Below are 180,658 nucleotides of genomic sequence, written 5' to 3'. Positions count from 1 at the left end.
CCACGAGCGGCCCGCAACGCCCCCTTACCACGTCAGCCGCGTACCGTCCCGAAGCGGATGCCGTACGCGGCCTCAGGGTGCATCGTCGCCAGCATCCGCTCCCCCTCGGCCGCGACCTCGTCCCGCGCCGCCCTGGTGAGGTCGTCGAAGGCCTCGACGACGAGGGTGTCGTCGTCGAGCTTCCACAGTCCGGCCACGAAGCCGTCGACGAGCAGGACGCGGTGGGCCATGTTCTTCGTCCAGGTACGGCCCTTGTGTTCGGGCGGGACGACGCGGGTGCGGTCGGCGTGGGAGAGGAGCAGGTTGTCGAACTCGGGCAGGTAACGCGGCGGGGCGGGGGTGTCCGGGTCGGGACGGGGCGCGCCGGGGAGGTCGAAGAGTTCGGCGCCGTCCGGCCCTCGGAAGGTGACGAGCCGGGGGCGCAGCCGTTCGAAGACGTCCCGGAGCCGGGTCAGGCCCGCCCAGGTCTGCATGTCCATCACGGAGGCGGGACCGAAGGCGGCCAGGTAGCGCAGCACGGTGTCGTCCATCGCGGGCGCCGGCCGCGCGGGGCGTCCGAGCCAGTGCTCGGCGGTGGTGAGCGTGACCTGACCGCTCCTCCCCCACAGCCCGCGCGGGGTCACCTGCACGAGCGGGAGCCGGCAGCGGGCGGCGACGGTCAGGGCCCGCGGGTCGGTGTCGGGCCATGCGGCGAGGAGTGCCTCGCGCAGTTCTCCCATGGTGCGCGGCGTGTCCTCGACCAGTTCGCGGGCGAGGACCGCGAGCCGGTCCAGGTCGACGCCCGCGAGACCCTTGCGGAAGTTCCCCAGCTCGCGGTCCCGGGCGGCCTGCACCAGTGGCCGCAGGGTGAGGCAGTCCTCGGCGGTGTGGGTGTGGATGGTCGAGCGCATGGTGACGAGGCGGGCGACCCGGCGGTCGGCCATCGGCGCGGAGAGGTCGTCGGGCGTGAAGCCCTCGAGGCGGGCGGCGAGCGCGTAGTACGGCGGCTTCACGTTCTGCGCCTGGAGCCCGACGAGACGCGCGACGGCGGCCTCGGCGGGCATCGTCGCGCGGCGCAGCAGCAACTGCCGGGCCAGGGTGGCGCGGCCCAGGGCGCGGGTGCCGAGGACGGGGGCCGTCGTTCGTGCCTTGGTCGTCATGCTGTGCACGGTAGCGGCGGTCGCGGACAGCTTCTGGCCGCGAGAACGGTGCGTGGTGTCGCCGTTTCAGCCACCGGCACGGTGTGAACCGCCCTCGGTCCCCTCGCAGGTGCGCCGGAAGCTGAGCTGGGGGAGAAGGTCGTGCCAGGTGGCCGGGGTGAGGTCGCCGCCGGTGCGGGCGCAGATGTGACGGGCCGCCCGGTCCGTGTCGAGCGTCCAGAGTCGGGCCGTGAGGTCGTGGCTCGCGGAGGCGAGGCTGTCGCCGTCGGGGCTGAACGCGACCGAGGTGACCGTCTCCAGGTGGCCGCCGAGTTCGTGTCCGAAGGGTTCGGCGCGGGCGGGGTCCGCGACGTCCCACAGCCGTACCGCGTGGTCCTCGCCGCCGCTGGCGAGGGTGCGGCCGTCCGGGGCGAAGGCCACGGAGGTGACGCCGCCGCGGTGCCCGGTCAGTTCCTCGCCCAGCGGGCGGGCCCGGCCGGGGTCCGTGACGTCCCACAGCCGTACCGTGCGGTCCCGGCCGCCGGTGGCGAGGGTGTGGCCGTCGTCCGGGGAGAAGGCCACCGAGTTGACCCAGTCGCCGTGGGCGGTGAGGGGTTCGCCCACGGGACGGGCCCGGTCGCGGTCGCTCACGTCCCACAGGCGGGCCGTCTTGTCCTGACTGCCGGTGGCGAGGGTGCGGCCGTCCGGCGCGAAGGCCACGGAGGTGATCCAGTCCGTGTGGGCGACCAGGGGCTCGCCGACCGGTCGTAGGTCGCCCCGGCCGCGTACGTCCCACAGCCGGACCGTGCCGTCCGCGCCGCCGGTGACGAGGGTGCGGCCGTCGGGGGCGAAGGCGACGGTGAGGACACCGCCCGGGTGCGCGTCCGGGAGGGTGCCGGCGGGCGCCGGGCGGGTCGGTTCGGAGACGTCCCACAGCCGTACGGTGCCGTCCTCGGCACCGGCGGCGACCGTGCGGCCGTCCGGGGCGAAGGCCGCGGCCAGTACGGGGGCCTCGTGGCCGGTGAGGTGACGCGGCAGCGGACGGGGGTGCTCCGGCCGGCGGACGTCCCAGAGCCGGACCAGGGCGTCGTCCGTGCTGGCGGCGGCGAGCAGGCGGCCGTTCGGACCGTACGCCACGGAGGTGAGCGGGTTGGTGAAGTCGGTGAGGACGTTCTCCGGCAGATGCCAGACGCGGACGCTGCGGTCGGCGCCGGTGGTGGCGAGGGTGCGGCCGTCGGGGGCGAACGCCAGGTCCCACAGGCCCTCCGTGTGCCCGGTCAGCGGTTCGCCCACCTGCTGCGGATACTCGGGATTGGCCACGTTCCACAGGACCACGGTGTCGTCCTGCCCGGCGGTGGCCAGCGTGTGTCCGTCCGGGCTGAAGGCCACGCCCCACACGGCGGCGGAGTGCGCGGTGAGCGGATCGCCCAGCGGGCGGGGGCCGTCCGTGCCGGACGCCTCCCACAGGCGCACCGTCTCGTCGTAGCCGGCGGTGGCCAGGGTCCGGCCGTCCGGGGAGAACGCCACCGACCAGACGGCCTCCTCGTGTGCGCGCCGCGGCTCGCCGAGCGGGGTCATCCCGTCGGCGCCGTCCAGTCGCCACATGCGTACGGTCCCGGTGTGGCCGGCCGTGGCGAGGGTGCGGCCGTCCGGGGCGAAGGCGATGTCGCGGACGCTGCGGGCGTCGGCGCGGGCCGGCTCACCGAGCGGTTCGGGCCGGGCCGGGTCGCGCACGTCCCACAGGCGGGCGGTGCCGTCGTCGCCGGCGGTGGCGAGGGTGCCGCCGTCCGGGGCGAAGGCGACGGTGACGACGGACTGCCCGTCGTGGCTGACCAGGGGCCGGCCCACGGGTCGCGGCCGCGCGCGGTCGCGTCGTACGTCCCACAGCCGGATGGCCCCGCCGTGCCCGGCCGCCGCCAGCAGGGTGCCGTCGGGCGAGTACGCCACGGCGCCCACCGGACCGCCGGTGATGCGCAGCGGCTCACCGAGCGGCTCGCCCGCATCCGCTCCCGCCGTGTCCGCACCCGCCGCGCCCGGTCCCGCCGTGTTCCACAGTCGTACGGTGCCGTCGTGGCCGCCGCTGGCGAGGGTGCGGCCGTCGGGGGCGAACGCCACGGCGCTGCCGATGTCCTCGTGCCCGGGCAGCCGGGTGGACAGCACCCGGCCCGCGTCCGTGGTGAGCCGGGTGCGCAGGTCGGGGGTGGCGCGCATGCCGAGCGCGGCGACGTCGAGCCGGGCGGTCAGCGCGGTGTTGGTGCCGCGCAGCCGGTCGGCCTCCGCGGTGATCCGGCCGAAGACGGCGTCGTCCCGCTCGGCCTGCGCCGTGGCCCGTGCCCGCAGGGCGACGACGGCGGTGCCCGAGGCGACCAGTACCAGCAGGGCGAGGGCTGCCGACAGGCTCCGCCGGAGCCATACCCCGCGACGCCGCCTGCCCATCGAGGCGGCCAGGAACTCGCTCTCCACCGCAGTGAGTTCCGTACTCCGGTGGTCCTGCGGGAAGGCGTCGTGGGCGGCGGACAGGCGCGAGCCCGCGTAGAGCGCGGCGTTCTCCCGGCCGAGGGCCAGCCAGGTGCGGGCGGCTTCGGAGAGCGCCCGGTGGACGCGCAGCCGGTCGCGCTCGGCGTCGATCCAGCCGCGCAGCCGGGGCCAGGCCGTGATGAGGGCCTCGTGGGCCAGTTCGACGGTGCCGTCGTCGAAGGTGAGCAGCCGCGCCCTCACCAACCGGTCCAGCACGGCACGGGTGCCGTCCGGGTCGCCGAGGTCGAGTTCCGCGTGCTCGGCGGGCCGCCGGGTGTCGGGGGTGCCGTCGCCCGGCGCGACGAGCCGCAGCAGGACGCGGCGGGCCAGGTCGGCCTGGGACGCGGTGAGTTCGCCGTACACCTCCTCGGCGGTGCGGACGACGGCGCCGCGCAGCCCGCCGGCCGCCTCGTACGCGGACTCGGTCAGGGTCCGGCCGGTGCGGTGCCGCCAGGTCTCCAGCAACGCGTGCGACATCAGCGGCAGCCCACCCGGCGCGTCCTCGACCTCGTCGATCAGCCGTGCGGTCAGGGCGCGTTCGACGACGAGTCCGGCCGCGGCGGCCGGCCGGACGACGGCCTCCCTCAGCTCCTCCCGGCCCATCGGACCGGCGAGCAGGGTGGCGTCCTGCAACGCGGCCGTCAGACCGGGGTGTTCGGCGCACCGTCCCAGGAAGTCGGCGCGTACGGCGATCACCACCCGCAGCGAGCCGCCGGGGGCGGTGGCGTCGAGCAGCCGGTCGACGAAGGCGTTCCGTTCGGCCGGGTCCGCGCAGAGGGTGTACAGCTCCTCGAACTGGTCGACGATCAGCCAGGTGTCCGCGTTCGTGTCCGGCACGGGGACCAGCCGGTCCGCGTGCGTGCGCCACGGGTTCGCGCCGGGGGTGAGGACGCGTACGGCCGCCGGTGGGGCGGGGGCGTCCGGGCCGGTCCCTGGTGCGCGCAGGTGCGGGATCAGGCCGGCTCGCAGCAGGGAGGACTTGCCACTGCCGGAGGGGCCGAAGACGGCGGTGAAGCGGTGCCGGCGGGTCAGCCCGGTCAGCCGGTCCACGAGCCGGTCGCGTCCGAAGAACAGGTCGGTGTCGTCCGGTTCGTACCGCGCCAGGCCCCGGTACGGCGGTCGCGCGTCCTCGTCCGCGGCCGCGAGGGCGGCGGCCTCCGTGCTCGTCTCGCGCCAGCGCCGCTCCCACTCCTGCGGGTCACCGCCGCAGACCTCGACGTAGGCGAGGGTGACCGCGAGGGTGGGGAGCTGCCGGCCGGCCGCCGCCTGGGACAGGGCGGTCACCGAGAACGGGACCTTCTCCGCCATCGTCCGGTACGTCGGACGCCCCACCGACTCCCGCAGGGCGCGGAGTTCCGCGGCGAACCGCTGCACCGGTCCGGCCCCCGGGTCGACCTGCCGCTCCCGGCGTCCCACTCCGCGTCCGCTCACGTGTCGCCGCCCACCCCGTTGTCGCTCTCGGTCTCCGTCCGGGCGCCCACGGTAGGGACCCGCCGGACGGGGCGGCAAGCGGACAGGTGTTCACCGGGGGGTGGCGCACGGGGAGTTCACGGCGCCTTCACCGGGGTTCCGCATCGTGGCGCGCCCCTTTCACGCCCTTTCGTGCTCCTTTCATGCTTCTTCCGTGCTCCTTCCATGCCGTTCGGCATTGTTCAGTGCCGCGTCCGGGCTGCTGAACAACGGTGCACCGGGGTGGAATCGGTGGCCGGGGGAGTGCGGGGCGGCGCGACCGCCGTGTCCGTGACGGCCGCGCCACCCCGCACCCGTTTCGCCCCGCTTCGGGGAAAGGCACATGAAGGAAGTGATCCGATGACTCCCGGCATCGTCCGCCGACCGGCGAGCGTCACCCTGGCCGTGGTCCTGCTGGTGCTGGGGACGCTGAGCGCGGTGGTCGCTGGGACGGCCGATCAGCACGAGAAGGGGCAGACGCTGATGCCCGCCCTTTGGCTGGCCTGTGTCTGGTTCGCGGTGCGGGCGGGCCGCGGGCGGCGGACCGCGCGCACCACGGCCGCCTGTCTGACCGTGCTGACCCTGCTGCTGGCGGCCCCGTTCGCCCTCGTCGACCCGCTGTACGGCGGCCTCATCCTCCTGGTGGCCGCCGTTCTCGCGGTCCCGGGACTGTTCCTGCTGTACGCGCCCGCCGGCGAGGCGTACGTCCGCTCACGGCAGGGCGGCGAGAGGAGCGAGACATGACCCACCCGCCGTACGACGGACCGGAGTACTCCGAGTCCGAGTCTCCCGGCCCGGACTGGCCGCCCGCGCCGCCCCGGGAACCCCGGGAACCCCGGGAGCCCGATCCGCTCGCCGTCGCCGTCGGCAACGCCTCGCTGCTCGGCGCGGGCTACCTGATCATGGGGCGCCTGGGGCTGTTCTGGGGCGCCGCGGTGGTCACCGTCCCGCTGGTGTGGCTGGTGGCCGCGAAGGCCGAGACGTGGTGCGAGCTGGTCCTGCTGCTGTGGTGGACGGTGGTCGTCGCCCACGGCTGGCGGCTGGCACGGCGGCACCCGGCGGCGGGCCCCCGGCGCGGACAGCGGGTGCTCGCGCTCGCCCTCGCCCTCCCGGTGCTGGTGACCGCCGGGTGGCTGCGGTTCGACGCCCACGGGATCGAGGACGCCGTCGAGGAGGCCCGCGAGGACGGGGACTGCGTGGCCGTGGTGGCCGCCCAGGAGCGGGTGGGGTTCGGCCACCGGCTGGCCGCCGCTCCGGTGGCCGCCCGGGGTGACACCGTGGTCGAGGCCTGCGAGCGTCTGGACGCGGCCGCGGGTTATCTGAGCGGCGGGCTGACCGGTGACCTCGACATGTTGAAGACCGGCTTCGGCCGGCTCGGCACGGTCCTCGGCGAACCCGGCAACGAGCGGACGGTCGAGGCGACCCTGAAGCACTTCCTCGGACAGCTGCCCACCGAGGACGGCTGCCGGACCGTACGGATCGCGGACTGGCTGCGGGACCGCGAGAGCGGCCCCGAGGACCTGAGCGACCCCTCGTCCGCCACCGCGGCACGCATAGCGCCCGAGGCGCTCATGGAGTGCGGTGACACCCTCATGACCGACGAGGAGTGGGCGAACGCGCGCGACCGCTACCGGCGACTGCTCGACGAACACCCCGCAGACGAGCGCGCGGAGGCCGCCCGCGAGGGCGTCAGGAAGGCCGGTCTGGCCATCGAACTGGACAACGTCCAAGACCTGGTGACGGCGGCGGACGACATGAACACCGGGTACTGCCGGAAACCGGCGAAGTACTCGCAGGCCCCCGCCTACCGCAAGGGCACCAATCGGGCCCTGTTCGTGGGCGACAGCGAGTACACGGACAAGCTGCCGGACGGCTGGCACGCCACCGACGCGGCCAAGGCGGCGCTGGTGGTGTGCGTGGACTCGGCGGGCATGGGGAACACCGTCGAGACCTGCCAGTACCGGGACCACGACGAACGCATCCGCAGCATCACCTTCCACCAGGTCGAGGTCCGGGTGAAGGCCTACGCGCTGCGGACCGGGAAGCTCGTGACCGACCGCAAGCTGCAGATCAGCGGCTCCAGCTGCCCGTACTTCATCTCCTACTACGGCAGTCCGCCGTCGCGGCGGTCCGTCACGCCGACGGACGCGGACGTGCGCGACGCCTTCGGCCCGGTGGTGAAGCGCTGACCGCGGCGCCCGCCGGTGACCGGTGATTGCCGGGCCGCCGTCGGGGCACCCGGGGACACTGTGCGCGGACGAGACAAGACCCTGGTGACCGGCTGGTTCAGCTTCCTGCACGGGGAGGCGACCGCCGGGGACGTGCTGGCGCTGCGGCGGGTGGAGGAGGTGCTGCGGGGCGCGGGGCTCCCCTACGACGTCGTATGGAGCCCTGGGTTCCGGGCGGACGCGCTCCACTTCGCGGACCTGGACCCGGCGGCGTACTCCCGGCTGGTCTTCGTGTGCGGGCCGGCGCACGGGCCGCAGGTCGAGGAGTTGCACCAGCGGTTCGCGCACTGTGTGCGGGTCGCCGTCGGAGTCTCCGTCGTCGACCCCGGCTCCCCCGCCGTCACCGGCTTCCACCGGGTGCTGGCCCGGGACGCCGCCGGCGCCGTGCCGACCCCGGACCTCGCCGCCCGCGCGCCCGCGCTGCCCGCCCGGCCGGTCGTCGGGGTGATCCTCACCCACGGGCAGCACGAGTACGGGGGGCAGCGGCGGCACGAGGAGGTCGCCGCGGGGCTGACGGGCTGGCTGGCCGGCAAGGACTGTGCCCGGCTGGAGCTGGAGACGCGGCTCGACGCGCACGACTGGCGGCTGTGCGGCACGCCGGCCCAGCTGGAGGCCGTACTGGCCCGGCTGGACCTGGTCGTCACCGACCGGCTGCACGGCCTGGTCCTGGCGCTGCGGGCCGGGACGCCGGCGCTGGCGGTGGACCCGGTCACGGGCGGTGCGAAGGTGACGGCGCAGGCGCGAGCCTGCGGCTGGCCGGCGCTGGTGGCCGCCGAGCGGCTGACGGAGGGCGTACTGGAGCACTGGTGGGACTGGTGCCTGACCGATGGGCGGGAGGAGGCCGGGCGGATCGGCACCGGGTTCCGGTCGGCGGAGCCGGTCGCGGACGCCGCGGACACTCTCGTGGCGGCGCTGGGAACACGCCCGGCCGGTTAGTCCCCGGGCCGCGCGGGCACTCGGTCGCCCGTCGGTCCGCCCCCGGGAGGAGACATCGTGAGCATCGGCCGACTCCCCGATCACGAGCAACGCATACTCGACGAGGTGGAACGGGCGCTGCGCCGCGACCGCCGGCTGGACCGGCGCCTGCGCACGCTGCGACTCGGCCGCCGCCCCGACCTCACCCGCGTGGCGGCCTACGCCCGCACACCCTGACCGTCCTCCTGCTGCTCACCTTGTCGGTCACCCTCATGGTGACCGGCATCGTCACATCCCGCCCCGGTGTGATCTGGGCCTTCGCGGCGGTGTGGCCGCCGACGCTGTTCGCGGCGTTCCGGCTGCTGTGCAGGTGGACGGAGGGCTAGGTGTGTTGACCGTCCGGGTCGGGCCGACCCCGCGTCCCCTCGGCGTGGGGTCGGCCCGTGTCGTGGGCGGCGGCACGGTGGGCGGCCATGTCAGCCGGTGCGGGCGTCAGCCCGTGTAGCTGCGGGCCGTCGAGTCGCGCTGGGCGGGTTCCAGTGAGCGCAGGCGGGCCTCGACCTCCGGCGGCAGCACCCGGCGTTCGCGCAGCACCCACGGCAGGGCGGCCGTCGCCTCGGCGAACGCGCGCAGGGACGCGGTGTCGCGCGGGACGGTGCGGGCCAGGTGGAGGGTACGGCGCAGGGCCGGGCCGGCCGGGCGGCGCAGCCACGTGAACCACAGGGTGTTGCGGATGCCGTGCGCCCGGCGCAGCGTCGAGTCCCGGACGGCGGAGGGGTGGTGATGGATGGTCAGGTCGTCGGCGTACGTCAGCCACCAGCCGTTCGCCGCCAGGTCGGCGGCGAGCAGCTCCTCCTCGCCGCCCAGCCACAGCCGGGGGTGGAAGCCGCCCGCGGCCCGGAAGGCGTCGGTGCGCAGCACGGTCGCGGCGGCCAGGAAGGAGCCGAGGGCCGGCCCCGGGAGCCAGTCGGGGCGGGGCACGGGCGAGTCGCGCAGTTCCTTGACGATCGGGTCCTCGGTGCCGTCGGGTTCGACGAGGATGCGTGCGGTGACCGAGCCGACCGCCGGGTACCGGTCGAGCAGGTCGGCGGCGCCGGACAGGGAGCCCGGCGCCCACCAGGAGTCGTCGTCGCAGAAGGCGACGTAGGGCGTGTCGACCTGGCGGACCGCGAGGTTGCGGCCGACGGCACCGAGGTTGCGGCCGGGGCGCAGGAGCCGTACGTCCGGGTGGTGGCGGGCGACGGCGGAGGCGGTGCCGTCGGTGGAGTCGTTGTCGGTGACGATCACCGGGGGCTTCTCGGGGAGTTCGGCGAGGCGGTCCAGGGTGCGCAGGAGTTCGGGGCACCGGTTGTGGGTGATGACGACGACGGTGGTGCGGAGGTCGGTCATGACGTCGCTCCGTTCGCCGTGTCCAGGAGGCGGGCGGCGCGCTCGACGTGCGGGGGCAGTGGCCTGCGGGCGCGCAGGGCGGCGGGCAGGCGGGTGAGTGTCTCGCGCAGGGCGCGCCGGGCGTGCGGGTCGCGGCGGGCGTCGGCGGCGAGGGCGCGGGTGCGGGCCAGCGCGTGCGGGAGCGGGCGGCGCAGCCAGGCGGTGAGGAGTTCGTTGCGGCGTACGACGGCCGGGCGGTCGGTGCGGGGACCGGGGTCCGGATGGTGGTGGGCGATCACGTCGGGGCAGTGCGTGACGCCCCAGCCGCGGGCGGCCAGGTCGTAGGCGAGGAGGGTCTCCTCGGCGCCGAAGAAGAGCAGGGGGTGGTAGCCGCCGGCGTCGAGGTAGGACGTGCGGCGGGCGACGGCGGCACAGCCGAGGAAGCCGAGCACCTGGGTGCCGGGCAGGTCGGTGGCCGCGCCGAGCGGGGAGTCGGCGAGCAGGTCGTTGAGGGGGTCCGCGGTGTCGTCGGGGCCGACGAGGGTGCGGGCGGAGAGCAGGCCGAGCCGGGGGTGCTCGTCGAAGTGCCGGGCGGCGGCGCTGAGGGAGCCGGGCGCCCACCAGGAGTCGTCGTCGCTGAACGCCACGTACGGGGTGTCGAGGGCGCGGACGCCGTGGGTGCGGGCGAGGGCGCCGCGGTTGAACGGCAGGGCGATCAGGCGGACCCGGGGGAAGTCGCGGGCGAGCATGGCGCGGGTGTCGTCGGTGGAGGCGTTGTCGACGACGAGGACCTCGGGCCGTTCGGGCAGGGCCAGCAGGTGCCGCACGGTGACGGCGAGGCTCGCGGAGCGGTCGCGGGTGGCGATGACGACGCCGACGGGGGCGGGCCGGGTGGGGTCGGCGTGGGAGCGTTCGCGGGTGGTCGACGGGCCGCGGTTCGTGGCGTGGTTCATGGTGCCTCTTCCAGGGCGTCCGGGGCGTCGCTGACGCCGAGTGCGTCGAGGGCGGCCAGGACGTCGTCGGTGGTGATCCGCAGCAGCGCGGGGTCGGGTTCGTGACCGTGCGGGTCGCCGTGGTGGCCGTGGTCGCCGTCCGGGCCCGGGTGCCACAGGGCGCGGTGGCGGGGGTGGCCGGGCGGGCCCCAGCGGCTGGGCGGGACCGGGCCGAAGAGGGTGACGGTGGGCGTGGCGTGGGCGACGGCGAGGTGGGCGATGCCGGTGTCGCCGCTGACGACGGCGCGGGCGCCGGCCACCAGGGCGGAGAGCCGGTCCAGGGGCAGGCCGCCGCCGAAGACGTCCGTGTCGGGCAGGTGCGCGAGCTTGGCCAGCCTGGCCACCGGGTCCGCCTCGTCCGCTCCCCCGGTGACGACGACCCGGCGTCCGCGGGCGCGCAGCGCTCCCGCGACGGCCGCGTACCGTTCCAGGGGCCAGCGGCGCGAGGGGGCGCCGGCGCCGGGGTGCAGGACGACGGCGCCGGGGGCGGGGGACGGCGCGTCCGGGCGCGGCAGCCGCAGGTCGGTGGGATCGGCGTCGATGCCGTAGGCCCGCAGCATCCGGCACCAGCGGTCGCGCTCGTGCTCCTCGGCGTACCAGGGCGGCCCGTCGATCTCCGGCGTCTCCGGGTGGGCGAACGCCAGCAGCCTCCGCGGGCCGAGGCGCGTCAGCAGGCGGTGGCTGGGCGGTCCGTTGCCGTGCAGGTCGACGGCGACGTCGGGGGGCGGCCCGGTCCAGTCGAGGGTGCGCGGGACGGCGCGGCCGGGCTCGGCGGCGGGCAGCAGCCGGTCCACGGCGCCGGTCGCCGCGACGAGGGGTGCCAGCTCGGCGGGGGTGGCCAGCACCAGTTCGTGTGCGGGGTAGGCGCGACGCAGCGCACGCAGCGCGGGCACGCCGGCCAGCAGGTCCCCGAGTCCGAGGGCGCGCAGGACGAGCAGCCGCGGCCGCGCCCCGCCACCGGCGTCGGGCCCGCTGTCCGGGCCCGGTCCCGAGGCGGCGTACGCCGGACGGGCGTCGGGCGGGTGCGCCATCGCGGCGGACGGAGGATGCACGGGATCGCCCGTCACCGGGCCCCCGGCGGAGGCCGACGAGACCGCCGCGCCCCGCGCCCCCGCACCGTCCGTGGCCGCCGGAGGCGGCCCCACACCGACACCGACACGGGCCGTCGACCGCGCGCCCCGGTCGCCCCGCGTCGGCCCGGCGGACGGCGGATGCACGGGATCGCCCGTCACCGGGCCCCCGGCGGAGGCCGGGGACGCCGTGCCGCTCGCCGGCGGACGGACGGCGGCCTCGGTGGCGTTCGCCGGCGGACGGACGGCCGGGGACGGGGTCCGGCCGCGTCCCGTGTCCGGTGTGGTGGGGCGGGTCATCGCACCCCCTCCGCCGCGCGGGCCATCAGGGCCGTGGAGGAGCGGCCGTCCAGGTAGGGCAGGAGGACCGCCTGGCCACCCCACTCCTGGAGCAGGCCGGCCTCGGGGAGGTCCGCGCCCGCGTAGTCGCCGCCCTTGACCCACACGTCGGGTCGCAGGTCGCCGAGGAGGCGTTCGGGGGTGTCCTCGTCGAAGACGGCGACCGCGTCGACGCAGGCCAGGGCGCGCAGGACGCGCACGCGGTCGGCGAGGGGGTTGACGGGGCGGCCGTCGCCCTTGCGGCGCCGCACGGAGGCGTCGGAGTTGACGCAGACGACCAGGCAGTCGCCGAGTCGCCGGGCGGCCTGGAGGAGGCCGACGTGGCCCGCGTGCAGCAGGTCGAAGCAGCCGCCCGCGGCGACCACCGTGCCGTGCTGGGCGCGGACGCGGGCGGCCAGTGCCCGCGGGTCGTCGGTGTCGGGCGCGGCGGCCGGTACCGGGCCGCTGTCGGCGGGGGGCAGGGCGCCCGCGCCGCCCGCGGCGACGAACGCCGTCGCGGCACCCACCGCGCCCTCGACGGCCTCCCCCACCAGCGCGCCGTCGGCCAGCAGCCCGGCGGCGGTGGCCGCGAACCGGTCCCCCGCGCCGCAGGAGTCGCCGTGGTGGGCGGCGGGCGCGGGGAAGAGCAGAGGGTGCTCGCCGTAGGAGAGCAGGGCGCCGCGCGAGCCGAGGGTGACCGTCACCGCCGCCACCCGCCAGTCCCGTACCAGGGCGGTGGCGTTGAGCGCGGCGGCGCGCAGGCCTCCGCCCTGGTGGCCGCCGGGCGGGGCGAAGCCGTGCGCCTCCTTCTCGGCGGGTGTCACCAACCGGGTGCCGGGGACCGGCGGGCCCCCGCGCGGGTGCGGGTCCCAGACCAGCGGCGGGCGGGCGGCCAGTGCGTCCCGCAGGGCGTCCGCCGTGCCGCGGCCGTAGTCGGAGACCAGGACGGCCCGGGCGGAGCGCAGCGCCGCGCGGGCCTCGTCCGTGGCCTCGCGGGCCCGGCCGCCGCCCCGGTCGAGGCGTACGACGGGGCGGTCCTGCGCCAGGACCCGGGTCTTCTCGGGCAGGGTGCCGGTGAGGGGGAGCGGGATCAGGGTCAGCCAGGGGTCGAGGAGTTCGCGCAGGACCGTGCTCGCCGGGTCGTCGCCCGCGCCCGTGATCAGGGTGACCTCCCGGCCGTCGCGGGCGGCCAGGTAGGCGGCGAGCGCGGCGCCTCCGGGACGTACGCGCTCGGCGCACTCCGACACGACCGGTACCGGCGCGTCGGGCGCCAGCCGGTCGGCGGAGCCGGTGAGGTCGCGGTCCAGCAGGGCGTCGCCGACCACGACCAGAGGAGCCCTGTCAGCCATGCGTCCGGTCACCTCCGCGTTCCCTCGCCCTGCGGGCCCCCGGCCTCCCGTGGGCCCCGCACACCCCGTACGCCCCGCTCCAGCGCGGCGTCGAAGGCCGCGCACACCATGTGCACGGCGACCAGGTGGATCTCCTGGACGGTGGCCGTCGAGGGGGCGTCCACGCACAGAGACTCGTCGCTGCCCGCCATGAGCGGGTTGGGGGCGCAGCCGGTGAGCGCCCACACCCGTACCCCGGCCGCGCGGGCGGCGTCGGCCGCGGAGAGCAGGTTGGCGCTGGCGCCGCTGGTGGACAGCAGCATCAGTACGTCGCCCTCGCGGCCGTGGGCGCGGACCTGGCGGGCGAACACCTCGTCGACGCCGTAGTCGTTGGCGATGGCGGTGGTGGAGGACGTGTCGGCGTGCAGGGCGATCGCGGAGAACGGCGGGCGGTCGTCGCGGTAGCGGCCGACGAGTTCGGCGGTCAGGTGCTGGGCCTGGGCGGCGCTGCCGCCGTTGCCCGCGGCCAGCAGCCGGCCGCCTCCGGAGAGGACGGCGGCGAGCCGCGAGCCCCAGCGTTCGGTGACGTGCGCGGAGGCGCGGAAGGTCCCCAGCGCTTCCTGGAGTTCGTCGCAGTGCCCGACGACGGGCGGGTGGACGGTCATCACGCCACCTCCTTCGACAGTGCGTGGTCGGCGACGGTCAGGCGGTAGACCTGTTCCGCGCCGTCGGCGACGCGCGCCCAGGTGTAGTGCCGCAGGACGCGTTCACGGCCGTTCCTGCCGTACTGGCGGCGCAGCCGTTCGTCGGCGAGGAGTTCGCGGGCGGCGTCCGCGATGGCCTCGGGGTCCTGCGGGGTGACCAGGCGGCCCGTGGTCCCGTCGGCCACGGAGTCGCGGTGGCCGCCGACGTCGGTGGCGAGGACGGGCACGCCGCAGGCCATCGCCTCCAGCGGCACGATGCCGAAGGGCTCGTAGAGCGGGGTGCACAGCACCAGGTCGGCGCTGCGGAGCAGGGCGGGCATGTCCTCGGGGTCGACCGCGCCGAGCAGCCGGACCCGGTCGGCGACGCCGGTGCGGCGGGCGAGCGCGGTCAGGCGCTGTGCCTCGGGGTCGGCGTCGAGGCCGCCGGCGGGCGGGCCGCCCGCGACGAGGAGTTCGGTGTCGGGGACGTGGGCCAGGGCGCGGATGGCCTGGTCGTAGCCCTTGCGGGGCACGAGCCGGCCGCAGGCCAGCAGCCGGTGCCGCTCCTTGCGGGCGGGGGTGCGGCCGGTGTCGGCGGTGGGGTGGAAGTGCTCGGCGTCCACACCGCAGGGGACGACGGACACCTGCCGGGGCGGTACGCCCATGTCGCCGAGTTCGACGACCTCGTCGGTGCAGGTGGCCAGGACCCGTTCGCAGGCGCGGCCGAGCTGCCGTTCGATGCCGATGCGTTCGTACGGGCTGGTGTCCCGCATGCCCTGGTGGCGCCGCTTGACGGTGCCGAGGGCGTGGAAGGTCTGCACGAGGGGGACGCCGTGCGGCCGGGCGCCGATCTGGGAGGCCATGCCGGACATCCAGAAGTGGGCGTGCACCACGTCGGGCGTCTCCCGGGCCCAGGCGCGTGCCAGGTGGGCGCCGAAGGCGGGCATGTGCGGGAACAGTTCGTCCTTGGGCACGACCGCGGGCGGTCCGGCCGGCACGTGCTCGACGACCGCGCCGCCGGGCAGCGGCACCCGGTCGGGCAGAGTGGTGGCGTCCCGGCGGGTGTAGACCGTGACGTCGTGGCCGCGCTTGGCCAACTCCTCGGTGAGACGGGCCACGTAGACGTTCTGTCCACCGGCGTCGACGCCGCCGAGCGCGGCGAGCGGACTCGCGTGCTCGGACACCATGGCGATCCTCATCGGGTCACCTCCTTCAGCAGCCGCTCCCAGTCGTCCAGGAAGCGGGACAGCCCGTAGCGGGACAGGGCCGCCGCACGGGCCCCGTCGCCGACCGTCCGCGCGTGCGACGGGTCGGCGAGGAAGTCGCGTACGGCGTCGGTCAGTACGTCGATGCGGTTGGAGACCACTCCGGCGCCCGGGGGCACGGCCTCGGTCACCTCGGTGGTGGCGAGGGCGACCACGGGCATGCCCAGGTGCATGGCCTCCAGGAGGGACAGGCCGAGGGAGGTCCAGCGGACGGGGTGGACGTAGACGCGGCGGCGGGCCAGTTCGGCGTGCAAGTCGCCCTGGGGGACGTCCTGGGTGCGGCAGCGGCCGGGGTCGACGCCGATGTGCTCGGCGAGACCTTCGGTGCGCATGCCGAAGACGTCGAGCGGGGCGGCGCGGGAGAACTCGGGGAGCAGGTCCGTGCCGGTCGTGCGGCCACGCCGGACGGGCTCGTTGACGACGACGGCGGCGCGGTCCAGCTCGCCGGTCCAGCGGTGGCCGGGGTCGACGATGCCGTGCTCGATGACCGTCGTGTCGGCCGGTCCCGCGTCCCACATCAGCCGGTTGAAGTGGGTGACGTGGACGAGGGTGGTGACGTCGGGGAGGTCCGCGGCGGGGTGGCGGGTGTCGGGCACGTCACCGTCGGGGGCGTTGTGCTCCAGGTACACCAGCGGCGGGCGGCGGCCCAGCCACTGGTCGACCAGGGCGAGTTCGTGCGGGCGCTGGATGATCACGAGGTCGATGTGCTCGTCCCGCAGCCGCTGAGGCGGTACTTCCACGACGGAGTCGGGCCAGTCCCAGGTGCGGGCGCGGCCGAGGCCGTCGGGTCCGCGGTCCGGGGTGACGGGGACGAGGTAGGTGTGCGGGCCCTGCACGAAGGCCGTGGTCCACGACCCGTGCACGTGCCAGATGAGGATCCTCATGCCTCCCCCAGGAGTTTCTCGACGGCGGCGGCCACGTCGGTCGCCGTGACGGTGTTCAGGCAGGGGTGGCCGGGGACGGGGCAGTCCCGGGCCCGGCTGTCGGCGCAGGGCGCGTCCTGGTCGCCGAGCAGGACGTACGGGACGCCGTACGGCCGCCAGCGCTCGGCCGGTACGACGGGTGCGAACAGGGACACGACCGGGGTGCCGACGGCGGCGGCGAGGTGGGCGGGCGCGGTGTTGCCGGTGACGACGACGGTGGCGCCCGCGAGGACACCGGACAGTTCCGGGGCCTCGGTGCGGCCGCCGAGGTCGGTGCCGTGTTCGCCCGCGACGTACGCGGTGAGGCCGCGTTCGTCGGGGCCGCCGGTGACCAGCACGCGGTGCCCGGCCGCGGCGAGTTCGCGCACGGCCTCGGCGGCGCGTTCGGGGCTCCAGGCGCGGGCGGGGACGCTGGCGCCGGGGTGGAGCACGACGTAGGGGCCGGGGCCGGTCAGCGCGTCGGCGGGGGGCGGTGTGCGCACCAGCAGCCGTCCGTCGTCGGGCCGGGGGAATCCGGCCGCCTCGGCAAGGTCGAGCGCGGCCTCGGCCTCGTGGGCGTGCGGGGCGCGCTGGTGGCGCAGGTCGAGGAGGGAGCCGGGGTAGTCCACGCTGTCCGCGGCGATGTGCCGGACGCCGGCGAGACGCAGGACCAGGGCGGTGGGCAGCGGGGACTGGTGGAAGGAGGTCAGGATCAGCGCGGTGTCGGCGTCGATCCGGTCCGCGAGCGCGTCGATGTCCGCCCGGCTGACGTCGGGCGGCTGGAACCCGCCCCACGGCGCGTCCCACACCAGCACCTCGTCCACGCCGGGCAGCAGGCGGGCGGCGGGTGCGCCGCGCGATCCGCACAGCAGTGTGACGTGGTCGGCCCGGGCGGCGACGGCCCGCACGGCGGGCCCGGCGAGCAGTACGTCGCCGAAGCTGTCGAGCCGGGTGACGAGCGCCTTCATCGCGGCCTCCCGCGGGTGTGCGCGGCGGCACGTGACCGGGGCGTCCCGGGTGCCGCCTCGGGGGCGGGAGCAGGGACGGGGGTGGTGGGGGCAGAGGCCGTCCCCGTCCCGAACGCCGCCTCGATGGGACGTTCGTCCGCCAGGACCCGGCCCCTGGGCGGGCCGTCGAGTACCGCCCGTACGGCGGTCAGGAGGTCCGGGGCGACGTGGGCCGCGGCGGCCGTCTCCTCCGGGCGGGTCTGCGCGTTGGGGACGAGGATGCCGTGGGCACCCGCGCGTTCGGCGGCCTGGATGTCGGCGCCGATGTCGCCGATGACGACGCAGTCGGCGGGGGCGGTGCAGACGCGTCCGGCCGCCCACAGGACCAGGCCGGGCTGCGGCTTGCGGCAGTGGCAGCCGTCGTCGGGGCCGTGCGGGCAGATCGCCCATACGTCGAAGGGGCCGACGAGGTCGTCGATCCGCCGGTTGACGTGGCGGACGTCGGTGTCGCTGATGAGGCCGCGGGCGACACCCGACTGGTTGGTGACGACGCCGACGCTGATGCCGTGTTCGCGCAGCAGCGCCACCCCCTCGCGGGCGCCCTCGACGGGCCGGACCCGCTCGGGGTCGCCGTTGTAGGGGACGTCGTGGACGAGGGTGCCGTCGCGGTCGAACAGCACGGTCTTGACGGGGCTCATGCGGCCACCTCCCGCCAGGCGGGGGCGCGCCGGTGCCGCCACAGTCCGCTCAGCCGGTGCCACGTCGCGGTGGGCGGGATGAGCGCGCTGGTGACCAGCATGGTCGTGACCTCGTGACGAGTGCGCGGTCCGGCGGCGATGCGGGTCCAGGCGAACTCCGCGGTGCCGGCGGCCCAGCCGAGCCCGGCGACCGCGGCGGCGCGGGGACGGCCGGCGGCGACGAGGGCGAGGGCGGCCACGCCGGCGGCGGTGATCGCCGCGTGGCGCCGGATCCGGCCCTTGGGGGCCACCGCCTTGGCCCACCAGTCGGGGCCGTGCAGCCGCAGCATCAGGGCGTCGTCGGCGTTGCCGCGCTGCTGTTTCAGGGACGCCCAGCGGGAGGCGTCGCGTACGGGATGCCGGGTGGTGCGGCGGCCCCGCCGGATGCGCCACCCCGCGTCGAGGACGCGCAGCGCGAGGTCGGCGTCCTCGCGGAAGGCGCGGGTGAAGCGTTCGTCGAAGCCGTCGACCTCCTTGAGCACGTCGGTGCGGTAGGCCATGTCGGCGGTGATCCACTGAGCCCGCGCGAGGCCGGCGGTGCCGCGCTCCCAGTCGGTGGGACGGCGCTCGCCCGGCAACGGAACGGCGATCACACCCTGCACGGCACCCGTGTCGGGTGCCGCCTCGGCGAGGTCCTGGACCAGCTGGTCGCACCAGTGCGGGCCGACCTGGACGTCGTCGTCGAGGAAGGCGGTCCAGGGCGAGGTGACCGCGCGGAAGCCGGTGTTGCGGGCGGCGGCGGGCCCCCTGCCGCCGCTGCGCAGCACCACCGTGCGCTCGCGCAGGTCGCCGAGGACGCCGAGCGGATGCTCCAGCGCGTCGGGGTCGGCGTCGGGGTCGGGCCGGTCGTCGACGAGGACGATCTCGTCGGGGTCGGGTCCGATCGCGGCGACCAGCGCGGCCAGGCAGTCGGCCAGCGTGTCGCGGACGAGGGTGGGGACGACGACGGCGTAGCCGGTCCTGGCGCCGCCGGCCTGGGGGACGCCGGTCATGCGAACGCCTTCCCCCGGCGCACCGCGAACGGTCCGATGGCCAGCAGGTCCACGGGTGCGGAGCCGAAGCACTCCAGCGCGTCGCGCGGGTCGTCGACCATGGGCCGTCCCGCGGTGTTGAGGCTGGTGTTGACCACGACGGGCAGTCCGGTGCGGCGTTCGAAGGCGTTCAGCATCCGGGCGACGAGCGGCTCGCGGCGCTCCTCGACGGTCTGGATGCGGGCGGTGCCGTCGACGTGCACGACGGCCGGGATCCGGTCCCGCCAGGCGGGGGCGACGTCGTGTACGAAGAGCATGTAGGGGCTGGGGAGGGGCCCGGTGAAGATGTCGGCGGCGCGGTCGGCGAGCACCATGGGCGCGACGGGGCGGAACTCCTCGCGGCCCTTGACGTGGTTGAGCCGCTCCAGGTTCTCGGAGCGGCCCGGGTGGGCCATCAGGGAGCGGTGCCCGAGGGCGCGCGGCCCGAACTCGCCGCGCCCCTGGAACCAGGCGACGACGCCGTCCCGGGCCAGTTCCTCGGCGACCGTCTCGGCGATGTCGTCCGGCTCCTCGTAGGGGATCGCCGCCGTCTCCAGCCAGGCGCGGATCTCGTCGTCGCTCCAGCCGCGGCCGAGGTCGGCGCCGGGCATGGGCTCGGGGGCGGCACCCTCCTGGGCGGCGGCCACGTGCAGGGCGCCGCCGAGGGCGGTGCCGGCGTCTCCGGCGGCGGGCTGCACCCACACGTGCCGGTACGGGCCACGGGCGGCGATCTTCGAGTTGGCGACGCAGTTGAGGGCGACGCCGCCCGCCATGGTCAGCGCTTCTCCCCCGGCTTCGCGGTGCAGCCAGTGCACGAGTTCCAGGAGGAGTTCCTCCAGTACGGCCTGGGTGCTCGCGGCGAGGTCGGCGTGGTCCTTCGTCCAGTCCTCGCCCTTGGCGCGGGCCGGGGCGAGGGCCGCCCAGTCGACGCCGTGGGCGCGGAAGCCGCCGTCGCCGGTGGCGTGGATGTGCTCGCGCAGGCGGTCGAGGTGGCGGGGGGTGCCGTAGGAGGCGAGGGCCATCACCTTGTACTCGTCGCTGCTGCGCAGGAAGCCGAGGTGCTCGGTCAGTTCCTCGTAGACGAGGCCGAGGGAGTGCGGGAGGGCCTGCGTGGCGAGGGTGTCGAGCTTGCCGTCGCGGTAGCGGCCGGCCAGGTGGGAGGCGGACTCGCCGCGTCCGTCGAGGACGAGGACGTCGTTGTCGGGGTGCGGTGAGGCCGGTCCGGCGGAGGCGGCGTGCGCCACGTGGTGCGGGACGAAGACGACCTGGTCCGGGTCGAGCCCGGGCAGCGCGTCGGCGAGGAACTCGGGGGCGCGCCGGGCGTACTCCAGCCGCAGCGGGTCCCACGGGTCGTCCAGGCCCATGTCGCGGGCGGGCCGGGCGAGCCCCGGGTCGAAGGAGTACGCGACGGCGTCCAGTTCCTCGGGCCGGATCCCGGCGTGCTCCAGGCACCACCGCGCCGACAGCTCCGGCACCTCCCACGCGGAGAAGGGCACCGGACGCTTGCCGTGCTTGCGGCGGCTGAAGCGCTCTTCCTCGGCGGCCGCGACGGTCCGGCCGTCGACGACGAGCGCGGCGGCCGGGTCGTGGAACAGGGCGTTGATACCGAGGATGCGCATGGGGGGTGCTCCGTCCCGGGCGACTACTGGAATCTCTCGTTTCTCAGGGCTCGCGGGTGCCGCGGTGCGGCTGACTCAAACACTTGGAGACAACTCAATTCCAGACGTGCCATGACATGTCACCGTATGTGAGTGTCCTCGCCGGGTATGAGTGTCCGCGCTGCTGGTCAGGCCGCGACGGCGTGCGCGAACCAGCCGATGGTCCGCTCCAGCCCCTCGCTCCAGCCGACCCGCGGCTGCCAGTCGAGCCTCTCCCGGGCCAGGGTGGTGTCGGGCTTGCGCCGGCCGGGGTCGTCGACGGGGCGTTCGACGAAGCGGATGCGGGAGCCGGAGCCGGTGAGTTCGACGACGCGGCGGGCCAGTTCCAGCATGGTGATCTCGTCGGTGCCACCGATGTTCATCGGCCCGCTCTCGCCGGACGCGGCGAGGGCCAGGACGCCGTCGACGGTGTCGTCGACGTAGCACAGGGAGCGCGTCTGGCCGCCGTCGCCGGCGACGGTGAGGGGCATGCCGTCCAGTGCCTGCGCGATGAAGGTGGGCACGGCGCGGCCGTCGCCGGTGCGCATGCGGGGCCCGTACGTGTTGAAGATGCGGACGATGGCGGCGTCGGTGCCGTGCACCTGGCGGTGGGCGGTGACCAGGGCCTCGGCGAAGCGCTTGGACTCGTCGTAGACGCTGCGCGGGCCGATGGGGTTGACGTTGCCCCAGTAGCTCTCCCGCTGCGGGTGTTCCAGCGGGTCGCCGTAGACCTCGGAGGTGGAGGCGAGCAGGAAGCGCGCGCCGTCGGCACGGGCCCGCTCCAGGGCGTTGCGGGTGCCGGTGCTGCCGACGTCGAGGGTCTCCAGGGGCAGCCGGAGGTAGTCGGCGGGCGAGGCCGGACAGGCGAAGTGCAGGACCAGGTCGAACCGGCCGGGCAGACCGCGCACGGCCGCCGGGTCGGTGGCGTCGGCCCGGACGAACCGGAAGCCGCGGTGCCGCTCCAGTTCGGCCACGTTGCCGTGGGAGCCGGTGGCCAGGTTGTCCAGACACACGACGTCCGTGCCGGCGGCGAGCAGGCGGCCGCACAGGTGGGAGCCGACGAACCCGGCCCCGCCGGTCACCAGCGCCCGGCGCCAGCCGCGTCCGCTCACGGGGATCTCGCTCACGGGGTCCTCCTCACTCTCAGCGTCACTTGCGTGTCGGCTGAGTAACCCGGCGAACGCCCCCACTACCTCGAACACTTACTCGACAGGGCACTATAAACTGTGTCTATACTCGCTATGTATAGTCCTCGCATGCCTTCGCTGAGCGGGAAGATGACGAAAACGGGGACCAGGTTGCGCGCGATCGCGGCACTCGCGGTCGCGGCCTCACTGACACTGGCCCTGAGCGGCTGTACGAAGCTGGAGACGACCTCCCCCAGCTCCGTCCGGGGCGCGGCGGGCGCCCAGGCACCGGCCGGGTTCGGCACCGTCGACTGCGGCCGCGTCAAGTGCATCGCGCTGACCTTCGACGCCGGACCCAGCGAGCACTCCGCCCGGCTGCTCGACATACTCAAAGAGAAGAAGGTCCCGGCGACCTTCTTCCTGCTCGGCAAACGACACATCGACACCTATCCCGAGCTGGTCAGACGCATGGCCGACGAGGGCCACGAGGTGGCCAGCCACACCTGGACGCACAAGATCCTCACGGACGCCGAGCCGGACGAGATACGCGAGGAACTGGAGCGCCCGAACAAGGAGATAGAGCGCCTGACCGGGCAGCGCCCCACCCTGATGCGCCCGCCGCAGGGCCGCACCGACGACACGGTGCACGAGATCTCCCGCGAGCTGGGGCTGGCGGAGGTGCTGTGGAGCGTGACCGCCAAGGACTACCAGACGAACGACTCCGACCTGATCACCGAGCGCGTCCTGAAGCAGTCGTCCCGGGACGGCATCATCCTGCTCCACGACATCTACGACGGCACCGTGCCCGCCGTGCCCGGGATCATCGACGCGCTCAAGAAGCGCGGCTACGTCCTCGTGACGGTCCCCCAGCTGCTGGCCCCCGGCAAGGCCGAGCCCGGCAAGGTCTACCGCTAGGCCTTACACCCAGTCACCCGACCGGTTCCCTACGATCGTTCCGTGGCCACCTTCTCGCTCGAACGCACCGCCCCGCTCCCCCTGGACGAGGCTTGGCGCCGGCTCACCACGTGGCAGCGGCACGGCGACACCGTGCCGCTGACCCGGGTCGCCGTCACCACCCCCGGGCCCACGCGCCGGGGCACGGTGATCGTGGCCCGCACGGGCGCCGGCCCGCTCGCCTTCGACGACACGATGGAGGTGACCGTCTGGCAGCCACCGCACGACGACACCCCCGGCCTGTGCCGACTGGAGAAACGCGGCAGGCTGGTCCGGGGCTGGGCCGAGCTGGAGGTCCACCCCGGCCCCGGCGGCCGCACCCGCGTCGTGTGGCGCGAGGAACTGAGGGTCCGCCTCCTCCCGCCCCTCTTCGACGGCGCGCTGGGCCGTGCGGGGCGGTACGTCTTCGGCCGCGCGGTCAACCAGCTCCTGCGGCGTCCGTGAACCTCCGGTCGCGCACGGTGGACGGTAGTCGGACGGGATCGCGTCGTACGCCTCGCGGCGGACGTTTCCCGCGTACCGTGCCGACATGTCTGTCAGAGCGCGCACCTTCATCCAACTGTCCGTGACCGGCGCCCTGTTGAGCCTGGCGCTGGCGACGACCTCGTCCGCCTCCGCCTCCGCCTCCGCCTCCGCCTCCGACACACGAGGGCACGCGGTCCCCCTGCGCATCGCCACGTACAACATCCACGCCGGCACCGGGTCGAACGGCGTCTTCGACCTCGACCGGCAGGCCGCCGCGCTGCGCGCCCTCGACGCGGACGTGATCGGCCTCCAGGAGGTCGACGTGCACTGGAGTGCACGCAGTCAGGGCCTCGACGTCGCCGGGGAGTTGGCGCGGCGGCTCGGCATGCGGGTGTCGTTCGCCCCCATCTACAGCCTCGACCCCGTGGAGGCCGGGAGCCCGCGGCGCGAGTACGGCGTGGCGGTGCTGTCCCGCTTCCCCATCCGCTCCGAGACGAATCACGAGATCACGCGCCTGTCCACGCAGGACGAGAACCCGGTGCCGGCACCCGCGCCCGGCTTCGGCGAGGTGACGCTCAAGGTGCGCGGGGTGCCGGTGCAGGTGTTCGTGACGCACCTCGACTACCGGTCCGACCCGGCGGTGCGGGTGGCGCAGGTCGCCGACACCCGGCGGATCATGGCGCGGGAGCGGGCGGAGCTGCCGGGTGCGCGGCAGGTGTTGCTGGGCGACTTCAACGCCGAGCCCGCCGCACCCGAACTGCGACCGCTGTGGGCGGAGCTGCGCGACGCCGGAACAGGCACCGGCGGCACGTATCCGGCCCCGGCACCCGTGAAGCGGATCGACTACGTGACCGTGGGCGAGGGCGTGCGGGTGCGCGGCGCCTCGGTCCCGGCGGAGGCCGTGGCCTCGGACCACCGGCCGGTGGTCGCGGAGGTGTCGCTGACCAGGTAGGGGTGCGGTCCGTCACTGGTCAGCGCGCATCCGCTTGTCGGGCCGCCGTGTACGCGGGGGCAGGCCCAGCATGGAGGGTGCAGGTCAAGCAGGGGTCGGCACTGCTCAGGCCACCGACCCGATGCGCCCCGCCGGTGTCGACGGGCCGTCGTGGTGGATCGGGGTGTGGGCGCCGGTCAGGGAGGCGCCCGTGCCGCCGCGGCGGGTCGCGATGATCTCGGCGGCGATGGACAGGGCCGTCTCCTCGGGGGTGCGGGCGCCGAGGTCGAGGCCGATGGGGGACCTGAGGCGGGCCAGCTCCAGGTCGCTCACGCCGACCTCGCGCAGCCGGGCGTTGCGGTCGAGGTGGGTGCGGCGGGAGCCCATCGCGCCGACGTAGGCCACCGGCAGGCGCAGGGCGAGCTTGAGGAGCGGTACGTCGAATTTGGCGTCGTGGGTGAGGACGCACAGCACCGTGCGCGCGTCGACCTCGGTGCGTGCGAGGTACTCGTGGGGCCACTCGACGACGATGTCGTCCGCGTCGGGGAAGCGGACCTTCGTCGCGAAGACGGGGCGCGCGTCACAGACCGTCACGTGGTAGCCGAGGAACTTGCCGGCGCGGACCAGTGCCGAGGCGAAGTCGATCGCGCCGAAGACGATCATGCGGGGTGCCGGGACGGAGGACTCGACCAGAAGTGTGAGCGGTGCTCCGCAACGCGAACCCTGCTCTCCGATCTCCAGGGTGCCGGTGCGGCCGGCGTCCAGGAAGGCGCCCGCCTCGGCGGCCACCGTGCGGTCCAGTTCGGGGTGCGCGCCGAAGCCGCCCTCGGACGTGCCGTCCGGGTGGACGACGAGCGCGCGGCCCGTCAGTTCCGCCGGGCCGTTCACGATGCGGGCCACCGCCGCCGCCTCACCCCGGGCGGCGGCGGCGAGCGCGGCGGCCAGTGCCGGACGGGCGGGATCATCCGCCCGTACCGGCGTGACGAGGATGTCGATGACCCCGCCGCAGGTCAGGCCCACGGCGAAGGCGTCCTCGTCGCTGTAGCCGAAGCGCTCGAGGACGGTTTCGCCGTCGTCCAGCGCCTGCCGGCACAGCTCGTACACGGCCCCCTCCACACAGCCGCCGGAGACCGAGCCGATCGCCGTGCCCTCGGCGTCCACCGCGAGGGCGGCGCCGGGGCGGCGGGGTGCGCTGCCGCTGACGGCCACGACGGTGGCCACGGCGAAGTCGCGTCCCTGCTCGACCCACCGGTTCAGCTCTTCGGCGATGTCCAGCATCTGTCGGTCTCCTCACGACGCGGTGATATGGAAGGGGTTCCCGGGGCCGCGGCTAGTGCACGCCCAGCCAGTTCTCGATCGGGTTGAGGGCGAAGTAGACGATGAAGATCACCGTCAGGACCCACATGAACGCGCCGATCTCCCTGGCCCTGCCCTGGGCGGCCTTGATGGCGACATAGGAGATGACGCCGGCGGCGACACCCGCCGTGATGGAGTACGTGAACGGCATCAGCACGACGGTCAGGAAGACCGGGATCGCGGTGGCCCGGTCGGCCCAGTCGACGTGCCGGGCGTTCATCATCATCATCGCGCCGATGACGACCAGCGCGGCGGAGGCGACTTCCTGCGGCACGATCGCGGTGATCGGCGTGAAGAAGAGGCAGGCCGCGAAGAACAGGCCGGTGACCACCGAGGCGAGTCCGGTACGGGCGCCTTCCCCGACGCCGGTCGCGGACTCGACGAAGACGGTCTGGCCGGAGCCGCCCGCCACACCGCCGATCGCGCCGCCGGCGCCGTCGACGAACAGCGCCTTCGACAGGCCCGGCATCCGGCCCTTGTCGTCGGCGAGCTTCGCCTCGGTGCCGACGCCGATGATGGTGGCCATCGCGTCGAAGAACCCGGCCAGCACCAGCGTGAAGACGATCATGCCGACCGTCATCGCGCCGACCTCGCCCCAGCCGCCGAACTCCAGGTCGCCGAAGAGCGAGAAGTCCGGCATGGAGACGGCGCTGCCGTGCAGTTCGGGGGCGCCGTTGGCCCACTGCTTGGGGTCGATGACGCCGGTGGCGTTCAGCACGGCGGCGACGATCGTGCCGGTGACGATGCCGATCAGGATCGCGCCGGGCATGTCGCGCGCCTGGAGCATGAAGATCAGGAGCAGGGTGCCCGCGAAGAGCAGGACGGGCCAGCCCGCGAGTTCGCCGGCGGGTCCGAGGGTGAGCGGGGTCGCCTTGCCCGCGTGGACGAAACCGCCCTTGACCAGGCCGATGATGGCGATGAACAGGCCGATGCCCATGGTGATGCCGTGCTTGAGGGCGAGCGGGATCGCGTTCATGATCATCTCGCGGAGCCCGGTGACCACGAGCAGCATGATCACCACGCCGTACATCACACACATGCCCATGGCCTGCGGCCAGGTCATCTGCGGGACGACCTGTCCGGCGATCACTCCGGACACCGAGAGTCCGGCGGCCAGGGCGAGCGGCACCTTGCCGACGAAGCCCATCAGGAGCGTGGTGACCGCCGCGGCGAGCGCCGTCGCGGTGATCAGGGCCTTCTGGCCCAGGGTGTCCCCCGCGGCGTCCTTGCCGGACAGGATCACGGGGTTGAGCAGGACGATGTACGCCATCGCCATGAAGGTGGTGGTGCCGCCGCGCACCTCACGCGCGACGGTGGACCCTCGGTGGGTGATGTGGAAGTACCGGTCGAGCCAAGACCGGCCGGCGGGGACGCGGGAACCCGCGCCCGCGTCCTCGGCGGTGGTCTTGGGCTCCACTGACTGCTGGGTCATGGGGCCGTCTCCCAAGGTTCATAGGTGCACCCGAGTCGACCGCCGGGGCGGTCGCGGGATTTGGGATGAGTACGACCCGGGGGACGGCCCGAGACGAACGCGAGTGGTGGTACCTCAATCCCCGCGAGCGGAGCGGGGCTTGGGTCGTGCTCCGGGCGGCGCGGAGTGTGTGACGTTCCGTGCGCCGCCCGGAGGGCTTGTCACGCCGTACCGGTCAAGTGCTCCGGTCGTACCGGCGTGCGGTCGAGCGCCAGCCCGGTCGCGTTCCTGATGGCCGCGAGGACCGCCGGGGTCGACGACAGGGTGGGGGCCTCGCCGATGCCGCGCAGCCCGTACGGGGCGTGGTCGTCGGCGAGTTCGAGCACGTCGACCGGGATGGTCGGCGTGTCGAGGATGGTGGGGAGCAGGTAGTCCGTGAAGGACGGGTTCTTGACCTTCGCGGTCCTGGGGTCGACGACGATCTCCTCCATCACCGCGATGCCCATGCCCTGGATGGTGCCGCCCTGGATCTGGCCGATGACGGAGAGCGGGTTGAGCGCCTTGCCGACGTCCTGGGCGCAGGCCAGCTCGATGACCTTGACCAGGCCCAGCTCGGTGTCGACCTCGACGACGGCGCGGTGCGCGGCGAAGGAGTACTGGACGTGGCCGTTGCCCTGGCCGGTGCGCAGGTCGAAGGCCTCGGTCGGCCGGTGCCGCCACTCCTCCTCGATCTCGACGGCCTCGCCCTCCAGGACGTCCACGAGGTCGGACAGGACCTCGCCGCCGTCGGTGACGACCTTGCCGCCCTCCAGGAGGAGTTCGGCGGTGGCCCAGGCCGGGTGGTAGGAGCCGAACTTGCGGCGGCCGATGTCCAGGACCTTCTCGCGGACCAGCTCGCAGGCGTTCTTCACGGCGCCGCCGGTGACGTACGTCTGCCGGGAGGCCGAGGTGGAGCCGGCCGAGCCGACCTGGGTGTCCGCCGGGTGGATGGTGACCTGGGTGACGCCCAGCTCGGTGCGGGCGATCTGCGCGTGGACGGTGACGCCGCCCTGGCCGACCTCCGCCATGGCGGTGTGCACGGTGGCCACCGGCTCGCCGCCGACGACCTCCATGCGGACCCTGGCCGTGGAGTAGTCGTCGAAGCCCTCGGAGAAGCCGACATTCTTGATGCCGACCGCGTAGCCGACGCCGCGGACGACGCCCTCGCCGTGCGTGGTGTTGGACAGGCCGCCGGGCAGCTGCCGTACGTCGGCGCCCTCGCTGGACTCCCACTGGCGCTCGGGAGGCATCGGCATCGCCTTGACGCGGCGCAGGAGTTCGGCGACCGGCGCCGGGGAGTCGACCGGCTGGCCGGTGGGCATGACGGTGCCCTGCTCCATGGCGTTGATCCGGCGGAACTCCACCGGGTCCATGCCGAGTTCCTTGGCCACCTTGTCCATCTGCGCCTCGTAGGCGAAGCACGCCTGGACCGCGCCGAAGCCGCGCATCGCGCCGCAGGGCGGGTTGTTGGAGTAGAGGGCGATGGCCTCGATGTCCACGTCGTCGACCACGTACGGGCCGACGGCCAGGGAGGCCGCGTTGCCGACGACCGCCGGGGAGGCGGAGGCGTAGGCGCCGCCGTCCAGGACGATGCGGCACTTCAGGTGCGTGAGCCTGCCGTCGCTGGTGGCGCCGTGCTCGTAGAAGAGCCGGGCCGGGTGGCGGTGGACGTGGCCGAAGAAGGACTCGAAGCGGTTGTAGACGATCTTGACCGGCTTGCCGGTGCGCATCGCCAGCAGGCAGGCGTGGATCTGCATCGACAGGTCCTCGCGCCCGCCGAACGCGCCACCGACGCCGGACAGCGTCATGCGCACCTTGTCCTCGGGCAGGCCGAGGACCGGGGCGATCTGCTTGAGGTCGGAGTGCAGCCACTGGGTGGCGATGTAGAGGTCGACGCCGCCGTCCTCGGACGGCACCGCGAGGCCGGACTCGGGGCCGAGGAAGGCCTGGTCCTGCATGCCGAAGTAGTACTCGCCCTTGACGATCACGTCGGCGCGGGCGGCGGCCCCGTCGGCGTCGCCGCGGATGATCGGCTGGCGGTGCACGATGTTGGGGTGCGGGACGTGGCCGATGTGGTGGTCGTCGCGGCCCTCGTGGACGAGGATCGCGTCGGGGGCGGTCGCGGAGGCCTCGTCGGTGATGACGGGCAGCTCCCGGTACTCCACCTTGATCTTGGCGGCGGCGCGGCGCGCGGTCTCCGGGTGGTCGGCGGCGACGATCGCGACCGGTTCGCCGTGGTGGCGTACCTTGCCGTGCGCGAGGACCGGGGTGTCCTGGATCTCCAGGCCGTAGTTGCGGACCTCGGTGGGCAGGTCGTCGTACGTCATGACGGCGTAGACGCCGGCCATGGCGAGGGCCTCGCCGGTGTCGATGGAGACGATCTCGGCGTGCGCGACGGTGGAGCGCAGGATCTGGCCCCAGAGCATGTCCTCGTGCCACATGTCGGACGAGTACGCGAACTCGCCGGTGACCTTGAGGGTGCCGTCCGGCCGGAGCGTGGACTCGCCGATGCCGCCCTTGGTCTGGGAACCCTGGGTGATTTTGGTGGGTGCGCCGGTGGCAGCCATGCTCAGACCCCCTCGGACTGACGGGCCGCGGCCAGGCGGACCGCGTCCATGATCTTCTCGTAGCCCGTGCAGCGGCACAGGTTGCCCGACAGCGCCTCGCGGATGTCCGCGTCGGTCGGGTTCGGGTTGCGTTCCAGCATCTCGTCGGCGGCGACCAGCAGGCCGGGCGTGCAGAAGCCGCACTGGACGGCGCCGGCGTCGATGAACGCCTGCTGGATCGGGGCCAGTTCGGTGCCCTCGCCGGTCTGGGAGTCGGTGCCCCGGGCCTGCCACCGCTTGGCCTCGTCGAGCGTGGTGCCCTTGCCCGCGCCGCCGCTCCCGCCGCTGCCGCAGGCGCCGGTGGCGCAGCTCTCGGCGCGCTCCTTGGCGAAGTCGGCCAGGCCCTCGACGGTGACCACCTCGCGGCCCTGCGCCTGACCGGCCGCGACCAGACAGGAGCACACCGGAACGCCGTCCAGGCGGACCGTGCAGGAGCCGCACTCGCCCTGCTCGCAGGCGTTCTTGGAGCCGGGCAGGCCCATCCGCTCGCGCAGCACGTACAGCAGGGACTCGCCCTCCCACACGTCGTCGGCTTCCTGCGGACGTCCGTTGACAGTGAAGTTGACGCGCATTACGCCGCTCCCTCCGTGGTGTGGCGGGCGCCGCGGTACGACTCCCAGGTCCAGGTGAGTGTCCGGCGGGCCATGACGCCGACCGCGTGGCGGCGGTAGCTCGCGGTGCCCCGGACGTCGTCGATCGGGTTGCAGGCGGCCGAGCACAGGTCGGCGAACTGCTTGGCGACCGACGGGGTGACGATCTTTCCGTTGTCCCAGAAGCCGCCCTCTTCGAGCGCCGCGTTCAGGAACTCCTCGGCCGCCTTGGCGCGGACCGGGGTGGGCGCGGCCGAACCGATGCCGGTGCGGACCGTGCGGGTCTCGGGGTGCAGGGCGAGGCCGAAGGCGCACACGGCGATGACCATGGCGTTGCGGGTGCCGACCTTGGAGAACTGCTGCGGGCCGTCGGCCTTCTTGACGTGCACGGCGCGGATCAGCTCGTCGGGCTCCAGCGCGTTGCGCTTGACGCCCGTGTAGAAGTCGTCGATCGGGATCAGGCGCCTGCCGCGCACCGACTCGGCCTCGACCTCCGCGCCGGCGGCCAGCAGCGCCGGGTGGGCGTCGCCGGCCGGGGAGGCGGTGCCGAGGTTGCCGCCCACGCCGCCGCGGTTACGGATCTGCGGGGAGGCGACCGTGTGCGAGGCGAGGGCGAGACCGGGGAGTTCGGTGCGCAGGCTCTCCATGATCCGCGTGTACGGCACGGAGGCGCCCAGCCGTACGGAGTCCTCGCCGACCTCCCACTCGGTCAGGTCGCCGATGCGGTTCAGGTCCATGAGGTACTCGGGCCGACGGTGGTCGAAGTTGATCTCGACCATCACGTCGGTGCCACCCGCGATCGGCACAGCGGTGGGGTGCTCGGCCTTCGCGGCGAGCGCCTCCTCCCAGCTGGCGGGGCGAAGGAAGTCCATGACCGGCTCTCTTCTTCGTCTACTTGTGGGGCGTACAGATTGAGCCAATCCGTGTGCGGCGGGCCCGGCTCGTTCAAGTGCTGTTCACGTGGAGTGGGCTCAGTACACCGCCCGGTGCTCCACCAGGGTCAGTCGCAGAAACCATGAAGGAGTTGGCTGGCCAGCGCGGGCATCTTGTAGATTCGTATGAAAGGAGGTCCTCAGTGACCTCCTCGCTTTCCTCCGGAAACGGGCGACACAGCCGCGTGACCTGGAACACTTCGAGACAAAGAACGGCGGCGACGAGAATGCGGCTGCGCGCACTGCTGGACACCGACGCGCTGGGCCTCAAGCTGCTCGGCGGCGAGGACGAGCTGGATCGCTCCGTGCGGGGCGTGATGACCACCGACCTGCGGGACCCCAGCCGCTACCTCTCGGGCGGGGAGCTGGTGCTCACCGGCCTGGCCTGGCGCCGGGACGCCGCCGACTCCGAGCCGTTCGTCCGGATCCTGGTGCAGGCCGGGGTGGCGGCGCTGGCCGCCGGTGAGGCGGAGCTCGGGCGGGTGCCCGAGGACATGGTGGCGGCGTGCGCGCGGCACCGGCTGCCGCTGTTCGCGGTGAACGAGTCGGTGGCCTTCGCGACCATCACCGAGCACGTCGTCCGCCAGGTGTCCGGCGAGCGGGCCGGGGACCTCGCGGCCGTGGTGGACCGGCACCGCCGGATGATGACCTCCGGTCCGGCGGGCGGCGGCCCCGACGTGGTCCTGGACCTGCTCGGTTCCGACCTGGACCTGCGGGCCTGGGTGCTGTCCCCGACCGGGCGGCCGGTCGCCGGCCCGAAGGACTCGGGTCCCGCGCTGAGTGCCGAGGTGTGCGCGAAGCTGGCGGCGGAGCATCTCGCGGCCACCCGCGCGGGACGCCGCGCGCCGCACCGGGCGACCCTGGGTGCGACGACGTACAGCCTCTTCCCGGTGCGCGGCTCGGAGCACCGTTCGGCGGTGCCCGGCGCGGGGCGTCTCCCGCAGGCCGCCCGGGACGTGCGCGAGACGGTGCTGTCCGACTGGCTGCTGGTCGTGGAGGCGGACGCCGGGGAGTGGGCCGAGGAGCGGCTCGACCTGCTGTACGGCGTCACGCAGCTGATCGCGGTCGAGCGGGACCGGCGGGACGCGGCGCGCACGGTGCGGCGGCGGCTCGCGCAGGAGGTCCTGGAACTGGTGCAGACGGGTGCCGCGCCCGCCGAGATCGCGGCCCGGCTGCGGGTGGCGGCGCCGGTACTGCTGCCGGGCCTCGGCGCGGCCCCGCACTGGCAGGTCGTCGTCGCCCGCGTCGAGTGGGCGGACGGCTCGGACGGCGGACCGGGCCGCGGACCGGACGGCTCGGACGGCTCCGCGCAGACCGGTCCGGTCGCCCAGACCCTGCTGGAGGAGATACTCGTCGACCCGCTGGCCGCGGGCCCCGAGCAGTCCGACCGCATCGCCGTGGCGCACACCGGAGACGAGGCCGTCGCCCTCGTACCGCTGCCGGCGGTCTCCAGCGAGCACGACGGCTCCGAGACCGGCATCCTCGCGGACGCGCTGCTGGAGTCCGTACGGGAGCCGCTGTCGGCGGGGCTGGACGGCGACGGGCGGGTCACGCTCGGGGTCAGCGCGGCCGTGCACTCGGCGGAGGGGCTGCGCGGCGCGCTGGAGGAGGCACGGCACGCGCGGCGGGTCGCCGCGGCGCGCCCCGGCCGGGTGTGCGCGGCGGGCCACCACGAACTGGCCTCCCACGTCCTGCTGCTCCCCTTCGTCCCCGACGACGTCCGCCGGGCCTTCACCGCCCGGCTGCTGGACCCGCTGCGGGACTACGACCGCCGCCACCGCGCCGAACTGATCCCGACGCTGGAGTCGTTCCTCGACTGCGACGGCTCCTGGACGCGCTGCGCGAACCGGCTCCACCTGCACGTCAACACACTGCGCTACCGCGTCGGACGGATCGAGCAGTTGACGGGGCGTGACCTGTCGCGGCTCGAGGACAAGCTGGATTTCTTCCTGGCACTGCGGATGAGCTGAGTCGCGGGGCGTGCGCCGGCCCGGGGCGGTTCCAAACCTCGGGCCGGGAAGTCCCACGACTTTGTGAAAAATTTCACCCATACCCTTGGCCGGGCCGCCGGATCCGTGCTGAGATGCGCCCACCACTCGAGAGCTCGATGGCGTGCTAAGGGGAGGGCAACGTGGCGCATTCCGCCATGGCTGGTTCTGGTTGGGGAACGACCGAGGGTGACGATCCGCTCCAGACCGCGGTATGGCGGTTGCGCTCGCGCGCCTGCTGGGCCGACGCGGCGGCCCTGCTGGAGCCGGTCACCGCGGCCACCGCGTTGCAGCGCACCGCGCTGCTGGTGGAGCGGTGTCTGTACACCGAGCAGGGATGGGCCCAGGCCGAGGACGCGCTGCGCACCGCGGAGGCGCTGGCCGACAGCGACGACGAGCGCGGGGCCGCCGCCTGCGAACGCGGGCAGCTCGCGTACGCCGCCACCGTGCACGGGGTGCGCGACCGCGCCGACGAGGCACGGGCCGCGCTGGGCCGGGCGGCGGCGCTGATCCCGCCGGGGGCCGGGGGACGGGCGTTGCTGGACTTCCGGCGCGGGCTGCTCGCGGAGAACCTGACCCGGTCGCCGCAGGCCGCCCGGGCGGCGTACCGGCGGGCCCACGCGGGAGCCACCGCGCACGCCGACCCGCTACTCCAGTCCTTCACCTGGCGGCATCTTGCGGGACTCGCCCTGCGGGAGGGGGAGTTGGCCGATGCGCGGCACGGTTTCGCCGAGTCGCTGCGGATCCGCGAGGAGCTGGGATACCTCGTCGGTACGGCACCGGCGCTGGTGTCGCTCGCGGACGCGGAGGCCGAACCCGAGGCGTCGCGGTTGCGGGAGGAGGCACGGCGGCTGTTCCGGCTGCTCGGCGGAGTGCCGACGTGGCTGGCGCGGCAGCTGGCACCGCCGGCGCCGGGCGCGGCGACGGCCTGACGGCCTGCTGCCGCCTGCCTCGCCGGTTGCTGCCTGCTGCCTGCTGCCTGCTGCCTGCTGCCTGCTGCCTGCTGCCTGCTGCCTGCTGCCTGCTGCCAGGATGGTGCCGTCATCGGCCGCGAACCGGCGCTGGTCAACGCCGTCCCCGCCATCGCCGCCGTCACTGGTCACCGCCGTCGTCGGCCGCCGCCGCCGTCATGGGTACCTGCTCCAGCGCGGGGCCGTGGCGGCCCAGGCGGCGTCCCACCCGGCGAGGTTGCGCCGTCGCAGCACGAGGCCGGTGACCGCGTGCGCGGCGAGGCCGGTGAGGACGACGCCCAGGAAGGCGAGGATCGCCCAGCCCATCGTGCGGCTGCGGATCTGCTCCGCGGTCAGGGGTGGTTCGGTGATCTTCCCGGCCCCGTCGACCCACACGAGAACGGTGCTCTCCGCGGGCAGCCCCGGCTCGACATCGGTCTCCCCGGTCCGCGTCCGGCCGTCCGGGCCGGTGAACCGCACCTTGACCGCGTACCGGGTCTCCTTCGCCTCGTCCGACCCGGGCTCCGGGTGGCGCGGGGCGTCGTACATGAGGACCGCGGGGCGGTGGTCCCGGGTCTCGGACTCGTGCTCGGCGGTGCCCCGGTAGTGGCGGTGGGCGGCGTCGCCGACCGCGAACATCGCCGCCGGGGCCCCCACCAGCACGGCGAGCAGCAGCCCGAGGGCGACCCACGCCTGCAGCCGGTCGGTACGGCGCCGCAGCGGGTTGCGCCGCCACTGCCACAGCAGGAGGTGCGGATGTCGTCCGGGGTCGGGAGCGGCGGGCGGTGGCTGCGCCGGAGGTATCTCACCAGCCACGGAGTGCCTCCTTCCAAGGGTGGGGCAGCCGGTTCGGCACCGTCGATGCCGGCCCGGCCGGCGACCGGCGGGTCGGGGTGGGGCTCGGGTCACGGTGGGCGGGCGGTACGGCCGGCGCACCGCGCGCGTGGACAGGACCGTGGTGCCGCGTCCGGTGCTCCGGGGCCGCGATACGCGGGCGAGACCGCACGAGCGGCCGGGACCGTGTGTGCGGCCGGGGCTGTGTGTGCGGCCGGGGACCGTGTGTGAAGGGGGCGGGCGCGAGCACGCCGGGTGAGTGCGCTCCGGGTGAGTGCGTGCCGGGTGGGTCCTCACGGACGGGCCGGGACCCGGCCTCCCCACCCCCCACGTCCGGCACCGCGTACGGCGGCAGCCGGTCAGTGCGGGTGTTCGTCCGGTGGGTCCGTGCCCGTGGTCGACGGGTGGGAGTGCGCGGCTTCCAGCAGCTTGGCGGCGCCGCGCAGGGCGGCCGTGTGCGGGGCCGGCACGGCACGCAGGGGAACGTGCAGCCTGTTGGTGAGCCGGCAGGTGATCTCGGGCCGCAGGGCGCCCCCGCCCGCGAGCAGCGGGCCCCGGCCCAGGGCGTCGACGGTGAAGGACGTGTCGTCCTGCCGCAGCATCGAGGTCGTCATGTCGGCCACCGCCTCGCCGATCCGCGCGGCCGGGGTGGACTCGTCGATGTCCCCCGTGCCCAGCGCGGTGCGGCGCGCGTCGAAGACGGCGCCGTCCACCAGGAGCACCACCTCGGTGAGATGCGCGCCGATGTCCATCACGAGCAACGGCCGGGACAGGTCCGCGCCCGCCGCGAGGGCCACGGCCCGCGCGCTGGGGACGGTCAGCACACTGCGCGGGCGCAGCACCTCCACGGCCGTACGGGCCTCGGCCCGGTAGGCGAACCCGTCCAGCACCGGCGCCGTCACCACGACCAGGGGACGGGCGAAGCGGGGCAGGCGGTGGCCGAGCAGCCGGTCGAGCATCCGGGCCGTGCCCTGGGTGTCGACGATCGAGCCGCGCTGGATGGGGTACACCGCGCCGACGCCGGGGAAGGTCACCGTCGGCACGTCGAGGATCATTCCGCGCCCGGCGACCCAGGCGCGGGTCCGGGCGCTGCCCATGTCGAGGGCGACGCCGGTGCACTGCCGGCACAGGGGCCACGGGCGGTGCCGGCCGAGGACGGCACGGGGCCGGCGGACCACGGTCATCGTCCGGCCTCCCGCACCTGCTGGCAGCGAGCGCAGTAGCGGGCCTGCGGCACGATCATCAGGCGCTCGCGGTCGATGGGACGCCGACACAGATGACAGACACCGTAACGGCCCTCGGCCATGCGCTCCAGCGCCGCTTCCACGTCGGCGAGGACCATGCGCGCGGAGGCCGCGAGCTTGACCCGCACCTCCGTCCGCGCGGCGGACCGCCGCTCGATCGGCTCGTCGGCGCGGGACGGGTCGGTCGCGATCTGCCGCAGCTGCTCCTCGCGGAACAGCCGCTGCTCGTGGAGGTTGTCCCGGAGCACGGCGAGATCCTCGGGCGACAGGGACGACAGAGGCGACAGGAGCGTGTCGCGGTCGCCGATGATCTGGTTGTTCACCACTTCACCCACTTCACCCCTTGGGCAGGGCGGGAGACGAAGACTGGACGGACGGTGGTCAGGCGGCGGCGCGGCGCTGGCAGGCGACGCAGTAGCGCGTGTAGGGGAGGATCTCCAGGCGCTCCCCCGGGACGGGCTTGCCACAGCCCAGGCAGGTGCCGTAGGTGCCGTCGTCGATACGGGCAAAGGCCTCCTCGATCTCCTTGAGCACCCGGTCGATGGCCGCCTTCTGCGCGGACATCAGCTGGTCGTCCGCCTGGCCGCTCTCCCCGAGTGCCTGAAGCTGGGTCATACGGGTGTTGCGGGCGTGCTCGAGGCGCTGGCGTGCCTCGTGAGCGGTCAGGCGTTCCGGGCGGGGTTCGATGCGGGAGGTGTCGAGAGACACGGCGATTCCTCTTCTCAACCGGGCCTGCTTCTCAGAAGGGCCTGCGGGTATGACTGGCGCCGGGCCGAACGGACCCGGTCAGCCTCAACCATGGCCGCGCCGCCGGAGGAAGCCCATCGGGCGCAGGCCCCATTTGCCCGGGGACGGAGCATCCACTCGGCGACGTCGCGGAGTGGCGGCCATATGGGTGTGCCGTGATCCACAAATGGGGGTCAGGACCCATCGACCGCCAAGGCCCGGACGGGGCAGGCTGGTCGTTTGCTCTGTCGCGAACCAGGCCGCGGCTCCCACCGAGGGTGCGCGATGACCGACAGTAGAGCCGTACCAGTCGACGCGTCGCAGAAGGAGGCGTACCCCCCGGTGTCCCTGTTCTGGCGGATCTTCGGGCTCAACGCGGTGGTGCTGGGCTTCGCCACGGCACTGCTGCTGTGGGCTCCGGTGACCGTCTCCGTACCGGTCCTGCTGACCGAGGCCGTCATCCTGGTGGGCGGGCTGGGCGTGATGCTGGTCGCCAACGGCGCCCTGCTGCGCTGGGGCCTGTCGCCGCTGGACCGGCTCACGAAGCTGATGACCACCGTCGACCTGCTGCGCCCCGGCCAGCGGCTGCCGGTGTCCGGCGGCGGCGAGGTCCCCGAGCTGATCCGCACCTTCAACGCCATGCTCGACCGGCTGGAGCACGAACGGGCCACGAGCACCGCCCGCGTCCTGCTCGCCCAGGAGGCGGAGCGGCGCCGCATCGCCCAGGAGCTGCACGACGAGGTCGGGCAGAGCATGACCGCGATCCTGCTGGTGCTGGGGCGTGCCGCGGACGACGCCGACCAGCCGCTGCGCGAGGAGTTGCAGCAGGCGCAGGAGATCACCCGGGAGAGCCTGGACGAGGTCCGCCGCCTGGTGCGCCGGCTTCGGCCCGGTGTCCTGGACGATCTCGGTCTGATCAGCGCGCTGTCCTCGCTCACCCACGACTTCGCCACCCACACGGGGCTGCGGGTGGTGCGCCGTTTCGACGCCGATCTGCCCGCTCTGGACCCCGAGACCGAGCTGGTCCTCTACCGTGTCGCGCAGGAGAGCCTGACCAACGCGGCCCGCCACGCGGACGCCGAGCGAGTGGAGGTGGGTCTCGCCCCCGCCGACGGCGCGGTGACGCTCACCATCGCCGACGACGGCCGCGGCATCGAGGCGGCGTGCGAGGGTGCCGGCATCCGCGGCATGCGCGAACGGGCCCTGCTCATCGGGGCCGCTCTCGACATCACCTCGGCACCCGGCGCCGGCACCCGCATCCGGCTCACCGCACCCGTCCCCAGGAAGCAGCCCTGACCATGTCCGACCCGTCCCTGCCCGAGCCGACCGCGTCCGGCACGTCCGCATCCGGCACGTCCGCCTCCGGCGCGTCCGCGGCCCCCGCGTCCGGTCCGGCCAGGATCCGCATCCTGCTCGCCGACGATCACGCGCTGGTACGCCGCGGCGTACGGCTCATCCTCGACCGGGAGCCGGACCTCGAGGTGGTCGCCGAGGCCGGTGACGGCGCGGAGGCCATCGAGATGGCGCGGACCCACGCCGTCGACCTGGCGGTCCTGGACATCGCGATGCCCCGCCTGACCGGCCTCCAGGCCGCCCGCGAGCTGGCCGCGCTGAAACCGGGGCTGCGCATCCTGATGCTGACGATGCACGACAACGAGCAGTACCTGTTCCAGGCGTTGAAGTCGGGGGCCTGCGGCTACGTGCTGAAGTCCGTAGCCGACCGCGACCTGGTCGCGGCCTGCCGGGCCGCGATGCGCGACGAGCCCTTCCTCTACCCGGGCGCGGTGACGGCGCTGATCCGCAACTACCTCGACCGGGTACGGCACGGGGAGGAGAACGCCGACCACATCCTCACGCCCCGCGAGGAGGAGGTACTCAAGCTCGTCGCCGAGGGCCACTCCTCGAAGGAGATCGCCGAGATCCTCTTCATCAGCATCAAGACCGTCCAGCGGCACCGGGCGAACCTCCTCCAGAAACTCGGCCTGCGCGACCGCCTGGAACTGACCCGCTACGCCATCCGGGCCGGACTCATCGAACCCTGACGAGTCCGGGTGAACCCGGATGAGCCCGGATGACCCCGGGCGCGTCCCGACACCCCCGAACCGCCCGAGGCTCTGGCCGCCCACTCCCCGGCCGGAGCCCCGGGCTTCCGCACCGCCCCGCACCGCCCGCCAACACAGTCCGACCGACCGATCGCCCACCACGAAAGGGGACGGTGCATGCGCCCCGCACGCCGCGCCGCCCCCACGCCCGTCCGCGCCACGGGGCACCGGCTGGCGGCGACGCTCACCGCACTGCTGGCCGTCCTGCTGGCGCTGGTCCCGGCCGGACCCGCGGCGGCGGGCGCACCCGTCGCCGTCGTGGGGCAGGTCCCGGTGCCCGCGGCGACGACCGTCCCGCACCCGGACACCGGGTACCACGCCGACGACGGCTGTGCCACCGCCTGCGCCGCCCAGGCCAGGTCCCGGCACGACCATCTCGGTGAGCGTCCGGCGGCCCCGGACCGCCTCGCCACCACCACGCGCTCCACGGGCCCCGCCCCGGCCGCCCGCGGGCGGACCGCGGCGCCGTCCGGCTCCGTTCCCGTGTCCCCCGGCCGCACGAGTCACGACCGCGTGCGGGCTCCTCCCGTCTCCTCCGGCACCTGAGACACCCGTCAACGTCCTTTCACCTTCCTTGCCGCGGCCGCGCTGGGCCGCTGCCGTGGCGTGCCCGCCGGAGGCCCGTGTTGAAACGTTCCCGTCCCCGCTCCCGTGCCCACTCCCTGAAGGGCCGTGCGCTCGTCGCCCTCCTCGTGATGGCCGGGGCCGTGGCCATCGCCCTGACCATGCCGATCCGCCTCGGGCTCGACCTGCGGGGCGGCACACAGATCGTGCTGGAGACCAAGTCCACCGAGACCACCAAGGCCGACCGGGAGGCCACCGACCGCACCGTGGAGGTACTGCGCGGACGTATCGACGCGCTCGGCGTCGCCGAGCCGACCATCGTCCGCTCCGGTGACAACCGCGTCGTCGTCGAACTGCCCGGCGTACAGGACCCGAAGAAGGCGGCCGACGTACTGGGCCGCACCGCGCAGCTCACCGTCCACTCGGTGCTCGGCCCGGCCGAGGCGGAGGGCGAGACCGAGGGCGAGGCCGCGACGAAGGACGACACGAAGACTGACGGCGCCGGGACTGACGGCGCCAAGGCCCCGTCCGGGACGGACGGCGAGCGCGTGCTGCCGGACGAGTCGGGGATGTCGCTCCGGCTCAAGGAGGCCTCGCTGACCGGGCAGGACGTCAAGGGTGCCGACGCCCTCTTCGACCAGCAGGGCGGAGCCGGGTGGCTCGTCACCGTCGACTTCAAGGACGCGGGCAGTGACCGCTGGGCCAAGGTGACCGGCGAAGCCGCCTGCCACCCGGCCGGCGATCCGCAGCGCCGGGTCGCCATCGTGCTCGACAACAAGATCATCTCCTCGCCGCAGGTCGACCCGTCCGTATCCTGCGGGGCGGGCATCGCCGGCGGGTCCACCCAGATCACCGGCTCCTTCGACGACGCCGAGGCCCGCGACCTGGCCCTGCTGATCAAGGGCGGCGCCCTGCCCGTACCGGTCGAGACCATCGAGCAGCGCACCATCGGCGCCACCCTGGGCGACGAGGCCATCTCGGCCGGTGCCCTGGCCGCCGTCATCGGTACCGCGCTGACCGGGCTGTTCATCATCTTCGTCTACCGGCTCATGGGTGCCCTCGCGACCGTGGCCCTGCTCTGCTACGGCCTGATCTCCTACGCCGCCCTGGCCGCGATCGGCGCCACCCTGACCCTGCCCGGCCTGGCCGGCTTCGTCCTGGCCATCGGCATGGCGGTGGACGCCAACGTCCTTGTGTTCGAACGCGCCCGCGAGGAGCAGGCCTCCCGTACCCGCCCGAGCACGCGCTCGTCGCTGACCGCCGGTTTCCGCAGTGCCTTCAGCGCGATCGCCGACTCCAACATCACCACGCTGATCGCCGCCGCGCTGCTGTTCTTCCTGGCCTCCGGTCCGGTCAAGGGCTTCGGCGTCACCCTGGGCATCGGTGTCCTGGCCTCCATGGTCAGCGCCCTGGTGATCACCCGGGTGCTGGCCGAGTTCGCCGCGAGCCGCCCGGCGGTCTTCCGCCGCCCGCACATCACCGGCATCTCCACCACCGGCCCGGTCCGCGACGCCCTGCTGCGCCGCGACCCGTTCCTGATGCGCCGGCCGCGCCGCTGGCTGGCCGCCTCCGCGATCGTCCTCGTGGTGGCCGGCTCCGGCATCCTGGTCCGCGGCCTCAACTTCGGCATCGAGTTCACCGGCGGACGGCTCCTCGAGTACTCGACGGCGACCCAGGTCGACGCCGACCGGGCACGGGACGCCCTCGCCGACGCGGGCTTCCCCCGCGCCGTCGTCCAGTCCTCCGGTGACAGCGACCTCTCGGTGCGCACGGAGGAGCTGACCAACACCGAGGCCGACACCGTCACCAAGACCATCGGCGAGCTGGGCGGCGAGACGGAGAAGGTCCGCGACGAGCTGATCGGCCCCAGTCTGGGCGAGGAGCTGCGGACGGACGCCCTGATCGCGCTGGGCTTGGCCCTGGCCGCCCAGTTGATGTACCTCGCCGTCCGTTTCCGGTTGCTGTTCGGCACCGCCGCGGTCGGCGCGCTCGCCCACGACGTGGTCATCCTGGTCGGTGTGTTCGCCTGGCTGGGCAAGCCGATCGACGGGGTGTTCCTGGCCGCGCTGCTGACCGTGATCGGCTACTCGGTCAACGACTCGGTGGTCCTCTTCGACCGCATCCGGGAACTGCTCGGCGGCAAGGACCGGAAGCAGTCGTTCGCCCGGCTCACGAACCAGGCGATCCTGCAGACCCTGCCGCGCACGGTCAACACCGGTATGGGCGCGGTGCTCATCCTCGCCTCACTGGCCGTCCTCGCCGACGACTCGCTCACCGACTTCGCCCTCGCCCTGCTGATCGGTGTGGGGGTCGGCACGTACTCCTCGGTGTTCACCGCCTCTCCGCTGGCCATCGAGATGTACGACCGCGGCAGCGGGACCCGCCCCGCGCGTCGCAAGGGCCGGAACGCGGAGAAGAAGGAGAAGACGGAGAAAACGGAGAAGGAGGTGCCGGCGAGCCGCACGGAACGGCAGGAGGCGCTGTAGCGAGTCACCCCCGCGAGGCCCCACCCGGGGCGGAGGCCCCACCCGGGGCGCCCGTGCTCAGGGCGCCCCGGTGAAGTGCTCCCCCACCAGGCTCCGCACCACGTCCGGATCGCCGGCGATCAGCGCGTCCAGCAGTGCCGTGTGTTCGTGCGCGTCGGCGATCAGGTCGGCCCGCCCCCGCACCGAGGGGGCGCCGGCCGGCGGCCACTGGGCGCGGCGGTGCAGGTCACCGGCGATCCGGACGAGCTGGTCGTTGCCGGCCAGGCCGAGCACCGCGCGGTGGAAGGCGCGGTCGGCCTCGGCGTACGTCGCCGGGCAGCCGGACGACGCGGCCCGGACGGTGGCCTCCGCGAGGGGGCGCAGCTCCGCCCAGCGCTCGGCGGGCACCGTACGGGCCAGCCGCAACATCACCGGGACCTCGATCAGGGCCCGGACCTCGGCGAGCTCGGCCAGTTCCCGGTCACCGCGCTCGACGACGCGGAAACCGCGGTTGAGGACGACCTCGACGGCCCCCTCCAGGGCGAGCTGCTGCATGGCCTCCCGTACGGGCGTGGCCGAGACACCGAACCGCTCGCCGAGTGCGGGCGCCGAGTAGACCTCGCCGGGCCGCAGCTCGCCGGCCACCAGTGCGGTGCGCAGGGCGTCGAGGACCTGCCCGCGCACGGAGGAGCGCCGGACCAGGGCGCGCGGGCGGGGCGCGGGAGGCTCGCTGTGCGTGTGCTCGCCCCGCGCGGCCCCGGCCGGTCCACCAGCGCTGTGTGCCCGGTCCCGGTCCCGGTCTCGATCCCGGCCCTGGTCTCGATCCCGGTCCCGGTCACGGTCTCGGCCCCGGTCCGCGGCACGGGGCTGGGCCGGGACCCGCACGGAGGCGGCCGGATCGGCCGCGTCGCCGGTACGGAACCGTCCGGTCCCCGTCCCAGTGGGACCCTGCGCGCTCGGCTTCACGGGTCCTCCTGTGGGACGTGTCGGTACTTGGGGTCATTACGGCGGCTTGTCACCTGTCCGTCAAGCACCATAAGGGCACAGGCCGTCAGTTCAAATCCCAAGGATCTTCGGTAAGGTAAGGCTTACCTGAAACTGCCCGTTGTCCTGACGTGGATCGGTGGTCCCGCATGCCTGTCACCCGCTCGGCCTTCACGGACGCCTACGCGCGTCTGTCCGAGGTCCTCCCGGGACTGGGTGTCACCGAGCTGGACGCGGCCGGCGAGGTCCCGCGCGGCGGCGGATGGGTCGGCGCCGCCTCGCTCGCGGCGGGCGATGCCGAGCTCGAGACGTTCCTGGCGTGGGACGACGCCCAGGTCCTGCGGGACTACGGGCAGCGGGCCCGGCCGGACGTGGTCGCGAGCTTCGGACTGCACCGGTACGCGTGGCCGGCCTGCCTGCTGATCACCGTGCCCTGGTTCCTGCACCGCAGGGTGCCCCGCTACCCCGCCACCCACGTCGCCTACGACCGTTCCGCCACCGGCCTCCCCCTCGGCCGCATGGCCGTGCGACCGGCCGGCTTCGCCTGCCTGCCCGGAGATCCGGCCGCCGCGCTGCCCGGCGCCCGCGTGGTCGCCGACGAGGAGGCACTGCGCACCGAGGTGCGGGCCGCCGTCGCCGAACACCTGGAGCCCGTACTGGCGGGATTCGGACCGCGCATGCGGCGACGCGGACGCGCCCTGTGGGGCATGGCGACCGACGAGGTCGTCGAGGGCCTGTGGTACGTCGCCCATCTGCTCGGCGAGCAGGAGCGGGCCCGGCACGAGCTGGAGTTGCTGCTGCCGGGCGCGACCAAGCCGTACGTCGGCGATGCCGCGTTCCGGGAGCTGAAGGGGCCGGACGGCGAACCGCTGCACACCCGGGACCGGGCGAGCTGCTGCATGTTCTACACGCTGCGCCCCGAGGACACCTGCGCCACCTGCCCGCGCACCTGCGACGCGGACCGCGTCGACAAGATGCTCGCCACGGCGAGCTGACCCCTCCCGGACGCGCTCGCACGCACACTCGCACGGACTGTCCTGTTCGAACTCAACTTCCACCCCTCACACGGTAGTTCGAGTAGAACACCGCCCTGGAGATCCCCTCGCACCCTCTTGGCTGCCTCTTGCCCCGAAACCCCTTGGGGGACACCGGGTTTGGGCCACCATGGCGCTCGTTACGCCCCATCCCAATGCGAGGGACCCCTAGATGAGATTGACCGACATATCGCTGAACTGGCTGCTTCCGGGCGCCGTGCTGCTCCTGGGCATGCTGGCGGCGGTGGCGGTGCTCGCGCGCGGCAAGCGCTCCTCGGGGAAGGACGCGGGCGCGGACGACTCGTGGGAGCGCATGGAGGAGCGCCGCAGGCGCAAGGAGGCCCTCTACGGCAGCGTCTCCTATGTTCTGCTCTTCTGCTGCGCCGCGGTCGCCGCGGCGCTCTCCTTCCACGGTCTGGTCGGCTTCGGCGAGCAGAACCTCGGCCTGAGCGACGGCTGGCAGTACCTGGTCCCGTTCGGACTCGACGGGGCGGCCATGTTCTGCTCCGTCCTCGCGGTGCGCGAGGCCAGCCACGGTGACGCGGCGCTCGGCTCCCGCATACTCGTGTGGACCTTCGCGTTCGCGGCCGCCTGGTTCAACTGGGTGCACGCGCCCCGCGGCATGGGTCACGCGGGTGCCCCGCACTTCTTCGCGGGCATGTCCCTGTCGGCGGCGGTGCTGTTCGACCGGGCTCTGAAGCAGACCCGCCGGGCCGCCCTGCGCGAGCAGGGCCTGGTGCCGCGTCCGCTGCCGCAGATCCGTATGGTCCGCTGGCTGCGGGCGCCACGGGAGACGTACCGCGCCTGGTCGCTGATGCTCCTGGAGGGCGTGCGCAGCCTCGACGAGGCGGTCGACGAGGTGCGCGACGAGAGGCGGCAGAAGGAAGAGAAGAAGCTGCGGCGGCGCGAGCACGAACGCCTGGAGCGGGCGCAGCTGAAGGCGATCAGCCGGGGTCACGGCCCTCGGGGTTTTCCCGGACGCGGCGGCGGCCGGCCGGTCGAGATCGAGGTGCAGCAGATGGAACGGGGCACCGAACGCGCCGCCGCGGAGCCTGCCATATCCTCCCCGGAGCCCCTGCCCTCGGGACGGCGTCCCTCCCTGCAGCCCGTACGCCGCGAAGCTGACCAGGTCACCGTCGACCTGACCGCGGAGGACGACACCCAGGCCCTGCCACGCCTGGACTCCCTGGAGCGCAAACTCAAGGACCTGGAGCAGCAGTTCGGCTAGGACGGCCCACGGTGGCGGTCATCGGGCATCGGGCATCGGGCATCGGGAACCGTCACCCGGGCCGGTGGTCGCCGCAGGAAGCAGCCACCACCCGGGCAACGGGGCGTGACCGCGTGTCACGCCCCCTTGCCCTTCACGCAGCCCCGGCGGCGTCCAGTCGGAACCAGACCGACTTGCCCACGCCGTGCGGCCGTACGCCCCACGCGTCGGCGAGGGACTGCACCAGGACCAGTCCCCTGCCGTTCGTGCTCTCCTCCGGCTCGGGGGCCCTCGGCCCGGGCAGCCCGCCGACGAAGTCCCGTACCTCGACGCGCAGTCCGTCCGGACCGACCGTCGCGGTCAGGACCGCGTCGTCGTCCGTGTGGACCAGCGCGTTGGTGACCAGTTCGCTGGTGAGCAACTCCGCGATCTCCGACCGTCCGGGCCTGCCCCAGTGCCGCAGCAGGTCACGCAGCGCCCGGCGCGCCTCGGGCACGGCCCGCAGGTCCGCCTGGGCGAGTCTGCACCTGAGCTGTGGCACCGCCCGCCTCTTCCTGTCCCCCGTCCTGGTGCCGATGGCCGTTCCCTTCTACTCGAATCCCCTCGAACACGTTCACGGGGGAATCCTTGCCCGGCCGGACCCCGGGCAGTCATGTCGATGCTCGACGACCGGTTGTTCGGCCACCGGAACGGCCGAAGTGGCCGGTTCCCGCCGTGCGAACCCCAGGAATCGCCGGACAGGCCCCGGCCCTAGGGCCGCGGCACGTTGCGGAGATTCGAGCGGGCCATCTGGAGCATGCGTCCGACGCCGCCGTCCAGGACGATCTTCGAGGCGGAGAGGGCGAAGCCGGTGACCATGTCGGCGCTGATCTTCGGCGGGATGGACAGGGCGTTGGGGTCGGTGACGACGTCGACGAGGGCCGGCCCCTTGTGCTTGAACGCGGCCTTCAGCGCCCCGGCGAGCTCCTTGGGCTTCTCCACCCGCGTGCCGAACGCGCCACAGGCCTCGGCCACGGCGGCGAAGTCCGGGTTGACGTTGGCCACGCCGTGCGAGGGCAGGCCCGCGACCAGCATCTCCAGCTCGACCATGCCGAGCGAGGAGTTGTTGAAGAGGACGACCTTCACCGGCAGGTCGTGCTGGACGAGGGTGAGGAAGTCGCCCATCAGCATGGTGAAACCGCCGTCGCCCGACATGGAGACGACCTGCCTGCGCCGGTCGGTGAACTGGGCGCCGATCGCCATCGGCAGCGCGTTCGCCATCGAGCCGTGCGAGAACGAGCCGATGATGCGCCGCCGCCCGTTGGGCGAGACGTAGCGGGCGGCCCAGACGTTGCACATGCCGGTGTCCACGGTGAAGACCGCGTCGTCGTCGGCGACCTCGTCCAGCACGGCCGCCACGTACTCGGGGTGGATCGGGACGTGCTTGTCGACCTTGCGGGTGTACGCCTTGACCACGCCCTCCAGCGCGTCGGCGTGCTTCTTCAGCATCCGGTCGAGGAAGCGGCGGCTCTTCTTCTCCCTCACCCGCGGGATCAGGCAGCGCAGCGTCTCCTTCGCGTCGCCCCACACCGCGAGGTCCAGTTTGGAACGCCGGCCCAGGTGCTCGGGCCGGACGTCGATCTGGGCGATCTTCACGTCGTCGGGCAGGAAGGCGTTGTACGGGAAGTCCGTGCCGAGCAGGATCAGCAGGTCGCACTCGTTGGTGGCCTCGTAGGCCGCGCCGTAGCCGAGCAGTCCACTCATCCCCACGTCGTACGGATTGTCGTACTGGATCCATTCCTTGCCGCGCAGGGCGTGCCCCACCGGGGACTTGATCTTCCCGGCGAACTCCATGACCTCGGCGTGCGCGCCCGCCGTGCCGGCGCCGCAGAACAGGGTGACCGTGTCGGCGTCGTCGATCAGCCGCACCAGCCGGTCGATCTCCTCGTCGCCCGGGCGGACGGTGGGCCGGGAGGTGACCAGGGCGGTCTCGGCGGCCTTCTCCGGCGCGGGTTCGTCGGCGATGTCGCCGGGCAGGGAGACGACGCTGACACCGCCCTGGCCGACGGCGTGCTGGATGGCCGTCTGGAGCAGCCTGGGCATCTGCTTGGGGCTGGAGATCAGCTCGCTGTAGTGGCTGCACTCGCGGAACAGCCGGTCGGGGTGGGTCTCCTGGAAGAACCCGAGGCCGATCTCGCTGGACGGGATCTGCGAGGCGAGGGCGAGGACGGGGGCCATGGAGCGGTGGGCGTCGTAGAGGCCGTTGATGAGGTGGAGGTTGCCGGGGCCGCAGGAGCCGGCGCACGCGGTCAGCTTCCCGGTGATCTGGGCCTCCGCCCCGGCGGCGAAGGCGGCGGTCTCCTCGTGCCTCACGTGCACCCAGTCGATGCCGGAGTGGCGGCGCACGGCGTCCACGACCGGGTTGAGGCTGTCGCCGACGACTCCGTAGAGGCGTTTGACGCCGGCGCGGGTGAGGATGTCGACGAACTGTTCCGCGACGTTCTGTTTGGCCATGGATCCAGCTATGGCACAGCGGGCGCCGTCACGCCTCCCAGACGGCGGCGGCCGTACGGTCGTCGGCGTAGCCCTTGACCCGGACGCGGCTGTCGGCGAGGAATTCGGCGAGGCCGGGCGGGGTGCGGCCGGCCCATCGCCGCGCGAGGAGTTCGCCCAGGTCGGGCTCGCTCAGCAGCGGTTCGGCGAGACCCGCGGTGCACATCAGGAGCACATCACCCGGGTGGGCTACGGAGGCGCGGAAGCGGAACGGCTCGCGAGGTGGCTCGGCGAGCCGTTCGTCGTACGGGCCGGGGGATGTGGTGATGCCGAGGTCCATGGTGAGCCGGTCGTCCCCGGGCACCTCGCTCGACGGGGCGCCCGCCGTCTCGCTCGGCCGTCCGATCGGTGGTGAGCCGAAGCCGACGACGGGCTCGCCCGTGACGGCGCCGGCGCTCGGTTCCATGTCCTGCCAGGTGCCGTTCCGCAGCCGGAGCAGTCCGCCCGGGCCGACGCCGAAGAACACCCGTGTACGGCACTCGGGATCGGCGGGCAGCAGCAGGCAGCGCAGGGTGGCCGCGTACTCGTCCGGGGCGAGGCCCTGCTCGGCGGCGCCGGCGCGCAACCTGCCGAGGCTGCGGTCGGTGAGTCGGTGCAGGCCGGACTTGAGGTCGCCGCGCCGGGCGGCTCGCAGATCCTCGGCCAGCCGGGCGTGGCTGCGGCCCACGGCCCGGCCGATCCACTGGCACACCTCGGCGGCGGCGCGGTGCGCCCCGGCGGTCGCGCGGGCACCGGTGGCCATCGCCACCAGGACGAGTGCCTGCTCCGCCGCGCCGAACCGGGCGACGAGCAGCGCGTCGCGGCGCGGGTCGCCCCGGTACCGCGCGGAGTCTCCCCGCACGGACACGGCCCGCAGGGTGCAGGTTCCGTACCGGGCGCCGTCCAGCACGGTGTCCGCCACCAGCCCGTCGAGCCCGTCCGGGTCGGCGGGCGGCAGCGCGGTGGGCTCGGCGTCGTAGGTGGGCGGTCCGGAACCGACGTAGTCGCGCGCGAAGGGTGAGGCCTCGCCGGTCTCGCCGGTGCCGTCCTGGGCCTGTGGGGGCAGGGGCCGCGGCGGCTGCGAGGGAAGGAACGGTGGCGGAAGCGGGGGCAGGTGGGGGGTGATCCTGGGCGGGGGCGGTGGTGCGCCGGGAGCCGACCGGGGGGCCGGGAGGGGCGTGGCGGGGGGCTCTGTGAGATCGGCGGGTCCGGTCCCGGAGGTGGTGCGGTCGTGCGGGCCCTGCCGGAACCCGGGCGGTGGCGAGGGCGGAAGCGGCGGCAGCGCTGACGGCAGGGGCGGGGGCGCGGGGTCTACTGGGTCTACGGGATGTACGGGGCCGGGTTGCTGCTCGTGCGGCGGTTCCCAAGGAACCCCCGCCCGGGGCTGGCCGGGAAACAGCGGGGACCGCGGAGAATGCGGAGAATCGCTGCCTGGGAGGCCTTCTTCGGCGTCCGGTGGGCGTGTCGGCCGTGCGGTACGGGGAGCGGGGACGGCGGGGGGATCCGCCGCCCACCAAGGGGGGTGGTCATCGGCCGGAGGTGGTTGCGGCGGTCGCGGCTCCTCGTCCGGGTCCTGGCCCGGCCGGCCGGCCACCGTCCCCGCTGCCGAGGCGAAGCGGTCGTCCAGGGAATCCGGCGCGGCCGTGGGACCGGTGTCGTCGGTGGAGTCGTCGTACAACTGCCCCCACCAGTCGTCGTCATGACCGGTGGGCCTTCCCCCCTGCTGACTCATGCTCCTGATTGTCCACCGAGGGCGCCGTATGAAAACGGGGCATCCGGAAAATCCGGCGCACCGGCGCGCGCCGGACGGCGTGTCGGGTGACGCGTCGAACAGTGCTGCGACGTGGGGTGGCCGAGCGGTCCCACCCCCCACGGGAGAACCGCCCGGCGACGCCACATTGGCAGAGTGACCAGCGGTACGGCGATGATGTCCGAAGGCGGGTTTCCGCCGTGGCCGTTTCCCGCCACGGACGGTCGCGCGCGGGTGATGAGGAGCTTGGTCTCGGGGAGGGACGACACCTGATGCTGGGAGTGCTGGGAGTGCTGGGGCTGGAGGACACGCACGAGTCGGCGTACCGGGCGTTGGTGTCCGTGGGCGCGGCGGACGTGCCCGATCTCGCCCGGCGGCTGGCGCTCGGCGAGCCGGCCACCGAGCGGGCGCTGCGCCGACTGGAGCAGAACGGGCTCGCGGCCCAGTCCTCGGCCCGGCCCGGCCGCTGGGTCGCCGCGCCGCCGGGGGTGGCGCTGGGCGCGCTGCTGACCCAGCAGCGGCACGAGCTGGAGAAGGCTGAGCTGGCGGCGGCGCTGCTGGCCGAGGAGTACCGGGCGGCGGCGGCCGAGCCCGCCGTGCACGACCTGGTGGAGGTGGTGACCGGCGCCGCGGCCGTCGCCCAGCGTTTCCTCCAGCTCCAGTTGGGGGCGAGCGAGGAGGTGTGCGCGCTGGTCACCGACAATCCGGTCGCCGTCACCGGCATGGAGAACGACGCGGAGGAACAGGCCATCGGACGCGGGGTCCGCTACCGGGTGGTGGTCGAGCGGTCGGTACTGGACCAGCCGAACGGCATCACGGAGCTGACCGCCGCGCTGGGCCGCGACGAGCAGGTGCGGGTGGTGGACCAGGTGCCCACCAAGCTGGTGGTCGCCGACCGGGCCCTCGCCCTGGTGCCGCTCACCGCGCGCTCCTCCGAGCCGGCCGCGCTGGTCGTACACGCCAGCGGCCTGCTGGAGCTGCTGTCGGGGCTGTTCGAGTCGGTGTGGCGGGGTGCGCTGCCGCTACGGCTCGGCGCGTCCGGCGTGAGCGAACACGACCCGGACGGACCCGACGGCACCGACCTGGAGATCCTCTCCCTGCTGCTGGCCGGCCTCACCGACGCGAGCGTCGCCAAGCAGCTCGACCTGGGTCTGCGGACCGTGCAGCGCCGGGTGAAGCGCCTGATGGAACTGACCGGGGTCACGACCCGGCTCCAGCTGGGCTGGCACGCGTACGAGCGGGACTGGGTGGCCCGCACACCCTGACCCGGCCCCCAGCCACCGCGTCCCTCCTTCGCCCGGCCATCTGCGGACCGCGCCCGACTCCGGCACCCTGGACAGATGGGAGCGTGGGACCTCCTGCTGGCCGGCCTGGTCGTTCTGCTCGGGCTGTGCGGCGTCCTGCTGCCCGGCATGCCCGGATCGTGGCTGGTGTGGGCCGGGGTGCTGTGGTGGGCCCTGAAGGATCCGCGGCCACTCGCGTGGGCCGTGCTCGTCGGCGCCACGATCGTCCTGCTGCTGTCCCGGGCGGTGCGCTGGTCGCTGCCACCCCGTCGCCTGCGCGGGGACGACGCCGCCAGCCGCGTCACGGCGTACGCGGGCGCGGGCGCCTTCCTCGGCTTCGTCCTGCTCCCCGTACTCGGGGCGATCCCCGGCTTCCTCGGCGGCATCTACCTCGCCGAGCGGCTGCGGCTCGGCCGGCACGGCGAGGCGATGGCGGCGCTGCGCACGGTGATGCGCGCGGGCGGCTCCAGTGTGCTGACGGAGTTGTTCGCCTGCCTGCTGATCACCGGGGCGTGGCTGGGGGCGGTGCTGGCCGGCTAGGCACAGCGCCCTCCAGGGCAAGGAGCCGTGTCTTGCGTTCCAGGCCGCCGGCGTATCCGGTCAGGGAGCCGTCCGCGCCGATCACCCGGTGGCAGGGGCGCAGGATCAGCAGCGGGTTGGCCCCGATCGCGCCGCCGACGGCGCGTACCGCGGGGCGGGAGGCCCCGATGCGCGCGGCGATCTCGCCGTACGTGGTGGTCGCCCCGTAGGGCACGGCGTCCAGGGCGTCCCACACGCGTTCCCGGAAGGCGGTGCCCTCGGCGCGCAGCGGCAGCCGGAACTCCGTCAGCTCACCGGCGAAGTAGGCGGCGAGCTGCTCCTCGGCCGCCCGGAAGGGGCCGGCGTCGTGCCGCCAGCCGTCCTGGACGCTCCGGCCGCCCTTCTGCCCGGGCACGGAGAGCGAGGTGAGCGCGCCGTCCGGTCCCGCGGTGAGGAGCAGCCGGCCGACGGGGCTGTCGGTCTCGGTCCAGTACGTCGTGGTCGTGATAGTGGTCGTCATCGGTGCTGCTCCCGTTCTCCCGCTGCGCGCAGGTGGTTCAGGGCGTACGAGCGCCAGGGGCGCCAGGTGTCGGGCACGGCCGGTCCGGGCGGGGCGACGTCCGGGTCGCCGAGGGCGCGGGTGCGGACGACGGCGGCCGTACGGGCGTCCAGGCCGGGCACGGCGAGCAGTGCGCGCTCGGCGTCCTCCCGGTCGGCGCCCGGGTCCAGTCGTACCGCGCCGTCGGCGAGGGCGGCGGTGAGTGCGCCCAGGGTGCCGTCCGGTTCGGCCCCGGCGAGGACGGCCGGTTCGGGGAAGAGGTGGGTGAGGGCGCCGCACGGCGTGTCCAGCCTCTTGCCGTACCGCCGCACCAGCCGCTCGGCCTCCGTCCGCCCGGCCAGGGCCCGGACGGCGAGTTCGTCGGGGTCGGCGGTGCCCGGCGAGCGCAGCCCGGGGCGGGCGGCGACCAGCGGGGCGAGCCGGGGGTCGGCGCCGAGCCGCTCGTCGACGGCGTACGGGTCGGCGTCGAGGTCGAACAGTCGCCGCAGCCGCTGGACGGAGGTGGTCAGGTCGCGGAGGTCGCTGAGGTGGAGGCGGGCGTCGAGCCAGCCGCCGCCGCTGGTGCGCGGGGCGCCCGGCCGCTCGTCGACGGCGACGATTCCGGTGCCGTACGGCAGGCGCAGGGTGCGCCGGTAGACGCGGCGGCCCGGCGGTCCGCTCACCTCCTCGACGCCCGTCACGGCCTCCCGCTGGAGCAGGTCGAAGACGGGCCCGGGCTGGTAGGGGCCTCGGTGGGCGAGCCGCAGCGGGATTCCGGCGGACGGGGTGGCGGCCCGCCGGGCTGCCACCCGGTCGCGGGCGGGAGCGGCGGCGCGCAGCGCGCTCGGGGTGGCCGCGTAGACGGCCCGGATCGTGTCGTTGAACTGCCGCACGCTGGCGAACCCCGCCGCGAACGCGATCTCGGTGACCGGGAGGCCGGTGGTCTGCAGCAGGACGCGCGCGGTGTGCGCCCGCTGTGCGCGGGCCAGGGCCACGGGTCCGGCGCCGAGCTCGGCGGTGAGTTGCCGCTGCACCTGGCGGGCGCTGTAGCCGAGCCGGCCGGCGAGTCCGGCGACGCCCTCGCGGTCGACGACGCCGTCGCCGATCAGCCGCATCGCCCTGCCGACGACGTCGGCACGGACGTTCCAGTCCGCCGAGCCGGGCACGGCGTCCGGACGGCACCGTCGGCAGGCCCGGAAGCCCGAGCCCTGCGCGGCGGCGGCCGTCGCGAAGAACCGCACGTTGCGCCGCTTCGGCGTGACCGCCGGGCAGCTGGGCCGGCAGTAGATGCCGGTCGTCTCGACGGCGAAGAAGAACGCGCCGTCGAACCGGGCGTCCCGGCTGCGCACGGCCTCGTACCTGCTGTCCTCGTGCCGCTTGTGCGGCTGCTCAGCCGCCTCGTGCCGCGCTCTCTCCCTCACGTGCTCCATCACGCTGTCCAGTCTCCGCCAGGCCGGGACACCGGGCTGGCGGAAATCGGACATCGCGTCGGTGGCCGTGACGGAGGTCGCGTCGGTGGCCGGCCGGGAGGGAGGAGAGGAGAGGGGAGGGAGAGGGCTGCCGCTACCGCACGCGGCCCCGCTTGGCCTCCATCGCCGCCTTGCCGATGGCGCCCCTGCGCTTCCACTCCTTCCGCAGCTCGGCCCGCATCCGGGCGTCGGTCTTGGCGATGATGCGCTGGTTCTCCCGCATGAGCTTGCGGTAGCTCTCCAGCCGCCGTACGGACAGCTCACCGGTGTCGATGGCGACGACGACGGCGCAGCCGGGCTCGCTCTCGTGGGCGCAGTCGTGGAACCGGCAGCCCCGGGCCAGCTCCTCGATCTCGGCGAACACCTGCCCGACCCCGGTGCTCGCGTCCCAGAGCCCGACGCCCCGCAGTCCGGGGGTGTCGATCAGTACTCCCCCGCCGGGCATCGCGAGGAGGTTGCGGGTGGTGGTGGTGTGCCGGCCCTTGCCGTCGACGTCGCGGACGGCCTGTACGTCCATGGTGTCCTCGCCGAGCAGTGCGTTGGCGAGGGTGGACTTGCCCGCGCCGGACTGCCCGAGCAGCACCGCCGTACCGCCGGCGACGACGGCGGCGAGGACGTCGAGCCCCTCCCCCTGCTCGGCGCTGACGGACAGCACCGGCACGCCGGGCGCGGCCGTCTCCACGTCCTGGACGAGGTGCGCCAGGGTCACCGGGTCGGGGACGAGGTCGGCCTTGGTGAGCACGACCAGGGGCTGCGCCCCGGACTCCCACGCGAGTGCGAGGAACCTTTCGACGCGGGCCAGTTCGAGTTCGGCCGCGAGCGACACGGCGACGATCGCGTGGTCGACGTTGGCCGCGAGGATCTGTCCCTCGGACCGCTTGGAGGAGGTGGAGCGCACGAACGCCGTACGGCGGGGCAGGTACGTGCGCACGTAGCGCGGGTTGCCGTCCGGTTCGACGGCGACCCAGTCGCCGGTGCAGACGACGCGCAGCGGGTCGTGCGGGGTGACGAAGGCGGTGTCGGCCCGCAGGACTCCGCCGGCGGTGACGACGTCGCACTGCCCGCGGTCGACGCGGACGACCCGGCCGGGCAGCAGCCCTTCGGCGGCGTGGGGAGCGAACGCGTCGGCCCACTCCTCGTCCCAGCCGTAGGGGGCGAGGACCTGCTGGGCGTCGGAAGGGGAGGACGTGTTGAGTGAAGCGTTGAACAAGGGGAGACCCTTCGAAGGGTGGCCCCGGCGGCGCGCTCTGCGCGGAAGTCGAGTGGGTGTCAGCCGGAGACCACAGGGGCGGGAACGATGAACTCCTGAATGCGGGCCGTGCCCGTCACCGTGACAGTCATCAACGTCCTCACCTCCTGCTTCTTCTCGACGAACTGACACCGTCCCCCAGAGAACCGCTGAACAGAACCGTAGCCCCACCCAGGGCGAGGCACCACCGATTAACGCCGGGACAGGTACGCGACCACAGTGAGTCAGGACCTCACCTGTTCCCTCCGTTCACGCCTTGCGCTTGTGCGGCAGGCCCCGCCCGGCTCGCATCAGGGCCTGGAGCGCTTGGTCGAGGCCGGCGTGCTCGGTGTCGGTGAGTTCGGAGGCCAGGGCCGAAAGGTCGGCCGCGAGGTCGGTGAGAGCGGCGTCTGCGACACGGCGGCCCTCTGCGGTGAGGGTGATCCGGAAGCTGCGGCGGTCACCGGCATCGAGGGTGCGTTCCACCAACCCGGCTTTCTCCAGGCGGTCCAGCCTCTTCGTCATCCCCGCTCGCGACATCATCAGCTCGGCGGAGAGAGCGGAAGGGCTCAGGGTGTACGGGGCGCCGATGCGCCGTAGCGTCGCAAGGACGTCGAAGTCGCCCTTGCCGATGCCGTGCCGCCCTACGGCGCGTTCCCCCACTGGGCCGATGACGTTCTCGGCGACGAACGCCAGCCGACCGATGGTCGCCAGCGCGGACACCTCCAGATCCGGCCGCTCCCGTCGCCAGTCCTCGACGATTCCGTCCATCGCGTTCGCATCACCTTCGCTCATGCCACGGAGTCTATTCACCGGACGATAGTTCGCTAGAGTACTGTCATCTAGTGAACTATCTTCGAGCGAAGGATTCGAGGAGACCCCTGTGCGAACTCTCATCCGTGATGTGCGCGTCTTCGACGGTGTGCGGGCCGTCGCGAGCGCCGATGTCCTCATCGACGGCGACAGCATCGCCGAACCGGACGGCCGCAGCGCGGACGTCGAACTCGACGGCGCGGGCAAGACCCTGCTCCCGGGGCTGATCGACGCGCACACGCACACCTTCGACGGCAGCCTCGCGCGGGCGCTGACCTACGGCGTGACCACTGAACTGGACATGTTCTGCCTGCCGTCGAACCTGCGGCGCCAGCGCAAACTGGCCGCCGAGCGCGATGACGTCGCGGACCTCCGCAGTGCCGGGGTCCTCGCCACTGCACCGGGTGGCCATCCGACGGGAGTCATGGCGGCGACAGCCACCATGCTGGACAACCCGCAGGACGCGGCCGGAGCGTTCGAGACGATCACCGAGCCCGCCCAGGCCGAGTCTTTCGTCGCGGCTCGGGTGGCCGAGGGCAGCGACTACCTGAAGGTCGTGATCGACGACGGGGCGCTGGCCGGGACACCGGTGCCCGCCCTCGGGCGGAACATCGCGACCGCCCTGGTCGACGCGGCCCGCACCGCTGGGCTGAAGACCATCGCGCACGCGTGCACCGCCAGGGAGACCGCGCTCGCGTTGGACGCGGGCGTCGACGGTCTGGCCCATGTCTGGGCCGACACCCCATCGGGTGACCCGGCCGCGGACGCCCTGGCAGCCAGGCTCGCCGACCAGGGTGTTTTCGTGGTGAGCACGCTCGCCTATTTCGAGTCCATCGGCGGCGAGAGCCCGGACCGCCTCGCGGGTGCCGCCCACGTGGCCGGCGTGCTGCGCCGGGCAGGCGTACCGCTGCTGGCCGGCACCGACGCCAACCCCTTCGCGCCCCGCAACGGCGACGGCCTGCACCGCGAGCTGGAACTGCTGGTCCACGCCGGTCTCTCCCCGCTCGAGGCACTGGCCGCCGGCACCAGCGTCACCGCCCGGCACTTCGGACTGCCCGACCGCGGCCGCGTCTCCCCCGGCCTCCGCGCCGACCTGCTCCTCGTCGACGGCGACCCGACCCGGGACATCACCGCCGTCCGCGCGGTCGCCGACGTCTGGCGCCGAGGCATCCGGCAGCGCGGTATCCGGCGATCCAGCTAGCGGCACCGGTCCTTGGCCCGCCGCAGCGCCCCGACACACCCTCCATGTCTCCCTGGAGCACCTTCATGTCCGTACAGCCCATACTCAAATCCCCGCCCCGCGCCGGGCGTCGCTCGTTCCAGCGGCTGATGCGCATCACGCTCACCTTGCAGTCGCTCACGATTCTGGTACAGGCGGTCACGGCCGGACTCCTGCTCGCCTCCGTCCCCGACGGCCGGGCGGTACACAGCATGCTGGCGGGAGCCGTACTGCTCTGCGTGCTGCTCAACCTCGGCGTCGCGATCCTGGCCTGGCGGCCGGGCGGCGGCTCGCCCCGTCTGATCCTCAAGAGCATTCCCATGCTGCTGTTCACGCTGGTCCAGATGGCGCTCGGCTACGCCCGCGTACGGGAACTCCATGTCCCGATCGGGGTGTTGATGTTCGGCGCGAGCACCATGCTGCTGATCCAGGCCTGGAACGGCGACCGGCCGGCCCGAGACGGTGAGGCGTCATGACCTTCACGAGACGGCGGACACTACGGCTCCTCGGGGGATCGGCCGTGGTGCTGCCCGCCCTCGGCCTGGGGCTGCCTGCTCTGAAAGCGGCCGTCGTCGGCAAGGAGATCGACACGGTGGGCAAGGTCACCTTCGCCAACCGGGTCCAGGCACCCCCGCTCGCCCCGTCCCGGATCGACGGCGAGGGGAGACGGGTCTTCGAACTGGGAATCCGCGAGGGAAGAAAGGAGTTCATCGCGGGCAGGCGGTCGCCGACCTGGGGAGTCAACGGCGACTACCTCGGCCCGACACTGCGCGCCAAGCGCGGTGAGACCGTGCTGTTCAATGTGGCCAACGACGTGAACGAGGCGACCTCGCTGCACTGGCACGGCATGCACCTGCCGCCCACGATGGACGGCGGACCGCACCAGATGATCGAGCAGGGAGCTACCTGGTCGCCGACCTGGACGATCGACCAGCCCGCCGCCTCGCTCTGGTACCACCCGCACCCGCACGGAAAGACCGCCCAACACCTCTACCGCGGTGTGGCCGGCATGTTCCTCATCGACGATGACGACGCGGCCGGATCGCTTCCCCACCAATACGGCGTCGACGACATTCCGGTCATCGTTCAGGACCGGCGGTTCGTCGACGGCCGACTGGACCTGAACGAGCAAATGGCGGGCACCACCGGCTTCCTCGGTGACGAACTGCTGGTCAACGGTGTACACGGGCCCTACCTGGAGGTCTTCACCGAGAGGATACGCCTGCGTCTGCTGAACGGCTCCAACGCACGCGTCTACAACTTCCACTTCGCCGACGACCGCAGGTTCCAACAGATCGCCTCCGACGGCGGACTGCTGCCGGCCCCCCATACCACCGACCGGGTACAACTCTCGCCGGGCGAGCGCGCCGAGATCGTGGTCGAGGTCAGAGCCGGTGAACGCCTGGTGCTGCGCAGCGACTCCCCGGCCACCGGCAGCGGCTTCGTCCAGCGGGACGGCGGATCCGACCGCTTCGACGTACTCCAACTGCGGGCGGCGTCCACGCTGGCCACCTCACCCCGCGTCCCGGCGCGGCTCGCGCACGTCCCCCGGATCGCGGCGGCCTCGGCCACCAGGACCCGGTCGTTCGAACTGGCCGAGCACCGGATCAACGGCAGGCAGATGCGGATGGACCGCATCGATGCCGTCGTGCGCAAGGACACCGCTGAGATCTGGGAGGTACACAGCGGCGACGGCACCCTGCACAGCTTTCATGTACACGACGTCCAGTTCCAGGTCCTGTCGGTCAATGGACAGCAGCCGCACCCGGGACTGTCCGGGTGGAAGGACACGGTCCTCCTGCCTCCCGGTACGGCGATGCGCCTCATCATGCGCTTCACCGACCACTCGGACCCGAAAACCCCGTACATGTTCCACTGCCACATGCTGTACCACGAGGACCAGGGAATGATGGGCCAGTTCGTGGTCCTGGGGCCTGGGCAGAGGATGGGCCGGCCCCCACAACTCCCCACTCCCGAAGAACACGCACACCACAACTGAGATACGCCCGGCTCCCCGCCCACCGACAGCCCGTCAGGGACCGCCCCTGGGTGCCTCGGTCTCACAGCTGCTCCATCAGGAGCAGGATGGAGCGGAAGCGGCACTGGTCGGCCCAGCCGTCCAGTGATCGTCGGCGGGGCAAGCAGGCCAGGCGGATGTCGGTGACGCCTCAACAGGAAGGCGTGAACGAGGCTGGTGACTCATGTGGTGCTTACGGAGCGGCCCCGGCTGCCGGGCAGGCGTCGACGGGGCCCAGGGAGACGATGTCCGCCAGACGCACCGTCACCTCGCCCGTGTCCGTCTTGAGTACCAGTCCGCCGTCGGTGACCCGCAGGGACTGCCCGCAGTGGGCGGCCGAGGAGGTCCGTACCAGCAGCCTCGGTCCCTCCTGGACCGGGCCGTACCACGTGAGCGCGACCGCTCCCACCAGCGCCGCGCCGCAGACAAGGGTCAGCAGCACGCCCAGTCGCAGCGCCCGCACGGCGCGCAGCGTCTCCACGTGCTCTCCCGCCCGGAGCCGGGCGGCGGCCGCTGTGGTGTCCGACGCGAGGGAGACCATGACGGGCGCGCCGTGGGCCGCGCGCAGCAGCAGGAGGGCGCCGGCCGTGCCGCACACCAGGGAGAGCAGGAGCGTTCCGCCGACCAACGCTCCGTAGGGCGCGGCGAGTTTGCTGACGTCGGTACGCCCCTTGATCAGGCCGAAGCCGAGCAGTCCGACGAAGAGGCCGGCCAGTCCGTGCCGCCAGGCGTACGCGGCCTCCCGGACGCGGGGCAGTTCGGCGGCCAGCAGGTCCAGGGTCCGGCGGGCCGCCTCTCGGTCCGCGGGCGTCGCCGGGGGCCCGGGCACGACGCGCCGGCCGGTCGTCACCTCTGCTCCAGCCGTACGTTCCAGTAGGCGCCGCAGCCGGTCTCGTCCGCCGGGCGGCCGGGATGCGCGGTCTCGCAGGTGCAGATGACCGGGATGCCGTCCGCGCGGTGCGACGGCCCTCGGTACGCGCGACGGACGTGGAGGTAGGTGCACGCGCACCCGCACCGCGGGCACCGCCCGCTGAGCACCACCGTCTCCTGGTTGACCGGCACGACGTCCAGGGCCTCCGCGTACGTCGCCGCGTAGTCGGACCGCGTCGTCTCCCGGTACGCGACGGGCTCCCGGGCGGCGCCCACCGGTGACCCGGTCGCGGCCGAACCCGGCCGGGCGGGACCGGACGGGTCGGTGCCCGTGTGCGCGTCCGTGTCCGTCATGTGTGCCTCCTCGCACCACCACCTGCTTGTCGGACGCCGTTGGCCCGATGTCCTGGCCAGGACACCACGGGACGTGCCGCGTTGGCGGGCCTCGACCGGTAAACGCCCGGTTGGGACGGAGAGTGGTCGGCTACCGGGCGGGAAGCGGTCGATCTCCGGTCGCCCGGCGGGCGCCTCTCGCCAACCGGCCGTGCCTGAAGGCGTCAACGGGCATGATGAGTACGGGAGGGAGAGCTGGATGGACGACGCCTCGCACGATGCCTCGCTCGACGCCTTGCACCACACCTCGCATCACACCTCGCACCACGCCTCGCATGACGCTCACGCTCCGCGCCACTCGGCCGACTCACCGGCCGACTCACCGGCCGGCGTCTCCGCACGGGCCGACTCCGTCCTGGCCGGGACGGCGGACTGTGTCGTCCCCTTCCGTGCCGACGAGCACAGCGGTCCGAGCGGCCCGGAGCTGGACGCCCGCGTCGACGAGGTCGCCCTGCTCGTCGACGAGTCGGGCGAGACGCCCGGTCGGGAGACGCTCCGGGCCCGGCTCAGGGCACGGCTCGGGACACTGGTCGCCACGCGGTTCGTCCTCGGACAGCGGCCCGAGGACCGCCTCCGGGCACGCGAACTGCTCCAGGAGGCGCGCGAGTCGGAGCTGCTCGACGCGGCGGGCCGTGACACCGCGCGCCGCGATCTCGTACGCCTGCTGGGGTCCCGGCTGGTGCGGCTGGACGCGACGGTGCGTCAGGCGGGGGTCGACACCACGGACGGCCTCCGCCTCGACGACGTGCGCATGGCCATGGAGATCGGCAGACCCGAGACACAAGGCGGCTCCGGTATCCCGGAGGACTTCCATCTGCTGGTCCAACTGCTTCTGGCGAACGACTCGGTGAACCTGAGTTCCGAGCAGCGGGAACATCTCCTCCTCCTGAACACCGCCACGGAGGCGATGCGGCGCAACGACATGCACGGTGTGATCGCCTCGGCCGAGCGGCTGATGCGGTCCGGCCGGTACGAGGGCTCCTTCCTGCCTCGGATGCTGAACTCCGTGCTGCCCACCCTGCTGTCGGTGCTGCCCGACGACTCCCCGGCGGACGTGGAGGAACAGGCCACGGACCCGGAGGGCGGCTTGGACGCCTTGTGGGAGCTCCTGGCCCTGACCGAGGTACAGGACCCCGGAACACTGGACCCCGCGGAGGTGCCCAAGCTCATCGACGTCCTGGCGGGCCGCGAGGACGCCGGGCCGGGCCGCCCCACGCTGTCCGCCCGGATGATCGCGGCCATGTCCCACATCGCCCAGGCCACCCGCACCGGCGACATGACCGGCATGAACGCCGGGCTGAAACTCGTGCACGAGGCCTTCGTGGCCGAGGAGTTCGACGCGGGCCAGCTCGCCGACTGGCTGCCGGGTGTCATGGCCGGCATGCTCGCCGGCGCCTCCATGACCGGAGGCAGCCTCCAGGACGAGGACCTGGCCGACGCCATTCTGCGCGACCTCGAGCGGGCCGACGCTCCCCAGAGCGGCAGACTGGCGATCAGCCTGCGCGCGTGCGGCCGGATCGCACGGCTGCAGATCGCCCTGACCCAGGCGTTGGACAGCGGTGACGGCGACGCCGTCGAGTCCGTGCTGCTCGACCTCCAGGAGATGGAGGACTCGCTCGCCGGCGCGGAGGAGTGGGTGACGGTGGGGTACTCGTTCCTGCTCGGCTCGGCGTACCTGGCGATGGCGCTGCGCAGCAGGACGACGGAGGACGTCCGCACGGCCGTGCACCACTTCGAGCAGGTCATGACGGAGTCGGTGGAGATCCCCGCCCTGCGGAAACTGCTGGACGCCTCCTGGGCACCTCTGCTGGCGCTCACCGCGCAGCTGGACAAGGACCCCGGCCGCCTCGCCGTGGGGATCGAGCGCACCCGGTCCACTCTTGAAGGCCCGGGAGTGACCTTCGACTTCGAGTCCCGCGTACGGAGGGTGCTCGCCCTCGCCCTGGGAACGCTGTACGAGCTCACCGGTGACCCGGCCGCCCTGGACGAGGCCGTGGCGGAGCTGCGGCTGGCCCGGTCGGCGCTGCGGCCGGACGCCCCGGGCAACGCCTCCGTGCACGGGTCGCTGGCGGAGACCCTGGCCGCCCGGGCGGGCGCCCGGCCCGGTACGCCCGAGGCCACCGAGGACCTGCGTGCCGCCGTGGGCGCCGCGCGGGACGCGCTGCGGGCCACGGCGGACGACGTGCTGTTGCAGGCGGGGGTGCGCCACGGCCTGCGGATGGCCCGGCAGGACGCCGACCGGGGACGTACGGCGGCCCTGTGGGCGCTGCGGATCGGGGACCCGGAGGAGGCGGTCGGCTGTCTGGAGGCCGGCCGCTCGCTGGTGCTCCGGGCCGCCGCGGTGTCCTTGGGCGTCGCCGACCGGCTGGCCGCGCTGGGCGCGCCGGAACTCGCGGAACGCTGGCGGACCACCGCGCCGGTGGGCGAGGTCCCGGCCGCCGGCGGGGTGGCCCGCTCCGCGCTCGACGAGCTGCTGTCCGGATCATCCGGCGGGCCCGCGCTCCCGGGCGACCTGCGGCGCGAGTCGCTGGCCCTGCTGCGCGGCCGGGAGCGGCCGGCCGACGAACCGTCGGCCGAGACGGTGGCCGCCCTGCGCGCCGGTCTGGCGCGGTCCGGGGTCGACGCCCTGGTCCATCTGCTGCCGGGTTCGGGGGCCGAGGACGGCGCGCTGCTTCTCGTCACCCCGGACGGGCCGGTCGGCGTGGTCCGGTCGCCCGAACTGTCCGTGGCCGGCCGGGCCCCGGTGACGGACTTCCTGGCGGCCGGGGCGGCCCGGCAGCGGCTGGAGTCGGCCGACGGCGAGGTGTCGCCCCAGGAACTCGACCGGGCGGACCGGGCGTGGTCGGCGGCGCTCACCGCGCTGTGCGACTGGGCCGGTGGTGTGGTGGGTCCGGTCCTGGACCGCCTCGGCCTGTGGGGGCGGGCCCTGCGCGAATCCGGGCTCGTCCGACACCCGGTGGACTCCGAGGACACACACTCCTCCACCGCCTCGGAAAGCGCGTCCGAGGCCGCCGTACGGCTGGTGCTGGTGCCCTGCGGCGAGCTGGGCGTGGTGCCGTGGCAGGCGGCCGTGCTGCGACCGCCGGCCGGCGCCGGCGGCCCAGATCCGGTGCGGCTGTGCGAGGTCGCGGTGGTCTCGCACGCGGCCTCGGGGCGTGAGTTCCTCCGTGCGTCGGCACGGCGGCGGATGCGCCCGGCCGAGCGGCCCGCCCTGGTCTTCCACGGGCACGACCTGATGTGGGCGGAGGAGGAAGTCGAGGTCCTCCAGGAGCGGTACTACCCGGACGCCGGGCACTTCACCGAGTCGTACGGCACCACCCCCACTCCGGAGACGGTGCTGGGGCTGCTGGGCGCGCGGGACGGCGCCCCCGCCTCGCTGGTGCACCTCGCCTGCCACGGGCTGGCCGGGCCGGACCCGACCGCCTCCGCGCTGCGGCTGGCCCCGCCCGCGGCGGCCGCGGCGGACGGGGCCGTCAGCGCCGACCTCACGCTCAGCACCCTGCTGGACACCCCGTCCGGCGACGCCTCACCGCGGACACGGGGTCCGCTGGTGGTGTGCAGCGCGTGCGAGACGGACCTCACCACCCGCGACCACGACGAGGCCCTGACGGTGACCTCGGTCCTGGTCCACCGGCTCGCGGCCGACGCCATCGGCTCCCGGTGGCGGGTCCCCGACGGCAGCTCCGAGATCCTCATGCTGGTCCTGCACGACCGGCTCGCGGCAGGACTCGCGCCGCCGGACGCCCTGCGGGCCGCGCAGCGCTGGATGATCACCCCGCCGGATCTGCGCCCCGCGGTGACCGGACTGGCGGACGTCTCCGGCTACCGGCTCCGCCAGGACTTCCGCGACCGGCCCGAGACCTGGGCCGCCTTCGTCCACCAGGGCAATCCCGCCCCGGCCGCACCGCCCGAGACCGCCCAGGGGGGATCCAGGTAAACCCGACCGACCTGCTCCTGTCACTGAAGGAGAACGCCCGCCTGTTGTCCGGCGAACTCGACGAGGAGGCCCGTCAGAAGGTCGTCTCGGCGCTGCGCCTGCTGTACGACGAGGCCGTCGCCGGCCGGGTGCCGGGCGCGGCCCGCGCGCTGCGCCGGCTGATGCGCGCACTGGCCGTGCTCCCGCCCGGCCATCCCGTCGCGGAGCATCTCGACGGTCGGCGGTACGCGGCCGAGGCCCCCGGCGTCCCGTCCGTCCCGTCCGCCGCGCTCGTGGCGGACCTCATCGGTCTCCTTGGCGAAGCTCCGGCCGGGCCGGACGAGTTGCGGCGCGCCGCCCGTACACGTCTGCTCGCCGCCCCGGCCCTGTCGCCGCGGGAGCACGCGGGCCTGCTGGCCCGGGTGCCGGACGGCGGGCCGGAGCCGCCCGGGGTGATCCGGCTCAACGATCCGGGCAGCGGGCCGCGTTATCCACGTTTCCAGTTCCGGCCGGGCACGGCGGAACCGCTGCCGGTCGTGCGGCGGATCAACGAGCTGCTGCGGGCCGACCGGGACCCCTGGGGCGCCGCCGACTGGTGGCTGGGCGGCAACGCGTGGCTGCGCGGGGTTCCGGCGGAGCTGCTCGGCACCCTCCCCGACGAGGACTTGGTGGCGGCCGCCGCCGAACTGGTGGAGGCACACTGATGGGCGGCCAGATTCCTCCCGAGGGCATGCCGATGGAGCCGGTGTTCACCGAGCTCACGGCGGGATCCCTGCTCTGGCGCTGTCACGAGACCCAGTACGGCGTGGGGCAGTACAACCCGCGCACGGCGCACGAGTACTTCAAGGGAAGCCGGTTCGACCCCACGGACAAGGATCCTTACCCGTACCTGTACGCCGCGCTCGACCCGGTGACGGCGCTCGCGGAGGTGCTGCTCAGGTCCGTGGAGTTCGACGACCGGGCGGCCGTCCGGCAGGTGCCGTGGGCGCAGGCCTCCCGGTACCTGCTCTCGGCGGTCCGTACGGTCTCGGACGTGACGCTGGTCGACCTCACCACCGCGGAGGGCCTGGCGGCGGTGTGGCAGGACGACTGGCTGGTGACCAGCATGGAGTACGCGCAGACCCGGTACTGGGTCCGGCTGATACGGGAGCACAGCCCGGAGGCGCAGGGGCTGTACTGGACGTCCAAGCGCTGCATGCCGCGGCGGGCCCTGCATCTGTTCGGCGACCGGTGTCCCGAGCCGCTTTTCGCGTCCCGGCCGGAGGAGTGCTACCGGTTGGACTCCCCCGCCGGCCTGACGGAGGTCAACCGACTGCTGGGCCCGCTGCGGGCGGTGATCTCGGAGCCGGAGTTCTGACCGGCCGGAGTTCCGACCGGCCGTCGACTCAGCCTCGATCCCGCTCCCGATCCCGCTCCCCGCTCCCGGCTCCCGGCTCCCGGCTCCCGGCTCCCGGCTCCCGGCTCCCGGCTCCCGGCCCCGACGATGCTCTGGGGCCGGAGGCCGGAAGCGCCCTCGGTCAGCGCCGGGCGGTGGTCGGCAGCAGCGGCCAGGTGTCGGCCAGTTTCATGGCCGCCTCCGTCACCGCGGCGTCGCCGGATTCGTTGACCAGGCCGTTGAGATAGGCCGCCGCCGCCGCGTCGTAGAGCGCGTGCACGGCGCGGATCCGCTGCTCCGTCGCCTGCCGGCGGTCCTCCCCGCGGGCCTCGGCCGTGCTCTGCGCGGCCCGTGCCCGCTCCGTCGCCGCGACGCTCTCCTCGCGGCGCCGCAGGAGCGCGGCCCGGCGTTCCAGCGCCGTCCGGTAGGCGTCGAGGAAGGGGTGTTCGCGGAAGAGCCCCAGGAGGAAGCCGATCCCGCCGGACAGCAGCAGGAGGGCGCAGAACATCGCGGTGACCGTCTGGGGCGCCAGGTCCAGGCGGTCCAGCAGGGTGGCGGTCGTACCGGTGTCCGCGCCGGCGAAGCCCTCGGCCTCCGGCGGCAGGTCGGTCTCGCCCTCGCTCTGCGTCACGAACTTGGCGCGCAGGACGCCGAACAGGACGGTCAGCGCCACCCACACCCCCAGCAGGGTGAGGGACGGCAGCCACGAGGTGCGGACGGCCCCGGTCGTGGCACGCCAGCGCAGCATGCGTCCGGCGAGGTGGGGCAGCAGGACCATGACGAACGCGGCGGCCGCGGCCAGCGTGATGGTCTGGGTGTCGGCGTTGACGCTGCCCACCCCGTGGAACGGCTGGAACGCCGCCCAGTAGATGGGTGCCTCCACCAGCACGATCGCCAGGAGCGTCGCCCAGGTCATCCAGCCGGGCAGGCCGGGCCGTTTGGCCAGTCCCTCCCACGCGTCGGCGGTGATGTCCCCGACCGCGGTCCGCGCCCCGAGGTGCGGCACTCGCACCGGTGCCGGGCCGCCGTCACCGTCACCGTCACCGTCGGCGGGCCGGGGCGCCTCGCCCGTGCTGGGCACCGGCTGGAGGATGTCCGGTTCCTCGTCGGTACGGGTCTGCCGCGCCTGCGCGGGGACGGCCGCCGGCGACTCCGGCGACCGGCCCTCACCATCACCGTCGGCGCCGTCGCCCGCGCGGCGGGGCGTCGGTACGGCGGGGAAGGTCTGCTCCATCCACCGGGCTTCCAGCCTGGCGCGGATGGCGTCCCGGAAGCGGTTCCAGCGATTGGTGCGCCGGGCGAGGATGTCCAGTTGGTCCTTGGCGGTGTCGATCTGCGCCGCGGCCTCGCGCAGGCGTTGGTCGATCAGCAGGGTGTCGGCGGTGCACTTGGTCACCTCGGACACGGCTCGGGCGTCGAGGAGCTTCTCCCGCTCCTCGGTGAGCCCCGCCTGTTCACTGATCCGCCCGATCACCCGGTCCCGCACGGAGGCGAGTTCGGCGAAGTAGGCGGGCCGGCCCTCGCCCCGCAGGACCCAGGGGTCCAGCACCTTCCGCTTGGCCGCCTTGCGGCCCATGGCGCCCGCGGCCCGCAGCAGTTGCCGCTCGGCCCGGTCGTCGAGGACGGCGGAACCGTCGTACCGCGCTACGGGCACGCCGCCGCGGGCGCGGACACCGCGCTGCCCGTCCGCCCTGCGGGGTGCCGGCAGGCTCAGCCGGCCGCGCCGCTGGCGGCGCGGCTCACCGGTATTCGTTGTGGACATCGGCCTTCGCCCTTTCTTCCAGGACCTCCATCCAGAACGCCTCGAACCCCTCGAACTCGCTGGCCCGGTCGCCGTACTTCATGCCGAAGCCGACGGGATAGACGTCCATCCCGTTGATGGCGGGCAGACCGCGCCCCTTGACCAGGGAGGAGATGGCCTTGTCGCGCCCGGCCTCGGTCGTGAGGTCGGCGTCGCCGATCGAGAACTCGGGGTCGGACTGCTCGAAGTCGCTCACCACGAGCAGCTTGGCCTTCGGGCCGTCCGAGGGCATCACCGAGGCGATGCGGTCCAGCGCGCCCCACACGTCGGAGCCGGGGCGCTCCTTCATGGCGCACTCCAGTTCCTTGAGCGCCTGGCCGGCGGCGCCGGCGCGGGCCTCGCGCCGCTGGCTCTCCTGATCCGTCGTCTCGTCGTGCGGCGGGTCGAGGTCGACCCGGTCCACCTTGCAGGAGGAGATCTGGGAGGTGTACGTGATGGGGGCGAAGTCGACGGTGCCGCACTTCTGTTCCTTGAGGAACGGCAGCAGTTCGTCCTTCAGCTTCGCCTCCGCGTCGAAGCCGTTCTTCGTCGCGGCCGCCGAGCCCGAACCGTCGACGACCACTCCGCAGGGTGTGGTGAGCGCCTCGGACTGCGAGGTGCAGGAGGCCAGGGCGGCGACCAGGGCGGCCGCCGGTATCAGGGCGAGCGGCCGGCCCCTGCGGGGTGGCCGGGGCCGCACAAGTGCTGAGGAGTGCACGGTGACCTTCCTTGTGAAGGGGGAACTCATCCCCTGCTGCCTGTTCCGCGCGGCGCGCCGGCCCCGGTGGCCTGGCTGTCGAGGATGGCCAGGGCCTGCGCGACCACCGCCGGGTCGCCGCCCGCCCGGGCCGTTCCGGCTCCGTACCAGCGGTCGGACAGCAGGCCGTCGTCGATCCGGTGCCAGGTGGCGTCCAGTTCGATCCGGCCCGGCAGCCAGCCGGTCGGGCGCAGCTCCGGGATCTCACGGGTACGGCGGGCGCGTGTCCAGGCCGCGTCCCAGTAGCAGGTCAGCAGGTGGTTCGCCTCGTCGACGAGGCCTTGGGCGCGGGACCGGCAGACGGCCGCAGAGTTGCGCCAGGTGCCGACCGATCTGCCGTAGCGGGCGAGGGCGGCGGGTGCTGGTTCGCCGCGCTTCGTGTACTGGGTGACGACCCGGACGGACTCCGCCTGGATCTGTTCGCTCAGTCCGCGGTTGCCGAGCAGCATGCGCGAGCGCAGCCGGGTGGTGCTGCGGACCACCTGAGCGCGCACGCCCAGGACGTAGGGCGGCAGGCCGTCCGTGGAGGGGTGCCGCCCCTCTCCGATCTCCGTCAGCACGTCCAGGAGTCCCGGTGCGTCGCGTCGGCCGTGGCCGCGGGCGACGGCCGTCGAGACGATTCCGATTCTCAGTCTTCGGGCGGTTCCGCCCGTGCGGCCGGAATTGATCATTTGAGCTACCCCCATTCCCGTGCGATCTCCGTGGAGATCGTGGCGCGGTGACGGAGAGAGTAGCGGAAACGATCGCCTCCGGAGACGTGAAATCAGAGGGGGAATGGACCATTCCGGCGGCCCTCCGGAAAACAACCGGATTCCGTCCGGTATCCGGCCGGACGGAGGCGGGAACGCGATTGCGGGCCGGATCCGGAGCCCTCCATACTCGCGGTCAGCACCCCGAGGAGGAGCGGTCATGGACGTCCGGATCGGCGGGACCCACTTCCCCCTGGAGACACTGGGGCCGGGCAGGCGTCTCGGCGTCTGGTTCCAGGGCTGCTCGCTGGCGTGCGCGGGCTGCATGTCCCGGCACACATGGGATGCCCGTGGGGGGACGCGCGTATCCGTTTCCGCGCTGCTGGAGTTGTGGGGGGAGGCGTTGGAAAGGGGTGCGGAGGGGCTCACGGTCAGTGGCGGTGAGCCCCTCCAGCAGCCGGACGCGCTGGCCGGGTTGCTGGCCGGCGCGGCCGGTCTGCGGGACGAGGCGGCGGGCGGCGCGGCCGCCGGGGGGACCGACGGGGCCGATCTGCTGGTGTACACGGGGTACGAGCCCGACGAGCTGACAGAGCGTCAGGACGCGGCGCTACGACACTCGGACGCGGTGATCACCGGACGGTTCCGGGTGGCCGAGCCGACGGGCCTGGTGTGGCGGGGCTCCGCCAACCAGCGCATCCGGCCGCGCACGCCCCGGGGCGTCGCCCGCTACGCGCCGCACCAGGACCGGGAGAGCACCGGCGCCCGCCTCCAGGCGGTGGTCGGCACCGGGGCCGCCGTGGGCCTACGGCTCTACGGGGTGCCGTTGCGCGGCGAACTGGCCCAGCTGGAGCGGCGGTCGAAGGAGGCGGGAGTGTCGCTCAGCGATCCGAGCTGGCGGCCCTGAGGACGTCGGCGTGGTCCGGCCTGCGCGTCACGAGACGCACCGACCAGGTGGTGTCCTCGCGCAGTTCGCGCCGGACGGCCCACAGCAGCCAGCGGGCGGCGACCAGGGCGGGCAGGCCGCCGCGCCCCGCGCCGATCAGGGGGAAGCAGATGGTGGACAGGGGCAGGGAGAGGGCCGCGCGCTCCTCCCGGGCGAGCGCGAACGAGGCCTGCACGGCCTCGGCCAGTGCGGCGGGTGCGACGTGGTAGCGGTCACCGTCTTCCACGGGGGTGGAGACGGCGGCGTGGTGGATACGTCGTACGCCGTGCGCGGCGAGAGCGCCCGGGGAGGTGGCGACCACGGTGCCGGGCCGCACCGGCAGGCCGGCCCGGCCGTGGCTGCGGAGCCAGGTGCCCAACTCGCGCGGCAGGACGTCGTCGACGATCTCCCCGGCGGTGTTGCGGGTGGCGGCGGCCCTGCGCAGCGCGCCGGAGACGGTCGGCCGGAAGATCTTGGACATCTCGAGGTAGACGTTCTCCGAGGAGACCAGGATGTCCGCGTCCCGTACCAGTTCTATCGGGCAGACCCGGATGTCGATCCGGGCGGTCACGTGCGCGGGCACCGGGGCGGCGGGCGGTGGATCGGCGAGCAGGAGGAAAGCGTGTGTCGCGGGTGCGGTCCGCGACGCGGTGCCACCCGCCGTGACGTGCCGGCCCTCGCCGTTCGGGACGCTCGGGCCGTTCGGGAGGCCCTGACCGTTCGGGAGGCCCTGACCGTCCGGGAGGCCCTGACCGTCCGGGAGGCCCTGACCGTCCGGACCACCGCCGTTCGCGCCGCTCCGGCCGTTCGGGCCCGGCCTCGCCGTGGCTTCCCGGGTCAACGCCAGTGCGGCGGTGGCCAGTTCGGCGAACACCTCCAACTCGTAACTGCGCCGGAACCGTTCGGTGCTCACTCCGTAGACGGCCGCCGCGGCCTTCCGCCGGTCGGCCGCGGGGACTCCGCGCCGGTCGGCGAACAGCCCGAAGGTGTGCGCGGCGGCGCGGGCCAGCGGATCGCAGTCCGGCCCGTCGTGCAGTGGGCTGCCGCCCGTGAGACGGCGCACGGCCGCCCCCAGCAGCCGTTCGATGCCCTCCAGTTCGTCCTCCTCCCCGCCGCACAGCCCGGCCGCGAGAGCGGTGTCCCGCAGCGCTTCCCGGGCGCAGTGCCGGAGCCTGGGCAGTCCGGGCCGCCTGAGGGCCCTGAGTTCCTCGACGAGGCTGTGGTGCGGGGGAAGGGAGCGCATGCGGTGCATGGTAATCCTGGGGACGCGAGAAGAGACCGGACCGGAGTGCGCCCCCTGTATGCGCCGGTGCGCGCCCCGGTAATTCCTTGGAACCCGTCCGTCCCGGGAATTACCTTCGGTATTGTCGTGCCACCCTCTCCCCCGTCATTGCGGTCGTCCCCGAAGTCGACTTTTCCGGAAGGACGATGGTGACTGATTTCGTCTCTCCCGAGGACGGCGGATTCACTGATTCCGGCCGGACCGAGACCCGCGACGTACGCGACGACATACCGCCGGCGCTGGCCCGCAGATTCGTTCTGGTCAAGGTCATCAAAGCCGCTGAACGCCCCAGCCAGGCCGTCGTGCTGCGCGTCCGGGAGAGCGACGCGGGGGCGAGTGACGCGCCACTGGTGCTGAAGTGGTACCACCGCATGCACGCCCCGGACCCCGAGGTGGGACGGCTGCTCCGTGAGGACCCCGGCCCGCACCTGGAACGGCTCGTCGAGGCGGACCTCGCCGACGGCCACCCCTACCACCTGTTCCGGTCGCACGGGGAGACGGACCTGCGGGCCTACCTCGACGGGGATCCCGGCCCGATGCCGCCCGAGAGGGTCGAGGAGGTGGCCCGGCAACTGCACTCGGCGGTGTCCGCGCTGCACGAGCGGGAGATCGTCCACCGCGACGTCACCCCGGACAACATCATGGTGGAGAGCCGCCGCGGGAACGCGCTGGACCTGGTGCTCGTCGACTTCGGGGTCGCCGCGTACCGGCCCGACGAGGACCCGGGGCCGCGGCGTGCCTGGCGAGGCAAACCGAAGTACCTCGCGCCCGAGGCCGGTTCCCTCCACCAGACCGTCTCCGAGGCGGGCGACTGGTGGGCGGTCGGCATGGTCATCGCCGAACTCGCCCTGGGCAAGCACCCCGTGGACTACTTCAGCGACGAAGCGGTACTCCGGGAGACAGCCACGCACGACCCCGACGTCAGCGACATCCGCGACGAGCGGACCCGCCGGCTGTGTGAAGGGCTGCTGACCCGCGCCCCGGAGGACCGCTGGGGCGCGGAGGAGGTCGCGGCGTGGCTGGACGGCCAGTCACCGCCTGTCACCGACCGCAGCCGCGGGCAGGCGCCGGGCACCCCGCCACCCTCCGACCTGCGCCCCTTCCACTTCCTCGGCGAGCGGCACACCGAACCGGAGCACCTGGCCCGGGCCCTGGACTGCCACCCGCCCGCCACGGCCGCGCTACTGTCCGACGCCGACGACCGCGCCGCCCTGGAGGAGTGGCTCGGCCAGTTCGAGACCGCCGGCGGGCGCAGCCCCGAGGAACTGCGACGGCTCACCGCGCTCCGCGGCGAACTGCGCGGGCCCCCCGGCCCGGAGACCGGCGTCCGGCTGATCACCTGGCTCGGCCCGTACCGCGAGGTGTCCCTGTGGGGCCTGCCGCTGACCGCCGAGGGCATCCGCGCGCTGAGCCGGGCGGCCCGCCGGGACGACTCCGAGGCCCTCGCCCTCATCCGGCACCTGACGACGGCACCTGAGATCCTGGATGTCCTGTCCCGCCGCCCGCGCGGGGAAGGCCTGGACGAGGTACGCGTGCGCTGGGACACGCTGCGGGACCGCTGGCCGCACCTGGTGCGGGAGGTGCGCCGCGCGCCGGACATCGCCGGGCTGGACCGCGTCCGCCGGGCGCTGAGGCGGACCCCCGCCGTGGACGCCCGGCTCCTCGAACTGGCCCGTGAACCCGACCACGCGGCGGCCCGCCTCGCCGCGGAGGCCGCCACGGTGCGCGGCCGGCTCAACGCGCCCGTGCCCTGGTTCGACCGGCTCGTGGAGTCCGGCGAGGACGGCGAGCCGCTGCGGCTGCTGATGGCGCTGCTGCTCGCCGGGCACGCCGTCCGCGAGGCGAACGAGCGGCACTCGCGCCAGGTCGACGAGGAGATCCAGCGGCTGATGGACGAGGACGCGGACGGTGTCGTGGCCGTCATGCGGCGCATGGACCGGCTGCCCACGCTGGCCTGGGCGCTGTTCGGCGCCACCGTGCTGACCGCGCCGTGGTGCTTCGTGATCGGGCTGGCCGACGTACTCGGCCGCGCCTCCCAGGAGGAGGTCGTCACCGCCTGGGTGCGGACGGTCCCGGCGGCGGCCGTGCTCTTCGCGACGGAACTCCTGACCGCCGCCTACATCGGACCGCCCGCCTACCACCCGCACCGGTCGCTGGCCGGTCTGCTGATCCGCACCTCCGACCGGCCCGCGGCCTTCGTGCGCTCGGGTCGCCTCTGGACGGTGCTGCTCGGCGCGGCCGTCCTGGTCGGGGCGGTGCTGCTGGGCTTCTACGCGCTCGCCGTCGCCCCGTGGGTGTGGCCCCTGGCCAGTGTCGTGCTCCTCGCCGGGTGGAGCGTGCGCCGCTGCCACGCGTGGCGCCGGGAACGGCGCGCCCGGCTGTCCCGCCGGGTGGACGTACGGCGCGGCCGGATCGCCGCACGCCGTGCCTGACGGGCCCGTCCGGCGCCGGACATCCGATACGAGTGACCAAGCCACGAGCGGCCAAGGCGCGAGTGACCAAGGCGCGAGTGACCAAGGCGCGAGTGATCGCGGTACGAGTGATCAAGGAACGGGAGGCAGGGGATGAGCGTAGGAGCCGCGTTTCCCACCCTCGACCTGGTGGCACCGGGGGTGGCCTTTCCGACTCAGGCCCCGCCGGTCGACCTGTACGCGGTGCCGGACGCCGGTGCGGCACAGGTGGGCGACGCCGCCGCCCAGGCGTCCACCCAGGTGAGCGACGCCGCCACTCAGGTGTCGGACGCGGTGAGCCACGGGCTTCAGGAGGCGGGCCAGGCCGCGCTGGAGGCCCTCGGCACGCTCAGCGGCGTCCTGCTCGCGGGCCGCGCCGCGATGCTCACCACCCGGGTCCTCGCCTCGGCCGCCGTCCGGGCGGCCGAGGAACAGCGCTGCCTGGAGCGGCAGGAGGCCCTGTCCGCGACCGCCGCCGAACAGTGGGAGGCCGCCGCGTACGCCGTGGCGCGGGCCAACGCCCGCAGGACCGCGCTGCTGGCCCGGCACGCCCGCGCCAAAGACCCGGGCGGAGGCGGCCAGGGGCCCCCGCGCCCCGACCTCCCTCCGCCCCTGGACCCGGTGAGCCGCCCGCTCGGCGCGCTCCGCGCGGACCTGGTCCGCTTCGAGGAGGCCGTGCGCCGGGCCGAGGCGGCGCAGACGGACTGGGAGGTCGGCCGGCTCACGGACGTGATGGACGAGGCGGGCGACGCGGAGGAGGCGGACGAGGCCGACGACACCTGGCGGCGCCTGATCCGGGAGCGCCGGGAGGCCATGGTGAGCCGCCACCTGACCAGCCGCGATCCGGGTGCGGAGCAGGCGGGCCGGGCCCCCGTGGAACCGCCCCGCGCGACGGCGGACGCCGAACGGGACACCGACGCCGTCCGCCGGCTGGGCGCGGACATCCTGGCCGCGCTGGACCCGCAGGCGGCGCCGGAGACCGTGGAGCTGGCCGCCGCGTCGGTGGGGCGGGCCGCCCGGCACGCCGCGGAGAACCCGACGCGGGCCCGCCGCCACCTGGGCGAGGCCCGCAAGTTCGTGCAGGACGCCAACCGCAGGGCGCGGGCCCGCCGGGCCGAGGAGGAGTGGGCCGCCGCCCAGCTGGACTTCCTCACCCGCCGCGCCCCCGAGGGCACGGAGCCGCTGCCCGAGGCACCCGACGCGGAGCGGTCCCTGCGCCGGCTGCTGGAGGACGGGATGCCACTCACCCCCGAGGAGCGACGGCTGGTGGAACTCCGGGTCACGGAGCGGCTGACCCATCTGGAAGCCCTGTACGTACGCGCCCAGTTGACCGAGGTCATGACCGAACTGGCGGCCCGCTACGGCGGACCGGCCGACGCGACGTGTCCCGAGGGGCAGGAGCTGCGCCTGGACTGGACACCGGAGGGCTGGGGTCCCGACCACTGGCTGCGGGCGACCCTGGTCCGCGGCACGCTGCGCATCGCCACCATGTACCGCGGCGGCCCGGGCGAGCGTCGGCCCGAGGACCGCGCGGTGGACGACGAACGCTGCGCGGAGGCCCGCCGCCGGATCGACGAGTTCGCCGTCGTGGCCCGCGAGCTGGGCCTGGACATGGACGTGCGGATCGAGCAGACCGAGGGCGCGCGGCCGGGCCTGCCCGGCGAGGACGGCACCGTCGTACTGGACGGCGCGCTCGGGACGGGCACCCGGCGCCGCGCACCGGACCACGAGGCCACGGCCGCCCGCAAACACCGCACCGTGGGTGACCGGACCCGCTGAGGCGGCCGGGCCACCCGCAACGGGAAGGACACATGGACCTGCAGAAGGAAGCCCGGTTCCCGCTCTTCGCTGAGGAGCTGGCGGGCACTCTGAGCGTGCACGCGCAGTACGTCCTGTACGGCAACTTCCGCGACCTGCACCTGGTGCGGATCCGCGACCGCGACCACCCGCTGCCCCTGCTGGGGGTGCTGTGGAACCGGCTGCGCCCGTTGGGCTACCAGGCGCTGCTGCTGTGCGACCAGGTCTCGGGCGTCCAGGTGATGCAGGCGGACGAGAGCGTCCGGGAGGCGGTGCTGACGCTCCTGGAGCCGCTGGACTTCCCCGGCACCAGCCCGGCACAGACCCAGCGCACGGTGGCGCAGCTGAGGGCGATCAGCGAGGGCTGGGGGCCGGAACGGGCCAAGGTTCGCGGCGACCGCGTACTGCCGCCCCTGCGCGTGGCCCTGGTGATCGACCACGCCTCACGACTGGTGAGCGATGTGAACCGGCTGACCCCCGAGGAGCGCGACTTCTTCCTCGCCTGCCTCCAGCTCGCGGGCGAGGCCAAGCCCGTGGAAGGCCCGCCCGGAGCCACCGGTGACGCGGCCGGAGCGCTGTTCAACCCGCTGATCTGGCTGGCCGACGGCGAACGGGACCTGCCGAACTGGCTGCTCGCGGGCAGCGAGCGGATCCGTACCGTGGCGGTGCCCGAGCCGGACGCGGACGAGCGGCGCCGCATGGCACGGCAGCTCCGACGGGAGTACCTGCGCACCGCCCCGTCCTGGCAGCCGGCCGGGGAGCGGCCCCCCGGGGACCGGACGACCGGGGAGGCGGCGGAGGAAGCCGTAGGGGCGTTCGCGCGGGCCGCCTCCGGCATGAACCTCACCGCCATGCAGGAGAGCCTGCGCCTCGCCCTCGCCCGCGACCTCCCCTTCGACCGGATGCCGGACGCGGTCCGGATCTACCGGCTCGGCGTGGAGCGCAACCCCTGGAGCCGCGACGAGATCCGCCTGCGCATCCTCAAGGGCGAGGACCCCTCGGACGAACGGGCCATCCCGCGACGGGTCCTGGGCCAGGAGGCCGCCGTGGCGATGACACTCGACATCCTGAAGCGGGCCGCTCTGGGACTCTCCGGCGCACAGGCCACCAGCCCCGGGCACCGGCCGCGCGGCGTGCTCTTCTTCGCCGGACCCACCGGCACCGGCAAGACGGAGCTGGCGAAGGCGGTCGCCTCGGTGCTGTTCGACAGCGACCAGGCGTACCTCCGTTTCGACATGAGCGAGTTCTCCGCGGCGCACTCCGCCGACCGCCTGGTCGGGGCGCCGCCCGGCTACGTCGGATTCGAGGCGGGCGGTGAACTCACCACCGCCGTACGGGAGAACCCGTTCCGGGTGATCCTCTTCGACGAGATCGAGAAGGCCGACAAGGGCGTCCTCGACAAGTTCCTCCAGGTCCTGGAGGACGGCCGGCTCACCGACGGGCAGGGCGTCACCACGTATTTCAGCGAGTGCGTGCTGATCTTCACCTCCAACCTGGGCGTGCAGCGCACCGACCCGCAGACCCAGGAGTGGCAGCCGCTGGTGGAGCCGGGCACGCCGTACCCGGAGCTGGAGACCATGGTCCGCAAGAACATCAAGGAACACTTCGAACGGGTCATCGGACGACCGGAGTTGATGAACCGGCTGGGTGGCAACGTCGTGGTGTTCGACTTCATCTCCGCTCAGGTGGCCGAGCAGATCTTCGATCTCCAGGTCGGCAACGTCCGGCGGCAGCTGGCCGCCGGGCACGGCATCGTGCTGGAACTGACCGAAGAGGCGCGCGAGGTGCTGCTGGACCACTGCACCCAGGACCCGTGGAAGGGCGGGCGGGGCATCGGGATGGTCCTGGAGACCCATCTGATCAACCCGCTGGCCCGCGCCCTGTTCGCCAAGCCCCATCTGCGCCCGGGTGCGATGGCGCTCGTCTCGGACGTCAGACAGGACGAGACCGGCAGGGTGGAGATCGAGGTCGACTTCAAGAACGGCACGGAGAACGGCGCGGAGGGCGGGGCGCGATGACGGTGCCGGACCAGGGGATCGACGACGACGCGAGAGGGCCCGAGGACGACGGCCTGGAACTGGTCCCGTCGACCGGTCAGCCGCCGCGGAGGAAAGACAACGCGGCGCCCTCCACCACCGCGCCACCCCTCGCCCCGTGCCCGCACTGCGGCGCCCGGCTCCCGGCGGGCACCGCCTCCTGCCCGGCGTGCCTGTCGCCACTGGCCGGCGGCCCGGCGTCGACGCGCCCCGCTCGGGCGCCGTCCCGGAGCACGGCACTGCGTCTGGTGTTCCGCGGCGCCGGGAGCCGTCTCGAGGTGCCGCCCGGCGGGGAACTGCCCCTCGGGCGGGACCCCGACTGGGCCCCGGAGGCGGCCGGGCTCCTCGCCGAGGAATCGACGGTGTCGGCCCAGCACGCCCGCGTCACCCACGGCGAGGACGGCACGGCCTCGCTCACGGAGGTGCCGCAGGGCGCCACCAACGGGGTGCGGATCAACGACCGGGTCCTGGTACCCGGCCGCACGGAGCCCCTGGTGGACGGCGACCGGGTGTGGCTCGGTCCGCTGGTCAGCTTCACGGTGCGCGTCCCGGGACGACCGTTGTGCTGACCCCCGTCGGCTCGCCCGTCGGGGGTGACCTTCGGCCCCCGTCGGCTCACACCTCGACGGTCGCGTCCTCCGGCAGGCTGTCCATGAAGGAGCTGACCGAGAAGACCGCGCGGCCGGCGCCGGGCAGACCGTAGCCGGGGGGCGAGGCCAGGCCGAACTCGTCCATCGTGGCGCGGTAGGCCTCCAGCAGCCGGATGTGGTACTCCAGCGGCGCGCCCTGCGGGTTGGCCTTGCCGAGCGGGGTGGTGGGCTCGGGGCACCAGGTGGTGAAGCGGGGCGTGATGCCGTGCGACATGAAGAAGCGCAGGCCCTCGGTGGTGGAGGCGATGGCCTCGTCGACCGTCTTGAAGCCGAAGGGCTCGGCCATCTCGACGCCCGCGACGAAGTTCGGGATGACGTTGCGCGCGCCGAAGACCTCGGTGGAGTCCAGGATGCGCTTGTGCCACTCGTCGCGGCCGACGTAGCGCTCCTTGCCGGGGCAGTACATCTTGAAGAGGTACTCGTCCCACACCTCGTAGTTGGGGTGGTAGATCTGGACACCGTAGTCCTTGAAGCGCTGGACGTCGTCCTTCGGCAGGGCCTGGGCGACGACCTTGCCGATCCAGCGGCCGGGGAAGTGCTCCTCGATGGCCTTGGCGTAACGCCCGTAGAAGTCCGCCTCGTCCAGGCCCTGGACCTTCGACGTGATCGCGCCGCCGGTGAGGGTGTACGCGGTGGACGTCTTGGCCGTGTCGTACGTGTTGATGATGTCCAGCGCTTCGAGGACCTCGTCGACGTCCTTCACGCCCGTGTACGGGCGGCCAGCCGCCTTGTGCTGGCGCCAGTTGTGGTTGATGTCGCAGTACTGGCACTCCTCCTTGGCGCCGAAGTACTGGCAGACCCGGAAGGCGGTCAGATAGATCAGGTAGCCCCACTGGATGGTCGGGGCCACCTCCATGACCGACTTCCCGTTGGCGAGCTTGTGCCGGTAGTACTCCGGCATGGGCGGCACGCCGACGTCCGAGATGCGCTTGCCGTCGAGGTAGAGGCCGAGCTGGCCGTGCTCGTCGGCGGCGACCCGGTAGGGGGACGCCGGGTTCACGCGGACCGAGACGACGGTGCGGCGCAGGTCGTAGGGGCCGCCGGTGAGGATGATCTCCTCGGGCGGGCGGCGCAGCGCGGCCTCGCCCAGCTCCGGCAGGGTGCCGTGGTCGAAGGAGAAGATGAAGTACGACTTCGGCTTGACCTCGCCGTCCTCGTTGTCACTCAGCGCGGAGGGGTCGAAGGCCACCCCGCCGCGGAGCAGGTCCTCCTTGAAGACGGCTTCCCGCGGCACATGCGGAAAGCGCTCCATCAGATCCTCGACCAGCGCGGTGCGGTTGCCCATCCGTGTCTCCTCCCGGCTCAGGCGTTCGACTTCTCACGGTATGCCCCCGCCGGTGCGGCTTCCCGCCCGGGGCCCCTTCCAGGCGCGCCGGGTAGGTTCTCGCGGTATGAGCGACATCACCGTGACCAATTGGGCCGGCAACATCACCTACACGGCCAAGGAGCTGCTCCGGCCGCACTCACTGGACGCGCTGCGGGCCCTGGTGGCGGACAGCGCGAGGGTGCGGGTGCTGGGCAGCGGGCACTCCTTCAACGAGATCGCCGAGCCCGGTGCCGAGGGCGCCCTGCTGTCGCTGGCCGCGCTGCCGGCCGAGGTGGACGTCGACACGGCGGCCCGTACGGTGCGGGTGGGCGGCGGCGTCCGGTACGCGGAGCTGGCCCGGCTGGTGCACGGTCGGGGGCTGGCGCTGCCGAACATGGCGTCGCTGCCGCACATCTCGGTCGCCGGGTCGGTGGCGACCGGCACGCACGGTTCCGGGGTCGGCAACGGCTCGCTGGCGTCGGTGGTGCGCGAGGTCGAGCTGGTCACGGCGGACGGCTCGACGGTGACCGTCGCGCGCGGCGACGAGCGGTTCGGCGGCGCGGTGACCTCCCTCGGCGCGCTGGGCGTGGTGACCTCGCTCACTCTCGACCTGGAGCCGGCCTACGAGGTCGAGCAGCACGTCTTCACCGAGCTGCCGCTCGCCGGACTGGACACGGCGTCCTTCGACACGGTGATGGCGGCGGCGTACAGCGTGAGCCTCTTCACGGACTGGCGGGCTCCCGGCTTCCGGCAGGTGTGGCTGAAGCGGCGCACCGACCAGCCGCTGCCCGACTTCCCGTACGCCGCGCCGGCCACCGAGAAGATGCACCCGGTGCCGGGCATGCCCGCGGTGAACTGCACCGAGCAGTTCGGGGTGCCGGGTCCCTGGCACGAGCGGCTGCCGCACTTCCGTGCCGAGTTCACGCCCAGCAGCGGTGCCGAGCTCCAGTCGGAGTACCTGATGCCGCGCGAGCACGCCCTGGACGCGCTGCGCGCGATGGACGCGATACGGGAGACCGTCGCACCGGTGCTCCAGACGTGCGAGGTGCGCACGGTCGCCGCCGACGAGCAGTGGCTGAGCCCGGCCTACGGGCGGGACACGGTGGCGGCGCACTTCACGTGGGTCGAGGACACGGCGGCGGTGCTGCCGGTGGTGCGGCGGCTGGAGGAGGCGCTGGCGCCCTTCGCGGCCCGCCCGCACTGGGGCAAGGTGTTCACGACCCCGGCGGACGGGCTGCGCGCGCTCTACCCGCGGCTGGACGACTTCCGGGCGCTGACCGGGACGCTGGACCCGGCGGGGAAGTTCACCAACGCGTTCGTGCGCGGGGTGCTGGGCGGCTGACCTGCTCCGGTCACCTCGGCTCCCCGCGCGGCACTTTCGCCCTGCTCCGCCGCCACCGGTGGCAAGGTGTGAGGGCCGCATCCGTCGACGGAAGGAAACACACGGCATGGCCGTCATCCACCACACCACGCTCAAGCCGACCAAGCTCGAGCTGCTCGCCTCCTGGCTGCCTTCCCGGCCGTGGTACCGGGGCACGGGCGAGCCGGAACTGGTCAACGCGGGCGGCTTCCGGCTGGACGACCCGCAAGGTGAGGTCGGTATCGAGTTCATGGTGGTCACCGACACCTCCGGCACCCACCCGTCCGCCTACCTGGTGCCGCTCGCCTATCGCGGCGCCCCGCTCGACGGGGCGGAAGACGCCCTCGTCGGCACCATGGAGCACGGGGTACTGGGGCGGCGCTGGGTGTACGACGGCTGTCACGACCCGGTGCTGGTGGACCAGCTGGTGGCCCTGGTCGAGGGCCGGGCCGAGGCCCAGGACCAGAACACCAGCGACGTCCCCGACCGGGAGGTCACCCGCTCCCGCGTCGGTGACGGTCCCGCCCTCGCGGCCGCCACCACGAGCGCCACGGACCACCGGACGGGCACCGAGCTGCGCGCACAGGACGGCACGGCCCTCCTTTTGCACCGGGCCCTGAGCCCCGCTGTGGGCGAAACACCCGTGCGGCCACCGGAGGCCACCGGCCACGTCGCTGGTTCCTGGCGTCTGCCGGACGGCACCCGCGCACGCGGGCTGTTCGCCGTACTGCGCCCCGGCCCCGGTTCCGACTAGGTCCCGGCCGGCCCGGCCGCCGTCGCGTGCGGACCGGTCAGTGGTCCGCGCAGCACGGCGTCGGGTCGGGGTCCTCGAACGGCACCAGATCGCCGCCCGCGGCGGGCATGGCGGCCAGCACCAGCCGGCCGTCCTGCCACTGCGGGCGGACGTGTTCCCGGGTCACCATCCGTATGTCCGGCGGCGGTTCCTCCGGCGTGCCCAGTACGGTCACCCGCTCGATCGCGGAGCGCGCCAGCAGGTCGGCCAGCGTGAGCGTGCCGGTGAGGGCGTCCGCGCCCGGGTAGAGGACGGCTCGGCCGACCTCGTCCGGAGTGCCGTCGCGGACCTCGTACCCCTGGGCGGTGAGCCGGTCCCGGGCGGTGCGCAGGACCGGCTCCGCCCCGGCGGCGTGGGCCGCGAGGGACAGGGCGACGCGCGGGCGGCCGTCCCGCACCAGGTGTGTGCAGCCGAAGACGTCCTCGGGGAGGTCGAGTTCGGCCGCGAGCGCCTGGAGCAGGTGGTCGGCCTCGCGCAGTGTCGTCGCGTCGGTGTCGATGCCGATGGCGTACGGCGCGGAGGGCGGCGTCACGACGGCAGGATCCATACCGGGTTGGAGTAGAACCACAGGTCGCGCCACGGGTCGGCGTCGCCGACGACGTCGATGGCGGGGCCGGCCGGGTCGACCTTGGCGCCCAGCGCGCCGACGGCGGAGCGGTTGCCGTCGGTGCCGCGGGTGCGGAGGTAGACGGGGCGGTCGACGCGGCCGAGGTCGTAGGTGAGCCGGACGGTGCCGGTGTCCTTGTTCACCTCGTACGACTTGACCACCCGGGCCGTCGGCGCGGTGAAGGTGTCCTTGTCGGCGACCTCGCCGGTCACCTCGCCCTGGATGACGTCGACGCGGGCCAGCTTCGGGGTGAATCCGGCCCAGTTGGGGCCGCCGGCCAGCGCCACGTCCATCGACAGGGTGACCCGCGTGCCCTTGCGGACGTGCAGGGCGCCGCCGAGCGTCGCCCAGCGGCCGCCGCCGGACACGCGCACGTCGAGGCCGCTGATGAGCTGGCCGTGGTCGACCCAGATGCGGCCGGCGCGGATGCCGTCCATGACGGCGGCGTAGTTGAAGCCGTCGGAGCCGACGTGGGTGCGGCTGTACTGGCCGGGCCAGAAGTCGCCCTGGGTGACGTCGATCTTCCCGGCGTAGACGGGGTCGTCGTAGCGGCCGTTGGCCGCGAAGTCGCCGCCGCCCCGGGCGCCGGTGTCGGCGTACACCTGGTGGGAGTCGGAGTTGGCGGTGATCCACCAGGGGCGGCCCTCGGCGATGAGGCTGTCCCACAGGCCGCCGACGGTGGCGGTCATCCAGTCGAAGCCGCCCCAGGTGCGGTAGCTCTCCAGCGGGTAGCCGGGGAAGGAGTTGGCGCCGGGGCTGCCGTCGTAGATGCCTCGTGCGCGGCCCATGCCGAGCGGCTTGGGCAGGCCAGCTGCCTGGTGGCCGGGCGCGCCCTCGAAGCCGACGGCGATCTGGTGGCCCCGGGAGGTGGCGTCGCGCCAGGCGCGGATCTCGTGCGGGGAGTCGATGCCCTTGCGCGCCGGGTGGTTGGCGAGCATCAGGGCGTCCTTGACCTTGCGCCGCCTGACCTGGTCGGCGAGGAAGGAGAGGCCGGCCACGGCGAGGGCCTCGTTGGCGGGTGTGGAGTCGCCCGCACCCTTCACGCTGCCGTCGTAGTCCGTCTCGAACTGCTTGAGGACGGAGACCTCGTTGCGGCCGGGGTGGACGAAGACGGTGCCGTGCTCGGCGGCCGGGATGTTCCACTCCAGGCCCTGGAAGACGAGGGTGTCCTCGTGGGCGTCCCGGGCCTCGCGGATGTCCGGGTTGACCTTCTCCACGCCGATCTTGGCGTGGGTGACGCTGCCGTGGTCGGTGATGACCATCCAGTCCATGCCGTGCCGGGCGCCCTGGCGGACCTGGTCGACGACGCGGTACTTGCCGTCGCTGCTGTACTGGGTGTGGATGTGGTGGTCGCCGGCGAGCCAGAGGAAGCCCTTCTTGCGGCGGCCGTTGCCCGCGGCCTGGGCGGGGGCGGCGGTCGCGGTCTGGGCGAGGACGGTGCCGGCGGCGAGTCCGGCGCCGAGCAGGCCCGCGCGGCGCAGCAGGCCGCGGCGCGACTGCTGTTCGGGGCTCAGGGCCTCGTCGGGGACGCTGGTGTCGAAGGCGGCGGGCAGGGGCTGCGCGGCCTCGTGGTCGTGCGTGTGTGCGTGTCCGTGGTGGTGATGGCCGTGCGTGTGCCCGTGCCCGTGACCGTGCCCCATGAAGTCCTCCTGGATACCGCCGCCGTGCGCGGCTCCGAGGAGAATCGAGGAAGAAGATGAACGTTGAACGACCCGTAGGTGATCTCAGCCCGCCGCCCCGCCTGCCCTGGCGTGAAACCTGGGCGGAGGCCCCGCCAGGCCCCGTGTCCCCGGCAGGTCCCGGACGATGTCCCCTGGTCAGCTCAGTGCCCGCACCTCCTCGTACGTGGGCGTCGCGCCGCCCGGGACCCGCCCAGCGCCGATGTCGGCCGCCGCCTCCAGGGCGGCGCCCAGCGCCCTCCGGTACAGCAGCGAGCCGAGACTGACGCGGCGTACGCCGAGGTCGGCGAGGTGCGGGAGATCGGGACCGGTGGGCGAGTAGAGGACGTTGAGCGGGACGTCGAAGTGAGCGGCGAGGGCCGCGATCCGGCCGGGGTCGGTGAGGCCGGGTACGAAGACGCCGTCGGCGCCCGCCTCGCGGTAGGCGTCCAGGCGCCGCATCGTCTCCGTGAAGCGGCCCGCCCCCGCGCCGCCACCGTCGCCGTCGCCGTCGCCGTCGCCGTCGCCGTCGCCGAGCCAGTACGTGTCCGTACGGGCGTTGACGAACAGGCCGGGGGCCGCCGTCCTGACCGCGGCGATCTTCGCGGCGTGCCGGTCGGCGGGTCCCAGGGCGTCCTCCAGGTTGATGCCGACGGCCCCGACCGCCGCCAGCTGCCGCGCCAGCTCCCCCACCTCGTCCGGGTCGTCGCTGAAGCCGTCCTCCGCGTCGACGGAGAGCAGGAACGGCGCCGATCCCAGGGTGAGGGCCAGCCGCAGCGTCTCGTCACGGGTCGCCGACGCACCGTCGGGCAGCCCGCCCGCCGCCGCGACGCCCAGGCTGGTCGTACCGATCGCCCAAAAGCCCTGCGCGGCGAGGGCGAGCGCGGACGCGTGGTCCCAGGCGCACGGCAGCAGCAGGGGCTCCCCGGCGCGGTGGAGGCCGGCGAAGGCGGCGGTCACGACAGGTCTCCCACCGCGTCGGCGTAGTACACGGATTCCGTGAGGTGTACGGCGAGTTCGCGGAAGCTCCAGCCCTCGCCGGGCGAGTGGTCGAGCTGCTCGTCGGTGAGGGTGTCGAGGCGGTTGGCCCAGACGCGGGCGAGCCGGACGAGGCGGCTGCGGGCCTCGTCGAGGTCCTCCTGTGTGAAGGGGGCCCGGTCCGCCTCCGTGGTGACCATGGAGGCGTGCCAGTGGTCGGGCTGCGTCGCCTCACCGGCCAACCGCGCCTCCAGCTCCGCGAGATGGTCGACCATGTGGTCGGCGACCCGCCGGATCGCCTTGTGCGGGGTGTAGACGCGGCCGTCGACGTGCGCGGGCCGCCCGTCCCACCGGGTCCAGGTGGCGGCCAGGGCGAGGACGTGGCCGACCATGCCGGTGACGGCGTCGGCGGGGGCGGTGGCCGTGGCGGAGGTGGCGGTGGCCGTGGCGGAGGTGGCGGTGGCCGTGGCAGGGGCGGCGGTGTTCGTTGCGCTCATGTCCCGCACGCTATGGGCCCGTTGCTTCGGTGCCGGCCGAAGTGTTCCCGCCTTCCGGGCGGGTACCTGGACGGTCACTCGGCGTCACGACGAGGCCGGGCCGGATGCCCGAGGGGTGGACATGAGAAGACGAGAGCGGCGCGACGAATTCACCGAGCCGCGATGGCAGGACAGGCTGTCGGTCATCGGGGTGGTGGCGCTGGCTGTGGGCCTGGTGGTGCGACTGCTCTTCAACGGGGCCGACGCGTGGCCGTCGGCGCTCGTCGGTGCCGCGCTGATGAGCGTCTGGATCGTGTTCCTGGTGCGCCGTCGCCGTCGGCACGACGCGCGGGACACCGGTGCGGAGCCGGACGACGTGCCCGCCATGGAGCGGCGGATCCTCAAGGGCGGACCGCCCCCCGAGGATCCTCGACGCCGACAGGCCCTCGCGGCGCTGGTCGACTCCCGGCAGCGGCGGCTGCGGCGCAACCGCTGGTGGGCGTTCCCGCTCCTGGCCCTCGTCTTCCTCGGTACGTCGGTCGCCTGGTTCGTCTCCGGCTCCGTCGTCGCGGGAAGCCTGACCCTCGCTCTGGCAGTCGCCTTCCTGGGCTGGCTGACCTGGTTCAACCTTCGTTTCGACCGGCGCCTGACGCAGATGCGGAGCCGGCTTCAGGGATGAGCCGAAAAGGGTGAGGGTGTGCCGTGGAGAGGTCGACGGGTCCGGCACCGCCGCTGTCGCGACGCGCGCGTCAGGTCACCAGCCCGTGCCGGTAGGCGTAGACGACCGCCTGGACGCGGTCGCGCAGGTCGAGCTTGGTGAGGATGCGGGACACGAAGGTCTTGACGGTCTCGGGGCTGATCACGAGAGCCGCGGCGATCTCGCTGTTGGAGAGGCCGTCCGCGATGAGGCGGAGGACCTCCGTCTCCCGTGGGGTCAGCGGGATGTCGTTCGAGTTGCCACGGGTGGGCCGGATGCGGGCGGCGTACTGGCCGACGAGCCGGCGCGTCACGTCGGGGTCCAGCAGCGCCGCGCCCATGGCCACGGTCCGGATGCCGTGCAGCAGCCGGTCGGGCGGCGCGTCCTTGAGCAGGAACCCGCTCGCTCCGGCGCGCAGCGCCTCGTACACGTACTCGTCCAGGTTGAACGTCGTCACCACGAGCACCTTGACGGGATGCGCCACCCCTGCGCCGGCCAGCAGGCGGGTGGCCTCGATGCCGTCGAGCACGGGCATGCGTACGTCCATCACCACGACGTCCGGACGCAGTTCGCCGGCCAGGTCGACCGCGGCCTGCCCGTCCCCGCACTCGCCCGCCACCTCCAGGTCGGGCTGCGCGTCGATGATGGTCGCCAGCCCGGTACGGATCAGTACCTGGTCGTCGCAGACCAGGACCCGGACCGGCGCGCTCATGACGGGCTCCCCGCGGGTATCCGCGCCCGGACGACGAAGCCACCGCTCGCCCTGTGGTCCGCGCTGAAGTCGCCGCCCAGGACGTCGACCCGTTCACGCAGCCCGGCCAGGCCCCGCCCGCTGCCGCCGGGAGACCCGGCCCGCGTTCCCGAGCCGTCCGTGCCGACCTCCACGGTGATCTCCCTTTCGCCATGGTGCACCAGGACCGAAGTGTGGCTTCCACGGTCGTACTTCAGTGCGTTCGTCAGGGCTTCCTGCACGACCCTGTACGCCACGAGGTCGGCGCTGCCGGTCGACGTCGCCGGGGTGCCCTCCTCGGTGAACTCCACCGGCTGCCCGGCCCGCCGCGTCTGCTCGACCAGGGTGAGGAGCCTGCCGACGGGCGGTGTCCTGGCCTCGCTGCCGGGGCCGGATCCCTGGCCGGTCCCGTGATCCGGGTTGAGCAGGTCGAGCAGGTGCCGCAGGTCGGTGATGGCCCGCCGGCCGGTGTCGCTGACGGCGGTCAGGGTCTGGTCGAGGCGCTCCGGCGCGGCGGTCAGATACCGTGCCGCCTCCGCCTGTACGACCATCGCCGTCACGTGGTGGGTCACGACGTCGTGCAACTCGCGTGCGATGCGGGTGCGTTCGGCGGCACGGGCGTCGTCGGCGACGCGGTCACGGCGCTCGGCCTCCGCGGCCCGGGCGGTGCGCATCCACACGCCGACACCCCACGCGAGGCCGATCGCCAGGTAGAACGTCACGAACTCGGCCGCCGGTTCGCCCGGACCGCGCCGGTGGAGCACGACGGCCAGCGGCACGTACGCGGCGGAGAGGACGACCAGGGTGACGCGCCGGTACCGGTCCAGATGCGACCCGGCGCTCAGCAGCGCGATGGGCAGCGCGGTGCCGGCGAGCAGGTGGTAACCGTTGACCTGATCGATGGCGAAGCCGATCGCGATCAACGCGAGGCAGAGGATGGGCCACCGTCGGCGCAGGGCGAGCGGAAGGCACTGGAGGACGGCCGCCACGCCACCCAGCGTGTCGAGGGGCTGGGTCGGCAGGCCGCCGACCTCCGTCCCGTTGCCGCGCAGCCCCGGCAGGAGCGACGCGACGAGGAGCAGCACCCCGAACGGGAGATCCCGGACCGTGACGTCGAGCCGGTGCCACAGCTCCGGAACCCGCCGACGATCGATCACCGGGGAAGTGTAGCGGTGGAGTCGACACGGGCGGCGCGCCGGGAGCGGGGCTTGATGTTGCCGCGCCGGTGGGCCAGCCACAGGAACACGATCGTCAGCAGCGCGCCGAAGCCGACCGCGTAGACGCTGCCCTCCGGCCCGAAGTCGCCGCCGGTGAGCAGCTTCGGCCCCGACATCGAGGCGTCCAGGAGTCCCTCGCTGGTTCCGTTGCCGGAGACCACGGTGCTGAAGATGCCGCCCGCGGCGAAGTTCCAGCCGAAGTGGACGCCGATCACGAGCCAGAGGTTGCGGGTGGCGGCGTACGCGGCGGCGAGCATGAAGCCGGCCTCGATGGCGATGGCGATGGCGCCCCACAGGGTGGCGTCCTCGTTGAGCAGGTGCATGAGGCCGAACACGAGGCCGGTGAGACCCAGCGAGAGGTACGTGCCGATGTGCTCCTCGATGATCCGGAACAGGACCCCGCGGAACACGACCTCCTCCGTCGCGGCGGCTGCGGCCATGAACCCGACCAGCCCGACCGCGCCCTGCACCGAGCCCAGGCCGTCGACCTCGTAGTGCCCGGCGGCGAGGAGGTTCGCGATGACGGCTCCGAACAGCCCGAGGCCGATCAGTGTCCCCCAGCCGAGCTTGGCCGCGGCACCTTCCCGGGCCACGTCCAGGGCCTGCCGGCGCTCGGTCCGCCGCACCACCCAGGCGTACACGAACACCACCAGCGCGGCTGCCGTGAGCCCGAGGACCAGGGTGAGCCAGTCGTTGTCCTTCACGGCGTTGGTGGCGATGCCACCGATGGCGTAGGCCGCGAACACGGCCAGGAACTGCCAGACAAACCTCACGCGAACTCCTTGGTCGGGCCCCGGACTCGAGCGCCGCGGGCTGCAATCGACGCTACGGATCCGGCGGCCGGAGATCGTCACCTCACGGTGGACACCTCGCCGTAGCTCTCACGGGGGACAAGACCTCCAGGCCCCCGGCCAACTGGCTAGCCTCGTGCCATGACCAGCGACTTCGCCGACGCCCTCACCTCCGGCCGCGCCCTCGTCCTCGACGGCGGGCTGTCCAACCAGCTGGAGTCGGCCGGGTACGACCTGAGCGACGCACTGTGGTCGGCCCGTCTGCTCGCCGAGGACCCGGGCGCGATCACCGAAGCGCATCTCGCCTACTTCGAGGCGGGCGCGGACGTGGCGATCACCTCCAGCTACCAGGCCACCTTCGAGGGCTTCGCCCGGCGCGGCATCGACCGGCGGCGCGCGGCCGAACTGCTCACGCTCAGCGTCGAACTGGCCCGGGACGCCGCCCACCGGGCGCGTACATCCCGCCCCCTGTGGGTGGCGGCGTCGGCCGGCCCGTACGGGGCGATGCTCGCGGACGGCTCCGAGTACCGGGGCCGGTACGGGCTCGGCGCCGGGGAACTGGAGCGCTTCCACCGGCCCCGGCTGGAGGTCCTGGCCACCGCCCGGCCCGACGTCCTCGCGCTGGAGACGGTCCCCGACACGGAGGAGGCCGCGGCGCTGCTGCGGGCGGTGCGCGGACTGGGCGTGCCGGCCTGGCTGTCGTACACGGTCACGGGCGACCGCACCCGCGCCGGCCAGCCGCTGGAGGAGGCCTTCGCCCTGGCGGCCGACGCGGAGGAGGTGATCGCGGTGGGCGTGAACTGCTGCGCCCCCGAGGACGTGGCGGGCGCGGTCGAGACGGCCGCCCGGGTCACGGGCAAACCGGTCGTCGCCTATCCCAACAGCGGCGAGGCGTGGGACGCCCGGGCGCGGGCGTGGCGGGGGCGTTCCTCGTTCGCCGCCGAGCGGGTACGGGGCTGGCGGGCTGCCGGGGCCCGGCTGGTCGGCGGGTGCTGCCGGGTGGGGCCGGGAGCCATCAGGTCGGTGGCGGCGGCACTGCCACCGGCGTGACCGGTGACCGCGGGGTTACGAGGTCGCGGGTCACGGGGTTACGGGGTCGTGAGGTCACGGGGTCGCCGCGTCGCGCCGTAGGCGGTCGGCGGGGCATGTGCCAAGATTGCGGTGAACTGGCGTTCGGGGGGACGAGTTCGACGAGGGGACGGCATGCGACGCGGGGGGCGGGCGAGGCAGCGGGCGGTGCCGCCCGGGGTGGTGGTCGCCGTCGCTGTGGTCGGGACACTGGCCGTCGCCGCCCTCGCGCTGCGGCCCCCGGCAGGACTGCTGCACGACGGCGAGGGGCCGCTGAGCCACTGGGCCGTCGTGACCCTCTCGTCCGTCGCCTGGACGGTCGGAGTCATGCGGCTCGTCGCGCGCCTCCGTCCCCGGTTCAACTCCTACCGCGCCGTGCTGTCGCCGGGCGAGGAGCGGCTGCGGGAGATCGCCGCGCCGCTGCTGCTGGCCGGGGCGGGCGTCGTCGGCGTTCTGGCCCTGGTCCTGCACCGGTTCTCCGGCAGCGCCCAGTCCGATCCACCGCCAGTCGTCCCGACGCGGCTCCCCACCCAGCCGGCTACCGGCGGGCCGGTGCCCACGGAGGGTTCGGGGGATTCGGCGCGTCTTCCGTCCCTGCCGCTGTACCTCGTACTCGGTCTGCTGGCCGCGGTCGTCGGCGTGATCGTCGCGGTGGCCGTCGTGCGACGGCTGCGACGGCTCGGGCTCAGGGTGCCGCGACACCCCGGTCACGGGAGCGCGGTGGCCGAGGACGACGACGCGCGCGTGCTGCTGTCCGCGGTGCGGTCGGGGCGCCGCGCCCTGGACGACACCGGAGACGTCCGTGCCGCCGTCATCGCCTGTTACGCCGGGATGGAGGACGCCCTCGTCGCGTCCGGCGTGCCGCGGCACGCCTCCGACAGTCCCACCGACCTGCTCACCCGAGCCGTCGGCGCGGGTCTCGCCCCCGGCCCGGCCGCCCCGCGGCTTACGGCGCTGTTCCGCGAGGCCCGCTACTCCTCGCACCCCATGGACGCCTCGCACCGCGAGGCCGCGGCCGGCGCTCTGGAGGAGATCGCCTCGCTGCTGCGGGGCCGGGAGGGCGCGCCGGTGAACGGGGAGGGTACGCGGTGAACGGGGAGGGCGCGCGGTGATCCGACCGGTGGAGGAGACTCCGGGAGGGGACATGCTCACCCTGGGCCGGCTCGGGCTGCTCTGCGGCGCGGTCGCCGGCTCCGGTGTCCTGCTCATCCTGCTCCTCGACGGGTTCGAGGCGGCCGGCGCCCTCCTGGTGCTGCTGGTCGTCGTGGCGCTGGTCGTCGCCCGGTACGCCGCCGGCGCGGCCGCCTTCGACTCCGGACGCCGGGAAGAGGTGCGGCTGCTGCGGACGCGGGCTCCGGGCATGGGCGAGTGGCGGCGGAACGTGGGGACCGCCACGGGGCCGGACGGCGCCCTCTACTACCGTGCGGTGCTCCGGCCCGAGCTGCGCCACCTCTACGCCGCCGCGCTCGCCGAACACCACCACGTCTCACTCGACCAGCAGCCCGAGCGGGCGGCCGCGTTGATCGGCCCAGAGCTGTGGCCGTGGCTCGGGACCGAGCCACCCCGGGCCGGGCCCGGCGGCGAGGTTCCCGTCGACGTGCTGCACCGCCTCGTCGACCGGCTCGAAACGCTCAGCGCACCCCGCGCCCCGCACCCGCACCCGCACCCGCACCCGCACCGGTAAGGAACAGCCACGTGACGACTGACCCCACGCCCGGGCTTCGCACCGCCGAGCAGGTCGGCGAGGAGGCCGGCGCCGTACTGCGCGAGATAGGCCGTGCCGTCGTCGGCAAGCCGGACGCCCTGGAGCTGGTGATGCTGGGTGTGCTGGCCGGCGGCCACGTCCTCGTCGAGGACCTGCCGGGGCTCGGCAAGACCCTCCTCGCGCGGTCCTTCGCCACCACGCTCGGTCTGGACTTCCGCCGGATCCAGTTCACGCCCGACCTGCTGCCCTCCGACGTCACCGGAACGCCTCTGTACGACCAGCGCACCGGTGAGATGGTGTTCCACCCCGGCCCGGTCTTCACCCACCTCCTGCTCGCCGACGAGATCAACCGGACGCCGCCCAAGACACAGGCCGCGCTGCTGGAGGCGATGGCGGAGTCGCAGGTGACCGTGGACGGCGAGACCCGGCCGCTCGCCGACCCGTTCCTGGTGATCGCGACCGCCAACCCGGTGGAGTACGAGGGCACCTACTCCTTGCCCGAGGCACAGCTCGACCGGTTCCAGCTGCGCGTGCGGATGGGTTATCTGACCGCCCGTGAGGAACTGGCGATGCTACGGGCCCGGATCGACCGGGCCGCGCCCGAGGCCGTGCTCGACCGGCTCGCAGGGCCTGCCGACGTCGTGGCGTGGCGGGCCGTGGTCGAGCGTGTGGAGATCGACGACGACCTGCTGGAGTACGCCGTCGCGCTGGTCGGCGCGACCCGCGGCCATCCCCAGATCAGCATCGGCGCCTCGCCGCGCGGCGGACTCGCCCTGGTCCAGCTCGCGCGGGCCCGCGCCGTGCTGGACGGCCGTGACTACGTCGTCCCGGAGGACGTCAAGTCCCTCGCGGTGCCCGCGCTGGCCCACCGGGTGTCGCTGCGGCCGGAGTTGTGGGTGCGCGAGGTGTCCACGGACGACGTGCTGCGCGAGATCGTCGGCAGTGTCGGCACGCCGGCGACCCGGCGTACGGCCGCCGCCGTCACCAACGCCTCGTCATGACCGCACCGCCGCCGGACGCGGGTGTGGTCCGCGCCCTGGAAGGGCGCACCGCCCCGGCGCAGGCACCGCCCCCGCCGCCCGGCGGGCCGCGTCCGGGCGAGCGGACGCTGCGCCTGCTGACCGTCGCAGTCATCGCACTGTCCGCCGCGCTGCTCACCGGGCGGGCATGGCTCCTGGCACTCGCGGCGGCACCGCTGGTACTGCTCGCACTGGCGCTGCCCCGGGCCCACCCACGGCGCGTCGAGACGTCGGCGAGCGTCGAACCGGGCCGCTGCTTCGAGGGCGACACCGTCACCCTCCGCATCTCGGTGGCCCACGACGGCGACGCCGTCCGCCTCGACCCCGGTGTCACGCTCGGCCCCGGCCTGCGGCTCGACGAGGTCGTCGTCGGCCCGTCCACGGTGACGCTGCGCCACACCGCGCTGCACTGGGGACGCTGGTCGCTCGGACCTGTGGACCTCGACGTGTACGACGCCGGAGGCACCGTGCGTCGCACCGTGCGCGTGGAGGCGGCCGAGGTGGCCGTGTTCCCGCACGCCGCGCAGTCACGGTTCACGCCGATCCCGGCACGGCTGCCGCAGCGGCTCGGCGAGCACGCCTCACCGCAGGCCGGAGAGGGGGTCGAGGTCATCGGAGTGGGCCCCTGGGTGCCTGGGGAACGGCAGCGGCGCATCCACTGGCCGTCGACGACCCGGCGCGGAGCCGTTCAGCTGCACCGGTTCGCGGCCGAGCGGGCCGCCGACACGGTGATGCTGATCGACGCGTTCGGGGACGTCGTCGACCCGGTGACCGGGGTGTCGTCCCTGGACGAGACGGTGCGCGCCGCCACCGGGCTCACCCGGGCCTATCTGCGCACCCACGACCGGGTGGGGGTCGTCTCGACCGGGGGCACCACGCGCTGGCTGGCGCCGGGCACCGGTGACGCGGCGTTCTACCGCATCGTGGAGAGCGTCCTCGACGTCCGCAAGGACCGGCGGTTCGACGCCCCCGGCCTCGAGCGGCTGCCGCCGCCCGCGCTCCCGGAGGGCGCACTCGTGTACGTGTTCACCCCGCTCAGCGACGCACGGGTGCTGAAGGTGCTGCGGGACCTCCAGGCCCGGGGGCGCCGCCCCGTCGTCGTGGAGATCCCGAGTGGCGACCCGCGAGTCGAACCGGGTGACGTGGCGGGCGAGTTGGGGCTCCGGCTGTGGCGCGCGGAGCGGGACGCGATGCGCTTCGCCCTGCGCGACAGCGGGGTGCCGGTGCTGCGGCACGGAGCGGGTGAGTCGTTGGATCTGGCCTTGGCGCCCCTGCTGTCGGGGCGTGTCGGCGGAAGGGGGCGCGCTGGATGACGGTACTGAATGCCCGGGTCGGCCTCCGGGAGTACCTGTTCTACTGGGCCGGCACCCTGCCGGTGCGGGTGCTGGGAGCGGCGGCCGTCGTGACGGCGTGGCGTCCGTGGACGACGGTGAGCGGCACACGGGGTGCGCTCGCCCTCGGCTGCGCGGTGGTCTTCGCCGTATGGGCGGCTCCGGCGCTGGACCGGCGGCCGTCACTGGAGTCCACGCGATGGTCCCACCGCCTGCTGCGACACCGGACGACGGTGCTGGCGGGTGGCGTGGTGATGATCGCGTCGACCGGCGATCCGGCCCGGTGGGAAGGGGCCTGCGTGGTCGGGCTGCTGGTCGCCTACCTGGTGACGAGCGAGACGTGGCCGTGGCGGTGGGGCCGCGGGGCCGCGCGCGCGTGGGCGGAGGCGGTCGCGGCCTGTGCGGGGGCCGGCCTGGTGGCGGTCGCCGCGGTGGTCCCGGTGACCGGGCCCGGGTCCATGACGGGCCGGGTTATCGCCGCCGGGGTGGTCGTGGGCCTGGTGGCGGTCGGTGGCGGGGTGACGGTCGCGCGACTGCGGCGGGACGACGGATAGCCGAAGGCGCCGCGCGGCGCCCGTCATCACTCGGGCCTCGGGAGCACGATACCGGCGGGGAAGCGCGCCACCCCCACGGCCGCCTCCCCCGCACCCCGAGCGACACCCAGCTCACACCACACGATCTTGCCGGGGGCCCGTTCCTCCACGCCCCACTTGTCCGCCAGCTCCGACACGAGCAACAGCCCGCGCCCGCCCTCCCTCGGCTCCCGTACGTCCGCCTGCGGCACCGCCGGGACGCCGTCCCCACTGTCGTGCACCTCCACGCGTACGCCGTCGCCGTCGCCGTACGGAAGCAGCCGCAGCAGAAAGCCCCGGCCGGACGGTACGCCATGTACCAGGGCGTTGGTCGCCAGTTCGCTGACGCACAGCTCCACGTCGTCCGCGCGCTCACGCATGCCCCACTCGGCGAGCGCCTCCCGCGCGAACGCCCGTGCGGCGGGCACGGACCATCCACATCCGCGACTCCAAGACCACCAACCCCACCGCCCCCCACATCACCGTCGAACCAGCCGCCTGGACCGCGTTCCTCGCGTGGTGACGTCGGCCTTCCACAGGTCGAACTCGGCATCGCGCGGGCCGTACTCCGTACGCGCCGCGCCGTCGCCGAAGACGCGCACGGGGTGCGTGGCGTCCCACGCCGTCCAGCCCGGGTCGCCGGACTCCGCGAACCGTACCCACGCCCCGTGCATCGCGTCGGCCAGCTCCTGCGGGGCACCCTCGCCCGCGAGTCTGCGGGAGTCGGGCGTGTCCCCAGAGTCGAAGACGAAGCCCAGCTCCAGGGCGTGGCAGGCGCCCAGGTCGGGCAGCCGGGACGGCCAGGCGAACTCGTAGACGTGGGACGAGCCCGGCCGCGCGTCGGCCAGGCGGTGCATCGGGATGCGGAGCATGTGGTCGGTGACCAGTTGGCCGACGGTCTCGGCGGCACCGACGTCGGGCCGCAGGGCGCGGTAGCCGCGTACGACCTCGTTGCCGCAGTGGACGCGGGCGCGCGCACCGGCCAGGGCGACGGCGCCGAGCCGGTCGACGCGTTCGAGGAGTCCGCCGGGTACCAGCCAGAGCCGGTACTCGTCCCGGGTCCAGCCCATCATCAGGTCGACGCCGGGCGCGGCCCCGCCCTCTACGAGCGCCTCCAGCGGGTCGCGCGGGAGTACGTCGCCATCGACGACGATGCCGAAGGCGGGGCCGCCGAGTACGGGGCTGCTGAGCCTGCCCACGTCGGCCTGGGCGCGAAGCAGCTGGTCCCGGTCGGCGGCGGCGAAGGCCTCGGCGGTGGCGGGGATCCTCAGGCGGGAGGCGATGCGGCGGACCATCCGCCGTACCTTGTCGCGGTCGGAGGCCTCCGGCGCGCCGCTCTGCAGCACGGCCCGCCGGAACAGGCCCTGGGCCCGGGGAGCGGCGAGGAGGGCGCCGGTGCTGATGGCTCCGGCGGACTGACCGGCGACGGTGACCCGGTCGGGGTCACCACCGAAGGCGGAGATCGACTCGTGCACCCAGGTCAGGGCGGCGAGCTGGTCACGCAGGCCGGCGTTGGCGGGGGTGTCCGGGAACAGTCCGTAGCCTTCGATGCCCAGCCGGTAGTTGATCGACACGCAGACCACGCCGTCCCGGGCGAAGGTGCGGCCGTCGTAGACGGGTACGGCGGAGGAGCCCCTGGTCAGCGCGCCGCCGTGCAGCCAGACCAGGACGGGCAGCCGGGCGCCGGGGCCCGGCTCGGGGGTCCACACGTTGAGGTTGAGGCAGTCGTCGCCGGGGATCGCCGGGTCGGAGAGGTACTGGGCGAAGGCGTCGGAGTACGGCGGTTTCGGCGCCGTGGGGCCGAAACAGCCCGCGTCGCGCACGCCGCCCCAGGGCTCGGGCGGCACGGGCGGGCGGAACCGCAGAGGGCCGAAGGGAGGAGCCGCGTACGGGACACCCCGAAACACGGCGACTCCGTGCTCGTACCTGCCGCGTACCGCCCCGTGCGGCGTCCTGACCACGGGGTTCGTGTCCGCCATCACCCGCTCACCAGCCCTTCGCCGCACTGATGCCCTGCCGCACTGCTCATCTCACAGCGTCCCGGCGAACGGAACTATTCCGGACCTCCCGCTCGGCGCCGCTGGGGGACAATGGAAGCCACGCACGCCCGCTACGCGCTGACGAGGAGGCCGTCGTGACCGTCGACCCTCATCGCCCGAGCCACCACTCCCCGAGCCAGTCCCCACCCGTGACGATCGCCGAGGCCGACGGGCAGCACGCCGTGCTGGCCTTCTCCGGCGACCTGGACGCCCCCGCGCTTCGCGTACTGGAGGAACTCCTCCTCGACGAGCGTCTGCGGCAGCCCGGCGCCTGGACCCTTGAGATGAGCGACCTGCACCACATCGACCTGGCCTGCGCCTACGCGCTGCTACGGGCGGTCACGCGGGCCCCGGATCCGGCCGCCATCACCGTCCGCGGGTCCCACCCGGCCGTTCACCGGACCCTGCGGCACGCCGGCCTCGAAACGGTCGCCACCTTCGAGGACTGACCGGCCGGGCCGCCGCCCCGCCTCTCCCCGCCTACTTGCCTGACAGGAAAGTCAAAGGTAACTTTCCCATCAGGAAAGTCGAGCGTGCGTGAAAAAGGGAACGGGGAGGCGGTGGCCGTGAGCTCACCGGTGGACGCCGAACAGGCGTGGCGGGATCTTCAGCGGATCCGGGTTCCGCAGGAGCGGGTGTTCGACGAGTTCGAACGGTCCGGGGTCAACGGCCCCGGCGCGACCTACACCACGGCCGCGATCATGTGGGTCTTCCTGGCCGCACTGGGCCTGGACCTGCCCCGGTGGGGCGTCTGGCTGGCCCTCGCCGCCTACGTCACGCTGCTGAGCGCACTGGCCGTGAGATACAACCGCAGGAGCCGGATGCGACTGCACCACTCCCACGCCGACTGGCGCATGCTCGCCTCGTTCGTCGCGGGGATGGTGGTGACCGGCACGACGATCGTGCTCTCCGGCCACCTGCTCGAGTCGCTGGATCCCATGTCGGCCAGTCTCATCCAGGCCACGGTCTCGGCGGCCGTGTACATCGCGTGCGTCGGGACGACGACCCGCTGGTCGACCGGCGCGTTGCGCGGCCGCGGTGCGCGGACGGCCCGCGAGGAGGCGAACCGGTGATCCCCACCGGCTTCGACGAGCTGATCCATCCCGCCACCCGGCTGTCGGTGGTCTCGCTGCTCGCCGCCACCGAATGGGCGGACTTCGCGTTCATCCGCGACAGCCTCTCACTCAGCGACTCCGCACTCTCCAAACAGCTGCACACCTTGGAAGAGGCCGAGTACCTGGAGATCCGCAAGGAGGGCGGCGGCCGCAAGAGGCGCACGAGGGTACGGCTGACGGACCGCGGCCGCACCGCCTTCGAAGGGCACGTGGCGGCGCTCCGGGCGATCGTCGAGGGCGCCGGTCCGGCGGCGACGGCGACCGAGTTGGCACCACGGCAGCAGCAACCCTCGAAGGCAGGACGATGACGCGGCACGAGCACCCGACCGCCCGACCGGTGATCCGGATACGCGACCTGACGATGGCGTACGGCGACGTCGACGTCCTCCACGGCATCGACCTGGACATCCACCGGGGCGAGGTCCTCGCCCTGCTCGGACCCAACGGCGCCGGCAAGACCACCACCGTCGAGATCCTGGAGGGCTTCCGGCAGCGCTCCTCCGGAGAGGTCACCGTCCTCGGCGCGGACCCGGAGCGGGGCGACGACGCCTGGCGCGGCCGCATCGGCCTGGTCCTGCAGTCCTGGCGCGACCACCCGCGCTGGCGGGTCGCCGAGCTTCTGACTCATTTCACGACGTACTACCCGGACCCGCGCGACCCGGACGAGCTGCTGGCCCTCGTCGGCCTCACCGAGCAGGCCGGCCGGCAGGTGAACCGGCTCTCCGGCGGTCAGCGCCGGCGGCTGGACGTGGCGCTCGGCATCGTCGGCCGCCCCGAACTCCTCTTCCTGGACGAGCCGACCACCGGCTTCGACCCCGAGGCGCGGCGCGAGTTCCACCTCCTGGTCGAACGGCTGGCCCGCGACGAAGGCGTCACCGTCCTGCTCACCACACACGACCTGGTGGAGGCCGAGCGGCTCGCCGACCGGATCGCCATGCTGGTCGGCGGCCGCATCCGGGCCTGCGGCACCCCGTCGGAACTGGCCCGGGGAGCCGCCGCCCAGGCCGAGGTCCGCTGGACGGCCGACGACGGCACATCCCGCCGCGAACGCACGGCGGACCCCTCACAGCTGGTCTGGGAACTCCACCGGGACGCGGACGGCCCGATCGCCGACCTGGAGGTCCGCCGCCCGACGCTGGAGGACACCTACCTGCACATGGTGCACCGGGAGTCCGACGACACGGACGAGGCCGTGGACAGGAAGGCGCAGGCCGCATGAGGGAAACACTCGAAACACCCCGAGCACCCCAAACGCCCCGAGCACCCCGACCACACGGAACACACATGATGAAGAGGCACTGGCGGGCCGGCTTCCTGCGCGGCGGCATCGAGCTGCGGCAGCTCCTCCGCACCCCGAAAGAGTTGTTCGGCCATCTGAGCAACGTGGTCGTCGCCCTGGTGATCGCCGGCTACATGAGCGACGACGTGCCAGGCACCGACACCCCGATGGCCCATCTCGTGCTCGCGGGCTTCGCCGCCTACCTGCTGTTCCAGATCGGGCTGATCAACCTCCCGCAGATGCTGGTGACCGAGCGGGAGGAGGGCGCCCTGCTGCGGCTGCGCGCGACACCCGGTGGGATACCGGCGTACCTCATAGCCAAGTGCCTGCTGGTGGTCGGCACGGCGGTCGGCACCCTGGTCCTGCTTCTCGCGACCTCGGCACTGCTGGTGAACGGCCCGCTGCCGTCCGGGCCGGGCGACTGGCTGACGCTGCTGTGGGTCACCATGCTCGGGCTGCTCGCCGTCGTGCCGCTGGGCGCGGCCATCGGCGCCGTGCTGCCCAACCCGCGCGAGGCACTGGCGTTGATCATGCTTCCCGCGATGGGGCTGCTGTTCACCTCCGGAGCGGTGATCCCGATCACCTCCATGCCCGTGCCGGTCCAGCAGGTGGCCTCCGTCTTCCCGCTCAAGTGGATGGCACAGGGCCTGCGTTCGGCGCTGCTGCCGGACTCCGCGCAGGCCGCCGAGGTGGCCGGAGCCTGGGAACTGCCCATGGTCGCGCTGGTACTGACCGCCTGGACCGTCCTCGGATTCCTCCTCGCGATCCCCCTCCTGCGCCGCGCCGCCCGTCGCGAGTCCGGCTCCCGCATGACCGCCCGCCACCGCAAGGCGGCCCAGAGCGGGGCGATGCCCGCGTAGGAGATCGCGCCCGCGCCCGTCGCCCGTAGCGGCGTCACTCCCTACCGAACCACGCCTCCGCGAGCGCGGACAGCGTGCCTTCGGCAGGCGCGCCCAGTTCCCTCATGTACCAGGGAAGGTTGCTGTACACGTGCAGCAACGTGTACGCGAGCAGTTCGGACGGTTCGAAGGTCCGGCCGTAGGCCTTGGCGAGCCGGGCCAGCAGGTGTGGATCGCCGCGGGTGACGAACAGGCCGACGCCCACGAAGTCGTACGCGCGGTCACCGATCATGGCCGGCTCGAAGTCGAAGAGCCCGGTCAGGCGCCATCCGTCGGGGTCGACCAGGAAGTGCTGCTGCATGACCTCGGTGTGCAGCAGGGAGGGGGACGGAGTGCGCTGCAGGGCGGCCGCCGCGATGAAGTCCGGTATTTGCTCCAGCCAGGCGGCCGACAGTCCGTGTCCGCGCTGCTGTTCCACGGCACCGTCTGCCTGACGGTCCAGGAAGGCACCCCAGTCTCCCGGTCCGAGGACGTCCCCGAGGGGGGCGGAGTCGAGCGAGTGCAGGACCGCGAGGGCCTCACCGACCTCGGTGACGAGCCGCTCCCGGTCGGCCCGCGCCACGCTCCCCCAGGAACGGGCCAGGTTCTCACCGCGCAACCGGGACATCAGGACGTACTGCCAGCCGTTCTCGTACGGACCGAAGTCACGCACCCTCGGTGTCGGTACCGGCAGCCGCCCGTCGATGTGGGAGAGGACGCGGCCTTCGGCGACGCCGTCCTGGGCGGCTGCTTTGGGGAACAGCTTGAGCACGTGCTCCTCCCCCACCGCGTAGACCGGCTGCGAGCCGTCGGGGAAACGAGTCAGCGGTGCGCCGGCGAGGCCGAGTCGCGCACAGAGATCCTCCGCTCCCGGGCGCATCACCGTCTCGTCGGGGACGATCGCGTCCCACTCCTCGTCCGTTTCCACTATGGGCAGCATGATCGGGACCGTAGATCACCGGATGGCCGTGAGCAACGGGATTTCACGGCTCACGCCGCTGTACCCCGGCCGGCCGCGCCGCCCAGGTGATGCCGCCCCGCAGATGAGCGCGGAAGTCGGGGTCGGTGTAGGCGTCGGCGGCGTGGCCGAGGGCCGTGTAGAAGACGCGGCCGGCGCCCTGTTCGCGGCACCAGACCAGCGGATGGTCGTCGCCCATCCTGCCGCCCTCGTACGACGACTCGTCGGCGCGGGCGAGGACACGGACCGCGCCCCGTGGGTTGGTGCGGAAGTCGTACCACTCGTCGGTGAACTCCCAGACGGCGGGCAGGTCCCGGGTCGCCGGGTGGTCGTGGTCCTCGACGACCACCCGGCCCGGCTGGTGAGCGGGGTGGCGCTCGAAGCGGGCGCCGAGCAGTTCGCCGTAGTACGGCCAGTCGTCCTCGGTGCAGGCCGCCGCGTGCACGCCGACGAAACCCCCGCCCGCCTCGACGTACGCGGCGAGCCGGGCGCGGCCGGCCGGGGTGAGCACCTCGCCGCTGGTGGAGAGGAAGACGACGGCGGCGTACGGGTCGAGGGGCCGTTCGAAGGCCGGCGGTTCCTCGGTGGCCTCCACCGTGAAGTCGCCGAGCGTGTGCAGCGCCGCGATCCCCGCCGGGATCGAGTCGTGCCGGTAGCCGGTGGTGCGGGTGTAGAGGAGAAGCCGGGGAACCATGAGCATCGCCCTTCGCCGTGGACGGTCAGCCGCCTATGCCCACGCTGTTGTCGGGGGCGCCGTCACCGAACGGGGGCAGGTCGCCGCGTTCCACGGGTGTGGTGACGGGCTTCGGTGAGGGCAGGGTGGCCGCGGCCTCGGCGGCGTCGGGCCGGTGGACGGACACGGCGGCGTCGCGCAGGACCTCGCGCGACACGTCGTCCGCCTCGGCGGACACCTTCACCACATGCCCGTTCTTCGGCAGGGCGTACTCGTGCCGACCGCCGCCCGTGCGGTAGAAGGTCTCGGCGTCGGGCTCGCACGTGGTCGATTCGCCGCTGATGTCGCCGACCGGTTGGCTGCGGCAGGTCTCCTCGGTCATCGAGCCCCGCTCGATCATGATGTGGACCACGGCTCCCGAGCCGTCCGTGTAGGCGGCGGAGAAACCGTCGTCGCCGAGCACGCCGACGGACTGCTGGGCCAGGGTGAAACCGGGGATCCTGGTGACGTAGACCAACTCGGGCAAGGCCCCCATCGCCTTCGCCCGCTTCTCGAGTTCGTCGGGGGCGAGGGGAGCCGCGTCGGCCCTGGCGGATGCGCTGGCGTCCGCGACGGCGGTGGCGTCGACGGCGTCCGGGTCTTCGGCCGGGTCCCCCGTACCGCACGCGGTGAGCAGCAGCGGGGTCAGCAACAGCGGCAGGACGCGCGCGCGACGATTCATACGCCCATCCTGCCGCACAGGTGTTCCACAGCGGAGTCGTTCCGTGTCCGATTCCTTCAAGAGCGCGCCCGCGCGCCCCGCCTACGGTGGCCCCATGACCGCACGATTCAACGCCATCGGCCTCGTCGTCTCCGACATGGCCGCGTCCGTGACCTTCTACCGCCGGCTCGGTTTCGCGTTCCCCGAGGACGCCGGGGGCCGGCCGCACGCCGAGGCCGAGTTGCCGGGCGGAATCCGGCTGCTGCTCGACACCGAGGAGTCCGTCCGTTCCTTCCACCCGGGATGGCAGCCGCCGGCCGGTGGCGGGCGGCACTCGCTCGCGCTGCTGTGCGACAGCCCAGCGGAGGTGGACGCGCTCTACGAGGAGCTGACCGGCGCCGGGTGCCACGGCGAGCTCAAGCCCTGGGACGCCGTCTGGGGGCAGCGGTACGCCGTCGTGAACGACCCGGACGGCCACGGGGTGGACCTGTTCGCGCCGCTAACCGCGTCGGCCCAGTAGTTCCCCGGGCGCCACGCCCGCCAACTCCCGCACGTCCCGGGTCAGATGGGCCTGGTCCGCGTAACCGGACCGGGCGGCCGTCTCGGCGAGGGGCGTGCCGGCGCGGGCCAGGTCCAGGGCTCGCTGGAGGCGCAGTACGCGGGCCAGGGTCTTGGGACCGTAGCCGAACGCGGCCAGTGAACGGCGGTGCAACTGGCGTGCGCTGACGCCGAGTCCGTCGGCGGTGGCGGCGACCGGGCGGCCCGCGTCCAGGGCGGCCACGATCCGGCGCAGCAGCGGGTCGGGGGGCTCGGTCTCGGCCGCCCGGGACAGCGCCGCCTCCTCCAGGCCGCTCGCCGGGTCGGGGGCCGCGGTCACCCGCGCGGCCAGGCGCCGTACCCGGTCGGCCGGCCAGAGGTCGGTGAGGTCGACGCGCCGGTCGCGCAGTTCGTGGGCGGGGACGCCGAGGAGGGCGGGCGCGGTGCCGGGGTAGAAGCGGACGCCCGTCCAGGGACCGGGGGCGCCCTCGGTGACGTGTGCGCGGGTGTCGGGGCCGGCGACCAGCAGGCGGCCGTCGTACCAGAGCAGGTCCATGCAGCCGTCGGGCAGGACCCGGCCCGTGCCGGGCGCGGTCGGGGTGTTGGTCCACACCACCGCGCCGGTCAGCCGGGACGCCCGTTCCGCGTACACGGATGCCAGGCTACGCCGACGCCTTGCGGTACTCCTGCGGGCTGACGCCGTACACCCGTTTGAAGGCCGTGGACAGGGCGAACGCGCTGCCGTAGCCGACCTGGCGGGCGATGGCGCCGAGGGTGTCGTCGGTGTCGCGCAGCCGGTCCGCGGCGACGGCGAGGCGCCAGCCGGTGAGGTAGGCCATGGGAGGTTCGCCCACCAGGCCGGTGAAGCGCCGGGCGAGCGCGGCGCGGGAGACCCCGGCCTTCGCGGCGAGCGAGGCCACCGTCCAGGGGTGGGCCGGGTCGTCCTGGAGCAGCCGCAGCGCCCGGCCGACGACCGGGTCGCCCAGGGCCCGGTACCAGGCGGGCGGCTCGGCCCGCGGGCCGGCGAACCAGGCGCGCAGCGCGGTGATGACCAGCAGGTCCAGGAGCCGGTCCAGGACGACCTCCTGACCCGGTTCGTCTCGCGTGACCTCCGTCATCAGCAGGGGTGTCAGCGGGGTGTCCCACCCGTCGGAGGGGAGGGACAGCAGCGGCGGCAGGGCGTCCAGCAGCCGGCCGCCGATCTCGCCGCGCACCAGGTAGGTGCCGATCAGCAGCACCGCGCCGCCGTCGGTCCGCCCGCCCCAGGTGCGCACACCGAGGTCCATCGAGCCGCCCAGGGGGCGTCCGTCGGGGTAGTGGCACTCGCCGCCCGGCAGGATCACCGCCTGCGGCGGGGTGGCGGGGTCGTCGGCGCAGGTGTACGGGTCGGGACCCCGCGCGATGGCGAGGTCGCCGGCGCTCAGCCGCAGCCGCTCCCCGGTGTCCGGGACGATCCAGGCGTCGCCGCGGACCATGAGCATCACCGTCAGCGGCGCCCGGTCCTCGACCCGCACGGCCCACGGCGGGTCGAAACAGGCGCGGATCATGAACGCGCCCCGGGCGCGGGGCCCCTCCAGCAGACTGGCGAGTGCGTCCATGGCGCCACAGCGTAGACGTAGGCGTATGCCGGCGAGTCGTTCGGCGATGGGCGCGTAGGGCGGCCGGCGGTTGACTGGAGCCATGACAGACATGGCGGACATGAGGGCGCACGGGGACATGCGGGGACACGGGGACATGACGGTCGTGGTGACGGGGGCGTCCGGTCGTACCGGGCGGCGGGTGGCCGAGGCGGCGCGGGCGGCCGGGCTGACGGTGCGGGCGGCGTCCCGGGCGACCGGCTTCGACTGGCGGTCCCCCTCGACCTGGGCGGACGTCCTGCGCGGCGCCGACGCGGCCTACCTGGCCTACCCGACCGATGTCGGCGCCCCCGACGCCGCCGAGGCGGTCGGGGCGCTCGCGCGGGAGGCGGCCGGGTGCGGCGTACGGCGGCTGGTGCTGCTGTCGGCGCGGGGCGAGGAGCAGGCGCGGCCCACCGAGGAGGCGCTGGCCGGGGCGGGCATGGACTGGACGGTCGTACGGGCCGCCTGGTTCGCGCAGAACTTCAGCGAGGGGCCGCTGGTGGAGGAGCTGCGGCAGCGCGGGGAGCTGGTGTTCCCGGCCGGTGACCGGGCGCGGGAGCCGTTCGTGGACCTGCGGGACGTCGCGGACGTGGTGGTGGCCGCGCTGACCTCCGGCGACCGGTACGCCGGGCGGGTGCTGGAGGTCTCGGGGCCTCGGCTGCTGACCTTCGGGGAGGCGGTCGCCGAGATCGCGAGGGAGACGGGCCGCCCGCTGACGTACCGGGCCGTGTCGCCTCGCGAGTACGGGGAGAACCTGGCCGGCTTCGGGGTGCCGGAGGAGGAGGTCGCGTTCCTCGTGGAGCTGTTCGGCGACCTGCTCGACGGCCGCAACGCCCGTCTGTCGGACGGGGTCCGGCAGGTGCTGGGCCGTGCGCCGAGGGACTTCGGGGACTTCGTACGGGAGGGCGCGGCGGCGGGGGCGTGGGCCGCGGGGGCGTCCGACCGGTCCTAGGGGCCTGGCCGGCCGGTTACGAGGCCTCCGGCTTGTCGTGGTTCACGGGCGGGTGGTTCTTCACCTGGGTGCGCAGGCGGGACGTGACGTCCTCCGGGGGCAGGAAGCGGGACCAGCGTTCCGGGAACTCGGAGGGCATGTCGGGGTCCGCCTCGCCGTTCGCGGCGGAGCGGGCCACGTACTCGGCGACCTGGGCCTGCCGCAGCCGCTCGTTGGCCTCGCGGGCCGCGGCGGTGGCGGCGGCCGGCCAGACCCGGTCGATGGCCGCGTTGACCGCGGCCCCGACCAGCACCGCGAACGCGGACACGCCGATCCACAGCAGCACGGCGACGGGCGCGGCGAGCGAGCCGTAGATGGTGGGGCCCTCGACGGTGTTGGTGAGATAGATGCGCAGCAGGAAGCTGCCGAGCACCCACATCGCGAGGGCGACCAGCGCGCCGGGCACGTCCTCGATCCACGGGGAGCGCACGGGCACGGAGACGTGGTACAGCGTGGTCAGGAAGGCGACGGACAGGATGATGACGACCGGCCAGTACAGCACCTGGACGACCGTCGTGGACCACGGCACGATCCCGACCACGACGTCCGGGCCGGCCACCATCAGCGGCAGCGCGATGGACCCGATCAGCAGCGCCACGAGGAACAGCAGGAACGCCATCAGGCGGGTCTTGACGATCCCCCGGACGCCGTCGAGGCCGTACATGACGGTGATGGTGTCGATGAAGACGTTCACCGCGCGGGAGCCCGACCACAGGGCGAACAGGAAGCCGAGGGAGATGACGTCGGGCCGGCCGCCCTTCATGACGTCGTCCAGGATCGGCTCGGTGATCTGTTCGACGCCCTTCTCGGAGAGCACCGCGCGGGAGGCGTCCAGGATGCTGGTGCGCAGGCTCTCGGTGGTGTCGGCGCCGATCCACAGGTCGACGTAGCCGAGCAGGCCGATGACGCTCAGCAGCAGCGGAGGCACCGACAGCAGCGTGAAGAACGCGGCCTCGGCGGCCAGGCCGAGGATGCGGTACTCCATGCACGAGTTGACCGTGTCCTTGAGCAGCAGCCAGGTGGTCCTGCGTTTGGATACGTTCCGGTACAGAACCCGGGCACGATGGAGCCGGCCGGAGGGCCGTTCGGGGGATTCACTTGCTGGCTGCACGACCTAAAGGTATCCGCCGCGGAGGGTCGCACTCATCCGCGGACGCCCTCCGCACCGTGCCGGCCCCCCGGCGGTGCCCGACACGGTAGGTTCACGGGCATGGCAGGCAGTACCCACACCGTGACGAATCAGGCCCCGCCGCTGGTCGGCTACGACGTCTTCACCGCCGACCGGGCCCTGACGGCCGCGGTCGAGCGGCATCTGGCACCGGAGCTGCGCGAGGAGGCGATGGCGGAGCTGTCGGGGCTGGGCCGCGGCTGCGGGTCGGCCCAGGTCCAGGAGTGGGGCGCGCTGGCCAACGAGAACCCGCCGGTCCTGCGCACCCACGACCGCTACGGCCACCGCGTCGACGAGGTCGGCTTCCACCCCGCCTGGCACCGGCTGCTCGGCAAAGGGGTGTCGGCGGGCCTGACCGCGGCCTGGTCCCGGCCGGGCGGCCATGTGCGGCGCGCCGCCGGTTTCCTCATGTGGACCCAGGCGGAGGCGGGCAACGGCTGCCCGCTGTCGATGACCCACGCGGCCGTGCCGGCCCTGCGCGCCGACCCGGAGCTCGCCGCCGAGTGGGAGCCCCGGCTGACCTCCCGGGTGTACGACCGGGAGCTGCGGCCGGCCCAGCTGAAGGCCGGCGCGCTGTTCGGGATGGGCATGACGGAGAAGCAGGGCGGCAGCGACGTACGGGCGAACACCACCTCGGCGCGCCCGCTGGCCGAGGACGGCACGTACGAGCTGACCGGGCACAAGTGGTTCTGCTCGGCGCCGATGTCGGACGGGTTCCTGGTGCTGGCCCGGGCCCCTGGGGGTACCGCCCGTGCCGAAGGCAACGGGGGAGGGCTGACCTGCTTCCTGGTGCCGCGCGTGCTGGCGGACGGTACCCGCAACGTGTTCCTGATCCAGCGGCTGAAGGACAAGCTGGGCAACCGGTCCAACGCCTCCGCCGAGGTCGAGTTCGCCGGGACCTGGGCGCGCCGGGTCGGCGAGGAGGGGCGCGGGGTGCGCACCATCATCGACATGGTGGCGGCGACCCGGCTCGACTGCGTGCTGGGTTCGGCGGGCCTGATGCGGCAGGCTGTGGCGCAGGCGGTGCACCACTGCGCGTACCGGGAGGCCTTCGGCGCGAAGCTGGTCGACCAGCCGCTGATGCGCAACGTCCTCGCGGACCTCGCGATCGAGTCGGAGGCGGCCACCACGCTCGCGCTGCGGCTGGCGGCGGCCTACGACGCCGCCCACGGCGAAGGCGGCGACGAGCGGGAGCGGGCGCTGCTGCGGATCGCGGTGCCGGCGGCCAAGTACTGGGTGACCAAGCGGTGTGCGCCCCTCGCGGTGGAGGCCGCCGAGTGCCTGGGCGGCAACGGTTACGTCGAGGAGTCGGGGATGCCCCGGCTGGTGCGCGAGTCGCCGCTGAACTCGATCTGGGAGGGCGCCGGCAACGTGCAGGCGCTGGACGTGCTGCGGGCGCTCGGGCGGGAGCCGCTCGCGATGGACGCGTATCTGACGGAGGTGGGCCTGGCACGCGGCGCCGATCACCGGCTGGACGCGGCCATCAGGGGCCTGCTGACGGAGCTGGCCGATCTGGAGGCCGCCGAGGGGCGGGCGCGGCGGCTGGTGGAGCGCCTCGCGCTGGTGCTCCAGGGCTCGCTGCTGGTCCGGTTCGCGCCGCCGGAGGTCGCCGACGCGTTCTGCGCCGCGCGGCTGGGCGGTGACGGGGGCGCGGCCTTCGGCACGCTGCCGCCCACGCTGGACCTGGCGTCCGTGGTGGAGCGGGCCCGTCCGGTGGCCGTGGCCTGATCCCGTCGGGTGGCGCGGGGGTGGTGCTGCGCCGACACGGCACCACCCCCACCACACAGGCCTGTTCAGGCCGCGTACGCCGCTCGGGGCGACGTGGTTCAAGTCTGGGCACCGGTCAGGCCGTCCACCAGGGTTGCAGGGGGTTGCAACTTGTCCCCGGTCGTGTGCGGACTGTGGCCGCGTGTCACGGGCAAGCGGTCAGTACCGGACGAACATCCGGGTGCCTGAACATCCGAGCATTCGAACATAACCGAGCATCCGGCTTCCGGGAGGACGGGACCAGTGGCGCTCTCGCCGATGGACGTGACTCAGTTCGCCGCTGTCGACGCGGCGCGTGCGGCGCGGATGCTCAGCGAGGTCCGGTCCGCGAAACTATCGGGCGGACGGGCACCCCTCGCGCCGCGGCCGGTGATCGAGCAGTCCTGGGACCGGGTGCTGCGCAGCGGTGTCGATCCCGAGCACGACTTCCGCTCCGGGCTGCTGGCCCCCGAGGAGGTACGGCGGCGCCGGGAGGCCTCGGCGCTGCGCCATGTGCTGCCCGTGCTGCGGGAGGGTCTGCTGTCGGTCGCGGACGTCGCGCACCACATCATGGTGGTCGCCGACGACGAGGGCCGGGTGCTGTGGCGGGAGGGCAGCGCGCGGGTGCTGCGCAAGGCCGACGTGCTCGGTTTTGAACTCGGGGCGGACTGGCGGGAAGAGGTGGTCGGCACCAACGGCATCGGCACGCCGGCGGTCACCCGGCGGCCCGTACAGGTCTTCGCCTCCGAGCACTTCGTCCGGTCGCAGGCGACCTGGACCTGCGCCGGAGCACCCATCACCGACCCGCGCAGCGGCCGTCTGCTCGGCGTGGTCGACGTGAGCGGGCCGCTGGAGACGATGCACCCGGCGACGCTCGCCTGGGTCGACTCGGTGGCCAGGCTCGCCGAGGCCCGGCTGCGTGAACTGCACGTGCGGTCGCTGGAGCGGCTGCGGGCGGTGGCCGCGCCGGTACTGGCACGGCTCGACGGGCGGGCCCTGGTGGCGGACCGGGAGGGCTGGACGGCGGCGGTGACCGGAATGCCGTACCTGGACCGGGTGGTGCTGCCCAAGTCCCCGGTGGCGGGGACGAGGTGGCTGCCGGGCTTCGGGGCGTGCACCGTGGAGCCGCTGGGCGAGGGCTGGTTGGTACGGGCCGCCGGGGGGCCGGTGCCGCGGGGCGCCGCACGGATCGTGCTGGACCTCGGGCAGCCGCGCCGCTGGTCGGTCCGGGTGCTGGGCGGCGCGGAGGACTGGGCCCGGGAACTGAGTCCCCGCCACGCCGAGTTGCTGTACCTGCTGGCCGTCCACCGCGCCGGCCGCAGCGCGGCGGAGCTGGCCGAGGACGTGTTCGGCGACCCGGCCCGCACGGTGACGGTACGGGCGGAGATGTCGCGGGTACGGAGGTACCTCGGGGCCTACCTGGAACACCGGCCGTATCGTTTCTGCGAAGACGCGGAGGTCGAGGTCGTCCTCCCCGACGACCCGCGCGGCCTGCTCCCCCACTCGACGGCACCGGCCGTGGCGGAGCGCCGGGCGGGGGCGCTGCCGGCACCCTGACAGCGACCAGCCGCAACGCCCGCACCCGCACCCGCACCCGCACCCGCACCCGCACCCGCACAATCCGAGCCGCCCGGGTGGCACCGCGCGCCGCACCGCCGGATGGCCGCCGATTGGCCACCGCATGGCCACCGCATGGCCGCCGGATGGCCGCAAAAACGGTTCGTTTTCGCATATTTGCACCGTCCGCGTCCGCGAACCCGTCCGTCTGTCGTAGCATCCTCTACGGACCGCCCCATCCGCTCCTCGGTCAACGTGGCCACCGTCGAGCCCAGTTGGTCCGGTGCCCGTGGAGGTTGTATGAAGCAGCGCGGCAGACACCGCCGACGCAGGCAGGGCAGGGCGCTGCGCGCCGCTCTGACCGGGGCGGCCCTCGCACTGACGGGTGCCGCCACGCTGATCAGCGCCTCGCAGGCCACGGTCGCCGACGACCCCGGCTCCCTCGAACCCCTCACCTCCGTCACCGAGACCGACGCGCTGCGGCTGACGGAGCACCGCGTGCCGTCGCCCTGGCTCGACCGGCTCTCCGCCGCGATGGGCGAACCGGTGGGCGTCGACACCGTCCTCGACTCCGCCGACCACACCCTGCGCGACGCCGCCGACTGCGCGACCGGGGACCGGGAGGCGCTGCCGGTCTCCCCCGCGGCCACCCGCGCCTACTGCTGGGAGGACGAAGACACCGAGGGCTGGCGTCCCGGCGCGGTCACCACCTCCGGGGACGCCGACGAGGACGGCCGCTGGGGCGCCCACCGCGTCATCCTCTCCGCCTGGTCCCGCGACGACGGCACGCCCGGGGGCGGTCTCGCCCGGGTCTCCTTCGTCGACGCCGACGACCCCGACCACCTCGACTACACCTCGGCACTCCTCGCCGTCCCGGTCGACGGCGGCCACAACTACCGAGGGCTCGCCTCCCCGGTCTCCGGCATGGTCTGGTACCAGGACAAACTGCTGGTCACCACCGGCGCCGGGGGCCGCGACGCCCTGTACGTGTACGACGTGGAGCGGATCCAGCGCGCCACCACCGACGCGGACGCCGTCGGGCGGGTGCCCGGAGGCTGGGCGGCGGACGGCCACCCGTACGTGCTGCCCGCCGTCGCCTCGTACCGGCTCTCCGGCGCCCAGGACGCCGCACGCCCGGCCGCGATCTCCCTGGACCGCGGCACGGCCCCCGACAGCCTGGTGGCGAGCGAGCGCGTACCCGCGGACGGCGACCGCCCCACCCGGCTGTGGCGCTACGCGTTCGGCACCGACCCGGACCGCACCGGACTGCCGGCCGCCGACTCCGCCGGGCACGTCGACGCGGTGGAGGCCTACGAGACGGGGGCGGCGGAGGTCGGGGGCGTGCTGTCGCATCGTCCGGCCGGCGCGGAACGGGCCGACTGGTATCTGGGACGCGCGGCCGGCGGACACGACGGGCGCGGGACCCTGTGGCGCCAGGACACGGAGGGCGCCCGGGCCACGGAGTGCGGGGCGGACCGCTCCCAGCGGTGCTGGAGCGGGCAGGCGGGCTCCCTGTCCTACTGGGCGCAGACCGGTGAGGTCTGGTCGCAGTCGGGCCGCATGCTGTTCGCGCTGCCGCTGACCTCGATCGAGGACGCGCTCGACTGACGGCCACCGGCCCCCCGCGCGGGGTGCGTCGAGGTCCCCGGGCCGCGCGGGCCCCCGCGTGGGCGGGGATCGACAGATCCGCGGACCGGATGATTCCCTGACCGTCATGACCCACATCGCCGTGACCACCTGGTCCCTGGAGCAGACGGCGCCGACCGATCTGCTGCCGGCCGCCGCACCGGAGGGGGACGTCCGGATCGTCCGCTCCGAGGTGCCCTCCCCCGAGTTCAGCCGCTTCCTGTACGCCTCGGTCGGTGGCGACATCCGCTGGACGGACCGGCTCGGCTGGAGCCACGCGCGCTGGCGGGAACACCTGGAGCGGCCCGGCGTGGAGACCTGGGTCGCCTACGACCACGGCACCCCCGCCGGGTACGTGGAGCTGACGTCCGGGGACGACGGGGTCGTGGAGATCGAGTACTTCGGCCTGATCCCGGCCTTCCGGGGCCGGCGCATCGGCGGCCACCTGCTCTCGTACGGCGCCGCCCGCGCCTGGGACCTGGCGGACCGGTGGCCCGGCCTGGCCACGACCAAGCGGGTGTGGCTGCACACGTGCAGCAAGGACGGCGCGTACGCGATGGACAACTACCGGCGCCGCGGCTTCCGCCTGTTCGACACCAAGGTCGAGGAGGAGGCGGAGGTGGCCACGCCGGGGCCCTGGCCCGGAGCGTTCCCCGCCTGACCGACCGACCGGCCACCGGCCCCTCCCCGGGGGCCGTCCTGTGACCCACGACACCCCTGTCTCGGTTCACGAGACAGGGGTGTCCACTTTCTGGACGAAGCTGGACTGTGTCCAGATCGCCGTGCCAGGCTTCCGCCATGCCTGGAACTGGAATTGCCTTGGTGAGTCGGCGGCACGTCGACCTCGGCCGCATGTCCAGCGCCATCTGTCCGGTCCGCTGAGAGCTCCCTCCAGCACTATCGGATTTCCCCCATTCGCCTGATTCCCGCGCAATGAAGCGCAGGGATGCCACACGCGTGCCATGCGCCATGCGTGCAGGTCAGAGCCGCTTTCCGTCTGCCTTGAAGGACGTGTCATCCATGGCCGCCACGCCGCCGAATCCTGCTGCCGCGACCCCCCGCCGCAAGGTGAGCCGTCACCGCGGCGAGGGTCAGTGGGCGGTCGGTCACTTCACCCCGCTCAACGGCAACGAGCAAGTCAAGAAGGACGACGACGGTCTCAATGTGCGGACACGTATTGAGACGATCTACTCCAAGCGGGGTTTCGACTCGATCGACCCCAGTGACCTGCGTGGACGGATGCGCTGGTGGGGGCTGTACACCCAGCGCAAGCAGGGCATCGACGGCGGAAAGACGGCCGTCCTGGAGCCGGAGGAGCTGGACGACAGCTACTTCATGCTGCGGGTCCGCATCGACGGCGGCGCGCTGACCACCGCGCAGCTGCGCGTCATCGGCGAGATCTCGCAGGAGTTCGCGCGCGGCACGGCCGACATCACCGACCGGCAGAACGTCCAGTACCACTGGATCCGCATCGAGGACGTGCCCGAGATCTGGGAGCGTCTGGAGGCCGTCGGCCTGTCCACGGTCACCGCCTGCGGCGACACACCCCGCGTGATGATCGGCTCCCCGGTCGCGGGCATCGCCGAGGACGAGATCATCGACGGCACGCCGGCCCTGGAGGAGATGAAGCGCCGGGTCCTGAACAACCCGGCGTACTCGAACCTCCCCCGGAAGTTCAAGACCGCGATCTCCGGGTCGCCGGTGCTGGACGTGGTGCACGAGATCAACGACGTGGCGTTCGTCGGCGTCGAACACCCCGAGCACGGGCCGGGCTTCGACCTGTGGGTCGGCGGCGGCCTGTCCACCAACCCCAAGCTGGGCGTGCGCCTCGGCGCCTGGGTGCCCATCGATGACGTGCCCGACGTCTACGAGGGCGTCATCTCCATCTTCCGCGACTACGGCTACCGGCGGCTGCGCAACCGCGCCCGCCTGAAGTTCCTGGTCGCCGACTGGGGCCCGGAGAAGTTCCGCCAGGTGCTGGAGGACGAGTACCTGAAGCGGAAGCTGACCGACGGACCGGCGCCCGCCGACCCGACCAGCCGCTGGCGCGACCACATCGGCGTGCACCGGCAGCGGGACGGCCGCTACTACGTCGGCTTCGCCCCGCGCGTCGGCCGCGTCGACGGCACGATCCTGACGAAGGTCGCCGACCTGGCGGAGGCGCACGGCTCGGGCCGGGTGCGCACCACGGTCGAGCAGAAGATGATCGTCCTCGATGTCGAGGAGGGGCAGGTCGACTCCCTGGTGGAGTCCCTGGAGGCGCTGGACCTCACCGCCCGGCCCTCCACCTTCCGGCGCGGCACCATGGCCTGCACCGGCATCGAGTTCTGCAAGCTCGCCATCGTCGAGACCAAGGCGCGCGGCGCCTCGCTGATCGACGAGCTGGAGCGCCGCCTCCCGGAGTTCGACGAGCCCCTCACCATCAACCTCAACGGCTGCCCGAACGCCTGCGCCCGCATCCAGACCGCGGACATCGGTCTCAAGGGCCAGCTGGTCCTGAACGACCGGGGCGAGCAGGTCGAGGGCTATCAGGTGCACCTGGGCGGCGCGCTCGGCCTGGAACCGGGCTTCGGCCGCAAGGTGCGCGGCCTGAAGGTCACGGCGGAGGAGCTGCCGGACTACGTGGAGCGCGTTCTGACGCGCTACCAGGCCGAGCGCGAGGACGGCGAGCGCTTCGCCACCTGGGCGGCCCGCGCCTCCGAGGAGGCCCTGTCGTGAGCGAGCGCGCCGCGCCCTTCTACTGCCCCTACTGCGGCGACGAGGACCTGCGTCCGGGTGAGCAGGGCCATGGCGCCTGGGAATGCGGGGCGTGCAACCGCGCATTCCAGTTGAAGTTCCTCGGACTGCTCGCCCGAGGTCTTCAGCCCAACTCCACGGGAGGGGAACCGATATGACGGCGGTTCAGGAAGAACGTACGACCGGGGATCTCAAGGCGCTCGCCGAGCGGGCGGGCCGTGAGCTGGAGGACGCCTCCGCCCTGGAGATCCTCCGGTGGGCCGCCGAGACGTTCGGCAGCCGCTTCTGCGTGACCTCCTCGATGGAGGACGCGGTCGTCGCCCACCTCGCCTCCCGCGCACTGCCCGGCGTGGACGTGGTGTTCCTCGACACCGGCTACCACTTCCCGGAGACCATCGGCACCCGGGACGCGGTGGAGGCCGTGATGGACGTCAACGTCATCACGCTCACCCCGCGCCAGACGGTCGCCGAGCAGGACGCCGAGTACGGCCCGAAGCTGCACGACCGCGACCCCGACCTGTGCTGCGCGCTGCGGAAGGTGCGTCCGCTGGAGGAAGGCCTGAAGGGCTACCAGGCCTGGGCGACCGGTCTGCGCCGCGACGAGTCCGAGACCCGGGCGAACACTCCGGTGGTCGGCTGGGACGAGAAGCGGGGGAAGGTGAAGGTCTCCCCCATCGCACGGTGGTCACAGGAAGATGTGCAAGCGTACGTCGCCGAGCACGGGGTCCTCACCAACCCGCTGCTGATGGACGGCTATGCCTCCGTGGGCTGCGCGCCCTGCACCCGCCGTGTGCTGGAGGGCGAGGACTCCCGCGCCGGACGCTGGGCGGGCCGCTCCAAGACCGAGTGCGGACTGCACGGCTGACATGACGACGACCACCGGACCTTCGAGAACCAGGGAGAACCACGTGACGACCGGAGCCACCGTCTGGCTCACGGGTCTGCCGAGCGCCGGCAAGACCACCATCGCCCACGAACTGGCCGGCCGGCTCCGCGAGCAGGGCCACCGCGTCGAGGTCCTGGACGGCGACGAGATCCGCGAGTTCCTCTCGGCGGGCCTCGGCTTCGACCGTGCGGACCGGCACACCAACGTGCAGCGCATCGGTTTCGTCGCCGAACTGCTCGCCCGCAACGGCGTCACGGCGCTGGTCCCGGTGATCGCGCCGTACGCGGACAGCCGGGACGCGGTCCGGGGGCGCCACGAGGCGAACGGCACGGCCTACGTGGAGGTGCACGTGGCCACCCCGGTCGAGGTGTGTTCGGTGCGCGACGTGAAGGGCCTGTACGCCAAGCAGGCCGCGGGTGAGCTGACGGGGCTCACCGGCGTCGACGACCCGTACGAGGAGCCCGTCAAGCCCGACCTGCGCATCGAGTCGCAGGACCAGACCGTCCAGGAGTCCGCCGCGGCGGTCCACGCCCTGCTCACCGAAAGGGGACTGGCATGACGACGACCGTGGCCACAGTGGAGAAGGGTTCGGCCGGCCCGTACGCCCTCTCCCACCTCGACGCCCTCGAGTCCGAGGCGGTGCACATCTTCCGCGAGGTGGCGGGCGAGTTCGAACGGCCGGTGATCCTCTTCTCCGGCGGCAAGGACTCCATCCTCATGCTGCACCTGGCGCTGAAGGCGTTCGCCCCCGCCGCGGTGCCGTTCTCCCTGCTGCACGTGGACACCGGGCACAACTTCCCCGAGGTCCTCGACTACCGCGACCGTACGGTGGAGAAGCACGGGCTGCGGCTGCACGTCGCCTCCGTGCAGGACTACATCGACCGGGGGGTGCTGCGCGAGCGGCCCGACGGGACGCGCAACCCGCTGCAGACGCTGCCGCTGACCGAGAAGATCCAGGCGGAGAAGTTCGACGCCGTCTTCGGCGGCGGGCGCCGCGACGAGGAGAAGGCGCGGGCGAAGGAGCGGGTGTTCTCGCTGCGGGACGAGTTCTCCCAGTGGGACCCGCGCCGCCAGCGCCCCGAGCTGTGGAACCTGTACAACGGCCGGCACGCCCCCGGCGAGCACGTCCGGGTCTTCCCGCTGTCCAACTGGACCGAGCTCGACGTGTGGCAGTACATCGCCCGCGAGGGCATCGAACTGCCGGCGATCTACTACGCCCACGAGCGCGAGGTCTTCGGGCGCGGCGGGATGTGGCTGACGGCCGGCGAGTGGGGCGGGCCGAAGGACGACGAGACGGTGGTCAAGCGGCGGGTGCGCTACCGCACCGTCGGCGACATGTCCTGCACCGGAGCCGTCGACTCGGACGCCGACAGCATCGAGAAGGTGATCGCCGAGATCGCCGTCTCCCGGCTCACCGAGCGCGGCGCCACCCGCGCCGACGACAAGATGTCCGAGGCCGCGATGGAAGACCGCAAGCGCGAGGGGTACTTCTAAAGATGACCAGCACCATCGAACCCACCGAGCCGCCGGCGGCCTGGCAGCTCTCGGAGACCACCCTGCTGCGGTTCGCCACCGCCGGGTCCGTCGACGACGGCAAGTCCACCCTGGTCGGCCGTCTGCTGCACGACTCCAAGTCGGTCCTCGTCGACCAGCTGGAGGCCGTTGAGCGGGCCTCCGCGAGCCGCGGCCAGGAGGCCCCGGACCTCGCGCTGCTCACCGACGGCCTGCGGGCCGAGCGCGAGCAGGGCATCACCATCGACGTGGCCTACCGCTACTTCGCCACCCCGCGCCGCCGGTTCATCCTGGCCGACACCCCCGGGCACGTGCAGTACACCCGGAACATGGTCACCGGCGCCTCCACGGCCGAGCTGACGGTGATCCTGGTCGACGCCCGCAACGGCGTGGTCGAGCAGACCCGCCGGCACGCCGCGATCGCCGCCCTGCTGCGGGTCCCGCACGTCGTCCTCGCCGTCAACAAGATGGACCTGGTCGACTACGAGGAGCCCGTGTTCGCCGCCATCGCCGAGGAGTTCACGGCGTACGCGACCGAGCTGGGCGTCCCGGAGGTCACCGCGATCCCCATCTCGGCACTCGCCGGTGACAACGTGGTGGAGCCGTCCGCGACGATGGACTGGTACGGCGGCCCGACCGTGCTGGAGCACCTGGAGACCGTCCCGGTCAGCCACGACCTGGCGCACTGCCACGCCCGGCTGCCCGTGCAGTACGTGATCCGGCCGCAGTCCGCCGAGCACCCCGACTACCGCGGCTACGCGGGCCAGATCGCCGCCGGCACCTTCCGCGTCGGCGACGAGGTCACCGTCCTGCCCTCGGGCCGTACCTCGACGGTGTCCGGCATCGACCTGCTGGGCGAACCGGTCGACGTCGCCTGGACGCCGCAGTCGGTGACGCTGCTGCTCCAGGACGACATCGACGTCTCGCGCGGCGACCTGATCGTGCCCAGCAAGGACGCGCCGGCCACCACCCAGGACGTCGAGGCCACCGTCTGCCACGTCGCCGACACGCCGCTCACCGTCGGCCACCGGGTCCTGCTCAAGCACGGCACCCGCACGGTCAAGGCGATCGTCAAGGACATCCCGGCCCGGCTCACCCTGGACGACCTGTCGCTGCACCCGCACCCCGGGCAGCTCGCCGCCAACGACATCGGCCGGGTGAAGATCCGTACGGCGGAGCCGCTGCCCGCCGACTCCTACGCCGACTCGCGCCGCACCGGTTCGTTCATCCTGATCGACCCGAGCGACGGCACCACGCTCACCGCCGGCATGGCCGGTGAGTCCTTCGCCACGCCGGAGCCGGTCAAGGACGAGGCGGACGACGGGTGGGACTTCTGAGCATGTGCTCCCCCGACTTCTACTCCACGTTCGCGAAGGAGGGCGGCCGCGTAGGCAGCGGCGTCCTCGGCAGCGGGCAGGGCGGAGTGGCGCGATGTGCGCGCTGACGTACGCGCACCGCACGCGCGCCCACGCCCCCCACCCGCACAGCCGAAGACCTGCCGACCTCCCGGCCACGACCTGAACCTCGGACGAACCGACAGGCGTGACCGCCGGGCCAACGAGAGGAACACCTCCCGTGCCTGCCACCACCGCCCCGCGCCGCGCCCTCGCGGTCCTTGCCGCCCTCCCGCTGCTGGCCCTCGCCGGCTGCGGGTACGGCTCGCAGGCCAAGGACGACGACACCGCGAAGGTCGCGGCGGGCGCCGAGAAGATCGACGGTCTCGACTCCGTCCGGATCGGCTACTTCGGCAACGTCACCCACGCGACTCCCCTGGTCGGCAACCAGAAGGGCTTCTTCCAGAAGGAGCTGGGCGCCACCGAGGCGAAATACGCGGTCTTCAACGCGGGCCCGTCCGAGATCGAGGCGCTGAACTCCGGCTCGATCGACATCGGCTGGATCGGCCCGTCCCCGGCGATCAACGGCTACGCCAAGTCGGACGGCAAGAACCTGCGCATCATCGGCGGTTCGGCCTCCGGCGGGGTGAAGCTGGTGGTGAACCCGGACAAGATCAAGTCGTTGAAGGACGTCAAGGGCAAGCGCATCGCCACCCCGCAACTGGGCAACACCCAGGACGTCGCGTTCCTCAACTGGATCGCCGAGCAGGGCTGGAAGGTCGACGCGCAGAGCGGCAAGGGCGACGTGACGGTCGTCCGCAGTGACAACAAGGTGACACCGAACGCCTTCAAGTCCGGGTCCGTCGACGGCGCGTGGGTGCCGGAGCCCACCGCGTCCCGGCTGGTCGCCCAGGGCGGCGAGGTGCTGCTGGACGAGTCGACGCTGTGGCCGGACGAGGAGTTCGTGATCACGAACATCATCGTGCGGCAGGAGTTCCTCGAGGAGCACCCGAAGGCCGTCGAGGCGGTGCTGAAGGCCTCCGTGGACACCAACGAGTGGATCGGGGCCAACCCCGACGACGCCAAGGCCGCGGCCAACAAGCAGTTGGAGAAGGACACCGGCAAGGCGCTGCCGGCCGACGTCCTGGACCCGGCGTGGAAGTCGATCCGGCTGACCGACGACCCGCTGGCCGCCACCCTCGACGCCCAGGCGGAGCACGCCGTCACGGCGGGCCTGCTGGAGCAGCCCGACCTCGAGGGCATCTACGACCTCACGCTGCTCAACAAGGTCCTCGAGGCCAAGGGCGAACCCGCGGTCGACGACGCCGGTCTCGGCGTCCAGTAGGCCCGGATCCCGACCATTCCCCAGGAGGTGACGACCATGGCCACGACCACGACCCTCGCCAAGGCCGACGAGGGCACCGCGGCGGACACGCACGCCGCCCGGATCGAGCACGTCTCCAAGTCGTTTCCGGGCCCCGCCGGGCAGCAGCTCGTGCTGGACGACATCACCCTCGATGTCGCGCCCGGCGAGTTCGTCACCCTCCTGGGGGCCTCCGGCTGCGGCAAGTCCACGCTGCTGAACCTGGTGGCGGGCCTGGACAAGCCGAGCGCCGGCGCGATCACCACGGACGGGCGGCCGGCCCTGATGTTCCAGGAGCACGCGCTGTTCCCGTGGCTGACCGCGGGCAAGAACATCGAACTCGCCCTGAAACTGCGGGGCGTGGCCAAGTCCGAGCGCCGCGACAAGGCGGAGGAACTGCTCGAACTCGTCCGGCTGAAGGGCGCGTACGGCAAGCGGGTGCACGAGCTGTCGGGCGGTATGCGCCAGCGGGTCGCGATGGCCCGGGCGCTCGCCCAGGAGAGCAGGCTGCTGCTGATGGACGAGCCGTTCGCGGCGCTGGACGCCATCACACGGGACGTGCTGCACGACGAACTGACGCGGATCTGGCGCGAGACGCGGCTCTCCGTCCTGTTCGTCACGCACAACGTCCGCGAGGCCGTGCGGCTCGCCGAGCGGGTGGTGCTGCTGTCCTCCCGTCCCGGGCGGGTGGCCCGCGAGTGGACGGTCGGCATCCCGCATCCGCGCCGCATCGAGGACACCGCCGTGGCGGAGCTCTCCGTCGAGATCACCGAAGAACTGCGTGGGGAGATCCGCCGCCATGGCCAGCACTGACACGAAGCACTCCCCGGGGGGCGGCGCCAAGGACGGCGGCCCCGGGAGCGAAGGCTCCGGTGACGGCGGCGATCTCGCCGGTCTGGAGGCGGGCCTGGACGCGCTGGAGACGGTGCAGCGGGGCCGCACACCCTTCCGGCAGACCTTCGTGGAGAAGATCCTGCCGCCCACCGTCGCCGTGGTCCTGGTGATCGCGGTGTGGCAGGGGCTCGTCTCCTTCGAGATCGTCGACGACCCGACCAAGCTGCCCGCCCCGTCCGACGTGTGGGACGTGGTCCACCAGGCCTGGCTCCAGGGCGAGCTGCTCGGCTACATCTGGACCAGCGTCTCGCGCGGCCTGCTCGGCTTCTGCTTCGCCCTGCTGATCGGTACCCCGCTGGGACTGCTGGTGGCGCGGGTGAAGTTCGTACGCGCGGCGATCGGCCCGATCCTCTCCGGCCTCCAGTCGCTGCCGTCGGTGGCCTGGGTGCCGCCGGCGGTGATCTGGCTGGGCCTGAACAACTCGATGATGTACGCCGTCATCCTGCTCGGCGCGGTGCCGTCCATCGCCAACGGCCTGGTGTCGGGCGTCGACCAGGTGTCCCCGATCTTCCTGCGCGCGGGCCGCACGCTGGGCGCGACGGGGCTGAAGGGCACGTGGCACATCGTGCTGCCGGCCGCGCTGCCCGGCTATGTGGCGGGTCTGAAGCAGGGCTGGGCCTTCTCCTGGCGCTCGCTGATGGCCGCCGAGATCATCGCCTCCTTCCCCGACCTCGGGGTGGGCCTCGGTCAGCTGCTGGAGAACGGCCGCAACGCCAGCGACATGGCGATGGTGTTCGAGGCCATCCTGCTGATCCTGTTCGTCGGTATCGCGATCGACCTGCTGATCTTCAGCCCGCTGGAGCGGTGGGTGCTGCGCAGCCGCGGTCTGCTGGTGAGGAGCTGACAGCCATCATGTCCGCGCCGGTTCTCCTGGTCATCGCCCACGGCAGCCGCGACCCGCGGCACGCCGCCACCGTGCACGCCCTGGTGCGCCGGGTCAGGTCGCTGCGCCCGGAGGTACGGGTGGAGACCGGCTTCCTGGACTTCAACGTCCCCTCGGTGCGGGGGGTACTGGAATCCCTGGAGACGGAGGGCGTACGGGACGTCGTGGCGCTGCCGCTGCTGCTGACCCGCGCCTTCCACGCCAAGGCGGACATCCCGGCGGTCCTCGCGGACGCGCCCCCGCGGCTGCGGATCCGGCAGGCCGAGGTGCTCGGCCCCTCCCCGCTGCTGCGCTCCGCGCTGGAGCGGCGCCTGTACGAGGCGGGTCTGACGCCCGCCGACAAGTCCTCGACCGGGGTCGTACTGGCCTCGGCGGGGTCCACCGACCCGGAGGCGATCGCGGTGATCGCAGAAATCGCGCGGGAGTGGCGGCACACCGGTTGGTGCGCCGTGCGGCCCGCGTTCGCCTCCGCATCCCTTCCGCGCACCGAGGACGCGGTGCGCGAGCTGCGGGAACTGGGCTGCGCACGCGTCGCCGTGGCGCCGTACGTCCTGGCCCCCGGTTTCCTGCCGGACCGCATCGCGCGGGGCGCTGCCGAGGCCGACGTACTGGCGGACGTGCTCGGTCCCTCGCCGGAGGTGGCGCGGGTGGTGCTGGACCGGTACGACGAGGCGCGGATGCCGGTGCTGGCGGCGGTCGGGGCCTGAGCCTCGGCAGCCCGCCCTCTCCCGTCGCGTTCCGCCGCGCCGTCCCGGTCGTCCGCGCCGTCCCGCCGCCCTCTGCTTGACCTTGTCCCAGGGGCAGGGCCGACGGTTCCGGCATGGACACGGACTATCTGGCACAGACGCCGTACAGCGATCCGGGCGACCTGGACACGAGCGGACTGCCGCGTGACCCGGCCGCTCTGGCCGCGGTCGTCAGGAATCTCGTCATCCACCGGGGCGAGGGCCCGCGCTTCGGTTACGCCGTGCCCGAGCGTCGCCTGCACGAGGACGCCGAGTCGCGGTACGTCACCGAGATGCTGCGCATCCTGCGGGAGCGCGGGGACGGACCGCTCACCCGGCCGAGGGCGCCGAAGGAGCGGTTCGTCGGCACCTGCCGGGACTTCTCGCTGCTGCTGTGTTCCTTGCTGCGGGCCACCGGGACGCCTGCCCGCCCGCGGTGCGGGTTCGCGACGTACTTCGTCGACGGCTTCCACGAGGACCACTGGGTCACCGAGTACCGCCTGCCGGACGGGCGGTGGCGGCAGGCCGACGCGCAGCTCCGCGACGGCGGCTACGACGTGCCGTTCGACCCCATGGACGTGCCCCGGGACCGCTTCCTGGTGGCGGGGGACGCCTGGCGGGCCTGCCGGGAGGGGCGTGCGGACCCGCGGACCTTCGGGCTCGGTTTCGCCGAGGGGCTCCGGGGGCTGTGGTTCGTCCGCGGGAACGTCGTCCGCGACCTGGCGGCGCTGGGCGGCGTGGAACTGCTGCCCTGGGACGGCTGGGGCCCCGAGTTCCTCGGCCGGGTGCCGCTCGGCGCGGACGACCTCGCGGCGGCGGACGCGGTCGCCGCGGCGCGCTCGGAGGCGGAGTGGCGCCCGCTGTGGGAGGACCCTCGGCTGACCGTGCCGGCGGTGATCTCCTCGTACACGATCCACCGGGGGACGCGGAAAGTCCGTCTGCCTCCCACCGGCCGGGGTCCGCTCAGGCCCCGGTCAGCTCCACGAGCTTGACGACGGTGTTCCAGTTGCGGGTGGTGGCGATCAGGCCCTTGTTCACGCGGGGTCGCGCCAGGGCCTCGGCGAGCTTCGAGCGGCCGAGGCCGTTCGGCGCGTACAGGTACAGGGCCCGGTCGCCGAGGCGGAACTCCTCGGGGAGGAAGGCCGGCCGGTCGACCGTCTCGAAGCGCTCGGCGGCGACCGGCGCGGAGAAGTAGGTGACGTGCAACTGCTTGGCCTCCAGGTCGGCGGCCGGGAACGGGCACGCCTCGGCGACCGCCTCGAGATACGCGTGGTCGCGCACGATCACGTCCACCGCGAAGCCGAACCGCTTCTCGATCGCGCGCGTCAACTCGGCGGCCAGGGAGTCCTCGTCCCCGTGGCCGGACGCGAACACGGCCTGCCCGCTCTGGAGATGGGTGCGTACGGCGTCATGGCCGAGGTCCGTCAGGAGCGCGCGCAGTTCGGCCATCGGAAGCTTCTTCGCGCCGCCCACGTTGATCCCGCGCAGCAGCGCCGCGTACGTCGTCGTCATGCGCACACCATAGAGCGGCCGTCGTGCCCCGTGGGGGTGGGCACGACGGCCGCGTCCGCGCGCCGGGCGGACGTGCGCGCCACTCTCGCCGATGCGGTGTGCGCGGTTCAACCACTACGCACTCCTGTGACTTATTCAACAACTTTGCGGAAGGACCGCGCGGGCCGGGAGCGACCGCCCGTCCCGCTGAGCGCCGAAGAGCCCGTCGGTTTCCGGGGGTCCTCCCGGCAACCGACGGGCTCTTCGGCGTCTTCCGCCTCGGCGTTCTCTCCTTTGGCGTGGTCAGGCCCGCGCCGCCGCCAGTTCCGCCTCGATCAGGTCGGCGGCCCGTCGGGTGCCGCCCTCCTGGGCCATCTGGGCCTGGAGTCCCGCCAGACGCCGGGTCACCTCCGGGTCGTCGACCAGGGCGAGGGCGGCGGTGCGCAGCGCCTCGGCGGTGGCCTCCTCGGTCGGGAGGTGGCGGGCGACACCGAGGCCCTGGAGCATGTCCGCGTTGCCGAACTGGTCCACGGCCTGCGGCACGGCGATCATCGGCGTGGCGGTGGCCAGCCCTTCCTGGCTGCCGCCCGCGCCCGCGTGGGTGACGAACAGGTCGGCCTGCTTGAGGATCGCCAACTGCGGCACCCAGGACCGTACTTCCACGTTGCCCGGTACGTCGCCCAGCTCGGCGGCGTCGACGTGCTTGCCGACCTGGAGCACCACGTGCCAGCCGGGCAGCTCACCGAAGGCCTTGACGCACTCCCGGTAGAAGGCCGGTTGCTTGGTGAAGGACGACCCGAGGGAGACCAGGACGACCTTCTCGGCGCCGTCGGGACGCTGCCACTCCCCTTCGGCCGAGCGGTCGCCCTGGCAGGCGCCGACGAAGGTGTACGTCGTCTCGTCGACCCGGTCGGCGTTCGGCTGGAGCGCCTTGGGGATCAGTACCAGGGAGCGGGCGGGGCGGCCGACGAACGGGTCGGGGTGCATCGTGATCCCGTTCTCCTCCAGCCAGGCGTGGAAGCGGGCGTAGTAGGCCTGGCCGCGTTCGGTCTTCAGCGGCTCCTCCCACATCGGCTCGCCGACCTCCTTCTCGTAGCCCTCCCAGGCGACCAGGTTCGGCGAGAGGGAGACCACCGGCACGTTCCAGCGGTGGCCGAGGACGCGGGCCGGGTAGGAGGTGATGTCGTGCAGGACGAGATCCGGCTCGTCGCCCCGGTACGCCTCGATGAGCTGCGGGAGCGCCTGCACGGCGTCGTCGAAGAACGGCTCGACGTTGTCCAGCAGCGTGGTCCCCCAGGCCTCCGGGTCGGCGTCGGGGCCGGGGAGCGTGCTGTTCCACAGTTTGGGTTCGGCGCCCGTCTCGGCGACCTTCTCCGCGAAGAGCGGCGGGATCGCGTACGTCACCCGGTGCCCTCGCGCGACGAGCTCGCGGATCACCTCCAGGCTGGGGTTCACGTGCCCGTGCGCGGCGATGGAGAACATGGCGATGTGAGCGGGACTGGTCATGCGGAGAATGTATTCGAGACGAGACGTCTCGTACAACTTCTTCTCCCGCAGGTCGCTCCTCATCCCGCCAGCTCCTCGTGCAGCCGCAGCCAACGTGCCGGCGCGACCTCTCCGACGAGCACGCCGGTGTCCAGGCGCGCGGCCCGGAACGCCGCGTCGACCCGGCGCCTGGGGTGGGCGCGCCGCAGGGACGCGTGCAGCGAACCGCCGACTCCCGAGAAGCCCAGCTCGACCAGGTCCTGCCAGCTCCGGTGGGCGACACCGGAGAGCAGCGGGGTGCGGCGGCGTTCGACGCGCAGGATTCCGGCGTCGACGCGGGGCGCCGGCCGGAAGCCGTACCGGCTCACCCGCCCGGCCAGCCGCCACTCGTGGCGGGGCCAGGTCCGGACCGTCAGCAGGGTCCAGCGGCCGTAGTCGCCGGTGCGCTTGCGGGCGTACTCCAGCTGGGTGAGGAGCGTGGCGTCGGTGAGGCCGGGTGCGGTGAGGCACCAGTCGACGATGTCGGCCGTGCGCGAGAAGGGCACGTTCCCGGCCACGGAGAACGGCGTTCGCGGGGGCCGCGCGGCGAGGAAGTCACCGGCGACGACGCGGACGTGGGGGATGCCCGAGAAGCGGGAGCGGAGCCCGGGGACGAGTCGGGGGTCGATCTCGTAGGCGTGCAGTTCCCGGCTGCGGCGGGCGAGCGGCTCGGTCAGGGCGCCCTGACCGGCGCCCACTTCGAGCAGGAGGGGCGGGCGACGGCCGTCGGGGGCGGCGAGGCGGGCGACGCGGTCGGCGGTGGCGCGGTCGGTGAGGAAGTTCTGCGAGAGCGTGCGGGCACGCTGTGTGGGGCGGGCCATGGCCTGCGGTCCTTGTCTTCCGTGAAAGGGGAAAAGGGCAGCCGAAGGCCCTGACCGGAAGACGAGGGCAGAAGGAGATGCGGAGACTCAGCCCCGCCGCGCGTGTGTCACGTGTGTCAGCGGCGGGGGGACCCCGGGCCGGTCAGGGCTCCGGGGCCACGACGCATCCGGGTGGAGTGCGTGCAGCCCCGGCCGAGACCGGAGATGAAGATCGCGTTGAAAGCTGCCACGGAGCCGACGGTAGGCGCCGGCGCCGCGGGCGGGCAACGGGTTTTCCCCCGCGGGGCTCCGCCTGCCGGCGCCCCTCCTGGCGTTCGCCGCCGGGCTCTTCTCCGTCAGCGCTGGTAGCGGGCGAGGACGAGGTTTCCGTCCTCTTCCAGGCGGCTGTGCAGCTCCTCCAGGTCGATCGCTCCGCTGTAGTACTCCTGGAGCGCGGGGGTGGCCACCTTGTCCTTCCACTCGGGATAGCCCCTCACGGACTGCGCGGGCGCGGTACGCAGCTGCCCGGCGAGGGCGGTGCCCGTGGCCCAGCCGTGCTCGGCCGTGTGCAGGGCCGGGTCCTTCAGCGCCTCGGTACCGGTGGGCAGCATCCAGTCGCCGAGCGCGAGGCGCACCATGTTGTCCGGCTGGAGGAGGAAGTCGATGAACGCGGCGGCCTGCTTCTTGTGCGGGCTGTCCTCGGCGATCGACAGGGTCTGCGGGCTGACGCCCTGGGTGAGTCCTTCGGCGCCGGCCGGGGCGGGCAGCACCTGCCAGTCGAAGCCCTCGGGTGCCTGCTGCTGGATCTGCTGGCGGTAGGAGAAGCCGAGCGGCACCATCGCGTACTTGCCGGCGAAGAAGCCGGGCAGGGTGTCGGAGCCGCCGCTGCCGAGGGTCGTGGAGGAGGCGCTGTGATCCGTGTTGACCTGGTCGTGGATGGTGCGGGGCACCACCTGGTCGCCCTCCTCGAACCGGACGGTGACCTTCCCGTCCGCTCCTCGGTGGAACAGCTTCCCGCCGGTGGACAGGGACAGGTTGAGCGTCGCGGACACGGGCTCCTTGAGCGGCCAGGCCACTCCGTATCTCCCCTCGCCGCTCAGCCGCTTCGTCACCTGCCGGAACTCCGGCCAGGTCCAGGGATGTTCGGGCGTGGGAATCCGGACGCCCGACTTCCGCAGCAGGTCGGCGTTGGCGATCAGTACCCGGGGTTCCTGGAGGAACGGAACGCCGTAGACGCCGTCGCCGAAGGTGACCGTCTCCCAACTGCGCCGGGGGATGTCCGACTCGAGCCGCTCGGGCAGCAGGCCGGTCAGATCGGCGAGGTAGCCGCCGTAGGCGAAGTCGGCGAGGTCGTCGGAGGCGTCGTGGATGATGTCGGGCGCCTCGCCGCCCTCGAAGGAGGTGAGGAGCTGGTCGTGGACGCTGTCCCAGCTGCCCTGGACATACTCGACGCGCACGTCCGGGTGGGTGGAGTTCCACTCCCGCACCAGTTCCTTGTTGGCCGCCACGGACTCCTCCTGCCAGGCCAGGGACTGGAAGCGCAGGGTGATCCGGCCGTCGTCCGCCCCGTCGCCGCCGCCCGAGCAGCCGGCGAGCAGCAGGGCGAGGGAGACGAGCAGGACGGTGATCCTCGTACGGGTCCGCATCAGCTCTTCACCGCCCCGGCGAGCATGCCGCCCGTGATCCGCCGCTGGATGAGGGCGAAGACCACCAGCGAGGGCAGCGTCGCGAGGAAGGCGGCCGCCGCGAGCGGGCCGAGGTCCGCGACGCCCTCGGCGCCGATGAAATGGGTGAGGATCACCGGCAGGGTCTGTTTCTCCGGTGTCTTCAGCAGCACCAGCGCGAAGAAGAACTCGTTCCACGCGGTGATGAAGGCGAACAGGGCGGTCGCCACGATCCCCGGCGCGAGCAGCGGCGCGGTCACCGACACCAGTGTCCGCAGCCGCCCGGCCCCGTCGACCGCGGCCGCCTCCTCCAGCTCGGCCGGCACCGCCCGGACGTACCCGGCGAGCATCCAGAGCGCGAACGGCAGCGACCACACGACGTACACCATGACCAGTCCAGGGACGGAGTTGATCATCCGGAGGTTCTTCAGGACCAGGAAGAGCGGGATGATCAGCAGGACGAAGGGGAAGGCCTGGCTGACCACGACCCACCCGGTGGCCGCCTTGGTGAGCCGGCCGCGGCGCCGGGCCATGACGTACGCCATCGGCGTCGCGATCACCACGGCGACCACGGCGGCGCCGAGCGCGGCGAGCAGGGAGTTGAGGGCGGCCCGCAGCAGCGGCTGTTCGTCGAAGGCCTGCCGGAAGTTGTCGAGGGTGGGGTTCTCCGGGATCCAGGTGGGATGGAGGCTCGCCAGCTCCTGCGGCGGTTTGAACGCGGTGGAGACGAGCCAGAAGAACGGGAAGGCCAGGAAGACGAGATACGCGAGCAGCGCGGCGTACTGGCCCACGCGGGCCCCGGTCGAGGTCCTCATGCCTCGTCACCTCCCTTGGGTCCGGCCCCGGTCTTGAGTCCGCCCCCCAGCCGGCCGGCGAGGAAGACCGCCAGCAGGACCGAGATGACGGCGACCATGACACAGCCCATCGCCGCCGCATAGCCGAACTGCCCGTAGCGGAAGGCTTCTTCGTAGGCGAAGAGCATGGGCAGGCGGGTCCTGCCGCCCGGTCCGCCGCTGGTCAGCACATAGACCAGGGCGAAGGAGTTGAAGTTCCAGATCAGGTTGAGCGCGGTGATGGCGAGCGCGACCGGTCTCAGGGCGGGCCAGGTGACCGTGCGGAAACGGCGCCAGGCTCCGGCGCCGTCGACGGCGGCGGCCTCGTGCAGCTCGCGCGGGGTGTTCTGGAGCCCGGCGAGCAGGGCGACCGTGGTCTGGGGCATGCCCGCCCAGACGCCGACGACGATGACCGCGGGCAGCGCGGTGGCGAGGCCGCTGAGCCAGTCCCGGCCGTCGCCGAGGCCGAGGTCGCGCAGGGTCTCGTTGAGGATGCCCGCGTCCGGGTTGTAGACCAGCCGCCACATGATGCCGACGACGACCTCGGGCATCGCCCAGGGGATGATCGCCAGGGCACGGGCCATCCAGCGCATCCGCAGGTTCTGGTTGAGCAGCAGGGCGAGGCCGAGCGCCAGCAGGAACTGCGGCACCGTCACCCCGACGGCCCACAGCAGCCCGATGCGGAACGACTCCCAGAACAGCGTGTCCCGCATCAGGTCCTGGAAGTTCAGCGTGCCGACCCACTGGGTGGGCTGCGTCCGGCCCGACTGGGCGTCGGTGAACGCCAGCAGGATGCCGTAGAGCAGCGGCCCGACGCTGAGGACCAGAATGGGGATCAGCGCGGGCAGCACCAGGAACCACGCGCCGTGGTCGGGGCCGCGCCGCTGCCGGTCCCGGCCGGGCGCGCGACGCGCCGGTTTCCTCGGCTCGGTCACCGATGTCACGCAATCAGCCCCTTTGCACGGCTCGGGCGGGCCTGGCCATGGTCGTGAAGGCGCGGTGCCCCGTCAAGACACCGCGCACACCCTCCCACCTGTGCGAATGCGACACTGGCCGACGGTTGGCGGGAATCCGCCGGACATGACGGACACGGAGGCACACAACGATGGACGAGGCACGGGCGCGGGAGGTGCTGGCCGCGGCGGGGGTGCTGCCCGGCGGGGCACGGGAGGCGCGGCTGCTCGCCCTCGGCGAGAACGCGGTGTTCGCCGCCGGTGGCCTGGCCGTCAAGGTGGGCCGCGACGCCGAGCTCCTCGGCCGGGCGCGCCGGGAACTGGCCGTCGCGGTGTGGCTGGAGGAGGCCGGGGTGCCGGCGGTGCGGGCGGCCGACCCGACGGCGCTGTTCGTCGACGGGCACCCGGTGACCGTGTGGCGGCGGCTGCCCGACCCGGTGCGGCCCGCCGAGCCGCGGGACGTGGCCGCGCTGCTCCGGCTGGTCCACGCGCTGCCCTCCCCCTCCTTCGAGCTGCCGCCCCGCGAACTGCTGGGCGGTGTGGAACGCTGGCTGCGGCTCGCGGGCGACGTGATCGACCCCGCGGACGCCGCGTATCTGCGCGAGCGGCGCGACGGCTTCGCGACGGCCGCCGCCGCGCTCGTCCCCCATCTGCCGCCGGGCCCGATCCACGGCGACGCGCTGCCGCGCAACGTGCACGTCGGACCCGACGGACCGGTCCTGGTCGACCTGGAAACCTTCTCCGCCGACCTGCGCGAGCACGACCTGGTGGTGATGGCGCTCAGCCGGGACCGCTACGGGCTGCCCGCCGAGGCGCACGACGCCTTCACCGCGACCTACGGCTGGGACGTGCGGGAGTGGGACGGCTGCGCGGTGCTGCGCGGCGCCCGGGAGACGGCCAGCTGTGCCTGGGTGGCCCAGCACGCGCCGAGCAACCCGAAGGCCCTGGCCGAGTTCGAACGCCGGGTGGCGTCGCTGCGGGACGGGGACCCGACGGTGCGGTGGTATCCGTTCTGACCGCGCGTCGCCTTCCGGTGCGGGGGGCTTCCGGAACGGGGCGTGCCCCGGCCGGACCTCCCGGACCACCGCCTTCCGGACCGGGAACCACCCCGGCCAGACCCTCCGGTACCGGTCAGACCCGCTCGTCGGCCGGTTCGCGCACCGGCCATCTCCCGTCGATGACGACCGTGGCGTCGCCCTTGCGGCGCAGGAAGCTCTGGAAGTCCGCCGCCCACTCGGCGTACCACTCGATCTGGCGGTGGTGCAGATCCGCCGGGCCGAGGGACGCGACCTTGGGGTGGCGGCCGGCTATCGCGCAGGCCAGCCGGGCCGCGGCGAGGGCGTCGGCCGTGGCGTCGTGGGCGGCGTCGAGCGGGACGCCGTACTCCCGGCAGACGGCTTCCAGATTGCGCTTGCCGCGGCGATAGCGGTCGACCGAACGGTCGATGGTGTACGGGTCGATGACCGGCGCCGGGTCCAGGCCTCCGAGGCGGTCGCGCAGGGACGGCAGTCCGTAGCGCCGCAGTTCGGCGGAGAGGAGGGTGAGGTCGAAGGCCGCGTTGTAGGCGACGACCGGGACGCCCGTCTTCCAGTAGGCCGCGAGCACACCGGCGATGGCGTCCGCGACCTGGTCGGCGGGCCGCCCCTCGCCGGCCGCCCGCTCGTTGGTGATGCCGTGCACCGCCACCGCGTCCGCCGGGATCTCCACCCCGGGGTCGGCCAGCCACTCCCGGCGTCCTCGCGGCTCCCCGCCCACGACCTCGATCACGGCTCCCGTGACGATGCGCGCCTCGCACGGGTCGGTGCCCGTCGTCTCCAGGTCGAAGCCGATCAACAGCTCCCGGTGCCAGCCCATGGGCGGTCCCCCTTCTTGGTGGTGCGTTCCCCCAGTGGTTTCCACCTTCCCATGGGCCACTGACAATCAGAGGATCGCATTCCGCTTACGCCCGCACCCGGCCCCGTATCCCGGCCGGCGCACCGCCCGGCACGCCGCCGCCCCGCGCCCGGACCGACGCCGACGCTCACGACACCGGCCGCGAATCCGCCCACATCAGCTCGAACTCCTCGCGATAGGTGGGGAAAAGTCCACCTTCGTCGACCTGGTCCGACTTCACCACCTTGCTGCCGTTCCGCCCGTTGCGCAGGACGAGCACCGGCGCCTCCATCCCCCGGGTCCGGCGCAGATAGGACTGCACGACCGCGATGCCGTCGGCGCCGTCCCCGTCGACGAGGTAGGCCGTGAAGCGCGGCGTCTCGTCGAAGACCTGGATCTCGAACGCGCCCGGGTCCCGCAGCCGGGAGCGCACCCGGCGCATGTGCAGGATGTTCATCTCCACGGCGCGGCTCAGCTCGCCCCGCTTGATGCCCAGTTCGCGCTCGCGGCGCTTGATCGCGCTGGAGGCCGGGTTCAGGAAGAGCAGCCGCACCCGGCCGCCGGACTCGGCCAGCCGGAGCAGGCGGCGCCCGGAGAAGTTCTGCACGAGCAGGTTGAGGCCGATACCGAGGGCGTCCAGCCGCCGCGCGCTGCCGAAGATGTCCTCGGCCGGGAACTGGCGCAGCAGCCGCACCCGGTCCGAGTGCACGGCGACCACGTCGGCGTAGCGGTCGCCGACCAGGTCCTCCACGGCGTCGACCGGCAGCCGCCGCGTGGACGGCACGTCACCGCCCGCGCCGAGGACCTCCAGCAGCCGCGCCGAGGCCCGCTCGGCCTGGTTCAGCACCGACTCGGACAGCGCCCGGTTGCGCGAGACGACGTTGCGGGTGACCTCCAGCTCGTCCAGGGCGAGTTCCACGTCGCGGCGCTCGTCCACGTACGGCTCGAAGCAGGGCCAGTGCTGGACCATCAGCTCGCGCAGCTGCGGCAGGGTGAGGAAGCTGAGGACGTTGTCGTCGGCCGGGTCGAGCAGGTAGCCCTTGCGGCGGCTGACCTCGCGGACGGCGACGGCCCGCTGCACCCACTCCTGGCCGGCGGGTCCCGCGGCGGCGACCACCCACTCGTCGCCGTGGACGGGTTCGTAGACCGGCCTGAGGACGGCGGCCACGACCGCGCGCAGCCGCTGTTCGACGAGGTTGAGCCAGATGTAGGCCCGGCCGGCCCGCTGCGCACGGGTGCGCACCTCGTGCCAGGCGTCGGCGTCCCAGTCCAGCTCCGGTCCGATCGCGCCCACGCTCATCGGCCGCGCCAGGGACACCGCACCGGGCGGGACGTCCGTGGAGTTCCCCTGGTGACCGTCGTCACCAGGAGGCAGCTCCAGCCCTCCCGAGCCCACCCGCGCACCGCCTTCCGCTCCCCCGGAGCACTACCGGTCAGACCCCGTCTCAACGATCAAGGAAGGGTACTCCGCGAGCGGTCCGCGGTGCAGCCCGATGGACGGGCCGGTTTTCCCAACGACCGTGATCTCCGCGACCGTTCCGGTCCGCCTCGCACCGGGGAGTGAGCGGATTCATAGCGGTGACGCCGCCCGGTACGGGGAAGGCTTCCTCGCGCCCCCCATGGGGCGCTTGCCGAGGAGAGAGCCGAGGGGCGGGTAGGAGGACGTACGTGCCAGGTGGTCGCCTCACTTTCGGGGAGACTTCCGGGAAACTCGGAGCCAAGGCGTCCGCACCGGCGCCGTACACCTGAAAGAGTCGTGTCCATGCAGGTCTGGCCTGGAGAGGCGTATCCACTCGGTGCCACATACGACGGCGCCGGCACCAACTTCGCGGTCTTCACGGAGGCCGCCGACCGAGTAGAGCTGTGTCTGCTGCACGACGACGGCTCGGAGACCGCGATCGAGTTACGGGAGAGCGACGCGTTCGTACGGCACGCGTACGTGCCGGGCGTGATGCCGGGGCAGCGGTACGGCTACCGCGTGCACGGCCCGTACGCCCCCGAGCGCGGGCTGCGCTGCAACAGCGCCAAGCTGCTCCTCGACCCGTACGCGCGTGCGATCAGCGGGTCGGTCCAGTGGGGCGAGGAGGTGTACGGCTACCACTTCGGCGACCCTGGCCGGCGCAACGACCTGGACTCGGCGCCGCACTCGATGACGTCGGTCGTGGTGAACCCGTACTTCGACTGGGGCGACGACCGGCGCCCCCGGACGGAGTACCACCACACGGTGATCTACGAGGCCCATGTGAAGGGTCTGAGCATGCGGCACCCCGGGCTCCCCGAGGAGCTGCGCGGCACCTACGCGGCCCTCGCGCACCCGGCGCTGATCGAGCACCTCACCGAGCTGGGGGTGACCGCGCTGGAGCTGATGCCGGTACACCAGTTCGTCAACGACCACCGCCTGGTGGACATGGGCCTGAACAACTACTGGGGCTACAACACGATCGGGTTCTTCGCCCCGCACAACGCCTACGCCTCCTGGGGCGACCGCGGCCAGCAGGTGCTGGAGTTCAAGTCGGCGGTGAAGGCGCTGCACGAGGCCGGGATCGAGGTCATCCTCGACGTCGTCTACAACCACACGGCCGAGGGCAACCACCTGGGTCCGACGCTGTCCTTCAAGGGCCTCGACAATCCGTCCTACTACCGGCTGGCCGACGACCCCCGCTACTACATGGACACCACGGGCACCGGGAACTCCCTGCTCATGCGGTCCCCGCACGTCCTCCAGATGATCATGGACTCGCTGCGGTACTGGGTCACCGAGATGCACGTCGACGGCTTCCGCTTCGACCTCGCCGCCACCCTGGCCCGGCAGTTCCACGAGGTGGACCGGCTGTCGTCGTTCTTCGACCTGGTGCAGCAGGATCCCGTGGTCTCGCAGGTCAAACTGATCGCCGAGCCGTGGGACGTGGGCGAGGGCGGCTACCAGGTGGGCAACTTCCCGCCGCTGTGGACCGAGTGGAACGGCAAGTACCGGGACACGGTGCGGGACCTGTGGCGCGGTGAGCAGCGCACGCTCGCGGAGTTCGCGTCCCGGCTGACCGGGTCCTCCGACCTCTACCAGGACGACGGCCGCCGCCCGCTGGCCTCGATCAACTTCGTGACCTGCCACGACGGCTTCACCCTGCACGACATGGTGGCGTACAACGACAAGCACAACCACGCCAACGGCGAGGACAACCGGGACGGCGAGAGCCACAACCGGTCCTGGAACTGCGGTGTCGAGGGCGAAACCGACGACCCGGCGGTGCTGGAGCTGCGGGCACGCCAGATGCGGAACCTCGTCGCCACCCTGCTGCTCTCCCAGGGCGTGCCGATGATCAGCCACGGCGACGAGTTCGCCCGCACCCAGCGGGGCAACAACAACGCCTACTGCCAGGACAACGAGCTGGCGTGGGTGGCATGGCCGGACCGGGACGGCGACGAGGACGGTGACGGCCCCGGCACCGGGCTGCTGGAGTTCACCCGCGCGATGGTCTGGCTGCGCAAGGACCACCCGGTCTTCCGCAGACGCCGCTTCTTCCACGGGCGCCCCGTGGAAGGCACCCACGACGAGCTTTCGGACATCGCCTGGTTCACCCCGGAGGGTGCGGAGATGACCCAGCGGGACTGGAACTCGGCGCGGGCGTCGGCGCTCACGGTGTTCCTGAACGGCAACGCGATCTCCGAACCCGGCGCGCGCGGGGAGCGCATCGGGGACGACTCGTTCCTGCTGATGTTCAACGCCTCGCCGAAGCCGCTGGACTTCGTGGTGCCGGTCGACCACGGCCGGCAGTGGGAAGTGGTCGTCGACACCGCCCTGCCGGAGGGGGTGCCCGCGGGCACGGCCGCGAAGGTGCAGGCCGGGGACCGGCTGACCCTGGTGGACCGGAGCCTGACGGTCTTGCAGCGGCCGGTCTAGCGGACGCGGGGGCGTGTCCCCCGTAAGACACGCCCCTACGCCCGTGCAGGGGGCCCGATGACACGAAAGGCGGCGGGGCGGGTACGTAGGTTTCCATGACACCTGAGCGACCCGACCCGGTGCTGCCCTCGACCTCCCCGGCCCCCTCGGCCACCTACCGGCTGCAGCTGCAGCCCGCGTTCCCCTTCGGGGCCGCCGCGGCGGCCGTGCCGTACCTGGCCTCGCTCGGTGTGTCGCATCTGCACCTGTCCCCCGTCCTGGAGTCGGTCCCCGGCTCGCAGCACGGCTACGACGTCGTGGACCACGCGCGCGTGCGCGAGGAACTGGGCGGCGAGGACGGACTGCGGGCGCTGTCGCGCACCGCGCGGGAGCACGGCCTCGGCCTGGTGGTGGACATCGTGCCGAACCACATGGCGATGTCCCCCCGCCACAACCGCGCCCTGTGGGAGGTGCTGCGGGAGGGCCCGAAGTCGCCGTACGCGCGGTGGTTCGACATCGACTGGGAGGCGCAGGGCGGCCAGGTGCTGCTGCCGGTGCTCGGCGCCCCGGTCGGCGAGGTGCTGGACGAGCTGAGGGTCGACGGTGACGTACTGCGGTACCACGACCACGCCTTCCCCCTGCGCGGCGGCACCGCGGACCTGCCGCTGCCGCGGCTCCTGGACGCGCAGTGGTACCGCCCGGTGTGGTGGCGGCTCGCGCGCACCGAGCTGAACTACCGGCGCTTCTTCAGCATCTCCGAGCTGATCGGCGTGCGCGTGGAGGACCCGGTGGTCTTCGAGGCCACGCACGCCACGATCCTGCGGCTGCTGCACGAGGGGGTGGTCGACGGGCTGCGCGTCGACCACCCCGACGGTCTCGCCGACCCCGACGCCTACCTGCGGCGGCTGCACGAGGCCACTGGCGGCCGGTGGACGGTGGTGGAGAAGATCCTCGCGGACGGGGAGCGGCTGCCGGCCGCCTGGCCCGTCGCGGGCACCACCGGCTACGACGCCCTGCGGCACGTCGACGGGCTCTTCACGGACCCGGCCGGGTACGGGGAGTTGCTCGGCCAGTACCGCAGGTTCGCCGCCCCGCAGACGGACCGGGGCGGGGACTGGGCGGCGACGGTGCGGCGTGCGGCGTACAAGGTGCTCACGCACGAGCTGGCCACCGAGACGGACCGGCTGACCCGGGTGGCCCACCGCCTGTGCGTCGCCTCGCCGGAGCCCGCGCTGCGCGACCGGGCGCCGTGGGCGCTGCGCACGGCGCTGCGGGAGCTGCTGGTCCGGCTGGAGGTGTACCGGCCGTACGCGTCGGTGGACGCGGCGTCGGTCGTCACCGAGGAGGCGGCGGCCGAGGCGCGGCTCGCGTTCGCGGTGCCCGAGGAGGCCGGCGCGGTGGACGTCGTACGGGGTCTGGTGCTGGGCCGGTACGGGGACGGGCCGGACCACGTGGAGTTCCGCACGCGGTTCGCGCAGACGGCGTCGGCGCTGCGCGCGAAGTCGGTGGAGGACACGGCGTTCTACCGCTACGTGCCGCTGCTGTCGGCGACCGAGGTGGGCGGGAACCCGGGGAGTCCGGCCCTGTCGCCGGAGGCTTTCCACGCGTACTGCGCGCGCGTGCAGCGCGACTGGCCCGCGACCGGCACGGTCGTCTCGACCCACGACACCAAGCGCAGCGCCGACGTGCGGGCGGCGCTGGCGGTGCTCACCGAGTGCCCGGAGCGCTGGGCGGACGTCCTGACGGAGGTCACCCGCACGGGTGAGGGTGTGCCGGACGCGCAGCTGGCGTGGGCGGCCTGGCAGACGGTGTTCGGGCTGGGTCCGGCGGACGGTGAGCGCGTGCGGGAGGCACTGCTGAAGCATGTGCGCGAGGCGGGGATGTACACCAGCTGGACGGAGCGGGAGCCGCCGTACGAGGAGGCGGTGGCCCGGTTCGTGGCGGCGGGGCCCTGCGGCGCGCCGGGCGAGCGGGTGACCGCCTTCCGCGACGCCCTGGAGCCGCACATCCGGGCCAACGTCCTCGGCACGGCCCTGACGCACCTGACGATGCCGGGGGTACCTGACCTCTACCAGGGCACGGAGGACGAGTACCTGGCCCTGGTCGACCCGGACAACCGCAGGCCGGTGCGTTTCGGGGAGGGCGGCGGGGACGGGAGGTCCCAGGGCGGGGAGAAGGGCGCGGTGACCCGGGCGGCGCTGGCGCTGCGCGCGCGGCGGCCCGACGTCTTCGGCGACGCGGCGTCGTACGAGCCGCTGCGCGCCGAGGGACCCGCGGCAGCGCACTGTGTGGCGTTCGTCCGCTCCGGAGATGTCCTGACGGCCGTGACCCGGCTGTCGCTGCGGCTGGCGGAGGCCGGCGGCTGGCACGGCACCACGCTGCCGCTGCCGCCGGGCCGGTGGGCGGACGCGCTGACGCCCGGGCGGGAGTTCACCGGGCACGCGCGCGTTGAGGAGCTGTTCGCGGGGGTGCCGGTGGCGCTGCTGGAGCGGGTGGGAGCGGCGGCGGGCGACGGAGGCTGACCGGGAGCGGACGGGAGCGACGAGGACCGCCCGGAAGCGGACGGAGGCGACGAGGGTGGCGGGGGCTGACGGGGGCTGACGGGGAGCGACACGCGCTCGGCTCGGAGGTCGAACGCGTGTCGCCCGCTCACCGGCCCGCCCGGCTCATCCCTCCGTGTCCCACGCGAACACCGCCCCCGTCCGCGCCGCCATCACGCACGGGTTGGGGAAGGTCTGCGTGTACTCCACCGGCCGGCCCCGCCACTGCCCGTGCGCGTGGGCGGTCACCGGAGCGTGGATCATCGGGCAGTGGGTGTCCCGCGGCGGGATGTCGGCGATGCGGCCGTTCGTCGCGTCGAGTTCCGCACAGGCGCGGGCCGCGTGGGCGTGCCCGCGAGGCGGGTGGCACAGCAGCAGGGCGCCGCGCGTGACGTCCGACTGGTCACCTGACGGGGCACCGGGCAGGACGTCCGACTGGGCGTCGCCCCGGGTGACGGTGAGGTGGAGCCAGTCGTTCGCCGGTTCACGCTCCGCGGTGGCCTGTGCGGGGGCGGCGCAGGTGAGGAGGAGGGCGGCGGCTGCCAGGAGGGCGGTCCGGGCCGCCCGGGCGGTGATGGTGTGAGTCATTCCCGGTGCATCGGCACGGCGGCCTCGGAACCCCAGCCCGGCTCACCCGAACGGGAGCCCGCGGTGGGGCGCCGCCCGGCCAGTTCGAACGCGGCGAGTACGACGCGCGTCTGGTACTCCACCTGGCGCGCGACCGGTATCCAGCGGGCCGCACAGCCGTCGCGGTAGTCGGCGCAGCCTTCGTCGACGAGCCGGTCCAGTTCGGGCAGCACACCCGCCGGATCGCCTCCGGTACGGGTCACCAGCTGGTGCAGAAGCCCCGCGGTCCGCAGGGACAGGCGCCGTCCGGCGAGTCGCAGGGCGACCAGGTGGGCGGTGCTCATGGGCGGCAGGGAGCGGCCCGATCCGTCGTCGGTGTCGGGGTCCCACGCGTCGGCCAGCCTGGGGCAGACCAGCAGGTAGTCGTCGACCGGCGCGAGGAGGTGCGCCGCCCCCGGGACGGTCGCGAGGTGGGGGCGGAGCCGGGCGAGGACGCGGTGCAGACGCTGGGTGTCGTGCCGCAGGGAGCGGCTCACGAACCGCAGCACCCCGTCCCGGTCGGCCGGGGGCGAGCCGTCCGCCACGGCGGCGACACCCCACATGGGTGCCTCGACGACCGCGGTGACGGTGCCGTACCGCTGCGGATGGCACCACGTCGAGTCGACGGCGGCCTCGGTGATGGCCGCGGTGAGGTCCCCGCGGCGGGGCGACGGGATGCGGTAGACGGCGGGGCCGAGGTCGGGCCAGTACAGGGTGTCGTAGGCGCCCAGTTCGCGGGGGACGCCGAGCCGGGCCGCGGTCTGGGCGATGCGCTGGGCGAGGCCCGGCAGGTCGTGGGTCACCTCGACGAAGCCGCCGCCGACGTCGACACCGTGCAGGGAGCACTGCAGGAAGGGGCGCAGTTCGTCCTGGAGGGTGAGCAGGGCGCGGGTCTCCGGCAGCACGGCGCGGTCCGGGCCGTCGGGCAGCCACTCGGGCTGCTCCAGGAAGCCGGGCCGGAAGAAGTTCCGCGCGTAGCGGCCGAGGGTGTACGGGCCGGACAGCCAGCCCTCGTTGCGGCGCAGACCGTCCGGGTCGACGGACAGCAGGAGGTTCCAGGTGGCGTCCGCGCCCTCGGTGAGCCGGGGGTCGGCGAGGGCGCGCTCGGCCAGCCTCAGGACGGTGGCGCCGCCCACGGGCTCGTTGGCGTGCGGCCCGGCGACGACGAGGGCCTGGCGGCTGCCGTGGCCGACGGAGAGCAGCAGCAGCGGGATGCCGGAGCGGGACGTGCCGACGCGGCGCAGCCGGGCGTCCCGGGGATGGCGGGCGACGAGTGCGGCGGCCCGGGCGCCCAGTTCGTCCACGGTCGGATAGCGCAGGAGGGGCGGCAGGGCACACCTCCACGATGCGGGCCGTCGGTTCACCTGACGTGCGCGGTGTACGCACAGTCAGTCACGAGTTGGGGGGTACGTCAACACTATGAAAAGCAAAGGGATTTGTCCCATGATCCGACCCGACGATCCGGCCCACCGCGACGCACGACACCGAGTGAACCCCAGGCCAGAGCTGTGCACCGGCCTCTCCACCGCCCCCGGGCTCAGTTCACCGCGAGGCGGAAGGCCATCTGGCCGAAGCCGATCTGGTCACCCTCGCGGACGATGGCCGCACCGATGACCCGACGGCCGTTGACCGTGGTGCCGTTGGTGGAGCCGAGGTCCCGCAGCACCCACATGCCGCCCTGGCGGCTGAGCTCGGCGTGCACGCGGGAGACCGTCTCGTGGGTCAGCCGCAGCCCGCTCGCCGGGTCGCGCCCTATGCGCAGCGGATGACCGGCACCCGGGTGGGGCAGCAGCAGCTTGGGCACCCGCTCCGCCTGCCAGGCCCGGCGCAGCCGCACGCCGAACCCGGACACCGCCTCGACGGTGCCGAAGACCAGCCGCGACACCCGCCCCTCGGTGGCCAGGTCGGCGGTGAGCGGGGCGAGTTCCTCCAGACGGCGGGCGGCGAGCGCCAGCTCCATCCTGCGGATGAACGTGTCGTGCGACAGACGTCCCATGGCGACGCCGTCCCGGAGCAAGTTCAGCGCCTTGTCGCGCTCCGCGTCGGACAACCGCGCGGGGTACGTGTTGAACTCGAAGGACGACGTCACGCAGGTGATTGTCGGTCAGCCGGGCCGGAGTGTCCAGAAAACGGGAAACGGCCGCCACGCGCGCCGGGCACGCCCGTCACTCCCGGACCACGGCACGACACCCGCCGCAAACGGTGTTTTCAGCAGCGCGGAGATCACTTTTGCAGGACCATGGACGGGCTACATCACGGTGAGCAGACGAAGGGGAACCGTCCGTGCAGTTCGAGGTGTGGGCACCGCAGGCCGGCCGAGTCACGTTGCAGTGCGACGGCGCCACGCGCGCGTTGGAGCGCGATCCGGAGCGGCCGGGGTGGTGGTGCGGCAGAGCCGAGGCACGCGACGGCTCGCGGTACGGCTTCGCGGTGGACGACGGGCCGGTGCTGCCGGACCCGCGCTCGCGCCGGCAGCCGGACGGACCGGACGGGCCGAGCGCGGTCGTCGACCACGGGCGGTACGCGTGGCGTACCGAGTGGGCCGGGCGCCCGCTGCCCGGTGGCGTCCTGTACGAGCTGCACGTGGGCACGTACACGCCCGAGGGCACGCTCGACGCCGCCGCCGAACGGCTCGGCCACCTGGCGGACCTCGGCGTCACGCACGTGGAGTTGATGCCGCTGTGCCCCTTCCCGGGCCGGCACGGCTGGGGGTACGAGGGGGTCTCGCTGTGGGCCGTGCACGAGCCGTACGGCGGCCCGGAGGCGCTGAAACGGTTCGTCGACCGGGCTCACGCACTCGGCCTGGGCGTGATCCTGGACGTGGTGCACAACCACCTGGGCCCGACCGGCAACTACCTGCCCGCCTTCGGTCCGTACTTCACCGACACCCACCACACACCGTGGGGCGTCGCCGTCAACCTCGACGCTCCCGGCTCGGACGAGGTCCGGGCCTATCTGGTGGACAGCGCGCTGGCGTGGCTGCGGGACTACCGGGTCGACGGGCTGCGCCTGGACGCGGTGCACGCCCTGGCCGACACGCGCGCCTGCCACTTCCTGGAGGAACTGTCGACCGCGGTGGACGGCCTCGCCGCCGACCTGGGGCGTCCGCTCTTCCTGATCGCCGAGTCCGACCTCAACGACCCGCGGATCATCACCCCGCGCGCGGAGGGCGGCCTGGGTGTGCACGCGCAGTGGAACGACGACTTCCACCACGCCCTGCACGCCGCGCTCACCGGTGAGTCGCAGGGCTACTACGCCGACTTCGCGCGCGCTCCGCTGGCGGCGCTCGCCAAGACGCTGACGCGGGGCTACTTCCACGACGGCACCTACTCCAGCTTCCGCGGGCGCGGTCACGGCCGCCCGCTGGACCGCGGCCGGGTCGCCGCGCACCGGCTGACCGGCTACAGCCAGACCCACGACCAGGTCGGCAACCGCGCCCAGGGCGACCGCCTGGCCGCGCTGGTCTCCCCGGGGCTCGCGGCCTGCGCGGCCACGCTGACGCTGACCGCGCCGTTCACGCCGATGCTGTTCATGGGCGAGGAGTGGGCGGCGGGCACGCCCTGGCAGTTCTTCACCGACCACACCGACCCGGAGCTCGCCGAGGCGGTACGCGGCGGCAGGCGGCGCGAGTTCGCCGCGCACGGCTGGAAGGAGGAGGACGTGCCCGACCCGCAGGACCCGGCGACACGCGAGCGCTCCTGCCTCGACTGGTCCGAGCCGGAGAGCGAGCCGCACGCGCGCGTACTGGCCTGGTACCGCCGGCTGATCGCCCTGCGCGGCGAGCAGCCGGACCTGACCGCCCCCGACCTCGCCGACACCAAGGTGGCGTACGACGGCGAGGCGCGCTGGCTGGCCTTCCGGCGCGGCGACATCCGGGTGGCCGTCAACCTGGGCCCCGAACCGGCGGCGATCCCGCTGGGCACCCGCCCCGCGCGCGTACTCGCCGCCTGGGAGCCGGTGCGGGCGCCGGGCGCGGACGGGGTGCTGCGGGTGCCGGGCGAGTCGAGCGTGGTGCTCGTACAGGAGTGACACGTACGGGGAATGACTCGTGCGGGAGTCACTCGTACGGGAGTCACTCGTACGGGAATGACTCGTGCGGGAATGACTCGTGCAGGAGTGACTCGTGCGGGAGTCACTCGTGCGGGAGTCACTCGTGCGGGAGTCACTCGTGCGGGAATGACTCGTGCGGGAGTGAGGAGCGGCGGTCAGGACGGAGCGTCGTCCGTGCCGTCCTCGCGCAGCTCCGTGACGCGTTCCAGCAGGATCGGCTCCCAGGCGCGCCGCAGCCTGGTCCTGAGCGCGGGCAGGGGCAGGGGCGGCGGCTCGGACTCGGGCCCGGCGGACCGGTCGTCGAGGGCCTCGGCGAGGTGGACGAGGGCGTCGCAGCGGGCCAGCCACAGACCGCGCAGGCAGGGCCGGGCTCCGTAACCGGCGAGGGTGGCGGCGCGTACGGCGGCGGGCGCGCCGACACAGAGCGCGAGTGCGGCGATGTCCTCGGCCGGGTCGCCGAGGACCGCCTCGGTCCAGCCGAGGACGCCGCGCACCCGGCCGTCGGCGCCGACCACGAGGTGCTCGCCGGCCAGGCCGTGGTGGACGAGAACCGCCGCGCCGGGCTGCACGCCGAGCTGGGCCGACGCGGCCCGGGTGAGCCGCTCCGGCCGGGCGGCGTCGAACTCGTCGGCCTCGTCGAGGCGCCGGGCGGCCCGCTCCGCGGCCTGCCGCAAGGCCTCCAGCGGGCGCGGGGCGGCCCGGGGCACGCCGAGGGTCTCGGCCTGGCGGACCGGGACCTCACGCAGCCCCGCGAGCAGCGCCGCGAGGTCCGCCTCGCCGAGGGCCGACACGTCGTGGTCCTCGCCCGACCCGCCGGGCACCTTGGCGTCCAGGGTGTAGGTCAGCCCCGGCGCCCACTCGCCGTGCGCCACGCTCGTCGGCACCACGACGGAGACGTACGGGCGGAGCAGCTCGCGCAGGCGGAGTTCGCGTCGCTGCCGTACCGCGGCCCCGCGGTCGGGGGCCAGGCGCAGCACGTGCCGTGCGCCGACCCACCAGGTGGCGGGTTCGGCGCCCGCCGCCACGGGACGCACGTCGCCTTCCGCGCTCTCGCCCAGCAGGGAACGGACCAGTCGGCGGACGGTGTCCGCGGTGGGTGTCGGTGCCTGGGTCATGGTCGCGCCGTCGTCTTCCGCATCTGCCGGGGCGCTCGGGTCCGCCGGGGCGTTCGGGGCTCTTCGTCGCCGGTCACTCCACTATGACCATCTCCCGGGTCGTGTCGTTGAGACGCCGGCCACCGTCCTCGGTGACCGTGACGATGTCCTCGATGCGTACCCCGAACCGGCCGGGCAGATAGACGCCTGGCTCGACGGAGAAGCACATACCGGGCACGAGGAGCTGCTCCTCGCCCTCGATCATGTACGGCGGCTCGTGCGTGGTGACGCCGATGCCGTGCCCGGTGCGGTGGATGAAGTACTCGCCGTAGCCGGCACCGGCGATGACCGCGCGGGCGGCCCGGTCGACCTCCTGGCAGGCCACCCCGGGCCGTACCGCGCCGAAGCCCGCCTCCTGCGCCTCGCGGACGAGGTCGTGCACCCGGCGCTCCTCGTCGGTGGGCGCGCCCACGTGGACGGTGCGGGAGGTGTCGGAGCCGTAGCCGTCCTTCAGGCCGCCGAAGTCGAGGACGATCATGTCGCCGTCCCCGATGACGCGGTCGCCGACCTCGTGGTGCGGGTTGGCCCCGTTCGGGCCGGAGGCGACGATGGTGAAGTCGACCTGGGAGTGCCCGAACCGCCGCAGCAGACCGGCGAGGTCGGCGGCGACGTCGGACTCCCGGCGGCCACCGAAGCGCACCTCGCGGATCTCCTCGAAGGCGGCGTCCGCGGCCGCGCCCGCCGCCGCCAGCAGCTCCAGTTCCGCCGCGTCCTTGACGGCGCGCAGCATGGGCAGCGCCTCGGTGAGGGCTGCGTACGAGGTGCCGGGCAGCGCGCGTTGCAGGGCCAGCAGGTGCATCGCCCAGGCGTTGTCGCTGACGCCGAACCGTCCGGAGCCGTCGAGGAGGGCGGCGGTGGCGGCGTAGGGGTCCTTGCCGTCGGTCCAGTCGCGCAGGGTCAGGGCGGGCGCGCCGACGGCCTTCTCCGCGTCGGGCGCCTCCAGCGTCGGGACGACGAGGACCGGATCGCGGCCGGCGGCGAGGACGAGCAGGGTGAGCCGTTCGGTGGCCGCGGTGGGCGCGTAGCCGGTGAGCCACACGAGGTCCGGGCCCGGCGCCACCAGCAGTCCGGCCAGCCCGGCGTCGGCGGCCGCCCGAGCGGCGCGCTCCATGCGGGCCCGGTAGTCGTCGGCGGTGAAAGGGGCAGTGGGCGCGCTGCCGGTCATCCGGGCCTCCCTGGGCGACAAGAGTGAAGGGACTACGGGCAGCATCCTGCCCCCGGCGAGGGGGCGACGCGAGCCGATTGGCATTGAACAACCATCACCCCTAATGGTTTGATGCGTCTCAAACATTAGTCGCGGGGAATGCCCTCGGGCGCCCGGAGGAGGCCGACACCGTGCTCGTACTCGCGCACATCAGCGATCTGCACCTGGACGGGAGTGCGCGGGCGACCGGGCGCGCCGAGCTCGTTCGCGACCGGCTGTGGGAACTGCCGGGGCGGGTGGACGCCCTCCTGGTGACCGGGGACATCGCGGATCACGGCACCGAGTCGGAGTACGAGGAGGCCGCCCGCATCCTGGGGCTGCGCGACGGCACCGCGCCGTTGCCCGTGCTCACCTGCCCCGGCAACCACGACAGCCGCGCGCCCTACCGCAAGGCCCTGCTGGGCCGGCCCGCCGCCGACGGGCCGGTCAACGGCGTGCACGTCTTCGACGGCGGCGCGGTCCTGATGTGCGACTCCAGCGTCCCGGGGAGCGACGAGGGGGAGCTGGACGAGGAAACCTACGGCTGGATCGAGTCCGCCCTGGACGAACTCGACGGCGACCGCCCGGTCCTCCTCGCCTTCCACCACCCGCCCACCGCCGTGCACCACCCCCTGCCGGACTCCTACCAACTGCGCCACCCGGAACGCCTCGCCGCGCTGCTGGGCCGCCGGCCCGAGATCGCCGGGCTGATCACGGGGCACGCCCACACGCCCGCCGCCACCGTGTTCGCCGGGCGGCCCCTGGTGGTCGGGCCCGGGGTGACGTGGACCCTGCGGCTGCCCTGGGAGGGTGAGCGGATCGCGGACCGGGACGCCCCGGTCGGGCTGGCCTACCACGTGCTGGACGACGGGGGACGGCTCACGAGCCACTTCCGCACGGTCAGGTGACGACCCCCGGTACGGCCGTCAGCTGCTGGTAGCCGCCGCTCTCGTGGCGCACGGTGATCTTGACTTTCTGGCCCGGTCGGGCGTGGGCCACGGCTCGGGCGAGGTCCGCGGCCGAGTCGACCCGGGTCGTGCCGACCGTCAGGAGCACGTCGCCCCGGACCAGGCCCGCCGCGTATCCGGGGCCGGGCACATGGACTCCCACGACCAGGGCCCCCGGCTTCTCGTCGTCCACGGCCTCCACACCGAGGGTCGCGGCGGCCGGCGCCGGGGACGGGGACGGGGACGGGCCGGCCGGTGGGCGCTCCGCGGTGGCCCGGCCTCCCTTCGGCGCCACCGCTCCCCCGGCCGCACCCGACGGCCCCGCCTGCCGTTGCAGTTCGGCGAGTCTGCTCATGCCGATCACCGTGGCGCCCATCGTGCCGAGTCCCGCGCCCGCCAGGAGCAGGACCGCCGCGGCGCACACGACCAGCAGCAGGGTGGTGAGCCGCCGCCGGCGCCGGCCCCCGGCTTGCGGACGCCGGGCGGTGCCGGTCGCGGTGCCGGCCCCCGGTTCCTGACCGGGCATCGGCTTGGGTCGCAACGCTGTCTGTTCCATGGATCGCCTCCGGCCGGTGATCTACCCGGCGCACCGGCGCGTGACGAGCCACGAAAGAGTGAGACTGACCGGGGGTCAGCCGAGGGCGGACAGAGCGGTGCGCCTCGGGACGGGCACGGCCGGGATCCGGTCCGGGAGGAAGCCGTGGGTGCGCCCGGCGAGGTATCCGGCCTTGTACCGCGGGACCTCCCGGTGCCAGTTGAGGATGCCGGCCATCCAGTTCTGGAGATCGGTCACGTAGCCCCGCATGATGGCGCGCGCCTCGTCCGAGAGCTGGAAATCGTCGTAGACGACGGGGAGTTCATGCGCGACGACGTGCTCGAACTGGCGCATGCGCTGGTTCATCAGGTCCTGGACGACGGGCAGCGCGGTCGGATAGTCGACGCCGAAGAAGTTCTGCACGACGAGGACCGCGTTGTGGATCTCGCCCTCGTACTCGATCTCCTTCTGGTACGAGAAGACGTCGTTGAGGAGGCACGCGTAGTCGATCGCCGCGTTCTCCAGGGACCGGACGGGACCGCTGCGGTAGACCTCGGGCGGCACGGCGGGGCCGTGGCCGGCGCGGCACAGGCCCAGGGTGAGGTCGGAGCCGAAGGTGGCACGCCGCATCTCCAGGTAGTCCACCGGGTCGGGGACGCGGTTCTGGATCTGGTTGGCCAGTTCCCACACCCAGGCCTCGGTCATCTTGTCGACGGCCGTCTTCAAGGGGAGCCGCTGCTCGGGCGTCATGCCGGCGGTGGTGCGTGCCCACAGGTCGATCAGGGAGCGTTCCATGGCGTTGGCGGGCGGCGGGACCGGCTCGGCGTCCAGCGGCATGCAGGCCGACAGCCGGGCCGTGGTCAGCCGGGCGGCGGCCAGGTCGCGGCGGTGGCCGTAGACGAGCGGGTAGTAGTCGTCGCCGTAGGTGCCGAAGGCCAGCCAGCCGGAGGCGAGGTTCAGCTGGTCCTGGGTGGCGTCCGGGTCGAGGCCGGCGGCGCACAGGGGAAGGTCGCAGCTCGCGAGCTTGTCCTCGTCCCACACCCCTTCGCTGAGGAACCCGATGTGGTGCGACCACTCGAACAGGTGCCGCCGGGCGCCGTCCAGGGCGGGGCTCAGTTCCAGCGGGAACGGCATGCGGATGTCGGGGATGACCGAGGGGCCGACCTTCTGGAAGGGCGTGTACGTGTAGGGCCGTGCCCGCTCGGCGACGGCCGCGGCGAGCAGCCCGCCGACGTCGGCGGCGGAGGTGCCGGGCCCGGTCAACGCCTGCCAGGGGGCCGTGGGCCGGGCGCCCTTGTTCATGTAGCGGCTGGAGCGCATGTGCCATTCGTGGCCGCCGGACTGCCAGTCCTGCAGGCCCTTCGCGTACGCCCCGACGGCGGCGGTCTCGGCCGGGGTCAGGCCGCTCTCCAGGGCCACCGCGGGCACCTCGGTGAACGCGGTGTGCTCGAACTGGTGCAGCCGGGAGGTGAGGACGTCGTTGACCAGTTCGGCGGCTTCCTGCGTGGTGCAGTCGAAGAAGGTCTCCAGGACCAGCACGCCGTTGCTCAGCTCGCCCTCGTCCTCGACCTCCCGCTGGTAGGAGAAGAGGTCGTTGCGCAGGTGCACGGCGTCGGAGAACGTCTCCATCAGCACCCTCAGCGGCCTGGACCCGGAGACGGCGGCGGGCACCTCGGCGGTCGCGTACTCCACGAGCCCGGCCGACCACGGTGCGCCGCCGACCTTGCGCCGCATCTCGATGTACTCGACGGGGTTGGCGACGCGCCCCTCGTTGATGTTGGACAGCTCCCACAGGGACTCGTTGAGCAGGTGCTCGGTGGCGACGGCGAAGCGGGCGCGCCAGTCGGCCGACATCGCGGGCACCGTACGACGCCAGAGGTCGGCGAGGCCGGCCTCGACCGGGTTCTCGGGTGCGGGTGTCTCGGTGGCGGGGTCGAGCGGCATGAACAGGGGGAGCCGGTCGAGGTGCGCCTTGCCGGCGACGCGGTCCTGGCTGCGTTTGAACTTCTCCAGGAAGTGGTCGTCGAAGAAGAAGACCCACACGTACCAGTCGGTGACGAGGGAGAGGGCCGGCCCGTCGCAGTCGGGGTGGGTATAGGCGCAGAGCAGGCCGTAGTCGTGTGCGTCGAGGTCGGACTCTTCCCAGACCCCGGAGCCCTCCAGCATGCCCATCTCGCGCGCCCATGTCGTCGAGTGGGCGCGGGCCTCGTCGAGATGCGGGTTGAGCCGCGCGGGATGCGGCAGGTAGAAGTGCGGGAGTTCGAAGGGCTGTCGCGTCATGGCCGGGCACTACCCACGGCCCTTCGAGCACATCCACGGACCGGGACATGATCACACCATCGCGTGAATCAGGGCGGAACGTGGGAACTTCCGCCGGTCTGCCTTCCGGGGCGCCGGCCGGGGGCGGGGGCGGGCGGGGTTCGCCGCCTCGTGGCGTGGGCGTTCAGCGTCTGACCTGGATCAGGGCGTGCGTCCCGCTCGTCCGCCAGCGCTGTTCCCCGCTCGCCACCAGCGCGGCCTCCGTGTCCGCGGTCAGACCGGTGATCACGTCGGACTTCAGGGTGCGCAGCGCGGCGACGGGACCGGGAAAGTAGGCGGTGGCGTCGGTGAAGGACGTGGTGGGCGGCCACCAGCGGTCGCCCACCAGGCGGCGGTAGTTCAGGTCGCCCTTGAGGACGGTGACCGTGGCCGCTGCGAAGTCCGCACGCAGGTCGCCGGGCATGTCCGCGTACGGCAGGGGGGCGCAGGAGAAGGGGTGGGCGCGGACGGTGACGCGGCCGTCGGTCAGCGCGGTCCACAGCCGGTCGCCGTACGCGGCGGCCGCGCCGCCCGCCGCGACGAGCCGGCGCAGCGCGTCGAGTACGTCGGCGGGCGTGGCGTCGGAGACGTAGTACGGATACGGCTTGACGTGCAGGACCGCCCGGTCGACGCGGCCCTGGCCGAGGAGGTGCGAGACGAGGAGCAGGTCGGGGACGAGCTCGCGGCCGGCGTTGTCGGCGACGAGGCACAAGGTGATCGGGCCCGTGGCGTTCGGGGCGGAGGCGCTCGTCCCGGCGGGCGGGAGCAGTGACCAGAGCGCGTCGCTGTCGTCGGCGACCAGGGCCCGCACCCGGTCCTTGGTGCCGGTGCCGCCGTCGCTGTCGGAGAGGCGGAAGCCGAGGTCCGCGCGGTTGCCCCAGAGCGAGCCGTGCAGCAGGGCCCGGGTCCGCTCGTCGGCGGGCAGGTCGGCGAGGTCGTCGAGCGCGGCGAGTTCCTCGTCCGTCTCCGGCGCGTCGAGCTCGGCGAGTTTGGCGGGCCGGAAGGGGTCGAGGCCCTCCCAGGCACCGGGGCCGAAGTAGCCGACGGCGTCGAGGAGCCGACGGTAGAAGTGGCTCTCCGCCCACAGCCAGGGCACGTCGAACCAGGACCGGCCGGCGTACGCGTCCAGCCCCCAGTCCGCCCAGCGGCGCCGGTCGCGGGCGTCGGCGTCGGCGGGCAGTGGCTCGATCACGCCGTCGGCACAGCTCGCGAGGAGGGCGTCGAGGGCGCGTTGCCGTTCGGGGTCGTAGGGGAACGCCTCCCGCACCTGCCGGATGATGGCGGGATGCCGCTCGGCCAGCACGCCGTGGGGGAAGGCTCCGGGCTCGTTGCCGAGGATGACGGGGGCGGGCTCGGACGAGGTGTCGGGCATGCGCCTCACCGTATCGCGCGGTGCGGGGCGGGAAGGGGAGCCGGCCGTGTGCCGGGGTGGGCCGCCCGCCTCGGATCAGGCCGCGCTCGCGTCCCGTTCCAGGCGGGCCGCGAGGGTGAGGTAGCGGGCGCGCCGGGTCACCGGCACCATGCCGCGGATCAGGATGTACCACATGCCGGCCAGGCGGCGGGGCTGCCGCGCGGCCGGTTCGAGGGTGCCGCTCACGACGCGGGTGCCGACGATGGAGCAGACGAGGGTGTGGGCGACGGAGTCGATGTCGATGTCCGGGTGCACGTCGGACTGCCTGACGGCGTCCAGGAGACGGGAGGAGGCTATCTCCCGCCACTCGGTGAAGGGATGCGGCAGCGGCGGCCGTACCGGCACTCCCCCGGTGGCGAGCCGCAGACCGGCCCGCAGTACCGGCCCCTCCTCGCACAGCCGGGCCATGCCGAACGTGAGCCGCATCAGCGCCTCCAGGGAGGTGTAGCCCCGGCCGTCGAGATCCGTCGCCAGCCGGCGCGAGGTCCTGGACTGGATCTCCATGATGGCGTTGGCGAGGTCCTCCTTCGCCGCGAAGTGGAAGTACAGGGCGCCCTTGGTGACTCCGGCGTGGGCCACGATCTCGCTGAGGCTGGTCGACTCGTAGCCGTGACGGTCGAACAGGTCGGCGGCAGCCCCGAGGATCGTCGCGCGGGTCTGCTCGGCGCGTATCTGCCTCGCCATCGGCTGATCTCTCCTGGGCTGGAACTCAACAGGCCGTGCCGCCTGTCTTAACCCCCTGTACACGATAACTCACCGTCAGATCAGCGCGCTTGCGGCCCCGTGGACCGCGGTCCGGCCCGCCCGTACGAGGCGCGGGCCGGACCCGGTCGGCCGGTTGGTTCCGGCCGGTTCCGTTCAGCTTCGTTCGGCTTCGTTCAGTTGACGTACACCGTTCCGGCCCCGTCGGTCACGGGGGCGTAGGTGGCGGTGAAGTACCCGTTGGCGAAGCAGAGTCCCGAGCCGGAGACCTTGGTGAAGTGCTGGTCGGCGAAGGCGATCGAGTTGGTGTCGTTGCTCGCCGTGCCGGACAGGCCGGGGGCCTCGTAGACGCAGTTGACGCTGCCGAGGAGGGTGCGCAGCGTGACCGTGGTCCGGACGGCGGAGCCGCTCGGCGGGGTGACGGTGACGGTGCCGTCCGAGGACACGGTGGTCGTGTAGGGCAGGTTGTCGACCCTGATCCCGGTGACGTCCATGACACCGACGACGTTGCTCGTACAGCTGTCGCTGTCGAAGGTGTGTGCGGTGAGTGACTCGGTGGCCGTACCGGGCGCGGTCGGGTTGTCGGTGACGGCGACGGTGAACTGCGAGGCCGTGCACGAGACGCCGCTGGTGCCGGTCGCGCTGGAGTGGAACGTGGCACTGCTGCCGCTCGCCAGGGACGCGGTGAGGGTGTCCCCGACCGCCACCGGCGCACCGCCGACGGCGCCGGTGGTGAGGACGGGGGTGTCGGCCGCCGGGGTGCCCGCGACGGCGGGGACCGCCGCGGAGAGGGTCAGCGCGGCGACGGACGCGGTGAGGGCGAGGAGAGTACGAGTGCGAGTACGCATGCGGCTACCTCTTCTTGGAAGTGGGGTTCGGTGAAGCAGGGGTGGGCCGGTCGCGGGGTGCGACCGGGCCGATGCGATGAGATTCCTGGGCGCGCCCAGGAGGTGGGCCGTGCCCAGAGGTGGGGCGTGCCCCGTTGGGGGCGGGGCCGGGTCCTGTCCACAGGACAGTCCCGGGGCCGGGAACGCGGACGGCGCCGCGGGAACGGATCCGGCGCCACGGATCCGGGAAATCAGGAAACAGGGGAAGTTGTAGACCTGACGGGCAGTCAACGTCAAGCGTTCGCACAGGAGTTGCCTCGAACTCGACGCGGATCATCGCGGATCACCGGGAGTGCCGGGCCGGAAACGCGACAGGTGGCACACGATCCCCACTCTTTACTCACAACTTGCTTGACCCTGCGCTGTAACCACCGGTAACTTCCCGATTGGCTACTGGTGCGTAACGTGAAAGCCCCGCACCCGCCGGGAGATGCCGGGAGACGTCCGCACCAGCCGCTGTCAGCACCAGCCGCTGTCCGCGCCAGGACGACGTGCCGCTCAAGAACGTGCCGCTCAAGAACGTGTAGCTGAAGCCCGATCCGCGTTCACTTTGCCTCTGGGAGCAGACATGGCCTCGTCCTCGGACGTCACCCCGTCCGCCGGCAACACCCCCGAACCCGAGAGCGGCCCGGAAGGCGTCTCCACGCCCCAAGCCGCCGACGCACCCACCAGACGCGGCCGGGTCAGGCTGCGCCGGGCCGCCGTGCTGGCGGTGCCGGCCGCCGCGGTCACCGCGGGCCTGGCGATCCTCACCGCCCAGGGTGCCTTGGGCGTGCAGTTCGCGATCTCCGGCATGCCGTTCACCGTCACCGCCACGGAGCTCGACGGCAAGGGGTTCGCCCAGTTCGGCGGCCTCGACAACATGGCCGAGGGCAGCCCGAACGCGGGTGACACCGGCGGTCAGGTGCTGGTCGTCACCTCCGTGATCAAGGAGGCCAAGCTCACCAAGCTGTGCCAGAGCGTCGACCTGGGCGGCACCAACCTGCTCATCACCGCGGGCGAAGGGGACACCAAGGTGTCCGCGAGTGATCTGACCACCGACTCGACGTTCCTGTCGGGCGACGCCTCCTTCAACAACATCGAGATCGGCAACGACGCCAGCACGCTGGACAAGGCCGGCCCGAAGGGCCGCGGGCCGATCGGCGTCTTCAGCCAGCAGGCCGACACCGTGCAGATCAAGAACCTGCGGCAGACCAACTACGCCACCACGGCCGCGGTGTTCAAACTGCCCGGCCTGAAGCTGCGCTTCAGCGGGTCGGGCTGCTGATGCCCCGCGACGGGCGGACGGGTTTCGGGGCCGGCTTCCGCCGCTGGCGCTCCGGCCGGCCGTTCTGGGGCGGGTTGCTGCTCACTCTGGCCGGGGCCGAGGTCCTGTTCACCATGAAGGCGTCGTTCGAAGTCGTGCTGCACGTCGGCATGCAGGGCGTGGCCGGCTACCTCCTGCCGGTCGTGATGCTGCTGTGCGGGTCGCTGACCCTGGTCAACCCCGCCCAGCGCCTCTTCTACTCGCTCATCGGCGTCCTGGCCTCCCTGGGCACGTGGGTCACCTCCAACCTGGGCGGGTTCCTCGTCGGTCTGCTCCTCGGCTGCGTCGGCAGCTGCCTGGTCTTCGGCTGGCTGCCCGACCAGGAGTCGCGCCGCGACCGCCGACGCCGCAGGAAGGCGGCCCGGGCCGCGCGGACGGCTCAACGGCCACTGGAACAACGGGCCGGCGAACCCGCCTGAAGCCACCGGGCCGCCCAACCCGGCACCCGGCCGTCGACACCCCTGCCATCCGGCCGTCGACGCCTTCGGCACCGGGCCACCCGGCGTCCGCGCCCCGGCACGCACCCGGAGCCGGACGCCGGGTTTCCACGCGCGCCTTCGCTCGTCCCGTTCATCACGATGCGGCACCGACAACTCACAACTGATCACTGGTCACTTGACTACCAGCCGTCACACACTGTTTGCTCCGGCCAGGCGAAGTACATCCGGTTGGCGCACCGACCAGCGGCTCCGGTCCACCTCGTCCCGTTCCTCCTGCTCGGCCGCACAGCGAGGTGCCCAACCCCCATGAGCACATCTGCCCCGCCCACCTACTCCCCCGGACCCCTGCGCGCCGCGGTTCTCGCCGCGGCCGTCTGTCTGCTGGCGGCCGGCTGTTCCGCCCTCGGCGGGGAGGAGGACGGCTCGGCCGCGGACGCCGCCGGCGGGTCCGGCGCCGGCCGGATGAAGATCGTCATGGTCACCCACGGCGGTGAGGGCGACGCCTTCTGGGACCGGGTGCGCAAGGGCGCCGAGGCGGCGGCCGCCAAGGACCGCGTCGACCTGACGTACGCCGGTGACGCCGACGCCGCCGACCAGGCCGGCCTGGTCCGGGACGCGATCCGCGACAAGGCCGACGGCATCGCCGTGACTCTGGCCAAACCGCAGGCGATGAAGGGGCCGATCGCCGAGGCCAAAGCGGCCGGCATCCCCGTGGTCGGGCTCAACTCCGGCATCGACGCCTGGCGGTCCGTCGGGCTCCTGGGATACTTCGGACAGGACGAGAGTGTCGCGGGCCGGGCCGTCGGCGACAAGCTGACCTCCCTGAAGGCCCGGCACGCCCTGTGCGTCATCCACGAGCGGGGCAACGTCGCGCTGGAGGCCCGCTGCGCCGGGGTGAAGAAGACCTTCAAGGGCGAGACCGAGATGCTCTACGTCGAGGGCACCGACATGAAGGCGGTGAACGCGGCCGTCACCGCACGGCTGCGGCAGGACTCCAGCATCGACGAAGTCATCATGAACGGCGCGGCGTTCGCCCTCACCGCGGTCGAATCGGTCGACGAGGCGGGCAGCGATGCCCACGTCGCCACCTTCGACCTCGACGAGGACCTCGTCGCCGCGGTCAAGCGCGGGGACGTGCAGTTCGCGGTGGACCAGCAGCCGTACCTGCAGGGCTATCTCGCGGTGGACGCGCTCTGGCTGTACCGCACCAACGGCAACGTCAGCGGTGGCGGAGTGGCACCCGTACTGACCGGTCCCGCGTTCGTGACCCGGACGAACGCCGACGCGGTCGCCGAGTACGCAGCGGGCGGCACCCGTTGACCAGGCACCGCGACCGCGGGCGCCCGTGCCCCTGCCGGCGCCTGTGGCCGCGCCCGCGCACAACCGCCCCCCTCCCCCACTGATCGCCTAGGACGACGATGTCTGCACGGACAGGTGCCCGGCGCCGCCTCGGCTCCATACGTCTCTCCCTGATCCTCCTGGCCCTGGTCCCCGGCGTCACCCTCGCCGCCGTGTGGGGGGTGACGACGATCCAGATGTTCTCGGAGGGCCTGCGGCTGCGCTCGCAGACGGAGCTGAGCCGCGACACCGGGGCCATGGGCACCGAGGCGGCGCTCGCGCTGCAGAAGGAGCGCAGTCTGTCGGCCGCCTGGCTGGCCGGGCCCGGCGGCGACCGGGCGGAACTGGACGCCCAGCGGAAGAGGACGGACCAGGCGGTCGCCCAGCTCGTCGGTGAGTCCGACGCGATCGAGCGCGCGCCCGCCCGGGTCTCGGACCGGCTGTACTCGGTGCTCGGCTCGGTGGGCAGCCTGGAGTACTACCGCAACCAGGTGGACGACCCCAGCGACATCACTCCCGAGCAGGCGCTCGACCAGTACACGTCGATCATCGACGAGCAGATCCACGCCTTCCAGGAACTCTCCCAGGTCGACGACGGCGACCTCACCTCTCAGGCCGGGCCGTTGGTCGCCCTCGAACACGCGGCGGAGCTGATCTCCCAGGAGAACGCCCGGCTCACCCTGGCCTGGCCCGCCGGCCGGATGGACGAGAAGCAGTGGGCGCAGTTCGCCCAGCTGGCCCACACCCGGCGCTGGCTCGTCCAGGACCAGATCGTCCCCTCCCTGACCGGCAGCGCGAAGGCGCACACCGAGCGGGTCCTCGCCAGTACCGAGTGGCAGACCCTGGAGGCCGTCGAGGACCAGGTGCTCGCGGCCCGCGCGGCGGACGGGGACGGGGACCGGGACGGCATGATCGTCCTGCCGGACTCGCGGCAGCGTTGGACCGCCGCGCTGGACACGGTCTCCGACCAGTACGAGGCACTGATCCGGCAGCAGACCGACGGACTGCTGGACCGCAGTGCCGACGAGGCGAGCGGGCTGCTGATCACGGCCGCCTCCCTCAGCGCGGGTGGCCTGGTCGCCCTGGTGCTCTGCGTCGTGATGTCCTGGCGCATCACCCGCTCGCTGTCCCGGCGGCTGCGCGGGCTGCGGCTCGCCACCCTGAGCCTGGCCGAGGAACGGCTGCCCGACGTGGTGGCCCGGCTGGAACGGGGCGAGAAGGTGGACGTGGAGTCGGCGACACCGCCGCTGGACTACGGACGGGACGAACTCGGCCAGGTCGCCCAGGCGTTCAACGCGGCGCAACGCACCGCCGTGCACACCGCCGTCGAACTCGCCGACACCCGGCGCGGCTTCCAGAAGGTGATCCTCGGCATCGCCCGGCAGAGCCAGAACCTCGTCAACATGCAGCTCGGCAAGCTGGACGCGCTGGAGCGCGAGCACACCGACCCGGAGATCCTCAAGGGCCTGTACGAACTGGACTCCACCGCCAGCCAGTTGCGCCGGTACGAGGAGAACCTCGTCATCATCAGCGGCGAGCAGCCCCGGCGCACCTGGCGCGAACCCGTCGCACTGGTCGACATTTTGCGCAGCGCCGTCGGCGAGGTCGCCGAGTACCAGCGCGTGGAAGTGCACACCGACGAGGAGGTGGCGCTCGCGCCGCCCGCCGTGGCCGACGTGATCCACCTGCTCGCCGAGCTCATCGACAACGCGACCGCCTACTCCCCCGCGCCCAACCCGGTCGGGGTGCGGGCGGCGATGGTGGCCAAGGGCCTGGCCGTCGAGATCGAGGACCGCGGGCTCGGCCTGTCGGAGGAGGACTACGCCTCGTTCAACGCCCATCTGGCGGTGCCCCCGCAGTTCGACGTGGTCGCGCTCGCCGACGACCTGCGGCTCGGCATGTTCGTCGTCGCCCGGCTCGCGCACCGGCACGGCATCACCGTCACGCTGCGCCCCTCCCCGTACGGCGGAGCCACGGCGATCGTGCTGATCCCGCACGACATCGTGGTGCGCGAGCCGGTCGACGCGGCCCACGGCGCGGACCCTGACGCGGCCCACGACGCGGATGGTACGGCGGCCCTCGGGGCGCCCAGCAACCCCGCGTCGCCGGTGCCTTCCTTGTCCTCCGCGTCTTCCGTGTCCTCCGTGTCCTCAGCCTCCGAGGGAGACCCCGTTCCCGCGAAGCGCCCCGTTCGGCCGGTGCGGTCCGTACCCGCGAGCCGGCCCGGCGCTCCCGCCCCCTCCGCGACCGCGTCCACGTCCGCCACCGAGCGGAACGGGCCGGCCCCGCTGCCCCGCCGGGTGCCGCAGACCAGCCTGGCCGCCGAACTGCGCGACGAGGACGCCGGCGCCGGCCAGGACGGCCCGGACGCTGTGCCCGACGACTACCCCGACTTCACGGCCGAGCGCGCCGCCTCGTCCCTCGCCGGTTTCCAACGCGGCACGCTGCGGGCCCAGGCCGCCGAAGCCGACGCCGACGCCGACGCCGACAGCACGAGTACGACGGGTACGGACGCCGACGACCAGGCACTCTCCTCCGCCGCCCCCTCGACACCGACCCCCGACCACCGACCGCCCACGAAGGACACGCGATGACCCGACCCTCCCCCGCCACGCACACCGAGCTGGACCAGCTGCTCACCGGACTCGTGGAGCGGGTCGCCGACGTGAGCCAGGCCGTGGTGCTCTCCGAGGACGGACTGGTCGTCAGCAAGTCCACCGGCTTCCCGCGCGACGACGCCGAGCGGCTGGCGGCGACCGCGTCGGGCCTGATGAGCCTGAGCAAGGGCGTCAGCATGGACTTCCGCGGCGGCCCGGTACGGCAGGCTCTCATCGAGATGGCCAACAGCTACCTGATCCTCAGCTCGGCGGGCCCCGGCGCCCACCTCGTCGTACTCACCGGCCCGAACGCCGACGTCGGTGTGGTCGCGTACCAGATGAACATGCTCGTGAAGAAGATCGGCGAGCACCTGAGCGCGGCACCGCGGGCCACCGCCGGCCCCGGCGAGTGACGTGACCGATGGCGACGCGGGGGGCCGGCTCGTACGGCCGTTCACCCTGACCGGCGGCCGGACCCGGCCCAGCCGCGCCGACTTCACCCTCATCACGACGGTGGCCGCGGTCGACCCGCAGCCCACCCGGGCAGCGCGACCGCAGCCCGAGCACCTGCGGATCCTGCGGCTGTGCGCCGAACCGCTCGCCGTGGCGGAGGTCGCGGCCCGCCTCGACCTGTCGGTGAGCGTGACCGTCATCCTGCTCTCGGACCTGCTGGAGGCCGGCCGGATCACCGCCCGGCCGCCGCGTCCCGTCTCCCGTGCCACCCCGGACCTGGACCTGCTGCAGAAAGTGAGGGACGGCCTTGGCCGGCTCTGACCGCGCCGCTGAGGCGCCCACGGCACCCGCACCCCCGGCCGCCGCCCCCGACGCCGTGAAGATCCTGATCGCCGGCGGTTTCGGCGTCGGCAAGACCACCATGGTCGGGTCGGTCAGCGAGATCGCCCCGCTGCGCACCGAGGAACCGCTGACCGCGGCGGGGCTGGACGTCGACGACCTCGCCGGCATCGAGGAGAAGCGGGCCACGACCGTGGCCCTGGACTTCGGGCGTATCACCATCGGCCGGGAACTGGTGCTGTACCTCTTCGGCACGCCCGGTCAGCAGCGGTTCTGGTTCATGTGGAACGACCTGTCGATCGGGGCCCTCGGAGCCGTCGTGCTGGTCGACGTCCGCAGGCCCGAGTCGAGCTTCGCCGCCATCGACTTCTTCGAGCGGCGGGGTATCCCGTTCGTCGTCGGCGTCAACGGCTTCCACGGGCGGCATCCGTATCCGGCCGACGAGATCCGGGAGGCGCTGGCGCTGCCGCCGCACGTTCAGGTGCTGCTGTGCGACGCGCGGGAACGGGCTTCCAGCCGCGACGTCCTCATCGCCCTGATCGACCAGCTGATCGACGCCGCGACCGGGGCCGCGGCGTCGTGAGGGGCGTACGGCGGGTCAGACCAGACCCGCCGACCCGAGCCACTCCTTGGCCACGTCCAGCGGGTCCTTCTTGTCCAGCTGGACCTGCGCGTCCAGGTCGAGGAGCGTCTTCGTGTCCAGCTTGGCGGAGACCGCGTTGAGCGTGTCGACGCCCTCCTGGGACAGCCCCTCCTTGTGGACCAGCGGGGTGACGTTCGCGTACCCGAAGAGGTTCTCCGGGTCCTTCAGGACGACGAACTTCTCCTTGATGATGGTCGGGTCGGTGGTGAAGATGTCCGCCGCCTGCACGGTGTTCTTGGTCAGCGCCGACTGGGTCAGCGGGCCGCCCGCGTCGAGCGCCTTGAAGGACTCGAACTTCAGGCCGTACACGGACTCCAGGCCCTTCAGCCCCTGCTGCCGGGTCTGGAACTCGGGCGAACCGCCGATCACCAGGTCCGGTGCGATGTCCTTGAGGTCGGCGAGGGTCGACTCGGCGGTGAGGCCGTGCTTCTTCGCCGTCTCGGCGTTGACGCTGACCGAGTCCTTGTTCTCGGCCGGCGACGACTCCAGCAGCGTCAGTTTCTTGTCGAGCTTCGCCTTGGCCGCCGTGTTGACCGCCTCGGTGGACTTCTGCTCGGCATCGGGGTCGAGGTAGGCCAGCAGCGCGCCGTTGTACTCCGGCAGCACCGTGACCGAGCCGTTCTTCATCAGGCCGTAGGTCGTCTCGCGGCTGCCGATGTTGTGCTTGTAGGTGACCTTGAGGCCCTTGGCCTTGAGCGCCTCGCCGTAGATGTCGGCGAGCAGGGTGCTCTCGGCGAAGTTGTTCGAGCCGACGACGACCGTGCCGGCCTCCGCCTTCTCTCCGGCGAGGGGGTTGTCGGAGGTTTCATCGGAGGAGGAACAGCCCGCGAGCAGCGCCGCAGCGGCGGTGAGCGCGACGGCCGCCGCACCGGTGTGCCTCGTCCTGGACCTGCTGCTCTTCGCGGTAGAAGTCATCCACCGATCCAAACGAGCCACTTGTCGGTCAGTCAAGAACGGCCTGGTTACGGTTTCTTTCACAACTGTGTTCGAAGCCGTCTCCGGTCTCAGCGCCTGCGCACCCCCGGCGACACCGCCAGTCGTTCCGCCGCCCAGAACACCGCGAGCGTGACGAGCGCCAGGAGCGCCACCAGAGTGGCGCCGCCGACCACCTTCTCGTAGTTCCGCTGGTAGAGCCCGTCGATGATGTACCGGCCGATCCCGCCGAGACTGACGTACGCGGCGATGGTCGCCGTCGACACGACCTGGATGGCGGCCGAGCGCAGTCCGCTGAGGACCAGCGGCAGGGCGACCGGCAGTTCGACCCGGAAGAGGATGCTCGACTCGCGCATGCCCATGCCTCGCGCGGCGTCCACCGGGGAGGGGTCGACCGAGCGGACCGCCTCGTAGGTGGTCACCAGGATCGGCGGGATCGCGAGCACGACCAGCGGGATCATCACGGGCAGCAGGCCGATGCCGACCACGACGGCGATCAGCACCAGCAGCCCGAAGCTGGGCAGGGCGCGGGCGGCGGTGGCGACGAGGGCGACGGCGTTTCCGCCGCGCCCGGTGTGTCCGGTCAGCAGCCCGACGGGCAGGCCGATCGCGGCGGCGAGGCCGAGGGCCATCAGCGTGTACTGGACGTGCTCCAGGAGGCGCTGCGGGATGCCGTCGTAGCCGTGCCAGTGGGCGCCGTCGCTGAAGAAGGCGTTGACGAAGTTGAGTACGTTCACCGGGCAGCCGCCTTCTCCGGTTCGGGCCGCTCCCGCCGTACGACGGCCTGTCGCACGGCGGTCTGCTTCGGGCGTTGCCGCTTGCCCCGCGGCATCCAGGGCGTCAGCAGGTTCCGGACCAGGACGAGTGCCGCGTCGCACAGGATCGCCAGTACGGCGGTGGTGAGGACGGAGTTCACCGCCAGCTCGGGACGGCCGTACTTCTGCGCGTCCGCGAGCAGGTTGCCGAGGGCGCCCTGGTTGCCGATGAGGGCGCCGACGCTGACCAGGGAGATGCTGGAGGACACGGCCACCCGGAGCCCGGCGAGGATCGCGGGCACGGCGATCGGCAACTGCACCTGCAGGTACCGCCGTACGGGCCCGAAGCCCATGGCCGTGGAGGCGGCCAGGGTCTCCTGGGGCACCGACCGCACGCCGTCGACGATCGCCGGGACGAGCACCACCAGGCTGTACACGGCCAGCGGGATCATCACCGTCAGCTCGGTCTGGCCGGTGTAGTCGATGAGGACGACGAAGACCGCCAGCGACGGCACGGCGTAGAACACGGTGGTCACGCCGAGCACGGGCGGGTACAGCCAGCGGAAGCGCACACAGAGCTGGGCGATGGGCAGCGCGAGCAGCAGCCCGGCCAGGACCGGCAGCAGCGCCTCGCGCAGGTGCAGCCCGATCAGCCCGAAGTAGGTGTTGTCGAGGTCGCTGGGGATGTCGAAGAAGCCGTTCACGGGCCGACCTTCGTGACGCCGGCCGACCCTGAGGACTGCCCGTCGTCGTCCTGTGCGTCGTGGTCCTGCCCGTCGTCCTGTGCGTCGTGGTCCTGCCCGTCGTCCTGTGCGTCGTGGTCCTGTGCGTCGTGGTCCTGCCCGTCGTCCTGTGCGCCGCCGGCCTGCCCGCCGTCGTCCTGCCCGCCGTCGTCCTGCGGGGCGGTCGCCCGCGGGGTCGCGGGCTCCCCGGCGCCGTGGGCCGTGCGGATCGCCTCGCCGATGGTCTGCTGGGAGACGACGCCCGCCACCCGCCCGTCGGCGTCCACGGCGACGGCCCAGCCGGTGGGTGAGAGCACGGCGCAGTCGAGGGCGGCCCGCAGCGAGTCGGTGCCGGGTACGAACGGCCGCCCGTACGACAGCAGCCCCTCCCCAGCGATGTCCCCGGCGGTCAGGTCCCGCGGCTCGGCCCAGCCCAGCGGCCTGCCGTCCGCGTCGGTCACCAGCAGGTAGGGGGTGTCGGACGCGGCGAGCCGCTCGGCCGTGGCGTCGGCGCCGACGACCGGACCGGTCGTCAGCTCCAGGCCCGCGGAAGAGAAGAAGGACAGCCGCCGGATACCGCGGTCGGCGCCGAGGAAGTCCTCGACGAAGTCGTCCGCGGGGTCCGACAGCAGCTCGGCGGGCGGCGCGAACTGGGCGAGCCGGCCACCGGTGCGCATCACCGCGACCATGGTGCCCAGTTTGATGGCCTCGTCGATGTCGTGCGTGACGAAGACGATGGTCTTGCCCAGCTCGTCCTGGATGCGCAGGAGTTCGTCCTGGAGTCCCTTGCGGACCACCGGGTCGACGGCGGAGAACGGCTCGTCCATGAGCAGTACGGGCGGGTCGGCGGCGAGCGCCCGCGCCACGCCGACGCGCTGCTGCTGGCCGCCGGAGAGCTGGTACGGGTACCGCTTGCCGAGGGAGGCGTCGAGCCCCACCCGCTCCATCAGCTCGGCCGCCCGTTCGCGGGACTTCTGCTTGCCCCAGCCGATCATGCGGGGCACGGTGGCGATGTTGTCGATGATCGTCCGGTGCTGGAAGAGCCCGGCGTTCTGGATGACGTACCCCATCGACCGGCGCAGCGTGGTGAGCGGCTGCCGCTGGAGGTCCGCGCCGTCGAGGAGGATGGTGCCCTCGGTGGGCTCGACCATCCTGTTGATCATCCGCAGGGTCGTCGTCTTGCCGCAGCCCGAGGGTCCGACGAGGACCGTGATCGAGCGGTCGGGTATCTCCAACGACAGCCGGTCGACCGCCACGGTGCCGTCCGGGTACCGCTTGGTGACTGAATCCATCCGTATCAAAACGCCGAATACCCTTCGGGTGGGCGGGAAGTTCTGGCCAGGTCGCTACGGTCGTTGCCGGGAGAGTCTAGACGTCCGGTGTCGCGGGACCGTGGCGACCGTGTCCGTCTCGGCGAGGGTCTGCGCCACGACGGTGAGGCTGAGCGGCCCGGTCGCCGGACGCCCGGTGCGCCCGTCGATGTGGTCGCCGTGCTCCCTGTCGTTTTCCTGTCGGGCGGCTGACAAGTAGCTGTCGATCTCGGTGCGGCGGTCTCCGCGGTATGGGGTGCGGGCGGCCGGTGGCGCACTATGAGCGGGTGGAAAAGGTACGGCTTCTCGTGGTGGACGACGACCCGCCCATCGCCGATCTCGTGGCCACCGTCGCCCGCTACGAGGGCTGGGAGGCGGTCACCGCCAACTCCGGCGAACAGGCGCTGCGGCTGGCCGCCGGGTTCCGGCCGGACATCGTGGTGCTCGACCTGATGCTGCCGGACGTCGACGGCTTCGGTGTCCTGGAGCGGCTGCGCCGCTCGGGCACCATGGTGCCGGTGGTGTTCCTCACCGCGCGCGACGGCGTGGCCGACCGGGTGGCGGGACTGACCCGGGGCGGGGACGACTATCTGGTCAAGCCGTTCGCGGTGGAGGAGCTGATGGCCCGGCTGCGGACCGTGCTGCGGCGCACCGCCGGGCCGGGTTTCCAGCGGTCGGTGCTGCGGGTGGCGGATCTGACGATGGACGAGGACGCCCGTGAGGTGCGCCGGGGTGAGCGGCGGCTGTCGCTGACCCCGACCGAGTACGAGGTGCTGCGCTATCTGATGCGCAAGTCGCCGGCCGTGCTGACCAAGGCTCAGATCCTCGACCATGTGTGGGAGTACGGCTTCGGCGGCCGGTCCAACGTCGTGGAACTGGTCGTCAGCCGACTGCGCCGCAAGCTCGACGACACGAAGGATACGAACGACACGAAGGACACGGACGACGCCGGTGGGCCGCTGATCCAGACGGTGCGGGGCTTCGGGTACGTGATCCGGCAGGCGGCCCGGTGATACGACGGTGGTGGCGTGCCTATCGGGCGCTGCGGCTCGGGACCCGGCTGGCGCTGGGCCTGGGGGTGCTGTCGCTGGTGGTGTTCGCCGTGGTCGGGACCGTGCTGACCGCGTACATGCGGGACTATCTGGAACGGCAGCTGGCCGACCAGATGAAGCTGGTGCAGGTCGTGCAGTCCAAGGACGCGGCGACGCACGGCACGGTGCGGCGCAAGCCGTACTACGGCTGGTACACGGCCGTGTACGACGTCTCCGGCGGCTCGGCGGACCTGCGCACGCCCGCCGAGGTGCCGGCGGACAGCCGCGCGCTGACCGCCCTCGCGCGGACGATGGCACGCTCGGACGAGGACCTGACCCGCACCGTGCGGATCGGCGGGCACGGCCCCTACCTGCTGCGGGCCTGCGAGGTCGAGCCCGGGGTGGTGCTGGTCAGCGCCGCGCCCATGGGTGACGTCGAGGACACCGTGGATCAGCTGATCACGGTGCAGGTCGTCGCCTTCGGTCTCGCGCTGCTGGCGCTGGTGGTGTTCGGGCGGCGGATGCTGCGGCGCGGGCTGAAACCGCTGAGCGACATGGCGAGCACCGCGCACGGCATCACCTCGCACGACCTGACCGAGTCGGCCGCCCGGCTGCCGCTGCGCGTGGACGGGCGGGACGGCGGGCGGGAGGTGGCGGAGCTGCGGACCGCGTTCAACACGATGCTGGAGCACATCGACGACTCGCTGGCGGTGCGTGCCCGGGCCGAGCAGCGGCTGCGCCGGTTCGTCGCGGACGCCTCGCACGAGCTGCGCACCCCGCTGATGTCCGTACGGGGCTACGCCGACCTGTTCCAGTACGCGGCGGCCAACGAGCCCGGGGAACGGGAGCGGCACCTGGCCCGGCTGCGCGCCGAGGCGGCCCGGATGGGTGTGCTCCTGGACGACCTGCTGCTGCTCGCCCGGCTGGACGCGGCCGAGGTGGAGGCGCCGCTGCGCTGGGAGGACGCGGATCTGACAGAGCTGGTACGGCAGGCCGCCGACGCCTTCCGCGCCGGTCACCCGGAGCATCCGCTGACGGTGACGACCGGGCCCGCGGTGGTGCAGCTGCGTCTGGACCCGCGGCGGATCCGGCAGGTGCTCGACAACCTGCTCACCAACGCGGCCGTGCACACCCCGCCCGGCACGAAGGTCTCGGTCACCGTCTCCTGCCCGGCCGACGCGGTCCGGGTGGCGGTCGCCGACACGGGGCCGGGCATCCCGGTGGCCGACCGGGAACGGATCTTCGACCGCTTCTACCGCGTCGACAAGGCCCGCAGCCGCGACCGCGGCGGCAGCGGGCTGGGCCTCGCCGTCGCCGGTTCGCTGGTGCGGGCACATGGCGGCACGATCGAGCTGGGCGGCGAACCGGGCGCGACGGTGTTCACCGTGACGCTCCCGGTCGCCCCCCGACCGGCCGCCGCGCTCTGAACGGCGGGTTCAGCCCTCCGTGGGCGCCAGCCGCAGCGAGACGCTGTTGATGCAGTACCGCTGGTCGGTCGGGGTCGGATACCCCTCGCCCTTGAACACGTGCCCGAGGTGCGACCCGCACCGGGCGCACCGCACCTCCGTGCGCACCATTCCGTGCGACCGGTCCTCGATCAGCTCGACCGCGTCGGTGTCCTTCGGGTCGAAGAAGGACGGCCAGCCGCAGTGCGACTCGAACTTGGTCGTGGAGGTGAACAGGTCCGCACCGCAGCCGCGACAGGAGTAGACGCCCTCGGTCTTGGTGTCGGTGTACTCACCGGTGAAGGCGGGTTCCGTGGCGGCCTGGCGCAGGACGGCGTACTCGGCCGGTGCCAGTTCCGCGCGCCACTGCTCGTCCGGCTTCTCGACGTCGTACGACATGAATCCTCAGCCCCTTACAGGTTCGTGCTCTGCAGCTCGTCCAGGATGCGCGGTCCGAGGTCGGTGACGTCGCCCGCGCCCATGGTGAGAACGAGATCACCGGCCTTCGCCATTCCCGCGATCACCGCGGGCGCCCCGGCCTTGTCGTGCACGGGCGTGACGTCCGCGCCCGCGGCCCGGGCCGCCTCGATGATCAGCTCGCTGGTGATGCCCGGGATGGGGTCCTCGCGGGCCGGGTAGATGTCGAGGACGACCGACGCGTCCGCCAGCGCCAGCGCCTGGCCCATCTCCTTGCCCAGCTCCTGGGTGCGGGAGAAGAGGTGCGGCTGGAAGAGGACCAGGATGCGGGCGTCGCCGACCGCGGCGCGCATGGCCTCCAGGTCCGCCGTCATCTCGGTGGGGTGGTGCGCGTAGGAGTCGACGACCTGGACGCCGGCCGCCTCGCCCTTGAGCTGGAGGCGCCGCTTGACGCCCGTGTAGGCGGCCAGCGCGGGGGCCAGCTCGGCGGCCGGGACACCCAGGGCCACGCCGGCGGCGAGGGCGGCGACCGCGTTGTGGGCGTAGTGACGGCCGGGGACGGAGACCGCGAAGGTCAGCTCCGCGCCGTCCATCACCACCGTGACCTCGCTCTTCAGGCCCTGCGGGACGACCGACAGGATCCGTACGTCGGCGTCCTCGGACTCCCCGTACGTCACCGTCCGCACCGACCCGGCCAGCCGCCGCGTCAGCTCCCGGGCGCCGTCCTGGTCGGCCGCGATCACCAGGGTGCCGCCGGGGACGATCTTGTCGGCGAAGGTCTCGAAGGACTCGTAGATCTCGTCCATCGACGCGTAGTTGGCGTGGTGGTCGAGTTCGACGTTGAGGACGATGGCGACCTCGGGGGCGTACTTGTGGAAGCTGCGGTCGCTTTCGTCCGCCTCGGCGACGAAGATCTCGCCGTCGCCGTGCAGGGCGTTGGAGCCGGGCGCGTCCAGGTCGCCGCCGATGGCGTACGAGGGATTCAGGCCCAGCTCGGACAGGGAGACGGCCAGCATGGACGTGGTGGTGGTCTTGCCGTGGGTGCCGGCGACCGCGATCGGGCGCAGGCCGTTCATCAGCGCGGCGAGGGCGTCGGAGCGGTGCACGACCGGGATGCCGCGTTCGGCGGCGCGGGCCAGCTCCGGGTTGTCCTCGCGGATCGCCGACGACACGACCACGCAGCTGGCGTCGTCGGCGAGGTGCTCCGCCGCGTGCCCGATGTGCACGGTCGCGCCGAGTGCGCGCAGGGCCTCGGCGGTCGCGGACTCCCGGGCGTCGCTGCCCGCCACCTCGGCGCCGCGCTGGGCGAGGATCTTGGCGATGCCCGACATTCCGGCGCCGCCGATGCCGATGAAGTGCGGTCGGTCCATGGCGGTAGGAAGGCCGGGTGCCATGCGCTGTTCTCCCCAGAGGTGCGACGGGTGGTACGACAGGTGGAGCCTGCTGACGATGTCCGCCGGTGGTGTCCGGCTGACGGTGTCCGCCGGCGGAGTCCGCCGGTGGGCGCGCCCCGGGGCACGGGCGGCCCCGGAGTGCGAGGCCCAGCCTATGCCTTGCTGTGGGAGAACAGTTTCAGGACCGGTACGCCGACCTTGTGGCGGGCTCGCGAGGCCCAGTCCCGGTGGAAGAACTCCTCCACGTAGTGCGGGTCGGTCAGGACGATCACCTCGTCGGCGCCGATCTCCAGGACCAGGGATCTGAGCTCCTCGAGCGGGTGGTCCTCGATCAGGCGGCCCTCGGCCTCGGCCCCGGACGCGCGCAGCGCCGCGAGGGACACCTCCAGTGCCCGCTGCCCGACGCTCTGCGCCTCCTCGCCCTCGGGCGTCTCCCCTTCCCGGACGGCGTCGTCGAGCTCGCCGAGCGCGACGTCGTCGATGGCACGCAGCAGCCTGTCCGCCTGATCGCCGCGCGGCTGGAGCAGCACGTGGAAGGCGACCGGCTCCTCCCCGTGCAAGGTGGTGACGAACTCCACGTCGGCGGACGTCAGGGCCTTCTCGATCATCAAAACGCTTGTGAACACCAGGCGCCCCTTCTCCTTCGAGGGCCCGTGGGCCCACCCTCCGTAGGCCGTACCGGACCCTGCGGAAACCATCCTGCCCCGTGATCGCCCAGGTACTGCCTGATTCAGTGTGCCCGGCGCGGGCCGAGCGGAACGGGAGACACCACGGATTCCCTAGTCACGCCGGTACTGGCTGAAGAGGAAGCCCTCCTCCTCCAGCAGGGACGCCAGGGCGAACCGCCGCGGCACCTCGACCGAGGGCCCGCCCGCGATCCGCTGCGCGTCACCCGCGGTGAGCATCGGCGAGACGGTCAGGCACAGCTCGTCGAGCACGCCCGCCGTGACGAACTGTCCCAGCAGCCGCGGACCGCCCTCGGTCAGCAGCCGGGTGTGCCCGAGCCCGGCGAGCGCCTCGACGGCACGGGCGGGGTCCACTCCGACACCGTCACCCGCGATCACCACCCGGGCGCCGGCCCTCTCGGCGGCCGTGATCCGGTCCGGGGCCGCGGCCGCTCCGGTCAGGATCAGCGTGGGCACCACGGGTGAGGTGAACAGCGGCAGGGAGAAGTCCAGCTCCAGGCTCGCGGTGACCACGGCGATCGCCGGCGCGGGACTCTGCCCGGCCGCCCGCCGCAGCTCGGCGAACTCCGCACGCGAGCGTGCCGGGCGGTACCCCTCCTGGCGTACGGTCTCGGCGCCGGCGATCACCACGTCCGCCAGGGAGCGCAGGGTGCCGAAGACGCGCATGTCGGCCGCGCTGGAGATGGGCTGGGACCGGCCGTCGTGCTGTGCGGCCCCGTCGAGGGTGGAGACCATGTTCGCCCGCAGCCAGGCCCTCGGCCGCCCGTCCGGCTCGGGGTAGGCATAGGCCGCGGCGAGCTCGGCGAGGCTCCACTCCCGATCGGTGGCGGCGTCGGGGCCCGGGCCGGTTGTCTGATCGGTCACAGGGGGCACAGGGAACAGGCGTCGCATGCCGTGCAGTGTTCCACGCACCCGCCCCCCGAACCGCCCCACCATGACCCCTCCCAGCCCACCCAGCCGCACCAGCCGCCCCTCCACACCCCCGCGCAGCGACACGGCACAGCGGCACCCGTCCCCGAACAGGGCCTACCATGGACCCCCGTGTCGTCCTCCTCCCCCGCCCCCGGTTCCGCCCCCTCCGGCCGCCCCCTGATAGCCGGGACGGCGTCCGCGTCCGCCCCGCTGTCCCTGTGCGCCCGCGAGCCGCACGTCCCCGCGGACCGCCTGGTCGCCGAGATGGTGCCCCCGCCCCGCTTCGACTCGGTCCGCTTCAGCACGTACATCCCGGACCCGAACCAGCCCAGCCAGAGCGAGGCCGTACGGGTCCTGGCGGACTTCGCGACCGGACTGGGCGGGGCCCCCGCGGCCACCGGCAGGCGAGGCTTCTTCGGCCTCGGCCGGAGCAGGACCCCGAAGCCCCCCGCCGGCCCCCGAGGCGTCTACCTCGACGGCGGCTACGGCGTCGGCAAGACCCACCTGCTGGCCTCCCTGTGGCACGCCACCCCGGCGGAGCCGGAGCGCAAGGCGTTCGGCACCTTCGTGGAGCTGACCAACCTCGTCGGCGCCCTGGGCTTCCAGCAGACCGTGCAGACCCTCTCCGGGCACCGCCTCCTGTGCATCGACGAGTTCGAGCTCGACGATCCCGGCGACACCGTCCTCGTCTCCAGCCTGCTCGCCCGGCTCGTCGAGGCGGGCGTGGCGCTCGCCGCCACCTCCAACACGCTGCCGGGCAAACTCGGCGAGGGCCGCTTCGCCGCGGCCGACTTCCTGCGCGAGATCCAGGGACTGTCCGCTCACTTCCGCGCTCTGCGCATCGACGGTGAGGACTACCGCCACCGCGGCCTGCCCGAGGCGCCGGCGCCGTACTCCGACGAGCAGGTGACCCGCGCGGCGCAGGCCGCCGAGGGCGCTTCCCTGGACGACTTCCCCGCGCTCCTCGACCACCTCGCCCGCGTCCACCCCAGCCGCTACGGCGCCCTGACCGACGGCGTCGCGGCCGTGTGCCTCACCGGGGTGCGCCCGGTGCCGGACCAGTCGACGGCGCTTCGCCTCGTGGTCCTCGCGGACCGGCTCTACGACCGTGAGGTGCCCGTCCTGGCCTCCGGGCTGCCCTTCGACCGGCTCTTCAGCGAGGAGATGCTGAAGGGCGGGTACCGCAAGAAGTACTTCCGTGCGATCTCCCGGCTCACCGCGCTGGCCCGGGACGCGGCACGGCTCGTCGACACGCCCTGAGAAGAGCCTGTTCTCGCCATCCCAGCGCGCTTTTCGGGCTCTCTCCAGCTCGTAACTCCACGTTAACCCTGCAAAGCTCTTTGCAGGGTTAACGTGTTTCTTGACCGGGCATTGACCATGCGTTGGCAGTGCCTTGACCATGCTTCGCCGTGCGCTGACCACGCATCGGCCCACGCCACGGGCGTGAACTGCCTGGAGGGGGGCGTATGTTACGAGGCACGACGGCCCGGGCCGTGGTCTCGCTCCTCGCCGGCGTCCTGACCGCCCTGGTGGCGTTCGCGCCCAGCACACCCTTCGCATCCGCGCATACGAGCCGTGACGCCGTGGCCAACGCCCACCCCGGAACCACCCTCTCCGGTACGGCGTCGCACGACGAGACCGTCACCTGTCACGACGTCGGCCCGTCGGGAAACCCGACCAGTTCGCCGCGCGTCCGCGACCGGCACCGCACCCCCACCGCACCCCAGCCCGACGCCTTCGAGCGCCCGTTCCTGCGACAGCGCGGCCCCGCGGTCCCCGACCTCGACACGTCGGTCCGTGCGACCGGGCACCGGCCGAGATCCGCGCCGGACCACTCTCCGGCGGCACTTCAGGTCTTCCGCTGCTGAGGGCACACGACACCCCCACCGCTGTTGTCCTGCCCATCCGACGCGCCCCCACCGCGCGCCAGGAGGAATCACCCCATCATGCAGCCCCTCATCGACAACGCCCGCACGTTCGGACAGCGCCCTGAGGAGTTCGCCGGGCACGCCGAAGGCCAGTCGCCCGAAGTCCTGTTCATCACCTGCTCCGACTCCCGGGTCGTACCGGCCCTGATCACGGGCGCCCGGCCCGGCCAGCTCTTCGAGCTGCGCACCGCGGGCAACATCGTCCCGCCCCACGAGGGCGAGCGCCCCTGTAGCGAGGCGGCCACCATCGAGTACGCCGTGGAAGTGCTCGGCGTCACCGACATCGTGGTCTGCGGCCACTCCCACTGCGGCGCCGTCGGCGCCCTGGTACGCGGCGACGACCTGAGCGCCGTACCCGCCGTGCGCGACTGGCTGGCGCACGCCGCGGACGCGCCGAAGCCGTGCGACCCCAGCGACCCGACGGTCGCCGAGGCCGTACAGCACCACGTCCTGGCACAACTGCTGCGGCTGCGCTCCTACCCCTGTGTCGAACAGCGGCTGACGGACGGACGGCTGCGGACGCACGGCTGGTACTACGAGGTCCACACCGGGGTCGTACGCGCACACCACGCGGACACCGACACGTTCGAGACCCTGTGAGCGCCGACATGAACGCCATATCCGGGAACGGCCGGAAGTTCCCCCATCTGCGGGCGGACTTCACCGCCTCGCTCGTCGTGTTCCTGGTCGCCCTCCCGCTGTGCGTCGGCGTCGCCGTCGCCTCCGGCGTGCCCGCCGAACTCGGCCTCGTCACCGGCATCGTGGGCGGCATCGTCACCGGATTCCTGCCGGGCAGCAGCCTCCAGGTGTCCGGTCCGGCCGCCGGCCTCACCGTGCTGGTCTTCGGCGCGGTCGACGCGTACGGGCTGCCCGCGCTCGGCGTGATCGTGCTGGCCGCCGGTCTGATCCAGCTCGCGATGGGCGCCCTGAAGCTGGGGCGCTGGTTCCGGGCGATCTCCCTCTCGGTCGTCGAGGGCATGCTGGCCGGCATCGGCCTCGTACTCATCGCCGGCCAGCTGTACTCGGCGGCCGGTCTCGAGGCGCCCGCCTCCGGGATCGACAAGCTGACCGGGCTGCCCGGGGCCGCCGCCGACGCGCTGGGCAGCACCGAGGCGCTCACCTCACTCGCCCTCGGCGCCGGCACCATCGCGGTGATGGTGCTGTGGAAGCGGCTGCCGAAGCGGGTACGGACCGTGCCGGGCGCGCTGGCCGCGGTCGGCCTGGCCACGGCGGTCACGGCGGTCTTCGGGCTGTCGGTGGCGACCGTCGAGGTGAACGGCCTGCTGGACTCCATCCAGCCGCCCGGCGCCGACGCCTTCGGCGAGCTGGTGAACGTGGGCGTCCTCGGCACGATCGTCGCCTTCACCCTGATCGCCTCGGCGGAGAGCCTGTTCAGCGCCGCCGCGGTGGACCGGCTGCACAACGGCCCGCGCACCGAGTACAACAAGGAGCTGATGGCGCAGGGCGCGGGCAACACGGTGTGCGGTCTGCTCGGCGCGCTGCCGATGACCGCCGTGATCGTGCGCAGCTCCGCCAACGTCGGCGCGGGCGCGCGGACCAAGGCGTCCCGGGTGCTGCACGGTGTGTGGCTGCTGCTGTTCGCCGCGCTGCTGCCGTCCGCGCTGGCGCTGATCCCGCTGCCGGCGCTGGCCGGCATCCTGGTCCACGCGGGCTGGAAGCTGATCCCGTTCCGCGGCATCGTGTCGCTGTGGCGGGGGCACCGGGGCGAGGCGCTGATCCTGGTGGTCACGGCCGTGTCGATCGTCGCGGTGAACATGTTCGAGGGCGTGCTGATCGGTCTGGCGCTGTCCGTGGCCAAGACCGCCTGGGAGGCCTCCCACCTCAAACTGGAGATCGTCGACAAGGGCGCCGGCCCCATCCAGGCGCACCTGTCGGGCAACGCGACCTTCCTGCGGCTGCCGAAGATCCTGGAGAGCCTGGAGGCGCTGCCGCAGGACCGCCCGGTCGAGCTGGACCTGTCCGGGCTGCACCACCTGGACCACGCCTGCCGCACCGCCCTGGAGAACTGGGCCGAGCGGCACAGCGCCATCGGCACGGACCCGGTGAAGGTCACCGAGCCGATGACGGCGACCGTGTAGTCACACCCGTACGGTCTCGCCGGTGGTCCCTGGCGGCCACCGGTGACGGCGCCCGGCCCGGGGCACGGCCTCGGACCGGGCGTCCGGCACGCCGTGACGAAAGCCCATGACCTGGCGACCGGAGACGAGAGCCCGTGGCCCGGCGACCGGTGACCAGTGACACGAGCTACGCGCGTGGTTCCCGGTATTACCGGCAGATGATAGACACGGCGGGGTCACAGTCCTGTCCGCCAGCAGGAAGGTCGCCCCATGTCCGCAACCCGACGCCAGGTACTCGCCCGCACAGGAGCCCTCGGCGCAGGCATCGCCTTCACCGGAACCCTCTCCGAACTCTTCGCCGGTACCGCCGCCGCCCAGGCCGCGGGCCACACCGGCTACGGCCCCCTGGTACCCGACCCCGACGGCCTGCTCGACCTGCCCAGAGGATTCCGCTACCGGGTGCTGTCCCGCGAGGGCGACGAGCTGCGCTCCGGCGAGGGCCCGGTCCCGTCCAACCACGACGGCATGGCGGCCTTCGCCGCGCGTTCCGGAGGCCGTCACGGGGGCCGCCGCGGCGGCGTCCATCTCGTGCGCAACCACGAGAACCGCGCCGACCCCAGGATCCCCGTCCCCACGGTCGAGGGACTGACGTACGACCCGGAGGGCAAGGGCGGCTGTACGGCCCTGACCCTGGACTCCCGGGGCCACGTCCGGGACGAGCGGGTCGCGATCGCCGGTACGGCGGTGAACTGCGCGGGCGGGCCCACCCCGTGGGACACCTGGCTGACCTGCGAGGAGACCGAGGACAAGGCCGGCACCAACGGCTACACCAAGGACCACGGCTTCATCTTCGAGGTCGACCCGGCCGATCCGCACCGCACCGGCGCGGTGCCGCTGACCGCGATGGGCCGCTTCCAGCACGAGGCGGTCGCCGTGGACCCGCGGCGGGGCGTCGTCTACGAGACGGAGGACGCGTTCGAGCGGCCGTTCGGTCTCTTCTACCGGTTCCTGCCCGAGAAGCCGCTGGGCGGCACCGGCTCGCTGCGGGCGGGCGGCCGGCTCCAGGCGATGCGGGTGCCCGGCGTGCCCGACCTCTCCTCGATCCAGGAGACGGGCGCCTGCTTCGACGGCGTCGAGTGGGTGGACGTTCCCGACCCGCTGGCCACCGGGACGCCCATCCGGCACCAGGACTTCGGCCGGGGCGGCATCACCCACGCGCAGAAGCTGGAGGGCTGCTACTGGGGCGGGCGCAGCGTGTACTTCGTGTCGTCCTTCGCCCGCAGCGCGGAGGGTTCGGCGGGCGACCACTACGGGCAGATCTGGCGCTACGACCCCGAGCGGCGCCGGCTGACCCTGGTGATCGTCTTCGGCCCGGACACCGACGTCCAGCTCCCCGGCGAGTCCCCCGACAACATCTGCCTGGCCCCCAGCGGCGGCCTCATGGTCTGCGAGGACGGCAACGGCGCCCAGCACGTCTACGGCGTGACCAGGCGCGGCGAGGTGTACGCGATGGCCCGCGGCGCGCAGAACATCGGGACACCGGACGACCCGGAGTGGGGTGAGTTCGCCGGTGTCGCCTTCTCCCCCGACGGCGACACCATGTACGTCAACTGCTACACGCCCGGGACGACGTTCGCGGTGACGGGCCCCTGGCGCGGGTAGCGCGCGCCTGCCAGGGGGCGGGCGCACCGCCCGGTCACTGAAGCCGTCCCTCCTGGGTACTCGGCGCCGTATGACGGAGAAAGCGCAGGTCAACGGCTCGTACTGGCTTCAGACGGCACCGGGCGGTGCGCCGCGCCCCGCCCTCGCGGAGGACCTCGACGTCGACGTCGCCGTGATCGGCGCCGGCGTCGCCGGGCTCAGCGCGGCCTGGGAACTGGCGCGGGCCGGGCGCGGTGTGGCGGTGCTGGAGGCCGGTCGGGTCGCCGCCGGCGTCACCGGCCACACCAGCGCCAAGCTGACCGCCCAGCACACGCTGATCTACGACAAGCTGCGTCGCACCCGGGGCCCCGAGGGCGCCCGCCTGTACGCCCGCTCGCAGACCGAGGCGATCGAGCGTGCCGCCGGGATCGTGGCCGAGCTGGGCATCGACTGCGACTGGGAGACCCGCAGCGCGTACACCTATGTCTGCGACGCGGGCCGCGTGGACGAGTTGCGGGCCGAGGCGGCCGCCGCGAAGGAGGCGGGGCTGCCGGCGTCGTTCGTGACGGAGACGGGGCTGCCGTTCCCGGTCGCGGGCGCGGTCGAGGTGACCGGGCAGGCCCAGTTCCATCCGCGCAAGTACCTGCTGGCCCTCGCCGACGACCTGGAGGCGCACGGCGGGCGGATCTTCGAGAACACCACCGTCCACGGCCTGGACGAGGGCGAGCCGTGCCGCGTGTCGACCGGGGCGGGCGCGACGGTGACCGCCCGGGACGTGGTGGTCGCCACCCACTACCCGATCTTCGACCGCGCTCTCCTCTTCGCCCGCCTCTCCCCCCGCCGGGAACTGGTCGTCGCCGGGAGCATCGAGGCGGACCGCGATGTCGACGGCATGTACATCACGCCGGACGAGAACACCCGCTCGGTCCGTACGGCCCCCCTGGACGGTGCGGGCGACGCCGCGGGCCGCCGGCTGCTGGTCGTCACCGGGGAGCACTTCACGCCCGGCACGGGCGACACCCGGGAGCGCTTCGACCGCCTGTCCGCCTGGGCCGGCGAGCATTTCCCCGGCGCCGACCTCACCTACGCCTGGGCCACGCAGGACATCGACCCCACGGACACCGTGCCGATGGTGGGCCCGCTGCACCCCGGCGCGCACCACACGTACGTCGCCACGGGCTTCGGCGGCTGGGGGCTGAGCGGCGGCATGATGGCGGGCCGGCTGCTCACCGCGCAGATCACCGGCGAGGAGTGCGCGTGGAGCGAACTGTACGATCCGCGCCGGCTGCGCACGGCGGTGCGTGAGGCCCCGGCCTTCCTCAAGACGCAGGCCGAGGTCGCCCGCCACTTCGTCGGCGACCGGCTGCGGCCCGCGCCGCCGGTGGACGCCCTGCCGCCGGGCGAGGGTGCCGTCGTACGGGCGGGCGGTGACCGGCTGGCGGTCTACCGGGACGAGGCGGGCGCGCTGCACGCCGTCTCACCGCGTTGCACCCACCTCGGCTGCCTGGTCAACTTCAACGCGGCGGAACGCGCCTGGGAGTGCCCCTGCCACGGCTCCCGCTTCGGCACGGACGGCAAGGTGATCGAGGGCCCGGCGACGAAGCCGCTGGAGCAGCGGGACATCTGACCGCTCCTGAACCCCGTTCTGAGCCGGGAGGGTGACCCCGCAGGCACGTCGCACCTCATGGTCGTACATACAGAACAGCACACTCATACGTTCGTACGGTGATCACTCTCGTACGACGCGCAGCCGTTCTGGGTGCCCTGGGCGCCACCCTCGCCGCCTGCGGGACCGCCACCGAGGCCCCGCGGGCCCCCCGCCCGGCGCCGACCGCGTCCGCCGCCGCCCCTTCGGAGCCGGCCCCGTCCCGGCCTCCGACACTGGCCCCCGGCCCCGCCGGTCTGACCCCCGTCTTCGAGCACGGCCCGCGCGCCCGGGAGAAGACGGTCGCCCTCACCTTCGACGCCGACATGACCGCCGACCAGGGGCCGCGGGCGGCGGCGGGCGAACGGTTCGACAACCCGCGGCTGATCGCGACCCTGCGGAAGCTGAAGGTGCCGGCCACGGTGTTCATGACCGGCCGGTGGGCCGAGGAGTACCCGGACGAGGCCCGGTCCATCGGCCGGGACCCCCGGTTCGAGATCGCCAACCACTCCTACAGCCACTACGCCTACACCGATGACTGCTACGGCCTGCCGACCGTGCCGAAGGAGCGGATGCGGTCGGACGTGGAGCGGGCCTACACGGCGTTCGAGAAGGCCGGGGTACGGAACGCGATGCCGTACTTCCGTTTCCCCGGCGGCTGTTACGACAAGGCGGCGCTCGAGGAGCTGACCGCCACCGGTGTCACCGCCGTGCAGTGGGACGTGGTGAGCGGGGACGCGTTCGCGACGGACGCGGACGCGGTGGCCCGGCAGGTGCTGGACGGGGTGCGGCCGGGGTCGGTCGTCGTCATGCACTGCACCCGCAGCGCCGCCCCGGTGACCGAGGAGGTGGTGCGGACGGTCGTGCCCGAGCTGCGCCGCCGGGGCTACCGCTTCGTGAAGGTCTCGGAGCTGATCGGCGCCTCGGACGGCGGCCGCTGACGGGCCTACGCTGGAGGAATGAGCAGCGACGACGACCCCGGTCCGAACGACTACTGTCTGATCGACGCGACCCGCCCGCCCAAGGCCGACGGCCCGCCGTACGCCGAGTGCGTCCTGTGCCGGGAGCCGACGGAGTACCCCGAGTCGTACAAGGGCATCACCTTCTGCCCGGTCTGCGAGTGGCAGGAGGCCCAGCGCACGGCCTGCTCAGGCTGATCTGCGCGAGCTGAGCGCACAGGCCACGGCGGCCGCGGCCGCGGTGACCGAGGCCGCCACGGCCAGCGGGAGCAGCGGCAGCGGTACCGTGCCGGACTTCGACCCGGTGACCAGACCACTGACCGCCGCCCGCGCCGGGGAGCCCGACGCCACCAGCGCCAGGAGGGCCGCGAGCAGCAGCGCGGGGACCGCGCGGCCGGGCGAGCGCAGCAACGGCCAGGCGGTGAGGGCGCCGACGGCGGTGCCGAGCAGGGCGCACACCAGGGCGGCGAGCAGTCCGGCGCCGCCCGCCGGGAGCGGGGGCACGCGCGTGCCGTGGTCCGTGCTCACCGGGTCGCTGATCAGTGTCACGACGACGGTGGCCGCCGTACCCAGTACGACCGCGGCGGCGAGCGCCACCAGCAGACCGGCCAGGTGGGCACGCGCGGGTCCGCGCGCCGCCGACACACACGCCCGGGCGCCGGGCGGCTCCCCGGTGACGCAGATCCGCACCAGCCAGGCGGCGACCGGCAGCAGCATGGCAGCCGCCCAGCCCAGTGAGTCGAGCACCGGCTGCCCGCCCCGCACACCGATGCCGAGCGCGGCGGCGTACAGGATGACGGGCGGGAGCCAGCGCTGGGAGCGCAGCAGGAGGGCGGCCTGGTAGCGGAGCAGGGCGGTCATCGCGGGCCTTCCTGGGCGTGCACGCTCACCACGTGCCAGGGCGGCCGGGCGGTCAGAAGCGTACGCAGCAGGACGTCGGAGTGGGAGGCGGGGACAGTGAGGGAGTAGGAGCCGGGGCGGCTTTCCTCGGCGGCGGCGATCCGCAGCGCGCCGGCGGGCAGGGCGTCGCCGGGCGGTCCCTGCACCCGGACGACGACGCGCGGCCCGTCCGGTACCCCGAGGTGTTCGGTACGGCGGTGGAGGGTGCCGTCGCGCACGGTGTACGCGGCGCCCTGCGCGTCGGCCAGACGGCGCGGGTCGTGGTCGACGAAGACGACGGCACCGCCGGACGCCGTACGCTCGGCGACCGCCCGTTCCAACTCGCCCCGGGCTTCGGCGTCGAGCCCGGTCCAGGCCTCGTCGAGCACGAGCAGCTCCGGTTCGGCGAGCAGGGCCTGCGCCACGGCCACCTTCTGGCTGGTGCCCTTGGACAGCCGGGCCAGCGGAGTGGAGGCGTACCCGGCGGCCCCCAGCCGCTCCAGCCACTGCCCGGCCGCACGGGCCGCCGCACGGCGGGACAGCCCGTGCACGGTGCCGAGATGGGTGAGGTAGGCGGCGGCGGTGAAGGGCAGGGCGGGCGGGAAGCGCTCGGGGACGTAGGCCGTGCGCGGACGGCCGGTGACCCGGCCCTCGGTGGGGGCGTCGATCCCGGCGAGCAGACGCAGCAGGGTCGACTTGCCGGTGCCGTTGGTGCCTTCGACGCGGACGAGGGTGCCGGGCGTCACGTCCAGGTCGACGCCGCGCAGGACCCAGGGCCCGCGCATGCCGTACCTACGGCCGACGCCGTCGAGTCGCAGCTCGCGTTGCATGGGGTCATCCTCTCGCGTCGCGTGCGTGGCTTGGCAGACTGGTGGGCGTGAGCAACGATCCGACGACACCCGTCCCCGACAGTCCGTCCGTCCGCGACAGTCCGTCTGTTCCCGACAGTCCGTCCGTCCCGGACAGTCCCTTCCGCCCCGAGCCCGGCGACCGCGACCTCGCGCCGCAGTTCGTGCTGCCGCTGGTCGTACGCATCGAGCGGGCGGCGCCGCCGCCCCGTACCGACGCGCTGGAGACGGCCGCCCGGGCGGTGCTGGTGATGCTCGGAGACGAGCGGTCGGCCGGCGACGGCGAGTGGGCGCGGGCGATGCGGGACTGGCAGGACGCGCGCATCCGCAAGGTCGTACGGCGGGCGCGCGGCGCCGAGTGGCGGCGGGCCGAGGCGCTGCCCGGCGTCACGGTCACCGGGAAGACGGCCGAGGTGCGGGTCTTCCCGCCGGTCCCGCTGGACGGCTGGCCCAAGGACCTGGCCCGCCTCCAGGTCTCCGGCACCGACCTCGACGACCCGGAACCGCCGGCCGACGCCGACCCCTGCGCGCCGGTGCTCTGGATGAACCCGGACCTGGACATGTCGGCCGGCAAGGCGATGGCCCAGGCCGGGCACGGCGCGCAGCTCGCCTGGTGGGAGCTGTCGGACGCCGAGCGGGCTGCGTGGCGCGACGCGGGCTTCCCGCTGGCGGTACGCACCGCCGACCCGGCCCGCTGGGGCGGCCTCACCACCGGCGGCCTGCCGGTGGTCCGCGACGCCGGGTACACGGAGATCGCACCGGGGTCGTGCACGGTGGTGGCGGACCACCCGGCGCTGCGGTGAGGCAGGGGCGGCGTCTGTCGGGCCTAAGCAGTGGCGCGCACCAGTAGCGTGCCGATGTGCCCAGGCGCAGGCGAGTCCAGGACGGTCGCCTCGGCCGAGCCGAAGCCGGCTCGGGTCAGCAGCCGCTCTCAAGCGGCCGGGCGGTAACTGTAGCGATAGGTGAACATGGCCTTGCCCGCGAAGCCGCCCTTGTACATGCCCTGCGGCCCGTAGGCGCCGGGGATCGCGGGCGGCTGGGAGAACACGAACACGCCGCCGGGATTGAGGCGTGCGCGCACCAGCGGGAAGAGGGCCACCGGGTTGGTGAACCAGGCAGCGCCGAAGATCGAGTAGACGGCGTCGTACGTGTACTCGCAGGCGGCCAGCCATTCCAGGACTTCTCCGCAGCCGAAGGTGACGCCCGTGTCGGCCCATCGTTCGGTGGTCTTCTTGACCATGGCCGGGGAGAGGTCGACGCCGTGCGCGTCCACGCCGCGCCGGGCCAGATAGGCCAGGGCGCGGCCCGTGCCGCAGCCGATCTCCAACACGCGGCGAGGGGAGCCAAGCAGTTGCGGGCCTGGGCCGTGCCCGGCGTACTGGGTCCAGCAGAAGACAGGTTCGGCATCCGCTGTGAAGGCAAATTCAGCGAAGGTGTCCCACAACTCGGCATCGGCTGCGATGTCGTACGGTACGGGCACTGCGCGTTCCTCCGGGTCTTGTAGGGGGACACGGCCGCCCCGCCCTCCAGGGGAACGGTGAGGGCGGGGGTGACTGTAGCGGGGGTCAGTGGCTGTCTGGCACCTTGTCGTCGCACGGCGAGCAGTTCGCGCCGTCGATGGCCCACAGTTCTTCGTCGACGGCCTATCCCTGGGACTTCAGGAACCCACCCGTGCGAAGACACAGGCCGGCGCTCCGGCACTCGATGAATGAGGCGTGGGCTTGTACCGGCCGCCGTTGTACAGGCGTCACATGCCCCACCAGACGGGTGTGTCGAGGATCAACTGATGCACGCCGATGTCCACGAGCTTGCCGACTTTGAGGTAAACGTCCGGGTTCTCGATGGAACCCATGGCGCCGCAGGATCTGCACCTTCTGCCCGAACTTCAGCGGGTCGGCGTACGGGTCGGGGGTAACATCTGGAGACATCACGACCTTGCCCCTCCTAGCAGCTTTGTCACTGACAGAGCAGGGGGCACGACCGGTCCTGCGTGAGGCTCTGCCGGAGCCGGCACCGGATGGTGCAGCTGCTGCGGCACTGGCCGAGTCCCAGGACCACCGCGCTCTTCACAGCACGCTTTTCGCTCGCCCCCTCCCGTCCTCGCCCAGTCGAGCGGCCATCGGCTCGACCGACTTACGCTGCCCGTCCGTGAGCAGGTCCCGCAGATAGACCCGCCCCCACCGACGCTGGTCGTTCCTCGCGAACGGCTCGAAACCCTCCGCCGCGAAGTCCAACTCACTACGTACAGCAACAACCTCGTCCGAAGTCACACCCTCTCAACGCAACACCAAGCCAAAAGGAAACGCTCAACACAACCGACCTGACCGAGCCCTACTAGGCGTCGTCACCACAGCGTCGGCTCGGCCGGGGGGGGCTCCGCCGTGACGGTCAGTCCGAGTCCGGGCGGGAGTGTTCCGCAAGGCTGAGCAGCAGGTGCGCCGATTCCGGGTGGTAGTGATCTGAGTGGGCGCCCACCGGATTGAGCCGACTGCTGCGGTACCGCCAACTCGCGTCGACGTTGACGAAGGCGTGGTCCAGCGACCGGCGCGGATAGGGAGTGTCAGCCCGCAGCAGTCGTGTCGACCAGACGTCGTGAGGAGCGAGCCCAGGCGGAGGAGTGGCCAACAGCCGCATCCCCGAGTGCCCGATTCCCGGGGCCTTCTCACCCAGCAGGTGCCAGAAGCCGGTGGCCCGGTCGTACCGGGAGTGAGTGAACACCAGAGGCCCGCCCACCGGAGAGGCGTGCCCCATCGGTCCGGGCCGCAGCCGGTGGAAAACCGTATCGAACGCGGTCCGCGGAGCCGCCATCTGGAACACGGTCAACGAGTCCACCGTAAACGGCAGCGAGGGATGGGTCGCGGTGCTCCAGCCCAGGGCCCCCCCGCGCTCGGCCTCCGCCTCCGCGGCCCAGGTCACTGCCTCGCACAGGAAACGTCCGCCGAAGGAGTGCCCGACCAGATGGAGGTACTGACCACCCCTGGTGCGCAGGGTGCCCTCCGCCGGGTCACCGCGCTCGGCGTGCAGATAACCGAGCAGATGACCCAGGATGTGCGGGGCGTAGCCCTCCTCACCGGTGCTCATCGCGTGCGCCCGTTCCCGGATCCGCTCGTATCCGCCCCTGGTGAGCGGCGAGGAGGACGGCCAGCGCACCACCACGGTCCACGGCGCGAAGCCCGCCCGCAGCCGCGGGTAGAGCGCCTCGCGGGCCGTCTGCTGGCGTTCCATGAGGCCCAGCAGCCGCTGGGCGTTGCGCACCGCCGCGCCCGGGCCGGTCTGCCAGCCGTGCACGTACACCAGGATGTCGGTGGCCCACCGCGGCGGGTTCAGCCGGTCCGCCAGATGACGCCTCAGGCGGTCGGCGCGGACCGGTTCGCGGGTCTCGCCGTGCAGCAGCCAGCCGTCGGTGTCCAGGTCAACGGTGACGATGCCGTCGGCGGGCGGGACGGCCGACGGCCGACGGGCAGGCCAGCGCAGCAGGCGCCGTGTCCTCGGGGACGGGGTCATGAACCGATCGTTCCTTCCTGCGGTGACGTGCCGACGCGGCTGTCCAGCCCACAGACCAGGCCGTAGGCCAGCGCTAGTGGGTTCCGGTAGGTGGCGGCGAACCACCGCACGGTCTCCAGTAGAGCGAGACCAGCGGTCAATCCCTCGTCCAGGTAACAGGTGAGGAAGCGGAGGGCGAACTCGGCGCCGAACACCTGGGGCATGGCGATTTGCGGGGCTAGGCAGTTTCGTTTGGATCAGTCGGTCGTTGGTCTGGGTGTGCCGTTGACTGACGCGCAGTGGGCGCGGATCGAGCCGTTACTTCCGGACCGGACACCGAAGCGGGGTGGCCGCTGGCGCGATCA

Annotated in this window: 165 protein-coding genes and 6 pseudogenes; 84 read left to right on the top strand and 87 right to left on the bottom strand. The window is 73.2% G+C overall.

What is annotated here, in order from left to right; all coding sequences use genetic code 11:
• Positions 1-32: 32 nt before the first annotated feature.
• Both QC283_RS28795 and QC283_RS28790 read right to left on the bottom strand, forming a co-directional pair.
• Entirely contained in the window at positions 33-1,139 is a 1,107-nt protein-coding gene (locus QC283_RS28795) for a winged helix DNA-binding domain-containing protein (protein ID WP_279564627.1), read from the bottom strand.
• Between the two features lie 66 nt (positions 1,140-1,205).
• Positions 1,206-5,066 carry an nSTAND1 domain-containing NTPase gene (locus tag QC283_RS28790; RefSeq protein ID WP_279564626.1) on the bottom strand — a complete coding sequence of 1,287 codons (3,861 nt, stop codon included), beginning with the start codon at positions 5,064-5,066 and terminating at the stop codon, positions 1,206-1,208.
• A 378-nt stretch (positions 5,067-5,444) separates the two neighbouring features.
• On the opposite strand from QC283_RS28790, the gene QC283_RS28785 reads away from it, so the two are divergent.
• The 4 genes and pseudogenes from QC283_RS28785 to QC283_RS28770 all read left to right on the top strand — a co-directional run bounded on the left by QC283_RS28785 (position 5,445) and on the right by QC283_RS28770 (position 8,613).
• Positions 5,445-5,828 carry a hypothetical protein gene (locus QC283_RS28785; protein WP_279564625.1) on the top strand — a complete coding sequence of 128 codons (384 nt, stop codon included), beginning with the start codon at positions 5,445-5,447 and terminating at the stop codon, positions 5,826-5,828.
• Positions 5,825-7,273, top strand: a complete 1,449-nt coding sequence (locus QC283_RS28780; RefSeq protein ID WP_279564624.1) for a tetratricopeptide repeat protein — start codon at positions 5,825-5,827, stop codon at positions 7,271-7,273. The genes QC283_RS28785 and QC283_RS28780 overlap by 4 nt, the downstream gene beginning before the upstream one ends.
• A 60-nt stretch (positions 7,274-7,333) precedes the next feature.
• Positions 7,334-8,248: a polysaccharide pyruvyl transferase family protein gene (locus QC283_RS28775; RefSeq protein WP_279564623.1), complete on the top strand. Its 915-nt coding sequence runs from the start codon at positions 7,334-7,336 to the stop codon at positions 8,246-8,248.
• 57 nt (positions 8,249-8,305) lie between these two features.
• Positions 8,306-8,613, top strand: a pseudogene (locus tag QC283_RS28770) (DUF3040 domain-containing protein).
• Positions 8,614-8,719: 106 nt separating this feature from the next.
• On the opposite strand, the gene QC283_RS28765 reads toward QC283_RS28770, so the two are convergent.
• From QC283_RS28765 to QC283_RS28710, 12 genes are all read right to left on the bottom strand, one after another.
• A complete protein-coding gene (locus QC283_RS28765; protein ID WP_279564622.1) occupies positions 8,720-9,616 on the bottom strand; it encodes a glycosyltransferase family 2 protein in 897 nt (298 codons plus the stop codon).
• Positions 9,613-10,548, bottom strand: coding sequence for a glycosyltransferase family 2 protein (locus QC283_RS28760; protein WP_279564621.1), 936 nt, complete (start codon positions 10,546-10,548; stop codon positions 9,613-9,615). Before QC283_RS28760 ends, QC283_RS28765 begins: the two co-directional genes overlap by 4 nt.
• Positions 10,545-11,618, bottom strand: a complete 1,074-nt coding sequence (locus QC283_RS28755; protein WP_279564639.1) for a glycosyltransferase family 9 protein — start codon at positions 11,616-11,618, stop codon at positions 10,545-10,547. The genes QC283_RS28760 and QC283_RS28755 overlap by 4 nt, the downstream gene beginning before the upstream one ends.
• A gap of 335 nt (positions 11,619-11,953) precedes the next feature.
• Positions 11,954-13,324, bottom strand: coding sequence for a D-glycero-beta-D-manno-heptose 1-phosphate adenylyltransferase (gene rfaE2, locus QC283_RS28750; RefSeq protein ID WP_279564620.1), 1,371 nt, complete (start codon positions 13,322-13,324; stop codon positions 11,954-11,956).
• Positions 13,325-13,332: 8 nt separating this feature from the next.
• Positions 13,333-13,968, bottom strand: coding sequence for a D-sedoheptulose-7-phosphate isomerase (locus tag QC283_RS28745; protein ID WP_279564619.1), 636 nt, complete (start codon positions 13,966-13,968; stop codon positions 13,333-13,335).
• Positions 13,968-15,185: a glycosyltransferase family 4 protein gene (locus tag QC283_RS28740; protein ID WP_279564618.1), complete on the bottom strand. Its 1,218-nt coding sequence runs from the start codon at positions 15,183-15,185 to the stop codon at positions 13,968-13,970. The genes QC283_RS28745 and QC283_RS28740 overlap by 1 nt, the downstream gene beginning before the upstream one ends.
• On the bottom strand, positions 15,182-16,135 hold the full coding sequence (locus tag QC283_RS28735) for a glycosyltransferase (RefSeq protein ID WP_279564617.1): 954 nt from the start codon (positions 16,133-16,135) through the stop codon (positions 15,182-15,184). Before QC283_RS28735 ends, QC283_RS28740 begins: the two co-directional genes overlap by 4 nt.
• Entirely contained in the window at positions 16,132-17,121 is a 990-nt protein-coding gene (locus QC283_RS28730) for a glycosyltransferase family 9 protein (RefSeq protein ID WP_279564616.1), read from the bottom strand. Before QC283_RS28730 ends, QC283_RS28735 begins: the two co-directional genes overlap by 4 nt.
• Positions 17,118-17,798, bottom strand: a complete 681-nt coding sequence (locus tag QC283_RS28725; RefSeq protein ID WP_279564615.1) for a D-glycero-alpha-D-manno-heptose-1,7-bisphosphate 7-phosphatase — start codon at positions 17,796-17,798, stop codon at positions 17,118-17,120. The genes QC283_RS28730 and QC283_RS28725 overlap by 4 nt, the downstream gene beginning before the upstream one ends.
• Positions 17,795-18,829, bottom strand: coding sequence for a glycosyltransferase family 2 protein (locus tag QC283_RS28720; protein WP_279564614.1), 1,035 nt, complete (start codon positions 18,827-18,829; stop codon positions 17,795-17,797). The genes QC283_RS28725 and QC283_RS28720 overlap by 4 nt, the downstream gene beginning before the upstream one ends.
• On the bottom strand, positions 18,826-20,466 hold the full coding sequence (locus QC283_RS28715; RefSeq protein ID WP_279564613.1) for a carbamoyltransferase family protein: 1,641 nt from the start codon (positions 20,464-20,466) through the stop codon (positions 18,826-18,828). Before QC283_RS28715 ends, QC283_RS28720 begins: the two co-directional genes overlap by 4 nt.
• A gap of 167 nt (positions 20,467-20,633) precedes the next feature.
• Positions 20,634-21,611, bottom strand: a complete 978-nt coding sequence (locus QC283_RS28710; protein ID WP_398011986.1) for a UDP-glucuronic acid decarboxylase family protein — start codon at positions 21,609-21,611, stop codon at positions 20,634-20,636.
• Between the two features lie 129 nt (positions 21,612-21,740).
• Here QC283_RS28710 and QC283_RS28705 point away from each other — a divergent pair, with 129 nt between their 5' ends.
• The 3 genes from QC283_RS28705 to QC283_RS28695 all read left to right on the top strand — a co-directional run bounded on the left by QC283_RS28705 (position 21,741) and on the right by QC283_RS28695 (position 23,982).
• Positions 21,741-22,526, top strand: coding sequence for a polysaccharide deacetylase family protein (locus tag QC283_RS28705; protein ID WP_279564612.1), 786 nt, complete (start codon positions 21,741-21,743; stop codon positions 22,524-22,526).
• 42 nt (positions 22,527-22,568) lie between these two features.
• Positions 22,569-23,009, top strand: a complete 441-nt coding sequence (locus QC283_RS28700; protein ID WP_279564611.1) for an SRPBCC family protein — start codon at positions 22,569-22,571, stop codon at positions 23,007-23,009.
• 85 nt (positions 23,010-23,094) lie between these two features.
• Positions 23,095-23,982 carry an endonuclease/exonuclease/phosphatase family protein gene (locus QC283_RS28695; protein WP_279564610.1) on the top strand — a complete coding sequence of 296 codons (888 nt, stop codon included), beginning with the start codon at positions 23,095-23,097 and terminating at the stop codon, positions 23,980-23,982.
• A gap of 105 nt (positions 23,983-24,087) precedes the next feature.
• Here the strand turns inward: QC283_RS28695 and QC283_RS28690 are convergent, their stop codons facing one another.
• From QC283_RS28690 to QC283_RS28670, 5 genes are all read right to left on the bottom strand, one after another.
• Positions 24,088-25,239, bottom strand: a complete 1,152-nt coding sequence (locus tag QC283_RS28690) for an XdhC family protein (protein WP_279564609.1) — start codon at positions 25,237-25,239, stop codon at positions 24,088-24,090.
• 52 nt (positions 25,240-25,291) lie between these two features.
• Positions 25,292-26,749: an NCS2 family permease gene (locus tag QC283_RS28685; protein WP_279564608.1), complete on the bottom strand. Its 1,458-nt coding sequence runs from the start codon at positions 26,747-26,749 to the stop codon at positions 25,292-25,294.
• A 200-nt stretch (positions 26,750-26,949) separates the two neighbouring features.
• Positions 26,950-29,334, bottom strand: coding sequence for a xanthine dehydrogenase family protein molybdopterin-binding subunit (locus QC283_RS28680; protein WP_279564607.1), 2,385 nt, complete (start codon positions 29,332-29,334; stop codon positions 26,950-26,952).
• A 2-nt stretch (positions 29,335-29,336) separates the two neighbouring features.
• Positions 29,337-29,945: a (2Fe-2S)-binding protein gene (locus QC283_RS28675; RefSeq protein ID WP_279564606.1), complete on the bottom strand. Its 609-nt coding sequence runs from the start codon at positions 29,943-29,945 to the stop codon at positions 29,337-29,339.
• On the bottom strand, positions 29,945-30,835 hold the full coding sequence (locus QC283_RS28670; RefSeq protein ID WP_279564605.1) for an FAD binding domain-containing protein: 891 nt from the start codon (positions 30,833-30,835) through the stop codon (positions 29,945-29,947). Before QC283_RS28670 ends, QC283_RS28675 begins: the two co-directional genes overlap by 1 nt.
• A gap of 287 nt (positions 30,836-31,122) precedes the next feature.
• Between QC283_RS28670 and QC283_RS28665 the strand changes: the two genes are divergently transcribed.
• Together QC283_RS28665 and QC283_RS28660 are read left to right on the top strand one after the other, a co-directional pair.
• Positions 31,123-32,865 (top strand): PucR family transcriptional regulator, encoded by a 1,743-nt coding sequence (locus QC283_RS28665; RefSeq protein WP_279564604.1) that lies wholly within the window; start codon positions 31,123-31,125, stop codon positions 32,863-32,865.
• 161 nt (positions 32,866-33,026) lie between these two features.
• Positions 33,027-33,815 carry a hypothetical protein gene (locus QC283_RS28660; RefSeq protein WP_279564603.1) on the top strand — a complete coding sequence of 263 codons (789 nt, stop codon included), beginning with the start codon at positions 33,027-33,029 and terminating at the stop codon, positions 33,813-33,815.
• Between the two features lie 195 nt (positions 33,816-34,010).
• Here QC283_RS28660 and QC283_RS28655 read toward each other — a convergent pair whose 3' ends face one another.
• The 4 genes from QC283_RS28655 to QC283_RS28640 all read right to left on the bottom strand — a co-directional run bounded on the left by QC283_RS28655 (position 34,011) and on the right by QC283_RS28640 (position 36,619).
• Positions 34,011-34,649, bottom strand: coding sequence for an Rv1733c family protein (locus QC283_RS28655; RefSeq protein ID WP_279564602.1), 639 nt, complete (start codon positions 34,647-34,649; stop codon positions 34,011-34,013).
• A 377-nt stretch (positions 34,650-35,026) separates the two neighbouring features.
• Complete coding sequence (locus QC283_RS28650) at positions 35,027-35,851, bottom strand: rod shape-determining protein (RefSeq protein WP_279564601.1); 825 nt, start codon at positions 35,849-35,851, stop codon at positions 35,027-35,029.
• Positions 35,848-36,237, bottom strand: a complete 390-nt coding sequence (locus tag QC283_RS28645; RefSeq protein ID WP_279564637.1) for a TraR/DksA family transcriptional regulator — start codon at positions 36,235-36,237, stop codon at positions 35,848-35,850. The genes QC283_RS28650 and QC283_RS28645 overlap by 4 nt, the downstream gene beginning before the upstream one ends.
• Before the next feature lie 55 nt (positions 36,238-36,292).
• Entirely contained in the window at positions 36,293-36,619 is a 327-nt protein-coding gene (locus QC283_RS28640) for a TraR/DksA family transcriptional regulator (RefSeq protein ID WP_279564600.1), read from the bottom strand.
• A gap of 360 nt (positions 36,620-36,979) precedes the next feature.
• On the opposite strand from QC283_RS28640, the gene QC283_RS28635 reads away from it, so the two are divergent.
• The 4 genes from QC283_RS28635 to secD all read left to right on the top strand — a co-directional run bounded on the left by QC283_RS28635 (position 36,980) and on the right by secD (position 41,789).
• Positions 36,980-37,933 (top strand): HAMP domain-containing sensor histidine kinase, encoded by a 954-nt coding sequence (locus QC283_RS28635; RefSeq protein ID WP_279564636.1) that lies wholly within the window; start codon positions 36,980-36,982, stop codon positions 37,931-37,933.
• A 2-nt stretch (positions 37,934-37,935) separates the two neighbouring features.
• Positions 37,936-38,679, top strand: coding sequence for a response regulator transcription factor (locus tag QC283_RS28630; RefSeq protein WP_279564599.1), 744 nt, complete (start codon positions 37,936-37,938; stop codon positions 38,677-38,679).
• A 177-nt stretch (positions 38,680-38,856) separates the two neighbouring features.
• A complete protein-coding gene (locus QC283_RS28625; protein WP_279564598.1) occupies positions 38,857-39,285 on the top strand; it encodes a hypothetical protein in 429 nt (142 codons plus the stop codon).
• A gap of 80 nt (positions 39,286-39,365) precedes the next feature.
• Entirely contained in the window at positions 39,366-41,789 is a 2,424-nt protein-coding gene (gene secD, locus QC283_RS28620; protein WP_279564597.1) for a protein translocase subunit SecD, read from the top strand.
• A 57-nt stretch (positions 41,790-41,846) separates the two neighbouring features.
• Here the strand turns inward: secD and QC283_RS28615 are convergent, their stop codons facing one another.
• The gene (locus QC283_RS28615; protein WP_443032706.1) at positions 41,847-42,734 is read right to left on the bottom strand and encodes a GntR family transcriptional regulator; all 888 of its coding nucleotides are present in this window, start codon (positions 42,732-42,734) and stop codon (positions 41,847-41,849) included.
• 167 nt (positions 42,735-42,901) lie between these two features.
• On the opposite strand from QC283_RS28615, the gene QC283_RS28610 reads away from it, so the two are divergent.
• Both QC283_RS28610 and QC283_RS28605 read left to right on the top strand, forming a co-directional pair.
• Positions 42,902-43,747 carry a (2Fe-2S)-binding protein gene (locus QC283_RS28610; protein WP_279564596.1) on the top strand — a complete coding sequence of 282 codons (846 nt, stop codon included), beginning with the start codon at positions 42,902-42,904 and terminating at the stop codon, positions 43,745-43,747.
• Positions 43,748-43,958: 211 nt separating this feature from the next.
• Positions 43,959-45,014 (top strand): DUF2637 domain-containing protein, encoded by a 1,056-nt coding sequence (locus QC283_RS28605; RefSeq protein ID WP_279564595.1) that lies wholly within the window; start codon positions 43,959-43,961, stop codon positions 45,012-45,014.
• Between the two features lie 133 nt (positions 45,015-45,147).
• Here QC283_RS28605 and QC283_RS28600 read toward each other — a convergent pair whose 3' ends face one another.
• The 3 genes from QC283_RS28600 to QC283_RS28590 all read right to left on the bottom strand — a co-directional run bounded on the left by QC283_RS28600 (position 45,148) and on the right by QC283_RS28590 (position 49,236).
• Positions 45,148-45,534: an ATP-binding protein gene (locus tag QC283_RS28600; RefSeq protein ID WP_279564594.1), complete on the bottom strand. Its 387-nt coding sequence runs from the start codon at positions 45,532-45,534 to the stop codon at positions 45,148-45,150.
• Between the two features lie 209 nt (positions 45,535-45,743).
• Positions 45,744-47,486 carry a pyruvate dehydrogenase gene (locus QC283_RS28595; RefSeq protein WP_279564593.1) on the bottom strand — a complete coding sequence of 581 codons (1,743 nt, stop codon included), beginning with the start codon at positions 47,484-47,486 and terminating at the stop codon, positions 45,744-45,746.
• 28 nt (positions 47,487-47,514) lie between these two features.
• On the bottom strand, positions 47,515-49,236 hold the full coding sequence (locus tag QC283_RS28590; RefSeq protein WP_279564592.1) for a protein phosphatase 2C domain-containing protein: 1,722 nt from the start codon (positions 49,234-49,236) through the stop codon (positions 47,515-47,517).
• A 299-nt stretch (positions 49,237-49,535) separates the two neighbouring features.
• On the opposite strand from QC283_RS28590, the gene QC283_RS28585 reads away from it, so the two are divergent.
• Both QC283_RS28585 and QC283_RS28580 read left to right on the top strand, forming a co-directional pair.
• Positions 49,536-50,519 carry a helix-turn-helix transcriptional regulator gene (locus QC283_RS28585; protein ID WP_279564634.1) on the top strand — a complete coding sequence of 328 codons (984 nt, stop codon included), beginning with the start codon at positions 49,536-49,538 and terminating at the stop codon, positions 50,517-50,519.
• Between the two features lie 75 nt (positions 50,520-50,594).
• Positions 50,595-51,077, top strand: a complete 483-nt coding sequence (locus tag QC283_RS28580) for a DUF456 domain-containing protein (protein WP_279564591.1) — start codon at positions 50,595-50,597, stop codon at positions 51,075-51,077.
• On the opposite strand, the gene QC283_RS28575 is transcribed toward QC283_RS28580, so the two are convergent.
• From QC283_RS28575 to QC283_RS28560, 4 genes are all read right to left on the bottom strand, one after another.
• Positions 51,040-51,576 carry a methylated-DNA--[protein]-cysteine S-methyltransferase gene (locus tag QC283_RS28575; protein ID WP_279564590.1) on the bottom strand — a complete coding sequence of 179 codons (537 nt, stop codon included), beginning with the start codon at positions 51,574-51,576 and terminating at the stop codon, positions 51,040-51,042. The two genes, QC283_RS28580 and QC283_RS28575, sit on opposite strands and share 38 nt — an antisense overlap.
• Positions 51,573-53,024: a DNA-3-methyladenine glycosylase 2 family protein gene (locus QC283_RS28570; protein ID WP_279564633.1), complete on the bottom strand. Its 1,452-nt coding sequence runs from the start codon at positions 53,022-53,024 to the stop codon at positions 51,573-51,575. Before QC283_RS28570 ends, QC283_RS28575 begins: the two co-directional genes overlap by 4 nt.
• A gap of 133 nt (positions 53,025-53,157) precedes the next feature.
• Positions 53,158-54,273: a ribosome small subunit-dependent GTPase A gene (gene rsgA / locus QC283_RS28565; protein WP_279564589.1), complete on the bottom strand. Its 1,116-nt coding sequence runs from the start codon at positions 54,271-54,273 to the stop codon at positions 53,158-53,160.
• A 288-nt stretch (positions 54,274-54,561) separates the two neighbouring features.
• A complete protein-coding gene (locus QC283_RS28560) occupies positions 54,562-55,086 on the bottom strand; it encodes a MarR family winged helix-turn-helix transcriptional regulator (protein ID WP_279564588.1) in 525 nt (174 codons plus the stop codon).
• Positions 55,087-55,174: 88 nt separating this feature from the next.
• On the opposite strand from QC283_RS28560, the gene QC283_RS28555 reads away from it, so the two are divergent.
• The 3 genes from QC283_RS28555 (at position 55,175) to QC283_RS28545 (ending at position 58,322) form a co-directional block, all read left to right on the top strand.
• A complete protein-coding gene (locus QC283_RS28555) occupies positions 55,175-56,305 on the top strand; it encodes an amidohydrolase family protein (RefSeq protein WP_279564587.1) in 1,131 nt (376 codons plus the stop codon).
• A 65-nt stretch (positions 56,306-56,370) separates the two neighbouring features.
• Complete coding sequence (locus QC283_RS28550; RefSeq protein ID WP_279564586.1) at positions 56,371-56,799, top strand: hypothetical protein; 429 nt, start codon at positions 56,371-56,373, stop codon at positions 56,797-56,799.
• Positions 56,796-58,322: a multicopper oxidase family protein gene (locus QC283_RS28545; protein WP_279564585.1), complete on the top strand. Its 1,527-nt coding sequence runs from the start codon at positions 56,796-56,798 to the stop codon at positions 58,320-58,322. Before QC283_RS28550 ends, QC283_RS28545 begins: the two co-directional genes overlap by 4 nt.
• A 211-nt stretch (positions 58,323-58,533) precedes the next feature.
• Here QC283_RS28545 and QC283_RS28540 read toward each other — a convergent pair whose 3' ends face one another.
• Positions 58,534-59,190: a hypothetical protein gene (locus QC283_RS28540; protein ID WP_279564584.1), complete on the bottom strand. Its 657-nt coding sequence runs from the start codon at positions 59,188-59,190 to the stop codon at positions 58,534-58,536.
• Positions 59,187-59,564, bottom strand: a complete 378-nt coding sequence (locus tag QC283_RS28535; RefSeq protein ID WP_279564583.1) for a hypothetical protein — start codon at positions 59,562-59,564, stop codon at positions 59,187-59,189. Before QC283_RS28535 ends, QC283_RS28540 begins: the two co-directional genes overlap by 4 nt.
• A gap of 238 nt (positions 59,565-59,802) precedes the next feature.
• On the opposite strand from QC283_RS28535, the gene QC283_RS28530 reads away from it, so the two are divergent.
• The 3 genes from QC283_RS28530 to QC283_RS28520 are packed head-to-tail and all read left to right on the top strand — an operon-like array spanning position 59,803 to position 64,876.
• A complete protein-coding gene (locus tag QC283_RS28530) occupies positions 59,803-63,540 on the top strand; it encodes a CHAT domain-containing protein (RefSeq protein ID WP_279564582.1) in 3,738 nt (1,245 codons plus the stop codon).
• A 44-nt stretch (positions 63,541-63,584) separates the two neighbouring features.
• Positions 63,585-64,223, top strand: a complete 639-nt coding sequence (locus QC283_RS28525) for a hypothetical protein (RefSeq protein ID WP_279564581.1) — start codon at positions 63,585-63,587, stop codon at positions 64,221-64,223.
• Positions 64,223-64,876, top strand: coding sequence for an RES family NAD+ phosphorylase (locus QC283_RS28520; RefSeq protein ID WP_279564580.1), 654 nt, complete (start codon positions 64,223-64,225; stop codon positions 64,874-64,876). The genes QC283_RS28525 and QC283_RS28520 overlap by 1 nt, the downstream gene beginning before the upstream one ends.
• A 160-nt stretch (positions 64,877-65,036) precedes the next feature.
• On the opposite strand, the gene QC283_RS28515 is transcribed toward QC283_RS28520, so the two are convergent.
• The 3 genes from QC283_RS28515 to QC283_RS28505 are packed head-to-tail and all read right to left on the bottom strand — an operon-like array spanning position 65,037 to position 68,102.
• Positions 65,037-66,656 (bottom strand): hypothetical protein, encoded by a 1,620-nt coding sequence (locus tag QC283_RS28515; protein WP_279564579.1) that lies wholly within the window; start codon positions 66,654-66,656, stop codon positions 65,037-65,039.
• Positions 66,634-67,392: a hypothetical protein gene (locus QC283_RS28510; RefSeq protein WP_279564578.1), complete on the bottom strand. Its 759-nt coding sequence runs from the start codon at positions 67,390-67,392 to the stop codon at positions 66,634-66,636. The genes QC283_RS28515 and QC283_RS28510 overlap by 23 nt, the downstream gene beginning before the upstream one ends.
• A gap of 26 nt (positions 67,393-67,418) precedes the next feature.
• Complete coding sequence (locus tag QC283_RS28505; protein WP_279564577.1) at positions 67,419-68,102, bottom strand: hypothetical protein; 684 nt, start codon at positions 68,100-68,102, stop codon at positions 67,419-67,421.
• A 238-nt stretch (positions 68,103-68,340) separates the two neighbouring features.
• On the opposite strand from QC283_RS28505, the gene QC283_RS28500 reads away from it, so the two are divergent.
• Positions 68,341-69,024 carry a 4Fe-4S single cluster domain-containing protein gene (locus QC283_RS28500; protein WP_279564576.1) on the top strand — a complete coding sequence of 228 codons (684 nt, stop codon included), beginning with the start codon at positions 68,341-68,343 and terminating at the stop codon, positions 69,022-69,024.
• Here the strand turns inward: QC283_RS28500 and QC283_RS28495 are convergent.
• On the bottom strand, positions 68,999-70,285 hold the full coding sequence (locus QC283_RS28495) for a macro domain-containing protein (protein ID WP_279564575.1): 1,287 nt from the start codon (positions 70,283-70,285) through the stop codon (positions 68,999-69,001). The genes QC283_RS28500 and QC283_RS28495 overlap by 26 nt on opposite strands.
• 185 nt (positions 70,286-70,470) lie before the next feature.
• Here QC283_RS28495 and QC283_RS28490 point away from each other — a divergent pair, with 185 nt between their 5' ends.
• From QC283_RS28490 to QC283_RS28475, 4 genes are all read left to right on the top strand, one after another.
• Complete coding sequence (locus QC283_RS28490) at positions 70,471-72,756, top strand: serine/threonine protein kinase (RefSeq protein ID WP_279564574.1); 2,286 nt, start codon at positions 70,471-70,473, stop codon at positions 72,754-72,756.
• Positions 72,757-72,888: 132 nt separating this feature from the next.
• On the top strand, positions 72,889-74,553 hold the full coding sequence (locus tag QC283_RS28485) for a hypothetical protein (RefSeq protein WP_279564573.1): 1,665 nt from the start codon (positions 72,889-72,891) through the stop codon (positions 74,551-74,553).
• A gap of 32 nt (positions 74,554-74,585) precedes the next feature.
• Entirely contained in the window at positions 74,586-76,589 is a 2,004-nt protein-coding gene (locus QC283_RS28480) for an AAA family ATPase (protein ID WP_279564572.1), read from the top strand.
• The gene (locus QC283_RS28475; protein ID WP_279564571.1) at positions 76,586-77,176 is read left to right on the top strand and encodes an FHA domain-containing protein; all 591 of its coding nucleotides are present in this window, start codon (positions 76,586-76,588) and stop codon (positions 77,174-77,176) included. Before QC283_RS28480 ends, QC283_RS28475 begins: the two co-directional genes overlap by 4 nt.
• A gap of 46 nt (positions 77,177-77,222) precedes the next feature.
• Here QC283_RS28475 and QC283_RS28470 read toward each other — a convergent pair whose 3' ends face one another.
• Positions 77,223-78,542: a radical SAM protein gene (locus tag QC283_RS28470; protein WP_279564570.1), complete on the bottom strand. Its 1,320-nt coding sequence runs from the start codon at positions 78,540-78,542 to the stop codon at positions 77,223-77,225.
• A gap of 106 nt (positions 78,543-78,648) precedes the next feature.
• On the opposite strand from QC283_RS28470, the gene QC283_RS28465 reads away from it, so the two are divergent.
• Both QC283_RS28465 and QC283_RS28460 read left to right on the top strand, forming a co-directional pair.
• A complete protein-coding gene (locus tag QC283_RS28465) occupies positions 78,649-79,905 on the top strand; it encodes a D-arabinono-1,4-lactone oxidase (RefSeq protein ID WP_279564569.1) in 1,257 nt (418 codons plus the stop codon).
• A 106-nt stretch (positions 79,906-80,011) separates the two neighbouring features.
• A complete protein-coding gene (locus tag QC283_RS28460; RefSeq protein WP_279564568.1) occupies positions 80,012-80,677 on the top strand; it encodes a maltokinase N-terminal cap-like domain-containing protein in 666 nt (221 codons plus the stop codon).
• A gap of 37 nt (positions 80,678-80,714) precedes the next feature.
• Here the strand turns inward: QC283_RS28460 and QC283_RS28455 are convergent, their stop codons facing one another.
• The 4 genes from QC283_RS28455 to QC283_RS28440 form a co-directional block, all read right to left on the bottom strand.
• Positions 80,715-81,248, bottom strand: a complete 534-nt coding sequence (locus QC283_RS28455; RefSeq protein WP_279564567.1) for a hypothetical protein — start codon at positions 81,246-81,248, stop codon at positions 80,715-80,717.
• Positions 81,245-82,963 (bottom strand): PHP domain-containing protein, encoded by a 1,719-nt coding sequence (locus QC283_RS28450; RefSeq protein WP_279564566.1) that lies wholly within the window; start codon positions 82,961-82,963, stop codon positions 81,245-81,247. The genes QC283_RS28455 and QC283_RS28450 overlap by 4 nt, the downstream gene beginning before the upstream one ends.
• 177 nt (positions 82,964-83,140) lie before the next feature.
• Entirely contained in the window at positions 83,141-83,941 is an 801-nt protein-coding gene (locus QC283_RS28445; RefSeq protein WP_279564565.1) for an isocitrate lyase/PEP mutase family protein, read from the bottom strand.
• Entirely contained in the window at positions 83,938-84,351 is a 414-nt protein-coding gene (locus QC283_RS28440; RefSeq protein WP_279564632.1) for a hypothetical protein, read from the bottom strand. The genes QC283_RS28445 and QC283_RS28440 overlap by 4 nt, the downstream gene beginning before the upstream one ends.
• Before the next feature lie 226 nt (positions 84,352-84,577).
• On the opposite strand from QC283_RS28440, the gene QC283_RS28435 reads away from it, so the two are divergent.
• Positions 84,578-85,114, top strand: a complete 537-nt coding sequence (locus QC283_RS28435) for a hypothetical protein (RefSeq protein WP_279564564.1) — start codon at positions 84,578-84,580, stop codon at positions 85,112-85,114.
• A gap of 70 nt (positions 85,115-85,184) precedes the next feature.
• Here QC283_RS28435 and QC283_RS28430 read toward each other — a convergent pair whose 3' ends face one another.
• The 3 genes from QC283_RS28430 to QC283_RS28420 are packed head-to-tail and all read right to left on the bottom strand — an operon-like array spanning position 85,185 to position 87,852.
• The gene (locus QC283_RS28430) at positions 85,185-85,844 is read right to left on the bottom strand and encodes a response regulator transcription factor (protein ID WP_279564563.1); all 660 of its coding nucleotides are present in this window, start codon (positions 85,842-85,844) and stop codon (positions 85,185-85,187) included.
• Positions 85,841-87,019, bottom strand: coding sequence for a sensor histidine kinase (locus tag QC283_RS28425; RefSeq protein ID WP_279564562.1), 1,179 nt, complete (start codon positions 87,017-87,019; stop codon positions 85,841-85,843). Before QC283_RS28425 ends, QC283_RS28430 begins: the two co-directional genes overlap by 4 nt.
• Positions 87,016-87,852 (bottom strand): CPBP family intramembrane glutamic endopeptidase, encoded by an 837-nt coding sequence (locus QC283_RS28420; RefSeq protein WP_279564561.1) that lies wholly within the window; start codon positions 87,850-87,852, stop codon positions 87,016-87,018. Before QC283_RS28420 ends, QC283_RS28425 begins: the two co-directional genes overlap by 4 nt.
• 159 nt (positions 87,853-88,011) lie before the next feature.
• On the opposite strand from QC283_RS28420, the gene mmuM reads away from it, so the two are divergent.
• From mmuM to QC283_RS28390, 6 genes are all read left to right on the top strand, one after another.
• Positions 88,012-88,920 carry a homocysteine S-methyltransferase gene (gene mmuM, locus QC283_RS28415; RefSeq protein ID WP_279564560.1) on the top strand — a complete coding sequence of 303 codons (909 nt, stop codon included), beginning with the start codon at positions 88,012-88,014 and terminating at the stop codon, positions 88,918-88,920.
• A gap of 153 nt (positions 88,921-89,073) precedes the next feature.
• Positions 89,074-90,030, top strand: coding sequence for a DUF4129 domain-containing protein (locus tag QC283_RS28410; protein WP_279564559.1), 957 nt, complete (start codon positions 89,074-89,076; stop codon positions 90,028-90,030).
• A gap of 16 nt (positions 90,031-90,046) precedes the next feature.
• Positions 90,047-90,622: a hypothetical protein gene (locus tag QC283_RS28405; protein ID WP_279564558.1), complete on the top strand. Its 576-nt coding sequence runs from the start codon at positions 90,047-90,049 to the stop codon at positions 90,620-90,622.
• A gap of 11 nt (positions 90,623-90,633) precedes the next feature.
• Positions 90,634-91,644 carry an AAA family ATPase gene (locus QC283_RS28400; RefSeq protein WP_279564557.1) on the top strand — a complete coding sequence of 337 codons (1,011 nt, stop codon included), beginning with the start codon at positions 90,634-90,636 and terminating at the stop codon, positions 91,642-91,644.
• The gene (locus QC283_RS28395; RefSeq protein ID WP_279564556.1) at positions 91,641-92,975 is read left to right on the top strand and encodes a DUF58 domain-containing protein; all 1,335 of its coding nucleotides are present in this window, start codon (positions 91,641-91,643) and stop codon (positions 92,973-92,975) included. The genes QC283_RS28400 and QC283_RS28395 overlap by 4 nt, the downstream gene beginning before the upstream one ends.
• On the top strand, positions 92,972-93,547 hold the full coding sequence (locus QC283_RS28390; RefSeq protein WP_279564555.1) for a hypothetical protein: 576 nt from the start codon (positions 92,972-92,974) through the stop codon (positions 93,545-93,547). Before QC283_RS28395 ends, QC283_RS28390 begins: the two co-directional genes overlap by 4 nt.
• Before the next feature lie 26 nt (positions 93,548-93,573).
• Here the strand turns inward: QC283_RS28390 and QC283_RS28385 are convergent.
• A pseudogene (locus QC283_RS28385) lies at positions 93,574-93,996 on the bottom strand (ATP-binding protein); the annotation flags it as partial.
• Here QC283_RS28385 and QC283_RS28380 point away from each other — a divergent pair.
• Entirely contained in the window at positions 93,981-94,088 is a 108-nt protein-coding gene (locus QC283_RS28380; protein ID WP_279564553.1) for a DUF397 domain-containing protein, read from the top strand. The pseudogene QC283_RS28385 and the gene QC283_RS28380 overlap by 16 nt on opposite strands.
• Here QC283_RS28380 and QC283_RS28375 read toward each other — a convergent pair.
• A complete protein-coding gene (locus tag QC283_RS28375) occupies positions 94,045-95,544 on the bottom strand; it encodes a carboxylesterase/lipase family protein (protein ID WP_279564552.1) in 1,500 nt (499 codons plus the stop codon). The two genes, QC283_RS28380 and QC283_RS28375, sit on opposite strands and share 44 nt — an antisense overlap.
• A 155-nt stretch (positions 95,545-95,699) precedes the next feature.
• Between QC283_RS28375 and QC283_RS28370 the strand changes: the two genes are divergently transcribed.
• From QC283_RS28370 to QC283_RS28350, 5 genes are all read left to right on the top strand, one after another.
• On the top strand, positions 95,700-96,053 hold the full coding sequence (locus QC283_RS28370) for an STAS domain-containing protein (RefSeq protein ID WP_279564551.1): 354 nt from the start codon (positions 95,700-95,702) through the stop codon (positions 96,051-96,053).
• 117 nt (positions 96,054-96,170) lie between these two features.
• Positions 96,171-96,677, top strand: a complete 507-nt coding sequence (locus QC283_RS28365) for a hypothetical protein (RefSeq protein ID WP_279564550.1) — start codon at positions 96,171-96,173, stop codon at positions 96,675-96,677.
• A complete protein-coding gene (locus QC283_RS28360) occupies positions 96,674-97,027 on the top strand; it encodes a transcriptional regulator (RefSeq protein WP_279564549.1) in 354 nt (117 codons plus the stop codon). Before QC283_RS28365 ends, QC283_RS28360 begins: the two co-directional genes overlap by 4 nt.
• The gene (locus tag QC283_RS28355) at positions 97,024-97,938 is read left to right on the top strand and encodes an ABC transporter ATP-binding protein (RefSeq protein ID WP_279564548.1); all 915 of its coding nucleotides are present in this window, start codon (positions 97,024-97,026) and stop codon (positions 97,936-97,938) included. The genes QC283_RS28360 and QC283_RS28355 overlap by 4 nt, the downstream gene beginning before the upstream one ends.
• A gap of 68 nt (positions 97,939-98,006) precedes the next feature.
• Positions 98,007-98,858, top strand: a complete 852-nt coding sequence (locus QC283_RS28350) for an ABC transporter permease (protein WP_279564631.1) — start codon at positions 98,007-98,009, stop codon at positions 98,856-98,858.
• A gap of 34 nt (positions 98,859-98,892) precedes the next feature.
• On the opposite strand, the gene QC283_RS28345 is transcribed toward QC283_RS28350, so the two are convergent.
• From QC283_RS28345 to QC283_RS28335, 3 genes are read right to left on the bottom strand one after another with little or no spacing between them, the layout of a single operon-like run.
• Complete coding sequence (locus QC283_RS28345) at positions 98,893-99,816, bottom strand: aminoglycoside 3'-phosphotransferase/choline kinase family protein (RefSeq protein WP_279564547.1); 924 nt, start codon at positions 99,814-99,816, stop codon at positions 98,893-98,895.
• A 43-nt stretch (positions 99,817-99,859) separates the two neighbouring features.
• The gene (locus tag QC283_RS28340) at positions 99,860-100,528 is read right to left on the bottom strand and encodes a ThuA domain-containing protein (protein ID WP_279564546.1); all 669 of its coding nucleotides are present in this window, start codon (positions 100,526-100,528) and stop codon (positions 99,860-99,862) included.
• A gap of 25 nt (positions 100,529-100,553) precedes the next feature.
• Positions 100,554-101,228 (bottom strand): hypothetical protein, encoded by a 675-nt coding sequence (locus QC283_RS28335; protein WP_279564545.1) that lies wholly within the window; start codon positions 101,226-101,228, stop codon positions 100,554-100,556.
• A 94-nt stretch (positions 101,229-101,322) separates the two neighbouring features.
• On the opposite strand from QC283_RS28335, the gene QC283_RS28330 reads away from it, so the two are divergent.
• Complete coding sequence (locus QC283_RS28330) at positions 101,323-101,727, top strand: VOC family protein (RefSeq protein WP_279564544.1); 405 nt, start codon at positions 101,323-101,325, stop codon at positions 101,725-101,727.
• Here the strand turns inward: QC283_RS28330 and QC283_RS28325 are convergent.
• Both QC283_RS28325 and QC283_RS28320 read right to left on the bottom strand, forming a co-directional pair.
• Entirely contained in the window at positions 101,707-102,396 is a 690-nt protein-coding gene (locus QC283_RS28325; RefSeq protein ID WP_279564543.1) for a helix-turn-helix transcriptional regulator, read from the bottom strand. The two genes, QC283_RS28330 and QC283_RS28325, sit on opposite strands and share 21 nt — an antisense overlap.
• 10 nt (positions 102,397-102,406) lie before the next feature.
• On the bottom strand, positions 102,407-103,342 hold the full coding sequence (locus QC283_RS28320; RefSeq protein WP_279564542.1) for an AraC family transcriptional regulator: 936 nt from the start codon (positions 103,340-103,342) through the stop codon (positions 102,407-102,409).
• Positions 103,343-103,424: 82 nt separating this feature from the next.
• Here QC283_RS28320 and QC283_RS28315 point away from each other — a divergent pair, with 82 nt between their 5' ends.
• Positions 103,425-104,315 carry an NmrA family NAD(P)-binding protein gene (locus QC283_RS28315; RefSeq protein WP_279564541.1) on the top strand — a complete coding sequence of 297 codons (891 nt, stop codon included), beginning with the start codon at positions 103,425-103,427 and terminating at the stop codon, positions 104,313-104,315.
• A 16-nt stretch (positions 104,316-104,331) separates the two neighbouring features.
• Here the strand turns inward: QC283_RS28315 and QC283_RS28310 are convergent, their stop codons facing one another.
• Entirely contained in the window at positions 104,332-105,465 is a 1,134-nt protein-coding gene (locus QC283_RS28310; protein WP_279564540.1) for a YihY/virulence factor BrkB family protein, read from the bottom strand.
• Between the two features lie 99 nt (positions 105,466-105,564).
• Here QC283_RS28310 and QC283_RS28305 point away from each other — a divergent pair, with 99 nt between their 5' ends.
• The 16 genes from QC283_RS28305 to QC283_RS28235 all read left to right on the top strand — a co-directional run bounded on the left by QC283_RS28305 (position 105,565) and on the right by QC283_RS28235 (position 121,776).
• Entirely contained in the window at positions 105,565-107,250 is a 1,686-nt protein-coding gene (locus QC283_RS28305; protein WP_279564539.1) for an acyl-CoA dehydrogenase family protein, read from the top strand.
• 282 nt (positions 107,251-107,532) lie between these two features.
• The gene (locus QC283_RS28300; RefSeq protein WP_279564538.1) at positions 107,533-108,825 is read left to right on the top strand and encodes a helix-turn-helix domain-containing protein; all 1,293 of its coding nucleotides are present in this window, start codon (positions 107,533-107,535) and stop codon (positions 108,823-108,825) included.
• Between the two features lie 300 nt (positions 108,826-109,125).
• Positions 109,126-110,433 (top strand): hypothetical protein, encoded by a 1,308-nt coding sequence (locus tag QC283_RS28295; RefSeq protein WP_279564537.1) that lies wholly within the window; start codon positions 109,126-109,128, stop codon positions 110,431-110,433.
• A 106-nt stretch (positions 110,434-110,539) separates the two neighbouring features.
• Entirely contained in the window at positions 110,540-111,112 is a 573-nt protein-coding gene (locus QC283_RS28290; RefSeq protein WP_279564536.1) for a GNAT family N-acetyltransferase, read from the top strand.
• Positions 111,113-111,249: 137 nt separating this feature from the next.
• A complete protein-coding gene (locus QC283_RS39655) occupies positions 111,250-111,333 on the top strand; it encodes a putative leader peptide (RefSeq protein WP_351391960.1) in 84 nt (27 codons plus the stop codon).
• Positions 111,334-111,471: 138 nt separating this feature from the next.
• Positions 111,472-113,169, top strand: coding sequence for a sulfite reductase SirA (gene sirA / locus QC283_RS28285; RefSeq protein WP_279564535.1), 1,698 nt, complete (start codon positions 111,472-111,474; stop codon positions 113,167-113,169).
• Positions 113,166-113,345: a hypothetical protein gene (locus QC283_RS28280; RefSeq protein ID WP_003972819.1), complete on the top strand. Its 180-nt coding sequence runs from the start codon at positions 113,166-113,168 to the stop codon at positions 113,343-113,345. The genes sirA and QC283_RS28280 overlap by 4 nt, the downstream gene beginning before the upstream one ends.
• Entirely contained in the window at positions 113,342-114,052 is a 711-nt protein-coding gene (locus QC283_RS28275; protein ID WP_279564534.1) for a phosphoadenylyl-sulfate reductase, read from the top strand. The genes QC283_RS28280 and QC283_RS28275 overlap by 4 nt, the downstream gene beginning before the upstream one ends.
• Before the next feature lies 1 nt (position 114,053).
• On the top strand, positions 114,054-114,632 hold the full coding sequence (gene cysC / locus QC283_RS28270) for an adenylyl-sulfate kinase (RefSeq protein WP_279564533.1): 579 nt from the start codon (positions 114,054-114,056) through the stop codon (positions 114,630-114,632).
• Positions 114,629-115,567, top strand: coding sequence for a sulfate adenylyltransferase subunit CysD (cysD, locus tag QC283_RS28265; protein ID WP_279564532.1), 939 nt, complete (start codon positions 114,629-114,631; stop codon positions 115,565-115,567). Before cysC ends, cysD begins: the two co-directional genes overlap by 4 nt.
• A gap of 2 nt (positions 115,568-115,569) precedes the next feature.
• Positions 115,570-116,922 (top strand): sulfate adenylyltransferase subunit 1, encoded by a 1,353-nt coding sequence (locus QC283_RS28260; RefSeq protein WP_279564531.1) that lies wholly within the window; start codon positions 115,570-115,572, stop codon positions 116,920-116,922.
• 238 nt (positions 116,923-117,160) lie between these two features.
• Positions 117,161-118,264 carry an aliphatic sulfonate ABC transporter substrate-binding protein gene (locus QC283_RS28255; protein WP_279564530.1) on the top strand — a complete coding sequence of 368 codons (1,104 nt, stop codon included), beginning with the start codon at positions 117,161-117,163 and terminating at the stop codon, positions 118,262-118,264.
• A gap of 36 nt (positions 118,265-118,300) precedes the next feature.
• The gene (locus QC283_RS28250) at positions 118,301-119,095 is read left to right on the top strand and encodes an ABC transporter ATP-binding protein (RefSeq protein ID WP_279564529.1); all 795 of its coding nucleotides are present in this window, start codon (positions 118,301-118,303) and stop codon (positions 119,093-119,095) included.
• Positions 119,082-120,020 carry an ABC transporter permease gene (locus tag QC283_RS28245; RefSeq protein ID WP_279564527.1) on the top strand — a complete coding sequence of 313 codons (939 nt, stop codon included), beginning with the start codon at positions 119,082-119,084 and terminating at the stop codon, positions 120,018-120,020. Before QC283_RS28250 ends, QC283_RS28245 begins: the two co-directional genes overlap by 14 nt.
• A gap of 8 nt (positions 120,021-120,028) precedes the next feature.
• The gene (locus tag QC283_RS28240) at positions 120,029-120,766 is read left to right on the top strand and encodes a sirohydrochlorin chelatase (RefSeq protein WP_279564526.1); all 738 of its coding nucleotides are present in this window, start codon (positions 120,029-120,031) and stop codon (positions 120,764-120,766) included.
• 113 nt (positions 120,767-120,879) lie between these two features.
• Positions 120,880-121,776, top strand: a complete 897-nt coding sequence (locus QC283_RS28235; RefSeq protein WP_279564525.1) for a transglutaminase-like domain-containing protein — start codon at positions 120,880-120,882, stop codon at positions 121,774-121,776.
• On the opposite strand, the gene QC283_RS28230 is transcribed toward QC283_RS28235, so the two are convergent.
• The 6 genes from QC283_RS28230 to QC283_RS28205 all read right to left on the bottom strand — a co-directional run bounded on the left by QC283_RS28230 (position 121,748) and on the right by QC283_RS28205 (position 128,040).
• On the bottom strand, positions 121,748-122,296 hold the full coding sequence (locus tag QC283_RS28230; RefSeq protein ID WP_279564524.1) for a DUF1697 domain-containing protein: 549 nt from the start codon (positions 122,294-122,296) through the stop codon (positions 121,748-121,750). The two genes, QC283_RS28235 and QC283_RS28230, sit on opposite strands and share 29 nt — an antisense overlap.
• A gap of 282 nt (positions 122,297-122,578) precedes the next feature.
• On the bottom strand, positions 122,579-123,844 hold the full coding sequence (locus tag QC283_RS28225; protein ID WP_383528264.1) for a glycosyltransferase: 1,266 nt from the start codon (positions 123,842-123,844) through the stop codon (positions 122,579-122,581).
• The gene (gene erm(O) / locus QC283_RS28220; RefSeq protein ID WP_279564522.1) at positions 123,841-124,620 is read right to left on the bottom strand and encodes a 23S rRNA (adenine(2058)-N(6))-methyltransferase Erm(O); all 780 of its coding nucleotides are present in this window, start codon (positions 124,618-124,620) and stop codon (positions 123,841-123,843) included. Before erm(O) ends, QC283_RS28225 begins: the two co-directional genes overlap by 4 nt.
• Positions 124,621-124,955: 335 nt before the next feature.
• Positions 124,956-126,245: an ABC transporter substrate-binding protein gene (locus QC283_RS28215; RefSeq protein WP_279564521.1), complete on the bottom strand. Its 1,290-nt coding sequence runs from the start codon at positions 126,243-126,245 to the stop codon at positions 124,956-124,958.
• Positions 126,245-127,078 (bottom strand): carbohydrate ABC transporter permease, encoded by an 834-nt coding sequence (locus tag QC283_RS28210; RefSeq protein ID WP_279564520.1) that lies wholly within the window; start codon positions 127,076-127,078, stop codon positions 126,245-126,247. The genes QC283_RS28215 and QC283_RS28210 overlap by 1 nt, the downstream gene beginning before the upstream one ends.
• Complete coding sequence (locus QC283_RS28205; protein WP_279564519.1) at positions 127,075-128,040, bottom strand: carbohydrate ABC transporter permease; 966 nt, start codon at positions 128,038-128,040, stop codon at positions 127,075-127,077. The genes QC283_RS28210 and QC283_RS28205 overlap by 4 nt, the downstream gene beginning before the upstream one ends.
• Positions 128,041-128,201: 161 nt before the next feature.
• Between QC283_RS28205 and QC283_RS28200 the strand changes: the two genes are divergently transcribed.
• Positions 128,202-129,065 carry a phosphotransferase enzyme family protein gene (locus QC283_RS28200; protein WP_279564518.1) on the top strand — a complete coding sequence of 288 codons (864 nt, stop codon included), beginning with the start codon at positions 128,202-128,204 and terminating at the stop codon, positions 129,063-129,065.
• 115 nt (positions 129,066-129,180) lie between these two features.
• Here QC283_RS28200 and QC283_RS28195 read toward each other — a convergent pair whose 3' ends face one another.
• Together QC283_RS28195 and QC283_RS28190 are read right to left on the bottom strand one after the other, a co-directional pair.
• On the bottom strand, positions 129,181-129,903 hold the full coding sequence (locus QC283_RS28195; RefSeq protein ID WP_279564517.1) for a 3'-5' exonuclease: 723 nt from the start codon (positions 129,901-129,903) through the stop codon (positions 129,181-129,183).
• 166 nt (positions 129,904-130,069) lie between these two features.
• Positions 130,070-131,317: an SAV2148 family HEPN domain-containing protein gene (locus tag QC283_RS28190; RefSeq protein WP_279564516.1), complete on the bottom strand. Its 1,248-nt coding sequence runs from the start codon at positions 131,315-131,317 to the stop codon at positions 130,070-130,072.
• A 366-nt stretch (positions 131,318-131,683) separates the two neighbouring features.
• On the opposite strand from QC283_RS28190, the gene glgX reads away from it, so the two are divergent.
• The gene (gene glgX / locus QC283_RS28185; RefSeq protein ID WP_279564515.1) at positions 131,684-133,819 is read left to right on the top strand and encodes a glycogen debranching protein GlgX; all 2,136 of its coding nucleotides are present in this window, start codon (positions 131,684-131,686) and stop codon (positions 133,817-133,819) included.
• Positions 133,820-133,914: 95 nt separating this feature from the next.
• Positions 133,915-136,320, top strand: coding sequence for a malto-oligosyltrehalose synthase (treY, locus tag QC283_RS28180; protein WP_279564514.1), 2,406 nt, complete (start codon positions 133,915-133,917; stop codon positions 136,318-136,320).
• A 144-nt stretch (positions 136,321-136,464) separates the two neighbouring features.
• Here treY and QC283_RS28175 read toward each other — a convergent pair whose 3' ends face one another.
• The 3 genes from QC283_RS28175 to QC283_RS28165 all read right to left on the bottom strand — a co-directional run bounded on the left by QC283_RS28175 (position 136,465) and on the right by QC283_RS28165 (position 139,033).
• Positions 136,465-136,926, bottom strand: coding sequence for an SSI family serine proteinase inhibitor (locus QC283_RS28175; RefSeq protein WP_279564513.1), 462 nt, complete (start codon positions 136,924-136,926; stop codon positions 136,465-136,467).
• On the bottom strand, positions 136,923-138,248 hold the full coding sequence (locus QC283_RS28170) for a M14 family zinc carboxypeptidase (RefSeq protein ID WP_279564512.1): 1,326 nt from the start codon (positions 138,246-138,248) through the stop codon (positions 136,923-136,925). The genes QC283_RS28175 and QC283_RS28170 overlap by 4 nt, the downstream gene beginning before the upstream one ends.
• A gap of 233 nt (positions 138,249-138,481) precedes the next feature.
• On the bottom strand, positions 138,482-139,033 hold the full coding sequence (locus QC283_RS28165) for a DUF1707 and FHA domain-containing protein (protein WP_279564511.1): 552 nt from the start codon (positions 139,031-139,033) through the stop codon (positions 138,482-138,484).
• Positions 139,034-139,227: 194 nt separating this feature from the next.
• On the opposite strand from QC283_RS28165, the gene treZ reads away from it, so the two are divergent.
• Positions 139,228-140,973: a malto-oligosyltrehalose trehalohydrolase gene (gene treZ / locus QC283_RS28160; RefSeq protein WP_279564510.1), complete on the top strand. Its 1,746-nt coding sequence runs from the start codon at positions 139,228-139,230 to the stop codon at positions 140,971-140,973.
• A 176-nt stretch (positions 140,974-141,149) separates the two neighbouring features.
• On the opposite strand, the gene QC283_RS28155 is transcribed toward treZ, so the two are convergent.
• Complete coding sequence (locus QC283_RS28155; protein ID WP_279564509.1) at positions 141,150-142,109, bottom strand: aminoglycoside phosphotransferase family protein; 960 nt, start codon at positions 142,107-142,109, stop codon at positions 141,150-141,152.
• A gap of 73 nt (positions 142,110-142,182) precedes the next feature.
• The gene (locus tag QC283_RS28150) at positions 142,183-143,313 is read right to left on the bottom strand and encodes an aminopeptidase P family protein (RefSeq protein WP_279564508.1); all 1,131 of its coding nucleotides are present in this window, start codon (positions 143,311-143,313) and stop codon (positions 142,183-142,185) included.
• A gap of 170 nt (positions 143,314-143,483) precedes the next feature.
• On the opposite strand from QC283_RS28150, the gene QC283_RS28145 reads away from it, so the two are divergent.
• Entirely contained in the window at positions 143,484-144,239 is a 756-nt protein-coding gene (locus QC283_RS28145; RefSeq protein ID WP_279564507.1) for a phosphodiesterase, read from the top strand.
• On the opposite strand, the gene QC283_RS28140 is transcribed toward QC283_RS28145, so the two are convergent.
• From QC283_RS28140 to QC283_RS28120, 5 genes are all read right to left on the bottom strand, one after another.
• A complete protein-coding gene (locus tag QC283_RS28140) occupies positions 144,232-144,834 on the bottom strand; it encodes a PDZ domain-containing protein (protein WP_279564506.1) in 603 nt (200 codons plus the stop codon). The two genes, QC283_RS28145 and QC283_RS28140, sit on opposite strands and share 8 nt — an antisense overlap.
• Positions 144,835-144,909: 75 nt before the next feature.
• Positions 144,910-147,093 carry a germacradienol/geosmin synthase Cyc2 gene (gene cyc2, locus QC283_RS28135; RefSeq protein ID WP_279564505.1) on the bottom strand — a complete coding sequence of 728 codons (2,184 nt, stop codon included), beginning with the start codon at positions 147,091-147,093 and terminating at the stop codon, positions 144,910-144,912.
• A 163-nt stretch (positions 147,094-147,256) separates the two neighbouring features.
• Entirely contained in the window at positions 147,257-148,483 is a 1,227-nt protein-coding gene (locus tag QC283_RS28130) for a damage-control phosphatase ARMT1 family protein (RefSeq protein ID WP_279564504.1), read from the bottom strand.
• A gap of 75 nt (positions 148,484-148,558) precedes the next feature.
• Entirely contained in the window at positions 148,559-149,206 is a 648-nt protein-coding gene (locus QC283_RS28125) for a ScbR family autoregulator-binding transcription factor (protein ID WP_279564503.1), read from the bottom strand.
• 194 nt (positions 149,207-149,400) lie between these two features.
• A complete protein-coding gene (locus QC283_RS28120; protein WP_279564502.1) occupies positions 149,401-150,072 on the bottom strand; it encodes a Tat pathway signal sequence domain protein in 672 nt (223 codons plus the stop codon).
• 607 nt (positions 150,073-150,679) lie between these two features.
• Here QC283_RS28120 and QC283_RS28115 point away from each other — a divergent pair.
• The 7 genes from QC283_RS28115 to QC283_RS28085 all read left to right on the top strand — a co-directional run bounded on the left by QC283_RS28115 (position 150,680) and on the right by QC283_RS28085 (position 157,167).
• Entirely contained in the window at positions 150,680-151,378 is a 699-nt protein-coding gene (locus QC283_RS28115) for a DUF6230 family protein (protein ID WP_279564501.1), read from the top strand.
• A complete protein-coding gene (locus QC283_RS28110) occupies positions 151,378-151,836 on the top strand; it encodes a DUF6114 domain-containing protein (RefSeq protein ID WP_279564500.1) in 459 nt (152 codons plus the stop codon). The genes QC283_RS28115 and QC283_RS28110 overlap by 1 nt, the downstream gene beginning before the upstream one ends.
• Positions 151,837-152,163: 327 nt before the next feature.
• Entirely contained in the window at positions 152,164-153,177 is a 1,014-nt protein-coding gene (locus QC283_RS28105) for a substrate-binding domain-containing protein (protein ID WP_279564499.1), read from the top strand.
• Between the two features lie 98 nt (positions 153,178-153,275).
• The gene (locus QC283_RS28100) at positions 153,276-155,789 is read left to right on the top strand and encodes a sensor histidine kinase (protein ID WP_279564498.1); all 2,514 of its coding nucleotides are present in this window, start codon (positions 153,276-153,278) and stop codon (positions 155,787-155,789) included.
• On the top strand, positions 155,786-156,205 hold the full coding sequence (locus QC283_RS28095) for a roadblock/LC7 domain-containing protein (protein ID WP_279564497.1): 420 nt from the start codon (positions 155,786-155,788) through the stop codon (positions 156,203-156,205). The genes QC283_RS28100 and QC283_RS28095 overlap by 4 nt, the downstream gene beginning before the upstream one ends.
• Position 156,206: 1 nt before the next feature.
• On the top strand, positions 156,207-156,566 hold the full coding sequence (locus QC283_RS28090; protein ID WP_279564496.1) for a DUF742 domain-containing protein: 360 nt from the start codon (positions 156,207-156,209) through the stop codon (positions 156,564-156,566).
• Positions 156,553-157,167, top strand: coding sequence for a GTP-binding protein (locus tag QC283_RS28085; protein ID WP_279564495.1), 615 nt, complete (start codon positions 156,553-156,555; stop codon positions 157,165-157,167). Before QC283_RS28090 ends, QC283_RS28085 begins: the two co-directional genes overlap by 14 nt.
• Positions 157,168-157,182: 15 nt before the next feature.
• Here QC283_RS28085 and QC283_RS28080 read toward each other — a convergent pair whose 3' ends face one another.
• From QC283_RS28080 to QC283_RS28060, 5 genes and pseudogenes are all read right to left on the bottom strand, one after another.
• Complete coding sequence (locus tag QC283_RS28080) at positions 157,183-158,142, bottom strand: ABC transporter substrate-binding protein (protein ID WP_279564494.1); 960 nt, start codon at positions 158,140-158,142, stop codon at positions 157,183-157,185.
• 89 nt (positions 158,143-158,231) lie between these two features.
• Entirely contained in the window at positions 158,232-158,897 is a 666-nt protein-coding gene (locus QC283_RS28075; protein ID WP_279564493.1) for an ABC transporter permease, read from the bottom strand.
• The gene (locus QC283_RS28070) at positions 158,894-159,619 is read right to left on the bottom strand and encodes an ABC transporter permease (protein WP_279564492.1); all 726 of its coding nucleotides are present in this window, start codon (positions 159,617-159,619) and stop codon (positions 158,894-158,896) included. Before QC283_RS28070 ends, QC283_RS28075 begins: the two co-directional genes overlap by 4 nt.
• Entirely contained in the window at positions 159,616-160,929 is a 1,314-nt protein-coding gene (locus QC283_RS28065; protein ID WP_279564491.1) for an ABC transporter ATP-binding protein, read from the bottom strand. The genes QC283_RS28070 and QC283_RS28065 overlap by 4 nt, the downstream gene beginning before the upstream one ends.
• A 99-nt stretch (positions 160,930-161,028) precedes the next feature.
• A pseudogene (locus QC283_RS28060) lies at positions 161,029-161,133 on the bottom strand (FAD:protein FMN transferase); the annotation flags it as partial.
• Between the two features lie 65 nt (positions 161,134-161,198).
• On the opposite strand from QC283_RS28060, the gene QC283_RS28055 reads away from it, so the two are divergent.
• Together QC283_RS28055 and QC283_RS28050 are read left to right on the top strand one after the other, a co-directional pair.
• A complete protein-coding gene (locus QC283_RS28055; RefSeq protein ID WP_279564490.1) occupies positions 161,199-161,960 on the top strand; it encodes a response regulator transcription factor in 762 nt (253 codons plus the stop codon).
• Complete coding sequence (locus QC283_RS28050) at positions 161,957-163,405, top strand: sensor histidine kinase (RefSeq protein WP_279564489.1); 1,449 nt, start codon at positions 161,957-161,959, stop codon at positions 163,403-163,405. The genes QC283_RS28055 and QC283_RS28050 overlap by 4 nt, the downstream gene beginning before the upstream one ends.
• Positions 163,406-163,414: 9 nt before the next feature.
• On the opposite strand, the gene msrB is transcribed toward QC283_RS28050, so the two are convergent.
• The 4 genes from msrB to QC283_RS28030 form a co-directional block, all read right to left on the bottom strand.
• On the bottom strand, positions 163,415-163,822 hold the full coding sequence (msrB, locus tag QC283_RS28045) for a peptide-methionine (R)-S-oxide reductase MsrB (RefSeq protein ID WP_279564488.1): 408 nt from the start codon (positions 163,820-163,822) through the stop codon (positions 163,415-163,417).
• A gap of 14 nt (positions 163,823-163,836) precedes the next feature.
• Positions 163,837-165,234, bottom strand: coding sequence for a UDP-N-acetylmuramate--L-alanine ligase (gene murC, locus QC283_RS28040; protein WP_279564487.1), 1,398 nt, complete (start codon positions 165,232-165,234; stop codon positions 163,837-163,839).
• A gap of 152 nt (positions 165,235-165,386) precedes the next feature.
• The gene (locus tag QC283_RS28035) at positions 165,387-165,860 is read right to left on the bottom strand and encodes an indole-3-glycerol phosphate synthase (RefSeq protein ID WP_279564486.1); all 474 of its coding nucleotides are present in this window, start codon (positions 165,858-165,860) and stop codon (positions 165,387-165,389) included.
• Between the two features lie 153 nt (positions 165,861-166,013).
• Complete coding sequence (locus QC283_RS28030; RefSeq protein WP_279564485.1) at positions 166,014-166,811, bottom strand: pyrimidine reductase family protein; 798 nt, start codon at positions 166,809-166,811, stop codon at positions 166,014-166,016.
• A 150-nt stretch (positions 166,812-166,961) separates the two neighbouring features.
• On the opposite strand from QC283_RS28030, the gene zapE reads away from it, so the two are divergent.
• The 8 genes from zapE to QC283_RS27990 all read left to right on the top strand — a co-directional run bounded on the left by zapE (position 166,962) and on the right by QC283_RS27990 (position 175,281).
• Positions 166,962-168,092: a cell division protein ZapE gene (gene zapE / locus QC283_RS28025; protein ID WP_383528304.1), complete on the top strand. Its 1,131-nt coding sequence runs from the start codon at positions 166,962-166,964 to the stop codon at positions 168,090-168,092.
• A 206-nt stretch (positions 168,093-168,298) separates the two neighbouring features.
• Positions 168,299-168,700: a hypothetical protein gene (locus QC283_RS28020; RefSeq protein WP_279564484.1), complete on the top strand. Its 402-nt coding sequence runs from the start codon at positions 168,299-168,301 to the stop codon at positions 168,698-168,700.
• Positions 168,701-168,778: 78 nt separating this feature from the next.
• Entirely contained in the window at positions 168,779-169,360 is a 582-nt protein-coding gene (locus QC283_RS28015; protein WP_279564483.1) for a carbonic anhydrase, read from the top strand.
• Positions 169,361-169,368: 8 nt separating this feature from the next.
• A complete protein-coding gene (locus QC283_RS28010) occupies positions 169,369-170,859 on the top strand; it encodes a SulP family inorganic anion transporter (RefSeq protein ID WP_279564482.1) in 1,491 nt (496 codons plus the stop codon).
• A gap of 249 nt (positions 170,860-171,108) precedes the next feature.
• Positions 171,109-172,500 (top strand): PhoX family protein, encoded by a 1,392-nt coding sequence (locus tag QC283_RS28005; RefSeq protein ID WP_279564481.1) that lies wholly within the window; start codon positions 171,109-171,111, stop codon positions 172,498-172,500.
• Between the two features lie 70 nt (positions 172,501-172,570).
• Positions 172,571-174,106 (top strand): FAD-dependent oxidoreductase, encoded by a 1,536-nt coding sequence (locus QC283_RS28000; RefSeq protein ID WP_279564480.1) that lies wholly within the window; start codon positions 172,571-172,573, stop codon positions 174,104-174,106.
• A 98-nt stretch (positions 174,107-174,204) separates the two neighbouring features.
• On the top strand, positions 174,205-175,065 hold the full coding sequence (locus tag QC283_RS27995) for a polysaccharide deacetylase family protein (protein WP_279564479.1): 861 nt from the start codon (positions 174,205-174,207) through the stop codon (positions 175,063-175,065).
• Between the two features lie 18 nt (positions 175,066-175,083).
• A complete protein-coding gene (locus QC283_RS27990; protein WP_279564478.1) occupies positions 175,084-175,281 on the top strand; it encodes a hypothetical protein in 198 nt (65 codons plus the stop codon).
• Here the strand turns inward: QC283_RS27990 and QC283_RS27985 are convergent.
• A complete protein-coding gene (locus QC283_RS27985; RefSeq protein WP_279564477.1) occupies positions 175,273-175,944 on the bottom strand; it encodes an ABC transporter in 672 nt (223 codons plus the stop codon). The two genes, QC283_RS27990 and QC283_RS27985, sit on opposite strands and share 9 nt — an antisense overlap.
• Positions 175,941-176,792 (bottom strand): ABC transporter ATP-binding protein, encoded by an 852-nt coding sequence (locus QC283_RS27980; RefSeq protein ID WP_279564476.1) that lies wholly within the window; start codon positions 176,790-176,792, stop codon positions 175,941-175,943. The genes QC283_RS27985 and QC283_RS27980 overlap by 4 nt, the downstream gene beginning before the upstream one ends.
• Positions 176,793-176,839: 47 nt before the next feature.
• Between QC283_RS27980 and QC283_RS27975 the strand changes: the two genes are divergently transcribed.
• A complete protein-coding gene (locus QC283_RS27975) occupies positions 176,840-177,613 on the top strand; it encodes a peptidyl-tRNA hydrolase (RefSeq protein WP_443032703.1) in 774 nt (257 codons plus the stop codon).
• A 23-nt stretch (positions 177,614-177,636) separates the two neighbouring features.
• Here QC283_RS27975 and QC283_RS27970 read toward each other — a convergent pair.
• The 5 genes and pseudogenes from QC283_RS27970 to QC283_RS27950 form a co-directional block, all read right to left on the bottom strand.
• Positions 177,637-178,290, bottom strand: a pseudogene (locus QC283_RS27970) (class I SAM-dependent methyltransferase).
• 85 nt (positions 178,291-178,375) lie between these two features.
• A pseudogene (locus QC283_RS27965) lies at positions 178,376-178,662 on the bottom strand (hypothetical protein); the annotation flags it as partial.
• 229 nt (positions 178,663-178,891) lie between these two features.
• Positions 178,892-179,080 (bottom strand): annotated as a pseudogene (locus QC283_RS27960) (transposase); the annotation flags it as partial.
• Between the two features lie 118 nt (positions 179,081-179,198).
• The gene (locus QC283_RS27955) at positions 179,199-180,314 is read right to left on the bottom strand and encodes a hypothetical protein (protein WP_279564475.1); all 1,116 of its coding nucleotides are present in this window, start codon (positions 180,312-180,314) and stop codon (positions 179,199-179,201) included.
• The gene (locus QC283_RS27950) at positions 180,311-180,517 is read right to left on the bottom strand and encodes a hypothetical protein (RefSeq protein ID WP_279564474.1); all 207 of its coding nucleotides are present in this window, start codon (positions 180,515-180,517) and stop codon (positions 180,311-180,313) included. Before QC283_RS27950 ends, QC283_RS27955 begins: the two co-directional genes overlap by 4 nt.
• Positions 180,518-180,658: the final 141 nt, after the last annotated feature.

It is taken from the genome of Streptomyces sp. DH41, assembly GCF_029813785.1.
In the GTDB taxonomy this organism is placed as follows: Bacteria; Actinomycetota; Actinomycetes; order Streptomycetales; family Streptomycetaceae; genus Streptomyces.
This window is presented reverse-complemented; position numbering and strand designations above follow the sequence as displayed.

Coding starts and splice junctions, on each gene's coding strand:
- QC283_RS28685 (WP_279564608.1), bottom strand. CDS start 26,749: ATGACCCAGCAGTCAGTGGAGCCCAAGACCACCGCCGAGGACGCGGGC.
- QC283_RS28315 (WP_279564541.1), top strand. CDS start 103,425: ATGACAGACATGGCGGACATGAGGGCGCACGGGGACATGCGGGGACAC.
- QC283_RS28735 (WP_279564617.1), bottom strand. CDS start 16,135: ATGAGGATCCTCATCTGGCACGTGCACGGGTCGTGGACCACGGCCTTC.
- QC283_RS28515 (WP_279564579.1), bottom strand. CDS start 66,656: ATGTCCACAACGAATACCGGTGAGCCGCGCCGCCAGCGGCGCGGCCGG.
- QC283_RS28520 (WP_279564580.1), top strand. CDS start 64,223: ATGGGCGGCCAGATTCCTCCCGAGGGCATGCCGATGGAGCCGGTGTTC.
- sirA (WP_279564535.1), top strand. CDS start 111,472: ATGGCCGCCACGCCGCCGAATCCTGCTGCCGCGACCCCCCGCCGCAAG.
- QC283_RS28465 (WP_279564569.1), top strand. CDS start 78,649: ATGAGCGACATCACCGTGACCAATTGGGCCGGCAACATCACCTACACG.
- QC283_RS28740 (WP_279564618.1), bottom strand. CDS start 15,185: ATGAGGATCGCCATGGTGTCCGAGCACGCGAGTCCGCTCGCCGCGCTC.
- QC283_RS28080 (WP_279564494.1), bottom strand. CDS start 158,142: ATGACTTCTACCGCGAAGAGCAGCAGGTCCAGGACGAGGCACACCGGT.
- QC283_RS28275 (WP_279564534.1), top strand. CDS start 113,342: ATGACGGCGGTTCAGGAAGAACGTACGACCGGGGATCTCAAGGCGCTC.
- QC283_RS28605 (WP_279564595.1), top strand. CDS start 43,959: ATGAGATTGACCGACATATCGCTGAACTGGCTGCTTCCGGGCGCCGTG.
- QC283_RS28430 (WP_279564563.1), bottom strand. CDS start 85,844: ATGAGCGCGCCGGTCCGGGTCCTGGTCTGCGACGACCAGGTACTGATC.
- QC283_RS28495 (WP_279564575.1), bottom strand. CDS start 70,285: ATGCGCTCCCTTCCCCCGCACCACAGCCTCGTCGAGGAACTCAGGGCC.
- QC283_RS28330 (WP_279564544.1), top strand. CDS start 101,323: ATGACCGCACGATTCAACGCCATCGGCCTCGTCGTCTCCGACATGGCC.
- QC283_RS28140 (WP_279564506.1), bottom strand. CDS start 144,834: ATGGAACAGACAGCGTTGCGACCCAAGCCGATGCCCGGTCAGGAACCG.
- QC283_RS28355 (WP_279564548.1), top strand. CDS start 97,024: ATGACGCGGCACGAGCACCCGACCGCCCGACCGGTGATCCGGATACGC.
- QC283_RS28175 (WP_279564513.1), bottom strand. CDS start 136,926: ATGACTCACACCATCACCGCCCGGGCGGCCCGGACCGCCCTCCTGGCA.
- QC283_RS28575 (WP_279564590.1), bottom strand. CDS start 51,576: ATGACGACCACTATCACGACCACGACGTACTGGACCGAGACCGACAGC.
- cysD (WP_279564532.1), top strand. CDS start 114,629: ATGACGACGACCGTGGCCACAGTGGAGAAGGGTTCGGCCGGCCCGTAC.
- QC283_RS28590 (WP_279564592.1), bottom strand. CDS start 49,236: ATGAGTCAGCAGGGGGGAAGGCCCACCGGTCATGACGACGACTGGTGG.
- QC283_RS28155 (WP_279564509.1), bottom strand. CDS start 142,109: ATGACCCAGGCACCGACACCCACCGCGGACACCGTCCGCCGACTGGTC.
- QC283_RS28760 (WP_279564621.1), bottom strand. CDS start 10,548: ATGAACCACGCCACGAACCGCGGCCCGTCGACCACCCGCGAACGCTCC.
- QC283_RS28150 (WP_279564508.1), bottom strand. CDS start 143,313: ATGACCGGCAGCGCGCCCACTGCCCCTTTCACCGCCGACGACTACCGG.
- QC283_RS28595 (WP_279564593.1), bottom strand. CDS start 47,486: ATGGCCAAACAGAACGTCGCGGAACAGTTCGTCGACATCCTCACCCGC.
- mmuM (WP_279564560.1), top strand. CDS start 88,012: ATGACCAGCGACTTCGCCGACGCCCTCACCTCCGGCCGCGCCCTCGTC.
- QC283_RS27950 (WP_279564474.1), bottom strand. CDS start 180,517: ATGCCCCAGGTGTTCGGCGCCGAGTTCGCCCTCCGCTTCCTCACCTGT.
- QC283_RS28780 (WP_279564624.1), top strand. CDS start 5,825: ATGACCCACCCGCCGTACGACGGACCGGAGTACTCCGAGTCCGAGTCT.
- QC283_RS28020 (WP_279564484.1), top strand. CDS start 168,299: ATGTTACGAGGCACGACGGCCCGGGCCGTGGTCTCGCTCCTCGCCGGC.
- QC283_RS28065 (WP_279564491.1), bottom strand. CDS start 160,929: ATGGATTCAGTCACCAAGCGGTACCCGGACGGCACCGTGGCGGTCGAC.
- murC (WP_279564487.1), bottom strand. CDS start 165,234: ATGGCACCCGGCCTTCCTACCGCCATGGACCGACCGCACTTCATCGGC.
- QC283_RS28335 (WP_279564545.1), bottom strand. CDS start 101,228: ATGAATCGTCGCGCGCGCGTCCTGCCGCTGTTGCTGACCCCGCTGCTG.
- QC283_RS28695 (WP_279564610.1), top strand. CDS start 23,095: ATGTCTGTCAGAGCGCGCACCTTCATCCAACTGTCCGTGACCGGCGCC.
- QC283_RS28610 (WP_279564596.1), top strand. CDS start 42,902: ATGCCTGTCACCCGCTCGGCCTTCACGGACGCCTACGCGCGTCTGTCC.
- QC283_RS28580 (WP_279564591.1), top strand. CDS start 50,595: ATGGGAGCGTGGGACCTCCTGCTGGCCGGCCTGGTCGTTCTGCTCGGG.
- QC283_RS28005 (WP_279564481.1), top strand. CDS start 171,109: ATGTCCGCAACCCGACGCCAGGTACTCGCCCGCACAGGAGCCCTCGGC.
- QC283_RS28625 (WP_279564598.1), top strand. CDS start 38,857: ATGCGCCCCGCACGCCGCGCCGCCCCCACGCCCGTCCGCGCCACGGGG.
- cyc2 (WP_279564505.1), bottom strand. CDS start 147,093: ATGACGCGACAGCCCTTCGAACTCCCGCACTTCTACCTGCCGCATCCC.
- QC283_RS28560 (WP_279564588.1), bottom strand. CDS start 55,086: ATGAGCGAAGGTGATGCGAACGCGATGGACGGAATCGTCGAGGACTGG.
- QC283_RS28490 (WP_279564574.1), top strand. CDS start 70,471: ATGGTGACTGATTTCGTCTCTCCCGAGGACGGCGGATTCACTGATTCC.
- QC283_RS28235 (WP_279564525.1), top strand. CDS start 120,880: ATGGACACGGACTATCTGGCACAGACGCCGTACAGCGATCCGGGCGAC.
- QC283_RS28120 (WP_279564502.1), bottom strand. CDS start 150,072: ATGCGTACTCGCACTCGTACTCTCCTCGCCCTCACCGCGTCCGTCGCC.
- QC283_RS28015 (WP_279564483.1), top strand. CDS start 168,779: ATGCAGCCCCTCATCGACAACGCCCGCACGTTCGGACAGCGCCCTGAG.
- glgX (WP_279564515.1), top strand. CDS start 131,684: ATGCAGGTCTGGCCTGGAGAGGCGTATCCACTCGGTGCCACATACGAC.
- QC283_RS28055 (WP_279564490.1), top strand. CDS start 161,199: ATGGGGTGCGGGCGGCCGGTGGCGCACTATGAGCGGGTGGAAAAGGTA.
- QC283_RS28670 (WP_279564605.1), bottom strand. CDS start 30,835: ATGGACTTCCTTCGCCCCGCCAGCTGGGAGGAGGCGCTCGCCGCGAAG.
- QC283_RS28470 (WP_279564570.1), bottom strand. CDS start 78,542: ATGGGCAACCGCACCGCGCTGGTCGAGGATCTGATGGAGCGCTTTCCG.
- QC283_RS27955 (WP_279564475.1), bottom strand. CDS start 180,314: ATGACCCCGTCCCCGAGGACACGGCGCCTGCTGCGCTGGCCTGCCCGT.
- QC283_RS28030 (WP_279564485.1), bottom strand. CDS start 166,811: ATGCGACGCCTGTTCCCTGTGCCCCCTGTGACCGATCAGACAACCGGC.
- treY (WP_279564514.1), top strand. CDS start 133,915: ATGACACCTGAGCGACCCGACCCGGTGCTGCCCTCGACCTCCCCGGCC.
- QC283_RS28200 (WP_279564518.1), top strand. CDS start 128,202: ATGGACGAGGCACGGGCGCGGGAGGTGCTGGCCGCGGCGGGGGTGCTG.
- QC283_RS28680 (WP_279564607.1), bottom strand. CDS start 29,334: ATGGCTGCCACCGGCGCACCCACCAAAATCACCCAGGGTTCCCAGACC.
- QC283_RS28110 (WP_279564500.1), top strand. CDS start 151,378: ATGCCCCGCGACGGGCGGACGGGTTTCGGGGCCGGCTTCCGCCGCTGG.
- QC283_RS28650 (WP_279564601.1), bottom strand. CDS start 35,851: ATGACCGTGGTCCGCCGGCCCCGTGCCGTCCTCGGCCGGCACCGCCCG.
- QC283_RS28195 (WP_279564517.1), bottom strand. CDS start 129,903: ATGGGCTGGCACCGGGAGCTGTTGATCGGCTTCGACCTGGAGACGACG.
- QC283_RS28295 (WP_279564537.1), top strand. CDS start 109,126: ATGAAGCAGCGCGGCAGACACCGCCGACGCAGGCAGGGCAGGGCGCTG.
- QC283_RS28675 (WP_279564606.1), bottom strand. CDS start 29,945: ATGCGCGTCAACTTCACTGTCAACGGACGTCCGCAGGAAGCCGACGAC.
- QC283_RS28410 (WP_279564559.1), top strand. CDS start 89,074: ATGCGACGCGGGGGGCGGGCGAGGCAGCGGGCGGTGCCGCCCGGGGTG.
- QC283_RS28395 (WP_279564556.1), top strand. CDS start 91,641: ATGACCGCACCGCCGCCGGACGCGGGTGTGGTCCGCGCCCTGGAAGGG.
- QC283_RS28435 (WP_279564564.1), top strand. CDS start 84,578: ATGAGAAGACGAGAGCGGCGCGACGAATTCACCGAGCCGCGATGGCAG.
- QC283_RS28795 (WP_279564627.1), bottom strand. CDS start 1,139: ATGACGACCAAGGCACGAACGACGGCCCCCGTCCTCGGCACCCGCGCC.
- QC283_RS28305 (WP_279564539.1), top strand. CDS start 105,565: ATGGCAGGCAGTACCCACACCGTGACGAATCAGGCCCCGCCGCTGGTC.
- QC283_RS28215 (WP_279564521.1), bottom strand. CDS start 126,245: ATGCGGACCCGTACGAGGATCACCGTCCTGCTCGTCTCCCTCGCCCTG.
- QC283_RS28130 (WP_279564504.1), bottom strand. CDS start 148,483: ATGCCCGACACCTCGTCCGAGCCCGCCCCCGTCATCCTCGGCAACGAG.
- QC283_RS28665 (WP_279564604.1), top strand. CDS start 31,123: ATGCGGCTGCGCGCACTGCTGGACACCGACGCGCTGGGCCTCAAGCTG.
- QC283_RS28550 (WP_279564586.1), top strand. CDS start 56,371: ATGTCCGTACAGCCCATACTCAAATCCCCGCCCCGCGCCGGGCGTCGC.
- QC283_RS28390 (WP_279564555.1), top strand. CDS start 92,972: ATGACGGTACTGAATGCCCGGGTCGGCCTCCGGGAGTACCTGTTCTAC.
- QC283_RS28785 (WP_279564625.1), top strand. CDS start 5,445: ATGACTCCCGGCATCGTCCGCCGACCGGCGAGCGTCACCCTGGCCGTG.
- QC283_RS28350 (WP_279564631.1), top strand. CDS start 98,007: ATGAAGAGGCACTGGCGGGCCGGCTTCCTGCGCGGCGGCATCGAGCTG.
- rfaE2 (WP_279564620.1), bottom strand. CDS start 13,324: ATGGCTGACAGGGCTCCTCTGGTCGTGGTCGGCGACGCCCTGCTGGAC.
- QC283_RS28125 (WP_279564503.1), bottom strand. CDS start 149,206: ATGGCGAGGCAGATACGCGCCGAGCAGACCCGCGCGACGATCCTCGGG.
- QC283_RS28530 (WP_279564582.1), top strand. CDS start 59,803: ATGGACGACGCCTCGCACGATGCCTCGCTCGACGCCTTGCACCACACC.
- QC283_RS27990 (WP_279564478.1), top strand. CDS start 175,084: ATGAGCAGCGACGACGACCCCGGTCCGAACGACTACTGTCTGATCGAC.
- QC283_RS28535 (WP_279564583.1), bottom strand. CDS start 59,564: ATGACGGACACGGACGCGCACACGGGCACCGACCCGTCCGGTCCCGCC.
- QC283_RS28755 (WP_279564639.1), bottom strand. CDS start 11,618: ATGGCGCACCCGCCCGACGCCCGTCCGGCGTACGCCGCCTCGGGACCG.
- msrB (WP_279564488.1), bottom strand. CDS start 163,822: ATGTCGTACGACGTCGAGAAGCCGGACGAGCAGTGGCGCGCGGAACTG.
- QC283_RS28115 (WP_279564501.1), top strand. CDS start 150,680: ATGGCCTCGTCCTCGGACGTCACCCCGTCCGCCGGCAACACCCCCGAA.
- QC283_RS28730 (WP_279564616.1), bottom strand. CDS start 17,121: ATGAAGGCGCTCGTCACCCGGCTCGACAGCTTCGGCGACGTACTGCTC.
- QC283_RS28260 (WP_279564531.1), top strand. CDS start 115,570: ATGACCAGCACCATCGAACCCACCGAGCCGCCGGCGGCCTGGCAGCTC.
- QC283_RS28450 (WP_279564566.1), bottom strand. CDS start 82,963: ATGGGGCACGGTCACGGGCACGGGCACACGCACGGCCATCACCACCAC.
- QC283_RS28225 (WP_383528264.1), bottom strand. CDS start 123,844: ATGAGGAGCGACCTGCGGGAGAAGAAGTTGTACGAGACGTCTCGTCTC.
- QC283_RS28725 (WP_279564615.1), bottom strand. CDS start 17,798: ATGAGCCCCGTCAAGACCGTGCTGTTCGACCGCGACGGCACCCTCGTC.
- QC283_RS28480 (WP_279564572.1), top strand. CDS start 74,586: ATGGACCTGCAGAAGGAAGCCCGGTTCCCGCTCTTCGCTGAGGAGCTG.
- QC283_RS28630 (WP_279564599.1), top strand. CDS start 37,936: ATGTCCGACCCGTCCCTGCCCGAGCCGACCGCGTCCGGCACGTCCGCA.
- QC283_RS28765 (WP_279564622.1), bottom strand. CDS start 9,616: ATGACCGACCTCCGCACCACCGTCGTCGTCATCACCCACAACCGGTGC.
- QC283_RS28290 (WP_279564536.1), top strand. CDS start 110,540: ATGACCCACATCGCCGTGACCACCTGGTCCCTGGAGCAGACGGCGCCG.
- QC283_RS28000 (WP_279564480.1), top strand. CDS start 172,571: ATGACGGAGAAAGCGCAGGTCAACGGCTCGTACTGGCTTCAGACGGCA.
- QC283_RS28500 (WP_279564576.1), top strand. CDS start 68,341: ATGGACGTCCGGATCGGCGGGACCCACTTCCCCCTGGAGACACTGGGG.
- QC283_RS28375 (WP_279564552.1), bottom strand. CDS start 95,544: ATGGCGGACACGAACCCCGTGGTCAGGACGCCGCACGGGGCGGTACGC.
- QC283_RS28250 (WP_279564529.1), top strand. CDS start 118,301: ATGGCCACGACCACGACCCTCGCCAAGGCCGACGAGGGCACCGCGGCG.
- QC283_RS28340 (WP_279564546.1), bottom strand. CDS start 100,528: ATGGTTCCCCGGCTTCTCCTCTACACCCGCACCACCGGCTACCGGCAC.
- QC283_RS28690 (WP_279564609.1), bottom strand. CDS start 25,239: ATGCTGGACATCGCCGAAGAGCTGAACCGGTGGGTCGAGCAGGGACGC.
- QC283_RS28100 (WP_279564498.1), top strand. CDS start 153,276: ATGTCTGCACGGACAGGTGCCCGGCGCCGCCTCGGCTCCATACGTCTC.
- QC283_RS28705 (WP_279564612.1), top strand. CDS start 21,741: ATGCCTTCGCTGAGCGGGAAGATGACGAAAACGGGGACCAGGTTGCGC.
- cysC (WP_279564533.1), top strand. CDS start 114,054: ATGACGACGACCACCGGACCTTCGAGAACCAGGGAGAACCACGTGACG.
- QC283_RS28240 (WP_279564526.1), top strand. CDS start 120,029: ATGTCCGCGCCGGTTCTCCTGGTCATCGCCCACGGCAGCCGCGACCCG.
- QC283_RS27985 (WP_279564477.1), bottom strand. CDS start 175,944: ATGACCGCCCTGCTCCGCTACCAGGCCGCCCTCCTGCTGCGCTCCCAG.
- QC283_RS28505 (WP_279564577.1), bottom strand. CDS start 68,102: ATGATCAATTCCGGCCGCACGGGCGGAACCGCCCGAAGACTGAGAATC.
- QC283_RS27980 (WP_279564476.1), bottom strand. CDS start 176,792: ATGCAACGCGAGCTGCGACTCGACGGCGTCGGCCGTAGGTACGGCATG.
- QC283_RS28095 (WP_279564497.1), top strand. CDS start 155,786: ATGACCCGACCCTCCCCCGCCACGCACACCGAGCTGGACCAGCTGCTC.
- QC283_RS28745 (WP_279564619.1), bottom strand. CDS start 13,968: ATGACCGTCCACCCGCCCGTCGTCGGGCACTGCGACGAACTCCAGGAA.
- QC283_RS28245 (WP_279564527.1), top strand. CDS start 119,082: ATGGCCAGCACTGACACGAAGCACTCCCCGGGGGGCGGCGCCAAGGAC.
- QC283_RS28460 (WP_279564568.1), top strand. CDS start 80,012: ATGGCCGTCATCCACCACACCACGCTCAAGCCGACCAAGCTCGAGCTG.
- QC283_RS28320 (WP_279564542.1), bottom strand. CDS start 103,342: ATGGACGCACTCGCCAGTCTGCTGGAGGGGCCCCGCGCCCGGGGCGCG.
- QC283_RS28010 (WP_279564482.1), top strand. CDS start 169,369: ATGAACGCCATATCCGGGAACGGCCGGAAGTTCCCCCATCTGCGGGCG.
- QC283_RS28230 (WP_279564524.1), bottom strand. CDS start 122,296: ATGACGACGACGTACGCGGCGCTGCTGCGCGGGATCAACGTGGGCGGC.
- QC283_RS28440 (WP_279564632.1), bottom strand. CDS start 84,351: ATGGTCGGCCACGTCCTCGCCCTGGCCGCCACCTGGACCCGGTGGGAC.
- QC283_RS28485 (WP_279564573.1), top strand. CDS start 72,889: ATGAGCGTAGGAGCCGCGTTTCCCACCCTCGACCTGGTGGCACCGGGG.
- QC283_RS28345 (WP_279564547.1), bottom strand. CDS start 99,816: ATGCTGCCCATAGTGGAAACGGACGAGGAGTGGGACGCGATCGTCCCC.
- QC283_RS28570 (WP_279564633.1), bottom strand. CDS start 53,024: ATGGAGCACGTGAGGGAGAGAGCGCGGCACGAGGCGGCTGAGCAGCCG.
- QC283_RS28475 (WP_279564571.1), top strand. CDS start 76,586: ATGACGGTGCCGGACCAGGGGATCGACGACGACGCGAGAGGGCCCGAG.
- QC283_RS28545 (WP_279564585.1), top strand. CDS start 56,796: ATGACCTTCACGAGACGGCGGACACTACGGCTCCTCGGGGGATCGGCC.
- QC283_RS28715 (WP_279564613.1), bottom strand. CDS start 20,466: ATGCGCATCCTCGGTATCAACGCCCTGTTCCACGACCCGGCCGCCGCG.
- QC283_RS28105 (WP_279564499.1), top strand. CDS start 152,164: ATGAGCACATCTGCCCCGCCCACCTACTCCCCCGGACCCCTGCGCGCC.
- QC283_RS28720 (WP_279564614.1), bottom strand. CDS start 18,829: ATGACCGGCGTCCCCCAGGCCGGCGGCGCCAGGACCGGCTACGCCGTC.
- QC283_RS39655 (WP_351391960.1), top strand. CDS start 111,250: ATGCCTGGAACTGGAATTGCCTTGGTGAGTCGGCGGCACGTCGACCTC.
- QC283_RS28210 (WP_279564520.1), bottom strand. CDS start 127,078: ATGAGGACCTCGACCGGGGCCCGCGTGGGCCAGTACGCCGCGCTGCTC.